Genomic DNA, 191,106 nt, shown 5'->3' with positions numbered 1-191,106 from the left:
AGTTCTACATGCAAGTCACGGGCCAGCTGGGGGACTTATTCAGCATTGCCTTAGGACCACCATGGAGTATTTGATGAGCCCAGTGCAAAAAGGTGTCGGCTGAGGCGGAGCGGGAGCGGCACCAGGAGGCAAGACATGAAAGCGCTATGAAATATGTAGCTTTTCACGTCTATGCAATAAGGGGCTGAGGCCGAATTTGGCACTCAGCCAAAAGCGAAGCTAAAGGAAATATTGCCCAGAATGGCCAGTCACTGTTCGTCATGCAGGAGTCAACGAACAGTAAACTGCAGCCATGAATCCAGCCCCCCCGCCTTTGCCCGCTGACAGCCCTCACGTTGTGGCGGACATCGCCGCGCGTGATGACTGGGTGGAGGCCAAGCTGACGCGCAACTTCATGCGCAACGCGCGGCCGGCGCTCAATTCAACCGCACTGGTGATCCCCGTCATCGTGGTTGTCCTTTACAACAGCGTCAACCACTGGGCGTTGCTGAGCTGGACGCTGGCGGCGGTGCTTATTCTGGTGATGCGCTACTCGGTGGTCCGGATCTACCAGCGCGACTATGCCGACTCCGGCATCGCCCAGCAGCGGGCCTTCATCGCGCGTTATGGCTGGACCTGGCCTCTGGGTGGCATGGTCTGGGGCGCGTCGATGTTTCTGTACTTTCTCAAGGCGCCGGTCTTTGACCAGTTCATCTGCCTGATCGTGCTGGTGGGCATGGCGGGTTTTTCCGTGGGTGCGTTGTCTGCGTGCCTGCGCTGCTTTATTGGGTACATCAACGGGCTGGCCTACACCATCCTGGCCGCGTTGGCCTGGAGCATGGCGGTAGAACGGCCCTTCCCGGGCACCCTCACGACCTATGCGCTGGTGGTGCTGGTGCTGATTTACTGGTCGGCCGTCCGCATGGCCGGGCAACGCCTGAACCGCGTGCAGCGGTCCAACCTGGATCTGCAGTTTGCCAACGCGCAGTTGATCGCTTCGCTGACCGAAAAAACACGCGTGGCGCTGGAGGCGGTCGAAGCCAAGAGCCGGTTTATTGCCAGTGCCGCCCACGATTTGCGTCAGCCGGTGCATGCCCTCAGCCTGTATGCCGACTGGCTGCGCGCCGAGCCGGAACTGGTGCTGCAGATCACCCCGAAAATTGTGCAGTCCACGCAGGCCGTCAACGAGCTTTTCAATTCGCTGTTTGATCTGGCCAGACTCGATGCCAGCGTGGTCGAGGTGAACTGGCAGCGCGTGGACCTGCCGTCGCTGGTCGGGGAGCTGGAGCTGCGTTATGCCCCGCTGGCGAAGGAGAAGGGGCTGGACCTGCGCACCCATGTGCGGCCGGGGGCGGTGCGCTCAGACCCGGTGCTGCTCAAGCGCCTGCTCGGCAACCTGCTGTCCAATGCGATCCGGCATACCGAACGGGGCGGCGTGTTGCTGGCGGTTCGTCCGGGCGAGGACGGCTGGCGTGTGGAGGTGTGGGACACCGGCGTGGGCATCGCGCCGGAGCACCAGCAGGCGATTTTTCAGGAGTTTTACCGCGTGGCCAAGCACCACGGCACCGAGGAAGGCTTCGGACTGGGGCTGGCCATCGTCACGCGGCTGTGCGGCGCCCTGAACCATCGCCTGAGCATGCAGTCACGGCCCGGTCAGGGCACGGTGTTCCGGCTGGACATGGAGGCCTTTGACGACGGGGAATCTGCTCGCGGGCACCTGGACAGCCGCTACTGAAGAGGCTAGCAGGCCCTAAAGCAGGCCTTGGGTGCGGGCCAGGTGGCTGGCCTGCGAGCGGCTTTTGACATTGAGCCTGCGAAACAGGCGCCACAAATGAACCTTCACGGTGTGTTCGCTGATCTGCAATTCGGCGGCAATGTCGCGGTTGCTCAGGCCTTTGTCCAGCATCACCAGCAACTGCTTCTGGCGTTTGGACAGCTTCTCGGGCTCCGTGCTGGCCTCCGGATCGGCGCTGTCGTCCAGAAAGGTTTTCAGGACCTTGGCGATCTCGGTCGCGCCGACGGATTTTTCAATGTAGACATCGGCGCCGGCTTCCAGCGAGAGGTCCTGGTAGTCCTGCGCGGGGGCGGCTGACAACACCACGATAGGCACCTCGGGAAACTGCTGGCGCACCTCCCGCACGCCGGATACGCCATGGGTGTCCGGCAGTTTGAGGTCCAGGCAGATGATGTCCGGGACGCCATGCTGTTCCACGGCCGGGCTGATCGCCGCCAGCCTGTCCAGTTCGATGACGATGGCTTTGGTATGCAGGCGGCGAATAAGCATCACCACGGCCTCCCGCATGAGTGGATGGTCATCGATGACAAAAATACGCATGGGGCCTGGTGGTAAGAGTGTGAAAGACTGTCAGTGAATGGAACAAAAAGTAAGCATACCTGCTGACTGTCAAGTTGGCGAATAAGCGATAGATTTTAAGTCCGGAATTAATACACAATCAACGGCTAAAAACGGATCCTTTTTTACTACTTTCAAAGGGGGTGATCTCGATTACGGCTGCATTCCTGAGGGCCCGCCCACGGTTTTCAGGGCCGCGCGTCCACCAGCTGCTGCAAGGCCGAATCCAGTGCTGCCGCGGTGATGCCGGGCAGCGGCTGCAGCTTTTCCCGTAAACCGTCGAGTGCGCTGGCTCCCTGGGTTTGCAGCAGGCCAATCGCCTGCGCAGCCTCCTTGGGGGCATCGAAGCCGTAGCTTTGCAGCAACAGCTGGCCCTGGGTATCGACCAGCTTGAAATGGAACTTGCCGTCTGCCTCGCGGTATTGCTTGAAGACCGGCAGGGAGGCCTTGGCGGCTTTCTCTTTGGGGGCGGCGCTCGCCTGGGCACCGAGCTTGCGCAGGCCCACCGCGTGACGCAGCTCCCGCAAGAAGGGGGCCGCGAGCTGGCGTGCCTTGTCGGCGCCGGCCTGCAGGATGGTTTCTATCCTGGCGGGATCCTTCATCAGGGCCTGGTACTGGGCGCGCATGGGCGCCACTTCCTGGTCAATCCGTTCGAAAAGAATTTGTTTGGCATCGCCCCAGCCAATACCGTCGTTGTAGGCCTGGCGCAGCGCGGCAGTCTCCTGCTCGCTGGCAAACGCCTGGTAGATCTGGAACAGGGCCGAGCCTTCGGTCTCCTTGGGTTCGCCCGGTGCGCGCGAGTCGGTGACGATGCCGGCGATGAGTTTTTTCAGCTGCTCGCGCGGCGTGAACAGGGGGATGGTGTTGTCGTAACTCTTGCTCATCTTGCGGCCGTCCAGGCCGGGCAGCAAGGCCACCGACTCTTCAATCAGCGCCTGCGGCAGCACAAAGTGTTCACCATACAGATGGTTGAAACGCTGCCCCATGTCGCGCGCCATCTCGATGTGCTGGATCTGGTCGCGTCCGACCGGCACATGGTGCGCCTTGAACATCAGGATGTCGGCGCCCATCAGCACCGGGTACATGAAGAGGCCCGCGCTGACGTCGGCATCCGGGTCGTTGCCTGCCGCCGTGTTCTTGTCCACCGACGCCTTGTAGGCGTGGGCGCGGTTGAGCACGCCCTTGGCCGTCACGCAGGTCAGCAGCCAGGTGAGTTCGGTAATCTCGGGAATGTCGGACTGGCGGTAAAAGGTCACGCGTTCCGGGTCCAGCCCGGCGGCCAGCCAACTGGCGGCGATCTCCAGCGTGGACTGCTGGATGCGCGCCGGCTCGTCGCACTTGATCAGCGCATGGTAGTCGGCCAGGAAATAAAAGCTCTCTGCGCCGGCGCCTGTGCTTGCTGCGACGGAGGGCCGGATCGAACCGACATAGTTGCCCAGGTGCGGCGTGCCGGTGGTGGTGATGCCGGTGAGAAAGCGCTGGGGTGAAGGCGAGGTCGAGGGGGCGGGGCGCGCGGCGGCGTCGGAAGGCTTGTTTGTCATCAATTTGTCCAGGGTCATTGCACCAGCATCGCCAGAGGCGTCAGCACGATTTCAAGAAGGGCGTAGGTCAGCGTCATCAGCGGGCGCATCCACAGGTTGGTGATCACGCCGGCAATCACCAGCGCCATCACGATGAAGAAGCCCCAAGGCTCCACGCGCGAGACCAGCATGGCCTGCCTCATGGGCAACAACCCCACCAGCACGCGCCCGCCATCGAGCGGTGGCAAGGGGAACAGGTTGAACACCAGCATCACGACGTTGACCAGAATGCCGGCCTGGCACATCTTGATGAAAAAGGGTTCGGTGATGCCCGCGCCCTGCAGCAGGTAGAACGCGATGCCCCACAGCAGGGCCTGGGCCAGATTGGCGCCCGGACCGGCCAGCGCCACCCAGACCATGTCACGCTTGGGATTGCGCAGCTTGCCGAATTGCACCGGCACCGGTTTGGCGTACCCGAACAAAAAGGCGCCCGAGGTCGCGAAGTAAAGCAGCAGCGGCATCAGGATGGTGCCCACCGGGTCGATGTGTTTGAGCGGGTTCAGCGTCACGCGGCCCAGCATCCAGGCCGTGTTGTCGCCAAAGTGCCGGGCCACATAGCCGTGCGCCGCCTCGTGCACAGTGATGGCAAATAGCACGGGAAGCGCGTAAATGGCGACGGTTTGAATCAGGTTGGCAAAGTCCATGGGGCAATTATCGCCCCCACGCTCCGCCGCTGCGCGGGTCGCTGCCCCCCGAGGGGGCGCTGCGCCTGCGGACTGGCAAAGCCAGATCCGCGGCCCCGGCTGGCAAAGACGTGTCTGCGCTGCGCCTCATCCTTATTAGAGGCCGAGTGCCGCGAGGTCACCGCGCCCCTGCCGCACCACGACCGCTTCGTCTCCCTGGCCCATGGGGGTCAGGTCGATCACGGTGGTGGCTTCCTTGGGACAGGCGCCGGCATCAATGACCGCCGCCAGGTCGTGCTCCATCTGGTCGCGAATCTCGCCCGCGTCGTTCAGCGGTTCGGTCTGGCCCGGCGGGATCAGCGTGGTGGCCAGCAGCGGCGCACCGTGCAGCTCCAGCAGCGCCTGCAGGGTTTTGTGCCCGGGCACACGCAGGCCTATGGTCTTGCGCGAGGGGTGGCTCAGGCGCCGCGGCACTTCCTTGCTGGCTTCGAGGATGAAGGTGTAAGGCCCCGGCGTGGCGGCCTTGATCAGGCGGAACTGCTTGTTGTCGACGCGTGCGTAGTTGGCCAGCTCGCTCAGGTCGCGGCACAGCAGGGTCAGGTGGTGTTTGTCGTCCACCCCGCGAATGCGGCGCAGGCTGTCGGCGGCGCTCTTGTCATCGAGGTGGCAGACCAGCGCGTAGCTTGAATCCGTGGGCACGGCGATCACCGCGCCGCGCGTCAGCAGCGCCACCGCCTGTTTGAGCAGGCGCACTTGCGGGTTGTCGGGGTGAATCTCGAAATACTGGGCCATGGTGTGTGTTTTGCAAGGATGTCAGGACTCTGCCGGCCGCACACTGAACTCTTTCAGCGCCCGGCTTTCACGCGCGGTCAGCCAGGCCCCTAGCGCGCCGCAGATGGCAATCAGCGCCATGCCGATCATGGACCAGCCGTCCGGTACATGCGAAAAGGCGATCCATCCCCCCACCATCGCAAAGGCAATCTGGGCATACAGATAGGGCGTGAGGGTGGCGGCCGGCGCCCGCATGTAGCCCAGAATCAGCATGAAATGCCCGACGGTGGCCATGACACCCATCAGCAGCAGCCAGCCCCACAGCGACCACGAGGGCAGGGTGATCCAGACAAAAGGCAGGGCCAGCGAGGCCAGCAGCGTGCCGACCCAGCCGGTGTACAGGTGCATGGTGATCGGGTCCTCGGTTTTGGCCAACCGGCTGGTGAGCACCTGAAAACCGGTGTTGGTCGCCACCATGCCCAGCGGCAGCAGCAGGGCCCAGGTAAAGTCTTCGCCGCCGGGGCGAATGATGATCAGCGTGCCGGCAAAACCACCGAGCACCAGCGACCAGCGCAGGGCCGAGACCTTTTCGCCGAGCGCGGTGGCGGCCAGCAGCGTGATGAGCAGCGGCACGATGGCGCCGATGGCGGTGAACTCGGCCACCGGCATGTATTTGAGGCTTAAAAATGCAAACAGGCTGCTGAGCAGCAGCAGCAGGCCGCGCAGGCACTGGAATTTCGGGTGCGCGGTGCGCAGCACGCCCAGGCCACGCAGCGGCAGCACCACAGCCGTGGTGGCGACCGCCTGGAAAAAGTAGCGAAACCACAGGGCCATCAACAGCGGCACGCTGGCACTGACAAATTTGGTGGTGGTGTCCAGCGTTGCAAAAAAGCCGGTGGCGGCAATGACCAGCGTGATGCCCGCCAGGGCCGACGGCGCGCGGCTCACCGGATGCGGTCTTCCAGAAGCTCCCAGACGGGGGTCAGGTGGCCGGGCAAAAAGGGCAGGGTGCCCAGGTCGGTATGGCTTTCATCGGGGCTGTGGAAGTCGCTGCCGCGCGAGGCGGCCAGGCCGAACTCTTTGGCGGTTTCGGCGTATTTCACGTACTCCTGCGCGCTGTGGCTGCCGGTCACCACTTCCACCGCCTGCCCGCCATGGGACTTGAATTCGGTGAACAGCGCGTATTCCTCGTTGGGGGTGAATTTGTAGCGCCCCGGGTGGGCGATCACCGCCACGCCTTTCGCGCTGGTGATCCAGGCCACGGCGTCCTGCAAGCTGGCCCAGCGGTGCGGCACGTAGCCGGGTTTGCCTTCGGTCAGGTACTTGCGAAACACCTCGGAGGTTTCCTTGCAAACACCCGTCTCCACCAGGAAGCGCGCAAAGTGGGTGCGCGAAATCAGGTCCGGGTTGCCGACAAACTTCAGCGCGCCTTCGTAGGCGCCGCGGATGCCGGCTTTGGCCAGCGAGTCGGACATTTCCATGGCACGCTGTTCGCGGCCACCGCGCGTGTTGCGCAGGCCCTGCTGCATGGCCGCGTCGTCGGGGTCGAACCCCAGGCCGACGATGTGCACGGTTTCGCCGGCAAAAGTCACCGAAATTTCCGTGCCGGTCAGGTAATGCATGCCGTGTGTCCGGGCCGCCGCCGCGGCGCGGTGCTGGCCGCCGATTTCGTCGTGGTCGGTCAGCGCCCAGAGCTCGACGCCGTTGGTTTTGGCCCGTTCGGCCAGTGCTTCGGGGGTCATGGTGCCGTCCGACACCACGGAGTGACAGTGCAGGTCGGCGTTGAGGATGTTTTGGGGGGTCACCGAACCATTTTAGGCTTTATGCCCTGCCGGCGTTGTGTGCGGCGCCATGGCCTACCATGGCAACACGTCCTGAACCTCACCGGATTTTCCCATGATCACCGTCCATCACCTCAACCACTCCCGCTCGCAACGCATCCTCTGGCTGCTGGAAGAGCTGGGCCTTGACTACGACATCCAGCGTTACGAGCGCGACCCCCAAACCATGCTGGCGCCCGCGGCCCTGCGCGCTGTGCATCCGCTGGGCAAGTCGCCGGTCATCACCGACGGCGAGTTGACCCTGGCCGAGTCGGGCGCCATCATTGATTACCTGGTCGAGCAGTATGGCGCCGGGCAGCTCGCGCCGGCTGCCGGCACGCCGGCCCGGCTGCGCTACACCTACTGGCTGCATTACGCCGAAGGTTCGGCCATGTCGCCGCTGCTGCTCAAGCTGGTGTTCGACAAGATAGAAACTACGCCCATGCCGTTTTTTGTCAAACCGATCGCCAAGGCGATCAGCGCCAAGACCAAGGCGGCCTTCATCGAGCCGCAGATCAGGCAGCACCTGGACTATCTGGAGGGAGAGTTGGGAAAGAGCACCTGGTTTGCCGGTGAGGCGTTCAGCGGCGCGGATATCCAGCTGAGTTTTGTGCTGGAGGCAGCGGCGGCGCGCGGAGGGCTCGATGCCAGCCGTCCGAAGCTGATGGCTTTTTTAAAGCGCATTCACGCGCGGCCGGCCTACCAGCGGGCCATCGCACGCGGCGGGGAATACACCCTGCTGCACTGAGCTTTCAAGTCTTTTTCGCCCTCAGCCCATGAGGGGCGGGCGCAAGCAGCTATCGATTCAATAGCAAATTCAATAGCGTTTGCTGCGCCGGTTCGGTTTCAGCGAAAGCCGAAGTAGGACAGGATGAAGCCGATGATGACGATCAGGCCGACGATGTAAATGATGGTGTTCATGTTTTCCTCTGGGAGGTTTCTGGGTGCACCGGAGGGCACACCTTCTGTCCCGGATCATGGCCGGGGCGGCGGCTTTCGGCTGTAGGCTGCCCCTGCCTGCGGCCGTCAGACAAGGGCTACAGCGCCGCGGCCGCCGCATTGGCGCGACCCCGGCGCGTCAGGCCTTGTTTTTCATGGAACAGGTGTTCCAGCCGAACAGGGCGTAAGGGGGGCACCAGCCGATGGCACCGGTGGCCAGCGGAACGATACCTATCCAGCCCCACAGGCCGACCGTGCCGGTGGCCGCCAGCCCGATGAGGACCAGGCCGAGGACGATGCGAAGAATGCGGTCGATGCCGCCGACGTTGGATTTCATGGTGGGCTCCTTTGAAAAACCGGAAAAAAAGGACTGATGCCCGCATTGGGCGCGCTGGCGCAGCCCGGGTCTGTGACCTGGGTCACGTAGCGGCCTTGCGGGCCGCCCGGGGCTCAGGCCGGCAGGGCCGCGGCCATGGCGCGCAATGCGGCGCTGTCGCGGATATGGATGTGCTCGCGCGCCAGCTCGACCCAGCCTTCGCGCTCAAAGCGGCGCAGCAGGCGCGAGACGATTTCACGCACGGTGCCCAGCTCGTCGGCCAGCGCCTGGTGCGTCAGCGCCAGATCCTGGCCGCGGCCCAGCAGCGCGGCCGCCAGCCGCTGGTCCAGCCGCTGGAAGGCGATGGCATCGATCAGCCCGGTCAGATCTGCCATACGTTCGGCAAACAGGCCCAGCACCTCGTTGCGAAACACCGGGGTTTCCAGCCAGCGGGCAAACACCGGCGGCGCTATCAGCAGCAGGGTGGTGGGCCGGGTGGTCACGCCCTGGGCCGACAGCGGCTGGCTGCGAAACAGGCAGGCGCTGGAGACCAGGCACAACTCGCCGGGGACCACGCGGTAGAGCTCCAGCGACCGCCCGTCGCCGGAATGGCGCGAGACCCTGACCTCGCCGCTGAGCACCAGCGGAAAGCCCTGGCAGGGCGCGTGTTCGTCGAACAGCACGGTGCCGGCCGGCACGCTGAGCGGGCCGGCGCCCGGCCCCAGTTCGGCCAGCGTGGGCATGACCTGGGCCAGAGCGGGGTACAAGGCGAGGGGGTCGTTCATGGGGGTGACGCTCACTTCCGGGGTGGTGGCGGGCTGCGCCGGTGCAGGGATGCTACCAAATCAATAGCTATCTGCGCACGTCCTTGTTGGGCTGGAGGCCAAAATCATTCAAATCTCCGCCGCCTCCACCAGAAAACGCACACGTTTGATGCCCTGCCATTCGTCGGCATCGAGCCGGAAGGCCAGTTTGACGCGCGCCGGCAGCGACTCGGTGTGGCCGAACCAGATGCCGTCCACCGGCTGGCCCTGGTGTTTGAGTTTGAGCGACAGGTGTTTTTCGCCGACCAGCCGCTGCGAGATGACCTCGACTTCCTCGCTGAAGGTCGGTGCGGCAAAACCCTGGCCCCAGACCTCTTTGTGCAAGGTGTCCACCAGGTCGGCGCGCCGGTATTCGGGCGCCAGCGGACCGTCGGTGTCGATTCGGCGCAGCAAGGTGGCGGCGTCCAGCCACTCGTGCGCCACCAGTTGCAGCGCCTGCTCGAACACCTCGAAGTGTTCCTCGGTGATCGTGCAGCCGGCCGCCATCGCGTGGCCGCCAAAACGCAGCAACACCCCGGGGTGGCGTTTGGCGACCAGGTCCAGCGCATCGCGCAGGTGAAAACCGGCAATCGAGCGGCCGGAACCCTTGAGCTCATGTTCCTTGCCCGGCGCCTGGCTGGCGGCAAACACAAAGGTCGGGCGGTGCAGCTTGTCCTTGATGCGCGAGGCCACGATGCCGACCACGCCTTCGTGAAAGTCGGGGTCGAAGATGGCGATCGCCGGCGGCGGCACCTCGTCCTCGTCGATCATCGCGTCGGCCGCGTACTGGGCCTGCTCGCGCATGCCGGCCTCGATGTCACGCCGCTCGCGGTTGATGCCGTCCAGCGTTTTCGCCAGTTCGTCGGCGCGGCCCGCATCGTCGGTCAGCAGGCACTCGATGCCCAGCGTCATGTCGCTGAGCCGGCCGGCGGCGTTGATGCGCGGGCCGAGCGCAAAACCGAAGTCGAAACTGGTGGCCACCGCGGCGACACGGCCTGCGGCGGTGAACAGCGCCGCCAGGCCGGCCGGCAGGGCGCCGCTGCGTATGCGCTTGAGGCCCTGCGCCACGAGGCGGCGGTTGTTGGCGTCCAGCCTGACGACGTCGGCGACGGTGCCGAGTGCGACCAGTGGCAGCAATGCATCGAGTTTGGGTTGCGGTATCTTGGCCCCCACGCTTGTCACTGCGTGTACTTCGCTGCCCCCCGAGGGGGCTCTCGCGCCTTGGGGCGGCCCGGCGTCGCTCGGGCTGGCGTCAAACACGCCGCGCCTGCGCAGCTCCGCGCGCAAGGCCAGCAGCACGTAAAACATCACACCGACGCCGGCCATGGCCTTGCTCTCGAACGTGCAGCCGGGCTGGTTCGGGTTCACGATCACGTCGGCGTCGGGCAGCACGATGGCGCCGTCCCTGAGCGCCGGCAAGTGGTGGTCGGTCACCAGCACCTGCATGCCCAGTTCACGCGCGCGCGCCACGCCGTCGATGCTGGCGATGCCGTTGTCCACCGTGACGAGAAGGTCAGCGCCGGTGGCCTTGACGCGCTCGGCGATCGTTGCGGTCAGCCCGTAGCCGTCGACCACGCGATCGGGCACGATGTAGCCGACCTGGGTGGCGCCCAGCAGGCGCAGGCCGCGCAGCGCGACCGCGCAGGCGGTGGCGCCGTCGCAGTCGTAGTCGGCCACCACGCAGATTTTTCTTTGCGCGGCGATGGCGTCGGCCAGCAGCACGGCCGCCTCCAGCGTGCCTTTCATGGCCGCCGGCGGCAGCAGCCGCGCCAGGCCATCGTCGAGTTCATCGGCGGTGCGCACCCCGCGCGCGGCGTACAACTGCGCCAGCAAGGGGTGGACGCCGGCCTGCTGCAGCGCCCACACGCTGCGCGGCGGTGCTTCGCGTACTATTATTTTCATAGCTGCACCAGCAGGACTGGCAAGGGCTGCTGGCCAAAAAGACTTTTCATTCGGGAGAAGATTCCGGTGGAGGTGGTTTCAAAGGTCAAGGCGTTGCGTTCACCGCACAGGCTCAGCCGGATGGTCGCGCCGCCTTGCTGCAAGGCGAGCAGCCGCGCGCCTTCGCTGGCATCAAGGGCCGTCCAGGCTTGTGCGTAGGCGGTCCAGTCGTCACTGAAAGCGGCTTGCGCCAGGCTGCGTGAGACCGTGGTGTCGGGGGGCATCCTGGCATGAAAGGTGTCAGGCAGGGCGCCGCTGCCGCTGATCCAGAAGGAGTTGACGGCCAGTTGCCTTTTTGCCGCGCGCGCATCGTTGACCGCATGGGTGTAGAGCAGCATCTGCATTTCGTTCTGCAGCAACCGCATTGCTTTGGCCCCCACGCTTGCCACTGCGTGTGCTGCGCGAGGCCTTGCAGGCCGCGGCTCGCGAGACGCCTCGCCTCTGTCGCCTGTCCAAACCTGCTCAAGCAGGTTTGGAGCCGCAAGCTCCAGCCCCTCGGGGGCTAGTTTCCCTTGGGGCGGCCCGGCGCCGAAACGGGCCTCCACGCTCCCAGCGCCGGGCAGCCAGGGGTCCACATTGCGGCCCAGCACACGGTCCAGCGAGGCACTGGGCAGGTCGCGAAACAGCTCGCCTTCGGCCAGCCAGCGCGTCGGCGCCGCATGGTGCAGCGTGATGCCATAGGTCTCGAAATAGGGCTGCATGGCCGCCAGCAGCGTGCGTGATTCGGCTTCGGACAGGTCCAGCGCGGCAGGGTCGGTCATGGTGGCGTGTTCGCGGCCCATGGCCCAGTGGCAGGGCGTGATGAACGCCCAGGCCCGGGCCGCGGACACGCCGCCGCCCTGCAGATGCTGCCAGGCGGCCCAGGGGATCAGGCCGTCGGGCGCAGACAGGCCCAGCGCACGGGCCAGCACCCGCTCGTGCGGGGGCGAGAGCGAGCGCACAGCGCCGCTGTCGGTGTGGACAAGCTTCATGCCCTGCAGCAACTTGCCGAAGTTGCGAAAACCCGCGGGCGGCGTGGCCTGGACGGCAGGCAGCCAGTCGTCAGAGGCACAGGCGGCAAACGGCAGCACCCAGTGGTGCTGGGGCGGGGGGAGGGAGGCGGGCATCCCCTTATTGTCCGGGATGGAAGGACCCTCTGCATAACTCGCGCCGCGCGCGGCGGAGATTTTGCGGGTTGAGCCGCAAGGCGCAAAACCCAAGGCAAGGCTGGCGCCTTGCCTGGTTTTGCAACGAAGCGGATCGCCCGCAAAATCACGCCCCCGAAGGGGTTCGGCCCAAAACGGGCGCTTTGCCCACCAAACCCCTTGCGTGTGCTTCAGCACACGCTGCGTGGTGTTGGTAGACAAATCATCCCGTTTTGGGTCGAACGCGCATGGCGGGAGTTATGCAGAGGGTCCTCGGCTGATGCCACAATCGTCCCATGCAAATCCCCTACGAACTGATTCTGGGCTGGCGCTACACGCGCGCAGGCCGCGCCACGCGGCGCAACGGGTTTATTTCCTTCATCTCGGGCGTCTCCATGCTGGGCATTGCGCTGGGCGTGGCCGCGCTGATCATCGTGCTCAGCGTGATGAACGGTTTCCAGAAAGAGGTGCGCGATCGCATGCTGGGCGTGATCTCGCACATCGAGGTATTTGCACCCAATGGCGCCGCCCTGCCCGATGTGCAGAAAACCCTGGCCGAAATCCGGCAGAACCCGCAGGTCATTGGTGCCGCCAGCTTCATCGCCGCGCAGGCCTTGCTGGCCCGTGGCGAAGACATGAAGGGCGCGATCGTGCGCGGCATCGACCCGGCGCTCGAAGGGCAAGTCACCGACCTGGCCGTCGACCTGAAGGACACGGCCTTGCCCAGGCTGGTGTCCGGCGAGTTCGGCGTGGTGCTGGGTAGTGAGCTGGCCCGTTCACTCGGCGTGCGTGAGGGCGACCAGGTGACGCTGATCGCGCCCAGCGGCCAGGTGACCCCGGCCGGCGTGGTGCCGCGCCTGAAACAGATGACGGTCGTCGGGACCTTCGACTCCGGCCACTTCGAATACGATTCGGCACTGGTCATGCTGCACCAGGGCGACGCCGCCAAGATTTTCCGCCTCGAAGGCCCGACCGGCATACGCATCAAGCTCAAGGACCTGCACCAGGCGCGCGAAGTGGCGGCGGAGTTGTCGCGCAGCCTCAGCGGCGATTTGCTGATCCGCGACTGGACGCGGCAGAACAAGACCTGGTTTGCCGCCGTGCAGCTGGAAAAACGCATGATGTTCATCATCCTCACGCTGATCGTCGCGGTCGCGGCCTTTAACCTGGTCAGCACGCTGGTGATGACGGTGACCGACAAACGCGCCGACATCGCCATCCTGCGTACCCTGGGCGCCAGCCCGAAAAGCATCATGGGCATCTTCATGGTGCAGGGCGCGATGGTCGGCGTGATCGGCACGCTCTCCGGCCTGCTGCTGGGGCTGGGCATCGCGCTCAACATCGATGTCATCGTGCCCGCGCTGGAGCGCCTGCTCAACGCCAGCTTCCTGCCCAAGGACATCTACCTGATCAGCCGCATGCCCAGCGACCCGCAATACGCCGACATCATGCCGATCGCCGTCATTGCGCTGGTGCTGGCGTTTCTGGCCACCATTTATCCGAGCTGGCGCGCCAGCCGTGTCAATCCCGCCGAGGCGCTTAGATATGAATAAGAACACCCTGTCTTCACTCCCTCTCCCGCTGGGAGAGGGCGGGGGTGAGGGCTTGCCCGCGACCGTGCTTGACAAGTCGGTGGTGCTCAAGGCCACCGGCCTGACCAAACGCTTCCACGAAGGCCCGATCGACCTGACCGTGCTGCACGGCGTGGACCTGCAGGTGTTTGCCGGTGAAACCCTGGCCATCGTCGGTGCCTCGGGGTCCGGCAAAAGCACCTTGCTGCACCTGATGGGTGGGCTGGACGCACCCACCAGCGGGCAGGTCGAGCTCAAGGGGCAACTGATGTCCTCGCTGTCGGCGGCTGAACAGGGCGAGCTGCGCAACCGGCACCTGGGTTTTGTTTACCAGTTCCACCACCTGCTGCCGGAGTTCAGCGCGCTCGACAACGTCGCCATGCCCTTGTGGATTCGCGGCGAAGACCGCGAAAAAGCGGCGCAAACTGCCACCGCCATGCTGGCCAGTGTGGGCCTGAAAGACCGCATCCAACACCGTCCGGCCGAACTCTCGGGCGGCGAGCGCCAGCGCGTGGCGATTGCGCGTGCGCTGGTCACGCGGCCGGCCTGCGTGCTGGCCGACGAACCCACCGGCAACCTGGACCGGACCACCGCCGACGGCGTGTTCGAACTGATGCTGCAGCTCGCCCGTGAGCACGGCACCGCCTTTGTGATGGTGACGCACGACGAGACGCTGGCAGCACGGTGTGGCCGGCGTTTCAGGCTGGTGTCGGGGCGCTTGTCGGAATGGGCCTGAGCGCTGACCCGCGGGCGGCCAGTCCGGCGCAAGGGCATTAAACGGCCTCCCGCCCTGAAATGGGCCGGGCGTGCATAATCTTGGGTCCCCTCGTCGCCCGCGCATGCGCTTTTCCCTGCCGGTGAGCCCTTCAACATGCCGTGGCAGTGCCTTGCCTGCGGCCCAGGACAACGCCACCCGCGCATGACCGATCACTACACCGCCCTCGGGCTGGACAGCGCTGCCACGCTGGCCGACGTCAAAAAAGCCTTTCGCCAGAAGGCGTCGTTCTGGCACCCCGACAAAAATGCCGATCCGCAGGCGCCGGCGCGTTTTCGGGCAGTGCAGGAAGCCTATGAAGTGCTGTCGGACGCGGAAAAACGCCAGGCCTACGACGACAACCGCCGCCGCAACCTGCTCGACAGCCCGCTGGCCACCGCGACAGAGATCTGGCAAAACTATTTCAACCCGCTGCTCTCATCTGAGCCTCGCTGACCCAAAGACCCCTCCCATGAAAAACCCGGCGGCATGAGCATTTCTCCCTACTTTCTCGACCTTCGTTCGGCCTACCAGTCCGAGATGGATGACCTGCGCTTCGACTCGGAGGGGCGCGACGTGCTGCACCAGCGCCTGGCCGGCAAACGCCAGGAAATCGGCTTTCTGCTCCAGATGATGGAGCTCAGCCCCGAGATGGTGGCGGTGGTGTTCCACCAGGGTTTTGACTTCACCGGGCGGGTCGCCATGGATCACCTGCTCACCCACGACGCCGATGTTTTTCCGGCATGGAGCAGCCTGGCGGGCAGCTGTGAGCTGGCGCCCTGGGCTCAGGACCTGGCGCAGATTGTTCTGGAGTCGCCGGGCGGTGACAGGTTTCTGACCTTGACGGCCGGCCTGGAATACATGGCCGGGCTGCCGGTCGCCGCGTCGGGGCTCGCCCTGGGCGGCGACGAAGAAGATGACGAAGACAGCGACCAGGATGGCGACGACGAGCTGGTGATTTTTGACGACGATGGCGAGGGCGGGCAAGGCAGTGATGCCCGCGCACGCCAGGAAGCAGGTGCCGACTGGCTGGTCCAGCAGGGCTTCGACCAGAAAGACTGATGAATCAACCATGACATGGAATGTGAAGCCTTGAAGATGACGAAGCACCTCGCCCTGATCGAAAAAACCCAGACCCTGATTGCGGCCGGCGACATCGTGGGCGCCGAGTCGGCCCTGGTCGGGCTGGCCGACACCGAAGGGGATGCCGCGCTGATGGTGGTGCTGGAGCAGTTGCCGCCCAAGGACATCCTGGCCGTGATCCGCGAATACGACCATTCGAAGGAGTCGGTGGTCAGCCTGCTGGTGTCGCCCGCGCAGTTCGCCCGCGCCGTGGTGATCGAAAAACTCTACAAGGACCTGACCCGCACCCACCTGCGCGGCATGGTCAACGCGGTCATCTTCCGCGAGGATGCGGACCCGCTCGACTTTCTCAATGCGATCGGCGACCTGGACGGCGGCAGCGAGGCCCTCGCCGACTATTTTTCCGACCAGTGGAGCCGGGTCGAGGGTTTTGCGCGCAGCGGCAGTTTCGAGCCGGCCGACGAATACGGCAGGATGCTGTCGCAGGCGGCTCTGCTGGCTTCGGCCTACGAGAAACCGCGCGTTCAGCAGGATGAAATTGCCGACCAGGACTGGATGCAGCTGGCGTGGATTCTGCGTTACGAACTGCCGGACCTGTTTATCGAGATGCTGATGGTGCTGCGCGCCAAGGTCAGTGCCCACCAGGCGGCCGCTTCCGAGGAGGAGGACGAGGAAGACGCCGAGGACGACGGCAAGGTCGAGACGGGCGACACCGACCGTGGCAAGGCCACGCCGACGGCGCGCGAGTCCGACGAGGAATCGGCGATCTGAACCTCATCCTCTCCTGACCGAAGCAAACACCGTGTCCACGCCTTCGCCTGCCGCCGTCTCGCTGTACGATGCCCGCCCTTTTTTCGAAAAGGCGCTGCAGCATGGTGTGCAACACGGCATCATCGGTCCCGAAAAAATAGAAGCCATGCGCATCGAGGGCCCCAAGGGCATGGTGCAGATCGCGCGTTATTTCGGCAACGAGTTTTTGCGCCCGGAGCTTGAAAAGGCCCGCGACCGCATGGCCAACCTGATCAGCATTTACCTGGAAAGCAGCTGTGGCGGCGACTTGCAGCAGGCGGCCGAGTCGCTGCGCGATTTTTCCCTGCTGTCGCGCTCCAAGGGCGGCTCGGACATGCTCAAGGCCCTGATCGCCATGCCGCAAAACAGCCACTTCGGCATGAACGAACGCGGCGGCTTTCGTGACGAGCACATTCCGCTGCTGGCCAAATGGTCGCTGCGCAGCCTGGCCGACTACCAGGCCGAACTCGCCAGGCGCAGCCAGGTCGCGCAGGTGGTGGATGCGGCCCTCTGGCTGGCCGGCGAGCTGGGCATGGACGCTGACGAGCTGGACGAGGCGGGCAAGGACGCCGAAGCGGTGATCCGCACCGCCTTGCTGGTGCTGGCGATGGGCCGCGTCGAGATGCCTGACTGGGTCGCGTTCGAGAAAATGATAGGCGCCCTGCGCAAGAAGCATGGGGCTGCCCCGGCGGCACTGCCAGTCGCCGTGCCAAAAAAACTGCCTGCCCATCTCCACGGCGTAGTGGAGCTCGTGCGCCAGTCGGTGATGACCGACGCGCCGAAAATCCTCGACCCGGCCTTGCCGGTGCGCCAGCTGTTTGACCACAGCCCCGCCTTCATGGGCCGGTATTTTTGGGTCGAAGACGCTTTGGCCGAAGTCGACCACCACGACCGTCAGGCGTCTGCAGCGTGGAACAAGGTCACCGGCGGGAACAGCGACGACGGTTCGCTGCTGACCCTGCTGCTGTGTGTGGCCGCTGGCACCACGCCCAAAACCATGTTGACCGAAAAAGGCGCCGCGACCCTGGTGCGCAAGATCTGGAAATCAGGTTTCCATCCCGCACTGGCCCACCAGTACCTGCTGGACCACGCCCCGGCGCAGCACCAGGACGCTTACGCCAGTTTGTGGGAAGAGTTTGTGCAGGAGGCGCAGCCCACGCTGCAAAGCGATGCGGTTCACGCGCTCAATGACGCCGTGGCGCTGTTGCGGCGGGAATGTCATGTGCAGTAGGTGCTTGCCGCCTGTGATGGCGGAAAACGTATTTTTTAAAGCGATTTAGGGTTGCAGCGCTTATGGAGCGGGCGCAGACAGCTATTGAATTTATAGCAAATATTTTCTTTGGCTTGTCATCCCGAGCGTGATTCGGGATCCATGTTTGCGCACTACTCATTTTTTTGATGCGCTGCAGTTTGCCCACAAGCCGGGGGTTGCCCGGCGGCAACTCACTTTCTTTTTGCGTCGCCAAAAAGAAAGTAAGCAAAGAAAAAGGCGACCCGATGGTCTGGGTCCCCTACGCTGCGCTTCGGGGCAACCTCCGGTGCTCGACAAAAGCGGGGTCTCGCTCGAACTCGCCTTCGGCTCAAACAATCGCGAGCCCTGATCCGCTTTTGCCTGCGCTCCTCGGCCCAGCCCGACGGGTGGAGGAAGAGAAATCCAATGCGAATGCGGGGAGACCTGACGCGCGAAGCGCGTCAGGTCGACTCACGGGACTGTCATGTTTGCACGCGAGAGCAGCACACGCGGCCAAATGAAGCCCCCTCCATCGCCCAGCGGGGCGAGGGAGGGCGGGGGGAGGGAGTGGGGAGTTGGTCCTACTGTCAGAAGCGAACCCGAGGCGGAGCGTGATGCCGGGGGGCAACAGGTTCAAAGAATCCGGTTAAACCAAAGCAGCGACAAACCCGCCGACAGCAGCGCCAGCACCGAAGCCACCAGCGCCAGTAAGCCCGAAATTTCGGTTTCCTTTTTTTCCACGGTCAGGCGCGAGCTCAAGGTTTCGTAGACTTTTTTCAGGTCCGCCGCGGTGCCGGCATAGAAGTATTCGGCCTGGGTCTTGTTGGCAATGGCCTTGAGGGTTTCCTCGTCGAGCCTGACGCGCATGGACCAGCCTTCAAAACCGATGGTCTCGCCGTCGACCGTGCCCACGCCCACGGTGTAGATACGCACGCCGCGGTCGGCCGCCATCTTGGCGGCTTCCAGCGAGTCCACTCCCGTGGTGCGCTGGCCGTCGGTCAGCAGGATGATGGCCGCCGAGGTGTAGGAACCCGGTGCAACTGGCGTGAACTCCTTCTTCGGCTCTTTCGGCGCCTGGTCAATCGCGATGCCGTTGTTGCGGTTGCGGCCGTAGGTCAGCGACGCAAGGTCGATGCCTGCATCGGGAAACAGCTCGGCGAGCGAGACGACGATGGCGTTGCCGATGGCCGTGGCGCGTTGCAGCTGGAACTTGTCGATGGCCGTGACCAGGTCTTCGCGGCTCAGGGTGGGCGACTGCACCACCGAGGCGGTGCCTGCAAACGCGACAATGCCGACCCGCACGCTGCGCGGCAGGTCGGCCAGGAAGGCCTTGGCGGCGTTTTGCGAAGCCACCAGACGGTTCGGCTGCACGTCGGTGGCGCGCATGCTGCCCGACACGTCCATCGCCAGGATGATAGTTTCCTGCTGCAAGGGTAGGGCGACCACAGCAAACGGCCGCGCTGCAGCCAGCAGCATGGCGGCGATGGCCAGCAGAAACAGCAGCGGCGGGATGTGACGCCGCAAGCTCTGCCCCGTGCCCATGGCTTCGCGCACGATGGACAGGCTGGCATAACGCAGCGCCATTTTCTTTTTGCGGCGCAGCAGCCACACATAAACCACCACCAGCAGGGGAAGGGCCAGCATCAGCCACAAAAACTGGGGCCAGAGAAAAGTCATGGGGGATGTCATGGGATCATCTCCTTGGAGCTCACGCCGCCACCTTCAGGTGGCCGGGCAGCTTGCCGCGGCCACTTCTTCCGGCAGCGCCCGAGACCTGGCCGCGGCGCTTGCGCAGCTCGGTGAAACGCATGATGGCATCGACCAGGTCGCCGTCGGTGGACAACTCCAGCGTGTCCACGCCGGCCTGCGCCAGGGCCTGACGCAAGTCGGCTTCACGCTGGGCGGCAATGCGTGCAAAGCGCTGGCGAAAGCCCGCATCGTGGGTGTCGACCAGCAACTGCTCGCCGGTTTCCGCATCGCGTATCGGGATCAGGCCGAGGTCGGGCAGTTCGAGTTCCAGAGGGTCCAGCAGGCGCACCGCCACCACCTCGTGGCGCTGCGCCAGCTGCCCCAGCGCTTTTTCCCAGCCGGGTTCACTGATGAAGTCGGACACCACAAACACCGTGGAGCGCCGGCGCATCAGCTGGGCGGCGGAGCTCAGCAGTTCGCCAAGGCGGGTGGTGACCGTGCCGGTGGTGGCGGGACGGGTCTGCAGCATGTGCAGCAGCTGCAGCACATGCGCGCGCCCGCCGCGCGGCGGCAGCACGGTGTCCACACCGGCGCCGTAGAGCATGGCGCCCACGCGGTTGCCGTGGCGTGTCAGCACGCGGGCCAGCACCGCAACAAACTCGGCGGAGACCTGGCTTTTGCGCTGGTCGCCCGAACCAAAATCGACCGAGGGGCTCAGGTCCAGCAGGAACCAGCTGGCCATTTCGCGGTCTTCGGTGAACACGCGCACATGCGGCGACTGCAGGCGCGCTGTCACGTTCCAGTCGATGTGGCGCACGTCGTCGTGGTGCTGGTACTCGCGCAGGTCGGCCAGGTCCATGCCGGTGCCGCGCATCAAGGTGCGGTAGTCGCCCTGCAGCAGGCCGTCGAGCCGGCGCAGCACGGTCCATTCAAGCCGGCGAAGCACATGCTCGGCGCCGCCAGCCTGCACCGGGGCCACCGATGCCTGGAAGGGGGCTTCGGCAAGTTCGGGTTGGATGGATTTGCGAAACCAGTTTTTCATGACCAGTCAGCTTCGCGGACGGGGCATCCTTCGACAGGCTCAGGACGAACGGAATGGCACGAACGCGGACCTTGATTCAGGCCAGCCGGGGCCGCGGGTCCGGCTTTGCCGGCCCGCAGGCGCAGCGCCCCCCCGGGGGGCAGAGAGCTACGCGCAGCGAGCGAACGTGGGGGCGCTTGTTCATTCAAGCAGGGGCCGCGGAACCGGCTTTGCCGGGCCGCAGGCGCAGCGGCCCCCCCGGGGGGCAGGGAGCTACACGCAGTGAGCGAACGTGGGGGCAACATATTCAGGCTGCCAGTTTTTCATGTTCCAGTGGACGCGCAGGCGCCGGTACTTTGGCCATGATTCTGGCGATCACGGTGTCCGCGCTCAAGCCTTCGGACAGCGCTTCGTAGGACAGCACCAGCCGGTGCCGCAATACATCCGGCACCAGGTCCGTCATGTCCTCGGGCAGGACATAGCTGCGTCCGCGCAACATGGCCAGGGCGCGCGCGCCTTCGGTCAGGTTGATGGTGGCGCGCGGGCTGGCGCCGAAGGTGATGAATCGGGCCAGGTCTTTCAGACCGTGTTTTTCGGGCGTGCGGGTGCTTGATACCAGGCGCACGGCGTACTGGATCAGCGAAGGGTCCACATAGACCCGCCGGCATTCGCGCTGCAGGCCGGCCAGCTGCGCGGTGGTGGCCACGCTGGACACGGCCACGGCCGGCCCGATCACGCGCTCGACAATCACGAACTCTTCCTCGTCGGTCGGGTAGTCCACCAGCACCTTCATCATGAAACGGTCCACCTGCGCTTCCGGCAGCGGGTAGGTGCCTTCGGTTTCGATCGGGTTTTGCGTGGCCATGACCAGAAAGGGCTCGGGGACGCGGTGGGTAACGCCTGCAATCGTGACCTGCCGCTCCTGCATGACTTCCAGCAGGGCGCTTTGCACCTTGGCCGGCGCCCGGTTGATCTCGTCGGCCAGCAGCAGGTTGGTGAACACCGGGCCCAGCGAGGTGCTGAAGTCGCCGGTTTTCTGGTTGTAAATGCGGGTGCCCACCAGGTCCGCCGGCACCAGGTCGGGTGTGAACTGGATGCGCTTGAAATTGCCCTGGATGGTGTTGGCCAGGGTCTTGACGGTCAGGGTCTTGGCCAGGCCCGGCACACCTTCGACCAGCAGGTGGCCCTGCGCCAGGATGGCCACCATCACACGTTCGAGAAAACGGTCCTGCCCGACGACCACCCGTTTGACCTCGTAGAGGATCTGCTCCATCAGTTGCGCGGTGTGGGGGTCCTGCGACGTGGCGGGTGTTTGCATGGGGAGGTCCTTCAGAAAGGGGTCAGGCCGACGGCGGAAGCGGCGTTTTCAATCGGCACGGCAAAGGCGATGCCGACAAAACTGCGCTGCTGGTTGGGGTTGAGGATGGCGGTGACGATGCCGACCACCTCGCCGTCCATGGTGACCAGCGGACCGCCGGAGTTGCCGGGGTTGGCGGCCGCGTCGAACTGGATCAGGTTGCTCATTTCCTGCTTGCCTTCGGGCGAGCGGAAGGTGCGCTTGAGGCCGGAGATCACGCCGGACGAGGCCGACGGCCCGATGCCGAAGGGGTAGCCCACAGCCAGCACATGGTCGCCGGGCGCCAGGTCGCCGGTGGAACGCATGGTGGCCGCAATCATGTCGTCGGGGATCTTGTGGGCCTGCAGCACCGCCAGATCGTTTTCGGGCTGGGCGCCGGTGATGTGGGCGGTGGATTCCAGTCCGTCGGAGAACACCACCTTGATGGTTTGCGCCCCCTGCACCACATGCAGGTTGGTCAGGATGATGCCTTTGTCCACAATCACCACGCCGGTGCCGACGCCGTACTCCATGTCTTCCTTGCCGTTCTTGCTTTTGCCGTAACCGGTGACGCGCACCACCGAGGGGCGAATGGTGTCGTAGGCCTTGGCGACGGCCGAGGGCAACTGGGCGGTTTCCAGTGTTTTCAGGACGGCCGCATGGATGTCGGCCTGCGTCAGCTTGCGTGGCTGCGGCCGCAGCGCCAGCGAGAGGCTGAGGGCCAGCAACAGCGCCATTACGGCCAGCGCGGCCCAGAGAAGGCGCGGGCTGGACAGCGAGAAAAAGCGTGTTGCCGGGGGGACGGGCGCAGCGGCTGGTCCGGCTTGCGCCTGCTGCCCGTGCGCCTCCGCCGGAGGGGGGCTGCTGGAGCTGCTGTAGAGGGCTGGCCTGCGCATCCGTGTCACCTGTGAAAAGGGTTTTCCGGGGTTTTCCGGACTGACGAATGCACGGTATCACGTCTGGCCCAACCCTGCACATTCTTCAGGCATCCGTGGGGTCATCGCTGCTGGCCGGCGATCAGGCATCATTGAAAAATGACCCGCTGGATAGATACCCACTGTCACCTTGATGCCGCCGAATTCGACAAGGACCGTGTCGCCGTGCGGGCGCGGGCGACGGCCGCGGGCGTGGCGCATTGCGTTTTGCCGGCGGTCGGGGTGTTTAACTTTGCGGCCGTACGCACGCTGGCGCACGATTTTGGGGACAGCTACGCGCTGGGCATTCACCCGCTGTTTGTCGGCCAGGCGACAGATGGCGACCTGGCCTTGCTCGACGCCGAACTCGCCCTGCGAAAAGCCGACACCCGACTGGTCGCGGTGGGCGAAATCGGGCTCGATTATTTTGTGCCGGCCCTGACACAAAGTCCCTTGCGCGAGCGCCAGGAGTTTTTCTACCGCGAGCAGCTGCTGCTGGCACGCAAACACGGCCTGCCGGTGATCCTGCATGTGCGCCGTTCCGCCGACAAGCTGCTCAAGCATCTGCGCGAACTCGCGCCGCAGGAAGGCTGGCGCGGCATTGCCCACGCTTTCAACGGCAGCCGGCAACAGGCCGATGAGTTCCTCAAGCTGGGCCTCAAGCTCGGTTTTGGCGGGGCCGTCACTTTTGAGCCGGCGCGGCAGCTCAGGCGCCTGGCGGCAGAATTGCCGCTGGAGGCGCTGGTGCTGGAAACCGACTCGCCGGACATTCCGCCGCACTGGTTGTACGCCACGGCGCAGCAGCGCGGCGAGGGCCAGGCCCAGGGGCGCAACGAGCCGGCCGAGTTGCCGCGCATCGCCGCCGTGGTGGCTGAACTGCGTGGCATGACAGTTGATGCCCTCACGCTGGCGACCACGGCCAATGCCGGCGCGGCGCTGCCCGGGCTGCAGGCCCTGTCCGCATGCTGACCGGTCTGGCGCCGCTGGTCAGCAGCCGGACCCGCGTGCTCATCCTCGGCAGTTTCCCCGGCGTGGCCTCGCTGGCGGCGCAGCAGTACTACGGCCATCCCCAAAACCATTTCTGGAAAATTCTGCAAGCCATTTGGCCCTCCAGCCCACTACCAGCGGGCGCAAACAGCTATCAAAGTCGTAGCAAATGGCTGCTGGACAGGCAGCTGGGCGTCTGGGACGTGTATGCCTCCTGCGAACGCGAGGGCAGTCTGGACAGCCGCATCCGCCACCCGGTGGTCAACGATTTCGCAGCAATGCTGGTCCGGTGCCCGGCGCTGGACGCCATCGTCCACAACGGAGGCGAGAGTTTCAAACATGCCCGGCACACCGCGCTGCTGGGTTTGCCCGTTTACAAATTGCCTTCCACCAGCCCGGCGAATGCCTCCTGGTCGTTTGAGCGCAAACTCGCTGCCTGGCGCGACGTATTTGAAAAACACAGATTGACCGATTGAACCGATGGCCCGCAAAGAAACCAGCATCAACATCAACAAGCTTCCACAGGCAGAACTGCCCGAGGTGAATTTCTCCGATTACGGCGACGTCCGTTACCTGCATCTGGGTACAGAGTGGGTGCAGGGGTCCATGCTGCTGGACAAACCTTTCGACATCGAACTGGAGTATGTCCAGCGCATGATGGTCTGGCTGCTGTTCGCCGAGCCGGGCACGGTGGCCGCGCGACATGCGATGCAGCTGGGTCTGGGGTCGGCAGCGCTGACCAAGTTCTGCTACAAAAAACTGAAGATGAAAACCACGGCCATCGAGCTCAACCCGCAGGTGCTGGCCGCCTGCCGGCTGTGGTTCAAGCTCCCCGCCGATGACCTGCGCCTGAAGGTCATCGTGGCCGACGCCGCGCAGGAAATCCGCAAGGCGGAACACTGCGGCACGGTGGACGCGCTGCAGGTGGACCTGTACGACCATGAAGCGGCGGCGCCGGTGCTCGACAGCGCGGACTTCTACACGGATTGCCGCGAGCTGCTCAGCGAGGACGGCGTCATGACGGTCAATTTGTTCGGGCGCGACTCCAGCTACATCAGCTCGCTGGAAAAAATCGCCGAGGTCTTCGGCCCCGAGTCCGTCTGGGCCTTCAAGCCGACGCGCGAGGGCAATACCGTCGTGGCGGCGCAACGTGAGCCGACCCGGCCCGAGCGGGCGGAGCTTTCGCAAAGGGCCGAGGTGATCGAGTCCCGCTTTGGCCTGCCCGCCAAAAAATGGCTGAGGCTCTTCAAACCCGTTTGCTGAGACTTACCCGAGAAGTTCTGCGCCGCAAGGGTGGTGCGATCAGTTAAAGTGCCTGCATGCGTGCCGCCGTGCCTCCCAAACACCCCCCCGAATCCAGCACCCGGTCCGCCGCCCCGGCCGGGCCGCTGGACTGGCGCCGGCTGGTGGAATGGCTCAGTGACGACGGGGTGATCTCGGCGGCCGAGGCGCAACGAACAATCGCACGCTGCTCGCAGGTGCAGAGCGCGCAGCACCCGCTGATCCGGCTGGCCAGCGTCAGCATGACCCGCGTGGCCGACGGCAAGCCGCTCGACATTGAAACCATTGCCCAGTGGCTGGCCGGCCGGGCCGGCCTGGGCTACCTGCGCATCGACCCGCTGAAAGTGGACGTGGGCAAGGTGGCCGACACCATGTCGGCCGTGTATGCCGAACGCCACAAGGTGCTGCCGGTGCAGGTCACCGCGTCCGAGGTGGTGGTGGCGACCGCCGAGCCCTTCGTCACCGACTGGGTCTCCGAGGTCGAGCGCCAGGCCAAGCGTAGTGTGCGCCTGGTGGTGGCCAACCCGCTGGAGATTGCCCGGTACACCGCCGAGTTTTTCGCGCTGGCCAAATCGGTGAAAGCGGCGATGAAGGCCGGCGGCAACGCCGGCGCCGCCAGTTTCGAACAACTGGTGGAGCTGGGAAAAACCAACAAGCAGCTCGATGCCAACGATCAGGGCGTGGTGCAGGTGGTGGACTGGCTCTGGCAATACGCCTTTGACCAGCGCGCCAGCGACATCCACCTTGAGCCGCGGCGCGACCAGGGCGTGATCCGTTTCCGGATTGACGGGGTGTTGCACCCGGTCTACCAGCTGCCCATGGGGGTGCACAACGCGATGACGGCGCGCATCAAGCTGCTGGGCCGCATGGACGTGGTCGAAAAGCGCCGCCCCCAGGACGGGCGCATCAAGACGCGCAATCCGCGCGGCGACGAAATCGAAATGCGGCTTTCCACCTTGCCGACGGCCTTCGGCGAAAAAATGGTGATGCGGATTTTTGACCCCGACACCACCGTCAAGAACCTCGACGCACTGGGCTTTTCCCAGCACGACGCGACGCGCTGGGAGCAACTCGTCAAGCGGCCCTATGGCATCGTGCTGGTGACCGGGCCGACCGGTTCGGGCAAAACCACCACGCTGTATTCGACGCTCAAACGCATTGCCACCGAAGAGGTCAACGTCAGCACCATCGAAGACCCGATCGAGATGATCGAGCCGGCCTTCAACCAGACCCAGGTGCAGGCGCACCTCGATTTCGATTTCCCCGAAGGCCTGCGCGCGCTGATGCGGCAGGACCCGGACATCATCATGATCGGCGAGATCCGCGACCTGCAGACTGCGGAGATGGCGGTGCAGGCCGCGCTGACCGGCCACCTGGTCTTCAGCACCTTGCACACCAACGACGCGCCTTCGGCGGTGTCGCGCCTGATGGAGCTCGGTGTGCCATCCTATTTGATCAATGCCACCTTGCTGGGTGTCCTGGCGCAGCGCCTGGTGCGCACGCTGTGCCCGCAGTGCCGCGAAAAAGACGAAGGCAGTTCGCGCGAAACGCTCACCGAAATCGTCAAGCCCTGGCAGATCAACGGTGCCTACCAGCCTTATAAGCCGGCCGGCTGTGTCGATTGCCGCATGACCGGTTTTCTGGGCCGCATGGGGCTGTATGAACTGCTGACGGTGACCGAAGCCTTCAAGGACAAGGTCACCAAAGAGCCCAGCATTGACGCGTTGCGGCGCCAGGCCGTGGCCGACGGCATGCGGCCGCTGCGGCTGGCGGGCGCGCTCAAGGTGGCGGAGGGCCTGACCACCATCGAGGAAATCCTTTCCACGACACCGCCGATGTCCTGAACCCTGTCCCGGCCGGGACAGGCGGCTTTTTCTGCCCCTTTTTTGCGTAAGTGAAAGCCACATCCCCTTCAGGGGCAATTGCATGCACAATCCACCGATTCATTCTTTAGTTAGAGGAGACAAACCGTGAATATCAAGAGTCAAAAAGACTTTTTTTGCGGCCTGATGTTCATGGCCGTCGGAGGCGCATTCGCATGGGGCGCCAGTACTTACAACGTGGGTACGGGCGCGCGCATGGGCCCCGGCTACTTCCCTCTGATGCTGGGTGTGTTGCTGGCCGTCATTGGCGCCGCGATCACCTTCACCGCGCTGGTGGTTGAAACGGAGGGCGGTGGCAAGATCGGCAAGATTGCCTGGAAGCCGCTGATCTTCGTGATTTCCGCCAACGTTATTTTCGGCATCCTGCTGGCGGGCCTGCCCGCCATCAAGTTCCCGGCCTTCGGCATGATTGTGGCGATTTACGCCCTGACCTTTGTTGCCAGCATGGCGGAAGCCGGCTGGAAATTCAAGACCACCCTCATCCTCGCTACGGTGCTGGCCGTCGGCAGCTACATCGCCTTTGTTCTGGCGCTGAAACTGCAGTTCCCGGTGTGGCCGTCCTTCATCACCGGCTAAGGAAAATAAAATGGATCTGATTGCAAATTTGTCCTTGGGTTTTAGCGTGGCATTCACGCCGATCAACCTGATGTACGCCTTTTTTGGCTGCGTGCTGGGGACGCTGATTGGCGTGCTGCCGGGCATCGGCCCTGTGGCCACCATCGCAATGCTGCTGCCGGCCACCTACGCGCTGCCACCGGTTTCCGCGCTGATCATGCTGGCCGGCATTTATTACGGCTCCCAGTACGGTGGTTCGACCACCGCCATCCTGGTGAACCTGCCCGGTGAGTCGTCGTCCGTGGTGACCTGTATCGACGGTTACCAGATGGCCAGGAAGGGGCGCGCGGGGCCGGCGCTGGCCGCCGCCGGACTCGGTTCATTTTTTGCCGGCAGCGTGGGCACGCTGATCATCGCGGCCTTCGCGCCGCCGTTGACCGAACTGGCCTTCAAGTTCGGCCCGGCAGAATACTTTGCCCTGATGGTGCTGGGCCTGATCGGCGCCGTGGTGCTGGCTTCCGGCTCGTTGCTCAAGGCGGTCGGCATGATTGTGCTGGGTCTGCTGCTGGGCCTGATCGGCACCGACGTGAACTCCGGCGTCGCACGTTTCAGCTTTGATGTGCCTGAACTGACCGACGGCATCGGTTTTGTCGTGATCGCCATGGGCGTGTTTGGCTACGGTGAAATCATCAGTAACCTGTCCCAGCCCGAGCATGAACGCGAGGTCTTCACCGCCAAGGTGTCCGGCCTGTTCCCGACCAAGCAGGATTTCAAGGACATGGCCCCGGCCGTGTTGCGTGGTACGGCCCTGGGTTCGGCCCTCGGCATCCTGCCTGGTGGCGGCGCCTTGCTGTCGGCTTTTGCCGCCTACACCCTTGAGAAGAAGATCAAGGGCCGTCCTGGTGAAGTGCCATTCGGCCAGGGCAATATCCGCGGTGTGGCCGCCCCTGAATCTGCCAACAACGCAGGCTCGCAGACGTCGTTCATCCCGCTTCTGACGCTGGGCATTCCGCCCAACGCCGTGATGGCGCTGATGGTGGGCGCGATGACGATCCACAACATCCAGCCCGGCCCCCAGGTCATGACCAGCAATCCCGAGTTGTTCTGGGGCCTGATTGCCTCGATGTGGATCGGCAATGCCATGCTGGTGATCCTGAACCTGCCGCTGATCGGCATCTGGATCAAGCTGCTGACCATCCCCTACCGCTTGCTGTTCCCGGCGATTGTGCTGTTCTGCGCGATTGGTGTTTATTCGACCAACAACAACACCTGGGACATCTGGATGGTGGCGATTTTCGGTGTGATTGGTTATGTTTTCATCAAGCTCGGAGCTGAACCTGCGCCGCTGCTGCTGGGTTTCATCTTGGGCCCCATGATGGAAGAGAACCTGCGCCGTGCGCTGCTGCTCTCGCGCGGCGACTGGAGCGTGTTTGTGACGCGTCCGCTGTCTGCCGGCCTGCTTGCCGCCGGGGCGCTGCTGCTGGTGATCGTGTTGTTGCCTTCGGTGAAAAGCAAACGCGAAGAGGCTTTTGTGGAAGAGTGACGCTTCGATGAAGTACAGCAAAAAGGCACCTTCGGGTGCCTTTTTTTCAGGTCAAACAGTTCAAACCCTGTCAGCCGAAAAACCGTTGCACAATGGCGAAATGAAACTTAGACATATCATTTTCATGACGGTGGCCGGTGTTGCGGTGGCCGCCGCCTTGCCCGCCGCGGCGCAGACTTCTGCAGCGGCTCCTGGAGCGGCTTACCCCGCGCGACCGATCCGCATGATCGTGCCTTTCCCGGCGGGCGGAGCGACTGACATCCTGGCGCGTGCGCTGTCGCAGAAGCTCGGTGAAAAAATCGGCCAGACCGTGGTGGTCGACAACCGGCCGGGCGCCGGCGGGACCATAGGCGCCGATGCTGCGTCCAAGGCCACGCCCGATGGCTACACGTTGCTGCTGGCGACCTCGAGCACCCACAGCATCGGGCCGGCCATCAACCCGAAAATCCCCTACAACGCCGAGACGGATTTCACGCCGATCGCCTACGTCGCCAGTTCGCCCAACGTCGTGCTGGTGCCCAACTCCTCGCCGGCCAGGACCATGCAGGAGTTCATCGCCCATGCGCGAAAAAATCCGGGGCGGCTGAACTACGCGTCCAGCGGCAACGGCACCATCGTGCACCTGACCACCGAGTACTTCAAGGCGCAGTCCGGCACCTTCATTCTTCACATCCCTTACCGCGGCACGGCGCTGGCCATGCCGGACCTGATCAGCGGAAAGCTAGATGTGCTGTTCGACTCCTTTGTGACCGGCATGCCGCACGTCAAGGATGGCAAGCTGCGCGCCCTGGCGGTGACCACCCTCAAGCGCACCGCGCTCGCGCCTGATCTGCCAACGGTGTCCGAGATCCTGCCGGGCTTCGAGTCGGTGACCTGGTTTGGCGTGTACGGCCCCAAAGGGCTGAATGCCGAACTGACGGCCCGGGTGAACCAGGCGCTCAATGCGGCACTGGCCGACCCCGATGTCAAAGAGCGTTTTGCCCGGCTGGGCGCCGAGCCTACCGGCGGCACGCCGCAGGCTTTTGCGGCGATGGTCAGGACCGACAACGCCAAGTGGAAAAAAATCATTTCCGAACGCAAAATCACCACCGACTGACAGCGTTTCACCGGCGCCAGGGCCTGGCGCCAGCCCTTCCTTTTTCAGAGCCATTCATGAACTTCGACTACAGCAATCCCTACACCTCTACCCGCATCCCCCTGTTTGCCCGCAATGTGGTGTCCACCTCGCACCCGCTGGGCGCGCAGGCGGGGCTGCGCATGCTGCTCAATGGCGGCAACGCGGTGGATGCCGCCATTGCCGCGGCCGCTGCCATGACCATCGTCGAGCCGGTCAGCAACGGTCTGGGCAGTGACGCCTTCTGCATCTTGTGGGACGGCAAGGAGCTGCATGGCCTCAATGCCTCGGGCCGCGCACCGCAGGCCTGGACACCTGACTACTTCAAGCGCAAATACGGCGACGGCGCCGCCACCCCGCCCAAACGCGGCCTTGATTCGGTGACCGTGCCAGGTGCCGTGGCCGGCTGGGTGGCCATGAGCGAACGTTTTGGCCGGCTGCCGTTTGCCGACCTGATGGAGCCCGCGATCGAAATTGCCGAGCGGGGCTACCTGCTGCCGCCGGTGGTTCAGCAGAAGTGGGCGGCCGCTACCAACGAACTGAAATCGATGCCCGGTTTTGCCCAGTCCTTTCTGCCCTGGGGCCGCGCGCCCAATGTGGGCGAGCTGTTCCAGTTCAAGGCCGCCGCCAGGGCGTTGCGGGCGATCGCTCTGAGCAAGGGTGCGGCGTATTACGGCGGCGAGATCGCGCAGGCGATTGAAAAATTCTCTGCACAAAACGGCGGCAGCCTGACGGCCAAAGACTTTGCGTCCTACCAGCCGGAGTGGGTCAAGCCCATCGGCAAGGACTACCGCGGCTACACGCTGCACGAGATTCCGCCGAACGGCCAGGGCATTTCGGCACTGATTGCGCTGGGCATCCTGGACAAGTTCGATGTGGCCGGCTTGGCAGTCGACGGGGTGGATTCGCAGCACCTGCAGATCGAGGCGATGAAGCTGGCGTTTGCCGACGTCTACAAATACGTGGCCGAGCCATCGTCGATGGAGGTGAGCGTCGATCAAATGCTCGACGACAGCTACCTCGCCTCCCGTGCCAAACTCATTGACATGAAAAAAGCGCAGGACTTCGGCGCCGGCAACCCGGTCAAGGGCGGCACCATTTACCTCACCGCGGCCGACGAAGACGGCATGATGGTCAGCTTCATCCAGAGCAACTACATGGGGTTTGGCTCGGGTTGTGTCGAGCCCGAGTTCGGCATCAGCCTGCAAAACCGCGGCCACGCGTTCAGCGTGCAGGCCGGCGCGAACCAGGTGGCGCCGGGCAAGCGGCCTTTCCACACCATCATCCCGGCCTTCCTCACGAAAGACGGGCAACCGGTAATGAGTTATGGCGTGATGGGCGCCAACATGCAGCCGCAGGGCCACATGCAGACGCTGGTGCGCATGCTCGACTACAAACAGAGCCCGCAGGCTGCCTGTGATGCGCCGCGCTGGCGCTACAACGCCGGTTTTGAAATCAATGTCGAAGCGGCGATGAACCAGCAAACCGTGCAGGCCTTGTCGGACCGCGGCCACCGCATGGAAGTCATCAACGACTCCTACCAGGACTTCGGCGCCGGCCAGTTCATCTGCCGCGCCGGCGATCCGAAGGTCGAGGGTTATGTGGCGGCCAGCGACAGCCGGCGCGACGGCCAGGCCGTCGGTTTCTAAAAAATCCACTTGTCCAGAAGTTCAGAGCAAAAAACACTTCCAGCCCAGGACCAACGGGCGCAGACAGCTCCTAAAAGCATAGCGACCGGGTTGCTGCTGGCGACGTTCGGCGCGATCGCCTTCAGCGGCAAGGCGATCATCGTCAAGCTCGCCTACCGCTACGGCGTCGATGCGGTCACGCTGATCATGTACCGCATGCTGTTTGCGCTGCCGATCTTTGCCGTGATGGCCTGGTGGGCCAGCCGGGGCAAGGCGGCCCTGACCCGCAAGGACTGGCTGGGTGTGCTCTGGCTCGGATTCACCGGTTATTACCTGGCGAGTTTCCTGGACTTTGCCGGGCTCGCCTACATCAGCGCCTCGCTCGAGCGGCTGATCCTCTACCTGAACCCCACGCTGGTCTTGCTGCTGGGTCTGGTGCTGTACCGCAGGCGCATCACTTCGCCGCAAATCATGGGCATGGCCATCAGCTACAGCGGCGTGGTGCTGGTCTTCGGCCACGAGATCACCCTGCTGGGGCCGGAGGCCGCCTGGGGCGCGCTGCTGGTCTTTCTCAGCGCCGTCAGTTATGCGCTTTACCTGGTCTATAGCGGCGAGATGGTCAAGCGCCTGGGCGCCTTGCGTCTGGTCGGACTGGCCACCACGGTGGCCTGCCTGTGCTGCATCCTGCAATTCCTGCTGCTCAGGCCACTCAGCGCTGCGGCTGTTGCCCCCGAAGTGCTCTGGCTCTCGGTGCTCAATGCCACGCTGTGCACGGCGGCCCCGGTGCTGATGGTGATGATGGCCATTGAGCGCATAGGCGCCACTATGGCCGCGCAGACCGGCATGGTCGGCCCGATGTCCACCATTTTGATGGGCGTGCTGATTCTCGGGGAGCCGTTCACCGCCTGGGTGGCGGCGGGGACGGTGCTGGTGATTGCGGGGATTTTTGTGTTTTCCCGCGCGGGCAAGTAATCGTCGTGCGGCTTTTTGCATCACGCTCCGTTCCCGGTTCGCTTTTGACAGTAGGAGTGGCTCCCCACTCCCACCCCTATCCCCGTATCCGCTTCCGTATTCGGCCCCCACCCGTCGGGCTGGGCCGAGGAGCGCAGGCAAAAGCGGACAAGGGCTCGCGATTGTCTGAGGCGAAGCCGAGTTCGAGCGAGCTCCCGCTTTTACCAAGCACCGGAGGTTGCCCCGAAGCGCAGCGCAGGGGACCCAGACCATCGGGTCGCCTTCTCTATGCTTACTTTCTCTTGGCCGGCGAAGCAAGAGAAAGTGAGTCGCCCGCCGGGGCAAGACCCGGCTTGTCTGAAGACCCACAGCCGTGCAAGCTCGCAAAGGCTTCGACAGGCTCCGCCAGAACGCTGAAAAATCCGACCTTACTTTTTCGCCGGGACTCGCCGCCCGCTCGACGCGGTGACCGCTGGCACATCGGCACGGCTGGCCGTGCGTGCGGCCGCCAGCCGTTCCATGCGCTGCGCCACAGTGACGGCCTGCTGTCCGCTCAAGCCGTCCATCCGGTTGCCCATGGCCTGCTCCAGCAGGTCCAGCCGCTGCTGCGCCGGCGGGTGGGTGCTCAGGGACAGCGCAAACAGCGGGTTGTCGGGCGTGGCGGTGCGCAGCTGCTGCAACACCGCCACCAGGCCATAGGGGTCAAAACCGGCGCGCGCGGCCAGCGCCACACCGCTGCGGTCGGCATCGAATTCATCGGTCTGGTCCAGTCCGCGTGAATACAGGTCACGCCCCAGGTTGAGAAACTGGGCCGACACCGCGCCCGCCAGTTCGCCCTTGACCTGCGAGCCGATGACCTGCGTCAGCAGGCCGGCCCGCGCGGTTTTGGCAATCGCCTGCAGGTGGTGTCTGGCGGTCACGTGGGTGATTTCATGCGCCAGGATGCCGGCCAGCTCGGCCTCGTCGGCAACACGTTCGACCAATCCCTTGGTCACGAACACATAACCGCCGGGGGCGGCGAAGGCGTTGAAGCCGGCATCGTCCAGCACCACAAAAGTCCAGGGCAGTTGCGGCCGCGAGGACTGCAGGCTGATCCAGCGCCCGAGCTGGTTGACGTAACGCTGCAGCGCCATGTCGGGATGCAGCGGCTTGCTGCCCAGCAGCACGGCGGCCAGCTGGCGGCCGATTTCAATTTCCTTCGGTTCATCAATCTGTTCCAGCGACTGCGACAGCAGGCCGATCAGGTCACCGGCGCGGGACGCCTGGCCAGCGCCGGCCGGCGCGAAGCTGGCGCCCAGCATGTTTCCCAGAACTCCCCCGGGCGAGGTCGGCTGAGCTGGCGCCGGCGCTTCGGCAGGGGCGGCCTGGCGCAGAAAGGAGCCCAGCAGGTTCAGGGCCTTGCCGGCGTCCTGGCCGTGCGCCGGCATGCAGGCCAGACCGGCGGCCAGGGCCAGCGGCAGCAGCCAGGCCGGCTGGGGGGAAAGGTGGGGCAGCTTCATGATCGGATGTCCCGTTCTAGTTGTTGTGATTACCAGTGGGGCCGGCGTTTTGCAGCGGCGCCGGCGCCGGGTCGGGCAGGGCGTCCACCGGCCGGCTGCTGAGTGCTGCCGCGCTGGCGAACTGGCGGGCCTGGTCGGCATCCATGCGCAGCGTATCGGCTTGCGCCACCGCCGCCATGTTGGGTTGCGCGCGCGCCAGGTCTTCCGCGCCCAGCCCGCGTATGCCCACGGTGGACGTGGCGGTGGTGGTTGCGCCCTGGGCGCTGCCCTTGTTGAAGAAGCTGGTCAGGCCGCGCAGCGCATTGGCGCCGGCGCTGGGTGCCGCGCCGCTGCTGGCCGGGGCCACGTCGAACATGTGAACCCAGCCGCTGGCGCCTTCGGCGGTACGCACCTGAATCCACGCGCCCTGGCGCGCACCCGAGCGCGTGACCGGCGTGCGCGCCGCCAGCGGGGCCACGCTGCGCGATGTTTCCCCCGGCGCCTCGCGCAATTCGGCGGCGCGCTTGACCAGCACCGCCTCGGTCTGTGCATGGGCCAGGGCGCTGCCCAGCAGGAGGACGCAAGAGCCCAGCCAGTGAACACGCCTGGATTTACTCAGTATCATGGCCCATCAACTTTCAACGAAGAAGCGGAAATTATTATGGATTTAGGTATTGCAGGCAAATGGGCTTTGGTGTGCGGCGCAAGCAAGGGCCTCGGTCTGGGCTGTGCCCAGGCGCTGGTGCGCGAAGGCGTGAACGTGCTGATCGTCGCGCGCGGCGCCGGGGTGCTGGAGGCGACTGCTGCAAAATTGATAGCTGACAGCGCCCGGCCGGCGGCCGCCAGCGTGCAGTTTGTGGCGGCGGACATCACGACCGTGGAAGGCCGCGCGGCGGTTTTCGCGGTGCGCAAGGACTTCGACATCGTGGTGACCAACGCCGGAGGCCCGCCCCCGGGCGACTTCCGCGACTGGGACCGCGACGCCTGGATCAAGGCGGTGGACGCCAACATGCTGACCCCGATCGAGCTGATCAAGGCCACGGTGGATGGCATGGCGGCGCGCGGTTTTGGCCGCATCATCAACATCACCTCCAGCTCGGTGAAGGCGCCGATTGATATTCTGGGATTGAGCAACGGTGCGCGTAGCGGGCTGACGGGTTTTGTCGCCGGCGTGGCGCGCACCAAACTGGCGGCCCAGGGCGTCACGATCAACAACCTGCTGCCAGGCAAGTTCGACACCGACCGCATCGCCACCACCGTGCGTGCCGCCGCTGAAAAGTCCGGCAAGAGTGTCGAAGAGGTTCGCCGCGCGCAGCAGGCCCAGATTCCCGCCGGTCGCTTTGGCACGCCGGACGAGTTCGGTGCGATCTGTGCTTTCCTGTGCAGCACACATGCCGCTTACATGACGGGGCAGAACGTGCTGGCCGATGGAGGGGCATACCCCGGGACTTATTGATCAGCAGAGCGGCGTGCCGTGCCGGCGCATGTCGGTGTTCAGCTCTGCCGGGACTGGCGCCTTCGGCTGGCACGCTCGTCAGCCCGTTGCTTGGGGCAGGCGCTGCAGCCCCCTGACTTGCGAGACGAAAATAACCCACGCCTGCACGGCGAACCCCGCAAGGGCCAGCACCAGGCAGGCCGGTTCGCCCCAGGTCGCGCCGACGAAACCGCCCAGGGCGGCGCCGATGGGCCGGGCTCCTGTATTGGCAGCCAGGAAAATCGCCGACACACGCCCCAGCATGGCACCGGGCGTGACGGTTTGCCGCAAGGTCGTGGACGTGATGGTCCAGACAATCGGGCCGGCGCCGAAAAGAAAAAATGCCAGGCCCGCCAGCACGCCGGACGGAAGGGCAAGTGTGGCGACCATGGTCAGCGCCGCCAGCACCGAGACGGCCGGACCCAGCTGAATCGCCCGGCCGAAGGGCAGCTTCGCAACAACATGCGGGGCCAGCAGCGCGCCCACCACCATGCCGGCCCCATACGCGGCGAGTGTCATGCCCACCGCCGCGGCGCTCAGGCCGAGCAGCCGGATGGCGTAGGGCACGTAGGCGGCCTGCAGGACGAACCAGGAAATGTTCCAGGCCACAGCCGTCAGGAAAATGGGCCGCAGCAGGGCATGGCGCCAGACCCAGTGCGCGCCGTCCCGGATGTCGAGCAGCGGGTGACGCCTGGCCATGGGCGCGCGCGGCGGCTCCACCAGCCGCAGCAGCAGAACCACCGCAGAGACTGACAACACGGCCGCCAGCACAAACGCAGCAGATGCGCCGGCCCAGGCGACCAGGGCGCCGCCCAGCGCGGGCCCGGCGGCAAACGCGGCACTTCGGGCGAGTTCCAGCCGGCCGTTGGCGCGCGCCAGCGCTTCACGCGGCACCAGCGCGGGCACCAGGGCAGGCGCAGCGACGCTGAAGCCCACGGTGCCGACGGCGCCCAGAAAGCCCAGCACGGCCAGCAAGCCGATGGAGAGCTGGTCGGACATCACCGCTGCCAGCAGGCCGAACAAGGCCAGGGCACGCAGGGTTTCGGCCCACACCATCAGGCGGCGCCGCGATGTGCGGTCGGCCAGCAGGCCCAGAGGGATCGACAGCAGCAGGAAGGGCAGGGTCTGGGCGGTCGCCAGCAGCCCGATGTCGCCGGGCCCGGCGCCCAGGACCAGGACGGCGACGATGGGCACCGCCGCCAGGCTCAGTTGCTCGGCCATCTGCGCCGCGAGGTTGGACCCGCTGAGGGCCAGCAGGGAGCGCGGAAGCGGGGGTGTCATGGGGTGCCGGTTCTCCGGAAACACGCATCATGGCCCGGTCTTGCGGCCGCCGCTGGCCATTTGCGGACCTGTCGGCGGGGGAGGGCGCTGCCGGGTGCAGGCTGCGCTCAACGTTATAGTCCAGCCTATGAAAAAGACAGCGTTGATCCTGGTCCTGATGGTGGTGGCGGTTGGTGCTTACCTGAGCTGGTGGCCGGTACCGATAGAGCCTGTCCGCTGGAATGCACGCACGGCCCCTGGCTACACCGGAGCGCACGCGGTCAACAACAAGCTGGCGGGTCTGCAGATGGTTTCGCTGGGTACCGAGGAAGGCCCCGAGCATGTGGTGATGGCCAGGGACGGCAAGCTGTATGTGACCGTGGCCAGCGGCAACATCCTGCGCATGAACCCGGACGGCAGCGCGCAGGAGGTGTTTGCCAACACCGGCGGCAGGGTGCTGGGTTTTGATTTTGACGCCGCCGGCCACCTGATTGCGGCCGATGCGGTCAAGGGCCTGCTGTCCATCAGTCCGGACAAAAAGATCACGCTGCTGACCGACAAGGTCGGGGGCGACCCGATTCGTTATGCGGACGCGGTCATCGTGGCCGGCAACGGGAAAATGTATGTCAGCGACGCCTCCACACGTTTTGCGCCGGCCACCTGGGGCGGCACGTTTGAAGCCAGCGTGCTGGACATTCTCGAGCAATCCTCGACGGGGCGAATCCTGGAATACGATCCGGCGACCCGGGCCACCCGGGTGGTTGCCGAGGGCCTGAGTTTTGCCAACGGCGTTGCCCTGAGTCGGGACGGCCGGTTCCTGTTCGTCAACGAAACCGGCAAGTACCGGGTGTGGAAAATTTCCGTGGACGCCGGCAAGCTGGACGTGGCGCAACCGAATCTGCAGGCCAGCGTGCTGCTGGACAACCTGCCCGGTTATCCCGACAACCTCATGCGCGGCCTGGACGGCAGGATCTGGCTGGGCCTGGCCAAGCCCAGAAACCCGACGATCGACAAACTCGCGGACCAGCCCTTTTTACGCAAGCTCACCCTGCGGCTCCCGCGTGCCATGTGGCCCATTCCGCCCTCGTACGGGCATGTCATGGCGTTCACGGAAGACGGAAAAATCGTCGCCGACCTGCAGGACTCCAGCGGGGCTTACCCGGAAACCACCGGCGTCACGGAAACACCCGACAGGCTTTACATCCAGAGCCTGCATGCGAAAAGCCTGGGCTGGCTGGCGAAGTAGATCGGTCGGCACGGCGCCCCTGCATCTCACGGGCAGGCCGGAGCACTTTGGAGATGCAGGCTTGCACTGTGTATTTCCGCATCCCATGTTCCCGTGATGGCGCTGGCAGTTGTCCGCATCTAAGCTTTCTGACCTGCACGTTGGCCTCGCCCGGGCACGGCTGATTTTCAAATAACGCACCGGGAGAGAAACAATGAAGCATCGGTATCTGCTGGCCCTGGGGCTGGCCTTCCTTGCAACAGGCGCATCAGCGGCCGGCAACCCCGGCCGCAGCGCCATGGACTGTGTTTCCGCATCGCGCGACAAACAGGACATTGTTTTCAGGAACAGCTGCGACTACAAGGTCTTTGTGGTCTGGTGTGGTGAGCAGAAGTACACCAAGAAGAAGTGTGGCGACGGGCCAGCGGGAAACAGTTTTTACACCCACTCAAACAACATCGAAGCAGGCTCAAGCGTACGGGCCAGTGGCATGCAGGAATACCGCTATGCGGCCTGCGAAGGCGGCATTGGCTTCGGCAAGTCCGAGATCAAGGATTCGCCGGACGGCAGTTTTCAGTGTGTCGGCGCAGGTACCGGCAAACAGGCCTCGACCACGAAAGCTGAGGCGTCGCTACCGGCCAGCGTGGCCCATCAACGGCCGGTGGTGCAATCCACGCCAGTGGGCGTCTGGCAGGTGGTCACCGGAGCAGGTGAACGCGCGAGGTTGACCCTCCAGGGGGACGGCGCGGCGAACTATGCGGACAAATATCCGGCGCGCTGGAGCAGGCAGGGCGACAGGATCACTGTCATTGTGTATGCCAATGACGGTGCCATGCAGTCCAACAGGAGTGCAATGACCTATGAACTCGAGATGGCCGGCAGCACCATGACGGGCACCAAGCTCGCGACGCGCATCAACAACCAGGACTTTCCGGCCCTTGCTCTCACGCTTTCGCGACTGAATTAGGCCCCTCGCACCTGGCCTTGCTGCGCCTGACTCAGCGCCTTATCGCCGCGCTGACACCACGATCCCGCCCACGATCAGCGCGAAAGCCAGCCCGTGGTACAGGTGCGGCAGCTCGCCCAGGAAGGCGGCTGACATCAGGGCCGCAAACAGCGGCGTGAGGTTGGCGAAAAAACCCGCCACCGCGGGGCCGGCGCGCTGCACACCCACGCCCCAGCAGCGGTAGGCCAGGATGGCCGGGCCGATGGCGACATACAGCAGCGCGGCGGCCAGCGGCCAGCCCCACTGGATGTGGGCATCGGTCAGGGCCCACTCGCTGGCCGCAAACAGGCCGGACCAGCCCAGCCCGAAAATCATCTGCGCCATCAGGAACGCCGCCCAGTCGTTGCGGATCTCCGGCGGCTCCGCGGGTTTGGCCAGCAGCCAGCTGTAAAACGCCCAGGCCATGGTGGCCAGCAGCACATACAGGTCGCCGGGGACCAGCCGCACCTGGGCCAGCAGCGACCACTGGCCACGCGACAGGACCACCAGCACACCGGCGATCGACAGCAGCGCGCCCATGATCTGCCGCCGCGACACCTTCTGGGAAAAACACAGCCAGCCTATGCCCAGCATCCACACCGGCGTGCTGGCCGCGACCAGTGTCACATTGAGCGGGGTCGATGTCTGCAGCGCCAGGTATTGCAGCGCGTTGTAGGCGCCCACCCCGAGCAGGCCCAGCAGCGCAAAACGCCGCCAGTGGGCCCACAGGCCGCTGCGCCGGCGCAGCACCCAGCCGGCCAGCGGCAGCAGGATCACAAACGCCAGCGCCCAGCGCAGGAAGTTCAGCGTGATCGGCGGCACGAGCTGGTTGACCAGCCGCCCGACCACGGCATTGCCGGCCCAGAGCAGCGGCGGGATGGTCAAGAGCAGGGCGGTGCGAGGGGTCAGGCCGGGTGTCATGCGGCGACTGTACCCAGCACGCCGCGGAATTGCTGAAGAAAGCCTGAACACCAGCCCCGCGCCCGGGCCGGCCGCGTCCGCGGCGAGCAGAGCCCGGAGATTCGTGGCAGGATGCAGGCCGCATTCTTCTTTTCGCATCCCTTCCATCGCCTTCCAAGGAAAAACACCATGGCCCAGACCACCTCGCTCGCCGTCCAGATTGACCAGAACGGCGGACCTGAAGAACTCAAGCTGGTGGAGGTGACAGTCGGCGAACCCGGCCCCGGCGAAATCCGCATCCGTCACAAGGCGGTGGGCCTGAACTACATCGACGTTTACCAGCGCGCCGGCCTGTACAAGCTGCCCATGCCGCTGCAGCTGGGCATGGAAGCGTCGGGCGTGGTCGAGGCCGTCGGCGAAGGTGTCACGCACCTGAAGGCCGGCGACCGCGCGGCGTATGCGAGCCAGCCCCCAGGCAGCTACTGCGAGCTGCGTGTGATGCCCGCCAAGTGTGTCTGCAAGCTGCCCGACGACATTTCCTTCGAGACCGGCGCGGCCATGATGCTCAAGGGCCTGACGGTGCAGTACCTGCTGAACCGCACCCAGCCGCAGGGCGGCTTGCAGGCCGGCGATTTTGTGCTGTTTCACGCCGCGGCCGGCGGTGTCGGCCTGATCGCCTGCCAGTGGGCCAGGGCCATGGGCCTGCAACTCATAGGCACCGCCGGTTCCGACGACAAGTGTGCGCTGGCCAAAGCGCAGGGCGCGGCCTTTGTCATCAATTACGCGAAAGAGGATTTTGTCGCCCGCGTCAAGGAGATCACCGGCGGGCAGGGCGTGAAGGTGGTGTACGACTCGGTCGGCAAGGACACCTTCCTCAAGTCGCTCGACTGCCTGCGCCCGTTTGGCCTGCTGGCCAATTTCGGCAACGCCTCGGGCAAGGTCGAGCCGCTGGACATCGGCCTGCTGGCCGCCAAGGGTTCGCTCTACGTGTCGCGGCCCACGCTGTTCACCCACATTGCCACGCGCGAAAGCACGCAGGACATGGCCGACCAGCTGTTTGCCATGGTCAGCAGCGGCAAGGTGAATATCCAGATTGACCAGCGCTTCCCGCTGGCCCAGGTGCAGCAGGCGCACATCTCCCTGGAAGCGCGCAAGACCACCGGCTGCACCATCCTGACGCTGTGACCGAAGGTGGAGAACCCGCGGGCTTTTGATCTGAACTGGCTGCGCGCCCAGCGCGCAGCCGCCGCCCAGCCGCCCTTGCGCCCGCGCGTGCCGCTGTGGTCCGGTGCCTCGCTGATCGGAACGGTCGAACCTGATTTATTACATCAAATCGACCTCCAGCCCTTACTGGACGGGCGCAAGCAGCTATTAAAAGAAGAGCGCGATGGGCAGCCGGGCTGGCACCTGCTGGGCGATGTGACGGCCGGCCTGAATCGCGTGGCTGCCGCCCTGCAGGCGGCCGACCTCGCTGGCGCCTGGCGCGATGAGCAACTCGCGGTGAACGATCAGCATGGGGTTCGCCTCGGTACGGTGGAGCGCGCGGCGGTCCGGCCGCTGGGCATCACCACCCAGGCTGTGCATCTGGTGGGGCAAACCGTGGACGGCCGCTTCTGGGTGCAGCAACGGGCTTTTGACAAACCCAACGACCCCGGCCTCTGGGACACCCTGATGGGTGGCATGGTGTCCGCCGAAGACACGCTCGCAACAGCGCTGGTGCGCGAGACCTGGGAAGAGGCTGGCCTGACGCTGGACCAGCTGCGGGGCATGGTTCGCGGCGGCCGTGTCGACATCCGCCGTCCCTGCGACGACGGCCGCGGCGCCGGCTACGTGGTCGAACGCATCGACTGGTACCACTGCACCGTGCCGGACGGCGCCACGCCGGTGAACCAGGACGGCGAGGTCGCGTGTTTTGCGCTGATGGACGGCCACGCCTTGCTGCAGAAGATGCGCGGCGGGGAGTTCACGCTCGAAGCGGCATTGATCCAGGCCGCGCTGCTGGCATAAGCACTTCATCAGCGAGGGGACTTCTCCCCTTCAAGCAGGGGCCGCGGGTCCGGCTTTGCCGGCCCGCAGGCGCAGCGCCCCCCCGGGGGGGCAGCGACCCGCGCAGCGGCGGAGCGTGGGGGCCTTAACTTCTGCCGATCTCCGGCCAGCGGTGGTGCAGGTAGAGCCAGGCCAGCAGGCCAATGCTCATCATCAGCAGCGACGTTGCCGCCAGCGCCACGGTGGAGTGCATGATCAGCGGCGCGATCACGCCGGCCACGATGCCGTTGGCGGTCGAGCCGATAAAGGCCTGCAGGGACGACGCCATGCCGCGCCGCTCGGGGTAGAGGTCCAGCACCAGCAGGGTCACCACCGGCACCATCAGGGCCCAGCCGAAGGCGAAGATGGCAATCGGAAACAGCGCCCAGGAGACATGCGCCTTGAACAGCAGGTTGGCCGCCAGGTTGAGCACCGCAATCACCAGCATGATCACAAAGCCGTGGCGGATCTGCTGCTTGGGCGCGACCCTGCCGGCCATGCGGCCGCTGACCCAGGCGCCGGCCATGATGCCCGCAATCGTCAGCACGAAGAACCAGAAAAACTCCGTCGGTGCCAGGCCCAGGTGCGAACCCAGGAATTCGGGTGCAGCCAGCACGTACAGAAACATGCCGTTGAAGGGCACGCCGCTGGCCAGCGCGAGCAGCAGAAAGCGCGCGCTCGAACCGAGCTGCCAGTAGCCGCGCATCAGGTGTTTCACATTGAAGGGCTGGCGCTGCGTGACGTGCAGGGTCTCAGGCAGCAGGCGGTAATTGGCGGTCCACAGCAACACACCGACGCCGGTGAGAAACCAGAAAATCGCGTGCCAGTCGAGATGCACGAACAGCCAGCCGCCGATGATGGGCGCAATCGCCGGTGCCACGCCGAAATAAATCGTCACCTGGCTCATCATTTTTTGCGCCTGCGCCGGCGGAAACATGTCACGGATCACGGCACGCGAGACCACGATGCCGGCGCCGGTGGACAAGCCCTGCAGCGCCCGGAAAAACACCAGCTGCTCAATGCTTTGCGACAACGCACAACCGGCCGAGGCGAGGGTGAACATCGCGATGCCCCACAGCACCACCGGACGACGGCCAAAGCTGTCGGCCAGCGCCCCGTGGAACAGGTTCATGAAGGCAAAGCCGAACAGGTAGGCCGACAGCGTCTGCTGCATCTCGACCGGCGTCGCGCCCAGCGAGCGCGCAATGCCCGAAAACGCCGGGATGTAGGTGTCGATGGAAAACGGCCCCAGCATGCCCAGCAGGGCCAGCAGCACCGCCAGTGCCCAGCGCGGGGCACGCCAGAGCTGGTCAGCGTCGGGGTTCATCGCTGCATGTCCTGCGGGTCAGCGGGAGACGGAGTCACTGAAGGCGCTTTGACGCAGGCGGTTGGGCACCAGGGCGCCGGCCGAGTCGAGGATGGGGTAGGCAATCGAGCAGATGTGCGAGTTGATGCGTTTGAGGTCGCTGATCAAATCGATGTGCAGCGAACTGGTTTCCATGCTCTGCATGGTGCGGTCGGACAGGCGGCCCAGGTGGGTGTTGGCGTAGGCGCGCTCCAGGTCGCGGAAACGCGCTTTTTCCTCCAGCAGCTTTTTGGCATCGCGCACATTGCCGTTCAGGAACACGCTCATGCCCAGGCGCAGGTTGTCGAGCAGGCGCTGGTGCAACTCGCAGATCTCGGCCATGCCGGCTTCCGAGAAGTTGCGGCCCGGCTTGATCTTCTTGTCCTCGATGTCGATCAGCACGCGTTCGATGATGTCGCCGATCTGCTCCATGTTGATGGTGAAGCTGATGATGTCGGTCCAGCGCCGGCTTTCTTCCTCGCCCAGGGCCTCGCGCGAGATCTTGGTCAGGTAGTACTTGATGGCCGAATACAGCTCGTCCACCGTGTCGTCCATCTTGCGCAGGTCTTCGGCCAGCCGCAGGTCGTTGTGACGCATGATTTCCAGCATGCCGATCAGCATGCTTTCCACCACGTCGGCCTGGTGCAGGGCTTCGCGGGCGGCGCACGAGATGGCCAGCGACGGGGTGGACAGGGCCGTCGGGTCCAGGTGGTGTGGCCGGCCGCCGGTGGCACCGCCCTTGGCCGGGCGCGGCAGGAGTTTTTCAACCCAGCGCGCCACCACCTGGGTCCAGGTGATGAACACCAGACCGACCAGACCGACCAGCACGTTGAACATCAGGTGAAACAGCACCACCGTGGTGGCTGCCTCGCCAAGAAAGGGCCGCACATGGCGCAGCCACAGGCCGACAAAGGGCGCGGCGGCGGCGACACCGAGCAGCTTGAAAAGGAAGTTGCCCAGCGGCACCTGCCGCACTTCGATGGCCGACCGGGCCGTGGTCAACATTGCCAGCAGGCCGCTGCCGAGGTTGGCGCCCAGCACCAGCCCCAGCGCCACGTCCAGTGGAATCACGCCCGAGGCTGCCAGGGTGGCCGTCAGCAGCACGATGGCCAGGCTGGAGTAGGACACCACGGCCAGCACCGCGCCGACCGTGATCTCCAGCAGCAGGTCGCTGCTGAGTGTGCCCAGCAGGGCCTTGACGGCCGCGTTCGAGGTCAGCACGGCAGTCGAGTCGGTCACCAGGCGCAGCGCCAGCAGCATCAGGCCCAGGCCGATCAGGACGCGGCCGAAACGTCCGACATTGGTGGTCTGGCGCGAGATGAAAAGCACCACGCCGGTGAAGATGAACAGGGGCGAGAGCCAGGACAGGTCAAACGAGAACACCACGGCCATCAGGCTGGTGCCGATGTCGGCGCCCAGCATCACGGCCAGCGCCAGCGGCAGCGCGATCAGCCCCTGGCCGACAAAGGAGGAAACAATCAGCGAGGTGGCGGTGCTGGACTGAACCAGCGCGGTCACGCCGAGGCCCGACAGGGCGGCAGTGAAGCGGTTGCCTATGCTGCGGGACAGCACGTGGCGTAAATTGGCGCCGAACACGCGCAGGATGCCGGTCCGAACCAGGTGGGTGCCCCAGACCAGCAGTGCGATGGCTGCCAGCAAATTCAACAAATGCTTCATAGGTGTTGAGGGCCACTATAACGCCGGTGCGCTCGCGACTGGCGCATTGAAGCGGGTGCCGTCCATTTTTCACCACGCTGCCGGTCAGTGGCAGGAGGCGCGCAGGCGCGGGACGCGCCTATTTCGCGTTCCGGACCCGCAGCAGTTCGTCCAGCACCAGGCAGATGGCCCCGACGGTGATGGCGCTGTCAGCCACGTTGAAGGCCGGGAAATGCCAACCGGCGTAGTGGAAGTCCAGAAAGTCGACCACATAGCCGTACAGCGTGCGGTCAATCACATTGCCGACCGCGCCGCCCAGAATGCAGGCCAGGGCAAAGGAAAACAGCTTCTGCCCCGCGTGCGACTTGAGCATCCACAGGATGAATAGAGCCGCCGCGATGCCGATGGCCGTGAAGAACCAGCGCTGCCAGCCCGACGCGGAGGCCAGGAAGGAAAACGCGGCGCCGGTGTTGTGCACCCGCACCACGTTGAAAAAACTCGTGACATAGGTCGCGTCCCCGAGCTGGTAATAACCCAGGATCAGCACCTTGGTGAGCTGGTCGGCAATCAAGAGGATCAGCGCCAGGCCCAGCCAGGGCAGCAGGCTGGGGGACGTGGTTCCGAAGGTGGTTTTGGCCATCAGGCGTACTTCCTTTCTTCCCCTGCACCGAACAGGTTGCTGGTGCAGCGGCCGCAGATCGTCGGGTGTGCGGCGTCGTGGCCCACGTCCTCGCGGTAATGCCAGCAGCGCTCGCATTTGACGGCAGAACTGGCTTCGGTGCTGATGGATTGTGCGCTGCCAGCTATCAAATCAATAGCTGAAGTGATGAAGACGAACTTCAAATCGTCACCCAGGCTGGCCAGCAGCGCATGGTCGTCGGGCGCGACTTCCAGCGTCACTTTGGCCTGCAGCGACGAGCCGACCTTGCCGTCGGCGCGCAGGGCCTCGATGTCCTTGTTGACCGCATCACGCAGTTCGCGGATGCGTGTCCATTTGGCCAGCAGGGCCTCATCGGGCGCGGCCAGGTCGGCATAGGTTTCCATGAAGATGGATTCCGAACTGCCGAAAACTTTCCAGGCTTCCTCGGCCGTGAAGCTCAGGAAAGGCGCCATCCAGCGCAGCATGGCGTGCGTGATCTGGTGCAGCGCGGTCTGCGCGCTGCGCCTGGCCAGCGACTTCGGTGCCGTGGTGTACAGCCTGTCTTTCAGGATGTCGAGGTAGAAGGAGCCCAGGTCTTCGCTGCAGTAGATCTGCAGTTTGGAGACCACCGGGTGAAACTCGTACACCTCGTAATGCGCCAGGATGTCGGCCTGCAGCTGGGCCGCGCGGCTCAGCGCGTAACGGTCGATTTCCAGCATCTGTTCAAACGGCACGGCATCTATCGCCGGATCGAAATCGCTGACATTGGCCAGCAGAAAACGCAGCGTGTTGCGGATGCGGCGGTAGGCATCGACCACCCGCGCCAGGATCTTGTCGTCAATGGCCAGGTCGCCCGAGTAGTCGGTCGAGGCGCACCACAGGCGGATGATCTCTGCGCCCAGCTTGCCCGACACCTCTTGCGGCGCCACGACGTTGCCTTCGCTCTTGCTCATCTTGCGGCCCTTGCCGTCCACCGTGAAGCCGTGTGTCAGCAGACCCTTGTAGGGCGCGTGGTCATACATCGCGCACGAGGTGAGCAGCGACGAGTGGAACCAGCCGCGGTGCTGGTCGTGGCCTTCGAGGTACAGGTCGGCCGGCCAGGCCGACTGATCGGCATGGCTGCGCTTGAGCACGTGGAAATGGGTGGTGCCCGAGTCGAACCAGACGTCCAGGATGTCGGTGCTTTTGATGTAGTTGGGCGCCCCATGCTCGCCATCGGCGCCGATGATGGACTCGGCGCTGGCCTTGCTCCAGGCCTCGATGCCGCCGGCCTCCACCATGGCGGCGGCCTGGTCCATGATCTCCATGGTGCGCGGGTGCAGCTCGCCGGTGGCGGTGTGAATGAAAAACGGCAGCGGCACGCCCCAGCTGCGCTGGCGGCTGATGCACCAGTCGGGCCGGCCGGCAATCATGTCGTGCAGGCGGGTCTTGCCGTTTTCCGGGTAGAAGCTGGTTTCCTCGATCGCGGCCAGCGCCAGCTGGCGCAGGGTGCGCGGCGCCTTGTCTTTGGTGAACACGCCTTCGCCCTCGTCCATGCGCACAAACCACTGGGCCGCGGCCCGGTAGATCACCGGCGTCTTGTGGCGCCAGCAATGCGGGTAGCTGTGCACGATGTCATGCGTGGAAAACAGGCGGCCGGCGTCACGCAGGGCCTCGATCACCAGCGGTGCGGCTTTCCAGATGTTCAGGCCGCCGAACAGCGGCAGCTCGTCGACGTAACGGCCGTTGCCCTGCACCGGGTTCAGGATGTCGTCGTAGGCAATGCCGTTGGCCACGCAGGAGTTGAAGTCTTCCACGCCGTAGGCGGGCGAGGAATGCACGATACCGGTGCCGTCGTCGGCCGTCGCGTAGTCGGCCAGGAAGACCGGGCTCAGGCGCCGGTAACCAGCATCCACGTCGTACAGCGGGTGTTTGAAATTGATCAGCGCCAGGTGTTTGCCGGCCGTGGTGGCCAGCACCGTGCCGGTGAGCTGGTAACGCTCCATGCACTTGTCCACCAGCGAGGCGGCCAGCAGCAAAATGCCGCGCTCGGTATCGACCAGCGCGTAGTCCAGATCGGGGTTCAGGTTCAGCGCCTGGTTGGCCGGGATGGTCCAGGCGGTCGTGGTCCAGATCACGGCAAAAGCATCCTTGGCCAGGCTCTTCAGGCCGAAAGCGGCGGCCAGCTTGTCGGGCTGGTCGCACTGGAAGCCGACGTCCAGGGTCTGCGATTTTTTGTCGGCGTATTCGATCTCGAACTCGGCCAGCGAGGAGCCGCAGTCAAAACACCAGTAGACGGGCTTGAGGCCGCGGTAGACAAAACCGCGTTCGATGATGCGTTTGAGCGCGCGGATCTCGTCGGCTTCATTGCCGGGGTTCATGGTCAGGTAGGGGTTGGCCCATTCACCGAGCACACCCAGGCGCTTGAAGTCCTCTTTCTGCTGCGCGATCTGCTCGGTGGCAAAAGCGCGGCTCCTGGCCTGCACGTCGTCTCTTGAAAGATTGCGGCCATGGAGCTTTTCGATGGCGTTTTCGATCGGCAGGCCGTGGCAGTCCCAGCCCGGCACATACACGGCGTCCAGCCCCTTGAGCTGGCGCGCCTTGACGATCATGTCTTTCAGGATCTTGTTGGCCGCGTGGCCGATGTGGATCTGGCCGTTGGCATACGGCGGGCCGTCGTGCAGCACAAACTTCGGTTTGCCGGCGCGCACATCGCGCAGCTTTTTGTAGATGCCCTTGTCGTCCCACTCCTTGACCCAGCCGGCTTCGCGTTTGGGCAGGTCGCCGCGCATGGGGAATGGCGTGTCGGGCAGGTTCAGGGTGCTGCGGTAATCGGTTTTGTTGTCGGACATGGGATGCTTTTGTTGAGGCGGGCCGGTGAGGCAGGACCGCCGGAATACGGGTCGGGAAGAAAGCCGTTCGCCCGGAGGGAGGGGCGGGGCCAGAGGCGACGAGATCGTCTAAATTCGGTCGCGCGTGGTCTGGCGGCTGGTTTCCGTGTGCATGGATGCTGAAAATGACTTCGCGGCCTCGGCAAAAAACGTCCGCGCATCGTCGCAGTCCCTGGCGATGCCCGCCTTGAGGCTGTCCAGACCGTCGTATTTCAGTTCGTCGTGCAGTTTGTGTAGCAGTTCCACGCGGATGATTTTACCGTATGCCTCCTCCAGCCCCAAGCCGGCGGGCCAGGCCAGGCAATGGGTTTCCAGCAGCACGCGTCCGCCGTTGACGTCCGCGGGGTCCAGCGAGGGCCGGATGCCCAGGTTGGCCACACCGGGCAGGGGCTGGTCCGACAGGCCGAACACCTGGACCGCAAAAATCCCGCTGGCGGCCGGTTTCCAGTGGGAAAAGCGCAGGTTCAGCGTGCGAAAGCCCAGGTCGCGCCCGAGCTTGCGGCCATGCACCACATGGCCGGAAATGCTGTAAGGCCGGCCCAGCAGGCCGGCCACCCGGCTCATTTGCCCCTGGCCCAGGGCCTCCCGCACCGCCGAACTTGAGACGCGGGTGCTGCGCCCGCCGCCGGGCCGCCCCAAGGCGGGCACGCCCCCTTGGGGGGCAGCGAGGTAGGTCCGAGCGTGGGGGTCCGGTATCTCATAACTGTTCATGCGGGCCACGTCAAAACCCAGCTGCTCACCGGCGGCGTCGAGCATGGCGTAGTCGCCGGCGCGTTTGGCACCAAAACGGAAGTCGTCGCCCACCAGCACGTAACGCGCGCCCAGGCCTTTGACCAGCACGTCTTCGATGAAGGTCTGCGCCGGCTGGGCGGCCAGCCGCGCATTGAAGGGCAGCACCACACACTGGTCGATGCCGCAGCGCGCCAGCTCGGTCAGTTTGTCGCGCAGGGTGGCAATACGCGCCGGTGCCAGTTCGGGCTTGCGCGCCACGGCGGCGAAGTAGTCGCGCGGATGGGGCTCGAAGCTCATCACGCAGCTGGGCACGCCGCGGTGCTGCGCCTCGTTTTTCAGCAGCGCCAGCATGGCCTGGTGGCCGCGGTGCACGCCATCGAAGTTGCCAATCGTCAGCGCGCACTGCGCCGCAAGCTGGGGGTGGTTGTAGCCGCGGAAAACTTTCATAGCGAAACTTTCATGCTGCCAATTATCGTTTTAATAGCGCCTCAGGTCGGTTGGGTGCGGGCTGAAGGACGAAATAGGGATATTGCCCCGGCTTTGTCATGAATTCGCTGTATATTGAGGTTTCAAGCAGTTTGAGTCCGGTTTCCATGCGTTTTTTAAATGTTGGAGGTTCGTTTGAAGGTCTTGAAACTCTCAGCCCAGGGGTTGCCGCAATCGTGGATCAGCCTCGAACAAGCCGTGCTGCACTATGCCTCGGATGAAGTGCGCTGGGAGATGGGTGCGCAGGTGGCCACGTTTCACGGCGGCCACAACGCCATCACCGGCAACCAGTCCATCATCACCGTCAACAGCATCATCGGCACCAAGGGCGTGCCCAACATCAACCCCTTCGACCTCAAGCCCGGGCTGACCAACAGCAAACTGTTCGCCCGCGACCGCAATGTGTGCGCCTACTGCGGTGACCATTTCCACGAGGAAGACCTGACCCGCGAGCACATCATCCCGTTCGCGCAGAACGGCATCGACAACTGGATGAACGTGGTCACTGCCTGCCGCGCCTGCAACCACCGCAAAAGCAGCCGCACCCCCGAGCAGGCGCACATGCCCCTGCTCTACACACCGTATGTTCCCAGCCTGTGGGAAGACTTCATCCTGCGCAACCGCCGCATCCTGGCGGACCAGATGGAGTTTCTGATGGCGCATGTGCCTAGGACTTCGCGGCTACTGGTGTGAGCCGGCGCTAGTCGGGCGAGACTTACGCCACTCGGAAACCGCCGACTGTTGGCAGCACACAACCACAGCCGTTGTTCGGGACTTTGACCCGACTCGGTGTCCCCGCGCTACAAATCTTTCGCGACAGCGCCGGCAAGCCGGGTCGGGATCGCTCTGCGGCGGCGACGGTGGCTTCGCCCTAATGAAGTCGACCGTTGAAGCAGGGCTGTGTGTGCTGCCGCACAAACGTCGGCAATATGTCAGAGCCGATGGATTTCGACGGTACGGATTCCGAAGCTGTTTTGTCCTGTGCCTTACACGGTTATAGCGGAGATATTGTCTGACGGTGCTTGAGGAGTTCGGACTACATCGCCCGGATTCGCGCGGCCGCAGGCTGGCCTTTTGGACTCAAGTGCCCTTTGTCGGCGTGGTCCGATAGTTTCTTCGTTTCAACAAGGAAAATTCATGAAAAGTTTACTTGCCATGGCTGTTGGTATGGTGCCTCTGTTGGCCCCCAACGTCTCTTTCGCGCAGAGCGGAAATATGATGGGTGGCACGTGGGGCGGCGACTGGATGGGCGGACACGGCGGATACGGCGGGATATGGATGCCGATCTTGCTTGTTGTCGTGGTTGTCGCTCTGGTGGTGTGGGTCGTCAAGCAAAAGAACAAGTGATCGGAGTCAGGAAGTCTGCGGAGCACCGCAAGGCGTCTTGAATGACGGGCACGGTCGCAGGTGATAGGTCTGGGAGCCAAGTCCCAAGCCGGACAGCTGGCTCGGCTGACGCGCCGAAACGTCTCGGCTGAGCCAAGGCATTGTTTGTCCGTCACAAAAATCGAGGTGACTCATGTATTACATCGTTGAAACTGAAAAATCATTCACCCAAGCGTCAACAGACCTGGACTCAGCCGTTAAACGCCTGGGCTTCGGGGTATTGCATGTTCACGACTTGGGGGCCACACTTCGCAGCAAGGGCATTGCATTTGATGAGGAGTGCAAGGTTTTTGAAGTCTGCAATCCGGCTCAAGCCGCCAAAGTTTTGGCTACCGATATGCGCCTGAACATGGCCTTACCGTGTCGCATCTCGGTGTTCACGGAGAAAGGCACGACGAAGATCGGTTTGATCAAGCCAGTGCAAATGCTTTCGGCGTTATCTCAGGATGCAGCCTTGGTTGAAGTCGCCAAAGAGGTTGAGGAAAAGACTATCCAGATGGTTGACGAGGCGAAGTGACTACTCGCCACCCAAGAACTCCATGAACATGGACGTTAGTACTGCCGCCGGTTGACATCTTCTTTCTGGCATGGCGTTTTGGCCTGCTCCAGCCGTTCAGGTCATGACCGACGCGCGCCTTGGATCTCGAGCGTGCTTGCCTGCGCTTCAATTGATCCAGGCCGATGCGGGTTTCGGGCTGGCCCCCACATTCAAGCCGATTGATACGAAGACCCTGGCCCATGCTTTTTTGCTCTCATCCCTGCGCTAGAGGTGACACTCTCATGGTGGTGCCAGTGGCGCGGGTGTTTGCGCTGGCGGCAGGGTCCGCCAATGGACCGCTACCGCAGGACGCCTTCCCTCCCCGCCCACATTTTTCACAGTTAGCCCCATCCAACAGGAGTTTGTCATGACGAATTTTCGATTCATTCCACTCGCTGGCGCACTTTTTGCCGCCAGTACATTGATCGCGTGCAACACCGCCCCGTCCATGCCCATGGGTACCGCGACGGCCAGCAGCATGGCCACGCCCGACCAGATGGCAAAAATGGATGCGCAGATGAAGACCATGCGCGACATGCACGGAAAAATGATGAACGCCAAAACCCCGGAAGAGCGCAACAAGCTGGTGGCCGAACACATGAAAACCATGCAGGACGGCATGAAGATGATGGGCGGCATGAGCGGCGCGGGTATGGGCGACATGAAAGGCATGCCGGGCATGACTGGCGACATGGGCGCGCGCCAGCAGATGATGGAAAAGCGCATGGAGATGATGCAGTCCATGATGGAAATGATGATGGACCGGATGCCGGCTGCGCCTGCCAGGTGAGGCGCCGTCTGGCCTCGCTGGCGATTTCCCGGGCCGTCTTGCACTGGTCGCGGCGCTCCGGCAGTCTCCGAGAAGTGTGAACTCCTCGCCATGTCGATGCGCCACGCGGCGCATTTGACCTTTTCGCTGGAGGCATTGGCCAGCCGCAGCGGCCCGACAAGCGGCACGCGCGATGGTTGGGGCGCCGCATTTGTACCAGGGCAACGATGTGGCGCAGTTTCTGGAGTCGATCGCGGCCAGTGACAGCTCACTCACTGGTGCGTTTGCTGGAACACCAGGGGCCAAGTACCACACTTGGGATCTCGCACATCCGACGTGCCACCCTCGGAGCGGTTGCCTTTTCAAACACCCAGCCCTTTGTGCGCGAACTGGCCGGGCGGATACATGTGTTCGCCCATAACGGACATCTGCCGGGTATCGCGCGACCGCAAGACCTGGCGTTCGACCGCTACCATCCGTTTGGGATACAGACTCCGAACACGCTTTTTGCGCCTTGCCGGAACGCATGCGTGGTTTGTGGGGCCGCACGACTACTCCGCCATCGGTCCAGGGGCGACTGGGAGTGGTCGCTGAATTCGTCGCTGATTTTCGCCAATTGGGGCCGGCCAACTTTCTCTATGCGGATGGTGAGGTCCTGTTTGCCCATGGCGATAGACGCACACAACGCGCGAGCGGCCATATTGCGCCGCCTGGTTTGTTCCGCTTGTCGCAACAATGCAGTATGGCAGACCAGTCCCTCCATACCCAGGGCGTGTCGGTTGTGCCTGGCTTTCAGGCCGTGACACTGATCGCCAGCGTGCCGCTCAGCGCAGCACACTGGCAGCCGTTCGTCGAGGGCGAAATCGTGGCCGTGTCGGCCGGGATGGTGACCACACAAGGCATCTGAGCCGATGCCGGGCGCATCCTTGATCGGAATACGCGCCTCCAGGGTGCCCGCAAGAGCGCAACATCCCGCCAGCATCAATAGGTCAGCTCCAGCACCACGAGGTGGTTGTCTGCGGCCGGCCAGGTCCGGCCGGTGATTTTTTCGCCGTTGAACTCGGCCGCAATCGGCCGAACACCGTCCTGGCTCAAGTTGATCTTGGAACTCGACACGCCTGCGCCCGCGGGCGGCACGCCCGGCAGCGCCTTGCCGTCGAACGACATCTTGTCGCGCATCGCGTCGAAGTAGCCGCGTGGCCGCGTCAGCGTGATGCTGGACTTGGCGCTTTTGTCGGCGTCTGCAGGGCGGTCGGCGCGCAGGTGGATGAGGCTGCTGGATCGCGGGAAAGGGCTGCGGTAGATGTGGGTGGTGGCATACCCTGGCGCGCTGATGACAAATTCATAGGGCGTGCCGGTCTGGGCGGTGAAGGGCCCCCAGAGGCCGTCGGCACCAACCGTCTTGTTGTGCACGGCGTTGCCCAGGCGTGCACCGGTGGCGGCGTCGGTGGCGTAGACCGCGAGTTGCGCGCCGGGCAGCGGCAGGTTGTTCGAATAGTTGCCCGACGCCGGGTCGGTCGGGCGCAGACCCAGGCCGGTGATCTTGCCGTTGAGCACCAGCGGTGAGTTGGGCTGGATGGTCAACGTCTGTGGGTTTTTGCCGGTGATGAAACGGTAGGTCGCCTCAAACGCCGCCGGTGAAAACGAGGTCTCGCGGTGGTCGACGCGTGGCAGCACAAGATTGGTCGCGCCCTTGAGGGCCGGGCCCTCGAAGCTGACGTTGGTCGGGGTGCCTTTGGCGCCTATCCACAGACCATCGGGCTGGGCAAACTTGTCGTTGTTGTCCGAGCGCAGGGTCAGCCACTTGACGGGCCCGGTGACTTCGTCGCCGGCGGCGTTTTTCGGGGCGTTGAGCCCGGTCAGGAAAGGCCCGTTACCGGAAAACTCGTTGGCTTCGCGGAAACCCTTGATGGCCCAGACGCCATGGTTGGGCGTGCCGCCCAGGATGGCATGGCTGACACGCGCGCTGCCTCCGCCGTTCTGGATGTAGTTGCGCACGGCATAACCCCCGCGCGAGTTGGCAACCAGCACCACCCGGGAGGCGCCCGTGGCCTGCAGCACTTTGTCGACTTCCGATTTCAGGTAGGCCGTGTGCTCCGCGGTCGAGCTGCGGCCCGGCTGGGCTTTGCCGTCTTCGTCGCGCGCCAGCGGGTAAGGCAGGTCGATGGCGTGCAGGCGTTCGCGCGGCCAGCCGTTGGACTCGAAGCGCCAGACCGAGCTTTGCCAGAGGGAAGCGCTGTCGCCGTTGCCGTGCACAAACACGATGGGCGGGTGTTCCCCGGTTGTGGGCGTTGTGGCGCAACCGGCCAGCACCAGGCCGCTGGCAGCAAGCACGAGAAGAAGGCGGCGGTGCAACATCATGGTTGGTCTCCTGGAATTAAAAAGTGCCCGTGATTCATGCCACGGAGCATCATTTTTCAATATGTCGCGGGCAAGTCAGGCGAAGACGCCCGCAGTGTCCTGCATGCGCGACGACACTTCACCCAGGTGGTGCAGGGTGTCGCCGAAGCTCATTTCCATCTGCGTCAGCCGCTTGAAATAGTGGCTCACGATGTATTCGTCGGTCACGCCGATGCCGCCATGCAGCTGCACCGCCTGCTGGCCGACAAAACGCATGGAGACGCCGAGCTGGTACTTGGCTCGGGCCATGGCGGCGCGGCGTTCTGCGGCCGGGGCGTTGAGCTTGAGCGAGGCGTAATAACTCATGGAGCGGGCCAGCTCCAGCTGCATCTTCATGTCGGCCACGCGATGCCGCAGCGCCTGGAAGCTGCTGATCACCACGCCGAACTGCTTGCGGGTGTTCATGTACTCGACGGTGATGGCCAGGGTCTTGTCCATCACGCCGACGGCTTCGGCGCAGGTGGCGGCGATGCCGATGTCGGTGGCATGCTCCAGCGCCGCCAGGCCGTCCAGCGTGATCAGTGTGGCGGGCGCGTCCTTGAGCACGACGTCAGCCGCGCGGCCGCCGTCCTGTGTGCCGTAGCCGCGGGTGCTGACGCCCTGGGCCGTGCGTTCGACCAGGAACAGCGCGATCTTGCCCTTGGCCTGCGCCGGGACGATGAAGGCATCGGCCTGGTCACCGGCGGGCACTATGTTTTTGGTAGCTGTCAGCGCCCATCCGGCGCCGGCTGCAGTCGCTTTCGCTTCACAAACATCGAGCCGGTAGCGGGCGGCGCGCTCCTGCGAGGCGAGTGCCACCAGCGCTTCGCCGCCGGCGATTTTCGGCAGCCAGGCGGCTTTGACATCGGCGGGCGCGTAGCCGGACAACACGGCGCCGGCGATCAGGGCCTGGGCCAGCGGCTCCAGCACGATGCCGCGGCCGAGTTCCTCCATCACGACCATGCCTTCGACCGGACCCATGCCGAGCCCGCCGTCGTCCTCGGGAATGTAGAGGCCGGTCAGGCCGAGTTCGGCGAGCTGGCCGTAAGCCTCGCGCGAGAAACCGCCGGCCTTGGCAATGCCGCGGCGGCGCTCGAAGTCGTAAGCCTTGGCGACCCACTTGCCCACGGCATCACGCAGTTGTTCCTGGTCGTCGCTGAAATCAAAATCCATTGCTACTCTCCATATATTGCCGTTCACCCTGAGCTGGTCGAAGGGCTTTTTTGATGTGCATGCAGGCTTCGCCAGGCTCAGCCCGAACGGTTCCGTTAACCCAGAACGAACTGCGACACGATGTTGCGCTGCACTTCGTTGCTGCCGCCGTAAATCGTGGTCTTGCGCATATTGAAATAGGTCGACGCCAGCGGCGCGTCGGCGGGAATGCCGCCGGGGAAGTCGCCTTGCCAGCCGGCCTCCATGGCTTCCTCGATGAAGGGCAGGCTGAAAGGGCCGGCGGCCAGCATCATGAGCTCGGTGTAGCGCTGCTGGATTTCACTGCCGCGGATTTTCAACAGGCCGGCGATGTCCAGCGAGTTCTTGCCGGACTTTTCGGCCGAGAGCACGCGCAGCACCAGCATTTCGAGGGCCACCACATCGACTTCCATCTTGGCGATTTCGTCGCGAAAGCGCAGGTCGTCATACACGCCCTCGGCCTTGGCGATGCGTTTGAGGCGCTCGAGTTCGCGTTTGGCGCGGTTCACGTCGGCAATGTTGGTGCGTTCGTGGCTGAGCAGGTGTTTGGCATAAGTCCAGCCCTTGTTTTCTTCGCCGATCAGGTTCCCGGCCGGGACTTCGACGTTGTCGAACCAGACCTCGTTGACCTCGGCCTCGCCGTCGAGCAGCACGATGGGCCGCACGGTGACACCGGGCGACTTCATGTCGATCAGCAGGAAGGAAATGCCGGTTTGCGGCTTGCCTTCGGTGCTGGTGCGCACCAGGCAGAAAATCCACTCGCCGTACTGGCCCAGCGTGGTCCAGGTCTTCTGGCCGTTGACGATGTAGTTGTCACCAACACGTTCGGCCCGGCACTTGACCGAGGCCAGGTCCGAGCCGGAGCCCGGTTCGCTGTAACCCTGGCTCCACCAGACTTCGCCGCTGGCAATGCCGGGCAGAAAGCGTTGTTGCTGCTCGGGCGAACCGAAGGCCATGATCACCGGCGCCACCATCACCGGGCCAAACGGCACGACGCGGGGTGCACCTGCGAGTGCGCATTCTTCCTCGAACAGGTGTTTTTGCACCGCGTTCCAGCCCGGGCCGCCGAACTCCTTGGGCCAGCCATGGCCGAGCCAGCCTTTTTTGCCGAGGATTTTGGCCCAGCGCTGCATGTCGTCGCGGCTCAGGCGCAAGGCGTTGTGCACCTTGTGCGAAATGTCGGCCGGCAGGTTGGCATGAACCCAGGCGCGAATGTCTTCGCGGAATGTCTGTTCTTCGGGGGTAAAAGCGAGATCCATAAGATGCGTGTCTCCGTCGGGTTCGAGTTACTGCTGCATTTTTAGCACGGTCGTTCGGAATTTTATGTCCCAGTTGGGACAAATGGCGAGCGATTCCGCCTTGCAGAATCGGGCGCGGGCAAGTGCTTTTTCCCGCCCCGGATAATCACCCCACTTTGCCTTCCTACCGCACCATCATCAGCGCCCTCAGCGTCGGCCAGATTCTTGTCTGGGCCATCATGTACTACGGCTTTTCTTCCTTTGTGCTGCCCATGCAGCGCGACATGGGCTGGAGCCAGCCCGACATCATGGGGGCTTTCACGTTGGGTCTGATGGTCTGGGGCCTGGCGACCTATGCGGTGGGCGCGGCGATTGACCGCGGGCGCGGACGCGCCGTGCTGACCGGCGGAGCGTTGGTCGGTGCTGCCGGTTGTGCACTCTGGTCGCAGGCGCACAGTCTGCCGTTGCTGTACGCCGCGTGGGCGCTGCTCGGGCTGGCGATGGCGATGACCTTGTACGAGCCTGCTTTCAGCGAGATCACCAAACGTTTCCCCGACCGCTACCGCCAGGGCATCACCACCATCACACTGGTCGGCGGTTTTGCCAGCACGCTGTCGTTTCCGGCGGTGGCCTGGCTGCAGGCCCGCCTGGGCTGGCGCCCTGCACTGCTGGTGATGGCGCTGGCCCTGCTTCTGGTGGCACCCCTGCATGCGTGGGTGCTGCGCGGCGCCTGGAAGTGCCCGCCTATGCCCGGCGCCGCGCCGGTGAAAGCGGCGCAGGATCAGGCGACGCTGCGTCAGGCCATGCAGGGCCGCACCTTTTGGCTGCTGACCGCCACCTTCACGCTCTACACCTTTGCACTGTCCACTGTGTGGGCGCACCTGATGCCCGCATTCGAATCCCGCGGGCTCACGCAGGCCGAGGCGGTGGCCGTCATGGTCTGGTTTGGCCCGGCGCAGGTGGCAGGACGCTTTGCCTTTTTGTGGTTGGGTCGCTCCCTGAATCACCGCGCACTGGGGTTGGCTGTGCTGGCCCTTTTTCCGTTGGCGCTGATGCTGTTTGCGCTGGGCCGCCAGCCCGTGGTGCTGGTCGCTTTTGCCGTGCTGTTTGGGGTGGCCAACGGCCTGATCACCATCGTGCGCAGCAACATCGTGCCGGACTTCTACGGCCGCGAACATGTGGGGCGCATCAGCGGCGCGATGTCGGGCATTGCGCTGTGCACCCGCGCGGCGGCACCGTTCCTGACGGCCTGGGCCTTGCTGGGGCTGGGAGGCTACACCGGGCTGCTCTGGCTGCTGGTCGGCATGGGCGTGGTGACGCTGGCGTTGTTTGCCCTGGCCAGGCCGCCGCAGCCGCGGGCGTGATGGCGATAATCCATGCACCCATGCCCAACCTGATGCCACGCCAGCCCAAAAACATCGTGATCCTGATCTCGGGCAGCGGCTCGAACATGGCGGCCATCGTCCGGGCTGCGCAGGCGCAGCACTGGCAGCAGCAGTTCGGAGCCCATGTGGCTGCGGTCATCAGCAACCGGCCCGACGCGGCCGGGCTGCAGCTCGCCCAGTCGCTGGGCGTGGCCACGCAGGTTCTGAGCCACCAGGCGTTTGCCACGCGCGAAGCCTTTGATGCAGCGCTGATGGCACTGATCGACACCCACCAGCCCGCCCTGGTGGTGCTGGCCGGGTTCATGCGTATTCTCACGCCAGCGTTTGTGCAGCACTACGCCGGGCGACTGGTCAATATTCACCCTTCGCTGCTGCCGGCTTTCCCCGGCCTGAACACGCACCAGCGCGCACTGGATGCGGGTTGTACAGAAGCCGGTTGCACCGTGCACCAGGTCACGGCCGAGCTGGACCACGGGCCCATGCTGGCGCAGGCGGCCGTGCCGGTGCTGCCGGGCGACAGCGCCGACACGCTGGCGGCGAGGGTGCAGATGCAGGAGCACCTGCTCTACCCGCAAGCGATACGCGACTGGCTGCGCAGCGCGGCTTGTCGCTGAGCTGTCATCCCGGGCGTGACCCGGGATCCATGACTTCTGCGCAGTTGTCTGCGTGATCCGGGGCCATGGATTGCGGGTCAAGCCCGCAATGACAAGCCAAGCTGGTGCAGCGCCGCCTTGACGATGCTGGCCGCGTCCACGCCAAAAAACCCGCGCAGCGCCGCACGTGTGTCGCTGCGGCCGAAACCGTCGGTGCCCAGGGTCAGGTAGCTGCGGCCGGCCGGCAGGAAGGCGCGGATGCTTTCAGGCACGGCGCGTACATAGTCGGTGGCGGCGATGATGGGGCCTTCGCTGTCCTTCAACTGTTGCGCGATGAAAGCCTCTGGTGTGGATTCGTTGGCCAGCGCACGCTGCTGGCAGGCCGCGCCGTCACGCGCGAGTTCGCTCCAGCTGGTCACGCTGTACACCGTGACTTCCATGCCCCGCTCAGCGAGTTGCTGCGCCGCCTTGATCACCTCGGTCAAAATCGCGCCGGAGCCCAGCAGCGTCACTTTTTCAAGCCTTTTCGGGCTCTGGCCCTTGTCTGGTGTGCGCGAGTAGCTAGCAAATTTATAGCAACCACGAACAATGCCGGCTTCCGAGCCGGGCCGCAGATCAGGCTGGGCGTAGTTCTCGTTCATCAGCGTGACGTAATAAAAAACGTCCTGCTGCTCCACCATCATTTCCTGCATGCCGCGGTCAAGGATGACGGCCAGCTCGCAGGCAAAGGCCGGGTCGTAGGCCTTGCAGTTGGGAATGGTCGCGGCCACCAGGTGGCTGGTGCCGTCCTGGTGCTGCAGGCCCTCGCCGCCCAGGGTGGTGCGGCCCGAGGTCGCGCCCAGCAAAAAGCCGCGGGCGCGCTGGTCGGCGGCGGCCCAGATCTGGTCGCCCACACGCTGGAAGCCGAACATCGAGTAATAAATGTAGAAGGGCAGCATCGCCAGCCCGTGCACGCTGTAGCTGGTGGCGGCTGCCGTCCAGCTGGCCAGCGCGCCGGCTTCGCTGATGCCTTCCTCGAGGATCTGCCCGTCGAGAGCCTCGCGGTAGCTGAGCACCGAGCCGATGTCTTCCGGCGCGTATTTCTGGCCCACGCTGGAATAAATGCCGACCTGCTTGAACAGATTCGCCATGCCGAAGGTGCGTGCCTCGTCGGCGACGATGGGCACGATGCGCGGGCCCAGCGCCTGGTCCTTGAGCAGACCGCCCAGCATGCGCACAAAGGCCATGGTGGTGCTCATCTCCTTGCCGTCGGCAGCCAGGGCAAAGTTCGCGTACACGGGCAGGGCGGGGACAGCGACGGTGTTGGCGCTGGTTTCGCGTTGGGGCAGATAACCGCCCAGCGCGGCGCGCCTGGCGTGCAGGTACTGCATTTCCGGGCTGTCTGCGGCCGGCTTGTAAAACGCCAGTTGCTTTGCCTGTTCGTCGCTGAGCGGCAGGTTGAAGCGGTTGCGGAATTCGAGCAGATCACTTTCGTCGAATTTCTTCTGCGAATGCGTGGTCATCTTGCCCTGGCCGGCGCTGCCCATGCCATAGCCTTTTTTGGTGTGCGCAAGGATCACCGTGGGCTGGCCGGTGTGGTTCGCGGCGGCGGCATAGGCCGCGTGGATTTTCACCAGGTCATGGCCGCCGCGTTTGAGCCGGTCGATCTGTTCGTCGGTCATGCCCTGCGCCAGGCGCGCGAGCTCCTCGTTCTGGCCGAAGAAGTTGTCGCGGTTGAAGCGGCCGTCCTTGGCGGCAAAGGTCTGCATCTGGCCGTCCACCGTGTGGGCAAAGGCCTGCGTCAACGCACCCGTCAGATCGCGCGCGAACAGGCCGTCCCAGTCGCTGCCCCAGACCAGCTTGATGACGTTCCAGCCCGCGCCGGCAAACAGCTTTTCAAGTTCGTCGATGATGCGGCCGTTGCCGCGCACCGGGCCGTCCAGGCGCTGTAGGTTGCAGTTGACGACCCAGACCAGGTTGTCCAGGCCTTCGCGCGCGGCCAGGGTCAGCGCGCTCATCGACTCGGGTTCGTCCATCTCGCCGTCGCCGAACACGCCCCACACCTTTCGGCCGGTGCAGTCAAGCAGGCGCCGGTGGGTGAGGTAGTGCATGAAACGCGCGTGGTAGATCGAGCTGATCGGGCCTATGCCCATGGAGCCGGTCGGGAACTGCCAGAAGTCGGGCATCAGGTAAGGGTGCGGGTAGCTCGACAGTCCCTGGGCGCCTTGCGTCGCCGCCGAGAGTTCCTGCCGGTAAAAACCCAGATCCTTCTCGTTGAGCCGGCCTTCGAGGTAGGCGCGGGCATACACGCCGGGCGCGCTGTGCGGCTGGAAAAACACCAGGTCGCCGCGGTGCTGGTGAACACCGTCGATTTGACCGAGCCCTTCGCGTGCATGAAAGAAGTGGTTGAAGCCGGTTTCAAACAGGTCGGCCGCGCTGGCATAACTGGCAATGTGGCCGCCGAGCTCGCTCGAGCCGCCCGACTCGGCCTGATTGGCGCGCACCACCATGGCCAGTGCGTTCCAGCGCATCAGCGAGGCCAGCCGTTCCTCCATCGCCAGGTCGCCCGGAAAGACCGGCTGCTCGTTGACGCCCACGGTGTTGACATAAGGCGTGGCGAGTTCGGGTTTCCAGCCCACGCGCTGCTCGCGCGCCAGACGCGCCAGTTCATCGAGCAGGTAACGCGCACGCTCCGGCCCTTGCGTCGCGGCCAGCGCCATGAAAGCTTCGCGCCATTCGGCGGTTTCCTGGGGATCGGTGTCGGGGGGTGTGGACATGTCAGCCTGCTGCAGGGCGTGAAGGGGGACGGGTGCATTCATGTCCTCCAATATAGGCCGGTTGGCGCCACATGAACTGTCAAAATACGTCGCCAAAAGTGTTTTCGACGGCATAAAATGCTTTGAATGGGAGAGATGAAGCGTCATGAAGCTGGATGCACTGGATTTACGGATACTGGAGGAGTTGCAGCGCGACGGCTCGCTGTCCAATGTGGAGCTGGCCCGGCGCGTGCATTTGAGCCCGTCCCCCTGCCTGGCCCGGGTCAAGGCGCTGGAGGCGGCCAGGGTGATCGATCGTTATGTGGCGATCGCCAATGCCGCGGCGCTGGGGCTGGGCCTGAGTGTGTTCATTTCCATCAGCCTGCGCTCGCAAAACAAGGACTCGCTCGCCGAGTTCGAGCGGCGCATTGCCGAGCATGACGAGGTCATGGAGTGTTACCTGATGACGGGCGACAGCGACTACCTGATCCGTGTGGCCGTGGCCGACATCGCGGCGCTCGAGAAATTCATCCTCGAGCAGCTCACGCCGATTCCGGGCATTGAAAAAATACGCTCGAGCTTTGCGCTCAAGCAGGTCCGGTACAAGACGGCCCTGCCATTGCCCGCACCGTGACCACTGCGCTAGCGGACAGGGGCTTGCCGCGGTGCCAGCTTATCGTCATGGAACGCCGGATGCGAGGTTTCGAGCGCATTGATTTTTGCCATGAGATCCTCCCGGCGTGTGCTGTCCTCCGCCGGAAGGCTCGCTGGTTCGCCGGCAGCATCGACAAACTGGACGTAACGCTTCGGTCCTGAACTCATTCGCCGCAGGCGGGTCTGGAGGCTGTCGATGATTTTCTGTCCGGTCTGGGCCCCCGGCGTGCCGTGCCATATGGCCATGTGCAGGTTGAACGCGTTGGGGTCGTCCAGCTTTTCGGACAGGCGTATGCAGTCCGCCAGGATCTTGGTGGCGACCTCGGAGACTGCGCCGCGGTTGACCGGGCCTTCGATGAGCATCAGAAACAGGTTCTCGTCGTAACGGACCACCGTGTCCATGTCGCGCGCGGCGCGTCGCAGGATTTCGCCGATGCGCGAAAGCGCGGTGCTGCGCTTGTGGTCGCTCAGTTCGTCCGGGCTGGGGACCTGGTCGAGCCAGCTCAGCATCAACAGGCCGCATTCCGAGCGTTTGCGGCGCGCGCGCAGCAGCATTTGCCCGAGCCGGCTGTCGATCACCCGGGGAAGCATCAGCCCGCTGGCCGGGTCATAAGTTGCGAGGGCGGCACCGCGATGGGTGGAAAACAGTGCCGCCCGGCTGCGCCACGCCAGCACCAGGAAGATCCAGAGCAGTCCGACCATGGCCGACAGCACGCCGGCCGCCTGTGCCGCCTCGATGTTCTGCACCCAGCCCGCGTTGTGGGACAGCCGGGCCAGTGCCGCCAGCGTAATGGGCGCCGTACCCAGCAAGAGCAGGAGGTTCCACGCCTGCCCGCGCAGGGACATCCACACCAGGCTGCCCAGGATCGCCACGGTGGCCAGCGCCAGCCACAGGTTGCGAAGGTCGCGCGGGATGAAGTCCCGATCAATCGCCGCCAGGCCGGCCATGAGCAGGCTGCCTGCTGCGACGATGGCCAGCAGCCGGTAGATGCGCGGGTGGCCGCTTTTGGCGTAGCTGGCCTGGGCGCAGAACCATGCCCCGGCGGCCATGCTCAAAGCGGCCGAGACCCAGCCCATGACCTGGTTGAGGTGTGCGCTGCCTGGCCACATGCGCCAGCTACCGTAGCCGATCAGAACCAGCTGCGTGAACATCAGCGTCACCACCACGGCGCCAAACCACAAAAATACCCGGTTGCGTGCCATCGCGAAAGCGGCCAGGCTCAGCGCGGCCAGCACGCTGAACATGCCCCACATCAGGCCAATCACCACGCCCACGCGGGAGGCGCCGTCAACGTACTCGACGGGAGACAGCAGCATGGGCCGCCCCGTGAGCGCCCGGTTGTTCTCGAAGCGCAGGTAGTAGGTCTGCACGCGGTCGCTGCGGGTCTGCAATTCAAAGCTGGGCACGCGGGTGCGCAATGACCAGTCGGCCGGCGCAATCGCCTCGCCGGCTGACTGGGTCAGCCACTCGCCCTGCGGGCCGCGCGAGAAAAGGCTGGCCTTGACGAGCGCCTGGCCCGGCAAACGGATGAACCAGGTTTGCAGGGTTTCGGTGGCCGGCAGCGAGAAGGTGGCCCAGACGTCCTGCTTGCCCGAAGTGGGAAGGACCGTGCTGTCGGTGTAGGGCTGCAAGCCCCAGGACCCGGCGGCGGTGAAGGCGTCAGGCGAGGCAATCGTGCCTTTGGGCACGGCCACCCACTGCAGCGGTTCGGCCAGCGTGATGGTGACGCTGTCGCTGTAAAGGCGGCCAAAGTCCTGCGTGTGGCCTGCCCGCAGCACCAGGCCAAGCAGCACCAGAAAAAAAATGCGCACACTGGCCTTTCTGTACATCCACATAGCTTATTGCAAAAGCGCCTGCTGTCCGGCAGCGGACCGTCCGCCTCGCAGATCATCGTGGACAAGGTCAACAGGCTGCAGTTTTCCAGCAGCTGCAAGCCAAACCAGGCTGCCAACAACGAGCTGGTCCTGCTGGAGGTCAGCGATTTCCTCAAGACGCAGCGACGGGGCAGAGCGGAGTTGCTATGTAATTAATAGCTGTTTGCGCCCGATCCTTCTGGGCTGGAGGCCGAAAAGGCTATATTTTTGACTGGAACACCAGGCCCGCGTGTTCGCGCGGCGTGTGGAACCTGATTTTGGGCCACTGCTGCTCGACGGCGCGCAAAGTGGCGCTGTGTTCGACCAGCAGGGTCGGTGCATCCACCGCATCGAGCGGCACGCGGTGGGCATTGGCGTCAATGAATTTTTTCAGCTCGTTCGGGTCTTCGCCGGTGACCCGGCGTGCGTGGTTGAAATTGCCGGGCATGATGACGACGTAAAAAGAAATAGGCCAAATTCAGGCGCTTTCGTCTGGCTTGATTGACGAGGTAGCGTGCGTTGGCAACTTGCCCTTGATCTGCACGTCCAGCATCCGCAACCTTATTTTCTCAATGGCATGGGACGGCTCCAGGCCTTTCGGGCACACCTCAGAGCAGTTCATGATGGTGCGGCAACGGAATAGGCGGTAAGGGCCAGCCAGATTGTCAAGTCGCTGCGCGGTTGCGCGGTCCCGGCTGTCGGCGATGAAGCGGTAGGCTTGTATCAAGCCTGCTGGGCCAACAAATTTCTCCGGATTCCACCAGTAAGACGGGCACTGACTGCTGCAACACGCGCAAAGAATGCACTCGTAGGCACCATTGAGCTTGTCACGTTCCAGAGGTGACTGGAGGCGTTCTTTTTCAGGCGGTGGCTCTGCGTTGATCAGGTAGGGTGAGATCGAATGGTATTGCTTGAAGAAGTTGGTCATGTCGACGACCAGATCGCGAATGATGGGGAAGCCTGGCAGGGGCCGAATCACGACCGGTTGTTGCAGATCCTTGAGACGCGTCACACATGCCAAGCCGTTGCGGCCATTGATGTTCATCGCGTCCGATCCGCAAACGCCTTCACGACATGACTTTCGCAGTGTGAGCGTGTTGTCCTGTTGCTTGAGCCGGACCAACACATCGAGAAGCATGTGATCGGTGTCGCCAATTTCGATGGTGTAGTCCTGCATGTACGGCTTGGCGTCAAGCTCGGGGTTGTAGCGGGCAATGGAAAGATGCATAAACTGCTCCGTTGAGTTGACGGTGGCTGCCGCCGCCCGTTTGGGCTAGGTCTGCGCCCGAAAAAGTATCCAGACCAGCCAGACGCCAACCCCTGCCAGCCCAATGCCCAGAACGCCAGCCACCAGCGGCCGCAAACTTGCCGGCTGCAAATAGTCGAACACCACGTCGCGCAGACCCACCCACATGTGCGACAGCAGCGCTACAAAAAAAACAAACAGAGCAACGCTCATTGCGGGTTTAGCCACCCATGCCCGCCACTCCGGGTAAGAATGAATTGGGTAAAGCAGAAAATAGACAAGAAAAGACAAGAAGAACAGCAGCATGTAAACCGCACTCACGCGCTGCGCGAGCCAAGTCGGTAGCCCCGCGAGCTTGCGGTTCACAGCATGGCCCCAGCCGCCAGCAGCCCCAAGGCCAATCCGCCAATGTTCACCGACCACGCACTGCGGCGTCCGCTGTGAAGCGTTGAGCCCACGTTGACGTCAGTCAACATATGACGAATGCCAGCCAGGATGTGGTGCGCCAATGTCCAGATCAAAAACACCATGGCTGCCTTGAAAGCATGGTTGCCGAACAAGCCTGTCACCCTTGCGAAGGCCTGCTGGTTACGAAGCGAAAGATCCAGCAGGTACACCGCGAAGGGAACACCCACGGCCAAACAAACGCCGGTGATCCGGTGCAAGATGGATGTCAGCGCACCAACGGGGAGTTGAATCTGCGCGAGATTGAGAAAAACCGGTCGAACCGGAAAACCAATGGGATCCTTTTTCACCGAAAAATCCTTACTCTTGCTGGTAGCCGACGTGCATGACGTAGTTTCGCAAAAGAGTCTCTTCGTATTGCTCCTCCATCATCATCAGTAGCCGAAGCGCATATCACGCATTGACGACTGCCATCGGTTTGCGATCGCCGTCAATCACCAAGACATGGACCAAGCCTTGAGTTTGCATCGTTAACAAGCAGTCAATCTACGCCACCTGGCGGATGTGGCTTGTAGGAAAATATCGTTTGTTAGCGATTTCAACGCGTGCGCGGGACTTTTCCAAACAAGCGGGAGGTTCGGCTGGGATGGTGAGGGCGCCACGCCGTGCCCAAAACCTTGCAGGCAGTTTTTCTGCCTCAGGGTGGCAGAATTTGAATATTTGCACGCCACTTGGTCAGGAGCCCTTCATGCCAGATACCAAAAAAGTTACCCGGGAACGTGCCCAGCTTCTTTTTAAAGCACTTTCAAGATGGGACAACGAAGGCGGCGCGGGGCCCGGCCACCCGGGCTTGGCGCCAACCGAGGCACAGCCCGATGTTCCGCCGTTGGCCAATGCCGAACTGGTTCAGCTTCAAACCCGGGTCATTGCACTGGAAAATCTGGTGATCGCGCTGCTTGCAGACGCGTCAGATTGGCAAATCGAGCTTGCGCGGGAAGGCGCGGCCTACATTCGCCCCAGGCTGGGCCGTACCCCGCACTCCCTGACCATCAACGCCGCGGACCAGATGGATCACATGGTTAAGCGCAGCGCGATATTTCGCTTCAACGGCAAACCCTAATGCAGTGTTGCACTGGCGCCCCAAGCAAGCGAACCTCGTTGCTCTGCGGAGCAGAAATATTTCTTTTCTGTGATTGAAGTCTGCACCCGACAAGGTGCGCACCGAGACCCGGGGAGCATCAGAATGCTATAAAAATGATAGCTTCTCGCGCCGGTATTTATTGGGGCTGGAACACTAAAACGCTATATTTTTGATTGAAACACCAGCCCGGCGTGTTCACGCAACGCATGGAACCTGATTTTGGGCCACTGCTGCTCCACCGCGCGCAAGGTGGCGCTGTGGTCCACCAGCAGCGTGGGCGCGTCCACAGCGTCGAGCGCCACGCGGTGGGCGTTGGCGTCCATGAATTTTTTCAGCTCGTTGGGGTCGTCGCAGGTGACCCAACGCGCCAGGTTGAAGTTGCTCGGCATGATGCGCGCCTTGACGCCGTATTCATGCTCCAGCCTGTGGGCCACGACCTCAAACTGCAATTGGCCGACGGCGCCCAGCAGCAACAGAGAGCCGGCAATCGGCCGGAACACCTGGATTGCGCCTTCCTCGCCGAGCTGCGTCAGGCCGGCGCGCAACTGCTTGCTGCGCAGCGGGTCGGCCACCTCGACAGCGCGGAACATCTCGGGTGCGAAGAAGGGCAGGCCGGTGAATTGCAGGGCTTCGCCTTCGGTCAGCGTGTCGCCGAGCTGCAGCACGCCATGGTTGGGGATGCCGATGATGTCGCCGGCAAAGGCGGTGTCGAGCAGCTCGCGGCGCTGGCTCATGAAACTCACCACGGTGTTGGGGCGCAGCTCCTTGCCGCTGCGCACCACCTTCAGGCGCATGCCGCGCGTGAATTCGCCGCTGGCCACGCGCAAAAACGCGATGCGGTCGCGGTGCGCCGGGTCCATGTTGGCCTGGATCTTGAACACCACGCCCGAGAATTTCTTTTCCTCCGGGTGCACCACGCGCTGCAGGGCAACGCGTTCAGCCGGCGCCGGCGCCAGGTCCACCAGCGCGTCCAGCACTTCCTGCACGCCGAAGTTGTTGATGGCCGAGCCGAAAAACATCGGTGTCTGTTTGCCGGCGAGAAACGCGGCGCGGTCAAACTCCGGCGAGGCGCCTTCAAGCAGCTCCAGTTCGCCCTGCGCCTGGGTGAACTCGGCACCAAAACGCCGGGTTGCTTCGGCGTTGTCCAGGCCGGCCAGGATTTCATCGTCGCCGCCGGCCTTGTCTTCGCCGGGGCTGAACACGCGCATGCGTTTTTCGCGCCGGTCGTAGACGCCGTGAAAAAGTTTGCCCATGCCGACCGGCCAGGTGAAGGGCACAACGGTCATGCCGAGCTCCTGCTCGATCTCGTCCATCACGCTCATCGGGTCCTGCACCTCGCGGTCCATCTTGTTGACAAAGGTCAGGATGGGGGTGTTGCGCGCGCGGCAGACTTGCAGCAGGCGGCGCGTCTGCGGCTCGACGCCGTTGGCCGCGTCGATCACCATCAGCGCGGCATCGACGGCGGTCAGTACGCGGTAGGTGTCTTCCGAAAAGTCCTGGTGGCCCGGGGTGTCGAGCAGGTTGATCACGCAGTCGCGGTATTCCATCTGCATGACCGAGGATGCGACCGAGATGCCTCGCTGCTTTTCGATCTCCATCCAGTCGCTGGTGGCATGGCGCGCGGCCTTGCGCGCCTTGACACTGCCGGCGATCTGGATCGCACCCGAGAACAGCAGCAGCTTTTCCGTCAGCGTGGTCTTGCCGGCGTCAGGGTGGGAGATGATGGCAAACGTGCGGCGGCGCTTGACCTGTTTTTCGATTTCAGTGGATTCGGACATAACCCACGATTATCGTTGACGGGGGAGAGGCTAGTCGGCTTGCCTGGTGAAGCGCGGCTGGCGCACCCCGTTGATCACGACCTCTTCATTGAACATCGCAGCCGGTCGCACCCACAGGCCGTGCTCGCCATAAAGCGCGCGGTACAGGGTCAGGGGTTCGAGGGTTTCGCTGTGGCGCGCGGTGCCCACCACTTCATACAGCATGCCCTTGTAATGGCGGTACAGGCCGGGCGGGGTGGTGATCAGCGGGGGAAGGTCGTCAGACATGGTCATCCAGATGGAAAAAGGCACGCCGCGGGCCTGCGGTGGGACAATAGGGGCATGCATCCTAACGCCTTACTCGACAGTTGTGCCACGCTTCTCAAGCAGGTCCTCAGATTTGAACACCCCGCCGACATGGTGGTGTCGCGCCATTTTCGTGAGCAGCGCCTCGGCCCGCGCGAGCGCGCGACCGTGGCTGAGACGATTTACGGCGTCCTGCGCAAAAAGAATCTCTATACCTATCTGGCCCAGCACGGCAGCGGCCCGACCGAGCGACGCCTGGCCATTCTGGGTTTTGCGGCGGACCGCGATTTCCTGCTGGGCGCCCTGACGGACCAGGAAAAAGACTGGCTGTCGCGCTGCGACCAGGTCAAACCGGACGACCTGATGGAGCCGCACCGCCACAACCTGCCGGCATGGCTGGTTGAGCCGCTCAAGGCCCAGCTTGGGGCCGATTTCTGGCCGCTGGTGGAAAGTCTCAATGCGCCGGCAGGGCTGGACCTGCGGGTCAACACCCTCAAAGACAAACGCGCAGACATCCAGAAGGAGCTGGCCAAGGCCGGCATCAAGGCCGTCGCAACGCCGTATTCCCCCTGGGGTCTGCGGCTGGCCGGCAAACCGGCGCTCAACAAGCTCGACGCCTTCACCCGCGGCGCGATCGAGGTGCAGGACGAGGGCTCGCAGCTGCTGGCCTTGCTGGTCGATGCCAAACGCGGGGAAATGGTGGTGGATTTTTGCGCCGGCGCAGGCGGCAAGACGCTTGCCCTGGGCGCCAGCATGCGCAACACCGGCCGGCTTTATGCCTTTGACACGTCGGGCCACCGGCTCGATGCGCTCAAGCCGCGGCTGGCCCGCAGCGGCCTGTCCAATGTCCACCCGGTCGCCATCGCGCATGAGCGGGACGAGCGCATCAAGCGCCTGGCCGGCAAGATTGACCGGGTGCTGGTCGATGCGCCGTGTTCGGGCTTGGGAACCCTGCGCCGCAACCCCGACCTCAAATGGCGGCACAACCCCCAGGCCATCGAGGAGCTGACCGCCAAGCAGACCGCCATCTTGCAGAGCGCCGCACGGCTGCTCAAGCCGGGCGGGCGGCTGGTGTATGCCACCTGCAGCATCCTGCGCGAGGAAAATGAGGCAATCGCCGAGGCCTTCAGCGCCGCGAATAAAGAATTCACCGTCCTTGAAACCGGGCCTTTGTTGACCCATCTAGGGGTGGAAGCGGCTGAAACCCTTTGCCGGGGGCCTTACCTGCGGCTGTGGCCCTACCTGCATCAAACGGATGGTTTTTTCGCTGCGGTATGGCAAAAGGCTTGATATTTTTGACGGGAAAAGACGGTGAATAAGCCGAAGTTTCCGGTCAATCGGTGATTTTGTTCGTTTTCTATCGGTTTTGGTGCGGATGCTCCGGCTTGCTGTTTGGCACGGGCCCAATTACAATGGAAAGTTGTCCGGCGCAGCCTCCGGAGATAACTTTGATATGCGTGGCTGGTGACTGTTTAAAGGATTCTCATGGTCTTGTTTGATGCCGCCCTTGACTGGCTGGCTAATGGTTTGCTCGCCGCCAGCTGGTGGCAAATTGTGCTGTACACACTGGTGACGACCCACATCACCATTGCCAGCGTGACGATTTATCTGCACCGCCACCAGGCGCACCGTGCGATGGACCTGCACGCCATCCCTTCGCATTTTTTCCGTTTCTGGCTCTGGCTGGGTACCGGCCAGGTCACCAAGGAGTGGGTGTCCATCCACCGCAAGCACCACGCCAAATGTGAAACGGCGGAAGACCCGCACAGCCCGCAGGCCTACGGCATCAAGAAGGTGTTCTGGGAAGGCGCCGAGTTGTACCGCGCTGAAAGCAAGAACAAGGAAACCATGGTCAAGTACGGCCATGGCACGCCGAACGACTGGATCGAGCGCAATCTCTATACCCGTTACAGCTGGCAGGGCGTTGGCCTGATGCTGGTCATCAACCTGGCCTTGTTCGGCGCAGCCGGTCTGGCGGTCTGGGCTGTTCAGATGATCTGGATCCCCGTGACGGCCGCCGGCATCATCAATGGCATTGGTCACTACTGGGGTTATCGCAATTTCGAGGCACCGGATGCCAGCACCAATGTGTCGCCCTGGGGCATCATCATTGGCGGCGAAGAACTGCACAACAACCACCATACCTATCCCACCTCGGCCAAGTTCTCTGTCAAGCCCTACGAATTCGACATTGGCTGGGTGTACATCCGCGCCATGGAAAAAGTCGGTCTGGCGACGGTCAAGAAGGTTCCGCCCCGGCTCCAGCTCGGGGAGATCCAGCCCGTGGCTGACGAGAAAACCCTCGAAGCCCTGATTGCCCACCGCTATGAGGTGATGGCCGGTTTTGCGCGTGAACTGCGCCGCGCCGGCAAGGCTGAAATCGAGGCGCTCAAGGCCCGCAAGGCCGACATCTCGGTATTGCAGGCAGCCAACCGCTGGTTGCATCGCGACGATGACAAGGTTCCTGCCGCCGTCAAGCCCCAGGTGGCGCAGGCCCGTGCCGAGCACCCGGTGCTCGACAAGATGGTCACCATGCGCGAGGAGTTGCGCCAGATGTGGCTGTCGAGGACGGCGTCGCGCGAGCAGCTGGCCGCGGACTTGCAGGCCTGGTGCCGCCGCGCTGAAGAAAGCGGCATTGCCGCCCTGCAGGAATTCTCCATGAAGTTGCGCGCCGCACGCGCCTGATTCCGGCTTCAGGAGGCTTGCCTCCAGTGCTGCCAACCGCCTCGGCGCCTCGCGCCCAGGCGGTTTTTCTTTGGGGAATTGATTTCACCCAGCCGACAAGGGGGGGATGGCGATAGTGATCGCTTCGAAAGCGCCAACCGCTGGCCGCTGGAAAAGCCCCGTGACACCACGCGCAGGCCTTGCGGATCCTGCTGTCTCCCCCCGCCCGAGCCATGGTTACGCCATGGGCAAACCGGCCCGGCCATGAAAAAACCCGCTGGAATGCAGCGGGTTTTTTCATGGTGCAGCACAGGGTGCTGCAGGCTCAGGCTGAATTACTTCAGCTTGATTTCCTTGTATTCCACATGCTTGCGTGCCTTGGGATCAAACTTCATGATCAGCATCTTGTCAGGTGTGGTCTTCTTGTTTTTGGTGGTCGTGTAGAAGTGACCCGTGCCGGCAGTCGATTCCAGCTTGATTTTTTCGCGTGCGCCTTTTGCCATGATGATTCTCCTTAGATTTCACCGCGGGCACGAAGGTCCACCAGGACCGCGTCGATACCGAGCTTGTCAACAAGACGCAAACCGGCGCTGGATGTACGCAGGCGAACCCAGCGGTTTTCCGTTTCGACCCAGAAGCGGCGGTATTGCAGATTAGGCAAAAACCGGCGCTTGGTTTTGTTGTTCGCGTGAGAAACATTGTTTCCCACCATCGGGCCTTTGCCCGTAACCTGACAGACGCGTGCCATGAGCACTCTCCGTATAAAAAAAGAAAAAAAAGGATGCTGGTACCCGTCGGATACTCAGCCAAGCCTGCGATTATAGCCTGAAAACCAGCCGCCCTCAAGTCTCAAGTTCCTGCCGGAGGGGAGCGAGGCCTGGGTTTTCCGCTGCACAGCGAAAAATACGAGCCAGGGCCGCGGATCCGGCTTCGCCGGTCCGCAGGCGCAGCGCCCCCATTCTTTGTGCAAGGGGCAGCGCACCGCCGAAGGCTCGCGAAGCGACAAGCGTGGGGGCTCTAGCTCTGCTCCAGAAAGCGCTGGGCGTCGAGGGCCGCCATGCAGCCGGTGCCGGCACTCGTGATGGCCTGGCGATAGACATGGTCCTGCACGTCGCCAGCGGCAAAGACGCCGGGCACGCTGGTCATGGTGGCAAAGCCCTGCAAGCCGGTGCGGGTGACGATGTAGCCGTCCTTCATGTCCAGCTGGCCGGCAAAAATGTCGGTGTTCGGCTGGTGGCCGATGGCGATGAAACAGCCCTGAACCGGGAGATCTTCGGTGGCACCGGTTTCCGTGTTTTTGAGCCGCACGCCATTGACGCCGGCGGCATCCCCCAGCACCTCATCGAGTGTCTGGTGCAGCTTCAGCACGATCTTGCCGGCAGCCACCTTTTCGTGGAGCTTGTCGATCAGGATGGCTTCGGCCTTGAACTTGTCGCGCCGGTGGACCAGATGGACCTTGCTGGCAATGTTGGACAGGTACAAGGCCTCTTCCACTGCGGTGTTGCCGCCGCCGACCACACAGACTTCCTGGTCGCGGTAGAAAAAGCCGTCGCAGGTGGCGCAACCCGACACGCCCCGGCCCATGAAGGCGGTCTCGGAGTCCAGACCCAGGTATTTGGCGGATGCGCCGGTGGCGATGATCAGCGCGTCGCAGGTGTAGGTACCGCTGTCGCCGGTCAGTGTGAAGGGACGCTGGCTGAAGTCGACCTTGTTGATATGGTCGAAGATGATGTCTGTCTTGAAGCGCTCGGCGTGTTCCAGAAAACGCTGCATCAACGCCGGTCCCTGAACGCCCAGAGGATCGGCCGGCCAGTTGTCCACGTCCGTGGTGGTCATCAGCTGCCCCCCCTGCGCGATGCCGGTGATCAGCACCGGGTTCAGGTTGGCGCGCGCCGCATAAACAGCCGCGGTGTAGCCAGCGGGGCCAGACCCCAGAATGAGAACTTTAGAATGTCGCATGGTGAAAATCTGTAGGGAAAAGCATTTGAACTCAGTTAGAGTCGGGGCTGACCACAGGGTTTAAAACCCCTGGCGGATGGAAATAGTTGGCACAACACACGCTATTGTAAGAACCCGTTTCAGAAGTTTTCGTCGCCCGGGCCGCTTCTCTGGCGCCGGCAGGCTTTTGGCTCCCTTCGGCAGCGTGGTCTGGAGAAGTTTGTCATGTCTACGATGGTGTCTAACCTTGAACTGATTCGTCGGGTGCCCTTGTTCTCGATGCTGACGACCAGCCAGGCCGAATCCGTGGCCCAGGCGGTGATCAAGCGCCGCTACAAACGTGGTGAAGCCATTGTCGAGCAGGGCAAGAAGTCCAACGCCCTGGCCATCATCCTGACCGGGCGCGCGCGCGTCGTGACCACCGATGCGCGCGGGCGGGAGGTGATCCTGGCCACCCTGCACCCGGGCGACTATGTCGGCGAGATGAGCCTGATCGACAATGAACCGCATTCGGCCACCGTGCGTACCGAAGTCCAGACCGACGTGCTGGTGGTGGGCCGGCCGGAGTTTGCCCGTTGCCTGCCCGAAAACAGTTCCATGGCCTACGCGGTCATGAAAGGCCTGGTGCAGCGCCTGCGCCAGGCCGACCGCAAGATCGAATCGCTGGCATTGATGGATGTCTACGGCCGCGTCGCCAGCGCCTTGCTGGAGTCGGCGGTGCCGGACCGCGAGGGCAACACCGTGATCCGCGAAAAGGTCTCGCGCCAGGACCTGGCCAAAATGGTCGGGGCCTCGCGCGAGATGGTCAGCCGCGTGATGAAAGACCTGGAAGAGCGTGGTTTTATCGAGACCCGCGCCGATGGCTCGATGTGGGTCAAGGACAGGCTCAACACCCTGGGCTGACGACAGTTTTTCTGTCACCTTTTTGCGTCATGCAGGCCTGGTTAACTGAGGTAAGCTCAGTGATTGCCCTATGACTTATTCGCTTGATACCCTGAACTCCAGAACCTCCTCCGCTACCGGTCCCGCAGGCGGCGTGAAACGCTTTGCGCATGAAGTCAGCCTGATCCTGGGCCTGCTCGCGCTGGTCTTCTGGCTCGGTGCCCTGCTCAGTTATTCGCCGCTGGATGCGGCCTGGTCCACCACGGGCAGCAGCGAAGCGGCCAGCGCGCTCAAGGCCGGCGAAGCCGTCACCCGCAATTGGGGCGGGCGCCTGGGCGCGCACCTGGCAGATACCAGCTATTTCCTGTTTGGTTTTTCCGTCTGGTGGGCGCTGGCTGCGGGCGTTCGCGCCTGGCTGGGGTCGCTCGCGCGCGGCCTGCGCAGCCAGCCGGCTGCCAGCATGACGTTCGACCGGCTCAGGTTCTGGTCCTGCCTGGCGCTGCTGCTGCTGGCCAGCACGGCGCTCGAATGGTCGCGGCTGTACCGCTTTGAATTGAAGCTGCCCGGCCATGCGGGCGGGGTGCTGGGTTACCTGGCGGGGCCTGTCAGCGTGAAGTGGCTGGGTTTCACCGGCTCCGGCCTGGTCTGGATTGCGGTCGGCGTGATTGCGGTGTCGGTGGTGTTTGCTTTTTCCTGGGCCCACACGGCCCAGCGCATAGGCGCCTGGATTGACGAGTTGATCGAGTCGCGCCGCGAAAAGCGCGAGATGGCCGAGGATCTGGCCGTGGGCCGCGTCGCAGCCCGCGAGCGCGAGGAAATCCTGCACGAAGAACGCATCGAGATCGAGGAACACCACCCGGTCCCGGTGCTGATCGAGCCGACACTGGTCGAGATTCCCAAAAGCGAGCGGGTTGCCAAGGAACGGCAAAAACCGCTGTTCAGCGAAATGCCCGACTCCAAGCTGCCGCAGGTGGACCTGCTGGACGGCGCGCTGATACGTCAGGAAACCGTGGCGCCCGAAACGCTGGAGATGACCTCGCGGCTGATCGAGAAAAAGCTCAAGGACTTCGGCGTGGACGTGCGTGTCGTGGCGGCGGCGCCCGGGCCGGTCATCACGCGTTACGAGATCGAGCCGGCCACCGGCGTCAAGGGCGCGCAGATCGTCAATCTGGCCAAGGACCTGGCGCGCGCGCTCAGCTTGGTGTCCATCCGCGTGATCGAGACCATTCCCGGCAAGAACTACATGGCGCTGGAACTGCCCAACGCCAAACGACAGTCCATCAAGCTCAGCGAAATTCTGGGCTCGCAGGTCTACAACGAAGCCAAATCCATGCTGACCATTGGCCTGGGCAAGGACATCAGCGGCGCGCCGGTGGTGGCCGACCTCGCCAAGATGCCACACTGCCTGGTGGCCGGCACCACCGGCTCGGGCAAGTCGGTGGGCATCAACGCGATGATCCTGAGCCTGCTCTACAAGGCCGATGCGCGCGATGTGCGCCTGCTGCTGATCGATCCGAAGATGCTGGAGATGAGTGTCTACGAAGGCATTCCGCATTTGCTGGCACCCGTGGTCACCGACATGCGCCAGGCCGCGCACGGCCTGAACTGGTGTGTGGCCGAAATGGAAAAGCGCTACAAACTCATGAGCAAGATGGGGGTGCGCAACCTGGCCGGCTACAACGTCAAGATCGACGAAGCCAAGGCGCGCGGCGAGTTCATCTACAACCCCTTCAGCCTGACGCCGGAGCAGCCCGAGCCGCTGGAGCGCCTGCCCTACATCGTGGTGGTGATCGACGAACTGGCCGACCTGATGATGGTGGTCGGCAAGAAGATCGAGGAGCTGATCGCGCGGCTGGCGCAGAAAGCACGCGCCGCCGGCATCCACCTGGTGCTGGCCACCCAGCGCCCCAGCGTGGACGTGATCACCGGCCTGATCAAAGCCAACATTCCGACGCGCCTGTCCTTCCAGGTCAGCAGCAAAATCGACAGCCGCACCATCCTCGACCAAATGGGCGCCGAAGCGCTGCTTGGCATGGGCGACATGCTGTACATGCCCAGCGGCACCGGCTTCCCGATCCGCGTGCACGGCGCTTTTGTCAGCGACGACGAGGTGCACCGTGTCGTCGCTTATCTCAAGCAGCAGGGCGAGCCCAACTACATTGACGGCGTGCTTGAGGGCGGCACGGTTGACGGCGAGGGCGACCTGCTGGGTGACGGCAACGGCGGCAGCGAGGGCGACAAGGACCCGATGTACGACCAGGCGGTCGAGATCGTGCTGAAAAACCGCAAGGCCTCGATTTCGCTGGTGCAGCGCCACCTCAAGATCGGATACAACCGGGCCGCCCGCATGCTGGAAGAGATGGAAAAGGCGGGAATGATCAGCGCCATGTCGGGCAGCGGCCAGCGCGAAATTCTGGTGCCCGCACGCGCCGAATGACGACAGCGGGGCATTTACCAGGGCGATACATTGTTCAGGCAACCAATGCCCGCCGCTAGAGTCCTACAAGCACTGTTCACCCAACGGGGCTTACCCCTCCATTTGCCATGACCCATTCCCTTCCATTTCTCCCCTTTCCTGCCGCCGCGGCTCGCCATCCCCTTGCCGGCGCATTCCGGGCAGCGCTGGCCGCATCTTTGGCTGTTTTTGCTTTCGCTGCCAGCGCGCAGGTGAACACCGCCAGCGGCCTGGAGAGCCTGGAGGCTTTTGTCAAGAACACCAAAAGCGGGCGCGCCGTGTTCATCCAGGTGGTGACCAGTCCGGCGCGCGACGGGCAGACCGCCCGAACCAAAACCTCCAGCGGCAGCTTCGAATTTTTGCGGCCCAACCGTTTCAAGTTTGTCTACAAAAAACCGTTTGAGCAAAGCATCGTGTCCGACGGCCAGACCTTGTGGCTGCACGACGTGGACCTGAACCAGGTGACCGCCCGCAAACTGACGCAGGTGCTCAGCGGAACGCCCGCGGCCGTGATCGCCGCGGCGGCGGACATCAAGGCGCTGCAGGCCGATTTCACCCTGGTGCCGCAACCCGCCAAAAACGGCCTGGAGTGGGTGCAGGCCACACCCAGGACCAAGGACGGCCAGGTGCAAAACATCACCGTTGGTTTCAGGAACACCGTCAAGGGCAGCGAGCTGGCGGTGCTGGAAATCCTCGACAGCTTCGGCCAGCGTTCGGTGATGACCTTCAGCCAGTTCGAGGTCAACCCGGCCCTGGGCGCCGGCGGTTTCCAGTTCACGCCGCCTGCCGGTGCGGACGTGATTCGCCAATAGAAAAACAGTAGAAGATACATGGCCGCTCTCGACGGGACCCCTTTCGGGCAGGACGCCGATGTCCGGGCGGCGGCCCCGCTGGCCGAGCGCCTGCGTCCGAAAAACCTCGGTGAGGTGATTGGCCAGCAGCACCTGCTCGGCGAAGACATGCCGCTGCGTATTGCCTTTGAATCGGGCCAGCCCCACAGCTGCATCCTGTGGGGCCCGCCCGGCGTCGGCAAGACCACGATCGCGCGCTTGATGGCCAGCAGTTTCGACGCCCACTTCATCACCATCTCCGCCGTGCTGGGCGGTGTCAAGGAGATCCGTGAAGCGGTCGAGCAGGCCAGCATCTGGCAGGGGCAGGGCGGCAAACGCACCATCGTGTTTGTCGACGAGGTGCACCGCTTCAACAAGAGCCAGCAGGATGCGTTCCTGCCGCATGTGGAAAGTGGCCTGTTCACCTTCATCGGCGCGACCACCGAGAACCCCTCGTTTGAAGTCAACTCGGCCTTGCTGTCGCGCGCGGCGGTGTATGTGCTCCAGCCCCTGGGCGACGAAGATCTCAAGCAAATCATCGCCAGAGTCCTTGCCGAGAAAGCGCTACCAGCTATCAAAACAATAGCGCCTGAAGCTTCCGACCAGCTTGTGGCCTACGCCGATGGCGATGCCCGTCGCCTGCTCAACACGCTGGAGTCGCTCAACGTGGCGGCCCAGCGCGAAAAAAAGGGCGGCAGCCTGGAGGTCACGGCGGCCTGGCTGCTCAAGGTGCTGGGCGAACGCATGCGCCGCTACGACAAGGGCGGCGAGCAGTTTTACGACACCATCTCGGCGCTGCACAAGTCGGTGCGCGGCTCCGACCCGGATGCCGCGCTGTACTGGCTGGTGCGCATGCTCGACGGCGGTGCCGAGCCCAAATACATGGCGCGGCGCCTGATCCGCATGGCCAGTGAGGACATCGGCCTGGCCGACCCGCGCGCGTTGCGGCTGGCGCTGGATGCCGCCGAGGTCTACGAGCGCCTGGGCTCGCCCGAGGGCGAACTGGCGCTGGCCGAATGTGTGGTCTATCTGGCCATCGCCCCCAAGTCCAATGCGGTGTACAAGGCCTTCAACGAAGCCAAATCACTGGTGAAAAAGGACGGCAGCCGGCCGGTGCCGCTGCACTTGCGCAATGCGCCGACCAAGCTGATGAAAGAGCTGGACTACGGCAAGAACTACCGCTATGCGCATGACGAGGAGGACGGTTTTGCCGCCGGCGAAACCTACTTCCCCGACGGCATGCCGGTGCCGGTGTTCTACCGCCCCGTCAACCGGGGTCTGGAAATCAGGATTTCGGATAAGTTGAACGAGCTGAAATCCAGGAACAAGCAGAAAAACTAATGAAAAGCAAAACCTCCTGATAGAGCCTGATCCAGCCGGAAAAATGCAGTTGCTCGAGGGTTAACCCGGCGAAAAGCGGCATGCTGGCTCGATTCTCGCTTGAGATGCCTCGCTACAATTTGCGAATCAGCTCGCCACCCAATCCAGTATCCCTGGTATTGATAGGCGGGCTTTTTGTTAACTCGCCAGATCCCATGGTGATCCCAGGGGCTCGCAGCGCAAGCGGAGTTGGCAACTTCAATCAAACGGAGAGTGAGTATGGAAACTTTGCTTCAGCAGATCATCAATGGGCTGGTGCTGGGCAGCATGTACGCCCTGGTCGCCCTGGGCTACACCATGGTGTACGGCATCATCGGCCTGATCAACTTTGCCCATGGCGAGGTCCTGATGGTGGGCGCCATCACCAGCTGGACCATCATCGTCTGGATGCAGGAAGCCATGCCGGGAACCCCGGGCTGGATCATTCTGGTGTGTTCGCTGCTGATTGCGTTCGTGGTCTGCGCCACGCTGAACTACTCGATCGAGAAAATCGCCTACCGGCCGTTGCGCAATTCACCCCGGCTCGCGCCCCTGATCACCGCGATCGGCATGTCCATCCTGTTGCAGACCCTGGCGATGATCATCTGGAAACCCAACTACAAGCCTTACCCGACCCTGCTGCCCTCCGAGCCGCTGCAGTTCGGCGGCGCGGTCATCACCGTCACGCAGATCTTCATCCTCGGGGCCACGGCGGTGTCGCTGGCCATCCTGATGTACCTCGTGAACTACACCAAGCTGGGACGCGCGATGCGGGCCACGGCCGAAAACCCGCGGGTGGCCGGCCTCATGGGGGTCAAGCCCGACACAGTCATTTCGGCCACCTTCATCATCGGCGCCGTGCTGGCGGCGCTGGCCGGCGTGATGTATGCCTCCAACTATGGCACGGTGCAGCACACCATGGGCTTTCTACCCGGGCTGAAGGCCTTCACCGCCGCGGTGTTCGGAGGCATCGGCAACCTCGGGGGCGCCGTGCTCGGCGGTATCCTGCTGGGGCTGATCGAGGCCATCGGTGCCGGCTACATCGGCCCGCTGACCGGCGGCGTGCTGGGCAGCCAGTATTCCGACATCTTCGCCTTCATGGTGCTGATTTTCGTTCTCACACTGCGGCCATCCGGCCTGCTGGGTGAGCGTGTGGCGGATCGGGCCTAGGGGAGCGCATCATGATGAAAAAAAACAGACTCCTTACCTTCCTGATCGCCGCGCTCGCGTTGCTGATCCTGCCCCTGCTGCTGCAACAGGGCGGCAACGCCTGGGTTCGCATTGTCGACATGGCATTGCTGTATGTGCTGCTGGCACTCGGCCTGAACATCGTGGTCGGCTACGCCGGCCTGCTCGACCTCGGTTATGTCGCCTTTTTTGCGGTGGGTGCCTATCTTTTCGCCCTGCTCGGATCGCCCCACCTGGCCGACGCCTTTCCGGCCGTAGCCGCTGCTTTTCCAAACGGGCTGCACCTGCCGATCTGGGCCGTCATACCGATGGCCGCCGGACTGGCGGCCGTTTTTGGCGTGTTGCTGGGGATACCGGTGCTGAAACTGCGCGGCGACTACCTGGCCATTGTCACGCTGGGTTTTGGTGAAATCATCCGCGTGTTCCTGAACAATCTGGACCGCCCGATCAACCTGACCAACGGGCCCAAGGGCATCAACCAGATCGACTCGATGAAGTTCTTCGGCTTCGACCTGGGCAAGTCGCATGAATTCCTCGGCTTCGAGGTGGCCTCGGTGTCGATGTATTACTACCTCTTCCTGGCACTGGTGATTGTCTCCGTGATCATTTGCCACCGGCTGGAGAACTCGCGCATCGGCCGGGCCTGGATGGCGATCCGCGAGGACGAGATTGCGGCCAAGGCCATGGGCATCAACACCCGCAACATGAAGCTGCTGGCTTTCGGCATGGGCGCGACCTTCGGCGGCGTGTCCGGCTCCATGTTTGCCGCTTTCCAGGGCTTCGTGTCGCCCGAGTCTTTCAGCCTGATGGAGTCGGTGATGATTGTGGCCATGGTCGTGCTGGGCGGCATCGGGCACCTGCCGGGGGTCATCCTAGGTGCCTTGTTGCTGGCTGCCCTGCCGGAGGTGCTGCGCCACGTGGCCGGGCCGTTGCAGGCCATGACCGGCGGGCGCCTGGACTCCGCCATCCTGCGCCAGTTGCTGATCGCGCTTGCCATGATTGCCATCATGCTGTCGCGGCCGCGCGGCCTCTGGCCCGCACGCGAACACGGCAAGTCGCTGAACAAGCCTGTCGGTCCGGACGCCATCCAGTCCACCAATCCCTAAGGAGAATGGATATGAGCGAAACCATTCTTAAAGTCTCCGGCGTGTCCAAGCGGTTTGGCGGCCTGCAGGCCCTCAGCGATGTCGGCATCCACATCGAACGCGGCCAGGTCTACGGCCTGATCGGTCCCAACGGCGCCGGCAAAACCACCTTCTTCAACGTGCTGACCGGCCTCTACACGCCTGACAGCGGCACCTTCGAGCTGGCCGGCAAGCCCTACAAGCCCGCGGCGGTCCACGAAGTGGCGAAGGCCGGCATTGCACGCACCTTCCAGAACATCCGCCTGTTCGCCGACATGACCGCGCTGGAAAACGTCATGGTGGGGCGCCACATGCGCACCAAGTCGGGGCTGATTGGCGCGGTGTTCCGCACGCCCGGTTTCAAGGCTGAAGAAGCGGCGATTGCCAAACGCGCCCAGGAACTGCTCGACTATGTGGGCATCGGCAAATACACCGACTACAAGGCGCGCACGCTGAGTTATGGCGACCAGCGCCGCCTCGAGATTGCGCGCGCGCTGGCCACCGATCCGCAGCTGATTGCCCTGGACGAACCCGCGGCCGGCATGAATGCCACCGAAAAAGTGCAGCTGCGCGAGCTGATCGACCAGATCCGCAAGGACAACCGCACCATCTTGCTGATCGAGCACGACGTCAAGCTCGTCATGGGCCTGTGCGACCGCGTCACCGTGCTCGATTACGGCAAGCAGATTGCCGAAGGCCCGCCTTCCGAGGTGCAGAAAAATGAAAAAGTGATCACCGCCTATCTGGGCACAGGTCATTGAAGGAAATCAAGAACATGGCCACTACAAGTCATACCACGCTGCTCAAAGTCACCGGCCTCAAAGTGGCCTACGGCGGCATCCAGGCGGTCAAGGGCATCGATTTCGAAGTCAAGGAGGGTGAACTGGTCACGCTGATCGGCTCCAACGGCGCCGGCAAGACCACCACCATGAAAGCCATCACCGGCACGCTGCCGCTGCTGGGCGGCGACATCGAATACCTGGGCAAAAGCATCAAGGGCCAGGGCGCCTGGGACCTGGTCAAGGAAGGCCTGGCCATGGTGCCCGAAGGGCGCGGCGTGTTCACCCGCATGACCATCACGGAAAACCTGCAGATGGGCGCCTACATCCGCAACGACAAGCCCGGCATCGCCGCCGACATGGAAAAGATGTTTGCGCTGTTTCCACGCCTGCGCGAACGCAAGGACCAGCTCGCCGGCACCATGTCCGGCGGCGAACAGCAGATGCTGGCCATGGGGCGCGCGCTCATGAGTCGTCCCCGGGTCTTGCTGCTCGACGAGCCGTCCATGGGCCTGAGTCCCATCATGGTGGACAAGATTTTCGAAGTCGTCAGGGACGTGTCGGCGCAGGGCGTCACCGTGCTGCTGGTCGAACAGAACGCCAGCCGCGCACTGGGCATCGCCGACCGCGGTTATGTCATGGAGTCGGGCCTGGTCACGATGAATGGTGAGGCGAAGGAACTGCTCAATGATCCGCGGGTTCGGGCGGCTTATCTGGGGGAGTGATTCTTCAGGGGTTTTGTGCGCCCGGCCCTTGTGTGGCGGGCGCGAGCAGCTATTTTATTCATAGCGCCCTGTGATTCCATTCCGTTCGGGCTGCGCCGCCCGTAACGTGCCCCGCCGAAGGGGGCCAAGCCCGGTGGGCACGTTGGCGGCCGGTCGGCAGGCTCAGGGTGAACGGGGTGGTAGCGCCTCAATGCGCCGCATCGGTCCTAGGGAATGCCACGGTGACCCGGGTTCCCGGTTTTGCCACAATCAGGGCCATGAAAACCTCCTCTCTCTCCTCTCTCTTCTTTCCTCCCTCTTTCGCGTCCCGTGCGCTGGCGGCCGCCGCCATCGCCGTGCTGGCCCTGTCGCCCACCCTTGCCGTGGCCCAGCCCAAGGTCGTGCGCATCATCGTGCCGTACGCACCGGGCGGCCCGATCGACGTGACCGCGCGCCTCATGGCCGAACGTGTCAAGGACACACTGGGCACCGTGATCATTGAAAACCGCCCGGGCGGCGGCGGCAACATCGGCGCCGATGTGGTGGCCAAAGCCGCACCTGACGGCCTGACCATCGGCATTGCCGCCGTGGCCACCCACGCCATCAACCCGTGGCTCTACAGCAAGATGCCCTACAACGCAGCCACTGACTTTGCACCCATCACGCAGATGCTGCGCGTGCCGAACGTGCTGGTCATGAACGCCGACACCGCCAGACGCCTGAACATCAACAGCCTGGCCGACCTGATCGCCTACGCGAAAGCCAACCCGGGCAAGCTCAACTACGCCAGCGGCGGCAATGGCAGCGCCGGCCACCTGGCCGGTGAAATGTTCAAGAAGGACGCCGGCATTTTTGCGCTGCACATTCCGTACAACGGCGGCAACCCGGCGCAGCTTGCGCTGCTCAGTGGCCAGGTCGATTTCAACTTCGACAACCTCGCGACCGCTTCCGCCAACATCAAGGCCGGCAAACTCAAGGCGCTGGCCGTGACCACCGAGAAACGCAGCGCAGCGCTGCCCGACGTGCCGGCCGTGGCCGAAACGCTCAAGGGTTTTGCCATTGACACCTGGTGGGGCCTGGTGGCTCCGGCCGCGACGCCGAAAGACGTGGTCGCCAAACTGAACCAGGCCTTTGTCGCCGCACTGAACTCGCCGGAAGCCAAAGCCCGCTTTGCCGCGCTGCTGGCCGAGCCGGTGGCGAGCTCGCCGGAACAGTTTGGCGCTTTCATGAAAAGCGAGCTGGTCAAGTATGAGAAGGTGGTGAAGGCTTCCGGGGCTCGGGTGGATTGATTTATTGAGCCTTTTTGGGCTCTAGCCCTTATGTGGCGGGCGCGGGCAGCTATTGAATTTATAGCGAATGTTTTCTGTGGCTTGTCCTCCCGGACTTGAGGAGCCTGCCCCGGACTCCGATCCGGGGGGATCCATGCACGATCCTCCAACACCGTTCGGGCTGAGCCTGGCCTGTTCGGAGCCTGTCGAAGGGTCGAAGCCGTATATGCGTCCATCGTCCATCGTTGGCCCACATACCGGGGGTTGCTCCGCGGCAACTCACTTTTGGCGAAACCCGCAAAGCGGGTTTTCTTTTGATCGCCAAAAGTAGGCAAAAGAAAAGACGACCCACAGCCTGGGTCCTTGCGCTTCGCTCCAGACAACTGGTGCTTGAGCCGGTCGGGTTTTGCCAGGGTTGCTCTGCAAAACCCCTGCCACGCGTCAGTTGATTGTCAAATCTTCATCAAATGAAACTACTGCCGCATCTGCAGCGAATCGCGGGGTGTTTTGCACCTCATCAGCGGCCACTCCAGGCCGCTCGTGGGCATTGATCCAGATCACTGGCGCGCTCATGCCCGTGCTCCTTGAGTTATTCGGTGGCGGGCCATCCACAAATTGTTGAACGCATGCAGTGTGACCCGCTGAACCGTGTTCTTGAGCAGCCCTCTACGATTCGGTGTCAGTGCTCTTTGCATCGACCAGAATTCTCATCTCTTCCGCAAATCGAATCCAGTCCGCTGGTTTGATGACGAAACGGTCGACTCCGGCGTGCCGGGCGCGTTCGAAGAGGTTGGGATCGGCGTTGCCCGAAAGCATGATGATGGGGATCCGCTGGCCGTTCTCCAGAGCACGAATCTTCTCGCAGCATTGGATGCCGTCCATGCCCGGCATTGTGTAATCTACAACGATCAAACTTGGCGAGGTTTTTTCAAACGACTGAATGCCGGCGGGTCCGCTATTGGCTTCAGCGATGATGAAATTTTGAGCCTCAAACGCGATACGAAGAAAAAATCGCGTGCTTTCGTCGTCATCAACGATGAGCACGGTTGGCTCAGGTGTTTCCAAATTCATTGTTGTTCCTTCCACCAATTTTCCAGGCGCACGCCTGTTATTGGAAATGACGATCCAATTTCAGTGAGATATTCGCAGGCCACTGCTGCGTCAGAGGCCTTTAGCGCGACCTCCAGTTTCCGGCAGACCGATGCAAGTCCCATGGCACCCACATTCAGGCACACCGTCGCCATCGTGTGCGCCGATCTTTGGAGTGTGTCGTCGTCATTGGCGTGTTGTGCGGCGCAGGCTTCACTGTGAAGTCTGCTCATCTCCTTCTTGAAAAGCTCCAGCGCACGCGCAATCAGGTCCGGAGCACCGGGGCGTTGCAGCAAGCTCAGGTTTTTGAGCGCGTTGTAGTCAATTTCGACGGCGCAAGCATCTGCAGTTTCGGCAACCAGGGACTCTCCTATCGCCAGGGTTTTCTCCTCGGCAGGCAGCCAATGGTTAATGGCCGCAATCAGACGCTGTCGGCTACACGGTTTGGTCAGGTAGTCGTCCATTCCTGCAAGTTCGCAACGCTCTCTGGCATCGATGGAGACGTTTCCCGTCAAAGCGATGATGGGCACGCGCCGTAGCCCGGAAGTTTTTTCAGATTTTCGAAGGGCTTGCGTGACCTCATACCCATCCATGACCGGCATGCTGCAGTCCATAAAAATCAGATCGAAACGGGTTTTTTGCGTGATTTCAATGGCTTCGGGGCCACCATCGGCACATGACAGGGCATAGCCCTGCTCATCGAGCATGGCCAGGATGATTTCACGGTTCAGCTGGTTGTCGTCCACGATCAGTATCTTCGGCGCGATGCGCCAAACCGGCGCGGCGGGCAACAAAGGCATTAGATCCGAGGTTTCCTCGACGGACGTCTGTTCATCTCCGCCCGCGCGCAGCCGGACGGTAAAGACAAAGGTCGAACCAGATCCGGTCTGGCTTTGAACCTCGATGGAGCCGCCCAACGATTCGACAATTTCCTTGGCGATAGTGAGCCCCAGCCCCGTGCCGCCAAACTTGCGTGAGATGGAATTGTCCCCTTGGCAAAAGGGTTCAAAGATTTTCTCCATCGCGGCGGCGGACATGCCAATACCCGTGTCTTGCACGCTGATACGCACCAACCCGCCGCCCAACGACGTCGCGTGAAGTACGACCTCTCCCTTTTCAGTGAATTTGACCGCGTTGCTTAACAAATTCCAGGCTACCTGCCTCATACGGACGGGGTCACCCAATGAATGAAGAGGCAGATCAGGCTCTAACTTGCATTGAATCGTGATTCCCTTTGCGGTCGCGGCAGGCTCAAGAATATCCGCTGCATCCTGCAGTACCTCTGCGAGACTGAACTTGATTTCTTGCAGCGCAATCCGCTCCGACTCAATTTTTGCGTAGTCGAGGAGATCATTGATGATGAATAGCAGTGCTTCACCGGAGCGGATCGCGGCTGACGCAAACCGCTGCTGCTTCTGGTTCAGTGGCGTGTGGAGCAGCATGTCCATCATTCCCATCACCCCATTCATCGGCGTGCGGATTTCATGGCTGATTTTTGCCAGGAAGAGAGACTTGGCGGAGTTGGCGAGATCGGCCTGCTCCTTGGCCTCGAACAACTGGACGGTGTTGAGCTGCAAATCGTCAAGCATGCGGTTGAACGATGCGGCGACGGTCCGAAATTCAGTGGGACCGAGTTCTTTGGCCCTGGTGGTCAGGTTATTGCCCTTGCGTATTTCGCTGATGGCGCTCCCGAGGCGGTCCAGAGGCCGCTGAACAAAGACCCGAAGCGCCGCAATGAGTACGAGCAGCCCGACGCTGAAGACAACCATCGCAAGGATGAAGGCATCTCGCTGAATGGCGGTCACTCGCTGCATGACCAGGCCTTGCCGATAACCGACCACCACGCGTGCGCCGGATCCGCCTGGATGTTTTACGCTGACTTCGACGTTTTGGAACGGGCCATCGAGGCCAAGTGAAGCAGCCGGACTGCCGCCCTTGGTGATCGCCCCGCTTCTGTTGGCGGGCACCGTTGGAAACGCAAAAAGAACTTGTCCAGATTCTGCAATGACTTGCGCGTAGCTCAGGCCTTCGTAGTTTCGCACCGCCTCCTTGAGTTGCTCGTCAAAGCCTTCGATATTTTCGATGCTCATGCCGTATTGGAGAATTCGGTCCAGCTGGATGGCCAAGCCTTTGGCAATGGCGCCGGATCGTGACTGCAACGCCAGCGAGAGCTCGTCGGAGACCGCTTTGCCGCTGAAGTAGCTAAGTGTCCCCAACGAGGCCACGAGGACCGCCCCGGCGATGAAGGCGATCCGCGCTACAAGGCTCACTTTGCGGCCTTGTTCCATTCAAAATCAGGCAAGATTTCAGAAGAAAGGTAAGTGGTGCTTCGCATCTTTATGCCCAGGCTGTCGGCGCGGGCGTGGCTGATGATCGGCACCCCTTTCACCGTTGGCCGCATGGGCAGCGAGGAGGGTTCCTTCTTGTCGACCAAAATGGCTTTGGCCAGCAGGCCGGCGGCGAGGCCCTGCTCTTTTTCAGAAACCGTCATGGATGCCAGCGTCCCGTGCGCCACGCGATCGCGCCAGAAACTGATGTCGGGCAGTCTGCTGTTGGCTGCGGTCCACTTCAACACTTCCTGATAAGGGACGTTCTTTTGGCGCTCGTCTTTGAAGTTAAACACGCCGATGAGTGCGATGGCGTCGGCGCTGCTCTGGTACGCCAGCACCTTCGCCTTGTACTCTTCCCATGTCCTGATCGTGTCCCAAGCAACGACGTTGAATTCAGACTGGCGGGAAGCGCTTTCCCGCATGCGCGCTGCGACAGGTTGCCAGATCGCCGCGTCGTCGAACACCACGGCAACCCGTTTGACGCCAGGAACGATGGAGCGCAGCAGTGTAAGTGACTCGATGAAGTGTTCTTGCTCCAGAACACCGGTGACGTTTTTGGCATCGGCAAAACCGTACTTGGCAGGGGCGGCGTTCATGCCGCTAAAGACGATGGGCAAGTTTGACCCGACATAATGGCTTGCCACGAATTCCTGGGCCTCGTCATCGGTGGTGTAGAGCAAATCGGGTTTCCAGCTGTCGATGAGGGCACGAGCTTCGCTGCCCAGTTTTTCCTTGCTTTTCAAGTCGCTGTTGACTTTAGTGTTCATCTGGAAGACTTTGACCTCCAAAGGTATGCCGGCCAGTGAGCGCTTGAACCCCTCCAACTGGCCGTCCGTCCAGACCCAAGGCGAGTGGTAGCTCATCACGTGAAAAATTTTGAAGGGCCGTGGCGTTGCAGGGCTCTGGGCCTGAGCCATGGGCATCAAGAGCATCAGGACGAGTGCCTTTAGGAGTCGATGCAGCATGCCTTGTCCTTTGTAACAATTAGAAACATTGTAGAGCAATAGGCCTCATCTGTGTGGTGGATCGTTTATATACGCCTCGCTGGCCAATTAGTTGCCAATTTCCGAACGAAAAGGACGGCGTTGATTGGCGTATTGACGGCTCGTGGAGAGCGATGACTCCACGAAAGCCGGCAAAGGGTAGCGACTTCCTGCACGGCGCAGGAATCAAATCAAGACGTGGTCACGGCTTATAACAAGTCCAGCCTGCGCGTCTTTGAATACAGTATTTGCGATAAGTTTTATAGCTTTTCAGGCTCGAATTTGAAGGGCTGGAGCGCCCCGCCGCGCATCGCGCGAGTCAGGCGGCGCATTCCTGCGGGTGGGATTGGGGCGTCCGTCCTAGCGTCAACTACTTACCCGAGGCGCAACGTGACGCCGGCGGCGCAAAACTTCACGCCAGCGCCTTGGCCTTGTCCGCCTCCGTCGTGAACGAATCCGCATAAAACTCTTCTTCCGGCAGACCGCCGAGCGCGCTGTAATCGGCGCGGGCCGAATCGACCACGATGGGGGCGCCGCAGGCATAGACCTGGTGGCCCGAGAGGTCAGGGAAGTCCTGCAGCACGGACTGGTGCACAAAGCCGGTGCGGCCGGTCCAGTTGTCTTCCGGCAGCGCGTTGGAGATCACCGGCACATAGCTCAGGTAGGGCATCTCCGCGACTTTGGCCGTCACCCAGTCGTTCATGTACAGGTCGGCCGGGCGGCGGCCGCCCCAGTAAAGCACCGCGGGCCGGGTGATGCCCTTGAACTGCATGTGTTCGATCAGCGCCTTGATGGGCGCAAAGCCCGTGCCCGACGCCAGCAGCACCAGGGGTTTGTCGCTGTCTTCGCGCAGGAAGAAGCTGCCATACGGCCCTTCGATGCGCAGGATGTCTTTTTCCTTCATGGTGCCAAACACCTGCTCGGTGAACTTGCCGCCCGGCATGTGGCGGATGTGCAGCTCGATGCCGGGGTTGTCCACCTGCGTGTGCGGCGCATTGGCCATGGAGTAGCTGCGGCGGTCGCCGTCGCGCAGCAGGAACTCCACGTACTGACCGGCGTGGTACTTGAACACATCGCTGGCCGGCAGCTGCAGGCGGATCACGATCACGTCGTGCGAGGCGCGTGCCAGGGTGCTCACGCGGGCCGGCATTTTCTTGATCGGGAAGGCGCTTTCGTCGGTCACCTGGCGTGACTCCAGCACCACGTCGGTCTGCGCCACGCCGCAGCAGGTCAGGATGAAACCCGCGGCTTCTTCCTCGTGCGACAGCGCCTTGAGCTGGTGCGGGCCGTGCACGACCGTGCCCTCGATCTTTTTGCACTTGCAGGAACCGCAGGCGCCGTCCTTGCAGCCGTAAGGCATGCCTATGCCCTGGCGGATGGCCGCGGCCAGCAGCGCTTCGTCGGGGTTGGCGGTGAACGAACGGCCGCTGGGCAGCACGGTGACGTTGAAAGTCATACTGGTTATCCTCTGACGTAATCCTGTTTTTTTATAACTCTGGCTGTTTTCAGCAGATTCCCCAATTTTGCCCTCAAACCAAAGTCCCCTCGGCGCCCTGCCGTCACGCTTTCGCCGCCAGCGTATTCTGATCATCGGCTGCGGCGACGTCGGCCTGCGTGTGGCACGCCAGCTGGCGCCGCGTGTGCGGCTGCTGGCCCTGACCTCGTCGCCCGAACGCAGCCCTGAACTGCGTGCCCGACACATCACGCCATTGGCCGGCAACCTGGACCAGCCCGCCACCCTGCGGCGGCTGGCCGGGCTGGCCACCCGCGTGGTCCACCTGGCCCCGCCGCCCGGCGAGAACCTGCCCGACTGGCGCCGCGACCCGCGCACGCTGGCCCTGCTGCGCGCCCTGCGCCTGCGCGGCCTGCCGCAAGCGGTGGTGTACGGCTCGACCAGCGGCGTGTACGGCGATTGCCAGGGCGAGTGGGCGAGCGAAACGCGCGCCGTGAACCCGCACACGCCGCGCGCCTGGCGCCGCGTCGATGCCGAGGCCCAGCTGCGCTTTTTTGGCCGTTCCAGCGGCGTGCGTGTGCACACGCTGCGCATTCCGGGCATCTACGCCCCCGACCGCGAAGGCGGCACGCCGCACGGCCGCCTGCTCAAGGGCACGCCGGTGCTGGCGCCAGCCGACGACGTGTTCACCAACCACATCCATGCCGACGACCTGGCGCGCGCCTGCGTGGCGGCCCTGTGGCGCGGCAAGCCCCAGCGCACCACCAACGCCAGCGACGACACCGAGCTGAAGATGGGCGACTACTTCGACCTCGCGGCCGACCTGTACCGGCTGCCGCGCCCGCCGCGGGTGGCACGCAGAACCGCGCAGGACGAGTTGCCGCTGATGCTGCTGAGCTTCATGAGCGAATCGCGCCGGCTAAGCAACACGCGGCTGAAGCAGGAGCTGCGCCTGCGCCTGCGTTACCCCACCGTGGCGCAGGGTTTGAATTAGAGGCCCCACGGTCACTCACTTCGTGTAGCTCCCTGCCCCCCGAGGGGGCCGCTGCGCCTGCGGGCCGGCAAAGCCGGACCCGCGGCCCCGGCTGGCCTCGATCGGAGCCCGAGGTCTTGCTTAAGCCCTGAATGCTATTAAAAGAGGAGCTGATGGCGCCCGCATCTATTGGGTTGGCGGCCGATTTGACCTGAAACCTCAGATGCCTGACGGTTTTTTCAGGGTCTGCAGGCGGTCCTGTGCTTTCAGCACAATGGTCTTGACGTCGGCGCCCTGCAGCACCGTCAGGGACACCTCCGCATCGGGGGCGGCCCGGTCCCAGAGTTTTTTGTAGAAATCGGCCAGCGTCGCGACCTTGGTGCCGTCCACCGCCAGCACCACGTCGCCGGCTTCCAGGCCGGCCAACTCGGCCGGGCTGTCCTTGCTGACACGCACGATCTGGATACGTCCGCCCTGGTCGCTCGAATTCAGGCCCAGCCAGGGCCGGTGACTTTGGGCGCTGGTGCCGGAGCGCTGCATTTCGGCCAGGATGGGGCGCAGCAGGTCCACCGGCACAAACATGTTGCCGGGCAGGCGCTGGTTCTGTCCGGTGGCGTCCGCCACCAGCAGCGAGCCTATGCCCACCAGCTCCCCTTTCTGGTTGAACAGCGGCGCGCCGCTGTGGTTGGCGCCGTTGGCCAGCAGGGGCGGGCTGGTGAACAGGGCCGTGTCGATGTGGTACTCCCAGGTGCCGGAAAATGCGCGCTTGCTGACCAGCCGCGTCATGCTGACCTCGCCGTCGTCGCTGGCCTGCGGGCCGGTCACCGCCATGAGTGCCTCGCCGGGTTGCAGGGTCTGGCTGCTGCCCAGCACCGCGGCGCCGACGCCACTGCCTGCGCGCAGCGGCAGCAAGGGCCGCAGCAGGCCGAAACCGGTCGCCAGGTCGTAGGCCACGGCGCGTGCCGGCAGGGTCTTGTTGTCCTGCGTGACGATTTCAATCTGCTCGGCCTCCAGCATCAGGTAGCCGATGGTCAGGATCAGGCCGTCCGGCGCGATCACCACCCCGGAGCCGCGGCGGTGCTGGCCCAGGGTTTCGGCCGACCGCGCCTCCTCGGCCACCATCACACGCACGCCGACCACCGAGGCGTTGGCCCTGGCCAGCGCCGCAATCATTTCCTGCGCGTTCGGGGGCTGGACGGCGGGCGCCTGGGCGGGCAGGGCCGCCAGCAGGACAGCCGCCACGAAGGGGTGGGTCCAACGACGAAGTGAGTGCATGACGGACTCCCGAAGCCGCAGAAAAAACTGCGATTCAAGAATGCGCCTAATTCCATGCCATGGCAAGGCGCCGGGTCAAATAGTCCTGCCCCCGCGCCTTGCTGCAGGGGCTTATCGGCTCAGGCGCGCATGCACCCAGTGCGCGGCCGCCAGCAGGCGGTGGTCGTCGCCATGGGCGCCCACCAGCTGCAGGCCCACCGGCAGCCCGTGGCGGCCGCTGGCAAAAGGCAGGTGCACGCAGGGCAGGCCCAGCAGCGTCCAGGTGCGGCAAAACAGCGGGTCGCCCGTGCCGTCCAGCCCGGCGGGGGCCTCGCCGATGCTGCTGGGGGCCAGCAACACGTCGTGCGCTGCAAACAAGGACTGCACCTGGCTCCGCGCCTGCGCGGTCACCCGCAGGTTGCGCGCATGGGTTTCACCACCGATGGCCAGGCCGGTCGCAATCAGCGCCTGCAGCGGTGCACTGAGCTGGTCCCGGTGCCGCAGGCGCTCATGGCTCAGGGAACGCGCGGTCTCGAAAGCCTGCACCTCTTTCTGCACGGCGACCAGGCCCGACAACTCGGACGGCAGCGCCAGCGGCACGCCGTGGCCGGCCAGCGCTGCTTCGGCCTGGGCCCAGGCCTGCTGCGTGTCCTCATCGGCCAACGCCCACTCTGGCGTGCGGCAAAAGCCGATGCGCGGCGCGGCCGTTTGTGCAAACGCGGCGGGGTCGGCCAGCCGCGCATCACCGGTCAGCACCGCGCCGAGCAGCGCCACGTCGCGCACGCTGCGCGCAAAGCCGCCCACCGTGTCCAGCGTTTCCGACAGGCTTTTGACGCCGGCCCGGGGCACCCGGTTGTGGCTGGGCTTGTAGCCGACCACGCCGCAAAAAGCCGCCGGCCGTATCAGCGAACCGGCTGTTTGTGTGCCCAGCGCCAGCGGCAGCATGGTGTCGGCCACGGCGGCGGCCGAACCGCTCGACGAGCCGCCCGGCGTGTGCGCCGGGTGGTGCGGGTTGCGCGTGACGCCGGGGAACATGTTGGCCAGCTCGGTCGTCACGGTTTTGCCGAGCAGCACCGCGCCGGCTTCACGGCACAGCGCCACCGCCGCCGCGTCGGCCGGCGGCTGCTGGCCGGCAAAGATCGGCGAGCCGTAAGCGGTGGGCAGGTCAAAGGTGTCGAACAAATCCTTCACGCCGAACGGCAGTCCATGCAGCAGGCCGCGCACCGGCCCGGCGTCGAGTTCGCGGGCCGTTGCCAGCGCGGCGTCGGCGCCCAGCTGCACAAAAGCCTGCAGCTGCGGCTCCCGTTCGGCAATGCGCTCCAGGCAGGCGCGGACCAGGTCCACGGCCTTGAGTTCGCGGCGTGCGAGCAGGGTGGCGGCTTGCCAGGCGTCGAGTTGATGCAGGGGGGTGGTGGAGCGGGAGGACGTCATGCCCGCCAGTATCTGTGCTTCCGTGTTTTTGTGCACAAGCCGCCCACAAAAAAGGCCCATCCAGAACTGGAAGGGCCTGTATCTGGTGCCCGGGGCCGGAATCGAACCCGCGTACGAAGTGCGCTTTGTCAATATCGCCCAAAGGCGGGCCGGTTCGGGAGAACCAAGCGACTGGTGTTCACAAGAGGTGGTGCCCGGGGCCGGAATCGAACCCGCGTACGAAGTGCGCTTTGTCAATATCGCCCAAAGGCGGGCCGGTTCGGGAGAACCAAGCGACTGGTGTTCACAAGAGGTGGTGCCCGGGGCCGGAATCGAACCGGCACGCCTTTCGGCGGGGGATTTTGAGTCCCCTGCGTCTACCAATTTCACCACCCGGGCAGGAAGAAGCAAAGAGGCAAATTATGGCACAGTGCAGGGTATGAATTATCCGACCATCGAAGACGCCATTGGCAAAACACCCCTGGTGGCACTGCAACGTATCCAGGCCGACAGCAACACCCAACGCAACAACGTGGTCCTCGGCAAACTCGAAGGCAACAACCCCGCCGGCTCGGTGAAAGACCGGCCCGCGCTGTCCATGATCAAGCGCGCCGAGGAGCGCGGCGAGATCAAGCCCGGCGACACGCTGATCGAGGCCACCTCCGGCAACACCGGCATTGCGCTGGCCATGGCCGCGGCCATCAAGGGTTACCGCATGGTGCTGATCATGCCGGAGGACCTGTCGATCGAACGTGCGCAGACCATGAAGGCTTTCGGCGCCGAGCTGATCCTCACGCCCAAAAGCGGCGGCATGGAACACGCCCGCGACCTGGCCGACCAGATGGCCAAAGACGGCAAGGGCCGTGTGCTGGACCAGTTTGCCAACCTGGACAACCCGCGCATCCACTACGAGACCACCGGCCCCGAAATCTGGGCCGACACGGCGGGCAAAGTCACCCACTTCGTCAGTGCCATGGGCACCACCGGCACCATCACCGGCGTGTCGCGTTTCCTGAAGGAGAAAAACCCGGCGATCCGCATCATCGGCGCGCAGCCGAGCGAAGGTTCGCGTATTCCCGGCATCCGCAAGTGGCCCGAGGCCTACATGCCCAAAATTTACGACCCCCGCCACATCGACGAGACCGTGCTGGTGAGCCAGCTCGACGCCGAAGACATGTGCCGCCGCCTGGCGCGCGAAGAGGGCATCTTCGCCGGCATCTCGGCCGCCGGCGCCTGCTGGGTGGCGCAGGAGATTGCCAAAACCGTGGAGAACGCGGTGATCGTGTTCATCGTCTGCGACCGCGGTGACCGTTACCTCTCGACCGGTGTGTTCCCGGCCTGATGCCGTCACCGTTCGGGCTGCGCCTGTCGAAGCCAATTTGCACAGTGAGCCCCTTCGACAAGCTCAGGGCGAACGGTTAACCCAACAGTATTGGTTCAAGCTCCGGGCGAACGGTTTAGCCAAAGTTTGTATAAAAAGTCGCTGTTGCTCTTGCCCCACGGGCGCAAACAGCTATCCAAAAAGAAGCAAAAAGGTCTGCATGCCATGAGCCAGGAATTCAAGTTTTGCCCCAGCTGCGCCACCCCGCTGGCAATGATTTCCCAGCTGGAAGACAGCGGCGAAACCGTGCGCCTGCGCTGCCCGGCCTGCGACTACACCCACTGGAACAACCCGGTGCCGGTGCTGGCCGCGGTCATCGAACACCAGGGCAAGATCCTGCTGGCGCGCAACGCCGCCTGGTCCGGCAAGATGTACGCGCTGATCACCGGTTTCATGGAAGCCGGCGAAACGCCCGAAGGCGGCATCACCCGCGAGGTGAAAGAAGAAACCAGCCTCGACGTGACCGACCTCAAGCTGATCGGCGTCTACGATTTCCAGCGCATGAACCAGATCATCATTGCCTACAGCGCCGTCGGCCACGGCGAAGTCAAACTCTCCCCGGAGCTGGTGGACTACCGGCTGTACGCCCACGAAGACGTCAAGTGCTGGCCGGCCGGCACCGGTTATGCCCTGGCCGACTTTTTGAAGTCCAGGGGTTACGCGCCGGAGTTTGGGGAGTGGGCGAAGCGGGACTGAGGGGCTGGAGGCTTGCGCTCCGGGACAACCGAGGCGCCATCTGCGCCGTGTTGGCGCTCCCGCCTACACACGCCAGTCGCCGAGACGCCTAAGCTGGGCACTCCATTCGTCAAGGGATTCCACATGGCAAATAGTTTGATTGAAGAGATACTGTCAGGCGTTTTGTCCAATGCCTCACGCGGGCGCGGCCAGCCCGGCGCGGAGGGCACGTCGCTGGACGGGGGAGCCGGTGGTGGCTTGGGCGATTTGCTGGGCGGGATGCTGGGCCGCGGTGGTGCACCGGCTGACTCCGCACCGGAACGCAACTCGCCTTTCGGCGGCGGTGGTGGAGGCGGCGCGCTGCTGGCCGTGCTGCTGCCCCTGGCCATGCAGTGGGTGCAGCGCAATGGCGGCTTGGGCGCGGTGCTGGGCAAGTTCCAGCAACAAGGTTACAGCCAGCAGGCGGCGTCCTGGGTATCGACGGGTGAGAACGAAGCCATGCCGCGGCAGGCCATCGATGAGGTTGTGGGGCTGGACGAGTTGTCACGCATGTCGCAGCAACTGGGCGTGCCCGAGCAGGAGGTGGCCGACGGTTTTGCGCAGATCCTCCCCGAGGTGGTGAACCAGCTGACGCCACAGGGCGATGTGTCCGCCGATGCCGACGATGTGCTGAGCAAGGGCATGGCGGAAATGCAGGCGATGCTCGCGCAATTGAATCCTCGCTGAGCGGTGATGCGCCGACTTGCGAGTCTTTCAGGTCTCCAGCCCATGGCTGGTGGGCGTGAGAAGCTATCAAAACAGGAGTATGGGCGCTCTTTAACAAGAAATTGGCTTATTGAAGGAAAGCGGGTTTTTCTTTAATTAACTGAAAGACCGATCAGCCGCTTGTCATGGCGCCTGAAAAGAATGGCTTACAAGCCCCTGTATCCCGACTCGCGTTGATGGCGCAGCGCCAGTATCAGTATGCGGCCGATATGCGGCAAAAACCGGTAGAGCGCCAGGTAGCCGGTTCGCCCCCTGGAGATCACCAGCTCGCGCTGGCCGAAGTGGACCTTGCGGCCGATCTCGGGGTGCAGCGCCAGAATCTCCATCGCTTCAAAAATCAGAACCGCCGTGTCGTGTGCCGCTTGCGGGTCGGTTTCTACCAGAAAATCGCTCAACCTCTCCAGGTCAACAAGCGCCTGTTCGGTGTAGACCAGCTCAATCATGCGCCGGGGTGATGGGCTTGGCCGCGTCCAGTGGAAGGGCCTTGGGCCTGCCCGGCTTGCCACCCTTGACACGGGCCAGGACATACGTTTTGACATCCGCAGCACCAAAGACGGCGTTGCTGCGCAAGGTGTCCTGGTAAGACGCCTCACCCTCGGTATAAAACTGCTGGCGCACCAGTGCGTCTTCCATGGCGTCTTGCAGTGTGTCCACCATCAGCGCATGGGCAGTTTTGCCCTCAAACGCAGCCACTTTCGCAATGGTGGTTTTCAGGGCGTCGGGGAGCTTGAGAGAAGTGGTCGCGGGCATCATTTTCTCCAAAAGGTGACACGATAGTAACACCTTGAGGGCTCCCGCGTGATGCGGCAAGCGCTTGTTTCCGACCGGTGGGGATGGACAGGGCTTTGAGCAATCATTTTTGGCCTCCAGCCCATAGCTGGCGAGCGTGAGCAGCTATCAAAACAGGAGCGTCTCAGGGGCTGGCACAGTCTCGCTGATACAGATGCTTCTGGAAGCCAACAAAAACCTGCCTGATCTGCTCCGGGTTGCCCAGGTCTTTCACGGCGTCTGCAATGGCGTTGTTGTAACGAAGCCGCAAGAGCGGTGAGAGCTTCTCGGTGTCCAGCTCGTCCACGCCCTGTTGCACGTACTGCGTCAACACGAAGTCCACAAACGCCTGCTGTTTGTCATTGAACTGCTTGTGTGTTGCCACCGTCGCCCTGTTGGCGCGCACCGTTCGGGTTTCTGTTGCCGTGGCAAAGGCAACGTAGGCGAGCACGTCAAACAAATCGCTCTTGTCGGCTTCAATGATTTTCTGCATCTCCGCCAGTGGCGCTTTGCTGAAGCCCTTCTCTGCCAGCCCCGTCAGCAGCGCCTTGCGGGTGGTCGGGTCGCTCCAGAGGGTGCGCAGCTCGTCTTCATCCTTGAAGAAATCCGGCAGCACCCCGAACAGGCTTTCCATAAATTGCGCGGCTGACAGCGGCTTGCCATCCGGCCCCCAGAAGCTGGTCGCCACCATGCTCTGGATGTTGCGCACCTTGCCGTCCGCCAGCTTGACCTTGATTTTCTGGGGGCGCGGCGGCGGCGGTGATCCAGCCGGAGGCGGTTCGCCAACGCCGTTGTCGCCTGGCTCGCGGGGCAGTTTGGGCTTTGGCTCCGCCACTTCGATCGGCTCGCCATCCCACTCCGGGTCGGAGAACAACTGGTGCGCCTTCACAAAGTCGTAAATCGTGAAGTAGTCCTTGCCTTCGTACAAGCGCGTGCCGCGGCCGATGATCTGCTTGAACTCGATCATGGAGTTGACGGGCCGCATCAGCACGATGTTGCGTACATTGCGCGCGTCCACGCCGGTCGAGAGTTTTTGCGACGTGGTGAGGATGGTCGGAATCGTCTTTTCGTTGTCCTGAAACTCGCGCAGGTGCTGCTCGCCCAAGGCGCCGTCGTTGGCGGTCACGCGCTGGCAGTAATTGGGGTTGCCGCTGCTGTTGTTCTGGTTGATCAGGTCACGAACCGCCAGCGCGTGGTCTTGCGTGGCGCAAAACACAAGGGTCTTTTCACGCTGGTCGATCATGCCCATCAGCTTCTTGACGCGGTACTCCTCGCGTTGCCGGATCTCGATGATGCGGTTGAAGTCCGACTCCATGTAGCGTTTGCCGGCCTCGACCTGGCCTTCCACCAGCGTGTCGTCGGCGGTGTAAACGTACTCGTCCAGCGTGGTTGCAATCTGCACCACCTTGAAAGGCGTCAGAAAACCGTCGTTGATGCCTTCCTTGAGCGAATACACATACACCGGCTCGCCAAACCAGGCGTAGGTGTCCACGTTGTCCCGCCGCTTGGGCGTGGCCGTCAGCCCCAGCTGAACGGCGGGTGAAAAGTAGTCGAGGATGCTGCGCCAGTTGCTCTCGTCGTTTGCGCCGCCCCGGTGGCATTCGTCAATGATGATCAGGTCAAAGAAGTCGCGCGGGTAGTCGCCGAAGTAAGGCGATGGCTGACCGTCTTTGGCCGAGCCGCTCATGAAGGTCTGGAAGATGGTGAAGAAGATGCTGCCGTTCTTGGGCACCTTGCCCTTCTTGCGGATGTCTGCCGGGTCAATACGCACCAGCGCGTCGTCATCAAACGCCGAAAACGAGTTGTAGGCCTGGTCGGCCAGGATGTTGCGGTCGGCCAGAAACAGGATGCGCGGCCTGCACGTCGGCTCCGCACCGGTCTTCCAGTCCTTCAGGTTCCAGCGGCTGTGAAACAGCTTCCACGCCAACTGGAAGGCTATGAATGTTTTGCCCGTGCCGGTGGCCAGCGTCAGCAGGATGCGCTTCTGCCCCCTGGCGATTGCCTCCAGCACATTGTGGATGGCGTTGTCCTGGTAGTAACGTGCGCCCCAGGTGCCGCCCCTGTCTTCAAACGGCACGGCGGCAAAACGGTTGCGCCAGGCGTTCTGTTCGGCAAAGGTCAAGGCCCACAGCGCATCGGGCGCAGGGTAAGTCGCCACGTCGCCCTCTTTGCCGGTGGCCATGTCGATGCCGTAAATGACCTGCCCGTTGGTCGCGTAGCTGTGCCGCACCGCCAGCTTGCCTGCATAACTCTTGGCCTGCGCCACGCCTTCGGTGTGCGGCCTGTCCCAGGCCTTGGCTTCGATCACCGCGAGTTTGGTGTTGCGGTAGACCAGCACGTAGTCCGCAATCTCGGGTTTGGCGCGCACGCCGCCGCCCTGCAGCCGCCCCTCTGTGATGCGAAACTCGCGCCGCACCACGCTGCCTTCGACCACGCCCCAGCCGGCGGCAGTCAGCGCGGGGTCGATGTGCTCGGCACGGGTTTCGGCTTCGTTCATGCGGGCATCACGTAAGGTGCGAAGTCATTACTGTCCCGCGTGAGCAGCTGCATCAGCTTGGGGTGAATAAACAGTTTTTCCTTGGCCTCGGCGTTTTCCACCAGCACGCCAATGTCCACCAGCTGCTTCAGATACTGCGAAGCCGTCTGCCGCTTGGCAATGCCGGCTTCCGTCAGGTTGGCAATGCGGCAATAAGGCAGCTCAAAAATCAAACTCACCAGCTCGTGGGTGTAGATCTTGGGCAAACGGCTTTTGACGTAGGCCGTGGTGTGCTCGGTCAGCGCGCGCATGGCGGCAATCTTGGCGGTGGTCCAGGTGGCGGTTTCTTCAATGCCCTTGAGGATGTAAATAATCCAGGGCTCCCAGGCCTGCTCGCGCGTCACCTGCAGCAGCAGGCGGTAGTAGTCGGCTTTGTTCTGGATGATGTAGCGACTCAAATACAGAATCGGCAGCGTGAGCAGGTTTTCTTCAATCAGGTACAGGCTGTTGATGATGCGCCCCGTGCGGCCGTTGCCGTCGGTAAACGGGTGGATCGCCTCAAACTGGTAGTGGCCCACCGCCATGCGGATCAGCGGGTCATGCTCCACCTGGTTGTGCAGGTAGCGCTCCCAGTTGCCCAGCAGGTCGCGCAGCACGCCTTCACCCTCAGGTGGTGTGTAAACAATCTCGCCGGTGGCACCGTTGGAAAGCCGCGTGCCCGGTGTGCGCCGCACTGACATTTCTACTGCCTTGATGTGCGTGCAAATATCTTCGGCGGTGCGCGTGCTCAGCGGGTACTGCCCCAGCGCGCCAAAACCTTGCAGCAGCGCGCGGCTGTAGCGCAATGCTTCCTTGGTAGCCGGGTCGGCATATTCTTCATTGCGCTGGTGTTGAAACAGCTTGTCTGCCGTGGTGACGATGTTCTCGATCTCCGAGCTGGCCCGCGACTCCAGCAAGGGCAGGGTGTTGACCAGCACCGCCTGGTTGGGAATCAGCTGCGCCGCCTGCTTCAGCTCCGCCAGCGCCGCCCGCGCCGCAATGCACTGCTTGAGCACCGCCCGCGTCTCCAATTCTGCGCCGGGGGGCAGCGGCGGCAGGGTGTTGTAGGGCTGGTCAGCCCGCCAGAGTATGGCGCTCATGTTTAATTTTTATGATTTTTTCGACACAACCTTGGGTTTTGGGCAGTTTATGTCGATGACATCGACACGTCAAGCAGTTGTGTCGATATTTATTGAATTAATCGACGCATGGAGGCGATGCGTCGATAAGGTCAGCACTGGGATCGCGGTCATGCATAGAAAACAGCGATTTCTTTACAGGTGGCGGCAACATGTTCAGGAAAAGTTATTTTTTGAACATGATCTCTTCAAGGGCGGACCGCGCGAGGGTTGTCGGGGTCGGCTATCCGGATCAGGCCAGCCGCAAGCGTGTCTTGTTGATCACCCCGGTCGCCTGCGAGGCATTGCCCGGGTCGATGCCCAGGTTAAGTGGTAATCGTCTTCACGCTGGTGGCGGACCGCACCAATGATGATGGTCTTGGGCCGCAGCCTCACTGAACTCGACCGTGTACTTCATCCGGCGCGCGGTGCCCTGCCCTGCCTGGCTGGCTGCAGACAGCCTGGCCTCCAGTTTGGCAATCACCGCCTCGGCAGGAATGCCGTCACTGTCGCGTTTGGTCGCCTCGATGGCGGCAATGCCACGCCTCATGAACTCTGCCTGGGTCTTGCGCCTGGCAACCGTGGCACGAACCGCGTTCTCCACAAATTGCGACAGCGATTCGCCTTGTTCAAGCACACCTTCGAGTTCGAGCCTGAAATCGGGCGCAACACGGATGGGAGGGAGTGTGGCTGTTTTCATGGATTGATTGTGTTGCAAGTGCAATGCAAATCGCAACTTCCACCGAACTCACAAGCAATCCTTGTCAGTTGCCAATCACCTTCACAGCGCGCCGCTGAACGCCTGGTGCAGCAGTGACTTTTTCAGTTCGTCGAGGGCGGCGAGCTTTTGCTGGTAGATAGATTCGAGGCGTTGGGTTTCTTGTTCAAATTCGAGCAGTCGCCCAACCAACTCAAGCTGTTCTGAGACTGAGCTTGGGAACGAAACTTTAACCTCACCAATTTTTGTTGGTGAGGTGTGGCGAACTTTCACGCCCGTGGCACTTGCATGGATGGCGTGCCGAACTGCTTCAGTGTTGAAAACGTGAAAGAAATATTCATTTGCCCAGGCAACCCCCGACTTTGGGGTGACGAGTCCAAGTCGCTGGTTGTGGAGAAATTTGCCAGACTCCGGAACCAAAATTGGACTGCCCAACAGACCTGCGGCCTGCTCGGTCATAGCGACAAGCAAGTCACCTTCCGCCAGTACGAATCCCTTGGGAATTCCGGCTGCGTAATACTTTTGCTTCTCACCGCGGTCACGGTAACCCCCAGACTCATAGAAGTTACCTGGAGTCAGTAGTACGTGACGACCGCTTTCAACGAAGAATTCGCTCTTGAATGCGAAGCCGTGTTTGATATCGCAAAGTTCTCCGAGTGATTTATCCAACCACACTTCCCCGCGTTGGCTCAAAACAGACTGCCGGTAACTTTTGAATAAAGCGCGGGCGTTCAGGAGGTTCTTTTCGGCGTTGGCTTTGGCGGTGGCGATGCCGTCAAACGCTTCGTCGAGGAGGGTGACGATGCGTTGCTGTTCGGGGAGCGGGGGGATAGCAACAATTAAATCGCTGAGCGTTGAATTACTCATATTCTTCATCGTTGCACCAGTCGATGCATGCTCCAACTTTTCGCGGTAGCTGTCCGACCGAATCAAGTGCGCTAAGAATTGTGAGTTGGTCGTCGGCAAAGGGCGTATGAAGAAGCTGCCGGTGCCGCAAACCCAACCGCTCTCGTCTGCACCGACCACTGCACACCGCCCAATTTCACCGCGCCGCCCAACAACAATGTCGCCTTCTTGGAGCACGTAGTTGTTTAGCCGCTTCGTTGTGAGCTTATCGATAAGTTTCGTCGGGTCTGGAACGATACGCTCGCCGACTAGGTTGATTGGATTGACTAGAGGAACGCCCTTATCAACATAGTCAGACTTGTGCAGCACAGAACCAAACGGGCCAGTTGAAACAAGCGCCGCGAAAGCCCCAAGCTTCTTGCTTTCCCACCCCGCCTTCATACCCAAGCCCTCGCCGCACGCGCTGTCAGTCGCTGCAGCTCAATATTCAAGCAAAATCGGCCTCCAGCCCAAGCAGAACGGGCGCAAGCAGCTATCAATTCAGGAGTCATTGCGCAGCCCCGTCATCGCCAGGCATATCTGCATCGCCCATATCCCCGGCCCATTCCTGCAGCTTTTGCTGCAGCTCTTCCTTGCTTGGCAGGTAGAGCTGGTATTCACGGGCGTGAATGTTGGCGTCTTTGGGCAGGGTGATTTCGACCAGCGCTTCGTGCTTTCTTTTGCACAACACGATGCCTATGGTTGCGTTTTCTGCGTCCGTCTTCACATGGCGGTCAAAGTAGTTGACGTACATCTGCATCTGGCCCAGGTCCTGGTGCGTGAGTTTGCCCAGCTTCAGGTCAATCAGCACATAACAGCGCAGCAGGCGGTTGTAAAAAACCAGATCGACAAAAAAATGGTCATCATCGAAGGTGAAGCGTTTTTGACGTGCCTCAAACAAAAAGCCCTTGCCCAGCTCCAGCAGGAAGTGCTCCACCTGGCTGACGATGGCGGCTTCCAGGTCAGATTCTGAATAGCTGGCCTGTTCTGCCAGGCCCAGAAACTCCAGCACCAGGGGCTCTTTGAGCAGGTCTTTGGGCTGGCTGACGAGTTGCCCTTGCGCGGCGAGCTGGCGGATGCCGTCCTGGTCGCGGCTGAGCGCGAGGCGCTCGTACAGGCTGGCATCGAACTGACGTTTGAGTTCGCGCAGTGTCCAGCCCTGGCTGCTGGCTTCAATTTCATAAAAGCTGCGCTCGTCGGAGCTTTTGACGCCGAGCAGGAAGACGTAGTGTGACCAGCTGAGGGTAAAACCGCGCAGGCTGCTTTTGTGGGTTTCGGATTGTCCAGACGCTGTCTGGGCAATTGAGCCCCCTGTGCTGGAGGGCAAATTGAAGACGGAATTGGATTGCCCAGACGCTGTCTGGGCAATTGGCAGTCGATCATGAAACACCAGGTAAAAGCGGCGCATGTACTCCAGGTTGCTCTTGGACAGCCCTTTTCCAAATTCCAGAACCAGTTGTTCAGCCAGTCTTTTTACGAGGGCCTCGCCGTACGCCGCGCGATCAGCGCCCTGCTGCTCAAATTCAACAATATGCCGCCCTATTTCAAAATTGGTGCGCACCTGCAACAGGTCCACCCCACGGGCAACGGCCTGGCGGGCGCTGACAACGAGGTCGCGCACGCGGGCGTAAAGGCTATCTTCACCGTCTGGCAACAACATGGGTTTATCCGTCATCACAACAACTCCCGAATACGCCCCAACACCTCGGCGGCTTCCATGTCAAGCGCCGCCATCTCGCCCATGATGTCCTGAGGGCTACGGTGGGCCATCACTTCCCCGCCCGTTGGGTTCTTGACCGACAAGTCAAACGTGCTGGCGTTGACGGCGGCCATGTCCACCGACCAGCTCTGCGCACTTTCGGAAAAGGTTTTTTGTGCCGTGATGAACGCAAGCATGTCAGCATCATTGAGCGGATTGGTCTTGCCCATGTTGCGACCCACGTCCAGCTGGTAGTACCAGACCTTGCGCGTGGGCGAACCCTTCACAAAAAACAGTACCACGGTTTTTACGCCCGCGCCCTGAAAGGTGCCGCCGGGGCAGTCTAGTACGGTGTGCAGGTTGCAGCTTTCCAGCAGGAGCTTGCGCAGGCTGATACTGGCGTTGTCGGTGTTGCTTAAAAAGGTGTTTTTGATGACGATGGCGCCGCGGCCGCCGGCTTTCAAAATCTTGATGAAGTGCTGCAGAAACAGAAAGGCGGTTTCACCGGTCTTGATCGGGAAGTTCTGCTGCACTTCCTTGCGCTCCTTGCCGCCAAAGGGCGGATTCGCGAGCACGATGTCGTAGCGGTCCTTGTCCTGGATGTCCTGAATGTTGTCGGCCAGCGTGTTGGCGTGGATGATGTTGGGCGCTTCGATGCCGTGCAGGATCATGTTCATGATCGCAATCACGTAGGCCAGGCTTTTTTTCTCTTTGCCGTAAAAGGTTCTGGTCTGCAGCGTGCGGTGGTCTTTGGTACTCAGGTTGGGCTTGGCGCTCAGGTAGTCAAAGGCTTCGCACAAAAATCCGGCCGAGCCCACGGCGCCGTCATAAATGCGCTCGCCGATCTGCGGCGCGGTCACCTGGATCATGGCGCGGATCAGCGGCCGTGGTGTGTAGTACTCGCCGCCGTTGCGCCCGGCGTTGCCCATGTTCTTGATCTTGGCCTCGTACAGGTGCGAGAGTTCGTGCTTTTCCTGCTGCGTGCCGAAGCGCAGTTCATCGACCCGGTCAATTACTTCGCGCAGGTTGTAGCCGCTCTGGATGCGGTTCTTGATCTCGCCAAAAATCTCGCCAATCTTGTACTCGATCGTGTCAGGCCCGGTGGCGCGCTGCTTGAAGCCATGCAGGTAAGGGAAGAGCTTGCCGTTGACAAACTCGATCAAATCGGGGCCGACCAGGGCGGCGTTGTGGTCCAGCTTGCCATCGGGCGTTTTGGGCGCGGCCCAGTTTTCCCAGCGGTAGTCAGGGTCGAGAATGGCTTTGTACTTCTTGCCGTCGAGCTGGGCTTCGGTGGCCTTGTCGGTTTCCAGCGAGGCCAGGTACTTGAGAAACAGCAGCCAGGAGGATTGCTCGGTGTAGTCGAGTTCGCTGGTGCAACCGGCATCCTTGTGCAGGATGTCGTCGATATTCTTGAAAGTCTGTTCAAACATGCCCGGAATCTTCTGAATCGGGATGCAAACCATCCCGGTGCGGGGAGATTACAGGAAAAAGTGGGGTTGCCGGCCTGGCTGGGCTCTGTGGGGGTGAAAACGGCTTGCATGTCATTCTTGCAAGTGTTTTTGGCCTCCAGCCCTTATGCTGCCTGCGCAAGCAGCTATCAAATAAATAGCAATTGAAGGCTGCCAGTTGATAGCCGGCAGGCGCCCGCCCCGGATGGCTTGCGATTTCCCGCCGCGGCGCGGCCCGGCGGCGCCGGCCCGTTCACCTTGGTAAACTACGCGTCTGCCTTTGTAGCTCAGTGGATAGAGCGATCCCCTCCTAAGGGATAGGTCGCAGGTCCGATTCCTGCCAAGGGCACCATTTTCAAACCCCCTCCCAGCACCTGCCCTAATCGAAGGGCACCGTGTAGATCAGGTCCACCGCGCTTTGCTGGCCGGCTTCGGCCCGGAGCGTGAAGCGCTGCGACAAATCGTAAAACAGGTACAGCGTGCCGAGTGCCCCTGACAGGCTGCGTTCGTAGGCCGCATAGAAGTTGCGCGAAAAACGCTTGCCCAGGGTGACAGCGCCTTGTGCGGCGCTGCCGTCGGTGTTGCTTGATGCGCCGCGGAACGAAGGTTCACCGTAGGCCACCGTGGGTGCTCCCGACCGGTTGCGGAAGTAGGTGAGGCGGTGCTGATGGCTGCTTGTCTGCGAGTGAAGGTACAGCCCAGAGACTGGCTTGCGACGTCAGCCCTGCTGGCTTTCACCGCCACCTATCCGGCGAGAAATCTCAAGTGCGCATTTCCGGAGCGGCTTGGCGATTGTTCCTTCCCAACCGCTGTCAAACCTCGCAGCAGGTCCCATCACGAGAATGCCCAGGACGATGTGACCTTCGGGATCAAAGACGGGTGCGCACAGGGCATCAATCCCCGGAATAGGTTGGCCAAGCGATCGTGACAGGCCGTGCTTGCGTGTCTCGGCCAGTGATTGCTCAAACGTTTCGTGAGGGAGGACAGCCTCCGCGGCTGTCCTATAACTCAAACGCGCGAGCTCGTCGGCCAGCAGGCGTTCGACCGTTTTTGGTGGCATGTATGCGGCGAACAGTCGACCTGTCGCGGTGTTGGCAAGCGACATGACGGTGCCAGTGCGCAAGTTCACGTGCAATGGCTCGATCGGCTCTTCGAGTCGCACGATCGTCGGTCCCAGATTCCCCCAAACGGCCACGGCCACGCTTTGTCCTGTCTCAGCGGCGAGCGCTTCGATCAATTGGGATGCTTCCTTGACGGGGTCCATCCGCCTCAAACGACTGAGCCCGAGCTGAAGCGCCAGGGGACCCAACTCGTAGTGCCCTGCGTCAGTCTGGGTGACAAATCCGACTTTCAAGAAGCTGACCATGTAGGGGTGCGCTTTCCCAGCAGTCATGCCGGCGGCCTTCGCCAAGTCCTTGAGCGCTAGGGGGCGCACATGGCGAGCGAGCTGAACCAAGAGGCCAATCCCGATCTCGATCGACTGGATGCCGCGCCTGCTCTTTTCCATATGGGGTACCGCTGAACGAGAAAGTTGGAGTTTAACCATAAGGGTTTACCATGACTATTACAGATATATTTGATCAAATCATACAACATGATAGTATCGAACGCGTTGACAATAGTCAGATAACAAATACAATCTGCGCCAGCACCTAGAAATTGGAGACTTCATGACTCAGGAAGACATCTCGGTTGATGTACTTGTCGTTGGCACCGGAGCGTCCGGCATGGCCACGGCAGTCACTGCCGCATCGCAAGGGCTCAAAGTCCTGGTGGTAGAGAAGGAAGCTCTCTATGGCGGCACGACCGCGCGATCTGGTGGATGGCTCTGGATTCCGGGTACCAGCTTGGCGACGGAACAAGGCATCAAGGAGCCGCCCGGCGCCGCAAAGGCGTACCTGAAGCACGAGACGACGACGCACTTCGATGAAAAACGCGTCGACGCGTTTCTGGAAAACGGTCCGATGGCGGTGGACTTCTTCACCAAGAACACCTGCGTGCAGTTCGACATGCCTGGGGTCTTCCCCGACTACCACGCCGAAGCGCCTGGGGGTCAGCCAGGTGGTCGTTCGATGGTCACTCGCCCATTCGACGGACGAGAGCTCGGCAAACACATCAAGCAACTTGCACCGCCGCTGCCTGAACTGACTGTGTTCGGGATGATGTTGGGCTCCGGACCGGAGATCAAACACTTCATGCGCACGTTCAAGTCGCCGACGTCCTTTCTCTACGTGACGAAGCGTTTGACCAAGCACTTCTTCGACGTGCTTGGCAATGGCCGGGGAATGACGCTGACCAATGGCAACGCCTTGGCGGGACGCCTTGCCAAAGCAGGTATGGACCTTGGCATTCCAGTCTGGTTGTCGTCGCCAGTGAAGAAGCTGCTCGTCGAAGACGACGGCGTGGTTGGGGCCGTGGTCCAGCACGAGGGCAAGTCTGTCCGTGTGATTGCAAAGCGCGGTGTGGTTCTGGCGTGTGGCGGTTTTCCGCATGACGTTGAGCGCCGCAAACAACTCTTTCCGCATGCGCCTACCGGCCACGAACATTTCTCCCCGTCGCCAGAATCGAACACGGGCGATGGGCTGAAGCTGGCGGAGTCGGTCGGAGGGCGCGTGGATGGGACCATCCCGCACGCTGCAGCATGGGTGCCCACGTCTGTCACGACCCGAACCGATGGCACCAAGGGCGTGATGCCACATTTCATCGACCGCGCCAAACCAGGTGTCATCTCAGTCACACCCAAAGGGAAGCGCTTCGCAAACGAGGGGAACTCGTACCACGACTTCGTTCAAGCCATGGTAGAGGCCTGTGAAGGCGAGCCCGAAGTGTCCGCTTGGCTCTTGTGCGATCACAGGGCGTTGAGGAACTACGGTCTTGGCTGCGTGGCTCCTGCGCCGTTGCCCATTGGCCGCCATCTGCGCAGTGGCTACTTGAAGCGTGGTTCGACCGTGAAGCAACTCGCTGAGCAAATCGGGATCGCGCCATCCACCTTGCAAGCAACGGTGCACGAGTTCAACAAGGCGGCACAGACCGGACAGGACCCAGCCTTTGGCAAGGGTAGCAAAGCCTACAACCGCTATCAAGGCGACGCGCTCATCACGCCCAACCCTTGCGTCGCACCGTTGGAGACGGGACCCTACTACGCGATCAAGTTGGTCGTGGGCGATATCGGCACCTTCGCCGGTTTGGTGACTGACGAAAACACGCGTGTTCTCGACTCCATGGGCAAGCCGATCAACGGGCTGTACGCCGTCGGCAACGATGCGGCAAGCGTGATGGGCGGCAACTACCCAGGTGCGGGCATCACCTTGGGTCCAGCGCTGACATTTGGCTACGTGGCAGGAATGCAGCTGGCAAAGAACGAAGCCACAGTCAAAATCAGTTTGCAGGTTCAACGTCCAGTGCCTGTCGCAGTCGGTCAGTCTGCGTGACCAAGAACATCAGCATGGAGGCAGCATGAAGTACCCAGAAACTGTCGCGCCACGTTTACTGCAGGGGCGATTGGCCTTGATCACGGGGGCAGGTCAAGGCAACGGACGGGCGCTCGCCCTCGGTCTGGCACAGGCCGGCGCTAAGGTGATAGTCACGGACGTGAACGAGAGCACTGTCGAGGAAACTGCCAAGGTGGTGAGGCTCGAAGGTGGCGAGGCATGGGCCTTTGTGCTTGATGTCACTTCCCCTGAAGATTGCCGCGCCTTGGCGCAGCGCGTCGAAAAGGAGATCGGAACGGTGGACCTTCTTGTCAACAACGCCGGGATCATCATTCGCGAGACCACTTCAAGCGACAGCGCCGAGGCTAACTGGAAGAAAACCATTGACGTCAACGTCCATGGAACCTTCAACGTGACGATGGCCTGGCTGCCCGCCGTCAAGGCCAGGAAGGGTTCGATCATCAACATCGCGTCGATCGCTGCCTACGCTGGCCAGGCCGCCAGCCTGGGCTACTCGCCGTCGAAGGGCGCGATCAAGATGTTCACTCAGTCGCTGGCGCAGGAGCTCGCGCCAGCAGGTGTCCGTGTCAATGCCTTGGCGCCCGGGGTCATCGAGACCTCAATGACGGCAGCCACGAGGGCAGACCCGACACGTCTGGAGTCGTTCATGACCCGCATTCCCATGGGTCGTGTAGGGCAAACGGAAGACCTTGTGGGGCCAGTCATTTTTCTGGCATCCGACATGTCCCGCTACGTCACCGGCATCACGCTGCCCGTGGATGGCGGGTTCCTGGCGGTCTGACGGCAGGTCGCGGACGTTCCCGCACATTTCGTGCAATCGCTTTTTTCAACCAAGGAGACAACATGAAACTTACAAAACTTTGCGCAGGACTACTGACCGTTGCGGCTCTCTCGGCCGTTTCGGTGGGTGCTTCCGCCCAGGACATCAAGTTGGGCTACAACGGCGACCTTTCTGCCTCACCTTCTGCTCAGAGCGGCCACGCAGCTGTTCTTGGCATGGAGGCGGCCATTGCGGACATCAACGCAGCGGGCGGCCTGCTAGGTCGCAAGCTGATGTTGGTGACCCGGGATGACACGTCCGCACCGCCCAAGTCAATTCAAAACATGAGCGATCTGATTGACAACGAGAAGGTTGCCGCCGTGTTCGGCCCTACCAATTCGGGCAATGCGATGGCGTGGAAGCACATCGCGAACCAGAAGAAAACGCCGGTGATCGGCAACGTGGCATCTGGTACTGACATCACCAAAGCCATGAGCCCTGGCGCAGAGAACTACATGTTCCGTGTGTCGATGGTCGATCGGGAACAGGTCGCTTCGCTGATGGCGTATGTCAAGAAGAACGCTGCTCAATCGAAAGTGATCGGGCTCATGGCAGAAACCACGGGTTACGGGCAGGGTGGTCTCAAGGATATGCAAGAGATTGCGGAACTCCAGGGGATCAAGCCGGCAGGGACCGAGCGCTTCGGTGTTGGTGATACCGACATGACCTCGCAGCTCAACAAGATGAAGGCTGCCGGCGTCGATACGCTGGTCGTATGGGCACAAGGCACACCCATCGCGCAGTTGGTGCGCAGCATGGAGAAGATCAACTACTTCCCGCTGACTCTGACATCCTGGGCAGCCGACAACATCACCTTCTACGATGCAGCCGGCAAGACTCTGGCCGAGAAGCCGCTCTTCATGCGGACTGTGAGCGAGACCCGTACGCCCGTTCAGGAGAAGCTGTTCGGTCGTATCGGCTCGAAGTTGAAGGCGCCCAGCTCCTTCTCATTCGCGCTGCATGGCTACGACTCGGTCCTGATCTATGCCGAAGCAGTCAAACAGGCAAAGTCCACGGACGGTTCTGCAGTTCGAGTGGCGCTTGAAGACCTGAATACGCCGGTGCAAGGTGTGCTCAAGTCCTATAACAAGCCTTTCAGCAAGACGAACCACGACGCGCTGACCGCCAAGGATCTGGTGTGGATCCGCTGGAAGGATGGGAAATTGATGCCGTACACCGACAAGCTGATCATGTCGTTCGCGGCCAGTGACTTCAAACAATAAACGGTAGATACAGGTCCTGGGGCTTCAAAAGGCCTCGGGATCAGAAGGAGAGATCAACATGGCCGAAGCGCTCTTGCAAGCGATCATCAGCGGACTTGCTGTGGGCGGTGCCTATGCATTGGTGGCGTTGGGATTCAGCATCACGTTCACCACCACCAAGACCCTCAACTTCTCGCACGGCGAGTTTGTGTCGGCGGGTGCCTTCATCGGAATGAGTGCGCTCTTCCTGATGATTGGCGTACCCGTGACCTCGACCACATTTGGTGAAACAGTGCCTGGTGCGAGCGCTCAACTGCTGGCTCTCGCTGCTGCCCTGGGTGTCATGGGTCTACTCGGCTGGCTGCTCTATGTAATTGGTGTGAGACCCTTTGCTGGTCGCCCCGGCATGGCGTGGGTCATGAGCACACTGGGCTTCGGGGTCATCCTGCAAAGCATCGGGCTGGCGATCTGGGGCCCAAAGCCTGTGGTCGTCCCGGGACCCTTCGGCGATTCGGTAATTCGTATGTTGGGGGTTGGCGTTCGACCGCAGGAGATCCTCATGCTCGTTGTGGCCGTTGTCATCATGATCGGCTTCGACTGGGTGATGAACCGCACGATGGTGGGCAAGGCCATGCGCGCAGTGGCAAGCAATGGGAACGTTGCCAGCTTGATGGGCATCAACACTAATGCCGTCATGATCTGGGCCTTTGTGGTCAGTTCGGCGTTGGCAGGGATTTCAGGATTCCTTCTGGCGCCCATTGCTCAGGCCTCGCTCTTCATGGGCTTGGCGGTCGGTCTCAAAGGGTTTTCGAGTGCCATGATTGGCGGATTGAGCAATCCGCGAGGCTGCGTCATCGGCGGATTCGCTTTAGGCGTGTTCGAATCGCTCGTCAACCTCTGGCAAGCCCAGTGGCGCGAGGTGGCGGTGTTTGCCCTCGTCATTCTGGTGCTTGCTTTCCGCCCGACCGGCCTGTTTGGCAAGAGGATGGTGGAAAAGGTATGAAGCACGCTCGACATCCCCTGGCCGTCTTGCTGGTTGTGGCTGCGCTGTTCGGCGTCACCTCTATGCTCGGCAACGACTACTACCTGCGCATCGTCTTCATGATGTGTGTGTACTATCTCTGCGCTGCAGGCATGAACGTGCTGGTGGGCTATGCCGGGCAAAAGTCACTGGGCCAGGCGGGCCTTTTCGCGGCGGGCGCCTATGCCGTTGCGTTGCTGACAACCCGTGCCGACATGAATCCCTGGCTGGCTCTCGCTGCGGCAGCGGTCGTCTCCGGCGTCTGCGGCGTATTGATAGCCTTGCCATCGCTTCGCGTCAGTGGGCCCTACCTGGCCATGGTGACGTTGGCCTTCGGCATCGTGGTGGAAAAGCTCGTAGGGGAATGGACCGAGGTCTTCGGCGGTGCGCAAGGCATCTATGGCATCAAGCCTCTGACATGGAATGACCAGCCATTGACCTCGGTGCAGTGGGTGTGGTTGGGCATCGTCCTCTGTGCGGTCACCCACCTCTTGCTGCGCAACCTGCTGAAGGGCCGATTCGGGCGTGCACTGTTGTCATTGCAGGCCGATGAGATCGCGTCGTCTTCGGTGGGTGTTCGCGTGTATCGAGCCAAGGTGATTGCGTTCGTGGTGGCTGCGGTCACCTGCGGCGTTGCGGGTGCACTGGTAGCTCAGCAGAACCAGTACATCAACTCCGACTTCATCACCTTCCACCTGTCGATCTTCATCTTACTGCTCGTGCTTTTTGGCGGAGCCGGCTCAACGTATGGGCCATTGGTCGGCGCAATTGTCCTCACCCTGGTCGACGCGATGTTGGCGCGCTGGCCATCGGCTCAGCATTTTCTGTATGGCTTCTTGCTACTCTTTGCGCTTTACGTGATGCCGGGAGGCGTGACGGGACTGTTCGGAAAATGGTTCCGACGGCCAAGCAAGGCGCCCGAATCTGCTGGTACAACGAGCACGCCAACGCGCATCGGACCCGACGGCACCGGTGAACTGCTCGAGGTGACGGGCGTGACCAAAAACTTCGGTGGCGTGAAACCGGCGCAGGACGTGTCGTTCAAGTTGAAGCGGGGACACATCCACGCGTTGATCGGACCGAATGGTGCGGGCAAGACAACCATGATCAATATGCTCACAGGTCTGATTGATCCCACTGAAGGCTCCATCCGATTCCTGGGGCAGGAGGTGTCGGGCCGGCCGGTGCACACGATTTGCTGCCTTGGCATGGGGCGCACCTTTCAGAACCTGCGCCTGTTTGCCGATCTCTCGGTGTTGGACAACGTCATGCTGGGCCGTCACAGCCGGATGACGAACGGCTTCCTCGCCTCACTCGCAGCGCTGCCCAGTGCACAGAAACAAGAGGCCGCAACCCGTGCGAGAGCGCTGCAACTGCTCGAACTGGTCGGCATCCTGCACCTGGCGCACAACGAGGCTGGTAGCTTGCCCTACGGTCTGCAGCGACGCGTTGAACTGGCGCGTGCACTCGCGACCGAACCGCAACTGCTTTTGCTTGACGAACCGGCGGCGGGCCTCAATCCACAGGAGACCGCCGAGCTAGGGCAGTTGCTGGTCCGTATCGGGAAATGCGGCGTCACCATCCTCATGGTGGAGCACCACATGGACCTCGTGATGTCCGTCTCCGATCACGTGATCGTTCTGGATTACGGGATCAAGATCGCGGAAGGCAAGCCCGCTGAGGTGCAAGGCAACCCCCGTGTTGTCGAGGCCTACCTGGGTGTCGATGAGCCCGAAGTGGCTTTGGCAGAAGGGGGGAGAAGAACATGTTGAAACTTGAATCAGTCAAGGTGGCCTACGGGGCCATCGAGGCGGTCAAAGGCGTGAGCCTTGAAGTCCGGCAGGGCGAAGTCGTCACGATCATCGGCGCGAACGGCGCTGGCAAGAGCACTCTGCTCAAAAGCATTTGTGGCCTGGAGCCGCTGGCCGGTGGCCGGATACTCATTGACGGCAACGACGTTGCGAACGTGCGGGCGCATCAGCGTGTTGGTTTGGGTGTGGCCATGTCGCCCGAGGGTCGGGGCGTGTTCGCTGATCAGACGGTTCGCGAGAACCTGATGCTCGGTGGCTATTCACGCAAGAAGGATGCGGGTGCAATGGAGGCGGCCATCGAGCGCGAATTCAATCGCTTCCCCCGCTTGCGTGAGCGCCAAGATCAGCTGTCCGGGACGCTCTCAGGCGGAGAGCAACAGATGCTGGCGATCGCGCGTGCCCTGATGAGTGAACCGCGCCTGCTGTTGCTGGATGAGCCCTCTCTGGGACTGGCACCTTTGATCATCAAGGACATCTTCAACGCCATTCGCCAGTTGCGTGCATCCGGCTTGACGATCCTGCTGGTCGAGCAGATGGCCAAGCAGGCGCTCGGCGTCGCCGACCGCGCCTATGTGCTGGAAACAGGCTTCATCACGCTCGAAGGCTCGGGCCGCGAGCTTCTCAACGATCCGAAGGTCAAGGCGGCCTACCTGGGCACGCATTGACCGTTTTACCCACCCCTTTCAAAGAGCCAACCATGAACTCCACCAAGAAATTCGCCAGCCAGGCCGACCTTGAGGAAAAGAAGGTCACCTTCAGCCAGATATCCGAGCATGCCTGGGCCTACACGGCCGAGGGCGATCCGAACACCGGCATCATCATTGGCGACGACGCGGTGCTGGTCGCTGACACCCAGGCCACTCCCGCCATGGCCGCCGATGTGGTGCGACGCATTCGCGAAGTGACGGACAAGCCCATCAAGTATGTGGTCCTCACGCACTACCACGCGGTTCGCGTCCTAGGTGCTGAGGCCTACAAACCCGACCACATTCTCGCCAGCCAGGACACGTACGACCTGATCGTCGAACGTGGTGAACAGGACAAGGCGAGCGAAATCGGACGCTTCCCGCGGTTGTTCCAGAACGTCGAGACAGTGCCGCCGGGACTCACTTGGCCCACCATGACCTTCACGGGGAAGATGACCGTGTGGTTGGGCAAGCTCGAGGTGCAGTTGCTGCAACTGGGCCGTGGACATACCAAGGGCGACACCGTGGTGTGGCTCCCACAGGAACGAGCGCTGCTCAGCGGCGATCTGGTCGAGTTCGATGCGACGCCTTATGCAGGCGACGCGTACTTCAAGGACTGGCCACAGACGCTCGACAACCTGGCGGCTCTCAATCCCGAGGTGCTCGTTCCAGGTCGTGGCGCTGCACTGACAACCCCCGATGAAGTCGCCAGGGGTCTTGCCGGCACGCGTGAGTTCATCGCCGATGTGTACGCCAACGTGCAAAAAGGTGTCGCCGCAGGCAAGGACCTCAATGCTGTCTACAAGGACACGTTTGCTGCCATGAAGCCAAAGTACGGCCACTGGGTGATCTTCGACCACTGCATGCCGTTCGACGTGACGCGCTGCTACGACGAGGCAACCAAGTACACAGACCCGCGCATCTGGACGGCAGAACGCGATGTTGAGATGTGGAAGACGCTAGAAGGCTGACGCGACGAGGGTTGACTTGGCCCGCGAGTCGGCCGGTGTTTCAGGAAGAGTACTTCATGACGAAGCAAGCAATAGCCGACCGCCGCTACCAGAGTGGTTTTGGCAACGAGTACGCCACCGAGGCTGTCGCTGGCGCATTGCCGCAGGGTCGGAACAGCCCGCAACTTGCGCCCCTCGACCTCTATCCAGAGCTGATCTCTGGCACCGCATTCACGGCGCCGCGCCATGAAAACCGGCGCTCCTGGATGTACCGGCGCCAGCCCTCCGTGTTGGTCGAGCGGTACCAGGCTTTTGCACAGTCGGTCTGGACAACGGGTGCAACGCGGGACATCGCGCTTGCACCCGAACCTTTGCGCTGGTCGCCGTTACCCGTTGAAAACTCCAACGCGGACTTCATCGAAGGCATGCACACCCTGGCGGCCAACGGCGACGCCGAAGCGCAGACCGGGCTTGCTGCGCACGTGTATCGGCGGTCTCTCGGCTTTTGATGCGAAACGACTTGACGATCGCATTTGCCGTTTCGGCGGCTGGTGTCCTTGTTCTAGGTATGGCTTTTGCGCACGCATTGAGACAGCGCGTCCCCTGGTGCGGGGGTCTTTGAACCATGAGCGCCACAGCCCATCCGATCACATCGGTTCAGTCCATCCTGATCATCGCCATGGCGGTCTGGGGGGTGAACGTTTCGGCCGTCAAAGTCTTGACGGGCGCGCTCGATCCTCTTGTCGTTGCTGCTGTGCGGATGGTGGTTGCGTGTGTCGCACTCACGTTGATCGTGATCTGGAAGCGCTACGGCCTGGCCGGGTTCACATGGAGAAGAACGCTTGGCCTCGTGGTGTGTGCCGTGCTCATGGTGTACTCCAACCAGGTTCTGTTTGTCGAAGGTCTGGTGCGCTCTACTGCAACCAATGGTGCCTTGATCATGGCGCTGAGTCCCTTGTTCTCGGCGCTTCTGGCCACCATTGCATTTGGTGAACCGCTGACGCGCCCACGCATTTGTGGAGTCCTCTTGGGCTTTGGTGGCGTGGCAGCTGTCGTGCTGAGCCACCCCGGTGCCGGCTTGTCTCGCGCGGGGGTGGGCGACCTGATGCTGGTGGCGTCCGTGCTGAGCTTTGCAACGGGTGGCGCGCTCGTACAACGCCTGGCTCGTCATCTCCATACGGTCACGATCAGTTGGGTGATCTACGTCATCGGAACGTCCTTGCTCGTTGTTCACGCTTCCCTGTCGTCCTTTGGACAGGTCGCTGCAACGGCGGTTCCCGATGCGAGGCAATGGGCCCTCATTCTCTTCTCAGGTGTTTTTGCCACCGCCGTCTCCAACCTGGTCTGGAATCACGCCATCAGTCGGATTGGCGTCGCAAGAACTTCGGTCTTTCTGTACCTGGTGCCTGTCTTCGGGATTTTCTTCGCCGCGGTCGTGTTGGATGAACGACTCACGGCATGGCATCTCGGTGGATTTTTGGCCGTGATGGCGGGTACCTACCTGGGTACGAAGCCTCCTTCTGCAACAACGGCGCCCGCGCCTTGAACCTTGGCTCTCATGACACAAACCACCCCCCTGCTATTTCAGTCTCTGAAGCTGCGCGAACTCGAGCTGGGCAACCGGATCGTGATTTCCCCCATGTGCCAGCACGCGGCTGACCGCGGGCATGCAACGCCCTGGCACATGGTTCACCTTGGAAAATTTGCGCTGGGTGGCGCAGGTCTGATTCTGACCGAGAGCACCGCGGTGGATCCACGCGGTCGGATTGGCACGGCCGATCTGGGCCTCTGGAAGGACAGCCAGGTCGAACCGCTGAAAGCGGTGGTTGACTTCGTTCATGCGAACAACAGTGCGATCGGTGTTCAGCTGGCGCACGCAGGGCGCAAGTCCGGCAGCCAACCGCTGTGGGATGGCGGTGCGGCGCTCAGCCCTGACAGCATGGCGGGCGACGAAGAGCCCTGGGAGCGGCTGGGTCCCAGCGCCATTCCCGCGGGGCCGGGGTGGTCGGCCCCAGACGTGTTGGACGAGAGCGGCATCGCGGCCGTGGTGAAGAGTTTCGTGGATGCGACGGTGCGAGCAGAACGCGCTGGTTTCGATGTGGTCGAGTTGCATTTTGGGCATGGCTATCTGGTGGCCAGCTTCCTGTCCCCCAGCTCGAACCAGCGCCAGGACGATTGGGGTGGAAGCCTTTGGAAGCGCATGAAACTGGCGCTCGACGTTGCTCGTGCAGTTCGGATAGCGTGGCCCACGCCCAAGCCGCTGTTCTGTCGCTTGTCTGCCGTGGATGGCACGGTGGACGGCTGGTCGCTGGACGACTCGGTCGTGTTGGCGAAAGAGCTCAAAGCCTGCGGCGTCGATGTCATCGACTGCTCCTCGGGAGGGCTGACCGAAGAGACCCGCGCATTGCCTGTTCCGCGCGGCCTGGGTTTTCAGGTTCCGTTCTCCGAGAGGATTCGCCATGAAGCGCAGGTGATGACGCAGGCCGTGGGAATGATCGTGGATGCCCATCAGGCGCAGGCGATTCTCGAAGAAGGCAAAGCCGATCTGGTTGCACTCGGACGGGAGGCGCTGCTCGACCCCTATTGGTCGCACCACGCCGCCATCGCCCTGGGCGCTGACCCAGGTTTCGAGCGATGGCCCATCCGCCATGGTGTCTGGCTCGCCAAGCGAGCCCCCGCACTGCGTCAGTTTCTCGAAGCGGCGAAAGATACATCGCACGCTATTTCAACCCTTCAGAAAAAAACATGAAAGTCCGTCTTGGATTGCTCAACAAGTTGAGCTCGCTCGACACCCCTCAATTCCAGAACTACTGGCTTCAGAACCACGGCCCGCTGGTCAGGTCCGGATTGTCGAACCTGCGTGAGTATTGGCAGAACCATGTGGTCGACCGACAGCAGCGGGGCATCGACTTTGCGCGAGGACCTTGGAACTTTGACGGGTTCTCCCAACTGTGGTTTGACGATTCCGCATCGGCCCACCATGCGTTCAACGATGGCAGTTTTGCCGCGGCCTTGATCGCCGACGAGGCGAAGTTCATTGACCAGCTCCTCATCGTCACGGCTGAACAGCAGGTGGTCATTCCCCTGCCGGAGGATCCCCAAAGAGCCCGGCTACTCAAGCGAATTTCCACATTGCGCCGTCCGGACGGCATGTCCGAGGCGGACTTCCGCCACGAATGGTGCGTGCATGGCGAGTTCGTGAAGAAGATGCCGGGGGTCAGCGCGTATCGGCAGAACGTCATCATCGAACGAGAGCGGGTCAAAGGGACGCCGTGCGACTACAAGGAGCTGCCCATGGACGGCATCGTGGAGCTGTGGTTCGAATCCGAAGAGACGCTCGAAACGGCGTTTTCTTCCGAGGCCGGGCAACGCACGATGGCGCACGCGAAAACGTTTCTCTCGGAGATCACCGCCTTTCTGGTGAAGGAGCACCGGATTGTCTGAACATGCTTCGCTTCAGATGACCGAGCCCAGGTCGTGAAGGAGAAGCCATGAAACGCATGACGCTGCTGGCCCGGAAAGAGGGCATGTCAAACAGCGATTTCCGGAGCTACTGGGCGGGCCCCCACGGAAAGCTGGCGCTTGAATTGGAAGGCGTTGCGCAATACATCCAGAACCGAGTGGACAAGGTGTTGTGGTCATGCCGCAGCGTGCCCTCTTAAAAATTAACGCTCGCTCCGTTCACACAAAATTCTGGACACCCTCGAGCCGGTGGAACGTCATCTGTCTGCTTCTTTTGATATTGCTGAAACAGAGGTGTAAATTTGCCTAATTTGTCCAATATCTTGAAACCTTGATCTATCAATAGCTGGCAGGTGCTTGCCCTAATCGAAGGGCACGGTGTAGATCAGGTCCACCGCGCTTTGCTGGCCGGCTTCGGCCCGTAGCGTGAAGCGCTGCGACAAATCGTAAAACAGGTACAGCGTGCCGAGTGCGCCTGACAGGCTGCGTTCGTAGGCCGCATAGAAGTTGCGCGAAAAGCGTTTGCCCAGGGTGACAGCGCCTTGCGCGGCGCTGCCGTCGGCGTTGCTTGATGCGCCGCGGAAAGACAGCTCGTCCAGCCCCAGCGAAGCGGCCAGTCCGCCGGACATGCCGCCGGCCTTGCTGCCCAGCAGCGCAATCGCCGCCTGCTGCAGCAGCGCGGCTTCGGCGCCGCCGCTGGCCGAGGCGCGGCCCACCACCAGCCAGGACAGTTTCTCGGCATCGGACAGCTCGGGCTGCGCGTACAGGCGCACGCGCGGCAGCAGGGCGGTGCCGGTGATCTGCACACCCACGCGCTGCGTGAGGTTGGGGCGTATCGCCAGGATGTCCAGCGTCGGGTTGTCGATGGCGCCGGTAAAACGCAGTTGTCCCTGTTCGACATCCAGGCGCTGGCCGTAGGCGCGGTATTGCCCGCCCACGGTGCGCACCGTGCCGTTCAGGCGCGCGCTGCCCAGGGATTCACCGCTGAGCGCGAGCGTGCCTTGCACGCGGGTGTCCAGTCCCTTGCCGCGGATGCGGAAGTCCTGGCCCAGGTCGATCTGCACCGCCAGGTTCAGGCTGCGGCCGTCCTGGCCGGCGGGTGCGGCTGCCGGCGCATGGGCCTCGGCCGGCGCTTTTTTGCCGGCGGCCGCGCCGCTGCTGCTGCGCACCACCACGTCGTCGCCGAGCTGCGGCGTGCTTTCGTCGGGCAGCAGGATGCGCGCCTGATCGATCAGCAGCCGGCCGGTGAGCGACGCGGCCCGGCCGACCAGGCTGGCCTGGATGTCGCCCGACACGGTGAGCTCTCTGTCGGTGCGCAGGCTGGCGCGCAGGCGTTCCAGCTTGGCGTCCAGCCGCACCTCGGGCTTGCCATTGATCCAGCCGGCTTCGCCCTGCGCGCGCAGCAGCCCGCCCGTGCCTTGGCCGCCGGCGCCTTGCAGGGTGAACTCGCTGATACGCATGCGGGTGCCGTCCAGGGTGGCGCGCAGCGTGCCCTTGCCGAACTCGATGCCGTCCACCACCGAGCGCAGCGCCAGATCGTCGGCCTGCAGCGTGCCGGCCAGTTGCGGCGCGGCGCGGTTGCCGCTGAGGGCGACATTCGCCGCCAGCGAGCCGCGCAGCCGCCAGCCGGGCGGCGCCAGCACCGACCACACACCGATGCGCGGCAGCTGCGCGCGCAGGCGGCCGTTCAGGGGTGCGTCTGCCGGCCAGGCCCAGCCTGTGCTGCTTCTAGCCAGCCGCGTGGTGAGCTGGCCGTCGGCGCTGCCGGCGCGCTCGCTGTCCCAGCGCAGGCCCAGGGTCAGCGCGTCGCCCTGGCTGTCGAGTGTCAGGCGCGCTTCCTTCACACCAGCGGCGACCCGTGTGGCGCTGCCTTGCGCAGTTTCGGCCTGCACCGTGAGGTCACCGCGGCTGCGGGTCAGGCTGGCCTGCAGGCGCAGGGTGTTGCCCAGTGCGGCGTCCCACTGGCCGTCAAACACCAGGTCACCGGCCAGGCCCGCGCCCGCCAGCTGCGGGCCGGCGACAAGCTCCAGCCAGGCCAGCGGCAGGCCGGTGAGGGTGCCGGCGGTCAGCAACTCGCCGGCGCGCCAGCGCACAGGCTGCCAGGCCAGTGTGGCTTGTGAAGCGGGGCCGGCCGCAGCCGCGCGTGCGGGTGCGGTCAGCAGGGCCTGGCCGGCGCCGGCTTCCAGCGCGCCGCCGGCCAATGTTGGCGTCCACTTCAGCGGCACCGCTTTCTGCGTGGCCAGGCGCCAGGCACCGGCGCCCAGGGCCGGGTCTTCGACCGACACCTGCAGTTGCTGCACCAGGGCCTGCCACGGCGCCGTGGTCCACGCGGCGAGGCTGGCCGGGGCGGGGTCGCTGCGGCCACCGCTGGCGGCCAGTTGCAGGGCGTAGCGGCGCTGCTGTTGTTCCAGCCGGCCCTGGAGCTTGAGCTCGGCCTGGCTCAGGCGGCCGGACAGCGTGGCCTGGATCGCGCGGAACTGCAGCACACCGGCAGGGGCCGCGGGGCTTGCGGGCGTGGTGGTTTTGTTGGCGGATATGTTGGCAGGGGCGGCGCTGTTGCGCCAGTCCAGCGCGGGCAGGCTCAGGCTGGCCTGCAGCGCCGGGTCGCGCCAGCCGCCTTGCCAGCTGAGCTGGAGTTCGGCGCTGCCGCTGGCTGACGCCTGTTGCAAGGCGACCGGCGCGCCGGGCAGGCGCTGCAGCCAGCGCAGGGCCTGGGCCGCATCGCGGCCGCGCAGGCTGAGCTTGCCGGCGCCGCGTGTGGCCTGCAGTTCACCCTGTACCTGGGCGGCCAGGCCGGGCGCGGTCAGGTCCAGCCGGCCCTTGCCGCTGCGGGCGGCGGGTTGCACTTCCAGCGTGCCGGCCAGTTCGGCGTCGTCGGTGCGCAGCTGCAGTGTCGACAGCGTCAGTGTGTCACCCGCCCAGCGGCCGGTGGCGCTCGCGTCGCGCAGGCGCAAGGCGGCCAGCGCGCCGTTGGTGGTACGGGTGGAACGGGCGGGAGGGGCGGCGGTTTTTCCGCTGGCGGCCAGGCCGGCATCAAAAACGATGGCGCCTGCTTGCCCCTTGACGTCGGCGCGCCCGTCCACCGGCAGCGCCGCCAGCTGGGTGTGCAGCGCGGCGGGGTTGATGTTTTTTAGCGTGGCCTGCACCTGCCAGTCCTGCGCGCCAGCCGCCGCGGGCGTCGTGGGCGTTGTGGACGGGACGGTGGCCGGGGTCGCCTCCGACCACTGGCCGCTGGCCGTGATCTCGCCGCCGCCGAGCCGGGCCTGCAGGCTGCGCACCATGGCCACGCCGCCGCGCCACTCGCCTTCGGCCTGCAGCTTGTCCAGCGGCAGGCGCTGCTGGTCCCAGGGGCCGGGCAGGCTGTTCTTGACGTCGGTCTGCAGCTGCCAGGCGTCGCTGCGGCGGCTGTCGGGCCGCACGCTGAGGCTGCCGCTGAGCCCGGTCTGCGGTGCGCCCGGCCAGAGGCTGGCCAGGTCCAGCGCGACAAAGGTGGCATCGGCCTGCGGCAGGGGCTGCGCGGCCCAGGGCGTGATGCGCGCTGTGGCGCTGGCTTGCGGCGTGTCGCCGGGGCGGGCCGGTGCGCTGAGTTGCTTGAGTTCGCCGCTGGCCTGCAGTTCGGCCAGGGGGCCTTTGGCCGTGGCCTGAAACGCCAGGGGCAGGCGGGCCGCGCTGCCCGGCACGGCGGCTTCGAGCACGCCCGACATCGCGGCGTCCAGCGTCAGCGCGCCGGTGGCGAGCAGGGTGGCGCGGCCGGTGTAACGCCCGTCGGCGAAGTCTGCATTCGCCAGTTCGACCTGGTGGTGCACGCCGTCAAAGGCATAACGCGCGCGGATGGCTTTGGCCTCCAGCGCGGGCGGGCCCAGCCACAGCAGCCGGTCTATCGCCAGTTCCTCCAGGGTGATGCGAAAGGGCAGCGCCACCGATGCCGGCGGACCGGCGGCGGCTTCCGCCGGCGGGCGCTGGTCATCCACCGTCAGGCTGGCTGCGGCCAGGCGCTCGAGCCGGAGCGTTCCCGAGAGCAGTGACAGCGGTTGCCAGCGCAACTGGACATCGCTGGCGACGAGTTGCAGGCGCTCCTGCTGCCAGCGCAGTGTCTGCACCTGGCCGCCGGCGCGCAGCGAGCCGCTCACGCCTTCGGCGCTGAGCGGCTGCGAGACGGCGGCCCAGCGCAATGCGTAGGCCAGAGAGCCTTCGGTGCCCGACCACCACCAGAGCCAGGCCAGGGCGGACAGCAGCACCGCCAGCAAGGCAGCACCGGTGGCGGCCAGCGCGGTGCGCCAGCGGCGTGGCGGCTTGCGGCTGGAAGCCGTGGGTGCGGAGGCGGTAGTGGGGGCGGTGTCGGCCATGGCCATCAGAAAACAAAACCCACACTCATGTGCAGCCGCAGTTTTTTGGGTGCCAGGCCATAGGCCAGGTCAATCTGCAGCGGCCCGATCGGGCTGCGCCAGCGCACGCCCGTGCCGACACCGACCTTGGCATGAAGGTCCTTGGGCCGTTCGGCCACTGAGCCGGCGTCGACAAACAAGGTGTGTTCCCATTCGGTGGGCAGGCCGTTGCGCCGTATCGGCCGTTGCCATTCCACGCTGCCGACCGCCAGGTAGCGGCCCGGTCCGGTCACGCCGCTGGCGCGCTCGACGCCGATGTCGCGGTAGCCATAACCACGCACAGTGTTGTCGCCGCCGGTGCGAAACAGTTGTGTGGCGGGGATGCGCGCCGAGTCGGCGGCCACCACGGCGCCGGCTTCGGCACGCAGGGCGAGCCGGCCATTCGTCAGCGATTTCACGCCCAGCCAGCGCCCGGTGGTGCGCAGGAAAGGCTTGCGTTCATTGCCCAGCGTGACGCCGCCACCGAGTTCAAAACCCAGGCCGTAACCCTTGCTGGGAAACGGCAGGCTGTCGAAATAACGGCCGGTCCAGACGTAGTTGGCGCTCAGGGCCGAGCCGTCGCCGACGTCGCTGGCGGTCAGGGCGGCCGCTCGCCTGGTCTGCACGTTCGCGCGGTCGTACTGCAGGTAGATGTTGCGGTCTATGCGGTCGCCGGCCTGCGAGCGGCCGAAACGCAGGCGTTGCGCGCGGGTGACCAGCTCGTCATCGTCCAGGCGTTCGACCCGGCCGAGCGCGCCCCAGCGCCAGCCACCGTCATCGGGTATGGCGGTCCATTCGGTCTGCGCAAACGGTGACTTGCGCTCCAGCTGCAGCTTGGTGACCGCACGCCAGCCGATGCCCGGCACGCGGTGGTGCGTGTGTTCCACCGACGCGCGCGGCCCGCTGTCGGTGGTGATGCCCACGCCCAGCACGACCTTTTGCAGCAATGCCTCGCGCACCTGCACCTGCACGGGCGCGGCCGCCGGGTCGCTGTCGGGGTCCACAAAAATGGCGGCCGAGTCGAAATAACCGCTGGCGGCCAGGCGCTGCTGAGCTTCGACCAGCCGGTTCTGGTCATACACCGAGCCGGGCGGCAGGCGTGCCAGCCGCGGCACCAGCAGCGGGTCGTAGCGCTGGATGCCGCTGACCTGCATGGGCCCCAGCCGGTACAGCGGTCCGGAATCAAGCCTCAGCGACAGGTTTGCGCTTTGGGTGGCGGGGTCGATGTCGGCCAGGCTGTCGGCCAGCCGGCCGGCCGGGTAACGCCTGGCCACCAGGCCGCGCAAGGCCTGGGTTTTGGCGCTGTCCCAGTTGTCCTGGGTGAAGCGCTGGCCGACGGGCAGGCGCCAGTCGCTGCGGATTTCTTCGCGCTGCGCCACTGCGTCGGCATCGGGCGACGCGGCGATGTCACCCGCGAAAGCTATGGCCACGTCCTGGATGCGGGTCAGTTCGCCGGGTGTGACGGCAATCACGATGCGGGGGTGCTGCGCGGCCGCCCCTTCCTGGGTGATGCGGACCACGGGGCTGAAGTAACCCAGCGTGCCCACCAGGTTGCGCACATTGCGTTCGGCCAGCACGATCAGGCGGGCCAGCTCGGCATCGTCGAGGTCGGTCACCGCGCGGTAGCGCTGCAGTTCCAGGTGGCGCTCCAGTAACTCGCGCACGCCGTCGGGCGCGCGCACCTCGATGTCGAAGGCGGTGACTTCGGTCTGCGCCTGCGTCGGCCCGACCGAGCCTGCCGGCGTGGGCGGCGGCGCCACGCTGGCGGGTGGGGCGGCGGGGGCGGGTGCGGTTTGCGTCACGCCCGAGGCGGGCGAGGTGTTGACTTCCATCGGTGGTGCCGATGGCACGGGCGCAGCCGGCTGCGCTGCGGCGGCCGTGGCCAGGACAAGGAAAAGGGAGGCGAAGGGTGCGGCGATCAAGGACCGGACAGGCGCCCAATGCGTGCGGCAGAGACAGGAGTGAGGCACATTTCCAGTTTACTTGGAGAGCAGCCGCATGGCTTCTTCAAGCCCCTTGATGGTCAGGGGGTACATGCGCTGGTTCACCAGCTGCTGCATCACGCTGATGCTCTGGCGGTACTGCCAGACGCCTTGCGGCTCGGGGTTGATCCAGACGAATTTCGGGAAGGCGTTGGTCAGCCGCTGCATCCACTCGGCGCCGGCTTCCTCGTTGTTGTATTCGACGCTGCCGCCCGGTTGTAATATTTCGTAAGGGCTCATGGTCGCGTCGCCCACAAAGATCAGCTTGTAGTCCTTGTTGTACTTGCGGATGATGTCCCAGGTCGCAAACTTCTCGCTGAAGCGGCGCCGGTTGTTCTTCCACATGAAGTCATAGACGCAGTTGTGGAAGTAGTAAAACTCGATGTGCTTGAACTCGGTCTTGGTGGCCGAGAACAGCTCTTCGACGCGGCTGATGTGTTCGTCCATGGTGCCGCCCACGTCCATCAACAGCAGCACCTTCACGTTGTTGTGGCGCTCCGGCACCATCTTGATGTCCAGCCAGCCGGCGTTGGCCGCGGTGGAGCGGATGGTGTCGTCCAGGTCCAGTTCCTCGACATGGCCTTCACGCGCAAACTTGCGCAGGCGGCGCAGCGCCACCTTGATGTTGCGCGTGCCCAGCTCCTGGGTGTCGTCGTAGTCCTTGTAGGCGCGCTGGTCCCAGACTTTCACCGCGCTTTTGTTGCGGCTTTTCTCCTGGCCGATGCGTATGCCCTGCGGGTTGAAGCCGTTGGCGCCGAAGGGCGAGGTGCCGCCCGTGCCTATCCACTTGCTGCCGCCTTCATGGCGCTCTTTCTGCTCTTCGAAACGCTTTTTCAGCGTTTCCATGAGCTCGTCCCAGCCCATCTTCTCGATCTTGGCTTTCTCTTCGGGGCTGAGCTCGAGCTCCAGGTTCTTGCGCAGCCACTCCAGCGGAATGTCCTTGGTGAAGTCGGCAATCATCTCCACACCCTTGAAGTAGGCCGCGAAGGCGCGATCGAACTTGTCGTAGTGTTTTTCGTCCTTCACCAGCACCGTGCGGCTCAGGTAGTAGAAGTCGTCGATTTTCCAGGCGCCTTCGCCTGTGCGGCCGTCCTCGCCCTCGCCGGTCTCGCCGTCCTCCCCCTTGCCGCTGTTGGGCCCGACCACGCCGGCCTGCAGCGCCTCGAGCAGCATCAGGTATTCCTTGACCGAGACCGGCAATTTGGCCGAACGCAGGGTGTAGAAGAAGTCAATCAACATGGCTAATTTCCTGGCCAGCGCTCAGGGCTCTGACGAAAATGCAAACAGGAAAGAATGGAAATTTTCTCCCCGACAATTCGGTAGTGCAAGCCGTACGGAAATTTGCGGAGTTTGGCACTGCGATAAGGTGCATTGGCCAAGGGGTAGCGCTCGGGGTTTCGAGCCAAGGCTTCTTCTACCGCCGCAACGCTGCGCAAAAACTCTTCACCCAGCCCCGACTGTCTGGCCTCGTACCAATGGAAGGCCGCAAGCAAGTCATCTCTGGCGCTGGCTTCAAATACGACGGCAAATTTCACAAACGGACACCCAGGGACAAGGCAATGTCTTGCAGCGAAGTCCCCGAACCAGGGTGCGCATCTGCCCACGCGGCGCGGCGGTCCAGTTCCGCCTTCAAGGCATCACTCATGGGAGGCATGAGTTCTTTATCAATGCTGTCCCACAAGTCTTCCACGAGTTGCAGTTTTTCGTGGACACCTAGGACCTCAATTTCTTTCAAAAGGGTGTTCATGGATAACTCCTGTGGACTTTCAATGACGCTCCATGATTATGAAACCATTCGATCCGAAGCGGGGCGGATGGTTCTCCGCTTCGCGGGGCGCTGTATCAGGTTCTCGGCTTGTCGAGCAGGTACCGCAACTGAGCTTTGACCTCCGGCCACTCCCCCGAGCGCAGGCTGTACATCACCGTGTCGCGGATGGTGCCGTCGCGCCTCAGGGCGTGGCCGCGGATCACGCCGTCTTTTTTGGCGCCCAGGCGTTCGATGGCGCGCTGCGAGGCGAAGTTGAAATTGTCGGTGCGCCAGCCGACGACGTTGCAGTCCAGCGTTTCGAACGCATGCGTGAGCATCAGCAGCTTGCAGGTGGTGTTGACGTGTGTGCGCTGGCTGCGCGCGGCGTACCAGGTGTAGCCAATCTCCACGCGTTTCACGGCCGGCAGTATGTCGTGGTAACTGCTGCTGCCCAGCACGGTGCCGCTGGCGGCATCGCGCACGGCAAAGGCAAAGCGGTGGCCGGCGTCGCGGCCCTTGAGCGCGTCTTCAATATAGCTTGTCGTCTGGTCCGGCTCCGGGACCGAGGTGACACGCAGCTTCCAGAGTTCACCGTCGGCGGCCGCGGCGCGCAGGCCGGCTTCGTGGTCGAGTGCCAACGGCACCAACTCGACGCCGCGCCCCGAAAGAATGACGGGTTGCACAAAACTCATGTATCTTTGCCCTGTTTTTTGGCCTGCGCACGGCGCCAGCGCCGCGCGATCTGCAGCCCCAGACCACCACCCAGGCCCACCAGCACGATGCCGCCTACGGCGCTGTTGCCGTAACCGGCGGCAAATATGTCGAGGCCGAACAACCGGCCCAGCCAGAAGCCGAGCAGCGCGCCGCCGACAAAACCGACGGCGTCGGACAGGCCTTCGACCAGGAGATTGCGGTTGTTGCTTGCCATGGCCGGGTCTAGCGGTTGTGGCGTTGCATGAACACCAGTTTTTCAAACAAGGTGACGTCCTGCTCGTTCTTGAGCAGCGCGCCGACCAGCGGCGGCACGGCCACCTTGTCTTCCCTGCTTTGCAGCGCCTCCAGCGGAATGTCTTCGGCCACCAGCAGCTTGAGCCAGTCCAGCAGTTCGCTGGTGGAAGGCTTTTTCTTCAGGCCGGGCAGGTTGCGCACGTCGTAGAAGGTCTTCATGGCCGCGGCCAGCAGTTCTTTCTTGAGGCCGGGGAAGTGCACATCGACGATCAGTTTCATCGTGTCGGCATCGGGGAACTTGATGTAATGGAAGAAGCAGCGGCGCAAAAAGGCGTCGGGCAGTTCTTTTTCGTTGTTCGAGGTGATGAAGACCAGCGGCCGGTGTTTGGCCTTGATCAGCTCGCGGGTCTCGTAGCAGTAGAACTCCATGCGGTCGATCTCGCGCAGCAGGTCGTTCGGGAACTCGATGTCGGCCTTGTCGATTTCGTCGATCAGCAGCGCGACCGGCTCGTCGGCGGTAAAGGCCTGCCAGAGCACGCCCTTGATGATGTAGTTGTGGATGTCCTTGACCTTTTCGTCACCGAGCTGCGAGTCGCGCAGGCGCGACACCGCGTCATATTCATACAGGCCCTGCTGGGCCTTGGTGGTGGACTTGATGTGCCACTGCAACAGTGGCAGTTGCAAGGCTTCGGCCACTTCCTCGGCCAGCATGGTCTTGCCGGTGCCGGGCTCGCCCTTGACCAGCAGGGGCTTTTTCAGAGTGGCGGAGGCGTTGACGGCGAGCATCAGGTCCTGGGTGGCGACGTAGTTTCTGGAGCCTTGGAATTTCATGGTGGACAGGAGGTAGGGACAGGAAGATGGGGGAATCTGCGGTGATTAAGCCGGGGCAGGACCGGGCCGCGGCAGGCACAGATATAATCAGCGGTTGTTTTTTATAACAAATTCTCACCTGATTGTGCGCGCAAAATGACCAAGCTGTTCACCACCTTATTCGCCCTGGCTGTCTCATTTGTGACGGTTTCCGCCCATTCCCAGGACATCAAGGGTGATGTCAAGGCTGGCGAAACCAAAAATGCCATGTGTATCGGCTGCCATGGCATCAAGGGTTACCAGGCCAGCTTTCCCGAGGTCTACAAAGTCCCCATGATTTCAGGCCAGAGCGGCAAGTACATTGACGCGGCCCTGCATGCCTATAAAAAAGGCGAGCGCAAACACCCCACGATGCGCGGCATCGCCGAGTCGCTGAGCGACCAGGACATTGCCGATCTGTCCGCGTATTACGCCCAGCATGGCGTGACCGAAGGCGCAGCCGCCGCAGCGCGCACCGCCAAAACGCCAAGCCCGGCCGTCGCTGCCCTGCTGGGCAAGGCCAATTGCGCGTCCTGCCACGGCGCCGACTTCAGCAAGCCGATCGATCCGTCCTATCCCAAGCTCGGCGGCCAGCATGCCGACTACCTGTTTGTGGCGCTCAAGGCCTACAAAGTGGAAAACAACAAAACCGTGGGTCGCGGCAACGCCATCATGGCCGGCATGGCCAAGCAGTACACCAACGCGGAGCTCAAGCAGCTGGCCAACTACATGGCCTCCATCGAGGGCGACCTGAAGGTGGTTCCTCAGAGCAAGTTCCGTTAAACCGCTTCGCTCCTGTAAAAAGCCGCTGAATCAGCGGCTTTTTTTGTGGACGAATATTCGGACGTGCAATCGTGGGGCTCTTTCTCTTTTCAAGCAGGGGCCGCGGGTCCGGCTTTGCCGGCCCGCAGGCGCAGCGGCCCCCTCGGGGCTGGTGGCTGCGGCTCCGAACCTGCTTGAGCAGGTTTGGACAGGCACCAGAAGCGAAGCGTCTGGCGAGCGGCGGCCTGCAAGGTGCGGGCGCTACGCGCAGTGAGCAACCGTGGGGGCTAATCTCTTGTCGCGTGGCGCTGCACGCAGGCGATGTAGGCGGCGCCGTCGGGTGGGCGGCCGGCGCGCTGGCTTTCCCAGACCATCTGGCCCAGGCAGTCCATGGCTTCATGGTGGGCGTCGTGCAGCGAATTGCGCCGGGCGGTCAGCAGCTCGACGGCCTGCCGGATGCCGCGCGGCTGGTCAATCGAACACTGCTCGCTGATCGACAGGTGCATGGACAGGTGAAGGAAGGGGTTGGTCTTGCCGCCTTCCACGTCGTACATCTTCTCCAGCGCCGCATCGGCATCGGCAAAGTCGGCGTGGTACTCGGGGTGCTCGTCGATCCACTGGCTTGCTATGGTTTCAATAGCTTCCAGCGCTTGCCCTGAGCGGGCTTTGGCGTAAACGGAACAGTAAAAACGACGGACGTCGGCTTGCGAAGGCGTGAACATGGGTCAAGCGTAGCATGGGGCCTGTGCTTGTTGCCCCCTGTGGTGTTTTCGGGACGCCGAAAAGGTCCGTCGGCAATGTCCTACGGCCCTGCGGGGCCTTATCGGCTAGATTACCCCCACGGCAGCGTGATCCCGGCAAGCGCGCGCCGGCATACCCATCATCCGGCGAGGAGAATTTAATGAATGCAGTCAGAATCACAGGCATTGTCCTGATCGTGCTCGGCCTGGCCGGCTTTTTCACCGGCGGTTTCAGCTTCACCAAGGACACCACCAAAGCCAACATCGGCCCGCTCGAGCTGGTCGTCAAGGAAAAAGAGTCGATCAATGTGCCCCAGTGGCTCAGCATCGGCGCGATTGTCCTGGGCGCTGTGGTGTTGGTCATGGGGTCCCGCAAGTCCTGATCGGCCCGTCGGGTCATGGCCCGATCAGGTGCGTTGAACGCTGAGCAGGCGTGAAATCGTTTGCGCAGCGGCCAGCAGGGCCGGCAGCATGCTGTCCTGCATGGCCCTGGCGCTGGTCCGGTTGGCCTGGCCACTGATGTTCAGGGCCGCCACCGTCTTGCCCTGCCGGTCGTGAATCGGCGCGGCCATGGACACCAGACCTTCTTCCAGCTCCTGGTTCACCAGGCACCAGCCCTGCTTGCGCGTCTGCGCAATTTTCTGGCGCAGGGCGTCCAGGTCCGTCACCGTGTGGCGGGTGAGCGGCGCCAGCTCCGAGGCTTTCAGGCAGGCGAGGGCTTCGCCCTCCGGCAAGCCGGCCAGCAACACGCGGCCCATGGACGTGCAGTAAGCCGGCAGGCGCGAACCGACCCCCAGCGTGATGCTCATGATCTTGTGCGTGGCCACCCGCATCACATACACAATGTCCGTGCCTTCCAGCACCGCGGCAGAACACGACTCCCCGACCTCCCCGGCCAGACCTTCCATCACCGGTTCGGCCAGGTTCCAGATCGGCATGGACGACAGGTAGGCAAAGCCGAGATCCAGGATACGCGGGGTCAGGGAGAAAAACTTGCCGTCGCTGACGACATACCCCAGCGTCTGCAGGGTCAGCAAGATGCGCCGCGCACCGGCGCGAGTCAATCCGCTGCGCGCCGCCACCTCGCTCAAGGTCTGGCGGGGTGACTGCGCACTGAAGGAGCGGATGACCTCCAGCCCGCGCGCGAAGGACTGGACATAACTGTCGCCCGGCGCGGGACCGGGCCGGCCATCAGGAGCCAGGGGCGATGCAGCAATTGCCATGGGTGCGGAAATCTCCTAAAATTCATTATACGAACATTTGTTCTGCATAAGAACAAAATTCGACCATGTGATTTGCCAACGGAGACAGCTTCATGATCAACAAGACAGCCCGGTCGGTGGCCGAGGCGCTGGCCGGCGTGCAGGACGGTGCGACCGTGCTGATTGGCGGTTTTGGCACGGCGGGCATCCCGAACGAACTGATCGACGGCCTCATTGCGCAGGGTGCGAAGGACCTGACCGTGGTCAACAACAACGCCGGCAATGCCGACACCGGGCTCGCGGCGCTGCTCAAGACCGGCCGCGTGCGCAAGATCATCTGCAGCTTTCCGCGCCAGACCGACAGCTACGTTTTTGACGAGTTGTACCGCGCCGGCAAGCTCGAGCTGGAACTGGTGCCCCAGGGCAACCTGGCCGAGCGGCTGCGCGCGGCGGGCGCCGGCATAGGCGCGTTTTTCTCCCCGACCGGCTACGGCACCGAACTGGCAAAACATGCCGATGGTTCGCCCAAGGAAACCCGTGAAATCAATGGCCGGCATTACGTGCTGGAAATGCCGATTTACGGCGACGTGGCGCTGATCAAGGCCGAGCGCGGCGACCGCTGGGGCAACCTGGTGTACCGCAAGGCGGCGCGCAACTTCGGCCCGGTCATGGCGACGGCGGCCAGACAAACGGTGGCGACCGTCCACGAGATCGTGGAGCTCGGCGCGCTGGATCCGGAGCACATTGTGACCCCCGGCATCTTTGTGCACCGCATCGTGAAAATTGACCGTGTAGCCACGCAGGCCGGCGGCTTCAAACAGGCGGCCTGACATGACTTACCAGAAACGCAGCAAAGACCAGCTCGCCGCCCGCGTGGCGCGCGACATCCATGACGGCGCCTACGTGAACCTCGGCATAGGCATGCCGACGCAGGTCGCCAACCACCTGCCCGAAGGGATAGAGGTGATCCTGCAGAGCGAGAACGGCATCCTCGGCATGGGCCCTGCCCCCGGCGAGGGTGACGAGGACTTCGACCTGATCAATGCCGGCAAGCAGCCGGTGACCCTGCTCAAGGGGGGCGCCTATTTCCACCATGCCGACAGCTTTGCGATGATGCGCGGCGGCCACCTGGACATTTGCGTGCTCGGTGCCTTTCAGGTGTCCGCCACCGGCGACCTGGCCAACTGGAGCACCGGCGAGCCCGGCGCTATCCCGGCCGTGGGCGGCGCCATGGACCTCGCCATCGGTGCCAGGCAGACCTGGGTCATGATGGACCTGCTGACCAAAAAGGGCGAAAGCAAGGTGGTCAAGACCTGCAGCTACCCGCTGACCGGCATCGGCTGCGTCAAACGCATCTACTCTGACCTGGCTACCCTTGAATGCACGCCGCAAGGCCTGCGCCTGATCGACAAGGTCGAGGGGCTGGAGCATGCCGAGCTGGAAAAACTGCTCGGCCTGCCGATTGGTATGGCTCCCTCCCCCTCCGGGAGAGGGAAACTTTCACTAAAGGACACACATGAACCAGGCTTTTATCTGCGACGCCATCCGCACCCCTTTCGGCCGTTACGGCGGCGCGCTCAGCAGCGTGCGCACCGACGACCTGGCCGCCGTGCCGCTCAAGGCGCTGATGGCGCGCAACCCGAATGTGGACTGGCTGGCCGTGACCGACGTGATTTACGGCTGCGTGAACCAGGCCGGTGAAGACAACCGCAACGTGGCCCACATGGCCACGCTGCTGGCTGGCTTGCCGCTGGAGCTGCCGGGTGCCACCATCAACCGCCTGTGCGGTTCGGGCATGGACGCGGTGGGCACGGCGGCCCGCGCCATCAAGGCCGGTGAGGCCCGCATGATGATTGCCGGTGGCGTGGAGAGCATGAGCCGCGCGCCGTTTGTGATGGCCAAGGCCGAAAGTGCCTTCAGCCGCGCCGCGCAGATGTACGACACCACGATTGGCTGGCGTTTTGTCAACAAGCTGATGAAGGAAAAATACGGCACGGATGCCATGCCGGAAACCGCTGAAAACGTGGCGGCCGAGTACAAGATCAGCCGCGAAGACCAGGACAGGATGGCGCTGGCCTCCCAGCTCAAGGCGGTCGCCGCGCAGAAGGCGGGTTTCTTTGACGCCGAGATCACGCCGGTCACCATCGCACAGAAAAAAGGCGACCCGATGGTTGTCGGCAAGGACGAGCACCCGCGTGAAACCTCACTGGAAGCCCTGGCCAAACTCAAGGGCGCGGTGCGGCCTGACGGCAGTGTCACGGCGGGCAATGCCTCCGGCGTCAACGACGGCGCCTGCGCGCTGCTGATCGCCAACGAAGAGGCCGCGAAGCAGAACGGCCTCACACCGCGCGCGCGCATCGTCGGCATGGCCACGGCCGGCGTGCCGCCGCGCATCATGGGCATAGGCCCCGCACCTGCCACCGAAAAAGTGCTGGCTCTGACCGGCCTGAGCCTGGCGCAGATGGACGTGATCGAACTCAACGAGGCTTTTGCCGCCCAGGGCCTGGCGGTGTTGCGCCTGCTGGGCCTGCAGGACGACGATGTACGCGTCAACCCGAACGGCGGCGCGATTGCGCTGGGCCACCCGCTGGGAGCCTCGGGTGCACGCCTGGTGACCACGGCGATGAATCAGTTGCACCGCACCGGCGGCCGCTACGCGCTGTGCACCATGTGTATCGGCGTGGGGCAGGGCATTGCGCTGGTGATCGAACGCGTTTGAACTGAACCATCAAGGGACAGGGCCAGTGGCCCGGCAACGCCGGTTCCATGGCGTTTCCCGGCTGGATGGTTTCTTGTGGGGAGGGTCGAGCCGCGTCCTATTGACATTTTCGTTATTCATGACACCACACCGTTCGGGCTGAGCCTGTCGAAGCCTGTCCTGAGCTTGACGAGGGGCCCTTCGTCAAGCTCAGGGCGAACGGTAGTAAGTTGCCTGTCGTGATTTATGGAAATCTCAATCATGCCCCACCTGCCACAAGGGCAGGCGCCAGTCGCGCCACAGTGCCAGCAGGCGCAGGCCGGCGGTGAGGGTGACCGTGCTGACCAGCGCGACCCATTCGGGGGCGCCGAACGCGCTCAGTCCCAGGTACACCCAGCCACCGGCAAAGGCGCAGACCGCATAAGGCCGGTGGTCGCGAAACGCGCTGGGAATTTCATTGCAGACGATGTCGCGCAGCACGCCACCGAACACGCCGGTGACGATGCCCATCAACACGCAGACCAGCGCCGGCATGCCAGCCCGGCTGGCCACGTCCACCCCGACCGCAGCGAACAGGCCCAGGCCCAGCGCATCGGGGATCTGCATGACCCGCTCGGTCGGCTCGAAATGGCGCTGGCGCATGAACAGCATCGCCGCCATGCCGAGGGCCAGGATGCCCCAGACATACTCCACATGCCGGACCCAGAAGAAGGGCCGCTGGTCCAGCAGCAGGTCGCGCAGCGTGCCACCGCCAAATGCGGCCACAAAAGCCACCACCAGGACGCCCACGGCATCGAGCCGGCCGCGGGCTGCCGCCATGACCCCGGAGAGGGCAAAGGCGACGGTGGCCGACAGTTCCAGCGCATGGCGCAGCCAGCTGCCCCAGGTGTTGATGTTTTCCATGGGGGGATTGTGCCGCGGCGGCTACTGGCCGGGCGGGTGGCAGCCGTTTTCTCGCCCGTGAAAAACTGATTTCCGCTGGATTTCTTGAACCCCGGCAGGTGCTGCTGCACACTGGCCCGGGTCAAAAGAAACAAGGAACAAGCATGGGCAAGCGCATCGGATGGATAGGTTTGGGACGCATGGGCGAGGCCATGGCCAAACGCCTGATCAAGGCCGGCAACGAGGTCAGCGTGTGGAACCGCACGGCCTCCAAGGCCGCACCGCTGGCCGAATACGGTGCGAGCATCGTCGGCAGCAAGCAGGACCTGGCTTCCTGCGACATCGTGTTCACCATGGTCTCCACCACGGACGACCTGAAGCAGGTGCTGTTCGGCGAAGGCGGCCTGGTGGCCGGCACGGCCAGACCCAAGGTGGTCGTGGACAGCTCATCCATCTCGCAGGAGGGTTCGGCCGAGATCCGCACGCGGCTCGAAGCCATGGGGGTCGGCTACCTGTGTTCGCCGGTGTCCGGCAACGCCAAGGTGGCCAAGGCCGGCAAGCTGCTGCAGGTGGCTTCGGGCCCCAAGGCGCTGTACACCGAGGTCGAACCCTACCTGCAGGCCATGGCCCGCAAGGTCATGTGGGTGGGCGAGGGGGAGCTGGCGCGCATCTGGAAAATTGCGCACAACACCATGTTCGGCGTGATCATCCAGAACCTGTGCGAGATCACCGTGCTGGCCGAAAAGGCCGGCATTCCGCGCCACATTTTTCTCGAAAGCATCAACGACTCAGTGCTCGGCTCCATGTACACCCGATACAAGACGCCGATGCTGACCAACCTGACGTTTGACCAGGTGACCTTCACGCCCAAGCTGCTGCTCAAGGACATGGACCTCGGCCTCGGGGCCGCGCGGGCGCATGGCGTGGCCATGCCGGCCGCCGCGGCCACGCGCGAGTCGGTGGCGCGTTTGGTCGGCCGCGGCCACGAGGACATCGACTTTGCCGTGCTGCTGGTGGAAACCGCCAAGGATGCCGGCCTTGAGCTGACCTCCGAGAACATGAAGATGAGCGACGGTTTGGAAGCCTGACCATGGCCAGTACACCCGCCAGAACACTGATCCGCGGCGCCACCATCGTCACCATGGATGCGCAGGGCGACCTGCCCAGCGGCGACATCCTCGTGACGGGCGACACCCTGACGGAGATCGCACCGGCCATCCATGCCGATGATGCGCAAGTGGTCGATGCCACCGGCTACATCATCATTCCGGGCCTGATCAATGCGCACATGCACACCTGGCAGACCGCCTTGCGCGGGCTGGCCGCCAACTGGACGCTGCTGGAGTATTTCAAGAAGATGCATGCGGGGCTGGCCACCGTGTTCACACCCGACGATTTGTACATTGCCACGCTGGTCGGCTCACTGAACCAGCTCAACTGCGGCACCACCACGCTGGCCGACTGGTGCCACAACAACCCGACGCCGGCGCACAACGACGCGGCCATCAGCGGCCTGTTGGCGTCCGGAATACGTGCCGCCTTTTTCCACGGCACGCCCAAGCCCGATCCGTTGCCCGGGCAGGCGCCGTTCTGGGAAGTGCCGCATCCGCGCGCGGAAATCGAGCGCCTGCTCAAGGCGCACCAGGGCCAGCCGCTGCTGAGTGTGCAGGCGGCCGTGCTGGGGCCGCACTATTCGACGCTGGAGGTGGCGCTGCACGACTTCGCCATGGCCAAAGACCTCGGCCTGATTGCCTCGCTGCACCAGGGCGGGGGCCCGGCGCGCACACCGGACGGCTGGGAACAACTCGAGGCCGCCGGCCTGCTCGGCGACCACATCAACATCGTGCACGGGCACGCCCTCAATGACGTGCAGCTGCAGCGCTTCTGTGAACTCGGCATGAGTTTTTCAGCCGCGGCCGAAAGTGAAATGAGCCAGGGCCATGGCCACCCGATCACCGGCCGGCTGCGGGCGCTGGGCCGCGCCCCTTCACTGGGCGTGGACCTGGAAAGCGTGATGAGCGGCGACATGTTGACGCAGGCGCGTATCGCGCTGGGCATCCAGCGCTCGCTCGACAACGTGGCCTGGCGCGAGGCCCACGGCAGCATTCCGCCGACCTCGACCGTCATCACGCGCGAGGCGCTTTCGTGGGTGACGGTCGAAGGCGCGCGCATGCTCAAGCAATCGCACCGCATCGGCTCGCTGGCCGCCGGCAAGCAGGCCGACCTGGTGCTGATCCGCGCGAGTGACCTCAACATGCAGCCGGTGCACGACCCGGTCAACTCGGTGGTGATGCAGACCTCGCTGGCCAACATCGACAGCGTGATGGTGGCCGGGCGCTGGAAAAAACGCCACGGCAAGCTGCTGGGCGTGGACCTGGCGCCGCAGCTGGCCGCCTTGCAGGCGTCGGGGCAAAAAATCGCGAAGGCATTGTCGCTATCAAATATATAGCTGACTGCGCAGGTAATAAAAGGGCGGAGACCCGTTTTGACCATCAAACCAAGGAGACACAACCATGAAACGCTTTCTTCTTTTCGCCGCTGGCCTGCTGGTCGCAGGTAGCGCGCTGGCCCAGGCCACTTCGACAGGCTCAGGACAGGGCTACCCCAGCAAACCCATCAAATTCCTTGTGCCCTTCACGGCCGGCAGCGGCACCGACCTGATTGCCCGCAGCATCGCCGATACCATGGGCAAGAGCATGGGCCAGCCCATCCTCATCGAGAACAAGCCCGGCGCCGGCGGCACCATTGCCGCAGGCCAGGTGGCCAGGGGCGAGGCCGACGGCTACACCGTGCTGGTGCATTCGTCGGGCCACGCGCTGAACCCGGCGATCTACAGCACCATCGGTTACGACACGCTCAAGGACCTCACCGGCATCACGCCGCTGGCGGCCCTGCCCAATGTGCTGGTGGTCAACCCGGCCAAGGGCTGGAAGTCGGTCGCCGACCTGGTCGCCGCTGCCAAGGCCAAGCCCGGCCAGCTCAACTACGCCTCGGCCGGTGTCGGCAGCGCGACCCACCTCAACGCGGAAAAATTCCGCCTGCAGGCCGGCATCGAGGCCCTGCATGTGCCCTACAAGGGCACGCCCGAAGCCATGACCAACGTCATCGGCGGCAGCAACGACTGGTTCTTCGCGCCGCTGGCCTCGGCCCTGCCGCTGGTCAAGGACGGCAAGCTGCAGGCGCTGGCCGTCAGCACGCCCAGCCGTTCGCCCGCGCTGCCGCAGGTGCCGACCACGGTCGAGGCCGGGGTGGCGGGTTCGGACTACACCTTCTGGGTCGGCATGATTGTGGCGAGCAACACACCCGCGCCTGTGGTCAAACGCCTGCACGAAGAAGCCCTCAAGGCCATGGCCAGCCCCGAGGTCAAGGAGCGCATGAACAAGCTGGGCGCCGAACCTTTCCCGCTGTCGGTCGAGGCTTTCAACGCCTTCATCAAGACCGAGGTGGACGCCGCCGCGCGGATTGCCAAGGCGGCCGGTCTCAAGGGCCAGTGATGGCGCTGGTTCATGTCGCCGGTGTGGGCAAGATGGGCCTGCCCATGGCCGGGCACCTGCAGGCGGCCGGTCATGCGCTGACGGTCAGCGACCCCAGCGAGGCGCGCCTGCAGTTGGCCCGCGGACAAGGCCTGGCGGTGGCTGATGAAGCCGGCGCGGCCATGGCGCGCGCCGACATGATTTTTTCCTCGCTGCCCGACGACGCCGCGCTGCGCCAGGTGGCGTCGCAGGTTGCGCAATCGGCGCGGCGGGGCGCGGTCTACATCGACACCAGCACGGTGTCGCAGCAGGTGTCGGCCGAAGTGGCGCAGGTGCTGGCGGCAGCCGGGGTGTTTTACCTGCGCACCACGGTGTCGGGCAACAACAAGATGGCCGAGGCGGCCCAGCTCACGGTGATGGCGTCCGGGCCGCGCGCCGCTTATGACAGCGTGTTGCCCTTGCTCAAGACGCTGGGGCCGAACCAGTTTTACCTCGGCGAGGCCGAGCAGGCGCGGCTGATGAAGCTGGTGGTCAACCTGATGATTGCGCAGACCAGTGCCATGCTGGCCGAGGCCCTGACCCTGGGCCGCAAGGGCGGGCTGGCCTGGGGCGACATGTGGCAGGTGCTGGGCGCCAGCGCGGTGGGTTCGCCCATCGTCAAGGCGAAATCGGCGCAGCTTTCGCAGCGCGATTTCACGCCGACCTTCACGGTCGAGCAGATGATCAAGGACCTGACGCTGATTCTGGGCGCCGGCGCCGACAGCCATGTGCCCTTGCCGCAGACGGCGCTCACGTACCAACTTTTGCATGCGGCCTTGGCCCAGGGCGACGGCCAGGACGACTACGCGGCCATCATCAAGACGGTTGAGCGCAGCGCCGGGCTGGACACCAGGCTGCAGGACAAGTCATGAAAAGTTTCATCTACAACGCGCAGGCGGCCCGCGTGGTGTTCGGCGCCGGCAGCCTGCAGCACCTGGGCCGCGAAATCGAGGCACTCGGCGCGCGCAAGGCGCTGGTGCTGTCCACACCCGAGCAGCGCGCCTCCGCCGAGATGATTGCCGACCTGCTGGGGCAGCACGCCGCCGGCGTTTTCGACCGCGCCGTCATGCATGTGCCGATGGAAACCGCGCGCGAAGCCCGCGACCTGGCCCGCCGGCTCGGCGCCGACTGCGCCGTCGCGATTGGCGGCGGCTCCACCACCGGGCTGGGCAAGGCGATTGCGCTCGATTCCGGCCTGCCGATTCTGGCCATTCCCACCACCTATGCCGGCTCCGAGATGACTTCCATTTACGGCATCACCGAGGGCGGGCTGAAGAAAACTGGCAAGGATGCGCGCGTGTTGCCGCGCACCGTGATTTACGACCCTGAGCTGACCCTGAGCCTGCCGGTCGGCATGAGCGTGACCAGCGGCATCAATGCGATTGCCCACGCCGCCGAAGGCCTGTATGCGGTGGACCGCAACCCCGTCATGGACTTGATGGCAAAAGAGGGTATAGCCGCCATGGGGCGGGCGCTGCCAGCTATCAAAAACGTAGCGAATGACCTGACCGCCAGAAGCGATGCCCTGTACGGCGCCTGGCTCTGCGGCACCGTGCTGGGCAATGTGGGCATGGCGCTGCACCACAAGCTGTGCCACACCCTGGGCGGCAGTTTCAACCTGCCGCATGCCGACACCCACACCATCGTGCTGCCGCACGCGCTGGCCTACAACGCGGCCGCGGCGCCGCAGGCCATGCAGGCCATCGCGCAGGCGCTCCAGGGCCGCAGTGCGGAACAGGCGGTGTTCGACCTGGCGCAGAACAACGGCGCGCCGGTGGCGCTGCGCGACATCGGCATGAAGGCGTCCGACCTCGACCGGGCCTGCGACATCGCCATGCAGAACCAGTACCCGAACCCGCGGCCGCTGGAGCGCGCTGCGATCCGCCAGTTGCTGCAGGATGCGTTTGAGGGCGTCCGGCCCCGGGCGTGAAGAGCGGGGGTGTGCATGTTTTCAATTCGTCCATTGCGTCCGCCGATTTTTTTAGACCTGCTCTGACCTGCCGGGCTGGCGACCGGAGACAACGGCGCACCGCGCCGGCAGGCCCATGAACACATGTTTGCAGGGCCAGTGCTGTGCGCAAGGCTTGCGCTGCATCACCTGCCGCCCGCGGACCCGCCAGCCCACGTGGGTTGTTCCGCCTTGCCTTAAACTGACGGAATGAATCTTCGATTTCTGGAAACATTTGTATGGCTTGCAAAGCTTCGGAATTTCCGATTAACCGCAGAAAAACTTCACACCACACAGGCCGCGGTCTCTAGCCGCATCGCGACGCTGGAGCAGGAGCTGGGCGTTCGCTTGTTCGATCGGGGTGACCGCGAAGTCACGTTGACGCTGGAAGGCAGCAAGGCGCTGGTCTACGCTGATCGCCTCGTGCGGACCACGCACGACATGCTTGAGAGCATGAAAGACCGGGCGCTGTATACCGGCGTTGTTCGGATCGGCGTGATCGAGTCCATCATTCATTCCTGGTTTCCCGAATTGATGGCACGCATTCACCGCGTCTATCCTCAACTGGAAGTGGAATTGGCTGGCGACACGACGATCCGGTTGATCGAGCAGTTCACCAAGGGCAATCTTGACCTGATTCTGCAGACCGATCCCGTGCTCGGGGTTGATGTACAAAACATGCCGCTGTGCGACTTCCCGATGCGCTGGTTCGGTGCGACTGGCCTTAACCTTCATGGTGACGTGCTGACGCTGTCCGACATTGCAACGTTTCCCATCCTGAGCTTCTCACGCAATTCGGGTCCGCACAGATTTCTCGAGCGGCTGTTCGACGACCAGGTCGGCAAACCGGTCCGCATCAATTGCATGACCTCGGTTTCGGCCATGGTTCGACTGGTGGTCGATGGTTTTGGCCTGGCCATGATTCCGCCTGCAATCATCCAGCGTGAACTGGCCAACGGTGATGTGCGCCTCCTGCAAATCGACACCGAGATGCCGAACATGTCGCTCGTCTGTTCCTACCGGTCGGGGCCGGAGACGCCGCTGTTTCAGCAGATCGCGGCGGTAGCGCAACAAACTGCGCAGGATTTCGCCCGGGGTTTACCTGGAGATGTTGCACGCATGCCCGCGGCTGATGTGGCCGCCGATCCCTGGACCATTTCCACGCGCCCCTAGGCTCATAAATTAAATTGATGGATGCTCGTCAATATTACTTGTTGGATTTGCACATCATGTTGGATGAAACTATGTCGAATAGTCAACATGATCTTCTGATCCCATATGAACACTGACAAGACACGGGGCCTCCTCTGCATCTGGACCAACATCGAACCAGAGCACGATCTGGACTTCAACCGCTGGTATGACCGCGAACACATGCAGGAGCGTGTGGCTATCCCCGGCTTTCAGAGTGCGCGCCGTTTTGGTGCCATCGGCGACTGTCCACGCCCCTATCTGGCGCTCTACTACACCGACAGCCTGGATATTTTTCAGTCGGAGCCCTATCGTCGCGCCTTTGCCAACCAGACCGCCTGGTCGCTTGAAAACTTCACGCGGATGCGAGGCACGCAACGCCGCGTGGGCCAGTTGACCCTGGAAGCGGGCGCTGGAGAGGGCGGTGCGCTGGCGCTTTTTGTGGTGCCGGAAGCCACGCTGCGGCAGCCAGGCGTCAAAGCGCGACTGCAGCAGATGTTGACCGCCCTGACCGGGCAGGACCACGTTATTCGCACGACGCTGCTCGAAACCGATGCCGGCCTGTCCACCCCGGTCACCGCGGATGCGGTGGCTGCACCGTCGGATGCGCTCGTGATGGTGGAGGCGACTCGCGCCACGGCTGCCCACCACCATGCGCTGGCCTTGTCCGAATCCCTGGGACTGCCCCCGGGTGAGGTTTATTCGTTCCAGTCGCTTTGGCGACTGGCTTCCTGATTTTTTTCTGGAGAGTCCCATGACCCTGAACCGCCGCTACCTCTTATCCGCCCTGGCTGCCGCCTGCATGAGCCTGTCATCGGCCCACGCAGCAGACCGCTGGAACATGTCCGTCGAGCAACCCGACGGCAACTACATCTCGGCCGTCGCGCGCGAGTTCGCTGCTGACGTGGCCAAGGCCACCGGCGGCGAACTCGAAATCAAGACCCATTCCAATTCGTCGCTCTTCAAGCGGCCCGACCTCAAGCGTGCCGTGCAAACCGGCCAGGTTCAGGTCGGCGACGTGCTCATCTCGGTGCTCGGCAATGAAGATCCCATCTTCGAAGTCGATGCCGTGCCCCTGCTGGCGCGCGACTTCGACAGCGCCTGGAAACTCTGGAAGGCCAGCCGCGCCGGCATGGAGTCGCGGCTGCAGAAGCAGGGCATCAAGCTGCTCTATAGCGTGCCATGGCCGCCTCAGGGCATCTACACCAAGGTGCCTGTCACGCAGATGGCCCAGTTCAAGGGCATGAAGTTTCGTGCCTACAACGCCGCGACCTCACGTCTGGTCGAGCTGATGGGCGCTTCGCCCGCGACCGTTAATTCGGGCGACGTTCCGCAGGCCTTCGGGACCGGTTTGATCGAGGCGATGATCACTTCTCCCGCTACCGGGGTGGATTCGCAGGCCTGGGATTTCTCCAAATACTACTACGACGTCCAGGCCTTCATTCCCAAAAACGTGACCATGGTCAACGCACGCGCGTTTGAACGGTTGCCGCCCGCTTCGCAGAAAGCCGTGCTTGAGGCTGCTGAACGCGCCGAAAAAAGGGGCTGGGACATGGCGCGCAAGCAAACCAGCGAATTGACCCAGACACTCGCGAAGAACGGCATGATCGTGGGCACCACACCGCCAGCGATTGAAGTCGAGCTCACCAAGATTGGTGCCGTGATGGCCGCGGACTGGGTCAAGAAAGCTGGCGCTGACGGCAAGGCCGTGATCGATCAGGCCAAGCGCTAAGCCGCGATGAAGGCACTGCACCGTTTGTACCTGGCTTCGGGACTGTTGTCGGCGGCTTCGCTGATTCTGATCTGCACCATGATCCTGGCCCAAGTGGTGGCCCGGAACCTGGGCTCGACGGTGCGTGACGCCGATGAGTTCGCGGCCTGGGCCATGGCCGCCGCGGGCTTCTTCGGCCTGCCCTATGCCCTGCACTGCGGCTCCCACATCCGGGTGTCCGCCGTGGCGCGGTTTGTGCCGCCATCACTGCATCACGCGATGGAAGTGCTGGCCAGCATGATCGGGCTCTGCCTGGCCCTGTACCTGGCCTGGTATTGCTCGGCCTTCGTGCTGGAAAGCTATCGATTCAACGAGTTGTCGCAAGGCCTGGTGCCGGTGCCGCTGTGGCTGCCGCAGCTGCCAATGGCACTGGGCTCGACGCTGCTGGCCGTGGCCTTCGGCGAGCGGCTGCTGTGCGTGCTGCGGCATCAACAGTTTGAAATCGGCGACGGCGAAGAACGGAGCGAATGACATGACCACGATTGCAATCGTATTGATCGGGGCCTTGTTCCTGCTGCTGGCAATGGGGGTGTGGGTGGCGCCCGCGCTGCTGGCCGTCGGCATCATCGGCATGGAGCTGTTCACTGACGCGCCGGGCGGCGCCATCCTGGCGACCACCAGTTGGGCCTCGAGCGCCAGCTGGACGATGACGGCGCTGCCGCTGTTCATCTGGATGGGGGAGATCCTGTTTCGCACCAAGCTGTCGGACGACATGTTCGCGGGATTGGCGCCATGGGTGGAGCGCCTGCCCGGCCGCCTGCTCCACGTCAATGTGCTGGGCTGCGGCATCTTCGCCGCGGTGAGCGGTTCGTCGGCGGCCACGGCTGCGACCATCGGCCGGATCTCGCTGCCCGAGCTCAAGTCGCGCGGTTATCCCGAATCGATCTCGATCGGTTCGCTCGCTGGCGCCGGTACGCTGGGGCTCTTGATTCCGCCGTCCATCATCATGATCGTTTATGGCGTGGCGGCGCAGGTGTCGGTGGCCCGGCTTTTCATCGCTGGCGTCCTGCCCGGCCTGCTGCTGATGGCGCTGTTTTCGGGCTACATCATCTTCTGGTCGCTGTTGAACAAGGACAAGATCCCGGCCGCCGGCCTGGCGATGCGCTTCGCCCAGAAGGTCTACGCCACGCGCCGGTTGATCCCGGTGGTCCTGCTGATCATCGGCGTGATCGGCTCCATCTACGCGGGCTTGGCCACCGCCACTGAAGCCGCAGCCATCGGCGTGGTGGGCGCGCTGCTGATCGCCGGTTTCTCCGGCATGCTAAACCGGGCGACCTTCCTGGACAGCCTGCTCGGCGCGGTACGCACCTCGACGATGATCTTTTTCATCCTGCTCGGCGCCGCCTTCCTGACGTCCGCGATGAGCTTTACCGGTTTGCCGGCGGCGCTGGCCGACTGGATCGCGGCGATGCAACTGCCGGCCTGGGCGCTGCTGGTTGCGCTCACGGTCTTCTTCATCATCCTGGGCTGCTTCCTGGACGGCATTTCCATCGTGTTGCTGACCACCTCGGTGATTCTTCCTGCGGTGCAGGCCGCCGGCATCGACATGCTCTGGTTCGGTATCTACATCGTGCTGGTGGTTGAAGTGGCGCAGATCACGCCACCGGTGGGCTTCAACCTGTTCGTGGTGCAAAACCTCACCGGTAAGGACATCTTCACCGTGGCCAAGGCCAGCTTCCCGTTCTTCCTGATGATGGTGGTCGCCACCGTTCTCATCACGATGTTCCCCGCGATCGTGCTGAGCCTGCCCCAGGCCATGACGGCTCGTTGAGCCTGTTGCCGAGAACGATCCATGTCCCTTCTTCCGAAAACGCTGGGCTACTGGCGCGCTGAGCTTGACAGCGGCCGCATCAGCAGCCGCGATCTCACCGAACAGGCGCTGGACGCCGCCATCACCTCCAGCGAAGCGTCAAGCACGTTTGTTGCGGTGCATGCCGCCACGGCCCGAGCCACGGCCAATGCGATCGATGCCCTGCGTGCGGCGAAAGTTCCGCTGCCGCCTCTGGCCGGCATACCGATATCGGTCAAGGACCTGTTCGACGAGGCCGGGCAGATCACGCGTGCCGGATCGCGTGTGCTGAACGGGGCAGCACCAGCAACAACTGATAGCGTCGTGGTGCAGCGCCTGCGCGCGGCCGGAACCGTGGTCATTGGCCGCACCAACATGACGGAGTTTGCGTACTCGGGCCTGGGGCTGAACCCGCATTACGGCACACCCCGCAACCCCTGGGACCGGGCGACCGGACGCATCCCCGGCGGGTCCTCGTCGGGTGCCGCGGTGTCGGTGACCGATGGCATGGCCGCCGCAGCGATTGGCACGGACACCGGCGGTTCAGTGCGCATTCCGTCGGCCTTGTGTGGCCTGACCGGCTTCAAGCCGACCGCGCAACGCGTGCCGACCGAGGGGGTTCTGCCGCTGTCCTTCACGCTGGACTCGATCGGACCGCTTGCGCGCAGCGTGGCGTGTTGTGCGCAACTCGACGCGGTTCTTTCTGCGCGTGCTGGCGCCGCGCTTCGTCCGGTCTCACTTGCCGACCGGTGCATCGCGGTGCCGCGAACGTTGGTTTTCGAGGGCATGGATGCCACGGTGGCCGCCGCGTTCGACGCCGCCTGTCGTACCCTGTCCGCGGCGGGGGCACACTTGGTGGAGATCGACATGCCCGAGTTCGCCGAGCTGGGACATATCAACCGCCTTGGCGGCTTTATTGCGGCCGAGGCCTGGGCCTGGCATGCGCGTCTGCTCCAGACGGGTGAAGCCGAGTACGACCCGCGGGTCTCGGTGCGCATACGGCGCGGCGCCGCGATGACAGCAGCCGACTACCTGACGCTGCTGGGGGATCGGCGCCGCTGGATTGCCGGCGTGCATCAGCGCCTTCTGGACGCGAACAGTGACACCCTGCTCATGCCGACCGTGCCCGTTGTGGCCCCGCCGATCGCTCTGTTGCAGGACAGCGAGGAGCTTTATGGGGCCACCAACCTGCTCATGCTGCGCAACCCGACGCTCATCAATTTCCTCGACGGGTGTGCATTGAGCCTGCCCTGTCACAAGCCCGGCGAGGCACCGGTCGGCCTGATGCTTGCCGGCGTGCATGGCCAGGACGAGCGGCTGCTCAGCCTCGGTGCCGCCGTCGAGGTCGCGCTCGCACGGGGCACCTGAAGCCGCTAAGCGCTGGGCGTCGTCCACCGTTAAATCGCAAGGAGAATTTCATGACAGAGAAAATTGCCGTCATCCTCGGCGGCACTGGCATGGTCGGCGCCAACATGGCGCAATTGCTGGATCAGCAAGGCGGGTGGGATGTGACCATTGTGTCGCGCCGACCACCTCAGTTTGAGACCCGGGCGCGCCATGTGGCGTGTGACATGAGCGACCCGGCGGATTGCGAGGCCCAACTCAGCCAGCTGACGGACACAAGCCATATTTTCTGGACCGGCCACGCGACGGGGACCCGCTGGGTGGACAAAGTGGCCAGGGACACCGACCTGTTTCGCAATGCCATGACTGCCATTGAAGCAGCGGCGGGCCGGCTCGAGCATGTGTGCCTGCTGCAAGGCTCGAAGTACTACGGTCGCCACCTGGGGCCTTTCAAAACGCCGGCGAAGGAAAGTGATGCACGCCACTTCCCGCCCAACTTTTATTACACGCAGGAAGACTTCCTGAAAGAGCTTGCGCACGGCAAGCGCTGGACCTTCTCCCTGATGCGCCCGCACATCGTCTGTGGTTATGCCCGCACCGACATCAACCTGCCAAAACCGATTGCGGTTTATGCCACGCTCTGCAAGAAGCTGGGGTTGCCGCTGCGTTTTCCCGGGCCGGAAGCTGCATACCGGGCCGTGCATTGCGCCAGCGATGTAGAACTGCTCAACAAAGGCATGTTGTGGGCCGCCACCACGCCTGGCGCGGCCAACGAGGCGTTCAACATGGTCAATGGCGACCACTTCCGTTGGCAGTACCTGTGGCCGCGGATTGCAGATTATTTTGGATTGAAGGCTGGTGGCGTGCAGCAGATCGATCTTGAAACCATGATGGCCGACAAGGAAGACCTGTGGAACGAGATCGTGCGTGAACACAATCTCTTGCCGACACCTTTTTCCGAGGCGGCCAGCTGGGCGTTCGCCAACTATGCCTTTGCCCCGACCTGGGACATCATGCTTGACAACACCAAGGCGCGAAAGCACGGGTTTCAGGAGTTCGTCGATTCGGAAGACATGTTCATCCGGATTTTCGACAGCTTCCGCCGCCAGCGCTTTATTCCGTAAGGTTCCCGACAGCAGGCATCGGCGGTTCGGCGGAACCAGAACCTGCCAAAAGCTTTTGGCGGTTGAGGGCGGCGCGGATACCGGTGGGTTGCGCCGCCGGCAAATTTCAGCTCATGCCCTCAACCCTCAATACACCCCAAATCGCCCGGTCCACTTGCGCTCGTAGTCCTGCTTGGCGAAGTGTTCGGCGACGAAGTCGATGAAGGTGCGCACCTTGGCCGACAGGTGTTTGCGGCTGGGGTAGGCCAGGTTGATGGTCAGGCGCGGCAGGTTCCACTCGTCTCGCCGCGGACTTTTCAGCCGTGGATGTGGCCGATGCCCGCGTCAGCAAGCTGCCAGCATTTCTGCCTGAGACCGACCGATTTTTCCCCGACAACACTTTCGACATGCGGCGCGCCCTGGTCGTTCATGCAGAGGGGATGGAGCGCGCGGCAAAAAATGCACAGGGCCGCGCACCGCGTGACAAGGCCTACACCCTGTCGGCCGAACTGTTGCTGATGCAGCACACCTGCCACTGGTACCGCCGCTCCAAGGCTATCGCCTCGGCCCGCATGCTGGCCCGGCACCAGACGCCTTACCCGCAGTTGCTGGCGTCCGTGGACCCGGAGACGCGCCAGGCCTACCTGGCGACGATAGGCCGGTAAAGCGGCAGCCCCGCCAGCGCATCAGTCAAATCGGGCACCAGCCCATATGGGGCGGGCGCAAGCAGCTATCAAATCAGGAGTAATCTGTGCTGTCAGGAGGTGCCGGCGGCATGCCCGATCGCTTGTTTCAGCACCTGCAGGGCCCGCCGGCCATGGCTGCCGCGCCAGGCCACGATCTGGTCGGGGCGGATCAGGGCCAGCGGCGCTTCGTACAGCGCCAGCAGCGCGTCTGACGGTTGCAGCACCACCTTCACATCCATGCCCAGCGCCGCCGCCGCGTCCACAAAACCGCGGGTGTCGGGCGCATCCGGCCCCAGGGCCAGCAGCGTCCATTCGAAGTTGAAACTGTCGTACAGCGAGGAGCCGTCCTCCAGCCACGCATGCGGCGCGCGGCCACCGGGGCTGGCGCTCGGCTGGTAGTGGCCGGCGTCGTCCGGCGGCGGTGTGCTGCCGTCCTTCACGATAAGCGGCGAGCCGTCGTAACGCCCGCCAAAGGTCACGCCGGGAATGTTGAACTCCAGGCGCACGTGCTGGTTCAGGTAACTGGCGGCGCGTTCGCGCTCGGCCTGGCCCGCGGCATCTTCCTGCTCCAGCAGGGCGGTGGCGCGGAAGCTGCCGACCGAATCGGCAAACCGCCGGGCATAGGCGGTGTTGCGTTCGGCCAGCGGTTGGCGCTCCGGCCCGTAACTGTCCAGCAACTGCGGCGGCGTCTGGCCGCGCACCACGGCGGCCAGCTTCCAGCCCAGGTTGACGGCGTCTTCCACCGCGGTGTTGTAGCCGAGGCCACCGGTCGGCGTGAACAGGTGGGCCGCGTCGCCGCCAATGAACACGCGCCCGCGCTGGAAGCTCTGCGCGACCAGCGAATGGCCGGCGGTCCAGGTGCCGACCGACAACACCTCGATGGCCAGATGCACGCCCATGGCTTCATCAACAATCCGCTGCGCGTCGGCGGCGGTCCAGCTGTCGGCATCTTCGCCTTCATGCACGGCGGCGTGAAAGGCAAACTCCGACTGGCCGTCCACCGAGGCCATGAAGGCGCGCCGCTGGGGATTGACCGACACATACATCCAGGCGCGGGCGTGCGGGAAGACGGTGTAGAAATCAGGGGCGCGCAGGTACACCGCAAACATCTTGCCGCCCATGAACTCGCGCCTGACACCGCTGGCGCCGTCCCAGGCGATGCCCAGCGTGCTGCGCACCAGGCTGCGCGGGCCGTCGGCGCCGACCAGGTATGCGGCCTGCACGTCCAGGGCTTGCCCGCCGGCGGTGGCGCGCACCTGTGCCTGTACATGGCTGCCGCGGTCCTCGAAACTTTCAAGGCCCCAGCCGTAACGCACATCGATGCCGGGCAGGGCCTCGGCGTGGCGGCGCAAGGTGGCTTCGACAAATTTCTGCGACACGCGGTGCGGCAACTCGGCCGCGCTCCAGGAGCCGCTCATGGCCTTGATGTTGGTCACCGCCTGCGCGGCGGTGGGCAGGCGCAGGCGGGCCAGCTCATGGCCGGTGTAACGCGTGAAGTAGGCAATGTCGGTCGGGTGGTCGTCAGGCAGGCCCTGGGCACGGATCTCGCCGGCAAACCCGAGGCGGCGGAAATGCTCCATGGTGCGTGCCTGCGTGGCATTGGCCTGCGGGTTGAAGGCGGTGCCGGGTTTCGGGTCCACCAGCAGGCAGCGTATGCCGCGGCGACCGAGCTCGTTGGCCAGCATCAGGCCGCAGGGGCCGCCGCCGGCGATCAAGACATCGGTTTGAATCAGTTTGCTCATGGATCAGTACACGCCAAAACGTCCGGTCCACTTGCGCTCGTAGTCCTGCTTGGCGAAGTGTTCGGCAACGAAGTCGATGAAGGTGCGCACCTTGGCCGACAGGTGTTTGCGGCTGGGGTAGGCCAGGTTGATGGTCAGGCGCGGCAGGTCCCATTCGTCGAGCACCGGCACCAGGCGGCCGGCCACGATGTCGTTGTAGACGATGTAGCTGGGTTGCACCAGGATGCCCAGCCCGTCGAGGGCCGCGGTGCGCAGGATCTGGCCGTCGTTCGACTCCAGCAGGCCCTTGACCGTGACGGTGGTGGATGCACCGTCGCGGGTGAAGCGCAGCTCGTTCGGGTTGTTGGCGTAGGTGTAGATCAGCAGCTTGTGTTTGTGCAGGTCTTCCAGGGTTTTCGGAAAACCGTGCTGCGCAAAATAACGCGGCGACGCCGCCAGAATGCGGCGCGTCTCGGCCAGGCGCCGGATCGTGATGTTGGAGTCGGGCTCGATCTCGCGCGTGCGGATGGCCACGTCGATGTTGTTGTCGATGATGTCCAGGTAGCGGTTGGCGGCCTCGACGTGCACGGTCACGTTGGGGTAGCGCTGCGTGTATTCACGCAGCAGCGGCGCCACGTGGTGCAGCGAAAACGACAGCGAGGCCGTGATACGCAGCATGCCGGTCGGGTTGAGCGCCGTGGCGTTGACCGCGGACTCGGCATCCTTGAGGTCCGACAGGATGGTTTTGGCGCGGCTGAAAAATTCCTGGCCGGTGTCGGTGAGGTAGAGCCGGCGCGTGTTGCGCTCCACCAGCCGGGCGCCCAGGCGCTCTTCCAGTGCGGACAGGTGCCGGCTCGCGGCGGCATTGGACAGGTCCAGCGCTTCGGCGGCGCGGCTCAGGCTGCCGGTTTCGGCCACCTGCACAAACAATTCGATTTCAGTCCAGCGATCCAAGCCATGTCTCCTGCAGTTGCCGTCTTGGCTTTTCCGGGGCCGCCTGCATTGTGGCCCAGCGGCAGCCGCCTTTTTTCCACCGCGCGGAAAAGTCATTTGCACCAGCCCGCTTTTGTTCCGGGACGCCCAAGCCTACAGTTAGCGCCAGAGAGTCCACGAAGGAAAGTATGCACGTCCACGCTCCCGTTTTTCGGAAATTCCGGCCATGCGCAACCTGAACCAGGACACTATCACCCAGGCGGTGCTTGCCCGTTTTGCGGGCACGCCCGATGCGCGCCTGAAGGAGCTCATGACCAGTCTGGTGCAGCACCTGCACGCCTTTGCGCGCGAGGTGAAGCTGACCGAAGCCGAGTGGCTCGCAGGCATCCACTTCCTCACCGCCACCGGCCAGAAATGTGACGACAGGCGCCAGGAGTTCATCCTGCTCAGCGACACGCTGGGCCTGTCCATGCTGACCGTGGCCATGAACAACGACAAGCCGCCCGGCTGCACCGAGGCCACGGTGTTCGGGCCCTTTCACGTCGAGGGGGCACCGCATTTCGACAATGGCGCCGATGTGGCCAACGGCGCGGTGGGCGAGGCCTGCGTGGTAAGCGGCAGGGTGCTGGGCCTGGCCGGCGAGGCGGTGGCCGGCGCCGAAATCGAGGTCTGGCAGGCCGATGCCGAAGGCAACTACGACGTGCAGTACGCCGACCTGGACAAGTTCCAGGCGCGCGGCGTGCTCAGGGCCGATGCCGACGGCAGCTTCAACTTCAGGACCATCGTGGCCGAGCCTTACCCGATTCCCGTAGACGGCCCGGTGGGCGACATGCTGCGGGCGACAAAGTGTCACCCCTGGCGGCCGGCTCACCTGCACTTCATGATCAAGGCCCCGGGTTATGAAACGCTGGTGACCCATGTGTTTCGCAACGGGGACCCTTACCTCGACTCTGATGCGGTGTTCGGTGTGCGCCAGTCGCTGGTGGCTGACTGGGTCAGGCAGCCCGACGGCGTGTACCGCCTTGATTTTGATTTTGTCCTCAACCCGGCCTCATGACGTGATCTACATCTTTTCCCTGATCGACAAGCCCGACAGCGGCGAACTGCGCCAGCGTGTCCGGCCCGAACACAAGGCCTGCCTGGCCGCCATGGCGGACCGTATCGCCTTTGCCGGGCCGCTGGTCACCGACGACGGCCGGACCATGCTTGGCAGCCTGCTGGCGATCGAGTTCGAATCGCGCGATGCGGCGCACGCCTGGCTCGCCGATGAACCCTTTACCCGCGCGGGCCTGTATGCGAGCACCAGCGTCCATGCCTTCGTGAACCTGTGGCCGCAGAAAGCCGGCTTCCCCGCATGATCAAACACATCGTCATGTGGAACATCCGCGGCGACACGCCCGAAGCCAAGGCGACGGGCATCGCCAGGCTGCAGCGCAGTTTTGAAAGCCTGCGCGGGAAAATTCCCGGCCTCACGCATCTGGAAATCGGTGTCGATGCCAGCCGCATCGACTATGCCTGCGACGTGGTGCTGTATTCCGAGTTCGAGACGCAGGCGGCGCTCGACGCCTATGCCAGCCACCCCGAACATCTGCGCGTGAAGGGCGAACTCGCCGATCTGCGCATCGCGCGGCACCAGGTGGATTACGAAGACCCGACGGAAAGCCGGCGGGTCAGCCCTCATCAAGTAAAGGAAACAAGCCAATGAACGACAAGCTGAACAACGAACTTTTGATACGCCAGATGGTCGAGCGCTGGGCCGTCTGGCGCGATGCCGGCGACTGGGAGCGCTTTGCCACCGTCTGGCACCCCGAAGGCGTGATGATGGCGACCTGGTTCCAGGGACCGTTCGCCGACTTCATTCGCGTTACGCAGGAGGGCTGGGCCAAGGGCGTCAGCATCCTGCATTTTCTCGGCGGTTCGGCCGTCGAGGTCGCGGGCGAGCGCGCGATTGCGCAGACCAAGATGACCATTTCGCAGCGCGGCATGGTCGAGGGCGCGGACGGACCGGTGCTGTGCGACGTGGTTTGCACCGGCCGTTTCTATGACTTCGTGCAAAAGCATGAAGGCCAATGGAAGCTGCTGCACCGTCAGCCCATCTACGAAAAAGACCGCATCGACCCGCTGGACTCGACCGCCCAGCTCAAGCTCGATGCGCAGGCCCTGGCCACCTTCCCCGAGGGCTACCGCCACCTGGCCTATATCCAGACGCGGATTGGCTACACCGTGAAGATGGACATGCCCATGCTCAAGGGGCCGGTGGTCGACGAGCTGTACCGGCGCGGCGCGCGCTGGCTGGCCGGCGGCGTGCTCGAACGCTAGTACACGACACCCGGCAAAGGGGGATGCGATCCGGCGCAGAAATCGGACGTATCGGGCGGACGCATTGTGCAGGAGCCTTTCATGAAGGAGACAGTTTTGACCCAGCAGATTTTCCCCGCCACAGCGATGGCCCGCCAGGCCGGTGTACCCGCCATGCGCCAGCGCTTGCTCACGATGGCCTTGTTGCTGCTGGCCACCGCGGGCATGGGGGTACAGGCCCAGACAGCGGGCTTGCCACAAGCGCCCATCCGGCTGATCGTGCCTTTCACCCCGGGCACCGGCATCGACATCGTGGCCCGAGCCGTGGGGCCGAGGCTGTCCGAACGCCTTGGGCGGCCAGTGGTGGTGGACAACCGGCCCGGCGCGTCTGGCAACATCGGCACCGAAGCGGTGGTGCGGGCGGCACCCAACGGCTCCACACTGCTGGTGACGGTCAACACATTGGTAATGAATGCCAGCCTGTACCCGCAACTCGCCTTTGATCCGCTCAAAGACCTGACGCCAGTGGCGCTGACGAGCTGGGGCCAGCTGCTGCTGGTGGCCCATCCCAAAACCGGCTTCAAAAGCGCGGCGGACCTGCTCACGGCCGCACGCCAGGCGCCCGGCCGCATCAACTATGGGTCGCCGGGGGCTGGCACGCCGCATCACCTAGCGATGGAACTGCTGAAGAACACGGCGGGCGTGTTTGTCACCCACATCCCCTACCGCGGCACTGGCCCAGCGCTGACCGACCTGCTCGGCGGGCAGATCGACACCATGTTCCTGCCCATTCATGTGGCCCTTGCGCATGTGCGCTCAGGCCGTTTGGTCGTGCTGGGCATCGGCAGCGAGAAGCGGCATCCGCTGCTGCCTGACGTGCCGACGCTGGCTGAAGCGAAAGTCGGCCAGATCAATGTCGGCATGTGGTTTGGCATTTTTGCGCCGCAGGGCGCCTCACCTGAACTGGTGGCTTTGCTCAACCGCGAGATCAACGACATCCTGCGTACGGACGAAGTCGCCAAGGCCTTCCAGACGCAGGGGATGGACCCCAGCACGGCTACGCCGGCCGAATTCAGGCGCCTGCTCGAGACCGACGCCAGGCGCTGGGCCAACCTGATCAAGTCGCAGAAAATTTCCGCAGAATGACACGCATGAACAATGAATTGCGTGTGATCATTGTAGGGGCCGGTATTGGTGGCCTGACCGCTGCGGCCTGTCTGCTCGGCAAGGGCTACAGGGTGCGTGTCCACGAGCAGGCGTCGGCCCTGGGCGAAGTGGGGGCAGGTATCCAGACCAGCGCCAACGCGGTGAAGGTGTTGTACGCCCTCGGGCTCCGTGACGAGCTCGAGAAAGTGGCGGTGCGCCCGAAAGCCTTTGAGTTCAGGCGCTTTGACACGGCCGAGCTGATGCACCGGATTCCGCTCGGCGAGCAGCACGAGCAGGCCAATGGCGCGCCTTATTACCATCTGCACCGCGCTGACCTCCACGACCTGCTGGCGCGCAAGGTGCATGCGCTCGACCCCGACTGCATCACCCTTAACGCCCGTGCCGAAGGTTTCGAGGAGTCGGCCAGCGGCGTGACACTGAAGCTGGCAGATGGCTCGCGGGTTCAGGGCGATGTGCTGATTGGCGCCGATGGCATCAAGTCCGCGATACGCGCACAGCTGCTCGGAGAAGCACCGGTCAGCTACACCGGCGACGTGGCCTGGCGCGCGGTGATCCCGGTGGCGCGTTTGCCGGCTGGCATCATGGAGCGGGTCTCCACCGTCTGGTGCGGACCGAAGAAACATGCGGTCATGTATTACCTGCGGGCCGGCGAGCTGATGAATTTCGTCGGGCTGGTCGAGCATGGCCAGCCGGAAACGGAGTCGTGGACGCAAAAGCGGCCTTGGGAAGAACTCAAGCAGGACTACCAGGGCTGGCATGCCGACATCCAGACCGTGATCGATGCCATCGACAGGGACAGCTGCTACCGCTACGCGCTCAACAACCGGCCGCCAGTGGACAACTGGAGTACCCCCAGGGTCACGCTGCTCGGTGACTCGGCCCACCCCACGCTGCCTTACATGGCTTCGGGTGCGGTGATGGCCATTGAGGATGCGGCCGTGCTGGCGCGCTGTCTGGAGACTGACGCCGTACACGAAGCCCTGCAGCGTTACCAGCGCAACCGGCTGGAGCGCACGGCGCGCATCGTCAACGAGTCCACCGCGAGCCGCGGCCTGTACCGCATCGAGGACGAGGACGAGATGCGCAGGACTTTCCAGGAAAAAAACCTCACGCGCGCGCGGTCGGAGTGGTTGTACACGTACGACCCCCTGGCTGTGCCACTGGTTTGAATAATTTTATAAAGAGGAGACAAGCATGAATTCGACCCTGACTCGCCGGACGGCGCTCGCGGCCATCGCCGTGTGCGCGGCCCCCGCCGGTTTTGCCCAAGGTGCTTTCCCCAGCAAGCCGCTGCGCGTGATCGTGCCGCAGCCGCCGGGCGGCGGCTTCGATTTCGTGGCGCGTGCGCTGGGCGAGCGCCTGGGCAGGCTGCTGGGCCAGGCCGTGGTGGTGGACAACAAGCCCGGCTCGGGCACCCTGGTCGGTACCGATCTGGCCGCCAAGGCCACGCCCGATGGCTACACCCTGCTGATGGGCTCCGTGTCCAACATCGCCCTCAACATGGGGCTGTACAGCAACCTGTCCTACGACAGCCTGCGCGACTTTGAACCCGTGGGCCTGGCTGTGAGCTACAGCTACACGCTGATGGCGCGCAAGGATTTGCCCTTCACCTCGCTCAAGGACGTGGTGGCTTATGCCAAGGCGAATCCGGGCAAGCTGACCTACGCCTCGGCCGGCAATGGCTCGGGTCAGCATGTGCTGGCCGCCGCCCTGTGGCACCTGGCCGGCGTGAACGTGGTGCACGTGCCTTACCGCGGCGCGCAAGCCGCCTACCAGGACTTGCTGGGCGGCCGCGTCGACCTGTTCTTCGACCTCTCGTCCACCGCGCGGGTGCAGGTCGATGCCGGCAATGTCAAGGCGCTGGCGCTGTCGGGCGCCGAGCGCAACCCCATGCATCCCGACGTGCCGACCATTCTCGAGTCCGGCGTGGCCCAGCTCGACCTGGAGTCCTGGTTCGGCTATTTTGTGCCGGCCAAAACGCCGGCCGACGTGCAGGAGCGACTGCGCAGCGAGCTGGCGCGCGTGATCGCCATGCCCGAGCTGCAGGAAACCTTCCGCAAGGCCGGCGGCAAGCCGCTGAATCTGAGCGCGGCTGAAACGCGCGCGCTGGTCAAGCGCGATGTCGAGCGCTGGAGCAAGCTGGTCCGCGACATCGGTATCAAGGCCGAGTGATCCCCTTTTTTGAACCATTGAAAGCGAACCCATGAAAATTGCCCCCGAGTGCCTCGACCAGTTGTTCCTCAAGGCCCGCACGGCCAACGGATTTCTCGACAAGCCGGTTGCGCTGTCCCTGCTGCGCGAGGTTTATGACATTGCGAAGATGGGCGCCACCTCGATGAACACCCAGCCGACGCGTTATGTGTTCCTGGTCTCGCCCGAATCGCGCGCGCGCCTGCTGCCGGCCATGTTGCCCGGCAACCTCGACAAGACGCGGACGGCCCCGGTGACGGTGATCGTGGCCAACGACACGAAGTTCTATGAACACATGCCCCAGGTCTGGCACAAGCCGGGCGCGAAGGAAAACTTCGAGGGCAACAAGGTACTCGCCGAAGGCACGGCCACGCGCAACGGCACGCTCGGCGGCGGCTACTTCATGATGGCGGCGCGTGCGCTGGGGCTCGATTGCGGCCCGATGAGCGGCGTGGATCTGGCCAAGGTGAATGCGGAGTTTTTTGCCGACGGCCGCCTGCAGGCCAACTTCCTGATCAACCTCGGTTATGGCGACGACAGCAAGCTGTTCGACCGCAATCCGCGGCTGTCCTTCGAGCAGGCATGCACGGTCCTGTAAACCGGCGTTGCCGCTGTCAGGTGGCCGGGCTGGCCGCCCGGCGGATGATGTCTGCGAAGTGTTTGATCGTGGGTGAGCGTGTCGCGCCTTTTTTCCAGAGCATGCCGGGTGTGCGTAGCGGCGTCGGGTCTTCCAGCGGCACCACGCGCAGGTCGGCCGAGGGCGTGACGGCCGTCTCCGCAATGATGCCCGCCAGCCCGGTCTGGCGGATCAGCTCGATCATGGGTGCGATGGAGTTGAGTTGCGCAACCACCAGCGGCTCGGCACCCGCCGCTTCGAAACAGTCGTCCAGCAGTTTGCGTGTCAGGAACTGGGATGGCAGCAGGACCATGCGTACATGATGCAGCTCGACCATGCGCACGCGCCGACGTGCCGCCAGCGGGTGCGCGCTGGCCACCACCAGGCGCAGCTCCTCGTTGTAAAGCGGCTCGAACCACAGGTCGGTGCCCTCGGGGCGGTAGGACACCGCCAGATCCAGGTGACCCGAGGCCAGGCGCCGGGCAATCATGTCGGCCGACAGTTCCTCGACCGTCACCTGGATGCCCGGGTAGTGGTGCAGGAAGGTGGACACGCACAGCGGCACCATGCGTGTGTTGAAGCTCGGCGTGGTGCCCAGGCGAATGCGGCCGGTCAGCGTTTCGGCATTGCCGCGCAGGGCCTGGACGGCGCGGTCGATCTGCCCCAGGGCCGGGGTCAGGTGGCTGCGCAGGATTTCGCCGGCCTCGGTCATCCGGACTTTTTTGCTGCTGCGGTCAAACAGTTCGACACCGAGCTCGTCTTCCAGCTGCCGGATCTGGTGCGACAGCGTCGACTGGGTCACGTGCAGGCGTTCGGCGGCGCGTGTGAAGTTCAGGGTTTCGGCGACGGCATCGAAGTAGCGGACGTGGCGCAGTTCCATGAAAAAAGCTCCGTTTTCATCATTGATGGCATCGATGATAACGGTGGAAATTAATCACTTCCGGAGCAGGGCGTGAGGTCCTAGACTGGCGCTGCTTTTCCAATGCCAAGTCTCAGGGTCAACGACTCAGGGTAAACGATTAAAAGGAGACAAGACATGGCGCAACTCGACGCACAGGACCTGGCGCAGGCCGTGGTGGACCGCATGGACGACTGCCAGGACGCGCGGTTCAAGCAGGTCATGACTTCCCTGGTGAGACACGCGCACGCCTTCGTGCAGGACGTGCAGCTCACCCCCGACGAATGGATGACCGCCATCCAGTTCCTCACCGCCACCGGCAAGATGTGTGACGAGAAGCGCCAGGAGTTCATCCTGCTGTCCGACACGCTGGGTATTTCCATGCTGGTGGTGGCGATAGCCCAGGCCAGGGGTGCTGCGGTGCACAAGGCGCGCACCGGGGTTGATGCACCGACCGAAGCGACGGTGCAGGGCCCGTTCTACTGGGAAGGTGCGCCCGAGCTGCCGCTGGGCGCCGACATCGGCGCAGGCAACGCGGGCGAGCCCTGTTATTACCACGGCCGCGTGACCGACCTGGCCGGCAAGCCGATTGCCAACTGCGCGGTGGACGTGTGGTCGGGCGACGGCGAGGGGTTTTACGACATGCAAAAAGGCGCGGACGCGGGCATGGCCTTGCGTGCCCGTTTTCACACCGATACGGACGGCAACTACCGCTTCTGGTCCATCAAGCCTTCCTTTTACCCGGTGCCCGATGACGGTCCGGTGGGCGGCATGCTGCATCGCATGGGCCGCCACCCGAACCGCCCGGGTCACATGCACATGATGCTGACCGCGCCCGGCCACGAACGGCTGACCACACACATTTTCGTGTCCGACAGTCCCTACATTGACTCGGACGCTGTGTTTGGCGTGCGCAACAGCCTGATCGTGGACTTCGATGCGCACCCGGCCGGCCAGGCACCCGACGGCCGCACCCTGGACAAACCTTTTCACAGCGCGAAGTACGACTTCCGGCTGGTGGCCAGCGCCTGAGACCACCCCCGCGCACTTTTTTGACTGGAGAACTCATTTGAAAATCGGCAAGGCCACCGTGCCCCGTTCTGCGATCTGCACCTCGAACGCAAACACCATCGTTGTTCGCGGCGCGGATCTCGCGCACGAACTGATCGGGCAGATCAACTTCGGCGACTACTTCTTCCTGCTGGTGACCGGGCGCCGCGCCGACGCCGCCACCAGCGCCGTGCTCAATGCCACCCTGGTGGCCATCGCCGAACACGGCCTGGTGCCCAGCGTGCAGGCTGCGCGCATGACCCTGGCGGCCGCACCCGATGCCATGCAGGGCGCGGTGGCTGCCGGCATCCTGGGCTCGGGCTCAGTGATTCTGGGCGCGTCCGAAACTGCCGGGCGCCTGTTCCTGGCGGTCGAGAAGGAAGCCGCCAACCACCAGGGTGACATCATGGCGGCTGCGCGCGTGGTGGTGGCCGACCTGCGCGCCCGCAAGCAGCCGATTGCCGGTTACGGCCACCCCGAACACAAGACGCTGGACCCGCGTGTCGGCAAGTTGTTCGAGGTGTCGGCCAAAGCCGGCGGCGGCCAGCGTTATGTGGCGATTGCGCGCGCCATCGAGGCCGTGATTCCCGGGATCGTTGGCAAGGAGCTCAAGCTCAATGTCTCGGGCGCCATTCCCGCCGTGTTGCTGGGCGTGGGTTTTCCGGTCAATGCGCTCAAAGGCGTGCCCATGCTGGCGCGCACCGCGAGCCTGATTGCGCACCTGAACGAAGAGCTCAGCGACCCCATCGGTTTTGCGCTGTCCTACCAGGCCACGCGCGAGCTGGAATACACGGGCGAAATGCCGGCGGAGCGTCAGGTATGAGCAAGGTTCTCGCGGGGGTGCGGGTGGTCGAACACGGCACCTTCATCACCGGGCCGGCGGCCTCAATGTTGCTGGCCGACCTCGGTGCCGACGTGGTCAAGGTCGAGCTGCCGGGCACGGGGGATCCTTTTCGGGCGTTCAAGGACGGCCTGTACAGCCCGCATTTCCAGACCTACAACCGCAACAAGCGCAGCATCACGCTCAACACCAAACAGGCCGCGGACCTGGCACAGTTCGATGCGCTGATCAAGGAAGCCGACGTTTATATCCAGAACTTCCGGCCCGGTGTGGCCGAACAGATCGGCGTCGGCGAGGAGCGCCTGCGCAAGCTCAACCCGCGGCTGATCTATTGCTCCATCAGCGGCTTCGGTGCAACCGGGCCCTCATCACATCGGCCGACCTACGACACCGTCGCCCAGGCCGTCAGCGGCTTCCTGGGCCTGCTGGTCAACCCGAAGGACCCGCGCGTCCTGGGCCCGGCCATGGCCGATTCCCTGACCGGCTTCTACGCGGCCTACGGCATTCTCGGGGCGCTGCATGAACGCCACGCCACCGGCGTGGGCCGCAAGGTGGAAGTCTCCATGTTCGAAGCCATGACGCACTTCAACCTCGACGCCTTCCAGCACCTGTTTTCGGCCAATGAAGTCATGGGTCCGTTCAGCCGGCCCAGCGTGTCGCAGTCGTATGTGATGAAGTGTTCGGACGGCAAATGGATCGCGCTGCACATGTCCTCGCCGCCCAAGTTCTGGCAGGGCCTGGCCGCAGCGATGGAGAAGCCGGACATCTTTGATGACGAGCGGTTTGCCACGCGCGAGGCGCGCATTGCGCACCAGGAAGACATGATCGCCGTGCTGGGTCCCATCTTCGCCCAGCGCGATCGCGCGGAATGGTGCCGCCGCCTGGAGGCGCAGGACGTGCCGCATGCACCCATGTACACCACGGCCGAAGTGCCCGACGATCCGCAGGCCAGGCACCTGCAGCTGTTCGTTGAAACCGAGCACCCGGTGGTCGGAACCTTTCGCACCGTGCGTTCGCCCGTCTCCTTCGATGGCGAACGCGCCCTCGATGTCACCGCACCGCCCTTGCTGGGCGAGCACAACGCAGAACTTCGCGGCGGCTGGACCCCGCGCGCCGCGACAACACCCCAACCGGAAAACCGCTCATGACCCCTTCTTTCACGTCTTCCCTGCACCCGCGCCTGGCCCGGCGCACCCTGCTGGCTGCCGCCTGCACGCTGGGCCTTGCCGCCGTGGGCCTGAGCCCGGCGACCGTGCTGGCACAGGACTATCCGTCACGCCCCGTCAAGCTGATCGTGCCCTTCGGCCCGGGCACCACGACGGACATCATTTCCCGCGTCATTGGGGAGGCCCTGGCCAAACCCCTGGGGCAAGCAGTCATTGTTGAAAACCGCGCCGGCGCCGGCGGTGCCATCGGCTCCGACCTGGTGGCCAAGTCACCGGCGGACGGCTACACCCTCGTCATGGGCACGGTGGGCACCCATGCGATCAATGCCACCTTGTACAAAAAACTCCCGTACGACCCGCTCAAGGATTTCGCACCTGTCGCCTTCGCCGGCTACACACCGACGCTGCTGGTGGTGGCTGCGAATTCCCCGTTCAAGTCGGTGAAAGACCTCGCCGCCCAGGCGGCCAAACCCGGTGGCGTGAGTTTTGCCTCGGCCGGCAACGGCACCTCGGGCCACCTGGCCGGCGAGCTGCTCAAGGCCAGGCTGGGCGGCGAGATGGTGCATGTGCCCTACAAGGAAGGGGGTCTGGCCATGTCCGACGTGATGGGCGGGCAGGTGCAGTTCATGTTCTACCACCCGGCGGCCGTGCTGCCCCACATCAAGGCCGGCAAGCTGCGTGCGCTGGGGGCCTCCAGTGCGAAGCGCAGCGCGGCTGCGCCGGACGTGCAGGCTATCGCAGAGCAGGGTGCCGGCGACTTTGACCTCGTGGCCTGGTTCATGATCTACGCGCCCGCCGCCACCCCTGCGCCTGTCCTGGCCCGCCTGCGCGATGCCGCCGCCCAGGCCATGGCCAGCAGCGAGGTCGTGGCCAGACTTGGCGCGCAAGGCCTGGAGCTGCGCAGCATGAAGCCCGATGAGCTGGCCGCCTTCGGCCGGACGGAAATTTCAAAATGGTCTGAACTGGTCAAGCGCTCCGGCGCGCAGGTCGACTGAGTCCCGAGTTTTCCCGCGTCCTTACCCATAAATCAACAGGAGACAAACCATGAAACTTTTCAACCGTATTTTGTCCGCCGTCGCTGCGGCAGGTGCCGTCAGCATGCTGGCGATGCCTGCCGCCGCCCAGGCCCCCGCGCCTTTACGCATCGGCAGCACGCTGGCCCTGACCGGACCGCTGGCCACCACGGCACTGACGCACAAGCTGGCAGGGGAAATTTATGTGGACCAGCTGAACGCCCGGGGCGGCCTGCTGGGGCGCAAGGTGGAATGGATTGTCAAGGACGACCAGTCCAAGCCGGAACTGGCCCGCACCCTGTACGAGCAACTCGTGACCTCGGACAAGGTGGACCTGCTGATGGGGCCCTACGCGACCGGGGCGATTCTCTCGGCCATGGGCGTGGCCCAGCGTTACAACAAGGTGCTGGTGCACCACACCTTCGGAATTCCTCATCTGGCCAAGTACGAGATGGCGTTCCCGGCCTGGTCTCTGGGGTCCGATCCCGGCACGACGGTGCCGAACTCGGTGTTCGACGCGCTGGCCGCCTCGCCCAAGCCGCCCAAGACGGTCGCCTTCGTCACCAGCAAGTTCCCGTCCATCCACTTCATGTCGCTGGGCGCCCGGGAAGTCGCCAAAAAGCGCGGCCTGCAGGAAGTTCTGTTTCTCGAATGGGACTTCGGCAACCGCGATTTCGGACCGATTGCCGCGCGTGTCAAGGACGCCAAGCCGGATCTGGTCTGGATCGGCGACATCGGCCTGGAGGGCAACATGCTGCTCGACGCGATGAAAAAAATCGATTACGTGCCGCCGCTTCACTTCCACACCTACCCGGCCCCTGGCCCCATGACCAAGTCGCCGGACGGCAAAAACGCGCTGTCGCTGACGATCTTCGAGGAACACGCACCGTTCACCGCCAGCCCCGTTGCGGCCGAATTTGTCAAACTGTTCAACGAACGCGCCACCAAGGCCAACCTGCCTGACACCTCGGTCGAGGTGCAGGCCGCGGCATCGTACTCGGCCTGGCAGATCCTGGAAGCCGGCGTGCGCGGCGCCAACAGCTTCGACGACAAGGCGATTGGCGCCTGGCTGCGCAAGAACCGGGTGGAGACCATTCACGGCCGCCTGCGTTTTGACGGTCCCGGCAACTACGGTGACGACCTGATGAAGATCAAGCAGGTGCAGAACGGCAAATGGGTCGTGGTGCATCCGGCGCAGTTCGCGCCCGCCGGCGTCAAGCTGCAAGTCAACTGACGCCGCGAGCCGCAGATGAGTTTCCCGAGTTTCAACCTGCTTGCCCAGTCCATCCTCTCGGGGATCTTCATCGGCAGCCTGTACGGCCTGATCGGTCTCGGGCTGGGCCTGACCTGGGGCCTGCTGCGCCAGATCAACCTGGCCCACTTCGGCCTGGTTTTCCTGGCTGCCTACATGAGTTACCACATGGCCACGGTCTGGCAGGTGGATCCGCTGCTGACCTTGCTGATCCTGCCGCCGCTGTTTTTCCTGTTTGGCGTGGGCATGCAATGGGTGTTGTCGCGTTTTGCGATCTCGCCTTTCAATTCGCTGCTGGTCACCTTCGGCATCACGGTGGTGATGGAAAGTGTGATCCAGGCGATCTGGACGGCGGATTTCCGCCGTCTCGAGACGCATTACAACGACCAGAAGTTCACCATTGGCTCGCTCTACGTTCCGGTGCCGGAGCTGGTGACCCTGGTGGTGGCGGTGAGCCTGTCGCTGCTGATCTGGGCGGCCATGCGTTACACCGACCTCGGCAAGGCGCTGCGTGCCATGGCCGAGGACGGGCCGATTGCAGCGGCTTTCGGCATCAACCAGAAGGGCATGTCGCTGATGCTGGCCGGGATCTGCGCCGCGCTTGCGGCCGTTGCCGGCATCTGCCTGGCGCTGACCTTCACGCTCACGCCTTCGCAGATTTTTGCCTGGGTCGGCGTCGTTTTCGCGGCGGTCATGCTCGGCGGCCTGGGCAGCGCGCTCGGCCCGCTGGTGGCGGGCATCATCATCGGCGTCAGCGAGGCCATCACCATGGCCGTGGCCGCGCCCTCGTGGGCACCCATCGTGAGCTTTTCGCTGCTGATCGTGATGCTGCTGTTTCGTCCCGGCAAGCTATGACCCCCACGCTCACCACTTCGTGTGTTTCGCTGCCCCCAGAGGGGGCTGAACTGCGCTTGGGGCGGCCCGGCGCTCCGTTCATGACCCCCACGCTCACCACTTCGTGCGTTTCGCTGCCCCCAGAAGGGGCTGAACTTTGCTTGGGGCGGCCCGGCGCTCCGTTCGGATCTAAACAATGAACAAAACAGTCATCGGCATCCTGGCCGCGGGTGCCCTGCTGGCCAGCGTGCCCTGGCTCGGCGTGCCGGCCTTCTACGAGTCCTTTCTCTATCTGCTCTGCCACTGGATGATCCTGGCCTTGTCCTGGAACATTCTCTCGGGGTATTCGGGCTACTTCTCCTTTGGCCATGGTGCGTTTTTCGGCATCGGCATGTACACCTCCGCCGGGCTCGCGGCCAACCTGAACTGGCCGTTTCTCTGGACCCTGCCCGCGGCCGCGTTGCTGGCGGCCCTGCTGGGCATGGCATTGGGCGCCGTGGTGTTCCGGGTCAAGTCGGTGCGCGGCGAGCTGTTTGCGCTGCTGACGCTGGCCATCACCTTCGTGGTGGGCACCATCGTGCTCAATACGCGCATCGACGGCGGCCCGGGCATTTACCTCAATTCGGTGGCGATCCCGGCCATCGGTCCGACGGCGTCGTCGTCGATCTACCTGATGGCCCTCATGGGTGCTGTCGCGACACTGCTGATCTCTTACCGCATCCAGGCGTCCCGGCTCGGCATGGGCTTGTTTGCCATCCATGACGACGAAGACGTGGCCGAGGTGATGGGCGTGCCGACTTTCCGCTACAAGCTGCTGGCCTTCGGCATCTCTTGCGCGCTGGCAGGCCTGGCCGGTGGCATCCATGCGCTGTTTGTTTCTTACGTGACGGCGGGCGAGACCTTCACCATCGTGGTGCCGCTGACGGTGGTGCTCATGAGTGTGCTGGGCGGCACGCGCCACTGGGCCGGGCCGGCCGTCGGCGCCATCGCGATCACCTGCCTGATGTACTTCTTCACGGCGGGCAACAACCCGATTGCCGGCAAGGCGGCCGTGGGTGTGATCCTGGTGCTGGTGATCCTGTTCATGCCCAACGGCATCCTCGGCTTCTTTCTCAAGCGCACGGCGGGTAAACGTTCGGTTCCGCCGGCGCTTGCGGCGCAGGCCGCTGCTGCCCCCGAGGCCGTGGCGCCAGCCGCCTCGGGCAAGGTGCTGCTGGACGTGCAGAACCTGTCCAAGGCTTTCAAGGGCGTGCAGGCTCTCGACGGTGTGAGCCTGCAGGTGCACGAAGGTGAAATTCTCGGCCTGCTGGGCCCCAACGGTTCGGGCAAGTCGACCTTCATCAATGTGGTGAGCGGGCATTTCCCGGCGACCGGCGGGCAGATGTTTTTTGAAGGCCGCCAGCTTGCAGGGCTGCAAGCCCACAGCATTGCGCAGGCCGGCATCGCGCGCACCTACCAGATCCCCAGGCCTTTTGCCCATTTGACCGTGCTGCAAAACGTGGCCCTGGTGGCGATGTTTGGCGGCGCCGCGCTGAACCATGAACAGGCCACGCAGGAAGCCTGGAAGTGGCTGGCCTTCACCGGCTTGCAGGACAAGGCCGATGCGCTGCCCGATGACCTGAATCTGCACCAGCGCAAGTTTCTCGAGCTGACCCGGGCGCTGGCCTCGCGGCCGCGCCTGGTGCTGCTCGACGAGGTGCTTTCCGGCCTGACGCCGGGAGAAATCAACGAGGCGATAACGCTGATACGCAAGATCAGGGACCGCGGCGCCACCATTGTGTTTGTCGAGCACGTCATGCGTGCGGTGATGGCGCTGGCCGACCGCGTGGCCGTGCTCAACTACGGCAAGCTCATCGCCGTCGGCCCGGCTCGGGAAGTGATGCAAAACAGCGAAGTGGTCAGCGCTTACCTGGGGACACCCCATGCTTGAAGTCAGGAATATCTCGGTGAATTACGGTGCAGCGCCGGCGCTGTGGGATGTCACGCTGGAGGTCCAGCCCGGCGAGCTGGTGTGTGTGGTCGGCCCCAACGGCGCCGGAAAAACCACGCTGATCAATGCCATTGCGGGCATGCACCGGGTACGCACGGGCAGCCTGCGTTTCAACGGACGGGACATCACCGAACTGGCCAGCCACCGGTTTTGCGAGGCCGGTATTGCCATCGTGCCGGAGGGCCGCAGGTTGTTCACCCAGATGACGGTGCTGGACAACCTGGAGCTGGGCAGTTTCATTGCATCGGCCAAGGCGCATCGCAAGGCGTCGCTGGAGCATGTGCTGTCGCTGTTTCCGGTGCTCAAGGTCAAGCTGGACAGCCCCGCAGGGTCGCTCTCGGGCGGCCAGCAGCAGATGGTGGCGATTGGCCGTGCCCTGATGGCGCGGCCCGGCTTGCTGCTGCTCGACGAGCCGTCCCTGGGCCTGGCGCCGCTGATCGTGATGGACATGTTCCGCATCATCCGGCAGATCAACGCGCAGGGCACCTCGGTGCTGCTGGTGGAGCAGAACGTGGCCATGGCCATGGAGCTGGCCAAACGCGCCTACGTGATGGAGGAGGGCCGCATCGTCGCGCAGGGCGAGGCCAGCGAGTTGCTGACACGCCCGGAGATCCAGAAAGCCTACCTGGGTCTGGAAACACACGAGTGAACCGGCTGGCCCCTTCAGTCGGGCGCTGCTCCTGAAATAATAGCTGCTGGCGCCCGTCCGTCAAGGGCTGGAGGCCGATTGGATGTATAAAAGCCGGTCCGAGGGCAGATCTGTGCTGCATGACTCTGAGTCGTGTTGGTTCTGGCAGGCCTGATAATCGGCAGCTTTCGCCTGCAAAACCGTGACCTTTCCGCTCATCACCGACCCCTTCTTCTACGCCGTGGCGGTGCCCGCCGTGCTGTTGCTGGGGGTCAGCAAAAGCGGGTTCGGGGCGGGTTTCGGCTCGCTGGCCGTGCCCATGATGGCGTTGGCGGTGACCGTGCCGCAGGCGGCGGCCATCCTGATGCCGGTGCTGCTGCTGATGGACCTGCTCGGCATGGCGGCGTTCCGCAAGGATTTCGATCTCAAGCTGCTGAAGTTCCTGGTGCCTTGCGGTCTGGTGGGCACGCTGATCGGCGCGCTGTTGTTCAGCCTGCTCGACGGCAAGGTCGTGGCCGGCATCGTGGGTTTTTTCACCCTGCTGTTTCTGGCGCAGCGCCTGCTTTTCCCGCCCCGGCCCGACAGCCCGCCGCCGCCGAAGTGGCTGGGGGCGCTGTTGACCGCGACCTCGGGCTTCACCAGTTTTGTGGCCCATGCCGGCGGCCCGCCCATCAGCGCCTACGTCATTCCGCTGCGCCTGAGCCCGCTCAAATTCACCGCCACCCTGGCGTTTTTCTTCTTTGTGATCAACCTCTCCAAATGGATTCCCTATGCCTGGCTGGGGCTGCTGGACCTGCGCAACATGGCGACCTCGCTGGTCCTGCTGCCGCTGGCGCCTGTGGGCGTCTGGGCCGGTGTACGCATGGCCAGGCGCATCGGCCAGGTGCTGTTTTACCGGGTGCTGTACGGCGGCATGTTCCTCACCGGCTGCAAGTTGCTCTGGGACGGTTTGCGCTGACGCCAGGCGCCATCGCCCTGTGGGTGGCGGGCGTCGTCGGTAAAAACTTCACACGCGGGATCCGGTGATTTTCTGTAAAAATCGCCAATATGAGAACAAAAGGTTACGTGTTACCGTTTGATACCACGTGCGTACCGGTCTGTTCTGCCCTCCGGTTTTCCAGAATGTTTGCATGACCACCGTCGTTTTTGCCGATCTCGTCGGCAGCACCAGCATGTTCGAGCGGCTGGGGGATGAAACCGCCTCGCGCTTTGTCACGCAGCTGGTCGGCGCCCTGAGCCAGGTCTTCGAGCAGCACAGCGGCCGGGTCGTCAAGCTGCTCGGCGACGGGCTGTTTGTCGTGTTTCCACAGGAGGGCGATGCGCTGGCCGCCTGTGTCGCCATCCAGAAACGTTTCCTCGACAAACCCATCCAGCCCGGCGGCACTGGCGCTCCGGTACAGATGCAGATGGGCATGGAGTCGGGCGATGTGATCGAGATCGACGGCGACTGTTTTGGCGATACCGTCAATTCGGCGGCGCGCCTGGCCGACCTGGCCGGCGCGGCGCAGATTCTCACCACGCAGAACGTCTGGGCGGCCCTGGGGCCGGTGCAGCGGGCTTCCTTGCGCAGCCTGGGCCCCATGCACCTGCGCGGCAAGGCGGAAGCCAGCCTGGTGTATCGGGTGGAATGGCAAAGCGGCCGCGATGACGACGCCACCATGATGGGCCGCTCGATGGCCACCGATGCCGGGCCGCTGGTTCTGGAACTGGTGGCTGGCACGCAGGCTGTGCAAATCAACGCCGGCAGCGCCAGGATGTCCATTGGCCGTGGCGCCGGCGCGTCACTCGCCCTGAACGATCCGCGGGTGTCCCGCATGCACGCCACGCTGGAGTGGCGCGGTGGGCAGTTCGTGCTCAGCGATGCGTCAAGTTATGGCACCTGGGTCTACTTTGGCAACCAGAACGAAGCCGTGGTGCTGCGCCGCACCGAGTGTTACCTGGTCGGCAGCGGACAGATCAGCGCCGGGTGCGAACGCAAGGAAGGCAGCCCGATGATCAGCTTTTGCATCAGCAGCTGACGCGGCGGCCGATAGAATTGCTGTTTCCAAACGTATCCATCTGGTCTTTTCCTTTTTCCCCTTTCTCCCTTTTTTAACCCATGAGCCTCAACAAGCTGGGCCGCTACGACATCATTCGCGTGCTGGGCAAAGGCGCGATGGGGCTGGTCTACGAGGCGCGCGACCCCAACCTGGACCGCCGCGTGGCGATCAAGACCATCAAGGTGGAAAACCTGTCGGAAGAGGCCGCTGCCGAGTACGAAGCGCGTTTTCGCACCGAGGCGCATTCGGCGGCCCGCCTGCAGCACCCCCATATCGTCAGTGTGTATGACTCGGACCGCCATGGTGACATGGCCTTTCTGGTCATGGAGTTCATCCAGGGCGAAGACCTCAAACACCATCTGGACGCGGGCCGGCGTTATTCGCTGGAGGAAACGCTGCGCATGGTCCGGGAGTTGTTGTCTGCGCTGGACTATGCGCACCGGCAGAACATCGTGCACCGCGATGTCAAGCCGGCCAACCTGCTGATCGAGGCCGATGGACGGGTCAAGCTCACCGATTTTGGCGTGGCCCGCATCCAGGACTCCGGCGAAGCCACACGCACCCAGGGGACCATGGTGGGTACCCTGAAATACATGTCGCCCGAGCAGGTGCAGGGCCTGCCGATCGATGCGCGGGCCGACCTGTTTGCGGTGGGCGTGGTGCTGTACCAGCTGCTCACGGGCAAGCGGCCCTTCGACGGCGATACCGACTTTGCGATCATCCAGCAGATTGTGGGTCACACCCCGGCCGCGCCCAGCAGCTTCAACACGCTGTTGCCGCCTGCCATCGACGCGGTGATGGCCCGGGCGCTGGCCAAAAAACGCGACCAGCGCTTCGCGACCGCGCAGGAATTTTCGGCTGCGCTGCAGGAAGCCAGCGGCCATGCTTCGGACCCGACCATTGTGCCGCCCGTGAGCCCGTCCGGCGGGCGCGCAGGCACGGCTACGGACACCGGCCGCTCACGCGCGGGCGGCTCCACCGTCAAGCTCAGCACGAGCGGGACCGACACCGGCTCGACCGTGACGCAGGAGCTCGAGCTGGTCTACTGGAAGGACATCAAGGACTCCGAGGACCTGGAAGACCTGGAAGGGTTTCTCGACAGGTTTCCCTCCGGCATTTACGCCGATCTGGCGCGCCGGCGCCTGCGCAAACTGGGCGGCACGGTAGAGGCCGATGGCTCGGGGACCGGCAGCGGGCCCACCCCCACGGGGGCTTTTTCCGAAGAAGTCAGTGAATGGACGCGGCTGCAGGTTCTCAATACCCGGGCCGCTCCTGCAGCCAGTGCCCCGGCCGGGCCGGACGCCGAGGGTCCTGATGAAACTTGGGGTGTTGCTCCGACGGTGCCGCTTGCCAGTCCGGCGCCGGGCAGCGCTGCTGCCAGCACGATTGCGCCGCCGCCAATGGGTGCACCGGTTGCTTCGGGCGAGGCCGGCACGCCTGCGCCGCCGGTGCGCCGCTCCCGGATGCCCCTGTTCGCGCTGGCCGGGGTGGCGGTGCTGGTACTGGCCGGCATGGTGTTCAAGGGCTTGTCTGGTCAACCGGCGCCGGTGGTTGCGGCGCCAACTGATGCGACCCTGCCGGCCACGGCTGCCGGCGCCGCGCCCGCCAGCCCAGTTGCGCGATCTTCGGAATCCTCACCTTCGGCCAAGGCGGGCGCGGCGCCTGCCGCCGTTCATCCGGCACCCAAACGCGCCACCCCCGTGCGCACGGACAAGCCGGCCGCGGCAGGCCCGGATGCCGGGACGGGCGCTGCAAAGGCGGCCGCCGCGCCGGTACCTGCGGCTGTCCCGGCGCAGTCGCCCGGTCCGGCGCAAGCCTGCGAAGACCGTATGTTGCTTGGTTTTCAGATCTGCATGAATGAACAATGCGCCAAACCTGCCTACAGCAGGCATCCGGTCTGCGTCGAACGGCGCGCGATGGAAAAGCTGCGGCGGGAGGCGCAGGACCAGCGCAATTGAGGTATGTTTGAGAGGCTGTCCACCTGCAGCATCGCCGTGCCCATCTTTAATGCTATAAAAACAGGAGCATTCTCCGCCCGCGTATCAGGGGCGGGAGGGTCATTTGATTGAAGTCGCGGAATGTCACGCCGGGCATGGCCGCAGCGCGGGCGGAAGGAGGCCGGCTCCGTGGCAAGCCGTCCGTCCCGTCCGCGGTTTGGCCGATGGGGTGCCAGCCGTTACCATAGGGTCCAAATTCCGGGAGATTCGCATGCCTGTGGTTGTGATTGCCAATCCGAAGGGCGGCGTCGGTAAAACGACGCTGTCGACCAATATTGCGGGTTATTTCGCCAGTCAGGGTCATGCGGTCATGCTCGGCGATGCAGACCGCCAGCAGTCGTCCCGGCTCTGGCTGGGTTTGCGACCCCCGGCAGCGCGGCCGATCTCGACCTGGGATGTCAACGCCGACCTGATTGTCAAACCGCCCAAAGGCACGACCCACGTGGTGCTCGACACACCCGCCGGCCTGCACGGCTGGCGCTTTAACGACGTCCTCAAGCTGGCCGACAAGGTCATCGTGCCGCTTCAGCCCAGCGTGTTTGATATTTTTGCCACCCGCAGCTTTCTGGACCAGCTCGCCGAACACCGCCACGCCGGCAAGATGCAGGTCGGCATCGTCGGCATGCGCGTCGATGCCCGCACCATTGCGGCCGACAAGCTGCGCGCTTTTGTCGAAGGCCTGGGCTTGCCGGTGCTTGGTTATGTGCGCGATACCCAGAACTACATCCATCTGGCGGCCCGCGGCTTGACCGTGTTCGATGTCGCCCCGGGGCGGGTGGAAAAAGACCTGCAGCAATGGCAGGGCATTTGCCACTGGCTGGACCGGTGACAGGGGCGGCTTGCGGGGCCGGCCATGTCGCTGGCTGGACAGGCCGCCATCGGTGCGGACGTTAAAGTCCGGGCATGAAAACCTTCCAGACCCTCTCCGAACTGGCTGCCTGTGTCGGCCAGGAAGTCGCGACCAGCGACTGGCTGACCATCACCCAGGAGCAGGTCAACCAGTTTGCCGAAGCCACCGGCGACCACCAGTGGATCCATGTGGACCCGGAAAAAGCCAGGGCGGGTCCGTTCGGCGGGCCGATTGCGCACGGATTCCTGACCCTGTCGCTGTTGCCTAAATTTTTTGAATCGTCCCTGGAGATCGTCCAGTCCCGCATGGGCGTCAATTACGGGCTCAACCGGGTGCGTTTCACGGCGCCGGTGCCCGTCGGCAGCCGCTTGCGCGCCCGCCTGAAGCTGCTGGCCTGCGAGCCGATTGACAAAGAGGGGCAGCAGATGACCTGGGAAGTGACGGTCGAGCGGGAGGGGGCGACCAGGCCGGTGTGTGTGGCCGAGTCCCTGGTGCGGCGCTACCCGTGACGGGCCCACAGGCCTGAACCGCCTGAGCCACGCAAAAAAGCCCACTGCATGAATGGGGAAAGCCATGAGGACCTGTGGATTCCTGAGGTCGGGTAAACCGCAGGGGGAGGGCGAGGGAAACGCTGGTGAGCCGGATCGCGGCCCTCATACGTAAGCGCGCCATCGATTCCAGGGATTACCCTGTGACTGGGTAGGCCGACCGCCCTCACGCGCTGTGACATTTGCCGCAACGGTGCTGCGTGTGGCAGTAACGCGCCGCAGGGGTCAGGTGGCGCTTTCTGCCGCAACAAAAAAACCGCCCGGAGGGAGCCCCCGAACGGTTCTCGATGGGCCGAAAATCGGCCAGTCAGCTCAATTACATGTAGCTGGCTTCGCCGCGCGGGATCTGGCCCAGGCGGACAGCGTCAGCCGCTTGTGCACGCACGGTGGCGCGGTCGGTCGAAGACTGCACGGTGGCCGCAACGCGCGAACCTGCGGGCTCCTGGCTGTGGGTTTTCACTTTGGCGGCGGCTTCAGCGCGCACTTCGGCCACAGAGCGGGTTGAGTTGAACTGGACGGCAAACTGCGAACCGTCAGCTTCGTCAGCCTGGGCGCCGAAAGAGGCAACAGTGGCAAGAGCGGCAACAGCGAAGAATTTGGAAGCGGTCATGATGAAATTTCCTTGGAAGAGTGAATAAACATGTCCGGGCATGGCGGGCTTTTGATCCCCGTCTGTCCAGCCTCGGTGAGTCGTTTATTGGTTGCGGCTCATCGATGTATGAACTTTACTGTTGCATCAAACAAAGAAAAATAGCGCATCAATCAATTACTAATTGCTGTTTATGGAACAATGAGGACTTGAATTACTGGTAATTACCCTATGGACCGACTTTTATCCATGCGCGCCTTCCAGCAAGTCGTGGACGACGGCGGATTTGCCGCTGCCGCCAGAACGCTGGACATGTCGCCGGCCGTGATGACCCGCCTGATCACGGATCTGGAGCAGCATCTGGGAGCCCGCCTGCTGCAGCGCACCACCCGCAAACTGTCGCTGACCGAGGCCGGGCAGTCCTACCTGCAGCGGGTGCGGCACATCCTCAACGACGTGGACCAGGCCGAGGCTTCCACGCGTCAGCAAACCGACGAACTGGCCGGCCTGCTGCGTATTCACACCCAGCCCGTGATGGCGGTGCACATCATTGCGCCCCTGGTGGCCGAGTTCCGCCGCCGTTATCCCAAGGTGGTGCTGGACATCACGGTGGATTCGCCGCTGGTGCCGCCGATTGAGGATTACGACCTGACGATTCTGGGCGCCGGTCGGCTGTATGACGCCAACGTGGTGGCGCGTCCGGTGATTGTTTCGGAGGGCCTCCTGTGTGCTTCACCGCGCTACCTGCGGAGTAGCGGCACGCCGCGCCAGCCGGATGACCTGAAGAACCACGCCCTGCTGAGGCTCAGCCAGGCAGGTATCCGCCAGCGCGAATGGCAGTTGATCAACCCCGAGGAGGGGGACCGGGAGGTGGCCGTGGAGGTCAAGCCCGTGATGATGGCCAACCACAGCGACACCCTGCTGCGCGCCACGCTGGACGGCACCGGCATCAGCGCGCAGCCGCTCGACCTGGTGGCCAATTACCTGCGCGACGGGCAGCTGCGGCGCGTGCTGGCGCCCTGGATCACCGGCCGTTTCACCCTGTACGCGGCCCTGCCCAGCCGCAAATACGTGCCGGCGCGGGCCCGGGTGTTCATGGAGTTCCTGATCGAGCAGACCCGGCTGAAGGCCGCCGAGGCCGAGCGCACCTGGCCATCCAGGGACGAAGACAAGGCGGGTGACCCCGCCGCCTAACCGGACGCGCCGGGCATGGCAAAGTGGTTCTGCCGCCAGGCTTCAAACACCGTGACGGCCACGGCGTTGGACAGGTTCAGGCTGCGCTGGCCGACCTGCATGGGCAGTTTCAGGCGCTGCGCCGGTGCAAACAGGTCACGCAGCTCGGGGGCCAGACCGCGGGTTTCCGACCCGAACACCAGCCAGTCGCCCGGCGCAAAAACTGCGTCGTGCACCAGCCTTGTGCCGCGCGTCGTGAGGGCAAACATTCTTTTCGGGTCGGGCTGCTCGGTGGCCAGAAAAGCAGGCCAGTCGGCATGGCGTTTGAGCTCGGCGTACTCGTGGTAGTCCAGCCCGGCGCGGCGCATGTGTTTGTCGTCCATCGAAAAGCCCAACGGCTCCACCAGATGCAGGCGACAGCCGGTGTTGGCCGCCAGCCGGATCACATTGCCGGTGTTGGGGGGGATTTCGGGCTCGACCAGAACGATATTGAACATCGCCTGATTGTCGCCGCCGGGAGCGTGGGGCACCCCGGGCGCACTCTGCGAGGGGCTCTTCCTTCAAGCAGGGGCCGCGGAACCGGCTTAGCCGGGCCGCAGGCGCAGCGGCCCCCTTGGGGGGCAGGGCGCTACACGCAGTGAGCAACCGTGGGGGCACATCATTCAGTACGCGCGACCACGACGCCACTGACGCTGGCGGCGCCAGCCTCGCGCAGGGCCTGCGCGGCGGCAAACAGGGATGCGCCGCTGGTCATCACGTCATCGACCAGCAGTACGTGGCGGCCTGCCAGTTCGCCTGCGCGCAGGGGATCGATCACAAATGCGCCCCTGACGTTTTGCAGCCGCGCTTCGCGCTTGAGTTGGGACTGGGGTGGCGTGTTCCTGATACGCAGCAGCAGCCGGGCGTCGGGCTGCGCGGAGGTACCGCTCTGGCCGGCCAGTGCCTTGACCAGTTCCCAGGACTGGTTGAAACCGCGTGTCTGCAGGCGTTCGGCCGACAGGGGCATGGGCAGCAACCAGTCACCGGGCTGCAGGGCTTCCAGCCGTCCGGCGAGGCCGGGTGTCCGCAGAAGCAGGCCGGCAAACACAGCGGCCCAGGCCGGGTCCTGGCCGAATTTGTAGACGGCCATCAGTTTCGACCAGGGATAGGCATAGGCCACGGCGGCAAAACATGCGTCCAGCGGCGGCGGCTGCCGCACGCAGGTGGCGCATTGGGCCTGGCCGCTGACCAGGCTGATTGCGCAGGTGCTGCAACGCGCCGCCGGCTGGCCGAAACGCGCGACGCAGGCAGCGCAGACACGGCGCGCCGGCCAGCTGTGGCACACCGCGCACTGGCTGGCCAGATTTTGCAGCGTCAGGAAAGCCGGAGTGGTCAGGCGCAGAGACATCGTGTCAATATACTCGTCGCTCTGCCTGCTTGATTACCTCCATGTCCCTCTGATGCCCAACGACCGCCCACCCACCCTGGATCCGATGGCTGTTGCCCGCTGGCAGCGCGTGGCACCGGCGGCATCGCCCTGGCTGCATGAGGAAGTGGCGCAGCGCATGCTGGACCGGCTGCAGTGGATCAAGCTCAAGCCGCAAGCCTGGGCCCACTGGGGGGCGATGCGCGGGGGCATGCAGGCGCATCGGCAACTCGCCGACCGTTATCCGGATGCCGAGTGTTTTGTGGTCGAGGCCCAGCAGGCGCTTGCGCAGGCAGCTATCAAAAAAATAGCAAAATCATGGTGGAGCCCGAAGCGCTGGGCGGCGCCCGCCGTGCATGTCGAGGCCCCGCCGCCAGCCGGGGTGGACATGCTCTGGGCCAACATGGCGCTGCATGAGGCCGCCGATCCGCAGGACTTGCTGGCGCAGTGGCATCGGGCACTCAAGGTCGGAGGTTTTCTGATGTTTTCCTGTCTGGGTCCGGACAGTGTGCGCGAGTTGCGCGAGGTCTACCTGGCGCTGGGCTGGCCGCCGGCCGGCCACGATCTGACCGACATGCACGACTGGGGCGACATGCTGGTGCAGACCGGTTTTGCCGAACCCGTGATGGACATGGAGCGCATCACGCTGACCTATGAGACACCGCAACGCCTGTTGCGGGAGTTGCGCGAGCTGGGCCGCAACTTCCATCCTGCGCGTTTTGCCGGCCTGCGCGGACGTGCGTGGAAGGCGCGCCTGTTGCAGGCGCTCGAGCGTTTGCCGCGCCAGAGCGACGGCCGGCTGATGCTGACCTTCGAGGTCATTTACGGTCATGCGCTCAAGGCGCAGCCCAAAGTCAGGGTCAGCCCCATGAGTGCGGTGTCGGTGCAGGACATGCGCGCCATGCTGCAGGGCTCACGTGGTATTTCCTGAGGCTTGGGGGACGCCGGCAGGAGGCCCCGCGTGGCGGCTTTGCGCAAAACAAACCCGGCTACAATCCAGACTCGAATTTTGGCTATCCTACACAGCTGGCAGCCGAAAGTGTTTGATCAGCGTCAAAGTTGTTTCGTGTTGCACACCACCCCATCGTTTCGGTTTGCCAGAGCACCCGGCCAGAGCGGTCAGGGCCAGCAGGCTGTCCAGTGGCTGCTCAAGCGGAACTGCTCCGTGACGCCGGCGCAGCTGTTGTGGCTGTATGTCTCGCTGTGTGTGGTCTCGCTGGGCATTGCCGGATTTTTCTGGTCGCAGGGTGCCACGATGGTGATGCCTTTCGCGTGGCTGGAGCTGGTGGTGGTGGGCGCGGCGTTCCGGGTTTATGCCCGCCATGCGACGGACGGTGAACGCATCGTTCTGCAAGGCGGTCAGTTGGTGGTGGAGCTCGAGAGCGCGGGGCGTCTCGAGCGGGCAGAGTTCAACCGCGAATGGGTTCGTGTCGAGCCCAAAAACGGAGATGGCTCGCTGATCGAGGTGTCGGGTGAGGGGCGTTCGGTCAGGGTCGGGCGGCATGTGCGTCCCGAGCTGCGGCCGGCATTGGCCCGGGAGATCCGTCACGCGTTGCGTGGGTGTTGAGTTGGCCCGGGCAGCAAGGTATCAGGCCGGGGCTGTCCGGAAGGTGTCGGGGCTGTCTTTATAATCAGTCGGTAATTGAGGCATTAAAAGTGATCACGATGAACGTACGCACAACAACAGGGTCAGGCATGAAGCACGCAGTCGAAGTTCTGAAGTCCCTGATCCTGCAAGCCGGCCGCAAGCTGGCTGCTGTCACGGCCCTGTCGGCCGCCTGGCTGAGCACAGCGGCCTATGCCGTCAACGACCTTCCCGGCGGCCCGGCGGTCAACCAGCTCAACCTGCACCCGGCCGTGACCAAGATCGCGCAAGAGCAGCACTGGCTGCACTGGTTCATGATGATCATCTGTCTGGTCATTTTCCTGGCCGTGTTCGGCGTGATGTTCTATTCCATCTGGAAGCACCGCAAGTCCGTCGGCCACAAATCGGCCAATTTCCACGAGTCCGCCACGGTCGAGATCATCTGGACCATTGTTCCCTTCGTCATCGTGATCCTGATGGCCCTGCCGGCCACCAAGGTGCTGGTGGCTTCCAAGGACACGACGGGCGCCGACCTGACCATCAAGGCCACCGGCATGCAGTGGAAGTGGGGTTACGACTACATCAAGGGCGAAGGCGAAGGCATCGGTTTTGTCTCGGCGCTGGACAGCGCGCAGCGCGAAATGTCCAACAACGGCGGCCCGAAAAAAGGGGAAGCCCCCGACGATTACCTGCTCAAGGTGGACAACCCGCTCGTGGTGCCTGTCGACCGGAAAATCCGAATCATCACCACTGCCAACGACGTGATCCACGCGTTCATGGTGCCGGCCTTCGGCATCAAGCAGGACGCCATTCCGGGCTTTGTCCGCGACACCTGGTTCCGCGCCGAAAAAGTCGGCGACTACTACGGCCAGTGCGCCGAGCTGTGCGGCAAGGAGCACGCCTACATGCCCATCCACGTCAAAGTCCTCTCTGCCGAAGACTACAGCAAGTGGGTTGGCGTCAAGGTCAAGGAAGCCGCTGCCAAGGCCGATGATCCTTCCAAGGTGTGGGCGCTGCCTGAACTCAAGGCCCGCGGCGAAAAAGTCTATGCGGCCAATTGTGCGGCCTGCCATCAGGCCACCGGCAAGGGCGCTGGCCCGATCAAGCCGCTGGACGGTTCGGCCATCGTGCTCGATAAAGACCATGGCAAACAGATCCAGGTCCTGCTTAACGGAGCCGTCGGCGGTGCGATGCCTTCGTGGAAGGCGCTGAGCGATACCGATCTGGCCGCAGTGGCCACCTATACCAAGAACAACTGGTCGAATCAGACCGGAGATATGGTGCAGCCCGCTGAAGTGCTGGCCGCCCGCAAATAAGCCGATTCACCTCCGCAGATCCACAAGCGGCCGGCGGAACATCCGGTCCGCCGCAAAGACAAAGCTACAGGCACAAGCCACCAAAGGAAGCCAAGATGAGTGCAGTTCTAGACCATCACGATCACGCGCATGACGACCACGACCATGCCCCGACGGGCTGGCGTCGCTGGGTGTTCGCGACCAACCACAAGGACATCGGCACGCTCTACCTGCTGTTCAGCTTCACGATGCTGATGTTCGGTGGCGTGCTGGCGCTGGGCATCCGGGCCGAACTGTTCCAGCCCGGCCTGCAACTGGTCAACCCCGAGCTGTTCAACCAGTTGACGACCATGCATGGCCTGATCATGGTGTTCGGTGCCATCATGCCGGCCTTTGTCGGTTTTGCGAACTGGATGATTCCGCTGCAGATCGGCGCGGCCGACATGGCGTTCGCCCGCATGAACAATTTCAGCTTCTGGCTGCTGATTCCTGCCGGCCTGATGATCGCGGGCTCCTTCTTCATGCCCGGTGGCGCTCCGGCGGGCGGCTGGACGCTGTATGCGCCGCTTTCGCTGCAAATGGGCCCGTCCATGGATGCCGGTATCTTTGCGCTGCACATTCTCGGCGCTTCGTCCATCATGGGTTCGATCAACATCATCGTGACCATTCTGAACATGCGCGCACCCGGCATGACGCTGATGAAGATGCCGATGTTCTGCTGGACCTGGCTGATCACTGCCTACCTGCTGATCGCCGTGATGCCCGTGCTGGCCGGCGCCATCACCATGACGCTGACTGATCGCCATTTCGGCACCAGCTTCTTCAACCCCGCCGGCGGCGGTGATCCGGTGATGTTCCAGCACATCTTCTGGTTCTTCGGCCACCCCGAGGTCTACATCATGATCTTGCCGGCCTTCGGCATTATCAGCCAGATCATTCCGGCGTTTGCCCGCAAGCGCCTGTTCGGCTACGCCTCCATGGTGTACGCCACCGGTTCCATCGCCATCCTGAGTTTTGTCGTGTGGGCGCACCACATGTTCACCACCGGCATGCCGGTGACCGGCCAGCTGTTTTTCATGTACTCGACCATGTTGATTGCCGTGCCGACCGGCGTGAAAATCTTCAACTGGATCGCGACGATGTGGAAGGGCTCCATGACCTTCGAGACACCGATGCTGTTTGCCGTCGGCTTCATCTTCGTCTTCACCATGGGCGGCTTCACCGGCCTGATCCTGGCGGTCGCGCCGATCGACATCCAGGTGCAGGACACCTACTACGTGGTGGCCCACTTCCACTACGTTCTCGTGGCCGGCTCGCTGTATGCGCTGTTTGCCGGGTACTACTACTGGTCGCCCAAGTGGACCGGCGTGATGTACAACGAAAAGCGCGGCAAGATCCACTTCTGGTGGTCGCTGATTTCCTTCAACGTGACCTTCTTCCCGATGCACTTCCTGGGCCTGGCCGGCATGCCGCGCCGTTACGCTGATTACCCGATGCAGTTTGCAGACTTCAACGCGATTGCCAGCGTGGGTGCCTTCTTCTTCGGCTTTGCACAGGTTTATTTCTTCTTCTTCGTGGTCCTGCCCACCATGCGCGGCAAGGGTGAAAAAGCATCCCAGCGTCCCTGGAACGATCCGGACGGCGCAGGCGCTGAAGGCCTCGAGTGGGAAGTGGCATCGCCCGCACCCTTCCACACCTTTGAGACACCGCCCCGCCTGGACGCCACAGCGACCAAGGTGATCGGCTACTGATCCGTTCGAAGAAACAACCCGCGCCATGACACCTGAACAGAAAAAGAACAACTTGCGGCTGGGGCTGATCTTCGCCTCGATCGCGGTGGTGTTTTTCCTCGGCTTCATGGCCAAGCTGGTCTTTTTCGGCAAAGGCTGACGCATGGGCCTGAAGCGAGAAAATTTCAGGATGGTGGGCAAGCTGGGCGTGATTGTGCTTGGCATGTTTGCCTTCGGTTATGCGCTGGTGCCGATTTACAAGGCCATCTGCGAGATGACCGGCATCAACATTCTGGCGCTGGGCGACCGGCAGATTCCTGGCGCAACGTCAAACTTGTCGGCCAACACGCAGGTCGATACCAGCCGCAGCATCACGGTCGAGTTTGATGCGAACGCACGCGGTCCCTGGATGTTCAAGCCGGCGCAGCGCTCGCTGCAGGTGCATCCGGGCGAATTGATGACGGTGATGTACGAGTTCCAGAATGTTCAGAACCGCACGATGTCGGCACAGGCCATCCCGAGCTACGCGCCAGTGCAGGCCGGCGCACACTTCAACAAGCTCGAATGTTTCTGCTTCAGTCAGTACACGCTGGCGCCGGGCGAGAAAAAGCAGTGGCCGGTGGTGTTTGTGATTGACCCCAAGTTGTCCAAAGACGTGACCACCATCACGCTGTCGTACACATTTTTTGAAGTCGGCGGAAAAACCCCGGCCGCGCCGGCAGGCCCGGTTGCCGCGGTGGATCTGGCGCGACCCGCGCGTGAGCCCGGCGCATGACCACGCCGCCCACACAGCGCAAGGGTTCCATCTGGCGCACGATCAAGGCCGTGAGCTGGTCGTTTGTCGGCCTGCGCACCCGGGGTGACTACGAGAAGGATGTGCAGCAGCTCAACCCGGTCCACATCGTTGTGGTGGGCTTGGTCGGGGTGCTTGTTTTTGTCGGTGGCCTGATTCTTCTGGCCACCTGGGTGGTGGGAAAATAGCCTGCAGGGTGCCCGCCGGGCCTTGATTATTGAATTTGAGAATTTAGCGAAACAGGAGTTGGAAATGTCTTCAGCAGCACATGCAGGAACCCCGTATTACTTCGTTCCGGCGCCTTCGGCTTACCCGGTGATGGCGGCCATCGGCCTGTTTTTCCTCTTTTTAGGCGCGGGGCAGTGGATCAACGGCTCGGGTTGGGGCGCGTACTCACTCGCGTTTGGACTGGCGTGGTGGCTGGGCGTGCTGTTTTTCTGGTTTCGTGCCGCGGTCAGCGAAAGCGAAGGCGGGCTTTACGGCCACAAGATCGACCTGTCCTACCGCTGGAGCATGAGCTGGTTCATTTTCTCGGAAGTGATGTTCTTCGGGGCTTTCTTCACGGCCCTGTGGTGGGCACGTGTGCACTCCGTGCCTGAGCTGGGTAGTCTGGAAAATGCCTTGCTCTGGCCCGATTTCAAGGCGGTCTGGCCCAGCATGGCTGCCGGCGTGACCGGTTCACCGGCCGACATCGTTGAACCCTTCACGACCATGGGCCCCTTCTGGCTGCCCACCATCAACACGGCCCTGCTGCTGAGCTCCGGTGTCACGCTGACCATCGCCCACCATGCGCTGCGTGAAAACCACCGCGGCAAGACGATTGCGTTCATGTGGATGACCGTGTTGCTCGGCATCATCTTCCTGTGTGTGCAGGGTTACGAGTACTTTCATGCTTACTCCGATCTGAACCTGAAACTCTCGTCCGGCGTGTACGGTTCGACCTTTTTCATGTTGACAGGCTTTCACGGTTTCCACGTGTTCGTCGGCATGCTGATGCTGCTGTTCATCACGCTTCGCCTGCAAAAAGGGCATTTCACGGCAGACCGCCATTTCGGTTTTGAAGGTGCGGCCTGGTACTGGCACTTTGTGGATGTGGTCTGGCTGGGCCTGTACATCCTCGTCTACTGGATGTGATGTGACGGCTGCTGCGAGCTTGTGATCCGTCGCTGCGGGGCCCGTCCGGAAATCCTCATGGACCTGAAGTCCACTCCGGTTTCCGGCCACCCGCGCCTCGGCTGACAAGCTCTCGCTACGCTGAATTGTGAGTGGAGGCCGCTGTTGCGGTCTTTTTTATTTGCCCGTCGCAATGCCGGTGGGCTGGATGTAGCCCATTTTCCAGGCGATCAGGATGCAGACAAACAGCACAATTGAAAAGCCGACGCGAAAGGCCAGCGCGCGTGCCATGTTGCCGCTTTTGGCCTTGCTGCCGCTGCCACCCTTCAACATGAAAAACAGTGCGGATCCGAGACTGGCGATGATGGCCAGAAATGCAATGGCGACGAGGTAATTCATGAACCGGATTATCCGCGCATGAGGCCACCCCTGCCGAGCGTCCGCTTTTGGGTTGTGACCCTGGCTGCCTTGCTGATGGCGGGCCTGACCTTTTCGCTGGGCCAGTGGCAATGGGATCGCGCCGCCGACAAGATTGCGCTGCAGGCTGCGATCGATGCCCAGAACAGGCTCCCTGCCCTGGATAACCGGGCATTGCTGGCGACCAGGGACATGGCGACGGTGTTGCACCGCCAGGCGCTGCTGCAGGGTGTCTGGCAGGAGGCACACACGGTGTACCTGGACAACCGTCCGATGGGCGGCAGGTCCGGTTTCTGGGTGGTGACGCCGCTGGCGCTGGAAGGCGGTCGGCCGTGGATCCTGGTGCAGCGCGGCTGGGTGCCGCGCGACTTCAATGACCGCACCCGCCTGCCTGCTGTGCCAACGCCGCCCGGACTGGTCAGCGTGGCTGGCCGCATGGCCCCGCCGCCGTCCAAGCTATATGAATTCGCTGGGGCGCCAAGCGGGCGCATCCGGCAAAATCTCGACGTCGCCGCCTTTGGCGCGGAAATCGGCGAATCCCTGATAGCCGTGTCGCTGCTCCAGACCGGCGCGGCCAGTGAGGGCCTGCTGCGCGACTGGCCGGCACCGACCCTGGGTGTCGACAAGCATTATGGTTATGCCTTCCAGTGGTTCGGCCTGTGCGCGCTGGTCGTGGGCCTGTATGTCTGGTTCCAGCTGATTTCCCCGCGCCGCAAAAAGCGGCACTTACCGCGTCCCCAACCCTGAACGGCGATTTTCAAAGTGCAACATCCACAGCCCGATCTTTCCCCGTCCCCAACAGGCCCGGCCGCGCCGGGCATTCAGGACCAGCCCCTGGGTCTGACCGTCCATGCCATGCCGCAGCTTGACGCAGCCACTGCCGCACGCGTGCCCGATACCCGGGCGGGGCGCTGGAAAATGCTGGCCGTCCTGCTGATCTGTGCCGCACCGGTGATTGCGTCCTACTTCACCTATTACGTGATCCGTCCGGAAGGCCGGCGCAACTATGGTGAGCTGATCGATCCGCAGCGTCCCTTGCCCGCGCTGGCTGCCGTGGCACCCGACGGCAGCCGCATCGAGCTGCCTGCGCTCAAGGGCCAGTGGCTGCTGCTCAGCGTGGCCGGCGGCGCCTGCGACACGACCTGTCAGCAGCATCTGTATTTCCAGCGCCAGCTGCGCGAATCCCTGGGCCGGGAAAAGGCCAGGCTGGACCGCGTCTGGCTGGTCAGCGATGACGCGGCTATTCCGGACACCCTGAAAACGGCGCTGCTCGGGTCCACCGTGCTGCGTGTCTCCGGCCTGGACCAGTGGCTGCAGGCCGCGCCCGGACAGCGTTTGCAGAACCACCTGTATGTGGTGGACCCGCTGGGCAACTGGATGATGCGTTTTCCGGCGAACATGGATGCGGCCGGCGCGGCGAAGGCCAAGCGTGACCTCGAACGCCTGCTGCGCGCCTCCAACTCCTGGGACAAGGAAGGCAGATCATGACCCCCACGCTTTTCACTTCGTGTAATGCGCTGCCCCCCGAGGGGGCCGCTGCGCCTGCGGGCCGGCGGAGCCGGACCCGCGGCCCCTGCTTGTCGAAGAGTTCAACGCCGCGTGTGTTTCGCGCTGTTTAAAGATGGACACCCCCGATCTCTACAACCTCAGCCCGGCGCTGCGGCTCATGGGCATGGGCCTCGTGCTGGCTTTGGGACCGCTGGCCTGGGTCTGGCTGCGCAACAAGAACCAGCCGATGGCGCGGCGACTGCGGGTGCTCACGCTGGTGACGCTGTTTCTGACCTTTGACCTGGTGCTGTTTGGTGCCTTCACGCGCCTGACTGACTCGGGTCTGGGTTGCCCCGACTGGCCGGGCTGTTACGGCCACGCCAGCCCGGTGGGGGCCCAGCACCCGATCAGTGTTGCACAGGCGGCCATGCCCAGCGGGCCGGTCACGCATGGCAAGGCCTGGATAGAAATGATTCACCGCTACCTCGCCACCGGGGTGGGGGTGCTGATCCTGACGCTGACCGTTTTCACTTGGCTAGAACGTCGTGCGCATAGTGGCTCCAGCCCAGCAGGGGCCGCGGAACCGGCTCTGCCGGGCCGCAGGCGCAGCGGCCCCTGCTCCCCGTGCGAGGGGCAGCGCACCGCCGAAGGTACGCGAAGCGACAAGCGTGGGGGCGCCATTTCTGCCTGGTGGCCGATGCTGACCTTGGTCTGGGTCTGCGTGCAGGGCGCTTTTGGCGCCTTGACCGTCACCATGAAACTGTTCCCGCTGATCGTCACTCTGCACCTGCTGGGCGGGCTGATCCTGCTGGCCCTGCTGCGCGCACAGGCTGTGCGTTACGCGCAGGCCCAGGGCGACGCCCCGCCGGTAGCCCTGCCTGCGGCCACGTGGCTGCTGCTGGCGGTAACCTTTGTCCTGTTGTGGGTCCAGATCGCGCTCGGTGGCTGGGTCAGCACCAACTACGCGGTGCTGGCCTGTACCGACTTTCCCGCCTGCCAGGGCAGCTTCTGGCCACAGATGGACTTCCGGGAAGGCTTCACGCTGTGGCGCGCGCTGGGTGCGGGGCTGGACGGTGACAACATCAGCTTTCAGGCGCTGACGGCGATTCACTATGTGCACCGGCTGACGGCCTATGTTGTTTTTGCGGCCCTGCTGTGGCTGGCCAGCCGCCTGCGGCACTTGCCTGCCATGCGTTCCCATGCCCTCTGGATCGGGGTGCTGGCGCTGTGGCAGTTTGCCACTGGCCTGAGCAACGTCGTGCTGGGCTGGCCGCTGGTGGCGGCGGTGTCACACACGGGCGGTGCGGCCGCCCTGGTGGTGGTGCTGACGGGCGCCATTTTTTCGAGCTACCGCACCCCTGAGTTGGCAAGTGCGTCAAAATTGAGGGCTTCCAGCCTATGAATCCCGCCGACTCCTCCGCCTCCGTGGCGGTCGCCCCTTTTGTGCCCTCCAGGTTTGCGCAGTTCTACGCGCTGACCAAGCCGCGCGTGGTGCAGCTCATCGTGTTCTGCGCGCTGATCGGCATGGTGCTGGCCGTCCCCGGCGTGCCCAGCTGGGCCGATGTGAGGCTGGCGCTGATCGCCTGCGCCGGCATCTGGCTGGTGGCTGGTGCGGCCGCGGCCTTCAACTGCCTGGTCGAGCAGCAGATCGATTCGAAGATGAAACGCACGGCCTGGCGCGCCACCGCGCAGGGGCAGATCAGCAACCCGCTGACCCTGGCTTTTTCAAGCGTGCTGTGCGCCATCGGTTCCGTGATTCTGTATGTCTGGGTCAACCCGCTGACGATGTGGCTGACCTTTGCGACCTTTGTCGGCTACGCGGTGGTCTACACGGTGATCCTGAAACCGCTGACGCCGCAGAACATCGTGATCGGCGGCGCCTCCGGCGCGATGCCGCCGGTGCTCGGCTGGGCCGCGATGACGGGCAATGTGGCGCCCGAGGCGCTGATCCTTTTCCTGATTATTTTCCTCTGGACGCCGCCGCACTTCTGGGCGCTGGCGCTGTACCGCGTGGAGGATTACCGCAAGTCCGGCCTGCCGATGCTGCCGGTCACCCACGGCAACGAGTTCACGCGCCTGCAGGTGTTTCTGTACACGCTGGTGCTGTTTGCGGCCTGCCTGATGCCCTTTGTCTTCCAGATGAGCGGCTGGCTTTACCTGGTGGTGGCGATTGGCCTGAGTGTCGGCTTCAGCTGGTACGGCTGGCGCCTGTGGCGCAATTACTCCGATGCCCTGGCGCGCAAGACCTTCCGTTTTTCACTGATCCACCTGTCTGCCCTGTTTGCAGCCCTGCTGCTGGACCATTACCTCGTATGAGCACCTTTCCCGCTTCTCCCGGCAAACGAAATACTATTAAATTGATAGCTGGAGGCGCTTTTCTGGCGGGCACTACTGGCCTTTTAGGCGCATGCTCCGGGGAAAAAAAGCCGCAGTTCACCAGCATCGACATCACTGGCGCCGACTATGCACGCGACTTTGCCCTGACCGACCACAACGGCCAGACGCGCAGCATCAAGGACTTCCAGGGCAAGGTGGTGGTTATCTTTTTTGGTTTCACCCAGTGCCCGGACGTGTGCCCGACCTCCATGGCCGAGCTCGCCGAGATCAAGAAGATGCTGGGTGCCGACGGCGAACGGCTGCAGGGCCTGTTCGTCTCGCTGGACCCCGAGCGCGACACGCAGCAGGTGCTCAAGGCCTACATGGGCAACTTTGACCCGACCTTCCTGGCGCTGCGCCCCGATCTCGACAAGCTGCCGCAGGTCGCCAAGGACTTCAAGATCTTCTACAAGAAGGTCGACGGCAAGACGCCCGGCAGCTACACGCTGGACCACTCGGCCGGCAGCTACATCTTCGATCCGCAGGGCCGGGTGCGCCTGTACAGCCGCTACGGCACCGGCGCGGCGCCGCTCGCTGCGGACATCCGCCTGCTGCTCCAGGGCAACTGAAGCGTTGCCCGGCATCCGGCACCCTGCCTGCAGAGGGGCAAAAAAAAGCCTGCAGACGATGGTCGAATGCAGGCTTTGGCAATCACCGCTCGCGCGGCGTTGCAGTCAAGGTGTCAGGCACGGTCAGGCATAAGCGGCCAGGACCTTTTTCATTTTTTTCATCGCCGCCACCTCAATCTGGCGAATGCGTTCGGCGCTGACCTTGTATTCAGCCGCCAGGTCATGCAGCGTCATGCCGCCCGAGCCGTCGTCGTTGACCTTGAGCCAGCGCTCCTCGACGATGCGGCGCGAACGGTCGTCCAGGCCTTCCAGCGCGGTGGCGATGCCGTCGCTGGCCAGATGGTCGCGCTGGCGCGACTCCATCAGCTGCGTCGGTTCCTGGGTGGCATCCGACAGGTAGGCAATCGGGCCGTACGCCTCTTCACCGTCGTCGCTGGGGCTTGGGTCCAGCAACACGTCGCCGCCGGACATGCGCTGCTCCATCTCAATGACTTCCTCGCGCTTGACGTTCAGCGTTTTGGCCATCGAATCAATCTGGCCTTCGGTCAGCGTGTCGCGGTGTGTTGCCACATCGGCGTCGTCCTTGAAACCCTGTTTCATCGAGCGCAGGTTGAAAAACAGCTTGCGCTGAGCCTTGGTCGTGGCGACCTTGACCATGCGCCAGTTTTTCAGGATGTACTCGTGCATCTCGGCCTTGATCCAGTGCAGCGCGTAGCTGACCAGGCGCACGCCCTGATCCGGGTCGAACCGTTTGACTGCCTTCATCAGGCCGATGTTGCCTTCCTGGATCAGGTCGGCGTGGGGCAGGCCATATCCGAGGTACTTGCGCGAAGTGGCCACCACCAGTCGCAGGTGCGACAGCACCAGCTTTCCGGCCGCGTCCAGATCGTTCTCGTCCTTCAGTTTCCGGGCAAATTCCTGCTCCTGCTCCAGCGTGAGCATGGGCAGGCGGTTCACCGCCGAAATGTAGGCATCCAGGTTGCCCAGCGGTGGCAGCAGCGACCACGGGTTGGCAGGCGCCAACTGGGTTGTCGCGGGGGCCACTTGAGGGGACAGAGCGTAGGACATAGGGCGAAACTCCTTTATAGAAGTAATATTAGCACTCTGTTGGATAGAGTGCTAAGCGATAGGTTCAATGGTTTTGATAGAGCAAGGCTAATAAGTAATAACCCTAGTTTGTGTCCCATTTTCCGCTTTAGTTCAACCGGTGTTGTAGGCCAAGGGGCAATGATGGCGGCGTCCAAAGGCCATGGTCTGAAGTGCGCGAAGGCGCCCTCCGGGTGGAAACAGGGCCAGGCGAGCAGGGGCCTGCAGCGCCGAATTCGAGGCATGAAATTGGCCGCCAGCCCAATACAGTCATGCGGTGGCAGCTATTGTTTGAATAGCAAAATGGAGACGGCACATGGCCCCCAAGGCGGCGGAAGCCGGTTCAGGCCCCGGGCGCGATCACCCTGACCAAGGGCGTATCGGCCAGCCAGGTCTGCAGGCGCTTGTGGCCGGTGCCGGCCGGGTTCAGGGCAGGCGCTTGTCGCCGCGAATCTCGCGCACTTCGACGTCCACCACGTCCGCCTCGCGCGCCGCGGCGGCGCCCGGCTTGGCCGCGCCCGGCCAGGCGGCCTGGGACGAGAAGCGCTGGAAACGGCCAAACACGACCGGTTTGGGCTTCTGGCCGGTGATCAGCGAGCGCAGCAGGCCCAGGGCCAGCAGGACGAGGCCGGCCAGCAACAGGCTCACCGCGAAGATGGCGGCGAAGGTCCACAGGACCAGGCGCAGGAGAAAGGACAGGACGCGGCTGAGGAAGCTGGGCACGTGAGGGTTTCCCGTAAGAGTCAGAACAGCTTATATGCGGGCAGATGCCGCCGCTTCAAGCCGGGTATGGCGGAGTAGAAGCTTCGCGCGAGCTACCAGCGGATGCCGAGCTTGCCGAACAGCTTGCTCAGAACGAACAGCGGGCCCACCCAGAGGTACTGGATGTCTTCGAAAAACGAAGGCTTTTTGCCTTCGAGCTTGTGGCCGACAAACTGCAACATCCAGGCGCCGACAAAAATCGCCAGCGACAGCGGCAGCACACGTTCACCCATGGCGTGCACCAGCGCCAGCAGGATGGCCGACCAGATCACCATGGTGCCCAGAAAAACCAGCGACAGCCGCAGGTAATAAACCATGCTGGCAGCGACAAAAAGATAGGCGACCCAGGGATGCAGCGCAAACATCATGCCAAGCAGGCTCAGCATGATGAGCGGGATCGCAATGAAGTGGATGAGTTCGTTTGTCGGGTTCTGGTGGCTTTCGCCGTAGTGGGCGAGCAGGCGGTCCACCTGGCGCGGACCTGTGGATGTATCGGACGTGTCGGGTGTGCTGCTGGGGTTCATGGGGCCTCCGGTGCTGCGGTCGAAAAACCGCCGGCTGGCAGTTCACTGTAAGGGATCCCCGCGGTTTGCGAAAGCAGGGGAATTACTGCATTTTTGCCAGCCGGTGCAGCTGTTCGTGCAGCGCATCGGGAATCGTCAGCCCCGACTGCCCGGCTTGCTGTTCCAGGGAAATTCTGCGCGCACCGGCCAGGCGCACACCGTCGTCCATCAGCATTTCCGTGATCAGCGTTTCCATGCGTTCGTAGTAGACGTCCTGGCCCGCCAGCGCGCCCGGGTTGATCACGACAAAGGCCTGGCCGAGGCGCGGCGCATTGCCCTCATCGACAAAAAACGAGGAAGCTTCAAAGCCGAACTGCGCACCGAGCAGGGCCGTGACCAACAGCTCGACGATCAGCGCCAGCATGGCGCCTTTGGGGCTGCTGGCAGCGCCCAGCGGCAGCATGGAGCCCGCCAGGCCGGCTTTCGGGTCGGTGGTGGGCTGCCCCTGGCTGTCCAGCGCCCAGCCCGGCGGGATGGCCTGGCCCTCGCGGGCCGCCACCATCAGCTTGCCGCGGGCGACTTCGCTGAGGGACAGGTCGATCATCAGCGGGTCGGCGCTGCGCCGGGGGAACACCGCTGCCACGGGGTTGGTGCCGAAGATGGCGTGTTTGCCGCCGGCCGCTGGCATGGCGGCCGGCGAGTTGGCAAAAGCCAGCCCGACCAGGCCGGCGTCTGCCACTGCGCGCAGATGATCGACCAGCACACCGCAGTGGTGGCTGTTGGTCACGCCGGCGAAGCCCACACCCAGCGTGCGTGCGGTCGCGATGGCTGTGGCGACGGCCAGATCACAGGCCGGAAAGGCCAGGCCCTGGCCGGCATCGACCAGCACGGCCGCCCCCTGGTGCCGCGTCACCCTGGCCACGGCGCTGCCGTCAGCCCGGCCGTTGCGCAGGTGGGTCACGTACTGCGCCACGCGGATCAGGCCATGCGAGGCCAGGCCTTGCGCCTCGGCACGCACCAGCGCTTTCGCGGTGCTGGCCGCCATGGCCTGCCCCGCACCGGCATGGCGCAGCGCCTCTAAGGCAAGGCGGGTGGCTTCTTCGATGGACAGGTGGGCCATGGTTTCAGGTTCTTTCCGCTGACGGGCAGCGATGGAGACCGGCCGCCGCCGGGCTCAGCCTCTCAGGCCAGCAGGGCCTGCGAAAATTCCCGGGCGTTGAAGGTTTCGAGGTCTTCGAGTTTTTCGCCGACGCCGATGAAATAAACCGGCACGGGCCGCAGGCCGGGCGAGGCCTTGGCGCGCTCCCCCGACCACAGCGCAATGGCGGCCAGCACGCCGCCTTTGGCCGTGCCGTCGAGTTTGGTCACGATCAGGCCGGTCA

186 protein-coding genes, 2 tRNA genes and 5 pseudogenes are annotated in these 191,106 nt (G+C 63.5%); 114 read left to right on the top strand and 79 right to left on the bottom strand.

Translation table 11 applies throughout. From position 1 onward, the window contains the following. The first annotated feature begins 292 nt into the window (after positions 1 to 292). A complete protein-coding gene (locus PSV40_RS13270; protein ID WP_300538310.1) occupies positions 293 to 1,714 on the top strand; it encodes a HAMP domain-containing sensor histidine kinase in 1,422 nt (473 codons plus the stop codon). Between the two features lie 15 nt (positions 1,715 to 1,729). Here the strand turns inward: PSV40_RS13270 and PSV40_RS13265 are convergent, their stop codons facing one another. The 6 genes from PSV40_RS13265 to PSV40_RS13240 form a co-directional block, all read right to left on the bottom strand. Continuing rightward, complete coding sequence (locus PSV40_RS13265; RefSeq protein WP_300538307.1) at positions 1,730 to 2,314, bottom strand: response regulator transcription factor; 585 nt, start codon at positions 2,312 to 2,314, stop codon at positions 1,730 to 1,732. Positions 2,315 to 2,520: 206 nt separating this feature from the next. Further along, entirely contained in the window at positions 2,521 to 3,873 is a 1,353-nt protein-coding gene (locus PSV40_RS13260; protein ID WP_300538305.1) for a tryptophan--tRNA ligase, read from the bottom strand. 14 nt (positions 3,874 to 3,887) lie between these two features. Beyond that, on the bottom strand, positions 3,888 to 4,556 hold the full coding sequence (locus PSV40_RS13255; RefSeq protein ID WP_300538302.1) for a site-2 protease family protein: 669 nt from the start codon (positions 4,554 to 4,556) through the stop codon (positions 3,888 to 3,890). 135 nt (positions 4,557 to 4,691) lie between these two features. Beyond that, on the bottom strand, positions 4,692 to 5,327 hold the full coding sequence (locus PSV40_RS13250) for an L-threonylcarbamoyladenylate synthase (RefSeq protein ID WP_300538299.1): 636 nt from the start codon (positions 5,325 to 5,327) through the stop codon (positions 4,692 to 4,694). Between the two features lie 21 nt (positions 5,328 to 5,348). Then, positions 5,349 to 6,254 (bottom strand): DMT family transporter, encoded by a 906-nt coding sequence (locus PSV40_RS13245; protein WP_300538297.1) that lies wholly within the window; start codon positions 6,252 to 6,254, stop codon positions 5,349 to 5,351. Beyond that, positions 6,251 to 7,111 (bottom strand): 3',5'-nucleoside bisphosphate phosphatase, encoded by an 861-nt coding sequence (locus tag PSV40_RS13240; protein WP_300538295.1) that lies wholly within the window; start codon positions 7,109 to 7,111, stop codon positions 6,251 to 6,253. The genes PSV40_RS13245 and PSV40_RS13240 overlap by 4 nt, the downstream gene beginning before the upstream one ends. Positions 7,112 to 7,202: 91 nt before the next feature. Here PSV40_RS13240 and PSV40_RS13235 point away from each other — a divergent pair, with 91 nt between their 5' ends. Next, positions 7,203 to 7,874, top strand: coding sequence for a glutathione S-transferase (locus PSV40_RS13235; RefSeq protein ID WP_300538292.1), 672 nt, complete (start codon positions 7,203 to 7,205; stop codon positions 7,872 to 7,874). Positions 7,875 to 8,204: 330 nt separating this feature from the next. Here the strand turns inward: PSV40_RS13235 and PSV40_RS13230 are convergent, their stop codons facing one another. The 4 genes from PSV40_RS13230 to PSV40_RS13215 form a co-directional block, all read right to left on the bottom strand. Then, positions 8,205 to 8,402 (bottom strand): DUF2892 domain-containing protein, encoded by a 198-nt coding sequence (locus PSV40_RS13230; protein ID WP_096697244.1) that lies wholly within the window; start codon positions 8,400 to 8,402, stop codon positions 8,205 to 8,207. Positions 8,403 to 8,515: 113 nt separating this feature from the next. Beyond that, positions 8,516 to 9,166, bottom strand: a complete 651-nt coding sequence (locus tag PSV40_RS13225; protein ID WP_300538289.1) for a Crp/Fnr family transcriptional regulator — start codon at positions 9,164 to 9,166, stop codon at positions 8,516 to 8,518. A 108-nt stretch (positions 9,167 to 9,274) separates the two neighbouring features. Next, positions 9,275 to 11,086: a single-stranded-DNA-specific exonuclease RecJ gene (gene recJ / locus PSV40_RS13220; protein ID WP_300538286.1), complete on the bottom strand. Its 1,812-nt coding sequence runs from the start codon at positions 11,084 to 11,086 to the stop codon at positions 9,275 to 9,277. Next, positions 11,083 to 12,231 carry a hypothetical protein gene (locus PSV40_RS13215; RefSeq protein WP_300538283.1) on the bottom strand — a complete coding sequence of 383 codons (1,149 nt, stop codon included), beginning with the start codon at positions 12,229 to 12,231 and terminating at the stop codon, positions 11,083 to 11,085. The genes recJ and PSV40_RS13215 overlap by 4 nt, the downstream gene beginning before the upstream one ends. 314 nt (positions 12,232 to 12,545) lie before the next feature. Here PSV40_RS13215 and PSV40_RS13210 point away from each other — a divergent pair, with 314 nt between their 5' ends. The 6 genes from PSV40_RS13210 (at position 12,546) to PSV40_RS13185 (ending at position 17,677) form a co-directional block, all read left to right on the top strand. Then, positions 12,546 to 13,802, top strand: a complete 1,257-nt coding sequence (locus PSV40_RS13210; protein ID WP_300538280.1) for a lipoprotein-releasing ABC transporter permease subunit — start codon at positions 12,546 to 12,548, stop codon at positions 13,800 to 13,802. 79 nt (positions 13,803 to 13,881) lie between these two features. Beyond that, positions 13,882 to 14,556 carry a lipoprotein-releasing ABC transporter ATP-binding protein LolD gene (lolD, locus tag PSV40_RS13205; protein WP_300538328.1) on the top strand — a complete coding sequence of 225 codons (675 nt, stop codon included), beginning with the start codon at positions 13,882 to 13,884 and terminating at the stop codon, positions 14,554 to 14,556. 183 nt (positions 14,557 to 14,739) lie between these two features. Then, entirely contained in the window at positions 14,740 to 15,030 is a 291-nt protein-coding gene (locus PSV40_RS13200) for a DnaJ domain-containing protein (RefSeq protein ID WP_300538277.1), read from the top strand. Between the two features lie 33 nt (positions 15,031 to 15,063). Beyond that, positions 15,064 to 15,636 (top strand): hypothetical protein, encoded by a 573-nt coding sequence (locus tag PSV40_RS13195; RefSeq protein WP_300538274.1) that lies wholly within the window; start codon positions 15,064 to 15,066, stop codon positions 15,634 to 15,636. Positions 15,637 to 15,672: 36 nt separating this feature from the next. Further along, positions 15,673 to 16,428 (top strand): hypothetical protein, encoded by a 756-nt coding sequence (locus PSV40_RS13190; RefSeq protein ID WP_300538271.1) that lies wholly within the window; start codon positions 15,673 to 15,675, stop codon positions 16,426 to 16,428. Between the two features lie 31 nt (positions 16,429 to 16,459). Further along, positions 16,460 to 17,677, top strand: a complete 1,218-nt coding sequence (locus PSV40_RS13185; protein ID WP_300538268.1) for a hypothetical protein — start codon at positions 16,460 to 16,462, stop codon at positions 17,675 to 17,677. 633 nt (positions 17,678 to 18,310) lie between these two features. Here the strand turns inward: PSV40_RS13185 and PSV40_RS13180 are convergent. The 4 genes from PSV40_RS13180 to PSV40_RS13165 all read right to left on the bottom strand — a co-directional run bounded on the left by PSV40_RS13180 (position 18,311) and on the right by PSV40_RS13165 (position 22,619). Beyond that, positions 18,311 to 19,354 (bottom strand): VWA domain-containing protein, encoded by a 1,044-nt coding sequence (locus PSV40_RS13180; protein ID WP_300538326.1) that lies wholly within the window; start codon positions 19,352 to 19,354, stop codon positions 18,311 to 18,313. 31 nt (positions 19,355 to 19,385) lie between these two features. Beyond that, complete coding sequence (locus tag PSV40_RS13175; protein WP_300538266.1) at positions 19,386 to 20,408, bottom strand: DUF58 domain-containing protein; 1,023 nt, start codon at positions 20,406 to 20,408, stop codon at positions 19,386 to 19,388. A gap of 286 nt (positions 20,409 to 20,694) precedes the next feature. After that, positions 20,695 to 21,705: a MoxR family ATPase gene (locus PSV40_RS13170; protein WP_300538263.1), complete on the bottom strand. Its 1,011-nt coding sequence runs from the start codon at positions 21,703 to 21,705 to the stop codon at positions 20,695 to 20,697. Positions 21,706 to 21,716: 11 nt separating this feature from the next. Next, on the bottom strand, positions 21,717 to 22,619 hold the full coding sequence (locus PSV40_RS13165; protein ID WP_300538260.1) for a trypsin-like peptidase domain-containing protein: 903 nt from the start codon (positions 22,617 to 22,619) through the stop codon (positions 21,717 to 21,719). 138 nt (positions 22,620 to 22,757) lie between these two features. Here PSV40_RS13165 and PSV40_RS13160 point away from each other — a divergent pair, with 138 nt between their 5' ends. From PSV40_RS13160 to PSV40_RS13120, 9 genes are all read left to right on the top strand, one after another. Further along, positions 22,758 to 23,606 (top strand): TatD family hydrolase, encoded by an 849-nt coding sequence (locus PSV40_RS13160; protein ID WP_300538257.1) that lies wholly within the window; start codon positions 22,758 to 22,760, stop codon positions 23,604 to 23,606. After that, positions 23,600 to 24,100 carry a DNA-deoxyinosine glycosylase gene (locus PSV40_RS13155; protein WP_300538255.1) on the top strand — a complete coding sequence of 167 codons (501 nt, stop codon included), beginning with the start codon at positions 23,600 to 23,602 and terminating at the stop codon, positions 24,098 to 24,100. The genes PSV40_RS13160 and PSV40_RS13155 overlap by 7 nt, the downstream gene beginning before the upstream one ends. Before the next feature lie 4 nt (positions 24,101 to 24,104). Next, the gene (locus PSV40_RS13150) at positions 24,105 to 24,887 is read left to right on the top strand and encodes a spermidine synthase (RefSeq protein ID WP_300538252.1); all 783 of its coding nucleotides are present in this window, start codon (positions 24,105 to 24,107) and stop codon (positions 24,885 to 24,887) included. Positions 24,888 to 24,943: 56 nt separating this feature from the next. Then, positions 24,944 to 26,749 carry a GspE/PulE family protein gene (locus PSV40_RS13145; protein WP_300538249.1) on the top strand — a complete coding sequence of 602 codons (1,806 nt, stop codon included), beginning with the start codon at positions 24,944 to 24,946 and terminating at the stop codon, positions 26,747 to 26,749. Between the two features lie 126 nt (positions 26,750 to 26,875). Beyond that, positions 26,876 to 27,364, top strand: coding sequence for a tripartite tricarboxylate transporter TctB family protein (locus PSV40_RS13140; RefSeq protein WP_300538247.1), 489 nt, complete (start codon positions 26,876 to 26,878; stop codon positions 27,362 to 27,364). Between the two features lie 10 nt (positions 27,365 to 27,374). Next, positions 27,375 to 28,886 (top strand): tripartite tricarboxylate transporter permease, encoded by a 1,512-nt coding sequence (locus PSV40_RS13135; protein WP_300538244.1) that lies wholly within the window; start codon positions 27,375 to 27,377, stop codon positions 28,884 to 28,886. Positions 28,887 to 28,986: 100 nt separating this feature from the next. Beyond that, on the top strand, positions 28,987 to 29,982 hold the full coding sequence (locus tag PSV40_RS13130; protein WP_300538241.1) for a tripartite tricarboxylate transporter substrate binding protein: 996 nt from the start codon (positions 28,987 to 28,989) through the stop codon (positions 29,980 to 29,982). A 56-nt stretch (positions 29,983 to 30,038) separates the two neighbouring features. Then, complete coding sequence (locus PSV40_RS13125; protein WP_300538238.1) at positions 30,039 to 31,649, top strand: gamma-glutamyltransferase family protein; 1,611 nt, start codon at positions 30,039 to 30,041, stop codon at positions 31,647 to 31,649. A gap of 78 nt (positions 31,650 to 31,727) precedes the next feature. Continuing rightward, positions 31,728 to 32,600 (top strand): DMT family transporter, encoded by an 873-nt coding sequence (locus tag PSV40_RS13120; protein ID WP_300538324.1) that lies wholly within the window; start codon positions 31,728 to 31,730, stop codon positions 32,598 to 32,600. A 407-nt stretch (positions 32,601 to 33,007) separates the two neighbouring features. On the opposite strand, the gene PSV40_RS13115 is transcribed toward PSV40_RS13120, so the two are convergent. Continuing rightward, on the bottom strand, positions 33,008 to 34,078 hold the full coding sequence (locus tag PSV40_RS13115; protein WP_300538236.1) for a M48 family metalloprotease: 1,071 nt from the start codon (positions 34,076 to 34,078) through the stop codon (positions 33,008 to 33,010). A 16-nt stretch (positions 34,079 to 34,094) separates the two neighbouring features. Next, the gene (locus PSV40_RS13110; protein ID WP_300538234.1) at positions 34,095 to 34,682 is read right to left on the bottom strand and encodes an SH3 domain-containing protein; all 588 of its coding nucleotides are present in this window, start codon (positions 34,680 to 34,682) and stop codon (positions 34,095 to 34,097) included. A 36-nt stretch (positions 34,683 to 34,718) separates the two neighbouring features. Here PSV40_RS13110 and PSV40_RS13105 point away from each other — a divergent pair, with 36 nt between their 5' ends. Beyond that, positions 34,719 to 35,513 (top strand): SDR family oxidoreductase, encoded by a 795-nt coding sequence (locus PSV40_RS13105; protein WP_300538231.1) that lies wholly within the window; start codon positions 34,719 to 34,721, stop codon positions 35,511 to 35,513. A 78-nt stretch (positions 35,514 to 35,591) separates the two neighbouring features. Here the strand turns inward: PSV40_RS13105 and PSV40_RS13100 are convergent, their stop codons facing one another. Then, positions 35,592 to 36,812 carry an MFS transporter gene (locus PSV40_RS13100; RefSeq protein ID WP_300538229.1) on the bottom strand — a complete coding sequence of 407 codons (1,221 nt, stop codon included), beginning with the start codon at positions 36,810 to 36,812 and terminating at the stop codon, positions 35,592 to 35,594. Between the two features lie 127 nt (positions 36,813 to 36,939). Between PSV40_RS13100 and PSV40_RS13095 the strand changes: the two genes are divergently transcribed. Further along, complete coding sequence (locus PSV40_RS13095; protein ID WP_300538226.1) at positions 36,940 to 38,037, top strand: SMP-30/gluconolactonase/LRE family protein; 1,098 nt, start codon at positions 36,940 to 36,942, stop codon at positions 38,035 to 38,037. Between the two features lie 277 nt (positions 38,038 to 38,314). Beyond that, positions 38,315 to 38,983: a hypothetical protein gene (locus PSV40_RS13090; protein WP_300538223.1), complete on the top strand. Its 669-nt coding sequence runs from the start codon at positions 38,315 to 38,317 to the stop codon at positions 38,981 to 38,983. A 39-nt stretch (positions 38,984 to 39,022) separates the two neighbouring features. On the opposite strand, the gene PSV40_RS13085 is transcribed toward PSV40_RS13090, so the two are convergent. Continuing rightward, a complete protein-coding gene (locus tag PSV40_RS13085; RefSeq protein ID WP_300538221.1) occupies positions 39,023 to 39,922 on the bottom strand; it encodes a DMT family transporter in 900 nt (299 codons plus the stop codon). Positions 39,923 to 40,090: 168 nt separating this feature from the next. Here PSV40_RS13085 and PSV40_RS13080 point away from each other — a divergent pair, with 168 nt between their 5' ends. Both PSV40_RS13080 and PSV40_RS13075 read left to right on the top strand, forming a co-directional pair. Further along, complete coding sequence (locus PSV40_RS13080; protein ID WP_300538218.1) at positions 40,091 to 41,086, top strand: quinone oxidoreductase; 996 nt, start codon at positions 40,091 to 40,093, stop codon at positions 41,084 to 41,086. 6 nt (positions 41,087 to 41,092) lie between these two features. Next, entirely contained in the window at positions 41,093 to 41,908 is an 816-nt protein-coding gene (locus PSV40_RS13075; protein WP_300538217.1) for an NUDIX domain-containing protein, read from the top strand. 124 nt (positions 41,909 to 42,032) lie between these two features. Here PSV40_RS13075 and PSV40_RS13070 read toward each other — a convergent pair whose 3' ends face one another. The 5 genes from PSV40_RS13070 to PSV40_RS13050 all read right to left on the bottom strand — a co-directional run bounded on the left by PSV40_RS13070 (position 42,033) and on the right by PSV40_RS13050 (position 49,616). Then, positions 42,033 to 43,253, bottom strand: coding sequence for a multidrug effflux MFS transporter (locus tag PSV40_RS13070; RefSeq protein WP_300538214.1), 1,221 nt, complete (start codon positions 43,251 to 43,253; stop codon positions 42,033 to 42,035). An 18-nt stretch (positions 43,254 to 43,271) separates the two neighbouring features. After that, the gene (locus PSV40_RS13065; RefSeq protein ID WP_300538212.1) at positions 43,272 to 44,948 is read right to left on the bottom strand and encodes a Na/Pi cotransporter family protein; all 1,677 of its coding nucleotides are present in this window, start codon (positions 44,946 to 44,948) and stop codon (positions 43,272 to 43,274) included. 118 nt (positions 44,949 to 45,066) lie between these two features. Next, on the bottom strand, positions 45,067 to 45,567 hold the full coding sequence (gene lspA / locus PSV40_RS13060) for a signal peptidase II (RefSeq protein ID WP_300538209.1): 501 nt from the start codon (positions 45,565 to 45,567) through the stop codon (positions 45,067 to 45,069). After that, a complete protein-coding gene (ileS, locus tag PSV40_RS13055; protein ID WP_300538206.1) occupies positions 45,567 to 48,398 on the bottom strand; it encodes an isoleucine--tRNA ligase in 2,832 nt (943 codons plus the stop codon). The genes lspA and ileS overlap by 1 nt, the downstream gene beginning before the upstream one ends. Positions 48,399 to 48,506: 108 nt before the next feature. Then, complete coding sequence (locus PSV40_RS13050) at positions 48,507 to 49,616, bottom strand: bifunctional riboflavin kinase/FMN adenylyltransferase (RefSeq protein WP_300538203.1); 1,110 nt, start codon at positions 49,614 to 49,616, stop codon at positions 48,507 to 48,509. 174 nt (positions 49,617 to 49,790) lie between these two features. Between PSV40_RS13050 and PSV40_RS13045 the strand changes: the two genes are divergently transcribed. The 6 genes and pseudogenes from PSV40_RS13045 to PSV40_RS22840 all read left to right on the top strand — a co-directional run bounded on the left by PSV40_RS13045 (position 49,791) and on the right by PSV40_RS22840 (position 53,255). After that, entirely contained in the window at positions 49,791 to 50,348 is a 558-nt protein-coding gene (locus PSV40_RS13045; protein ID WP_300538200.1) for an HNH endonuclease, read from the top strand. A 444-nt stretch (positions 50,349 to 50,792) separates the two neighbouring features. Then, the gene (locus PSV40_RS13040) at positions 50,793 to 51,002 is read left to right on the top strand and encodes a hypothetical protein (protein ID WP_300538198.1); all 210 of its coding nucleotides are present in this window, start codon (positions 50,793 to 50,795) and stop codon (positions 51,000 to 51,002) included. Between the two features lie 172 nt (positions 51,003 to 51,174). Continuing rightward, positions 51,175 to 51,558, top strand: coding sequence for a DUF302 domain-containing protein (locus PSV40_RS13035; RefSeq protein WP_300538195.1), 384 nt, complete (start codon positions 51,175 to 51,177; stop codon positions 51,556 to 51,558). Positions 51,559 to 51,946: 388 nt separating this feature from the next. Next, the gene (locus PSV40_RS13030) at positions 51,947 to 52,369 is read left to right on the top strand and encodes a hypothetical protein (protein WP_300538192.1); all 423 of its coding nucleotides are present in this window, start codon (positions 51,947 to 51,949) and stop codon (positions 52,367 to 52,369) included. Between the two features lie 90 nt (positions 52,370 to 52,459). Then, complete coding sequence (locus PSV40_RS22845) at positions 52,460 to 52,612, top strand: class II glutamine amidotransferase (protein ID WP_366915016.1); 153 nt, start codon at positions 52,460 to 52,462, stop codon at positions 52,610 to 52,612. Further along, positions 52,576 to 53,255 (top strand): annotated as a pseudogene (locus tag PSV40_RS22840) (class II glutamine amidotransferase). Before PSV40_RS22845 ends, PSV40_RS22840 begins: the two are co-directional and overlap by 37 nt. Positions 53,256 to 53,329: 74 nt before the next feature. Here the strand turns inward: PSV40_RS22840 and PSV40_RS13015 are convergent. The 3 genes from PSV40_RS13015 to PSV40_RS13005 all read right to left on the bottom strand — a co-directional run bounded on the left by PSV40_RS13015 (position 53,330) and on the right by PSV40_RS13005 (position 57,177). Then, a complete protein-coding gene (locus PSV40_RS13015) occupies positions 53,330 to 54,709 on the bottom strand; it encodes an alpha/beta fold hydrolase (protein WP_300538189.1) in 1,380 nt (459 codons plus the stop codon). Positions 54,710 to 54,784: 75 nt separating this feature from the next. Next, a complete protein-coding gene (locus PSV40_RS13010; RefSeq protein ID WP_300538186.1) occupies positions 54,785 to 55,900 on the bottom strand; it encodes an acyl-CoA dehydrogenase family protein in 1,116 nt (371 codons plus the stop codon). Between the two features lie 95 nt (positions 55,901 to 55,995). After that, complete coding sequence (locus PSV40_RS13005; protein WP_300538183.1) at positions 55,996 to 57,177, bottom strand: acyl-CoA dehydrogenase family protein; 1,182 nt, start codon at positions 57,175 to 57,177, stop codon at positions 55,996 to 55,998. Positions 57,178 to 57,332: 155 nt separating this feature from the next. Here PSV40_RS13005 and PSV40_RS13000 point away from each other — a divergent pair, with 155 nt between their 5' ends. Continuing rightward, positions 57,333 to 58,520, top strand: coding sequence for an MFS transporter (locus PSV40_RS13000; protein WP_300538180.1), 1,188 nt, complete (start codon positions 57,333 to 57,335; stop codon positions 58,518 to 58,520). Between the two features lie 20 nt (positions 58,521 to 58,540). Further along, positions 58,541 to 59,155 (top strand): phosphoribosylglycinamide formyltransferase, encoded by a 615-nt coding sequence (gene purN, locus PSV40_RS12995; protein WP_300538178.1) that lies wholly within the window; start codon positions 58,541 to 58,543, stop codon positions 59,153 to 59,155. A gap of 77 nt (positions 59,156 to 59,232) precedes the next feature. Here purN and mdeB read toward each other — a convergent pair whose 3' ends face one another. Beyond that, the gene (mdeB, locus tag PSV40_RS12990; protein WP_300538176.1) at positions 59,233 to 61,932 is read right to left on the bottom strand and encodes an alpha-ketoglutarate dehydrogenase; all 2,700 of its coding nucleotides are present in this window, start codon (positions 61,930 to 61,932) and stop codon (positions 59,233 to 59,235) included. A gap of 103 nt (positions 61,933 to 62,035) precedes the next feature. Here mdeB and PSV40_RS12985 point away from each other — a divergent pair, with 103 nt between their 5' ends. Continuing rightward, positions 62,036 to 62,503, top strand: coding sequence for an Lrp/AsnC family transcriptional regulator (locus PSV40_RS12985; protein WP_300538173.1), 468 nt, complete (start codon positions 62,036 to 62,038; stop codon positions 62,501 to 62,503). 8 nt (positions 62,504 to 62,511) lie between these two features. On the opposite strand, the gene PSV40_RS12980 is transcribed toward PSV40_RS12985, so the two are convergent. After that, on the bottom strand, positions 62,512 to 64,335 hold the full coding sequence (locus tag PSV40_RS12980) for a 7TM diverse intracellular signaling domain-containing protein (protein ID WP_300538171.1): 1,824 nt from the start codon (positions 64,333 to 64,335) through the stop codon (positions 62,512 to 62,514). 30 nt (positions 64,336 to 64,365) lie between these two features. Between PSV40_RS12980 and PSV40_RS12975 the strand changes: the two genes are divergently transcribed. After that, complete coding sequence (locus tag PSV40_RS12975) at positions 64,366 to 64,554, top strand: hypothetical protein (protein WP_300538168.1); 189 nt, start codon at positions 64,366 to 64,368, stop codon at positions 64,552 to 64,554. A 43-nt stretch (positions 64,555 to 64,597) separates the two neighbouring features. Here the strand turns inward: PSV40_RS12975 and PSV40_RS12970 are convergent, their stop codons facing one another. Genes PSV40_RS12970 through sdhC form a run of 4 tightly spaced genes read right to left on the bottom strand, consistent with a single transcriptional unit; the run spans position 64,598 to position 66,378 of the window. Next, on the bottom strand, positions 64,598 to 64,825 hold the full coding sequence (locus PSV40_RS12970) for a hypothetical protein (protein ID WP_300538166.1): 228 nt from the start codon (positions 64,823 to 64,825) through the stop codon (positions 64,598 to 64,600). Positions 64,826 to 64,855: 30 nt separating this feature from the next. Next, positions 64,856 to 65,605: a succinate dehydrogenase iron-sulfur subunit gene (locus PSV40_RS12965; RefSeq protein WP_300538163.1), complete on the bottom strand. Its 750-nt coding sequence runs from the start codon at positions 65,603 to 65,605 to the stop codon at positions 64,856 to 64,858. A 45-nt stretch (positions 65,606 to 65,650) separates the two neighbouring features. Then, positions 65,651 to 65,989 (bottom strand): succinate dehydrogenase, hydrophobic membrane anchor protein, encoded by a 339-nt coding sequence (gene sdhD, locus PSV40_RS12960; RefSeq protein WP_300538160.1) that lies wholly within the window; start codon positions 65,987 to 65,989, stop codon positions 65,651 to 65,653. Continuing rightward, a complete protein-coding gene (gene sdhC, locus PSV40_RS12955) occupies positions 65,986 to 66,378 on the bottom strand; it encodes a succinate dehydrogenase, cytochrome b556 subunit (protein WP_300538158.1) in 393 nt (130 codons plus the stop codon). Before sdhC ends, sdhD begins: the two co-directional genes overlap by 4 nt. Positions 66,379 to 66,776: 398 nt before the next feature. Between sdhC and PSV40_RS12950 the strand changes: the two genes are divergently transcribed. After that, positions 66,777 to 67,148 (top strand): hypothetical protein, encoded by a 372-nt coding sequence (locus PSV40_RS12950; RefSeq protein ID WP_300538155.1) that lies wholly within the window; start codon positions 66,777 to 66,779, stop codon positions 67,146 to 67,148. A gap of 182 nt (positions 67,149 to 67,330) precedes the next feature. Here PSV40_RS12950 and PSV40_RS12945 read toward each other — a convergent pair whose 3' ends face one another. After that, positions 67,331 to 68,947, bottom strand: a complete 1,617-nt coding sequence (locus PSV40_RS12945; protein ID WP_300538152.1) for a peptide chain release factor 3 — start codon at positions 68,945 to 68,947, stop codon at positions 67,331 to 67,333. A gap of 30 nt (positions 68,948 to 68,977) precedes the next feature. Beyond that, positions 68,978 to 69,214: a DUF1653 domain-containing protein gene (locus tag PSV40_RS12940; RefSeq protein WP_300538149.1), complete on the bottom strand. Its 237-nt coding sequence runs from the start codon at positions 69,212 to 69,214 to the stop codon at positions 68,978 to 68,980. A 54-nt stretch (positions 69,215 to 69,268) separates the two neighbouring features. Here PSV40_RS12940 and PSV40_RS12935 point away from each other — a divergent pair, with 54 nt between their 5' ends. Then, positions 69,269 to 70,522 (top strand): RsmB/NOP family class I SAM-dependent RNA methyltransferase, encoded by a 1,254-nt coding sequence (locus tag PSV40_RS12935; protein WP_096697287.1) that lies wholly within the window; start codon positions 69,269 to 69,271, stop codon positions 70,520 to 70,522. Positions 70,523 to 70,717: 195 nt separating this feature from the next. After that, positions 70,718 to 71,917, top strand: a complete 1,200-nt coding sequence (locus tag PSV40_RS12930; protein WP_300538145.1) for a fatty acid desaturase — start codon at positions 70,718 to 70,720, stop codon at positions 71,915 to 71,917. Between the two features lie 314 nt (positions 71,918 to 72,231). Here PSV40_RS12930 and rpmG read toward each other — a convergent pair whose 3' ends face one another. From rpmG to trxB, 3 genes are all read right to left on the bottom strand, one after another. Then, positions 72,232 to 72,399, bottom strand: coding sequence for a 50S ribosomal protein L33 (rpmG, locus tag PSV40_RS12925; protein WP_007863188.1), 168 nt, complete (start codon positions 72,397 to 72,399; stop codon positions 72,232 to 72,234). Between the two features lie 11 nt (positions 72,400 to 72,410). Further along, positions 72,411 to 72,644 (bottom strand): 50S ribosomal protein L28, encoded by a 234-nt coding sequence (rpmB, locus tag PSV40_RS12920; protein ID WP_096666509.1) that lies wholly within the window; start codon positions 72,642 to 72,644, stop codon positions 72,411 to 72,413. Between the two features lie 269 nt (positions 72,645 to 72,913). After that, positions 72,914 to 73,855, bottom strand: a complete 942-nt coding sequence (trxB, locus tag PSV40_RS12915; RefSeq protein WP_300538143.1) for a thioredoxin-disulfide reductase — start codon at positions 73,853 to 73,855, stop codon at positions 72,914 to 72,916. Positions 73,856 to 74,059: 204 nt separating this feature from the next. Between trxB and PSV40_RS12910 the strand changes: the two genes are divergently transcribed. The 9 genes from PSV40_RS12910 to PSV40_RS12870 all read left to right on the top strand — a co-directional run bounded on the left by PSV40_RS12910 (position 74,060) and on the right by PSV40_RS12870 (position 84,444). Next, positions 74,060 to 74,737: a Crp/Fnr family transcriptional regulator gene (locus PSV40_RS12910; RefSeq protein WP_300538140.1), complete on the top strand. Its 678-nt coding sequence runs from the start codon at positions 74,060 to 74,062 to the stop codon at positions 74,735 to 74,737. Positions 74,738 to 74,807: 70 nt separating this feature from the next. Next, positions 74,808 to 77,153 carry a DNA translocase FtsK gene (locus PSV40_RS12905; RefSeq protein ID WP_300538137.1) on the top strand — a complete coding sequence of 782 codons (2,346 nt, stop codon included), beginning with the start codon at positions 74,808 to 74,810 and terminating at the stop codon, positions 77,151 to 77,153. A 107-nt stretch (positions 77,154 to 77,260) separates the two neighbouring features. Beyond that, complete coding sequence (gene lolA / locus PSV40_RS12900; protein ID WP_300538134.1) at positions 77,261 to 77,983, top strand: outer membrane lipoprotein chaperone LolA; 723 nt, start codon at positions 77,261 to 77,263, stop codon at positions 77,981 to 77,983. A gap of 18 nt (positions 77,984 to 78,001) precedes the next feature. Further along, a complete protein-coding gene (locus PSV40_RS12895) occupies positions 78,002 to 79,342 on the top strand; it encodes a replication-associated recombination protein A (RefSeq protein ID WP_300538131.1) in 1,341 nt (446 codons plus the stop codon). A gap of 258 nt (positions 79,343 to 79,600) precedes the next feature. Beyond that, a complete protein-coding gene (locus PSV40_RS12890) occupies positions 79,601 to 80,530 on the top strand; it encodes a branched-chain amino acid ABC transporter permease (RefSeq protein ID WP_300538127.1) in 930 nt (309 codons plus the stop codon). 11 nt (positions 80,531 to 80,541) lie between these two features. Continuing rightward, positions 80,542 to 81,654: an ABC transporter ATP-binding protein gene (locus tag PSV40_RS12885; protein ID WP_300538124.1), complete on the top strand. Its 1,113-nt coding sequence runs from the start codon at positions 80,542 to 80,544 to the stop codon at positions 81,652 to 81,654. Positions 81,655 to 81,665: 11 nt separating this feature from the next. Further along, positions 81,666 to 82,433, top strand: coding sequence for an ABC transporter ATP-binding protein (locus PSV40_RS12880; protein WP_300538121.1), 768 nt, complete (start codon positions 81,666 to 81,668; stop codon positions 82,431 to 82,433). A 14-nt stretch (positions 82,434 to 82,447) separates the two neighbouring features. Next, on the top strand, positions 82,448 to 83,176 hold the full coding sequence (locus PSV40_RS12875) for an ABC transporter ATP-binding protein (RefSeq protein ID WP_300538118.1): 729 nt from the start codon (positions 82,448 to 82,450) through the stop codon (positions 83,174 to 83,176). Between the two features lie 257 nt (positions 83,177 to 83,433). Further along, the gene (locus tag PSV40_RS12870; protein ID WP_300538115.1) at positions 83,434 to 84,444 is read left to right on the top strand and encodes a tripartite tricarboxylate transporter substrate binding protein; all 1,011 of its coding nucleotides are present in this window, start codon (positions 83,434 to 83,436) and stop codon (positions 84,442 to 84,444) included. Positions 84,445 to 84,864: 420 nt separating this feature from the next. Here the strand turns inward: PSV40_RS12870 and PSV40_RS12865 are convergent, their stop codons facing one another. The 5 genes from PSV40_RS12865 to PSV40_RS12845 form a co-directional block, all read right to left on the bottom strand. After that, a complete protein-coding gene (locus PSV40_RS12865) occupies positions 84,865 to 84,996 on the bottom strand; it encodes a hypothetical protein (RefSeq protein ID WP_300538112.1) in 132 nt (43 codons plus the stop codon). Between the two features lie 93 nt (positions 84,997 to 85,089). Next, positions 85,090 to 85,494: a response regulator gene (locus tag PSV40_RS12860; RefSeq protein ID WP_300538110.1), complete on the bottom strand. Its 405-nt coding sequence runs from the start codon at positions 85,492 to 85,494 to the stop codon at positions 85,090 to 85,092. Next, positions 85,491 to 87,800, bottom strand: a complete 2,310-nt coding sequence (locus tag PSV40_RS12855; RefSeq protein ID WP_300538107.1) for an ATP-binding protein — start codon at positions 87,798 to 87,800, stop codon at positions 85,491 to 85,493. Before PSV40_RS12855 ends, PSV40_RS12860 begins: the two co-directional genes overlap by 4 nt. After that, entirely contained in the window at positions 87,779 to 88,807 is a 1,029-nt protein-coding gene (locus tag PSV40_RS12850) for an ABC transporter substrate binding protein (protein WP_300538104.1), read from the bottom strand. The genes PSV40_RS12855 and PSV40_RS12850 overlap by 22 nt, the downstream gene beginning before the upstream one ends. 430 nt (positions 88,808 to 89,237) lie before the next feature. Continuing rightward, complete coding sequence (locus PSV40_RS12845) at positions 89,238 to 90,281, bottom strand: CDP-6-deoxy-delta-3,4-glucoseen reductase (protein ID WP_300538101.1); 1,044 nt, start codon at positions 90,279 to 90,281, stop codon at positions 89,238 to 89,240. Between the two features lie 67 nt (positions 90,282 to 90,348). Here PSV40_RS12845 and PSV40_RS12840 point away from each other — a divergent pair, with 67 nt between their 5' ends. Continuing rightward, on the top strand, positions 90,349 to 91,272 hold the full coding sequence (locus tag PSV40_RS12840) for an SDR family oxidoreductase (protein ID WP_300538099.1): 924 nt from the start codon (positions 90,349 to 90,351) through the stop codon (positions 91,270 to 91,272). A gap of 198 nt (positions 91,273 to 91,470) precedes the next feature. Here PSV40_RS12840 and PSV40_RS12835 read toward each other — a convergent pair whose 3' ends face one another. The 3 genes from PSV40_RS12835 to PSV40_RS12825 form a co-directional block, all read right to left on the bottom strand. Beyond that, positions 91,471 to 92,526 carry a S1C family serine protease gene (locus PSV40_RS12835; RefSeq protein WP_300538096.1) on the bottom strand — a complete coding sequence of 352 codons (1,056 nt, stop codon included), beginning with the start codon at positions 92,524 to 92,526 and terminating at the stop codon, positions 91,471 to 91,473. Between the two features lie 111 nt (positions 92,527 to 92,637). Further along, complete coding sequence (locus PSV40_RS12830) at positions 92,638 to 93,936, bottom strand: amidase (protein WP_300538093.1); 1,299 nt, start codon at positions 93,934 to 93,936, stop codon at positions 92,638 to 92,640. A gap of 293 nt (positions 93,937 to 94,229) precedes the next feature. Further along, positions 94,230 to 94,314, bottom strand: a tRNA-Leu gene (locus PSV40_RS12825). A 40-nt stretch (positions 94,315 to 94,354) separates the two neighbouring features. Here PSV40_RS12825 and cysM point away from each other — a divergent pair. From cysM to PSV40_RS12810, 3 genes are all read left to right on the top strand, one after another. Continuing rightward, positions 94,355 to 95,257 (top strand): cysteine synthase CysM, encoded by a 903-nt coding sequence (gene cysM / locus PSV40_RS12820; protein ID WP_300538091.1) that lies wholly within the window; start codon positions 94,355 to 94,357, stop codon positions 95,255 to 95,257. Positions 95,258 to 95,461: 204 nt separating this feature from the next. Continuing rightward, entirely contained in the window at positions 95,462 to 95,992 is a 531-nt protein-coding gene (locus PSV40_RS12815) for an NUDIX hydrolase (RefSeq protein WP_300538089.1), read from the top strand. A 123-nt stretch (positions 95,993 to 96,115) separates the two neighbouring features. After that, positions 96,116 to 96,697, top strand: coding sequence for a YidB family protein (locus PSV40_RS12810; protein ID WP_300538087.1), 582 nt, complete (start codon positions 96,116 to 96,118; stop codon positions 96,695 to 96,697). A gap of 185 nt (positions 96,698 to 96,882) precedes the next feature. Here the strand turns inward: PSV40_RS12810 and PSV40_RS12805 are convergent, their stop codons facing one another. The 8 genes from PSV40_RS12805 to PSV40_RS12770 form a co-directional block, all read right to left on the bottom strand. Beyond that, on the bottom strand, positions 96,883 to 97,179 hold the full coding sequence (locus PSV40_RS12805; RefSeq protein ID WP_300538085.1) for a type II toxin-antitoxin system RelE/ParE family toxin: 297 nt from the start codon (positions 97,177 to 97,179) through the stop codon (positions 96,883 to 96,885). Further along, positions 97,172 to 97,486, bottom strand: coding sequence for a hypothetical protein (locus PSV40_RS12800; protein ID WP_300538083.1), 315 nt, complete (start codon positions 97,484 to 97,486; stop codon positions 97,172 to 97,174). The genes PSV40_RS12805 and PSV40_RS12800 overlap by 8 nt, the downstream gene beginning before the upstream one ends. A gap of 163 nt (positions 97,487 to 97,649) precedes the next feature. Next, complete coding sequence (hsdR, locus tag PSV40_RS12795; RefSeq protein ID WP_300538080.1) at positions 97,650 to 100,001, bottom strand: EcoAI/FtnUII family type I restriction enzme subunit R; 2,352 nt, start codon at positions 99,999 to 100,001, stop codon at positions 97,650 to 97,652. Continuing rightward, positions 99,998 to 101,119: a protein adenylyltransferase Fic gene (fic, locus tag PSV40_RS12790; RefSeq protein ID WP_300538077.1), complete on the bottom strand. Its 1,122-nt coding sequence runs from the start codon at positions 101,117 to 101,119 to the stop codon at positions 99,998 to 100,000. Before fic ends, hsdR begins: the two co-directional genes overlap by 4 nt. Before the next feature lie 361 nt (positions 101,120 to 101,480). After that, the gene (locus tag PSV40_RS12785; protein ID WP_300538076.1) at positions 101,481 to 101,837 is read right to left on the bottom strand and encodes a YlcI/YnfO family protein; all 357 of its coding nucleotides are present in this window, start codon (positions 101,835 to 101,837) and stop codon (positions 101,481 to 101,483) included. 81 nt (positions 101,838 to 101,918) lie between these two features. Then, a complete protein-coding gene (locus tag PSV40_RS12780) occupies positions 101,919 to 103,142 on the bottom strand; it encodes a restriction endonuclease subunit S (protein ID WP_300538321.1) in 1,224 nt (407 codons plus the stop codon). A gap of 106 nt (positions 103,143 to 103,248) precedes the next feature. Then, the gene (locus PSV40_RS12775) at positions 103,249 to 104,400 is read right to left on the bottom strand and encodes a PDDEXK nuclease domain-containing protein (protein WP_300538319.1); all 1,152 of its coding nucleotides are present in this window, start codon (positions 104,398 to 104,400) and stop codon (positions 103,249 to 103,251) included. Between the two features lie 14 nt (positions 104,401 to 104,414). Next, entirely contained in the window at positions 104,415 to 105,869 is a 1,455-nt protein-coding gene (locus tag PSV40_RS12770) for an N-6 DNA methylase (RefSeq protein WP_300538073.1), read from the bottom strand. 294 nt (positions 105,870 to 106,163) lie between these two features. Between PSV40_RS12770 and PSV40_RS12765 the strand changes: the two genes are divergently transcribed. Continuing rightward, positions 106,164 to 106,239, top strand: a tRNA-Arg gene (locus PSV40_RS12765). A 27-nt stretch (positions 106,240 to 106,266) separates the two neighbouring features. On the opposite strand, the gene PSV40_RS12760 is transcribed toward PSV40_RS12765, so the two are convergent. Together PSV40_RS12760 and PSV40_RS12755 are read right to left on the bottom strand one after the other, a co-directional pair. Next, positions 106,267 to 106,509, bottom strand: a complete 243-nt coding sequence (locus PSV40_RS12760; RefSeq protein WP_300538070.1) for a translocation/assembly module TamB domain-containing protein — start codon at positions 106,507 to 106,509, stop codon at positions 106,267 to 106,269. Positions 106,510 to 106,605: 96 nt separating this feature from the next. Continuing rightward, positions 106,606 to 107,394: an IclR family transcriptional regulator gene (locus tag PSV40_RS12755; RefSeq protein ID WP_300538316.1), complete on the bottom strand. Its 789-nt coding sequence runs from the start codon at positions 107,392 to 107,394 to the stop codon at positions 106,606 to 106,608. Positions 107,395 to 107,557: 163 nt separating this feature from the next. Between PSV40_RS12755 and PSV40_RS12750 the strand changes: the two genes are divergently transcribed. The 12 genes and pseudogenes from PSV40_RS12750 to PSV40_RS12695 all read left to right on the top strand — a co-directional run bounded on the left by PSV40_RS12750 (position 107,558) and on the right by PSV40_RS12695 (position 119,491). Further along, the gene (locus PSV40_RS12750) at positions 107,558 to 109,318 is read left to right on the top strand and encodes an FAD-dependent oxidoreductase (RefSeq protein ID WP_300538065.1); all 1,761 of its coding nucleotides are present in this window, start codon (positions 107,558 to 107,560) and stop codon (positions 109,316 to 109,318) included. 25 nt (positions 109,319 to 109,343) lie between these two features. Beyond that, the gene (locus PSV40_RS12745) at positions 109,344 to 110,120 is read left to right on the top strand and encodes a glucose 1-dehydrogenase (protein ID WP_300538062.1); all 777 of its coding nucleotides are present in this window, start codon (positions 109,344 to 109,346) and stop codon (positions 110,118 to 110,120) included. Positions 110,121 to 110,182: 62 nt separating this feature from the next. Then, positions 110,183 to 111,382, top strand: coding sequence for an ABC transporter substrate-binding protein (locus PSV40_RS12740; protein WP_300538059.1), 1,200 nt, complete (start codon positions 110,183 to 110,185; stop codon positions 111,380 to 111,382). 58 nt (positions 111,383 to 111,440) lie between these two features. Next, positions 111,441 to 112,364: a branched-chain amino acid ABC transporter permease gene (locus PSV40_RS12735; protein WP_300538056.1), complete on the top strand. Its 924-nt coding sequence runs from the start codon at positions 111,441 to 111,443 to the stop codon at positions 112,362 to 112,364. After that, on the top strand, positions 112,361 to 114,154 hold the full coding sequence (locus PSV40_RS12730; RefSeq protein ID WP_300538053.1) for a branched-chain amino acid ABC transporter ATP-binding protein/permease: 1,794 nt from the start codon (positions 112,361 to 112,363) through the stop codon (positions 114,152 to 114,154). The genes PSV40_RS12735 and PSV40_RS12730 overlap by 4 nt, the downstream gene beginning before the upstream one ends. Further along, a complete protein-coding gene (locus PSV40_RS12725) occupies positions 114,148 to 114,858 on the top strand; it encodes an ABC transporter ATP-binding protein (protein WP_300538051.1) in 711 nt (236 codons plus the stop codon). The genes PSV40_RS12730 and PSV40_RS12725 overlap by 7 nt, the downstream gene beginning before the upstream one ends. A gap of 32 nt (positions 114,859 to 114,890) precedes the next feature. Further along, entirely contained in the window at positions 114,891 to 115,850 is a 960-nt protein-coding gene (locus PSV40_RS12720; protein ID WP_300538048.1) for an MBL fold metallo-hydrolase, read from the top strand. Positions 115,851 to 115,906: 56 nt separating this feature from the next. Next, positions 115,907 to 116,317 (top strand): annotated as a pseudogene (locus PSV40_RS12715) (homogentisate 1,2-dioxygenase); the annotation flags it as partial. A gap of 137 nt (positions 116,318 to 116,454) precedes the next feature. Continuing rightward, positions 116,455 to 117,375, top strand: coding sequence for a DMT family transporter (locus tag PSV40_RS12710; RefSeq protein WP_300538045.1), 921 nt, complete (start codon positions 116,455 to 116,457; stop codon positions 117,373 to 117,375). Positions 117,376 to 117,387: 12 nt separating this feature from the next. Beyond that, entirely contained in the window at positions 117,388 to 118,578 is a 1,191-nt protein-coding gene (locus PSV40_RS12705) for an NADH:flavin oxidoreductase/NADH oxidase (protein WP_300538042.1), read from the top strand. Beyond that, positions 118,575 to 119,273: an EthD domain-containing protein gene (locus PSV40_RS12700; RefSeq protein ID WP_300538039.1), complete on the top strand. Its 699-nt coding sequence runs from the start codon at positions 118,575 to 118,577 to the stop codon at positions 119,271 to 119,273. The genes PSV40_RS12705 and PSV40_RS12700 overlap by 4 nt, the downstream gene beginning before the upstream one ends. Positions 119,274 to 119,320: 47 nt before the next feature. Beyond that, positions 119,321 to 119,491, top strand: coding sequence for an EthD domain-containing protein (locus PSV40_RS12695; RefSeq protein ID WP_300538036.1), 171 nt, complete (start codon positions 119,321 to 119,323; stop codon positions 119,489 to 119,491). 162 nt (positions 119,492 to 119,653) lie between these two features. Here the strand turns inward: PSV40_RS12695 and PSV40_RS12690 are convergent, their stop codons facing one another. The 8 genes from PSV40_RS12690 to PSV40_RS12655 form a co-directional block, all read right to left on the bottom strand. Beyond that, positions 119,654 to 123,637, bottom strand: a complete 3,984-nt coding sequence (locus PSV40_RS12690) for a translocation/assembly module TamB domain-containing protein (RefSeq protein WP_300538033.1) — start codon at positions 123,635 to 123,637, stop codon at positions 119,654 to 119,656. 5 nt (positions 123,638 to 123,642) lie between these two features. Next, positions 123,643 to 125,487 carry a BamA/TamA family outer membrane protein gene (locus tag PSV40_RS12685; RefSeq protein WP_300538031.1) on the bottom strand — a complete coding sequence of 615 codons (1,845 nt, stop codon included), beginning with the start codon at positions 125,485 to 125,487 and terminating at the stop codon, positions 123,643 to 123,645. A 147-nt stretch (positions 125,488 to 125,634) separates the two neighbouring features. Next, positions 125,635 to 126,876, bottom strand: a complete 1,242-nt coding sequence (locus PSV40_RS12680) for a VWA domain-containing protein (protein ID WP_300538028.1) — start codon at positions 126,874 to 126,876, stop codon at positions 125,635 to 125,637. 2 nt (positions 126,877 to 126,878) lie between these two features. Further along, positions 126,879 to 127,172 (bottom strand): type II toxin-antitoxin system RelE/ParE family toxin, encoded by a 294-nt coding sequence (locus PSV40_RS12675; RefSeq protein WP_300538025.1) that lies wholly within the window; start codon positions 127,170 to 127,172, stop codon positions 126,879 to 126,881. Further along, complete coding sequence (locus PSV40_RS12670; RefSeq protein ID WP_300538022.1) at positions 127,169 to 127,384, bottom strand: addiction module protein; 216 nt, start codon at positions 127,382 to 127,384, stop codon at positions 127,169 to 127,171. Before PSV40_RS12670 ends, PSV40_RS12675 begins: the two co-directional genes overlap by 4 nt. 95 nt (positions 127,385 to 127,479) lie before the next feature. Beyond that, positions 127,480 to 128,076: a GNAT family N-acetyltransferase gene (locus PSV40_RS12665; protein ID WP_300538020.1), complete on the bottom strand. Its 597-nt coding sequence runs from the start codon at positions 128,074 to 128,076 to the stop codon at positions 127,480 to 127,482. After that, complete coding sequence (locus PSV40_RS12660; RefSeq protein ID WP_300538017.1) at positions 128,073 to 128,312, bottom strand: hypothetical protein; 240 nt, start codon at positions 128,310 to 128,312, stop codon at positions 128,073 to 128,075. Before PSV40_RS12660 ends, PSV40_RS12665 begins: the two co-directional genes overlap by 4 nt. An 8-nt stretch (positions 128,313 to 128,320) precedes the next feature. Further along, positions 128,321 to 129,163: a MoxR family ATPase gene (locus PSV40_RS12655; RefSeq protein ID WP_300538014.1), complete on the bottom strand. Its 843-nt coding sequence runs from the start codon at positions 129,161 to 129,163 to the stop codon at positions 128,321 to 128,323. 135 nt (positions 129,164 to 129,298) lie between these two features. On the opposite strand from PSV40_RS12655, the gene PSV40_RS12650 reads away from it, so the two are divergent. Beyond that, the gene (locus PSV40_RS12650) at positions 129,299 to 129,964 is read left to right on the top strand and encodes a c-type cytochrome (protein ID WP_300538012.1); all 666 of its coding nucleotides are present in this window, start codon (positions 129,299 to 129,301) and stop codon (positions 129,962 to 129,964) included. A 266-nt stretch (positions 129,965 to 130,230) separates the two neighbouring features. Here the strand turns inward: PSV40_RS12650 and PSV40_RS12645 are convergent, their stop codons facing one another. Next, positions 130,231 to 130,665, bottom strand: a complete 435-nt coding sequence (locus PSV40_RS12645; protein WP_300538009.1) for a DUF1841 family protein — start codon at positions 130,663 to 130,665, stop codon at positions 130,231 to 130,233. A 179-nt stretch (positions 130,666 to 130,844) separates the two neighbouring features. Between PSV40_RS12645 and PSV40_RS12640 the strand changes: the two genes are divergently transcribed. Then, entirely contained in the window at positions 130,845 to 131,066 is a 222-nt protein-coding gene (locus tag PSV40_RS12640; RefSeq protein WP_300514193.1) for a hypothetical protein, read from the top strand. Positions 131,067 to 131,090: 24 nt separating this feature from the next. Here PSV40_RS12640 and PSV40_RS12635 read toward each other — a convergent pair whose 3' ends face one another. Next, a complete protein-coding gene (locus tag PSV40_RS12635) occupies positions 131,091 to 131,906 on the bottom strand; it encodes an IclR family transcriptional regulator (protein WP_300538007.1) in 816 nt (271 codons plus the stop codon). Positions 131,907 to 131,998: 92 nt separating this feature from the next. Between PSV40_RS12635 and PSV40_RS12630 the strand changes: the two genes are divergently transcribed. The 3 genes and pseudogenes from PSV40_RS12630 (at position 131,999) to pcaF (ending at position 134,604) form a co-directional block, all read left to right on the top strand. After that, a complete protein-coding gene (locus PSV40_RS12630) occupies positions 131,999 to 132,715 on the top strand; it encodes a 3-oxoacid CoA-transferase subunit A (RefSeq protein ID WP_300538004.1) in 717 nt (238 codons plus the stop codon). 1 nt (position 132,716) lies between these two features. Next, positions 132,717 to 133,349 (top strand): annotated as a pseudogene (locus PSV40_RS12625) (3-oxoacid CoA-transferase subunit B); the annotation flags it as partial. A gap of 52 nt (positions 133,350 to 133,401) precedes the next feature. Beyond that, positions 133,402 to 134,604 (top strand): 3-oxoadipyl-CoA thiolase, encoded by a 1,203-nt coding sequence (gene pcaF, locus PSV40_RS12620; protein ID WP_300538001.1) that lies wholly within the window; start codon positions 133,402 to 133,404, stop codon positions 134,602 to 134,604. Positions 134,605 to 134,838: 234 nt separating this feature from the next. On the opposite strand, the gene PSV40_RS12615 is transcribed toward pcaF, so the two are convergent. Then, positions 134,839 to 135,486 (bottom strand): trimeric intracellular cation channel family protein, encoded by a 648-nt coding sequence (locus PSV40_RS12615; RefSeq protein WP_300537999.1) that lies wholly within the window; start codon positions 135,484 to 135,486, stop codon positions 134,839 to 134,841. A gap of 98 nt (positions 135,487 to 135,584) precedes the next feature. Between PSV40_RS12615 and PSV40_RS12610 the strand changes: the two genes are divergently transcribed. The 12 genes from PSV40_RS12610 to PSV40_RS12555 all read left to right on the top strand — a co-directional run bounded on the left by PSV40_RS12610 (position 135,585) and on the right by PSV40_RS12555 (position 148,144). After that, positions 135,585 to 136,553 carry an NAD(P)-dependent oxidoreductase gene (locus tag PSV40_RS12610; RefSeq protein ID WP_300537996.1) on the top strand — a complete coding sequence of 323 codons (969 nt, stop codon included), beginning with the start codon at positions 135,585 to 135,587 and terminating at the stop codon, positions 136,551 to 136,553. Positions 136,554 to 136,555: 2 nt separating this feature from the next. Further along, entirely contained in the window at positions 136,556 to 137,914 is a 1,359-nt protein-coding gene (locus PSV40_RS12605; protein ID WP_300537993.1) for an amidohydrolase family protein, read from the top strand. Positions 137,915 to 137,978: 64 nt separating this feature from the next. Further along, on the top strand, positions 137,979 to 138,959 hold the full coding sequence (locus tag PSV40_RS12600) for a tripartite tricarboxylate transporter substrate binding protein (RefSeq protein ID WP_300537990.1): 981 nt from the start codon (positions 137,979 to 137,981) through the stop codon (positions 138,957 to 138,959). Then, positions 138,959 to 139,849, top strand: a complete 891-nt coding sequence (locus PSV40_RS12595; RefSeq protein WP_300537987.1) for an NAD(P)-dependent oxidoreductase — start codon at positions 138,959 to 138,961, stop codon at positions 139,847 to 139,849. Before PSV40_RS12600 ends, PSV40_RS12595 begins: the two co-directional genes overlap by 1 nt. After that, complete coding sequence (locus PSV40_RS12590; protein WP_300537984.1) at positions 139,846 to 140,907, top strand: maleylacetate reductase; 1,062 nt, start codon at positions 139,846 to 139,848, stop codon at positions 140,905 to 140,907. The genes PSV40_RS12595 and PSV40_RS12590 overlap by 4 nt, the downstream gene beginning before the upstream one ends. Positions 140,908 to 141,135: 228 nt before the next feature. Beyond that, positions 141,136 to 142,098: a LysR family transcriptional regulator gene (locus tag PSV40_RS12585; protein WP_096698019.1), complete on the top strand. Its 963-nt coding sequence runs from the start codon at positions 141,136 to 141,138 to the stop codon at positions 142,096 to 142,098. 105 nt (positions 142,099 to 142,203) lie between these two features. Then, positions 142,204 to 142,851: a DUF4286 family protein gene (locus tag PSV40_RS12580; RefSeq protein WP_096698018.1), complete on the top strand. Its 648-nt coding sequence runs from the start codon at positions 142,204 to 142,206 to the stop codon at positions 142,849 to 142,851. A 19-nt stretch (positions 142,852 to 142,870) separates the two neighbouring features. Next, complete coding sequence (locus PSV40_RS12575) at positions 142,871 to 143,848, top strand: TRAP transporter substrate-binding protein (RefSeq protein ID WP_300537980.1); 978 nt, start codon at positions 142,871 to 142,873, stop codon at positions 143,846 to 143,848. Positions 143,849 to 143,854: 6 nt separating this feature from the next. Continuing rightward, positions 143,855 to 144,358: a TRAP transporter small permease gene (locus PSV40_RS12570; protein ID WP_096698016.1), complete on the top strand. Its 504-nt coding sequence runs from the start codon at positions 143,855 to 143,857 to the stop codon at positions 144,356 to 144,358. Position 144,359: 1 nt separating this feature from the next. Further along, entirely contained in the window at positions 144,360 to 145,658 is a 1,299-nt protein-coding gene (locus PSV40_RS12565; RefSeq protein ID WP_300537977.1) for a TRAP transporter large permease subunit, read from the top strand. A 21-nt stretch (positions 145,659 to 145,679) separates the two neighbouring features. Then, complete coding sequence (locus tag PSV40_RS12560; RefSeq protein ID WP_300537975.1) at positions 145,680 to 147,044, top strand: amidase; 1,365 nt, start codon at positions 145,680 to 145,682, stop codon at positions 147,042 to 147,044. Positions 147,045 to 147,094: 50 nt separating this feature from the next. Continuing rightward, entirely contained in the window at positions 147,095 to 148,144 is a 1,050-nt protein-coding gene (locus PSV40_RS12555; RefSeq protein ID WP_300537973.1) for an SDR family oxidoreductase, read from the top strand. A gap of 126 nt (positions 148,145 to 148,270) precedes the next feature. On the opposite strand, the pseudogene PSV40_RS12550 reads toward PSV40_RS12555, so the two are convergent. Continuing rightward, positions 148,271 to 148,426 (bottom strand): annotated as a pseudogene (locus tag PSV40_RS12550) (LysR family transcriptional regulator); the annotation flags it as partial. Between the two features lie 20 nt (positions 148,427 to 148,446). Between PSV40_RS12550 and PSV40_RS12545 the strand changes: the two are divergent. Next, positions 148,447 to 148,788: a hypothetical protein gene (locus PSV40_RS12545; protein ID WP_300537972.1), complete on the top strand. Its 342-nt coding sequence runs from the start codon at positions 148,447 to 148,449 to the stop codon at positions 148,786 to 148,788. Positions 148,789 to 148,880: 92 nt separating this feature from the next. Here PSV40_RS12545 and PSV40_RS12540 read toward each other — a convergent pair whose 3' ends face one another. Both PSV40_RS12540 and PSV40_RS12535 read right to left on the bottom strand, forming a co-directional pair. Beyond that, positions 148,881 to 150,551, bottom strand: a complete 1,671-nt coding sequence (locus PSV40_RS12540) for an FAD-dependent oxidoreductase (RefSeq protein ID WP_300537969.1) — start codon at positions 150,549 to 150,551, stop codon at positions 148,881 to 148,883. 3 nt (positions 150,552 to 150,554) lie between these two features. Next, complete coding sequence (locus tag PSV40_RS12535; RefSeq protein WP_300537965.1) at positions 150,555 to 151,484, bottom strand: LysR family transcriptional regulator; 930 nt, start codon at positions 151,482 to 151,484, stop codon at positions 150,555 to 150,557. 205 nt (positions 151,485 to 151,689) lie between these two features. Between PSV40_RS12535 and PSV40_RS12530 the strand changes: the two genes are divergently transcribed. From PSV40_RS12530 to PSV40_RS12495, 8 genes are all read left to right on the top strand, one after another. Further along, positions 151,690 to 152,520 (top strand): intradiol ring-cleavage dioxygenase, encoded by an 831-nt coding sequence (locus PSV40_RS12530; RefSeq protein ID WP_300537962.1) that lies wholly within the window; start codon positions 151,690 to 151,692, stop codon positions 152,518 to 152,520. A 1-nt stretch (position 152,521) separates the two neighbouring features. Continuing rightward, on the top strand, positions 152,522 to 152,821 hold the full coding sequence (locus tag PSV40_RS12525; RefSeq protein WP_300537960.1) for a YciI family protein: 300 nt from the start codon (positions 152,522 to 152,524) through the stop codon (positions 152,819 to 152,821). After that, positions 152,818 to 153,168, top strand: coding sequence for a Dabb family protein (locus tag PSV40_RS12520; RefSeq protein ID WP_300537957.1), 351 nt, complete (start codon positions 152,818 to 152,820; stop codon positions 153,166 to 153,168). The genes PSV40_RS12525 and PSV40_RS12520 overlap by 4 nt, the downstream gene beginning before the upstream one ends. Next, positions 153,165 to 153,782 (top strand): nuclear transport factor 2 family protein, encoded by a 618-nt coding sequence (locus tag PSV40_RS12515; protein WP_300537954.1) that lies wholly within the window; start codon positions 153,165 to 153,167, stop codon positions 153,780 to 153,782. The genes PSV40_RS12520 and PSV40_RS12515 overlap by 4 nt, the downstream gene beginning before the upstream one ends. A 204-nt stretch (positions 153,783 to 153,986) precedes the next feature. Further along, positions 153,987 to 154,907, top strand: a complete 921-nt coding sequence (locus tag PSV40_RS12510; RefSeq protein ID WP_300538315.1) for a tripartite tricarboxylate transporter substrate binding protein — start codon at positions 153,987 to 153,989, stop codon at positions 154,905 to 154,907. Positions 154,908 to 154,912: 5 nt separating this feature from the next. After that, positions 154,913 to 156,097 (top strand): FAD-dependent monooxygenase, encoded by a 1,185-nt coding sequence (locus tag PSV40_RS12505; RefSeq protein ID WP_300537952.1) that lies wholly within the window; start codon positions 154,913 to 154,915, stop codon positions 156,095 to 156,097. A 25-nt stretch (positions 156,098 to 156,122) separates the two neighbouring features. After that, positions 156,123 to 157,100 carry a tripartite tricarboxylate transporter substrate binding protein gene (locus tag PSV40_RS12500; RefSeq protein WP_300537949.1) on the top strand — a complete coding sequence of 326 codons (978 nt, stop codon included), beginning with the start codon at positions 156,123 to 156,125 and terminating at the stop codon, positions 157,098 to 157,100. Between the two features lie 31 nt (positions 157,101 to 157,131). Continuing rightward, positions 157,132 to 157,716, top strand: a complete 585-nt coding sequence (locus PSV40_RS12495; protein WP_300537945.1) for a malonic semialdehyde reductase — start codon at positions 157,132 to 157,134, stop codon at positions 157,714 to 157,716. Between the two features lie 16 nt (positions 157,717 to 157,732). Here PSV40_RS12495 and PSV40_RS12490 read toward each other — a convergent pair whose 3' ends face one another. Then, positions 157,733 to 158,614, bottom strand: a complete 882-nt coding sequence (locus tag PSV40_RS12490; protein WP_300537942.1) for a LysR substrate-binding domain-containing protein — start codon at positions 158,612 to 158,614, stop codon at positions 157,733 to 157,735. Between the two features lie 156 nt (positions 158,615 to 158,770). Between PSV40_RS12490 and PSV40_RS12485 the strand changes: the two genes are divergently transcribed. From PSV40_RS12485 to PSV40_RS12425, 13 genes are all read left to right on the top strand, one after another. Continuing rightward, positions 158,771 to 159,664 (top strand): dioxygenase, encoded by an 894-nt coding sequence (locus PSV40_RS12485; RefSeq protein ID WP_300537940.1) that lies wholly within the window; start codon positions 158,771 to 158,773, stop codon positions 159,662 to 159,664. A 37-nt stretch (positions 159,665 to 159,701) separates the two neighbouring features. Then, the gene (locus tag PSV40_RS12480) at positions 159,702 to 160,505 is read left to right on the top strand and encodes a citryl-CoA lyase (RefSeq protein ID WP_300537937.1); all 804 of its coding nucleotides are present in this window, start codon (positions 159,702 to 159,704) and stop codon (positions 160,503 to 160,505) included. Next, positions 160,502 to 161,671, top strand: a complete 1,170-nt coding sequence (locus PSV40_RS12475) for a CoA transferase (RefSeq protein ID WP_300537935.1) — start codon at positions 160,502 to 160,504, stop codon at positions 161,669 to 161,671. The genes PSV40_RS12480 and PSV40_RS12475 overlap by 4 nt, the downstream gene beginning before the upstream one ends. Beyond that, the gene (locus PSV40_RS12470) at positions 161,668 to 162,684 is read left to right on the top strand and encodes a tripartite tricarboxylate transporter substrate binding protein (protein ID WP_300537932.1); all 1,017 of its coding nucleotides are present in this window, start codon (positions 161,668 to 161,670) and stop codon (positions 162,682 to 162,684) included. Before PSV40_RS12475 ends, PSV40_RS12470 begins: the two co-directional genes overlap by 4 nt. Before the next feature lie 49 nt (positions 162,685 to 162,733). Next, on the top strand, positions 162,734 to 163,936 hold the full coding sequence (locus PSV40_RS12465) for an amino acid ABC transporter substrate-binding protein (protein ID WP_300537930.1): 1,203 nt from the start codon (positions 162,734 to 162,736) through the stop codon (positions 163,934 to 163,936). Positions 163,937 to 163,951: 15 nt separating this feature from the next. Then, complete coding sequence (locus PSV40_RS12460) at positions 163,952 to 164,809, top strand: branched-chain amino acid ABC transporter permease (RefSeq protein WP_300537927.1); 858 nt, start codon at positions 163,952 to 163,954, stop codon at positions 164,807 to 164,809. A gap of 175 nt (positions 164,810 to 164,984) precedes the next feature. Continuing rightward, entirely contained in the window at positions 164,985 to 166,718 is a 1,734-nt protein-coding gene (locus PSV40_RS12455; protein WP_300537924.1) for a branched-chain amino acid ABC transporter ATP-binding protein/permease, read from the top strand. After that, positions 166,711 to 167,427 (top strand): ABC transporter ATP-binding protein, encoded by a 717-nt coding sequence (locus PSV40_RS12450; RefSeq protein WP_300537922.1) that lies wholly within the window; start codon positions 166,711 to 166,713, stop codon positions 167,425 to 167,427. Before PSV40_RS12455 ends, PSV40_RS12450 begins: the two co-directional genes overlap by 8 nt. 181 nt (positions 167,428 to 167,608) lie before the next feature. Beyond that, a complete protein-coding gene (locus tag PSV40_RS12445) occupies positions 167,609 to 168,364 on the top strand; it encodes a sulfite exporter TauE/SafE family protein (RefSeq protein WP_300537920.1) in 756 nt (251 codons plus the stop codon). A gap of 172 nt (positions 168,365 to 168,536) precedes the next feature. Then, a complete protein-coding gene (locus tag PSV40_RS12440; protein WP_300537917.1) occupies positions 168,537 to 169,424 on the top strand; it encodes an adenylate/guanylate cyclase domain-containing protein in 888 nt (295 codons plus the stop codon). A gap of 80 nt (positions 169,425 to 169,504) precedes the next feature. Continuing rightward, positions 169,505 to 171,403, top strand: coding sequence for a serine/threonine-protein kinase (locus PSV40_RS12435; RefSeq protein ID WP_300537915.1), 1,899 nt, complete (start codon positions 169,505 to 169,507; stop codon positions 171,401 to 171,403). Positions 171,404 to 171,653: 250 nt separating this feature from the next. After that, positions 171,654 to 172,271, top strand: a complete 618-nt coding sequence (locus PSV40_RS12430; RefSeq protein ID WP_300537912.1) for a ParA family protein — start codon at positions 171,654 to 171,656, stop codon at positions 172,269 to 172,271. A 74-nt stretch (positions 172,272 to 172,345) separates the two neighbouring features. After that, a complete protein-coding gene (locus PSV40_RS12425) occupies positions 172,346 to 172,801 on the top strand; it encodes a MaoC family dehydratase (protein WP_300537909.1) in 456 nt (151 codons plus the stop codon). Positions 172,802 to 173,156: 355 nt separating this feature from the next. On the opposite strand, the gene PSV40_RS12420 is transcribed toward PSV40_RS12425, so the two are convergent. After that, positions 173,157 to 173,453, bottom strand: a complete 297-nt coding sequence (locus tag PSV40_RS12420) for a DUF4148 domain-containing protein (RefSeq protein ID WP_300538313.1) — start codon at positions 173,451 to 173,453, stop codon at positions 173,157 to 173,159. Between the two features lie 207 nt (positions 173,454 to 173,660). On the opposite strand from PSV40_RS12420, the gene PSV40_RS12415 reads away from it, so the two are divergent. Next, entirely contained in the window at positions 173,661 to 174,623 is a 963-nt protein-coding gene (locus PSV40_RS12415) for a LysR family transcriptional regulator (RefSeq protein ID WP_300537906.1), read from the top strand. On the opposite strand, the gene PSV40_RS12410 is transcribed toward PSV40_RS12415, so the two are convergent. Beyond that, positions 174,620 to 175,099: a tRNA (cytidine(34)-2'-O)-methyltransferase gene (locus tag PSV40_RS12410; protein WP_300537904.1), complete on the bottom strand. Its 480-nt coding sequence runs from the start codon at positions 175,097 to 175,099 to the stop codon at positions 174,620 to 174,622. The two genes, PSV40_RS12415 and PSV40_RS12410, sit on opposite strands and share 4 nt — an antisense overlap. A gap of 161 nt (positions 175,100 to 175,260) precedes the next feature. Next, positions 175,261 to 175,989 (bottom strand): ComF family protein, encoded by a 729-nt coding sequence (locus tag PSV40_RS12405; RefSeq protein WP_300537901.1) that lies wholly within the window; start codon positions 175,987 to 175,989, stop codon positions 175,261 to 175,263. A gap of 52 nt (positions 175,990 to 176,041) precedes the next feature. Here PSV40_RS12405 and PSV40_RS12400 point away from each other — a divergent pair, with 52 nt between their 5' ends. From PSV40_RS12400 to PSV40_RS12365, 8 genes are all read left to right on the top strand, one after another. Further along, positions 176,042 to 176,938: a methyltransferase domain-containing protein gene (locus tag PSV40_RS12400; RefSeq protein WP_300537898.1), complete on the top strand. Its 897-nt coding sequence runs from the start codon at positions 176,042 to 176,044 to the stop codon at positions 176,936 to 176,938. 135 nt (positions 176,939 to 177,073) lie between these two features. After that, positions 177,074 to 177,574, top strand: a complete 501-nt coding sequence (locus PSV40_RS12395) for a DUF2244 domain-containing protein (protein WP_300537896.1) — start codon at positions 177,074 to 177,076, stop codon at positions 177,572 to 177,574. A 128-nt stretch (positions 177,575 to 177,702) separates the two neighbouring features. Next, complete coding sequence (gene coxB / locus PSV40_RS12390) at positions 177,703 to 178,908, top strand: cytochrome c oxidase subunit II (RefSeq protein WP_300537892.1); 1,206 nt, start codon at positions 177,703 to 177,705, stop codon at positions 178,906 to 178,908. Between the two features lie 95 nt (positions 178,909 to 179,003). Next, positions 179,004 to 180,638 (top strand): cytochrome c oxidase subunit I, encoded by a 1,635-nt coding sequence (gene ctaD / locus PSV40_RS12385; protein WP_300537889.1) that lies wholly within the window; start codon positions 179,004 to 179,006, stop codon positions 180,636 to 180,638. Positions 180,639 to 180,663: 25 nt separating this feature from the next. Further along, the gene (locus PSV40_RS12380) at positions 180,664 to 180,777 is read left to right on the top strand and encodes a cytochrome oxidase small assembly protein (protein ID WP_293594946.1); all 114 of its coding nucleotides are present in this window, start codon (positions 180,664 to 180,666) and stop codon (positions 180,775 to 180,777) included. 3 nt (positions 180,778 to 180,780) lie between these two features. Next, positions 180,781 to 181,392: a cytochrome c oxidase assembly protein gene (locus tag PSV40_RS12375; protein WP_300537886.1), complete on the top strand. Its 612-nt coding sequence runs from the start codon at positions 180,781 to 180,783 to the stop codon at positions 181,390 to 181,392. Then, a complete protein-coding gene (locus PSV40_RS12370) occupies positions 181,389 to 181,598 on the top strand; it encodes a DUF2970 domain-containing protein (protein WP_300537883.1) in 210 nt (69 codons plus the stop codon). Before PSV40_RS12375 ends, PSV40_RS12370 begins: the two co-directional genes overlap by 4 nt. A 64-nt stretch (positions 181,599 to 181,662) precedes the next feature. Further along, a complete protein-coding gene (locus PSV40_RS12365; protein ID WP_300537881.1) occupies positions 181,663 to 182,544 on the top strand; it encodes a cytochrome c oxidase subunit 3 in 882 nt (293 codons plus the stop codon). Positions 182,545 to 182,700: 156 nt separating this feature from the next. On the opposite strand, the gene PSV40_RS12360 is transcribed toward PSV40_RS12365, so the two are convergent. Further along, complete coding sequence (locus PSV40_RS12360; protein WP_300537878.1) at positions 182,701 to 182,922, bottom strand: twin transmembrane helix small protein; 222 nt, start codon at positions 182,920 to 182,922, stop codon at positions 182,701 to 182,703. Positions 182,923 to 182,940: 18 nt separating this feature from the next. Here PSV40_RS12360 and PSV40_RS12355 point away from each other — a divergent pair, with 18 nt between their 5' ends. The 5 genes from PSV40_RS12355 (at position 182,941) to PSV40_RS12335 (ending at position 187,373) form a co-directional block, all read left to right on the top strand. Next, positions 182,941 to 183,687 carry an SURF1 family protein gene (locus PSV40_RS12355; protein WP_300537875.1) on the top strand — a complete coding sequence of 249 codons (747 nt, stop codon included), beginning with the start codon at positions 182,941 to 182,943 and terminating at the stop codon, positions 183,685 to 183,687. A gap of 108 nt (positions 183,688 to 183,795) precedes the next feature. Beyond that, a complete protein-coding gene (locus tag PSV40_RS12350) occupies positions 183,796 to 184,428 on the top strand; it encodes a hypothetical protein (RefSeq protein ID WP_300537872.1) in 633 nt (210 codons plus the stop codon). Positions 184,429 to 184,561: 133 nt separating this feature from the next. Further along, the gene (locus tag PSV40_RS12345) at positions 184,562 to 185,830 is read left to right on the top strand and encodes a heme A synthase (RefSeq protein WP_300537869.1); all 1,269 of its coding nucleotides are present in this window, start codon (positions 184,562 to 184,564) and stop codon (positions 185,828 to 185,830) included. Further along, the gene (gene cyoE, locus PSV40_RS12340) at positions 185,827 to 186,744 is read left to right on the top strand and encodes a heme o synthase (RefSeq protein WP_300537866.1); all 918 of its coding nucleotides are present in this window, start codon (positions 185,827 to 185,829) and stop codon (positions 186,742 to 186,744) included. The genes PSV40_RS12345 and cyoE overlap by 4 nt, the downstream gene beginning before the upstream one ends. After that, positions 186,741 to 187,373, top strand: a complete 633-nt coding sequence (locus PSV40_RS12335; RefSeq protein ID WP_300537863.1) for an SCO family protein — start codon at positions 186,741 to 186,743, stop codon at positions 187,371 to 187,373. The genes cyoE and PSV40_RS12335 overlap by 4 nt, the downstream gene beginning before the upstream one ends. Before the next feature lie 123 nt (positions 187,374 to 187,496). Here the strand turns inward: PSV40_RS12335 and rpoH are convergent, their stop codons facing one another. The 5 genes and pseudogenes from rpoH to PSV40_RS12310 form a co-directional block, all read right to left on the bottom strand. After that, on the bottom strand, positions 187,497 to 188,441 hold the full coding sequence (gene rpoH / locus PSV40_RS12330) for an RNA polymerase sigma factor RpoH (RefSeq protein ID WP_096695423.1): 945 nt from the start codon (positions 188,439 to 188,441) through the stop codon (positions 187,497 to 187,499). A gap of 444 nt (positions 188,442 to 188,885) precedes the next feature. Further along, positions 188,886 to 189,182: a hypothetical protein gene (locus PSV40_RS12325; RefSeq protein ID WP_300537860.1), complete on the bottom strand. Its 297-nt coding sequence runs from the start codon at positions 189,180 to 189,182 to the stop codon at positions 188,886 to 188,888. Positions 189,183 to 189,274: 92 nt separating this feature from the next. Continuing rightward, positions 189,275 to 189,745 carry an Mpo1-like protein gene (locus PSV40_RS12320; protein ID WP_300537858.1) on the bottom strand — a complete coding sequence of 157 codons (471 nt, stop codon included), beginning with the start codon at positions 189,743 to 189,745 and terminating at the stop codon, positions 189,275 to 189,277. Positions 189,746 to 189,827: 82 nt separating this feature from the next. Then, a complete protein-coding gene (locus tag PSV40_RS12315) occupies positions 189,828 to 190,844 on the bottom strand; it encodes an Ldh family oxidoreductase (RefSeq protein ID WP_300537856.1) in 1,017 nt (338 codons plus the stop codon). Between the two features lie 62 nt (positions 190,845 to 190,906). Further along, positions 190,907 to 191,106: pseudogene (locus PSV40_RS12310) on the bottom strand (signal recognition particle-docking protein FtsY); the annotation flags it as partial.

The sequence above is a fragment of the Polaromonas sp. genome (assembly GCF_029945925.1).
In the GTDB taxonomy this organism is placed as follows: domain Bacteria; phylum Pseudomonadota; class Gammaproteobacteria; order Burkholderiales; family Burkholderiaceae_C; genus Polaromonas.
Note: the sequence above shows the minus strand (reverse complement) of the source record. Positions and strands in the feature narration are given on the sequence as shown.

What these genes read in the sequence shown, in the direction of transcription:
- PSV40_RS13270 (WP_300538310.1), top strand. Translation starts at nt 293, where the DNA reads ATGAATCCAGCCCCCCCGCCTTTGCCCGCTGACAGCCCTCACGTTGTG.
- PSV40_RS13265 (WP_300538307.1), bottom strand. Translation starts at nt 2,314, where the DNA reads ATGCGTATTTTTGTCATCGATGACCATCCACTCATGCGGGAGGCCGTG.
- PSV40_RS13260 (WP_300538305.1), bottom strand. Translation starts at nt 3,873, where the DNA reads ATGACAAACAAGCCTTCCGACGCCGCCGCGCGCCCCGCCCCCTCGACC.
- PSV40_RS13255 (WP_300538302.1), bottom strand. Translation starts at nt 4,556, where the DNA reads ATGGACTTTGCCAACCTGATTCAAACCGTCGCCATTTACGCGCTTCCC.
- PSV40_RS13250 (WP_300538299.1), bottom strand. Translation starts at nt 5,327, where the DNA reads ATGGCCCAGTATTTCGAGATTCACCCCGACAACCCGCAAGTGCGCCTG.
- PSV40_RS13235 (WP_300538292.1), top strand. Translation starts at nt 7,203, where the DNA reads ATGATCACCGTCCATCACCTCAACCACTCCCGCTCGCAACGCATCCTC.
- PSV40_RS13230 (WP_096697244.1), bottom strand. Translation starts at nt 8,402, where the DNA reads ATGAAATCCAACGTCGGCGGCATCGACCGCATTCTTCGCATCGTCCTC.
- PSV40_RS13225 (WP_300538289.1), bottom strand. Translation starts at nt 9,166, where the DNA reads ATGAACGACCCCCTCGCCTTGTACCCCGCTCTGGCCCAGGTCATGCCC.
- recJ (WP_300538286.1), bottom strand. Translation starts at nt 11,086, where the DNA reads ATGAAAATAATAGTACGCGAAGCACCGCCGCGCAGCGTGTGGGCGCTG.
- PSV40_RS13215 (WP_300538283.1), bottom strand. Translation starts at nt 12,231, where the DNA reads ATGCCCGCCTCCCTCCCCCCGCCCCAGCACCACTGGGTGCTGCCGTTT.
- PSV40_RS13210 (WP_300538280.1), top strand. Translation starts at nt 12,546, where the DNA reads ATGCAAATCCCCTACGAACTGATTCTGGGCTGGCGCTACACGCGCGCA.
- PSV40_RS13200 (WP_300538277.1), top strand. Translation starts at nt 14,740, where the DNA reads ATGACCGATCACTACACCGCCCTCGGGCTGGACAGCGCTGCCACGCTG.
- PSV40_RS13195 (WP_300538274.1), top strand. Translation starts at nt 15,064, where the DNA reads ATGAGCATTTCTCCCTACTTTCTCGACCTTCGTTCGGCCTACCAGTCC.
- PSV40_RS13190 (WP_300538271.1), top strand. Translation starts at nt 15,673, where the DNA reads ATGACGAAGCACCTCGCCCTGATCGAAAAAACCCAGACCCTGATTGCG.
- PSV40_RS13180 (WP_300538326.1), bottom strand. Translation starts at nt 19,354, where the DNA reads ATGACTTTTCTCTGGCCCCAGTTTTTGTGGCTGATGCTGGCCCTTCCC.
- PSV40_RS13175 (WP_300538266.1), bottom strand. Translation starts at nt 20,408, where the DNA reads ATGAAAAACTGGTTTCGCAAATCCATCCAACCCGAACTTGCCGAAGCC.
- PSV40_RS13170 (WP_300538263.1), bottom strand. Translation starts at nt 21,705, where the DNA reads ATGCAAACACCCGCCACGTCGCAGGACCCCCACACCGCGCAACTGATG.
- PSV40_RS13165 (WP_300538260.1), bottom strand. Translation starts at nt 22,619, where the DNA reads ATGCGCAGGCCAGCCCTCTACAGCAGCTCCAGCAGCCCCCCTCCGGCG.
- PSV40_RS13160 (WP_300538257.1), top strand. Translation starts at nt 22,758, where the DNA reads ATGACCCGCTGGATAGATACCCACTGTCACCTTGATGCCGCCGAATTC.
- PSV40_RS13155 (WP_300538255.1), top strand. Translation starts at nt 23,600, where the DNA reads ATGCTGACCGGTCTGGCGCCGCTGGTCAGCAGCCGGACCCGCGTGCTC.
- PSV40_RS13150 (WP_300538252.1), top strand. Translation starts at nt 24,105, where the DNA reads ATGGCCCGCAAAGAAACCAGCATCAACATCAACAAGCTTCCACAGGCA.
- PSV40_RS13145 (WP_300538249.1), top strand. Translation starts at nt 24,944, where the DNA reads ATGCGTGCCGCCGTGCCTCCCAAACACCCCCCCGAATCCAGCACCCGG.
- PSV40_RS13135 (WP_300538244.1), top strand. Translation starts at nt 27,375, where the DNA reads ATGGATCTGATTGCAAATTTGTCCTTGGGTTTTAGCGTGGCATTCACG.
- PSV40_RS13130 (WP_300538241.1), top strand. Translation starts at nt 28,987, where the DNA reads ATGAAACTTAGACATATCATTTTCATGACGGTGGCCGGTGTTGCGGTG.
- PSV40_RS13125 (WP_300538238.1), top strand. Translation starts at nt 30,039, where the DNA reads ATGAACTTCGACTACAGCAATCCCTACACCTCTACCCGCATCCCCCTG.
- PSV40_RS13115 (WP_300538236.1), bottom strand. Translation starts at nt 34,078, where the DNA reads ATGAAGCTGCCCCACCTTTCCCCCCAGCCGGCCTGGCTGCTGCCGCTG.
- PSV40_RS13110 (WP_300538234.1), bottom strand. Translation starts at nt 34,682, where the DNA reads ATGATACTGAGTAAATCCAGGCGTGTTCACTGGCTGGGCTCTTGCGTC.
- PSV40_RS13105 (WP_300538231.1), top strand. Translation starts at nt 34,719, where the DNA reads ATGGATTTAGGTATTGCAGGCAAATGGGCTTTGGTGTGCGGCGCAAGC.
- PSV40_RS13100 (WP_300538229.1), bottom strand. Translation starts at nt 36,812, where the DNA reads ATGACACCCCCGCTTCCGCGCTCCCTGCTGGCCCTCAGCGGGTCCAAC.
- PSV40_RS13095 (WP_300538226.1), top strand. Translation starts at nt 36,940, where the DNA reads ATGAAAAAGACAGCGTTGATCCTGGTCCTGATGGTGGTGGCGGTTGGT.
- PSV40_RS13090 (WP_300538223.1), top strand. Translation starts at nt 38,315, where the DNA reads ATGGACTGTGTTTCCGCATCGCGCGACAAACAGGACATTGTTTTCAGG.
- PSV40_RS13085 (WP_300538221.1), bottom strand. Translation starts at nt 39,922, where the DNA reads ATGACACCCGGCCTGACCCCTCGCACCGCCCTGCTCTTGACCATCCCG.
- PSV40_RS13080 (WP_300538218.1), top strand. Translation starts at nt 40,091, where the DNA reads ATGGCCCAGACCACCTCGCTCGCCGTCCAGATTGACCAGAACGGCGGA.
- PSV40_RS13070 (WP_300538214.1), bottom strand. Translation starts at nt 43,253, where the DNA reads ATGAACCCCGACGCTGACCAGCTCTGGCGTGCCCCGCGCTGGGCACTG.
- PSV40_RS13065 (WP_300538212.1), bottom strand. Translation starts at nt 44,948, where the DNA reads ATGAAGCATTTGTTGAATTTGCTGGCAGCCATCGCACTGCTGGTCTGG.
- lspA (WP_300538209.1), bottom strand. Translation starts at nt 45,567, where the DNA reads ATGGCCAAAACCACCTTCGGAACCACGTCCCCCAGCCTGCTGCCCTGG.
- ileS (WP_300538206.1), bottom strand. Translation starts at nt 48,398, where the DNA reads ATGTCCGACAACAAAACCGATTACCGCAGCACCCTGAACCTGCCCGAC.
- PSV40_RS13050 (WP_300538203.1), bottom strand. Translation starts at nt 49,616, where the DNA reads ATGAAAGTTTTCCGCGGCTACAACCACCCCCAGCTTGCGGCGCAGTGC.
- PSV40_RS13040 (WP_300538198.1), top strand. Translation starts at nt 50,793, where the DNA reads ATGAAAAGTTTACTTGCCATGGCTGTTGGTATGGTGCCTCTGTTGGCC.
- PSV40_RS13035 (WP_300538195.1), top strand. Translation starts at nt 51,175, where the DNA reads ATGTATTACATCGTTGAAACTGAAAAATCATTCACCCAAGCGTCAACA.
- PSV40_RS13030 (WP_300538192.1), top strand. Translation starts at nt 51,947, where the DNA reads ATGACGAATTTTCGATTCATTCCACTCGCTGGCGCACTTTTTGCCGCC.
- PSV40_RS22845 (WP_366915016.1), top strand. Translation starts at nt 52,460, where the DNA reads ATGTCGATGCGCCACGCGGCGCATTTGACCTTTTCGCTGGAGGCATTG.
- PSV40_RS13015 (WP_300538189.1), bottom strand. Translation starts at nt 54,709, where the DNA reads ATGATGTTGCACCGCCGCCTTCTTCTCGTGCTTGCTGCCAGCGGCCTG.
- PSV40_RS13010 (WP_300538186.1), bottom strand. Translation starts at nt 55,900, where the DNA reads ATGGATTTTGATTTCAGCGACGACCAGGAACAACTGCGTGATGCCGTG.
- PSV40_RS13005 (WP_300538183.1), bottom strand. Translation starts at nt 57,177, where the DNA reads ATGGATCTCGCTTTTACCCCCGAAGAACAGACATTCCGCGAAGACATT.
- purN (WP_300538178.1), top strand. Translation starts at nt 58,541, where the DNA reads ATGCCCAACCTGATGCCACGCCAGCCCAAAAACATCGTGATCCTGATC.
- mdeB (WP_300538176.1), bottom strand. Translation starts at nt 61,932, where the DNA reads ATGAATGCACCCGTCCCCCTTCACGCCCTGCAGCAGGCTGACATGTCC.
- PSV40_RS12985 (WP_300538173.1), top strand. Translation starts at nt 62,036, where the DNA reads ATGAAGCTGGATGCACTGGATTTACGGATACTGGAGGAGTTGCAGCGC.
- PSV40_RS12970 (WP_300538166.1), bottom strand. Translation starts at nt 64,825, where the DNA reads ATGCCCGGCAATTTCAACCACGCACGCCGGGTCACCGGCGAAGACCCG.
- PSV40_RS12965 (WP_300538163.1), bottom strand. Translation starts at nt 65,605, where the DNA reads ATGCATCTTTCCATTGCCCGCTACAACCCCGAGCTTGACGCCAAGCCG.
- PSV40_RS12950 (WP_300538155.1), top strand. Translation starts at nt 66,777, where the DNA reads ATGCCAGATACCAAAAAAGTTACCCGGGAACGTGCCCAGCTTCTTTTT.
- PSV40_RS12945 (WP_300538152.1), bottom strand. Translation starts at nt 68,947, where the DNA reads ATGTCCGAATCCACTGAAATCGAAAAACAGGTCAAGCGCCGCCGCACG.
- PSV40_RS12940 (WP_300538149.1), bottom strand. Translation starts at nt 69,214, where the DNA reads ATGTCTGACGACCTTCCCCCGCTGATCACCACCCCGCCCGGCCTGTAC.
- PSV40_RS12935 (WP_096697287.1), top strand. Translation starts at nt 69,269, where the DNA reads ATGCATCCTAACGCCTTACTCGACAGTTGTGCCACGCTTCTCAAGCAG.
- PSV40_RS12930 (WP_300538145.1), top strand. Translation starts at nt 70,718, where the DNA reads ATGGTCTTGTTTGATGCCGCCCTTGACTGGCTGGCTAATGGTTTGCTC.
- rpmG (WP_007863188.1), bottom strand. Translation starts at nt 72,399, where the DNA reads ATGGCAAAAGGCGCACGCGAAAAAATCAAGCTGGAATCGACTGCCGGC.
- rpmB (WP_096666509.1), bottom strand. Translation starts at nt 72,644, where the DNA reads ATGGCACGCGTCTGTCAGGTTACGGGCAAAGGCCCGATGGTGGGAAAC.
- trxB (WP_300538143.1), bottom strand. Translation starts at nt 73,855, where the DNA reads ATGCGACATTCTAAAGTTCTCATTCTGGGGTCTGGCCCCGCTGGCTAC.
- PSV40_RS12910 (WP_300538140.1), top strand. Translation starts at nt 74,060, where the DNA reads ATGTCTACGATGGTGTCTAACCTTGAACTGATTCGTCGGGTGCCCTTG.
- PSV40_RS12905 (WP_300538137.1), top strand. Translation starts at nt 74,808, where the DNA reads ATGACTTATTCGCTTGATACCCTGAACTCCAGAACCTCCTCCGCTACC.
- lolA (WP_300538134.1), top strand. Translation starts at nt 77,261, where the DNA reads ATGACCCATTCCCTTCCATTTCTCCCCTTTCCTGCCGCCGCGGCTCGC.
- PSV40_RS12895 (WP_300538131.1), top strand. Translation starts at nt 78,002, where the DNA reads ATGGCCGCTCTCGACGGGACCCCTTTCGGGCAGGACGCCGATGTCCGG.
- PSV40_RS12890 (WP_300538127.1), top strand. Translation starts at nt 79,601, where the DNA reads ATGGAAACTTTGCTTCAGCAGATCATCAATGGGCTGGTGCTGGGCAGC.
- PSV40_RS12885 (WP_300538124.1), top strand. Translation starts at nt 80,542, where the DNA reads ATGATGAAAAAAAACAGACTCCTTACCTTCCTGATCGCCGCGCTCGCG.
- PSV40_RS12880 (WP_300538121.1), top strand. Translation starts at nt 81,666, where the DNA reads ATGAGCGAAACCATTCTTAAAGTCTCCGGCGTGTCCAAGCGGTTTGGC.
- PSV40_RS12875 (WP_300538118.1), top strand. Translation starts at nt 82,448, where the DNA reads ATGGCCACTACAAGTCATACCACGCTGCTCAAAGTCACCGGCCTCAAA.
- PSV40_RS12870 (WP_300538115.1), top strand. Translation starts at nt 83,434, where the DNA reads ATGAAAACCTCCTCTCTCTCCTCTCTCTTCTTTCCTCCCTCTTTCGCG.
- PSV40_RS12865 (WP_300538112.1), bottom strand. Translation starts at nt 84,996, where the DNA reads ATGAGCGCGCCAGTGATCTGGATCAATGCCCACGAGCGGCCTGGAGTG.
- PSV40_RS12860 (WP_300538110.1), bottom strand. Translation starts at nt 85,494, where the DNA reads ATGAATTTGGAAACACCTGAGCCAACCGTGCTCATCGTTGATGACGAC.
- PSV40_RS12855 (WP_300538107.1), bottom strand. Translation starts at nt 87,800, where the DNA reads ATGGAACAAGGCCGCAAAGTGAGCCTTGTAGCGCGGATCGCCTTCATC.
- PSV40_RS12850 (WP_300538104.1), bottom strand. Translation starts at nt 88,807, where the DNA reads ATGCTGCATCGACTCCTAAAGGCACTCGTCCTGATGCTCTTGATGCCC.
- PSV40_RS12845 (WP_300538101.1), bottom strand. Translation starts at nt 90,281, where the DNA reads ATGACTTTCAACGTCACCGTGCTGCCCAGCGGCCGTTCGTTCACCGCC.
- PSV40_RS12835 (WP_300538096.1), bottom strand. Translation starts at nt 92,526, where the DNA reads ATGCACTCACTTCGTCGTTGGACCCACCCCTTCGTGGCGGCTGTCCTG.
- PSV40_RS12830 (WP_300538093.1), bottom strand. Translation starts at nt 93,936, where the DNA reads ATGACGTCCTCCCGCTCCACCACCCCCCTGCATCAACTCGACGCCTGG.
- cysM (WP_300538091.1), top strand. Translation starts at nt 94,355, where the DNA reads ATGAATTATCCGACCATCGAAGACGCCATTGGCAAAACACCCCTGGTG.
- PSV40_RS12815 (WP_300538089.1), top strand. Translation starts at nt 95,462, where the DNA reads ATGAGCCAGGAATTCAAGTTTTGCCCCAGCTGCGCCACCCCGCTGGCA.
- PSV40_RS12810 (WP_300538087.1), top strand. Translation starts at nt 96,116, where the DNA reads ATGGCAAATAGTTTGATTGAAGAGATACTGTCAGGCGTTTTGTCCAAT.
- PSV40_RS12805 (WP_300538085.1), bottom strand. Translation starts at nt 97,179, where the DNA reads ATGATTGAGCTGGTCTACACCGAACAGGCGCTTGTTGACCTGGAGAGG.
- PSV40_RS12800 (WP_300538083.1), bottom strand. Translation starts at nt 97,486, where the DNA reads ATGCCCGCGACCACTTCTCTCAAGCTCCCCGACGCCCTGAAAACCACC.
- hsdR (WP_300538080.1), bottom strand. Translation starts at nt 100,001, where the DNA reads ATGAACGAAGCCGAAACCCGTGCCGAGCACATCGACCCCGCGCTGACT.
- fic (WP_300538077.1), bottom strand. Translation starts at nt 101,119, where the DNA reads ATGAGCGCCATACTCTGGCGGGCTGACCAGCCCTACAACACCCTGCCG.
- PSV40_RS12785 (WP_300538076.1), bottom strand. Translation starts at nt 101,837, where the DNA reads ATGAAAACAGCCACACTCCCTCCCATCCGTGTTGCGCCCGATTTCAGG.
- PSV40_RS12780 (WP_300538321.1), bottom strand. Translation starts at nt 103,142, where the DNA reads ATGAAGGCGGGGTGGGAAAGCAAGAAGCTTGGGGCTTTCGCGGCGCTT.
- PSV40_RS12775 (WP_300538319.1), bottom strand. Translation starts at nt 104,400, where the DNA reads ATGTTGTTGCCAGACGGTGAAGATAGCCTTTACGCCCGCGTGCGCGAC.
- PSV40_RS12770 (WP_300538073.1), bottom strand. Translation starts at nt 105,869, where the DNA reads ATGTTTGAACAGACTTTCAAGAATATCGACGACATCCTGCACAAGGAT.
- PSV40_RS12755 (WP_300538316.1), bottom strand. Translation starts at nt 107,394, where the DNA reads ATGGAAAAGAGCAGGCGCGGCATCCAGTCGATCGAGATCGGGATTGGC.
- PSV40_RS12750 (WP_300538065.1), top strand. Translation starts at nt 107,558, where the DNA reads ATGACTCAGGAAGACATCTCGGTTGATGTACTTGTCGTTGGCACCGGA.
- PSV40_RS12745 (WP_300538062.1), top strand. Translation starts at nt 109,344, where the DNA reads ATGAAGTACCCAGAAACTGTCGCGCCACGTTTACTGCAGGGGCGATTG.
- PSV40_RS12740 (WP_300538059.1), top strand. Translation starts at nt 110,183, where the DNA reads ATGAAACTTACAAAACTTTGCGCAGGACTACTGACCGTTGCGGCTCTC.
- PSV40_RS12735 (WP_300538056.1), top strand. Translation starts at nt 111,441, where the DNA reads ATGGCCGAAGCGCTCTTGCAAGCGATCATCAGCGGACTTGCTGTGGGC.
- PSV40_RS12730 (WP_300538053.1), top strand. Translation starts at nt 112,361, where the DNA reads ATGAAGCACGCTCGACATCCCCTGGCCGTCTTGCTGGTTGTGGCTGCG.
- PSV40_RS12725 (WP_300538051.1), top strand. Translation starts at nt 114,148, where the DNA reads ATGTTGAAACTTGAATCAGTCAAGGTGGCCTACGGGGCCATCGAGGCG.
- PSV40_RS12720 (WP_300538048.1), top strand. Translation starts at nt 114,891, where the DNA reads ATGAACTCCACCAAGAAATTCGCCAGCCAGGCCGACCTTGAGGAAAAG.
- PSV40_RS12710 (WP_300538045.1), top strand. Translation starts at nt 116,455, where the DNA reads ATGAGCGCCACAGCCCATCCGATCACATCGGTTCAGTCCATCCTGATC.
- PSV40_RS12705 (WP_300538042.1), top strand. Translation starts at nt 117,388, where the DNA reads ATGACACAAACCACCCCCCTGCTATTTCAGTCTCTGAAGCTGCGCGAA.
- PSV40_RS12700 (WP_300538039.1), top strand. Translation starts at nt 118,575, where the DNA reads ATGAAAGTCCGTCTTGGATTGCTCAACAAGTTGAGCTCGCTCGACACC.
- PSV40_RS12695 (WP_300538036.1), top strand. Translation starts at nt 119,321, where the DNA reads ATGAAACGCATGACGCTGCTGGCCCGGAAAGAGGGCATGTCAAACAGC.
- PSV40_RS12690 (WP_300538033.1), bottom strand. Translation starts at nt 123,637, where the DNA reads ATGGCCGACACCGCCCCCACTACCGCCTCCGCACCCACGGCTTCCAGC.
- PSV40_RS12685 (WP_300538031.1), bottom strand. Translation starts at nt 125,487, where the DNA reads ATGGAAGTCAACACCTCGCCCGCCTCGGGCGTGACGCAAACCGCACCC.
- PSV40_RS12680 (WP_300538028.1), bottom strand. Translation starts at nt 126,876, where the DNA reads ATGTTGATTGACTTCTTCTACACCCTGCGTTCGGCCAAATTGCCGGTC.
- PSV40_RS12670 (WP_300538022.1), bottom strand. Translation starts at nt 127,384, where the DNA reads ATGAACACCCTTTTGAAAGAAATTGAGGTCCTAGGTGTCCACGAAAAA.
- PSV40_RS12665 (WP_300538020.1), bottom strand. Translation starts at nt 128,076, where the DNA reads ATGAGTTTTGTGCAACCCGTCATTCTTTCGGGGCGCGGCGTCGAGTTG.
- PSV40_RS12660 (WP_300538017.1), bottom strand. Translation starts at nt 128,312, where the DNA reads ATGGCAAGCAACAACCGCAATCTCCTGGTCGAAGGCCTGTCCGACGCC.
- PSV40_RS12655 (WP_300538014.1), bottom strand. Translation starts at nt 129,163, where the DNA reads ATGAAATTCCAAGGCTCCAGAAACTACGTCGCCACCCAGGACCTGATG.
- PSV40_RS12650 (WP_300538012.1), top strand. Translation starts at nt 129,299, where the DNA reads ATGACCAAGCTGTTCACCACCTTATTCGCCCTGGCTGTCTCATTTGTG.
- PSV40_RS12645 (WP_300538009.1), bottom strand. Translation starts at nt 130,665, where the DNA reads ATGTTCACGCCTTCGCAAGCCGACGTCCGTCGTTTTTACTGTTCCGTT.
- PSV40_RS12640 (WP_300514193.1), top strand. Translation starts at nt 130,845, where the DNA reads ATGAATGCAGTCAGAATCACAGGCATTGTCCTGATCGTGCTCGGCCTG.
- PSV40_RS12635 (WP_300538007.1), bottom strand. Translation starts at nt 131,906, where the DNA reads ATGGCAATTGCTGCATCGCCCCTGGCTCCTGATGGCCGGCCCGGTCCC.
- PSV40_RS12630 (WP_300538004.1), top strand. Translation starts at nt 131,999, where the DNA reads ATGATCAACAAGACAGCCCGGTCGGTGGCCGAGGCGCTGGCCGGCGTG.
- pcaF (WP_300538001.1), top strand. Translation starts at nt 133,402, where the DNA reads ATGAACCAGGCTTTTATCTGCGACGCCATCCGCACCCCTTTCGGCCGT.
- PSV40_RS12615 (WP_300537999.1), bottom strand. Translation starts at nt 135,486, where the DNA reads ATGGAAAACATCAACACCTGGGGCAGCTGGCTGCGCCATGCGCTGGAA.
- PSV40_RS12605 (WP_300537993.1), top strand. Translation starts at nt 136,556, where the DNA reads ATGGCCAGTACACCCGCCAGAACACTGATCCGCGGCGCCACCATCGTC.
- PSV40_RS12600 (WP_300537990.1), top strand. Translation starts at nt 137,979, where the DNA reads ATGAAACGCTTTCTTCTTTTCGCCGCTGGCCTGCTGGTCGCAGGTAGC.
- PSV40_RS12595 (WP_300537987.1), top strand. Translation starts at nt 138,959, where the DNA reads ATGGCGCTGGTTCATGTCGCCGGTGTGGGCAAGATGGGCCTGCCCATG.
- PSV40_RS12590 (WP_300537984.1), top strand. Translation starts at nt 139,846, where the DNA reads ATGAAAAGTTTCATCTACAACGCGCAGGCGGCCCGCGTGGTGTTCGGC.
- PSV40_RS12585 (WP_096698019.1), top strand. Translation starts at nt 141,136, where the DNA reads ATGAATCTTCGATTTCTGGAAACATTTGTATGGCTTGCAAAGCTTCGG.
- PSV40_RS12580 (WP_096698018.1), top strand. Translation starts at nt 142,204, where the DNA reads ATGAACACTGACAAGACACGGGGCCTCCTCTGCATCTGGACCAACATC.
- PSV40_RS12575 (WP_300537980.1), top strand. Translation starts at nt 142,871, where the DNA reads ATGACCCTGAACCGCCGCTACCTCTTATCCGCCCTGGCTGCCGCCTGC.
- PSV40_RS12570 (WP_096698016.1), top strand. Translation starts at nt 143,855, where the DNA reads ATGAAGGCACTGCACCGTTTGTACCTGGCTTCGGGACTGTTGTCGGCG.
- PSV40_RS12565 (WP_300537977.1), top strand. Translation starts at nt 144,360, where the DNA reads ATGACCACGATTGCAATCGTATTGATCGGGGCCTTGTTCCTGCTGCTG.
- PSV40_RS12560 (WP_300537975.1), top strand. Translation starts at nt 145,680, where the DNA reads ATGTCCCTTCTTCCGAAAACGCTGGGCTACTGGCGCGCTGAGCTTGAC.
- PSV40_RS12555 (WP_300537973.1), top strand. Translation starts at nt 147,095, where the DNA reads ATGACAGAGAAAATTGCCGTCATCCTCGGCGGCACTGGCATGGTCGGC.
- PSV40_RS12540 (WP_300537969.1), bottom strand. Translation starts at nt 150,551, where the DNA reads ATGAGCAAACTGATTCAAACCGATGTCTTGATCGCCGGCGGCGGCCCC.
- PSV40_RS12530 (WP_300537962.1), top strand. Translation starts at nt 151,690, where the DNA reads ATGCGCAACCTGAACCAGGACACTATCACCCAGGCGGTGCTTGCCCGT.
- PSV40_RS12520 (WP_300537957.1), top strand. Translation starts at nt 152,818, where the DNA reads ATGATCAAACACATCGTCATGTGGAACATCCGCGGCGACACGCCCGAA.
- PSV40_RS12515 (WP_300537954.1), top strand. Translation starts at nt 153,165, where the DNA reads ATGAACGACAAGCTGAACAACGAACTTTTGATACGCCAGATGGTCGAG.
- PSV40_RS12510 (WP_300538315.1), top strand. Translation starts at nt 153,987, where the DNA reads ATGGGGGTACAGGCCCAGACAGCGGGCTTGCCACAAGCGCCCATCCGG.
- PSV40_RS12505 (WP_300537952.1), top strand. Translation starts at nt 154,913, where the DNA reads ATGAACAATGAATTGCGTGTGATCATTGTAGGGGCCGGTATTGGTGGC.
- PSV40_RS12500 (WP_300537949.1), top strand. Translation starts at nt 156,123, where the DNA reads ATGAATTCGACCCTGACTCGCCGGACGGCGCTCGCGGCCATCGCCGTG.
- PSV40_RS12495 (WP_300537945.1), top strand. Translation starts at nt 157,132, where the DNA reads ATGAAAATTGCCCCCGAGTGCCTCGACCAGTTGTTCCTCAAGGCCCGC.
- PSV40_RS12490 (WP_300537942.1), bottom strand. Translation starts at nt 158,614, where the DNA reads ATGGAACTGCGCCACGTCCGCTACTTCGATGCCGTCGCCGAAACCCTG.
- PSV40_RS12485 (WP_300537940.1), top strand. Translation starts at nt 158,771, where the DNA reads ATGGCGCAACTCGACGCACAGGACCTGGCGCAGGCCGTGGTGGACCGC.
- PSV40_RS12475 (WP_300537935.1), top strand. Translation starts at nt 160,502, where the DNA reads ATGAGCAAGGTTCTCGCGGGGGTGCGGGTGGTCGAACACGGCACCTTC.
- PSV40_RS12470 (WP_300537932.1), top strand. Translation starts at nt 161,668, where the DNA reads ATGACCCCTTCTTTCACGTCTTCCCTGCACCCGCGCCTGGCCCGGCGC.
- PSV40_RS12465 (WP_300537930.1), top strand. Translation starts at nt 162,734, where the DNA reads ATGAAACTTTTCAACCGTATTTTGTCCGCCGTCGCTGCGGCAGGTGCC.
- PSV40_RS12460 (WP_300537927.1), top strand. Translation starts at nt 163,952, where the DNA reads ATGAGTTTCCCGAGTTTCAACCTGCTTGCCCAGTCCATCCTCTCGGGG.
- PSV40_RS12455 (WP_300537924.1), top strand. Translation starts at nt 164,985, where the DNA reads ATGAACAAAACAGTCATCGGCATCCTGGCCGCGGGTGCCCTGCTGGCC.
- PSV40_RS12450 (WP_300537922.1), top strand. Translation starts at nt 166,711, where the DNA reads ATGCTTGAAGTCAGGAATATCTCGGTGAATTACGGTGCAGCGCCGGCG.
- PSV40_RS12440 (WP_300537917.1), top strand. Translation starts at nt 168,537, where the DNA reads ATGACCACCGTCGTTTTTGCCGATCTCGTCGGCAGCACCAGCATGTTC.
- PSV40_RS12435 (WP_300537915.1), top strand. Translation starts at nt 169,505, where the DNA reads ATGAGCCTCAACAAGCTGGGCCGCTACGACATCATTCGCGTGCTGGGC.
- PSV40_RS12430 (WP_300537912.1), top strand. Translation starts at nt 171,654, where the DNA reads ATGCCTGTGGTTGTGATTGCCAATCCGAAGGGCGGCGTCGGTAAAACG.
- PSV40_RS12425 (WP_300537909.1), top strand. Translation starts at nt 172,346, where the DNA reads ATGAAAACCTTCCAGACCCTCTCCGAACTGGCTGCCTGTGTCGGCCAG.
- PSV40_RS12415 (WP_300537906.1), top strand. Translation starts at nt 173,661, where the DNA reads ATGGACCGACTTTTATCCATGCGCGCCTTCCAGCAAGTCGTGGACGAC.
- PSV40_RS12410 (WP_300537904.1), bottom strand. Translation starts at nt 175,099, where the DNA reads ATGTTCAATATCGTTCTGGTCGAGCCCGAAATCCCCCCCAACACCGGC.
- PSV40_RS12405 (WP_300537901.1), bottom strand. Translation starts at nt 175,989, where the DNA reads ATGTCTCTGCGCCTGACCACTCCGGCTTTCCTGACGCTGCAAAATCTG.
- PSV40_RS12400 (WP_300537898.1), top strand. Translation starts at nt 176,042, where the DNA reads ATGCCCAACGACCGCCCACCCACCCTGGATCCGATGGCTGTTGCCCGC.
- coxB (WP_300537892.1), top strand. Translation starts at nt 177,703, where the DNA reads ATGAAGCACGCAGTCGAAGTTCTGAAGTCCCTGATCCTGCAAGCCGGC.
- ctaD (WP_300537889.1), top strand. Translation starts at nt 179,004, where the DNA reads ATGAGTGCAGTTCTAGACCATCACGATCACGCGCATGACGACCACGAC.
- PSV40_RS12380 (WP_293594946.1), top strand. Translation starts at nt 180,664, where the DNA reads ATGACACCTGAACAGAAAAAGAACAACTTGCGGCTGGGGCTGATCTTC.
- PSV40_RS12375 (WP_300537886.1), top strand. Translation starts at nt 180,781, where the DNA reads ATGGGCCTGAAGCGAGAAAATTTCAGGATGGTGGGCAAGCTGGGCGTG.
- PSV40_RS12370 (WP_300537883.1), top strand. Translation starts at nt 181,389, where the DNA reads ATGACCACGCCGCCCACACAGCGCAAGGGTTCCATCTGGCGCACGATC.
- PSV40_RS12365 (WP_300537881.1), top strand. Translation starts at nt 181,663, where the DNA reads ATGTCTTCAGCAGCACATGCAGGAACCCCGTATTACTTCGTTCCGGCG.
- PSV40_RS12360 (WP_300537878.1), bottom strand. Translation starts at nt 182,922, where the DNA reads ATGAATTACCTCGTCGCCATTGCATTTCTGGCCATCATCGCCAGTCTC.
- PSV40_RS12355 (WP_300537875.1), top strand. Translation starts at nt 182,941, where the DNA reads ATGAGGCCACCCCTGCCGAGCGTCCGCTTTTGGGTTGTGACCCTGGCT.
- PSV40_RS12350 (WP_300537872.1), top strand. Translation starts at nt 183,796, where the DNA reads ATGCCGCAGCTTGACGCAGCCACTGCCGCACGCGTGCCCGATACCCGG.
- PSV40_RS12345 (WP_300537869.1), top strand. Translation starts at nt 184,562, where the DNA reads ATGGACACCCCCGATCTCTACAACCTCAGCCCGGCGCTGCGGCTCATG.
- cyoE (WP_300537866.1), top strand. Translation starts at nt 185,827, where the DNA reads ATGAATCCCGCCGACTCCTCCGCCTCCGTGGCGGTCGCCCCTTTTGTG.
- PSV40_RS12335 (WP_300537863.1), top strand. Translation starts at nt 186,741, where the DNA reads ATGAGCACCTTTCCCGCTTCTCCCGGCAAACGAAATACTATTAAATTG.
- rpoH (WP_096695423.1), bottom strand. Translation starts at nt 188,441, where the DNA reads ATGTCCTACGCTCTGTCCCCTCAAGTGGCCCCCGCGACAACCCAGTTG.
- PSV40_RS12320 (WP_300537858.1), bottom strand. Translation starts at nt 189,745, where the DNA reads ATGAACCCCAGCAGCACACCCGACACGTCCGATACATCCACAGGTCCG.
- PSV40_RS12315 (WP_300537856.1), bottom strand. Translation starts at nt 190,844, where the DNA reads ATGGCCCACCTGTCCATCGAAGAAGCCACCCGCCTTGCCTTAGAGGCG.